Origin of the sequence: Pedobacter deserti, from assembly GCF_024436415.1 — a bacterium.
In the GTDB taxonomy this organism is placed as follows: domain Bacteria; phylum Bacteroidota; class Bacteroidia; order Sphingobacteriales; family Sphingobacteriaceae; genus Pedobacter; species Pedobacter faecalis.
Genome location: NZ_JAFMZQ010000001.1, coordinates 173015 through 403700, shown reverse-complemented (window position 1 = coordinate 403700; position 230686 = coordinate 173015). Strand labels below are relative to the sequence as shown.

The 230686-nt window shown below is 47.0% G+C and carries 218 protein-coding genes and 1 pseudogene (2 of these 219 cut by a window edge); 124 read left to right on the top strand and 95 right to left on the bottom strand.

Features of this window, described 5'->3' with window-relative positions; translation table 11 throughout:
* The 3 genes in view from J3P40_RS01890 to J3P40_RS01880 are tightly spaced (at most 13 nt apart) and all read left to right on the top strand, a layout consistent with a single transcriptional unit that may run on beyond the window.
* Window positions 1-319 carry the end of a sulfatase family protein gene (locus tag J3P40_RS01890; protein WP_256002268.1) on the top strand. The gene continues 1064 nt to the left of window position 1, outside the view, so the window shows 319 of its 1383 coding nt (coding positions 1065-1383); its start codon lies off the left edge, out of view; it ends in the stop codon at window positions 317-319.
* Entirely contained in the window at window positions 316-1683 is a 1368-nt protein-coding gene (locus J3P40_RS01885; protein ID WP_256002266.1) for a sulfatase-like hydrolase/transferase, read from the top strand. Before J3P40_RS01890 ends, J3P40_RS01885 begins: the two co-directional genes overlap by 4 nt.
* A 13-nt stretch (window positions 1684-1696) precedes the next feature.
* Window positions 1697-2893 (top strand): cellulase family glycosylhydrolase, encoded by a 1197-nt coding sequence (locus J3P40_RS01880; RefSeq protein WP_256002263.1) that lies wholly within the window; start codon window positions 1697-1699, stop codon window positions 2891-2893.
* Here J3P40_RS01880 and J3P40_RS01875 read toward each other — a convergent pair whose 3' ends face one another.
* Genes J3P40_RS01875 through J3P40_RS01860 form a run of 4 tightly spaced genes read right to left on the bottom strand, consistent with a single transcriptional unit; the run spans window position 2894 to window position 5737 of the window.
* Window positions 2894-3304 (bottom strand): hypothetical protein, encoded by a 411-nt coding sequence (locus J3P40_RS01875; RefSeq protein ID WP_256002261.1) that lies wholly within the window; start codon window positions 3302-3304, stop codon window positions 2894-2896. It lies immediately after the preceding gene.
* A gap of 38 nt (window positions 3305-3342) precedes the next feature.
* Window positions 3343-3810 (bottom strand): carboxymuconolactone decarboxylase family protein, encoded by a 468-nt coding sequence (locus J3P40_RS01870; protein WP_256002259.1) that lies wholly within the window; start codon window positions 3808-3810, stop codon window positions 3343-3345.
* 50 nt (window positions 3811-3860) lie between these two features.
* Window positions 3861-4700: a sigma-70 family RNA polymerase sigma factor gene (locus tag J3P40_RS01865; RefSeq protein WP_256002256.1), complete on the bottom strand. Its 840-nt coding sequence runs from the start codon at window positions 4698-4700 to the stop codon at window positions 3861-3863.
* A complete protein-coding gene (locus J3P40_RS01860; protein ID WP_256002254.1) occupies window positions 4700-5737 on the bottom strand; it encodes a glycoside hydrolase family 43 protein in 1038 nt (345 codons plus the stop codon). Before J3P40_RS01860 ends, J3P40_RS01865 begins: the two co-directional genes overlap by 1 nt.
* A gap of 78 nt (window positions 5738-5815) precedes the next feature.
* Between J3P40_RS01860 and J3P40_RS01855 the strand changes: the two genes are divergently transcribed.
* Together J3P40_RS01855 and J3P40_RS01850 are read left to right on the top strand one after the other, a co-directional pair.
* Window positions 5816-7660, top strand: a complete 1845-nt coding sequence (locus J3P40_RS01855; RefSeq protein ID WP_256002251.1) for a sensor histidine kinase — start codon at window positions 5816-5818, stop codon at window positions 7658-7660.
* Complete coding sequence (locus J3P40_RS01850) at window positions 7657-8352, top strand: response regulator transcription factor (RefSeq protein ID WP_256002249.1); 696 nt, start codon at window positions 7657-7659, stop codon at window positions 8350-8352. Before J3P40_RS01855 ends, J3P40_RS01850 begins: the two co-directional genes overlap by 4 nt.
* A 14-nt stretch (window positions 8353-8366) precedes the next feature.
* Here J3P40_RS01850 and J3P40_RS01845 read toward each other — a convergent pair whose 3' ends face one another.
* Both J3P40_RS01845 and J3P40_RS01840 read right to left on the bottom strand, forming a co-directional pair.
* Window positions 8367-9119, bottom strand: coding sequence for a GLPGLI family protein (locus tag J3P40_RS01845; RefSeq protein ID WP_256002247.1), 753 nt, complete (start codon window positions 9117-9119; stop codon window positions 8367-8369).
* Window positions 9120-9123: 4 nt separating this feature from the next.
* Window positions 9124-11889: an outer membrane beta-barrel family protein gene (locus tag J3P40_RS01840; protein WP_256002245.1), complete on the bottom strand. Its 2766-nt coding sequence runs from the start codon at window positions 11887-11889 to the stop codon at window positions 9124-9126.
* A gap of 108 nt (window positions 11890-11997) precedes the next feature.
* Here J3P40_RS01840 and J3P40_RS01835 point away from each other — a divergent pair, with 108 nt between their 5' ends.
* Together J3P40_RS01835 and J3P40_RS01830 are read left to right on the top strand one after the other, a co-directional pair.
* Window positions 11998-13800, top strand: a complete 1803-nt coding sequence (locus J3P40_RS01835; RefSeq protein WP_256002243.1) for a DUF4153 domain-containing protein — start codon at window positions 11998-12000, stop codon at window positions 13798-13800.
* 25 nt (window positions 13801-13825) lie between these two features.
* On the top strand, window positions 13826-16057 hold the full coding sequence (locus J3P40_RS01830; protein WP_256002240.1) for a helix-turn-helix domain-containing protein: 2232 nt from the start codon (window positions 13826-13828) through the stop codon (window positions 16055-16057).
* Window positions 16058-16066: 9 nt separating this feature from the next.
* Here the strand turns inward: J3P40_RS01830 and dapF are convergent, their stop codons facing one another.
* The gene (dapF, locus tag J3P40_RS01825) at window positions 16067-16852 is read right to left on the bottom strand and encodes a diaminopimelate epimerase (RefSeq protein ID WP_256002238.1); all 786 of its coding nucleotides are present in this window, start codon (window positions 16850-16852) and stop codon (window positions 16067-16069) included.
* A gap of 179 nt (window positions 16853-17031) precedes the next feature.
* On the opposite strand from dapF, the gene J3P40_RS01820 reads away from it, so the two are divergent.
* The 4 genes from J3P40_RS01820 to J3P40_RS01805 all read left to right on the top strand — a co-directional run bounded on the left by J3P40_RS01820 (window position 17032) and on the right by J3P40_RS01805 (window position 22202).
* On the top strand, window positions 17032-18540 hold the full coding sequence (locus J3P40_RS01820) for a Do family serine endopeptidase (protein ID WP_256002235.1): 1509 nt from the start codon (window positions 17032-17034) through the stop codon (window positions 18538-18540).
* Between the two features lie 187 nt (window positions 18541-18727).
* Window positions 18728-19408, top strand: coding sequence for a succinate dehydrogenase cytochrome b subunit (locus tag J3P40_RS01815; RefSeq protein ID WP_256002233.1), 681 nt, complete (start codon window positions 18728-18730; stop codon window positions 19406-19408).
* A 23-nt stretch (window positions 19409-19431) separates the two neighbouring features.
* On the top strand, window positions 19432-21411 hold the full coding sequence (locus J3P40_RS01810; RefSeq protein ID WP_256002230.1) for a fumarate reductase/succinate dehydrogenase flavoprotein subunit: 1980 nt from the start codon (window positions 19432-19434) through the stop codon (window positions 21409-21411).
* A 20-nt stretch (window positions 21412-21431) separates the two neighbouring features.
* On the top strand, window positions 21432-22202 hold the full coding sequence (locus tag J3P40_RS01805; protein ID WP_256002227.1) for a succinate dehydrogenase/fumarate reductase iron-sulfur subunit: 771 nt from the start codon (window positions 21432-21434) through the stop codon (window positions 22200-22202).
* Between the two features lie 79 nt (window positions 22203-22281).
* Here J3P40_RS01805 and J3P40_RS01800 read toward each other — a convergent pair whose 3' ends face one another.
* From J3P40_RS01800 to J3P40_RS01790, 3 genes are all read right to left on the bottom strand, one after another.
* Entirely contained in the window at window positions 22282-24027 is a 1746-nt protein-coding gene (locus J3P40_RS01800; RefSeq protein WP_256002224.1) for a M56 family metallopeptidase, read from the bottom strand.
* Window positions 24024-24401 carry a BlaI/MecI/CopY family transcriptional regulator gene (locus J3P40_RS01795; protein ID WP_256002221.1) on the bottom strand — a complete coding sequence of 126 codons (378 nt, stop codon included), beginning with the start codon at window positions 24399-24401 and terminating at the stop codon, window positions 24024-24026. The genes J3P40_RS01800 and J3P40_RS01795 overlap by 4 nt, the downstream gene beginning before the upstream one ends.
* Before the next feature lie 223 nt (window positions 24402-24624).
* The gene (locus tag J3P40_RS01790; RefSeq protein WP_256002219.1) at window positions 24625-24813 is read right to left on the bottom strand and encodes a hypothetical protein; all 189 of its coding nucleotides are present in this window, start codon (window positions 24811-24813) and stop codon (window positions 24625-24627) included.
* A gap of 176 nt (window positions 24814-24989) precedes the next feature.
* Here J3P40_RS01790 and J3P40_RS01785 point away from each other — a divergent pair, with 176 nt between their 5' ends.
* Both J3P40_RS01785 and J3P40_RS01780 read left to right on the top strand, forming a co-directional pair.
* Window positions 24990-26015 carry a sensor histidine kinase gene (locus tag J3P40_RS01785; RefSeq protein WP_256002215.1) on the top strand — a complete coding sequence of 342 codons (1026 nt, stop codon included), beginning with the start codon at window positions 24990-24992 and terminating at the stop codon, window positions 26013-26015.
* Complete coding sequence (locus J3P40_RS01780) at window positions 26012-26764, top strand: LytR/AlgR family response regulator transcription factor (protein ID WP_256002212.1); 753 nt, start codon at window positions 26012-26014, stop codon at window positions 26762-26764. The genes J3P40_RS01785 and J3P40_RS01780 overlap by 4 nt, the downstream gene beginning before the upstream one ends.
* Here the strand turns inward: J3P40_RS01780 and J3P40_RS01775 are convergent.
* The 11 genes from J3P40_RS01775 to miaB form a co-directional block, all read right to left on the bottom strand.
* The gene (locus J3P40_RS01775) at window positions 26761-27510 is read right to left on the bottom strand and encodes a lysophospholipid acyltransferase family protein (protein WP_256002209.1); all 750 of its coding nucleotides are present in this window, start codon (window positions 27508-27510) and stop codon (window positions 26761-26763) included. The genes J3P40_RS01780 and J3P40_RS01775 overlap by 4 nt on opposite strands.
* 2 nt (window positions 27511-27512) lie before the next feature.
* Window positions 27513-28067: an NUDIX domain-containing protein gene (locus tag J3P40_RS01770; protein WP_256002206.1), complete on the bottom strand. Its 555-nt coding sequence runs from the start codon at window positions 28065-28067 to the stop codon at window positions 27513-27515.
* A gap of 19 nt (window positions 28068-28086) precedes the next feature.
* Window positions 28087-30579 (bottom strand): TonB-dependent receptor, encoded by a 2493-nt coding sequence (locus J3P40_RS01765; RefSeq protein WP_256002203.1) that lies wholly within the window; start codon window positions 30577-30579, stop codon window positions 28087-28089.
* A 98-nt stretch (window positions 30580-30677) separates the two neighbouring features.
* Window positions 30678-32105 carry an L-serine ammonia-lyase gene (locus tag J3P40_RS01760; RefSeq protein WP_256002200.1) on the bottom strand — a complete coding sequence of 476 codons (1428 nt, stop codon included), beginning with the start codon at window positions 32103-32105 and terminating at the stop codon, window positions 30678-30680.
* A 104-nt stretch (window positions 32106-32209) separates the two neighbouring features.
* The gene (gene groL, locus J3P40_RS01755) at window positions 32210-33853 is read right to left on the bottom strand and encodes a chaperonin GroEL (RefSeq protein WP_256002197.1); all 1644 of its coding nucleotides are present in this window, start codon (window positions 33851-33853) and stop codon (window positions 32210-32212) included.
* 32 nt (window positions 33854-33885) lie between these two features.
* A complete protein-coding gene (locus J3P40_RS01750) occupies window positions 33886-34176 on the bottom strand; it encodes a co-chaperone GroES (protein ID WP_256002194.1) in 291 nt (96 codons plus the stop codon).
* A 220-nt stretch (window positions 34177-34396) separates the two neighbouring features.
* Window positions 34397-34741: a preprotein translocase subunit SecG gene (gene secG, locus J3P40_RS01745; RefSeq protein WP_256002174.1), complete on the bottom strand. Its 345-nt coding sequence runs from the start codon at window positions 34739-34741 to the stop codon at window positions 34397-34399.
* A 12-nt stretch (window positions 34742-34753) separates the two neighbouring features.
* Window positions 34754-35830 carry a DUF8458 domain-containing protein gene (locus J3P40_RS01740; protein ID WP_256002170.1) on the bottom strand — a complete coding sequence of 359 codons (1077 nt, stop codon included), beginning with the start codon at window positions 35828-35830 and terminating at the stop codon, window positions 34754-34756.
* On the bottom strand, window positions 35824-36339 hold the full coding sequence (locus tag J3P40_RS01735) for an LptE family protein (RefSeq protein ID WP_256002168.1): 516 nt from the start codon (window positions 36337-36339) through the stop codon (window positions 35824-35826). Before J3P40_RS01735 ends, J3P40_RS01740 begins: the two co-directional genes overlap by 7 nt.
* Before the next feature lie 9 nt (window positions 36340-36348).
* The gene (locus tag J3P40_RS01730; RefSeq protein ID WP_256002164.1) at window positions 36349-37581 is read right to left on the bottom strand and encodes a sigma-54 interaction domain-containing protein; all 1233 of its coding nucleotides are present in this window, start codon (window positions 37579-37581) and stop codon (window positions 36349-36351) included.
* Window positions 37582-37590: 9 nt separating this feature from the next.
* On the bottom strand, window positions 37591-38994 hold the full coding sequence (gene miaB / locus J3P40_RS01725; RefSeq protein ID WP_256002138.1) for a tRNA (N6-isopentenyl adenosine(37)-C2)-methylthiotransferase MiaB: 1404 nt from the start codon (window positions 38992-38994) through the stop codon (window positions 37591-37593).
* Window positions 38995-39085: 91 nt separating this feature from the next.
* On the opposite strand from miaB, the gene J3P40_RS01720 reads away from it, so the two are divergent.
* Entirely contained in the window at window positions 39086-39424 is a 339-nt protein-coding gene (locus J3P40_RS01720) for a tRNA-binding protein (protein WP_256002136.1), read from the top strand.
* 20 nt (window positions 39425-39444) lie between these two features.
* Here the strand turns inward: J3P40_RS01720 and J3P40_RS01715 are convergent, their stop codons facing one another.
* The 6 genes from J3P40_RS01715 to J3P40_RS01690 are packed head-to-tail and all read right to left on the bottom strand — an operon-like array spanning window position 39445 to window position 45475.
* A complete protein-coding gene (locus J3P40_RS01715; protein WP_256002134.1) occupies window positions 39445-40803 on the bottom strand; it encodes a DUF58 domain-containing protein in 1359 nt (452 codons plus the stop codon).
* Between the two features lie 3 nt (window positions 40804-40806).
* The gene (locus J3P40_RS01710) at window positions 40807-41781 is read right to left on the bottom strand and encodes an AAA family ATPase (RefSeq protein WP_256002133.1); all 975 of its coding nucleotides are present in this window, start codon (window positions 41779-41781) and stop codon (window positions 40807-40809) included.
* Window positions 41782-41786: 5 nt separating this feature from the next.
* The gene (locus tag J3P40_RS01705) at window positions 41787-42965 is read right to left on the bottom strand and encodes a DUF4350 domain-containing protein (protein WP_256002132.1); all 1179 of its coding nucleotides are present in this window, start codon (window positions 42963-42965) and stop codon (window positions 41787-41789) included.
* Complete coding sequence (locus J3P40_RS01700; protein WP_256002131.1) at window positions 42962-43678, bottom strand: DUF4129 domain-containing protein; 717 nt, start codon at window positions 43676-43678, stop codon at window positions 42962-42964. The genes J3P40_RS01705 and J3P40_RS01700 overlap by 4 nt, the downstream gene beginning before the upstream one ends.
* The gene (locus J3P40_RS01695) at window positions 43675-44523 is read right to left on the bottom strand and encodes a glycerophosphoryl diester phosphodiesterase membrane domain-containing protein (protein ID WP_256002130.1); all 849 of its coding nucleotides are present in this window, start codon (window positions 44521-44523) and stop codon (window positions 43675-43677) included. The genes J3P40_RS01700 and J3P40_RS01695 overlap by 4 nt, the downstream gene beginning before the upstream one ends.
* Window positions 44507-45475: a stage II sporulation protein M gene (locus J3P40_RS01690; RefSeq protein WP_256002129.1), complete on the bottom strand. Its 969-nt coding sequence runs from the start codon at window positions 45473-45475 to the stop codon at window positions 44507-44509. The genes J3P40_RS01695 and J3P40_RS01690 overlap by 17 nt, the downstream gene beginning before the upstream one ends.
* Before the next feature lie 71 nt (window positions 45476-45546).
* Between J3P40_RS01690 and J3P40_RS01685 the strand changes: the two genes are divergently transcribed.
* A complete protein-coding gene (locus J3P40_RS01685; protein ID WP_256002128.1) occupies window positions 45547-46278 on the top strand; it encodes an RDD family protein in 732 nt (243 codons plus the stop codon).
* On the opposite strand, the gene J3P40_RS01680 is transcribed toward J3P40_RS01685, so the two are convergent.
* From J3P40_RS01680 to J3P40_RS01670, 3 genes and pseudogenes are all read right to left on the bottom strand, one after another.
* Window positions 46262-46921, bottom strand: coding sequence for an SGNH/GDSL hydrolase family protein (locus J3P40_RS01680; RefSeq protein WP_256007041.1), 660 nt, complete (start codon window positions 46919-46921; stop codon window positions 46262-46264). The two genes, J3P40_RS01685 and J3P40_RS01680, sit on opposite strands and share 17 nt — an antisense overlap.
* Window positions 46910-47611: pseudogene (lipB, locus tag J3P40_RS01675) on the bottom strand (lipoyl(octanoyl) transferase LipB); the annotation flags it as partial. The gene J3P40_RS01680 and the pseudogene lipB, both read right to left, overlap by 12 nt.
* The gene (locus tag J3P40_RS01670; RefSeq protein ID WP_256002127.1) at window positions 47598-48260 is read right to left on the bottom strand and encodes a 4'-phosphopantetheinyl transferase family protein; all 663 of its coding nucleotides are present in this window, start codon (window positions 48258-48260) and stop codon (window positions 47598-47600) included. The gene J3P40_RS01670 and the pseudogene lipB, both read right to left, overlap by 14 nt.
* Window positions 48261-48303: 43 nt before the next feature.
* Here J3P40_RS01670 and dcd point away from each other — a divergent pair, with 43 nt between their 5' ends.
* From dcd to J3P40_RS01650, 4 genes are read left to right on the top strand one after another with little or no spacing between them, the layout of a single operon-like run.
* On the top strand, window positions 48304-48840 hold the full coding sequence (dcd, locus tag J3P40_RS01665) for a dCTP deaminase (RefSeq protein ID WP_256002126.1): 537 nt from the start codon (window positions 48304-48306) through the stop codon (window positions 48838-48840).
* A gap of 15 nt (window positions 48841-48855) precedes the next feature.
* Entirely contained in the window at window positions 48856-51297 is a 2442-nt protein-coding gene (locus J3P40_RS01660) for a TonB-dependent receptor plug domain-containing protein (protein ID WP_256002125.1), read from the top strand.
* Between the two features lie 5 nt (window positions 51298-51302).
* A complete protein-coding gene (locus J3P40_RS01655; RefSeq protein WP_256002124.1) occupies window positions 51303-52064 on the top strand; it encodes an enoyl-CoA hydratase/isomerase family protein in 762 nt (253 codons plus the stop codon).
* A 2-nt stretch (window positions 52065-52066) separates the two neighbouring features.
* Entirely contained in the window at window positions 52067-52948 is an 882-nt protein-coding gene (locus J3P40_RS01650; protein ID WP_256002123.1) for an SDR family oxidoreductase, read from the top strand.
* Here J3P40_RS01650 and J3P40_RS01645 read toward each other — a convergent pair.
* Complete coding sequence (locus J3P40_RS01645) at window positions 52910-53956, bottom strand: 3-oxoacyl-ACP synthase III family protein (RefSeq protein WP_256002122.1); 1047 nt, start codon at window positions 53954-53956, stop codon at window positions 52910-52912. The genes J3P40_RS01650 and J3P40_RS01645 overlap by 39 nt on opposite strands.
* 79 nt (window positions 53957-54035) lie before the next feature.
* On the opposite strand from J3P40_RS01645, the gene J3P40_RS01640 reads away from it, so the two are divergent.
* The 7 genes from J3P40_RS01640 (at window position 54036) to J3P40_RS01610 (ending at window position 62154) form a co-directional block, all read left to right on the top strand.
* A complete protein-coding gene (locus J3P40_RS01640) occupies window positions 54036-54317 on the top strand; it encodes an ATP-dependent Clp protease adaptor ClpS (RefSeq protein ID WP_256002121.1) in 282 nt (93 codons plus the stop codon).
* Between the two features lie 42 nt (window positions 54318-54359).
* Window positions 54360-55727, top strand: a complete 1368-nt coding sequence (locus J3P40_RS01635; protein WP_256002120.1) for a chloride channel protein — start codon at window positions 54360-54362, stop codon at window positions 55725-55727.
* A gap of 295 nt (window positions 55728-56022) precedes the next feature.
* Window positions 56023-56589 (top strand): translation initiation factor IF-3, encoded by a 567-nt coding sequence (infC, locus tag J3P40_RS01630; RefSeq protein WP_256002119.1) that lies wholly within the window; start codon window positions 56023-56025, stop codon window positions 56587-56589.
* Between the two features lie 18 nt (window positions 56590-56607).
* The gene (locus J3P40_RS01625) at window positions 56608-57282 is read left to right on the top strand and encodes a PRC-barrel domain-containing protein (RefSeq protein WP_256002118.1); all 675 of its coding nucleotides are present in this window, start codon (window positions 56608-56610) and stop codon (window positions 57280-57282) included.
* A gap of 325 nt (window positions 57283-57607) precedes the next feature.
* Entirely contained in the window at window positions 57608-58909 is a 1302-nt protein-coding gene (locus J3P40_RS01620; RefSeq protein ID WP_256002117.1) for a glucosidase family protein, read from the top strand.
* A gap of 78 nt (window positions 58910-58987) precedes the next feature.
* Complete coding sequence (locus J3P40_RS01615) at window positions 58988-60811, top strand: class I mannose-6-phosphate isomerase (RefSeq protein WP_256002116.1); 1824 nt, start codon at window positions 58988-58990, stop codon at window positions 60809-60811.
* Between the two features lie 38 nt (window positions 60812-60849).
* On the top strand, window positions 60850-62154 hold the full coding sequence (locus J3P40_RS01610; RefSeq protein WP_256002115.1) for an MFS transporter: 1305 nt from the start codon (window positions 60850-60852) through the stop codon (window positions 62152-62154).
* Between the two features lie 73 nt (window positions 62155-62227).
* Here J3P40_RS01610 and J3P40_RS01605 read toward each other — a convergent pair whose 3' ends face one another.
* The 4 genes from J3P40_RS01605 to J3P40_RS01590 form a co-directional block, all read right to left on the bottom strand.
* Complete coding sequence (locus J3P40_RS01605) at window positions 62228-63322, bottom strand: hypothetical protein (protein ID WP_256002114.1); 1095 nt, start codon at window positions 63320-63322, stop codon at window positions 62228-62230.
* Window positions 63323-63495: 173 nt separating this feature from the next.
* Window positions 63496-63879 carry a hypothetical protein gene (locus J3P40_RS01600; RefSeq protein WP_256002113.1) on the bottom strand — a complete coding sequence of 128 codons (384 nt, stop codon included), beginning with the start codon at window positions 63877-63879 and terminating at the stop codon, window positions 63496-63498.
* 34 nt (window positions 63880-63913) lie between these two features.
* Window positions 63914-64357 (bottom strand): hypothetical protein, encoded by a 444-nt coding sequence (locus tag J3P40_RS01595; RefSeq protein WP_256002112.1) that lies wholly within the window; start codon window positions 64355-64357, stop codon window positions 63914-63916.
* A gap of 47 nt (window positions 64358-64404) precedes the next feature.
* Window positions 64405-64851, bottom strand: a complete 447-nt coding sequence (locus J3P40_RS01590) for a DinB family protein (RefSeq protein WP_256002111.1) — start codon at window positions 64849-64851, stop codon at window positions 64405-64407.
* A 39-nt stretch (window positions 64852-64890) separates the two neighbouring features.
* Here J3P40_RS01590 and J3P40_RS01585 point away from each other — a divergent pair, with 39 nt between their 5' ends.
* From J3P40_RS01585 to J3P40_RS01575, 3 genes are read left to right on the top strand one after another with little or no spacing between them, the layout of a single operon-like run.
* A complete protein-coding gene (locus J3P40_RS01585) occupies window positions 64891-65091 on the top strand; it encodes a hypothetical protein (protein WP_256002110.1) in 201 nt (66 codons plus the stop codon).
* A gap of 3 nt (window positions 65092-65094) precedes the next feature.
* The gene (locus J3P40_RS01580) at window positions 65095-65427 is read left to right on the top strand and encodes a cupin domain-containing protein (protein WP_256002109.1); all 333 of its coding nucleotides are present in this window, start codon (window positions 65095-65097) and stop codon (window positions 65425-65427) included.
* Between the two features lie 53 nt (window positions 65428-65480).
* A complete protein-coding gene (locus J3P40_RS01575) occupies window positions 65481-66125 on the top strand; it encodes a hypothetical protein (RefSeq protein WP_256002108.1) in 645 nt (214 codons plus the stop codon).
* Between the two features lie 28 nt (window positions 66126-66153).
* Here the strand turns inward: J3P40_RS01575 and J3P40_RS01570 are convergent, their stop codons facing one another.
* Window positions 66154-66540 (bottom strand): VOC family protein, encoded by a 387-nt coding sequence (locus J3P40_RS01570; protein ID WP_256002107.1) that lies wholly within the window; start codon window positions 66538-66540, stop codon window positions 66154-66156.
* A gap of 114 nt (window positions 66541-66654) precedes the next feature.
* Between J3P40_RS01570 and J3P40_RS01565 the strand changes: the two genes are divergently transcribed.
* Genes J3P40_RS01565 through J3P40_RS01510 form a run of 12 tightly spaced genes read left to right on the top strand, consistent with a single transcriptional unit; the run spans window position 66655 to window position 79765 of the window.
* Window positions 66655-67701: an LLM class flavin-dependent oxidoreductase gene (locus tag J3P40_RS01565; RefSeq protein WP_256002106.1), complete on the top strand. Its 1047-nt coding sequence runs from the start codon at window positions 66655-66657 to the stop codon at window positions 67699-67701.
* A 51-nt stretch (window positions 67702-67752) separates the two neighbouring features.
* On the top strand, window positions 67753-68556 hold the full coding sequence (locus J3P40_RS01560; RefSeq protein WP_256002105.1) for a methyltransferase, TIGR04325 family: 804 nt from the start codon (window positions 67753-67755) through the stop codon (window positions 68554-68556).
* A gap of 8 nt (window positions 68557-68564) precedes the next feature.
* Window positions 68565-69572, top strand: a complete 1008-nt coding sequence (locus J3P40_RS01555) for a glycosyl transferase (protein ID WP_256002104.1) — start codon at window positions 68565-68567, stop codon at window positions 69570-69572.
* A gap of 6 nt (window positions 69573-69578) precedes the next feature.
* On the top strand, window positions 69579-69959 hold the full coding sequence (locus tag J3P40_RS01550; RefSeq protein WP_256002103.1) for a sugar 3,4-ketoisomerase: 381 nt from the start codon (window positions 69579-69581) through the stop codon (window positions 69957-69959).
* Window positions 69959-71068 (top strand): DegT/DnrJ/EryC1/StrS family aminotransferase, encoded by a 1110-nt coding sequence (locus J3P40_RS01545; protein ID WP_256002102.1) that lies wholly within the window; start codon window positions 69959-69961, stop codon window positions 71066-71068. The genes J3P40_RS01550 and J3P40_RS01545 overlap by 1 nt, the downstream gene beginning before the upstream one ends.
* Window positions 71069-71106: 38 nt before the next feature.
* Window positions 71107-71571 carry a hypothetical protein gene (locus tag J3P40_RS01540; RefSeq protein ID WP_256002101.1) on the top strand — a complete coding sequence of 155 codons (465 nt, stop codon included), beginning with the start codon at window positions 71107-71109 and terminating at the stop codon, window positions 71569-71571.
* Window position 71572: 1 nt separating this feature from the next.
* Window positions 71573-72178: an RNA polymerase sigma factor gene (locus J3P40_RS01535; RefSeq protein ID WP_256002100.1), complete on the top strand. Its 606-nt coding sequence runs from the start codon at window positions 71573-71575 to the stop codon at window positions 72176-72178.
* Window positions 72179-72188: 10 nt separating this feature from the next.
* Window positions 72189-73187, top strand: coding sequence for a FecR family protein (locus tag J3P40_RS01530; RefSeq protein WP_256002099.1), 999 nt, complete (start codon window positions 72189-72191; stop codon window positions 73185-73187).
* Window positions 73168-75726: a TonB-dependent receptor domain-containing protein gene (locus J3P40_RS01525; RefSeq protein WP_256002098.1), complete on the top strand. Its 2559-nt coding sequence runs from the start codon at window positions 73168-73170 to the stop codon at window positions 75724-75726. The genes J3P40_RS01530 and J3P40_RS01525 overlap by 20 nt, the downstream gene beginning before the upstream one ends.
* An 11-nt stretch (window positions 75727-75737) precedes the next feature.
* Complete coding sequence (locus tag J3P40_RS01520; RefSeq protein WP_256002097.1) at window positions 75738-76562, top strand: DUF4249 family protein; 825 nt, start codon at window positions 75738-75740, stop codon at window positions 76560-76562.
* Between the two features lie 51 nt (window positions 76563-76613).
* The gene (locus J3P40_RS01515) at window positions 76614-78389 is read left to right on the top strand and encodes an AsmA family protein (protein ID WP_256002096.1); all 1776 of its coding nucleotides are present in this window, start codon (window positions 76614-76616) and stop codon (window positions 78387-78389) included.
* 32 nt (window positions 78390-78421) lie between these two features.
* Entirely contained in the window at window positions 78422-79765 is a 1344-nt protein-coding gene (locus J3P40_RS01510) for a hypothetical protein (RefSeq protein WP_256002095.1), read from the top strand.
* Window positions 79766-79772: 7 nt separating this feature from the next.
* On the opposite strand, the gene J3P40_RS01505 is transcribed toward J3P40_RS01510, so the two are convergent.
* The 5 genes from J3P40_RS01505 to J3P40_RS01485 form a co-directional block, all read right to left on the bottom strand.
* Complete coding sequence (locus J3P40_RS01505; RefSeq protein ID WP_256002094.1) at window positions 79773-81839, bottom strand: S9 family peptidase; 2067 nt, start codon at window positions 81837-81839, stop codon at window positions 79773-79775.
* A 98-nt stretch (window positions 81840-81937) separates the two neighbouring features.
* Complete coding sequence (locus J3P40_RS01500) at window positions 81938-83002, bottom strand: branched-chain amino acid aminotransferase (RefSeq protein WP_256002093.1); 1065 nt, start codon at window positions 83000-83002, stop codon at window positions 81938-81940.
* A gap of 59 nt (window positions 83003-83061) precedes the next feature.
* Window positions 83062-84027 carry a tryptophan 2,3-dioxygenase family protein gene (locus J3P40_RS01495; protein ID WP_256002092.1) on the bottom strand — a complete coding sequence of 322 codons (966 nt, stop codon included), beginning with the start codon at window positions 84025-84027 and terminating at the stop codon, window positions 83062-83064.
* Between the two features lie 45 nt (window positions 84028-84072).
* Window positions 84073-85371, bottom strand: a complete 1299-nt coding sequence (locus J3P40_RS01490; protein WP_256002091.1) for an HAD-IB family phosphatase — start codon at window positions 85369-85371, stop codon at window positions 84073-84075.
* Between the two features lie 4 nt (window positions 85372-85375).
* The gene (locus tag J3P40_RS01485) at window positions 85376-86344 is read right to left on the bottom strand and encodes an NAD-dependent epimerase/dehydratase family protein (RefSeq protein WP_256002090.1); all 969 of its coding nucleotides are present in this window, start codon (window positions 86342-86344) and stop codon (window positions 85376-85378) included.
* A 74-nt stretch (window positions 86345-86418) separates the two neighbouring features.
* On the opposite strand from J3P40_RS01485, the gene J3P40_RS01480 reads away from it, so the two are divergent.
* Window positions 86419-87600, top strand: coding sequence for a formimidoylglutamase (locus J3P40_RS01480; protein WP_256002089.1), 1182 nt, complete (start codon window positions 86419-86421; stop codon window positions 87598-87600).
* Window positions 87601-87679: 79 nt separating this feature from the next.
* Window positions 87680-88822: a TlpA disulfide reductase family protein gene (locus J3P40_RS01475; RefSeq protein ID WP_256002088.1), complete on the top strand. Its 1143-nt coding sequence runs from the start codon at window positions 87680-87682 to the stop codon at window positions 88820-88822.
* Between the two features lie 51 nt (window positions 88823-88873).
* On the opposite strand, the gene purD is transcribed toward J3P40_RS01475, so the two are convergent.
* Complete coding sequence (purD, locus tag J3P40_RS01470; protein ID WP_256002087.1) at window positions 88874-90145, bottom strand: phosphoribosylamine--glycine ligase; 1272 nt, start codon at window positions 90143-90145, stop codon at window positions 88874-88876.
* Window positions 90146-90233: 88 nt separating this feature from the next.
* On the opposite strand from purD, the gene J3P40_RS01465 reads away from it, so the two are divergent.
* From J3P40_RS01465 to J3P40_RS01425, 9 genes are all read left to right on the top strand, one after another.
* Entirely contained in the window at window positions 90234-90539 is a 306-nt protein-coding gene (locus J3P40_RS01465) for a hypothetical protein (protein WP_256002086.1), read from the top strand.
* Window positions 90540-90660: 121 nt separating this feature from the next.
* Window positions 90661-93972, top strand: a complete 3312-nt coding sequence (gene secA / locus J3P40_RS01460; RefSeq protein WP_256002085.1) for a preprotein translocase subunit SecA — start codon at window positions 90661-90663, stop codon at window positions 93970-93972.
* Between the two features lie 12 nt (window positions 93973-93984).
* Window positions 93985-94413 carry an SPOR domain-containing protein gene (locus tag J3P40_RS01455; RefSeq protein WP_256002084.1) on the top strand — a complete coding sequence of 143 codons (429 nt, stop codon included), beginning with the start codon at window positions 93985-93987 and terminating at the stop codon, window positions 94411-94413.
* Window positions 94413-95600 (top strand): M20 metallopeptidase family protein, encoded by a 1188-nt coding sequence (locus tag J3P40_RS01450; RefSeq protein WP_256002083.1) that lies wholly within the window; start codon window positions 94413-94415, stop codon window positions 95598-95600. The genes J3P40_RS01455 and J3P40_RS01450 overlap by 1 nt, the downstream gene beginning before the upstream one ends.
* Before the next feature lie 11 nt (window positions 95601-95611).
* A complete protein-coding gene (locus tag J3P40_RS01445; protein WP_256002082.1) occupies window positions 95612-96553 on the top strand; it encodes a hypothetical protein in 942 nt (313 codons plus the stop codon).
* A 53-nt stretch (window positions 96554-96606) separates the two neighbouring features.
* Window positions 96607-97272 (top strand): SGNH/GDSL hydrolase family protein, encoded by a 666-nt coding sequence (locus J3P40_RS01440; protein ID WP_256002081.1) that lies wholly within the window; start codon window positions 96607-96609, stop codon window positions 97270-97272.
* A gap of 11 nt (window positions 97273-97283) precedes the next feature.
* Window positions 97284-99245, top strand: coding sequence for a DNA primase (gene dnaG, locus J3P40_RS01435; protein ID WP_256002080.1), 1962 nt, complete (start codon window positions 97284-97286; stop codon window positions 99243-99245).
* A complete protein-coding gene (locus J3P40_RS01430) occupies window positions 99246-99608 on the top strand; it encodes a YraN family protein (RefSeq protein ID WP_256002079.1) in 363 nt (120 codons plus the stop codon). It begins immediately after the preceding gene.
* The gene (locus tag J3P40_RS01425) at window positions 99589-100689 is read left to right on the top strand and encodes a glutaminyl-peptide cyclotransferase (RefSeq protein WP_256002078.1); all 1101 of its coding nucleotides are present in this window, start codon (window positions 99589-99591) and stop codon (window positions 100687-100689) included. The genes J3P40_RS01430 and J3P40_RS01425 overlap by 20 nt, the downstream gene beginning before the upstream one ends.
* 21 nt (window positions 100690-100710) lie before the next feature.
* Here J3P40_RS01425 and J3P40_RS01420 read toward each other — a convergent pair whose 3' ends face one another.
* A complete protein-coding gene (locus J3P40_RS01420) occupies window positions 100711-101247 on the bottom strand; it encodes a DUF4251 domain-containing protein (protein WP_256002077.1) in 537 nt (178 codons plus the stop codon).
* A gap of 113 nt (window positions 101248-101360) precedes the next feature.
* Window positions 101361-103007 carry a glucose-6-phosphate isomerase gene (gene pgi, locus J3P40_RS01415; protein WP_256002076.1) on the bottom strand — a complete coding sequence of 549 codons (1647 nt, stop codon included), beginning with the start codon at window positions 103005-103007 and terminating at the stop codon, window positions 101361-101363.
* A 51-nt stretch (window positions 103008-103058) separates the two neighbouring features.
* Between pgi and prfB the strand changes: the two genes are divergently transcribed.
* A protein-coding gene (gene prfB, locus J3P40_RS01410; RefSeq protein ID WP_256002075.1) for a peptide chain release factor 2 occupies window positions 103059-104133 on the top strand; the annotation gives its coding sequence in 2 pieces (ribosomal slippage) (window positions 103059-103118 and window positions 103120-104133; 1074 coding nt in all).
* Between the two features lie 20 nt (window positions 104134-104153).
* Here the strand turns inward: prfB and J3P40_RS01405 are convergent.
* Complete coding sequence (locus tag J3P40_RS01405; protein ID WP_256002074.1) at window positions 104154-105023, bottom strand: transglutaminase-like domain-containing protein; 870 nt, start codon at window positions 105021-105023, stop codon at window positions 104154-104156.
* Between the two features lie 40 nt (window positions 105024-105063).
* Between J3P40_RS01405 and J3P40_RS01400 the strand changes: the two genes are divergently transcribed.
* Window positions 105064-105846, top strand: coding sequence for an O-methyltransferase (locus tag J3P40_RS01400; RefSeq protein ID WP_256002073.1), 783 nt, complete (start codon window positions 105064-105066; stop codon window positions 105844-105846).
* On the opposite strand, the gene J3P40_RS01395 is transcribed toward J3P40_RS01400, so the two are convergent.
* Window positions 105843-106973, bottom strand: a complete 1131-nt coding sequence (locus J3P40_RS01395) for a BamA/TamA family outer membrane protein (RefSeq protein ID WP_256002072.1) — start codon at window positions 106971-106973, stop codon at window positions 105843-105845. The genes J3P40_RS01400 and J3P40_RS01395 overlap by 4 nt on opposite strands.
* 279 nt (window positions 106974-107252) lie before the next feature.
* Here J3P40_RS01395 and J3P40_RS01390 point away from each other — a divergent pair, with 279 nt between their 5' ends.
* The 20 genes from J3P40_RS01390 (at window position 107253) to J3P40_RS01295 (ending at window position 127228) form a co-directional block, all read left to right on the top strand.
* The gene (locus J3P40_RS01390; RefSeq protein WP_256002071.1) at window positions 107253-108233 is read left to right on the top strand and encodes a deoxyhypusine synthase family protein; all 981 of its coding nucleotides are present in this window, start codon (window positions 107253-107255) and stop codon (window positions 108231-108233) included.
* A 253-nt stretch (window positions 108234-108486) separates the two neighbouring features.
* Window positions 108487-109791 (top strand): c-type cytochrome, encoded by a 1305-nt coding sequence (locus tag J3P40_RS01385; protein WP_256002070.1) that lies wholly within the window; start codon window positions 108487-108489, stop codon window positions 109789-109791.
* 46 nt (window positions 109792-109837) lie between these two features.
* Entirely contained in the window at window positions 109838-112930 is a 3093-nt protein-coding gene (locus J3P40_RS01380; protein ID WP_256002069.1) for a TAT-variant-translocated molybdopterin oxidoreductase, read from the top strand.
* Between the two features lie 18 nt (window positions 112931-112948).
* Entirely contained in the window at window positions 112949-114421 is a 1473-nt protein-coding gene (gene nrfD, locus J3P40_RS01375) for an NrfD/PsrC family molybdoenzyme membrane anchor subunit (protein ID WP_256002068.1), read from the top strand.
* A gap of 2 nt (window positions 114422-114423) precedes the next feature.
* Entirely contained in the window at window positions 114424-114960 is a 537-nt protein-coding gene (locus tag J3P40_RS01370; protein ID WP_256002067.1) for a DUF3341 domain-containing protein, read from the top strand.
* The gene (locus tag J3P40_RS01365) at window positions 114953-115540 is read left to right on the top strand and encodes a c-type cytochrome (RefSeq protein ID WP_370687705.1); all 588 of its coding nucleotides are present in this window, start codon (window positions 114953-114955) and stop codon (window positions 115538-115540) included. Before J3P40_RS01370 ends, J3P40_RS01365 begins: the two co-directional genes overlap by 8 nt.
* Before the next feature lie 12 nt (window positions 115541-115552).
* Window positions 115553-116773 carry a quinol:cytochrome C oxidoreductase gene (locus tag J3P40_RS01360; protein WP_256002065.1) on the top strand — a complete coding sequence of 407 codons (1221 nt, stop codon included), beginning with the start codon at window positions 115553-115555 and terminating at the stop codon, window positions 116771-116773.
* 65 nt (window positions 116774-116838) lie between these two features.
* Complete coding sequence (locus J3P40_RS01355; protein WP_256002064.1) at window positions 116839-118074, top strand: cytochrome c oxidase subunit II; 1236 nt, start codon at window positions 116839-116841, stop codon at window positions 118072-118074.
* A gap of 23 nt (window positions 118075-118097) precedes the next feature.
* Complete coding sequence (locus J3P40_RS01350) at window positions 118098-119987, top strand: cytochrome c oxidase subunit I (protein WP_256002063.1); 1890 nt, start codon at window positions 118098-118100, stop codon at window positions 119985-119987.
* Window positions 119988-120066: 79 nt separating this feature from the next.
* Window positions 120067-121131 carry a COX15/CtaA family protein gene (locus tag J3P40_RS01345; RefSeq protein ID WP_256002062.1) on the top strand — a complete coding sequence of 355 codons (1065 nt, stop codon included), beginning with the start codon at window positions 120067-120069 and terminating at the stop codon, window positions 121129-121131.
* A gap of 10 nt (window positions 121132-121141) precedes the next feature.
* Window positions 121142-122020, top strand: a complete 879-nt coding sequence (gene cyoE, locus J3P40_RS01340) for a heme o synthase (RefSeq protein WP_256002061.1) — start codon at window positions 121142-121144, stop codon at window positions 122018-122020.
* A 2-nt stretch (window positions 122021-122022) separates the two neighbouring features.
* Window positions 122023-122613, top strand: coding sequence for a cytochrome c oxidase subunit 3 (locus J3P40_RS01335; RefSeq protein ID WP_256002060.1), 591 nt, complete (start codon window positions 122023-122025; stop codon window positions 122611-122613).
* A gap of 30 nt (window positions 122614-122643) precedes the next feature.
* The gene (locus tag J3P40_RS01330; RefSeq protein ID WP_256002059.1) at window positions 122644-123351 is read left to right on the top strand and encodes a cytochrome c oxidase subunit 3; all 708 of its coding nucleotides are present in this window, start codon (window positions 122644-122646) and stop codon (window positions 123349-123351) included.
* Between the two features lie 12 nt (window positions 123352-123363).
* On the top strand, window positions 123364-123717 hold the full coding sequence (locus tag J3P40_RS01325; RefSeq protein WP_256002058.1) for a cytochrome C oxidase subunit IV family protein: 354 nt from the start codon (window positions 123364-123366) through the stop codon (window positions 123715-123717).
* A 3-nt stretch (window positions 123718-123720) separates the two neighbouring features.
* Window positions 123721-124431 (top strand): SCO family protein, encoded by a 711-nt coding sequence (locus J3P40_RS01320; protein WP_256002057.1) that lies wholly within the window; start codon window positions 123721-123723, stop codon window positions 124429-124431.
* Between the two features lie 16 nt (window positions 124432-124447).
* Window positions 124448-125020 (top strand): DUF420 domain-containing protein, encoded by a 573-nt coding sequence (locus J3P40_RS01315; protein ID WP_256002056.1) that lies wholly within the window; start codon window positions 124448-124450, stop codon window positions 125018-125020.
* Window positions 125021-125055: 35 nt separating this feature from the next.
* Window positions 125056-125310: a CAMCR motif-containing small membrane protein gene (locus J3P40_RS01310; RefSeq protein WP_256002055.1), complete on the top strand. Its 255-nt coding sequence runs from the start codon at window positions 125056-125058 to the stop codon at window positions 125308-125310.
* Window positions 125294-125692, top strand: coding sequence for a DUF983 domain-containing protein (locus J3P40_RS01305; RefSeq protein WP_256002054.1), 399 nt, complete (start codon window positions 125294-125296; stop codon window positions 125690-125692). The genes J3P40_RS01310 and J3P40_RS01305 overlap by 17 nt, the downstream gene beginning before the upstream one ends.
* A complete protein-coding gene (locus tag J3P40_RS01300; protein ID WP_256002053.1) occupies window positions 125689-126351 on the top strand; it encodes a DUF2461 domain-containing protein in 663 nt (220 codons plus the stop codon). The genes J3P40_RS01305 and J3P40_RS01300 overlap by 4 nt, the downstream gene beginning before the upstream one ends.
* A gap of 34 nt (window positions 126352-126385) precedes the next feature.
* A complete protein-coding gene (locus J3P40_RS01295; protein WP_256002052.1) occupies window positions 126386-127228 on the top strand; it encodes an OmpA/MotB family protein in 843 nt (280 codons plus the stop codon).
* A gap of 2 nt (window positions 127229-127230) precedes the next feature.
* On the opposite strand, the gene J3P40_RS01290 is transcribed toward J3P40_RS01295, so the two are convergent.
* Window positions 127231-127530, bottom strand: a complete 300-nt coding sequence (locus J3P40_RS01290; RefSeq protein WP_256002051.1) for a DUF4286 family protein — start codon at window positions 127528-127530, stop codon at window positions 127231-127233.
* Between the two features lie 16 nt (window positions 127531-127546).
* Complete coding sequence (locus J3P40_RS01285; RefSeq protein WP_256002050.1) at window positions 127547-129355, bottom strand: tetratricopeptide repeat protein; 1809 nt, start codon at window positions 129353-129355, stop codon at window positions 127547-127549.
* Between the two features lie 106 nt (window positions 129356-129461).
* Between J3P40_RS01285 and J3P40_RS01280 the strand changes: the two genes are divergently transcribed.
* From J3P40_RS01280 to J3P40_RS01270, 3 genes are read left to right on the top strand one after another with little or no spacing between them, the layout of a single operon-like run.
* Complete coding sequence (locus J3P40_RS01280) at window positions 129462-131354, top strand: S9 family peptidase (RefSeq protein ID WP_256002049.1); 1893 nt, start codon at window positions 129462-129464, stop codon at window positions 131352-131354.
* A gap of 8 nt (window positions 131355-131362) precedes the next feature.
* Window positions 131363-133030: a sensor histidine kinase gene (locus J3P40_RS01275; RefSeq protein WP_256002048.1), complete on the top strand. Its 1668-nt coding sequence runs from the start codon at window positions 131363-131365 to the stop codon at window positions 133028-133030.
* 5 nt (window positions 133031-133035) lie between these two features.
* Window positions 133036-133722, top strand: coding sequence for a response regulator transcription factor (locus J3P40_RS01270; RefSeq protein WP_256002047.1), 687 nt, complete (start codon window positions 133036-133038; stop codon window positions 133720-133722).
* Window positions 133723-133724: 2 nt separating this feature from the next.
* Here the strand turns inward: J3P40_RS01270 and J3P40_RS01265 are convergent, their stop codons facing one another.
* The 5 genes from J3P40_RS01265 to J3P40_RS01245 are packed head-to-tail and all read right to left on the bottom strand — an operon-like array spanning window position 133725 to window position 139430.
* Window positions 133725-134618, bottom strand: coding sequence for a UbiA prenyltransferase family protein (locus J3P40_RS01265; RefSeq protein WP_256002046.1), 894 nt, complete (start codon window positions 134616-134618; stop codon window positions 133725-133727).
* A gap of 21 nt (window positions 134619-134639) precedes the next feature.
* Window positions 134640-135911, bottom strand: coding sequence for a metallophosphoesterase (locus J3P40_RS01260; protein ID WP_256002045.1), 1272 nt, complete (start codon window positions 135909-135911; stop codon window positions 134640-134642).
* A 10-nt stretch (window positions 135912-135921) separates the two neighbouring features.
* Window positions 135922-137418: a sigma 54-interacting transcriptional regulator gene (locus tag J3P40_RS01255; protein ID WP_256002044.1), complete on the bottom strand. Its 1497-nt coding sequence runs from the start codon at window positions 137416-137418 to the stop codon at window positions 135922-135924.
* Between the two features lie 9 nt (window positions 137419-137427).
* Window positions 137428-138522 (bottom strand): vWA domain-containing protein, encoded by a 1095-nt coding sequence (locus J3P40_RS01250; protein WP_256002043.1) that lies wholly within the window; start codon window positions 138520-138522, stop codon window positions 137428-137430.
* A 26-nt stretch (window positions 138523-138548) separates the two neighbouring features.
* Window positions 138549-139430 (bottom strand): cupin-like domain-containing protein, encoded by an 882-nt coding sequence (locus tag J3P40_RS01245; RefSeq protein ID WP_256002042.1) that lies wholly within the window; start codon window positions 139428-139430, stop codon window positions 138549-138551.
* A gap of 135 nt (window positions 139431-139565) precedes the next feature.
* Between J3P40_RS01245 and J3P40_RS01240 the strand changes: the two genes are divergently transcribed.
* Window positions 139566-141062, top strand: a complete 1497-nt coding sequence (locus J3P40_RS01240) for a DUF1800 domain-containing protein (protein ID WP_256002041.1) — start codon at window positions 139566-139568, stop codon at window positions 141060-141062.
* Window positions 141063-141069: 7 nt separating this feature from the next.
* Entirely contained in the window at window positions 141070-142332 is a 1263-nt protein-coding gene (locus tag J3P40_RS01235) for a DUF1501 domain-containing protein (protein WP_256002040.1), read from the top strand.
* Here the strand turns inward: J3P40_RS01235 and hemW are convergent.
* Window positions 142329-143468, bottom strand: coding sequence for a radical SAM family heme chaperone HemW (hemW, locus tag J3P40_RS01230; RefSeq protein WP_256002039.1), 1140 nt, complete (start codon window positions 143466-143468; stop codon window positions 142329-142331). The two genes, J3P40_RS01235 and hemW, sit on opposite strands and share 4 nt — an antisense overlap.
* 140 nt (window positions 143469-143608) lie before the next feature.
* On the opposite strand from hemW, the gene J3P40_RS01225 reads away from it, so the two are divergent.
* The gene (locus J3P40_RS01225; RefSeq protein WP_256002038.1) at window positions 143609-144079 is read left to right on the top strand and encodes a hypothetical protein; all 471 of its coding nucleotides are present in this window, start codon (window positions 143609-143611) and stop codon (window positions 144077-144079) included.
* Here J3P40_RS01225 and J3P40_RS01220 read toward each other — a convergent pair.
* From J3P40_RS01220 to J3P40_RS01200, 5 genes are all read right to left on the bottom strand, one after another.
* Complete coding sequence (locus J3P40_RS01220; protein ID WP_256002037.1) at window positions 144069-145262, bottom strand: TlpA disulfide reductase family protein; 1194 nt, start codon at window positions 145260-145262, stop codon at window positions 144069-144071. The genes J3P40_RS01225 and J3P40_RS01220 overlap by 11 nt on opposite strands.
* Window positions 145263-145282: 20 nt before the next feature.
* A complete protein-coding gene (locus J3P40_RS01215) occupies window positions 145283-146725 on the bottom strand; it encodes a RagB/SusD family nutrient uptake outer membrane protein (protein WP_256002036.1) in 1443 nt (480 codons plus the stop codon).
* A gap of 10 nt (window positions 146726-146735) precedes the next feature.
* On the bottom strand, window positions 146736-150062 hold the full coding sequence (locus J3P40_RS01210) for a SusC/RagA family TonB-linked outer membrane protein (RefSeq protein ID WP_256002035.1): 3327 nt from the start codon (window positions 150060-150062) through the stop codon (window positions 146736-146738).
* A gap of 279 nt (window positions 150063-150341) precedes the next feature.
* Window positions 150342-151517, bottom strand: a complete 1176-nt coding sequence (locus J3P40_RS01205) for a FecR family protein (protein WP_256002034.1) — start codon at window positions 151515-151517, stop codon at window positions 150342-150344.
* 60 nt (window positions 151518-151577) lie between these two features.
* Window positions 151578-152105, bottom strand: coding sequence for an RNA polymerase sigma-70 factor (locus tag J3P40_RS01200; RefSeq protein WP_256002033.1), 528 nt, complete (start codon window positions 152103-152105; stop codon window positions 151578-151580).
* 166 nt (window positions 152106-152271) lie between these two features.
* On the opposite strand from J3P40_RS01200, the gene J3P40_RS01195 reads away from it, so the two are divergent.
* Window positions 152272-153330, top strand: a complete 1059-nt coding sequence (locus J3P40_RS01195; protein ID WP_256002032.1) for a TlpA family protein disulfide reductase — start codon at window positions 152272-152274, stop codon at window positions 153328-153330.
* 5 nt (window positions 153331-153335) lie between these two features.
* Here the strand turns inward: J3P40_RS01195 and J3P40_RS01190 are convergent, their stop codons facing one another.
* The gene (locus J3P40_RS01190) at window positions 153336-154004 is read right to left on the bottom strand and encodes a hypothetical protein (protein WP_256002031.1); all 669 of its coding nucleotides are present in this window, start codon (window positions 154002-154004) and stop codon (window positions 153336-153338) included.
* Window positions 154001-154339 (bottom strand): DUF4180 domain-containing protein, encoded by a 339-nt coding sequence (locus J3P40_RS01185; RefSeq protein WP_256002030.1) that lies wholly within the window; start codon window positions 154337-154339, stop codon window positions 154001-154003. Before J3P40_RS01185 ends, J3P40_RS01190 begins: the two co-directional genes overlap by 4 nt.
* A gap of 124 nt (window positions 154340-154463) precedes the next feature.
* Between J3P40_RS01185 and J3P40_RS01180 the strand changes: the two genes are divergently transcribed.
* Genes J3P40_RS01180 through J3P40_RS01170 form a run of 3 tightly spaced genes read left to right on the top strand, consistent with a single transcriptional unit; the run spans window position 154464 to window position 156939 of the window.
* A complete protein-coding gene (locus J3P40_RS01180) occupies window positions 154464-155873 on the top strand; it encodes a TlpA family protein disulfide reductase (RefSeq protein WP_256002029.1) in 1410 nt (469 codons plus the stop codon).
* Between the two features lie 30 nt (window positions 155874-155903).
* Window positions 155904-156176, top strand: coding sequence for a restriction endonuclease (locus J3P40_RS01175; RefSeq protein WP_373276295.1), 273 nt, complete (start codon window positions 155904-155906; stop codon window positions 156174-156176).
* Entirely contained in the window at window positions 156166-156939 is a 774-nt protein-coding gene (locus J3P40_RS01170) for an NERD domain-containing protein (protein ID WP_256002027.1), read from the top strand. Before J3P40_RS01175 ends, J3P40_RS01170 begins: the two co-directional genes overlap by 11 nt.
* A gap of 532 nt (window positions 156940-157471) precedes the next feature.
* Here J3P40_RS01170 and J3P40_RS01165 read toward each other — a convergent pair.
* Complete coding sequence (locus J3P40_RS01165; RefSeq protein ID WP_256002026.1) at window positions 157472-157672, bottom strand: helix-turn-helix transcriptional regulator; 201 nt, start codon at window positions 157670-157672, stop codon at window positions 157472-157474.
* Between the two features lie 9 nt (window positions 157673-157681).
* Entirely contained in the window at window positions 157682-158125 is a 444-nt protein-coding gene (locus tag J3P40_RS01160; RefSeq protein ID WP_256002025.1) for a hypothetical protein, read from the bottom strand.
* Window positions 158126-158222: 97 nt separating this feature from the next.
* Between J3P40_RS01160 and J3P40_RS01155 the strand changes: the two genes are divergently transcribed.
* Window positions 158223-158654, top strand: a complete 432-nt coding sequence (locus J3P40_RS01155) for a hypothetical protein (RefSeq protein ID WP_256002024.1) — start codon at window positions 158223-158225, stop codon at window positions 158652-158654.
* A gap of 74 nt (window positions 158655-158728) precedes the next feature.
* On the opposite strand, the gene J3P40_RS01150 is transcribed toward J3P40_RS01155, so the two are convergent.
* Both J3P40_RS01150 and J3P40_RS01145 read right to left on the bottom strand, forming a co-directional pair.
* Window positions 158729-159751 (bottom strand): S41 family peptidase, encoded by a 1023-nt coding sequence (locus J3P40_RS01150; RefSeq protein WP_256002023.1) that lies wholly within the window; start codon window positions 159749-159751, stop codon window positions 158729-158731.
* A 10-nt stretch (window positions 159752-159761) separates the two neighbouring features.
* Window positions 159762-160253: a hypothetical protein gene (locus J3P40_RS01145; RefSeq protein ID WP_256002020.1), complete on the bottom strand. Its 492-nt coding sequence runs from the start codon at window positions 160251-160253 to the stop codon at window positions 159762-159764.
* A gap of 134 nt (window positions 160254-160387) precedes the next feature.
* Between J3P40_RS01145 and J3P40_RS01140 the strand changes: the two genes are divergently transcribed.
* Window positions 160388-160927, top strand: coding sequence for a hypothetical protein (locus J3P40_RS01140; protein WP_256002018.1), 540 nt, complete (start codon window positions 160388-160390; stop codon window positions 160925-160927).
* Between the two features lie 32 nt (window positions 160928-160959).
* Here J3P40_RS01140 and J3P40_RS01135 read toward each other — a convergent pair whose 3' ends face one another.
* The 3 genes from J3P40_RS01135 to J3P40_RS01125 are packed head-to-tail and all read right to left on the bottom strand — an operon-like array spanning window position 160960 to window position 163155.
* A complete protein-coding gene (locus J3P40_RS01135; RefSeq protein ID WP_256002016.1) occupies window positions 160960-162564 on the bottom strand; it encodes a Na+/H+ antiporter in 1605 nt (534 codons plus the stop codon).
* Window positions 162565-162568: 4 nt separating this feature from the next.
* Entirely contained in the window at window positions 162569-162781 is a 213-nt protein-coding gene (locus tag J3P40_RS01130) for a cyclic nucleotide-binding domain-containing protein (RefSeq protein ID WP_256002015.1), read from the bottom strand.
* Window positions 162778-163155 (bottom strand): Crp/Fnr family transcriptional regulator, encoded by a 378-nt coding sequence (locus tag J3P40_RS01125; protein WP_256002014.1) that lies wholly within the window; start codon window positions 163153-163155, stop codon window positions 162778-162780. The genes J3P40_RS01130 and J3P40_RS01125 overlap by 4 nt, the downstream gene beginning before the upstream one ends.
* A gap of 145 nt (window positions 163156-163300) precedes the next feature.
* Here J3P40_RS01125 and J3P40_RS01120 point away from each other — a divergent pair, with 145 nt between their 5' ends.
* The 4 genes from J3P40_RS01120 to J3P40_RS01105 all read left to right on the top strand — a co-directional run bounded on the left by J3P40_RS01120 (window position 163301) and on the right by J3P40_RS01105 (window position 167098).
* On the top strand, window positions 163301-164158 hold the full coding sequence (locus J3P40_RS01120; RefSeq protein WP_256002013.1) for a pirin family protein: 858 nt from the start codon (window positions 163301-163303) through the stop codon (window positions 164156-164158).
* Window positions 164159-164214: 56 nt separating this feature from the next.
* Window positions 164215-164847: a class I SAM-dependent methyltransferase gene (locus J3P40_RS01115; RefSeq protein ID WP_256002012.1), complete on the top strand. Its 633-nt coding sequence runs from the start codon at window positions 164215-164217 to the stop codon at window positions 164845-164847.
* A 67-nt stretch (window positions 164848-164914) separates the two neighbouring features.
* Window positions 164915-166117 carry an MFS transporter gene (locus tag J3P40_RS01110; RefSeq protein WP_256002011.1) on the top strand — a complete coding sequence of 401 codons (1203 nt, stop codon included), beginning with the start codon at window positions 164915-164917 and terminating at the stop codon, window positions 166115-166117.
* Between the two features lie 48 nt (window positions 166118-166165).
* Window positions 166166-167098, top strand: coding sequence for a DUF6438 domain-containing protein (locus tag J3P40_RS01105; protein ID WP_256002010.1), 933 nt, complete (start codon window positions 166166-166168; stop codon window positions 167096-167098).
* Window positions 167099-167124: 26 nt separating this feature from the next.
* On the opposite strand, the gene J3P40_RS01100 is transcribed toward J3P40_RS01105, so the two are convergent.
* From J3P40_RS01100 to J3P40_RS01090, 3 genes are all read right to left on the bottom strand, one after another.
* The gene (locus tag J3P40_RS01100; protein ID WP_256002009.1) at window positions 167125-167418 is read right to left on the bottom strand and encodes a hypothetical protein; all 294 of its coding nucleotides are present in this window, start codon (window positions 167416-167418) and stop codon (window positions 167125-167127) included.
* Window positions 167419-167524: 106 nt separating this feature from the next.
* Complete coding sequence (locus J3P40_RS01095; protein ID WP_256002008.1) at window positions 167525-168370, bottom strand: transglutaminase-like domain-containing protein; 846 nt, start codon at window positions 168368-168370, stop codon at window positions 167525-167527.
* Window positions 168371-168373: 3 nt separating this feature from the next.
* Window positions 168374-169111: a proteasome-type protease gene (locus J3P40_RS01090; RefSeq protein ID WP_256002007.1), complete on the bottom strand. Its 738-nt coding sequence runs from the start codon at window positions 169109-169111 to the stop codon at window positions 168374-168376.
* A gap of 187 nt (window positions 169112-169298) precedes the next feature.
* On the opposite strand from J3P40_RS01090, the gene J3P40_RS01085 reads away from it, so the two are divergent.
* The 4 genes from J3P40_RS01085 to J3P40_RS01070 all read left to right on the top strand — a co-directional run bounded on the left by J3P40_RS01085 (window position 169299) and on the right by J3P40_RS01070 (window position 173965).
* Window positions 169299-170747 (top strand): circularly permuted type 2 ATP-grasp protein, encoded by a 1449-nt coding sequence (locus J3P40_RS01085; protein WP_256002006.1) that lies wholly within the window; start codon window positions 169299-169301, stop codon window positions 170745-170747.
* Between the two features lie 10 nt (window positions 170748-170757).
* Window positions 170758-171690 carry an alpha-E domain-containing protein gene (locus tag J3P40_RS01080; protein WP_256002005.1) on the top strand — a complete coding sequence of 311 codons (933 nt, stop codon included), beginning with the start codon at window positions 170758-170760 and terminating at the stop codon, window positions 171688-171690.
* An 11-nt stretch (window positions 171691-171701) separates the two neighbouring features.
* Entirely contained in the window at window positions 171702-172673 is a 972-nt protein-coding gene (locus J3P40_RS01075; protein ID WP_256002004.1) for a transglutaminase family protein, read from the top strand.
* A gap of 107 nt (window positions 172674-172780) precedes the next feature.
* Window positions 172781-173965, top strand: coding sequence for an ATP-binding protein (locus J3P40_RS01070; protein WP_256002003.1), 1185 nt, complete (start codon window positions 172781-172783; stop codon window positions 173963-173965).
* A gap of 48 nt (window positions 173966-174013) precedes the next feature.
* On the opposite strand, the gene J3P40_RS01065 is transcribed toward J3P40_RS01070, so the two are convergent.
* Window positions 174014-174811: a patatin-like phospholipase family protein gene (locus J3P40_RS01065; RefSeq protein ID WP_256002001.1), complete on the bottom strand. Its 798-nt coding sequence runs from the start codon at window positions 174809-174811 to the stop codon at window positions 174014-174016.
* A gap of 208 nt (window positions 174812-175019) precedes the next feature.
* Here J3P40_RS01065 and J3P40_RS01060 point away from each other — a divergent pair, with 208 nt between their 5' ends.
* The 6 genes from J3P40_RS01060 (at window position 175020) to porN (ending at window position 181587) form a co-directional block, all read left to right on the top strand.
* Window positions 175020-176018 carry a DUF4271 domain-containing protein gene (locus tag J3P40_RS01060; protein WP_256002000.1) on the top strand — a complete coding sequence of 333 codons (999 nt, stop codon included), beginning with the start codon at window positions 175020-175022 and terminating at the stop codon, window positions 176016-176018.
* A 16-nt stretch (window positions 176019-176034) separates the two neighbouring features.
* Window positions 176035-176805 (top strand): uroporphyrinogen-III synthase, encoded by a 771-nt coding sequence (locus J3P40_RS01055; protein ID WP_256001999.1) that lies wholly within the window; start codon window positions 176035-176037, stop codon window positions 176803-176805.
* Between the two features lie 102 nt (window positions 176806-176907).
* Window positions 176908-178275, top strand: coding sequence for a T9SS ring complex lipoprotein PorK/GldK (porK, locus tag J3P40_RS01050; RefSeq protein WP_256001998.1), 1368 nt, complete (start codon window positions 176908-176910; stop codon window positions 178273-178275).
* 41 nt (window positions 178276-178316) lie between these two features.
* Window positions 178317-179123: a type IX secretion system motor protein PorL/GldL gene (gene porL, locus J3P40_RS01045; protein ID WP_256001996.1), complete on the top strand. Its 807-nt coding sequence runs from the start codon at window positions 178317-178319 to the stop codon at window positions 179121-179123.
* 43 nt (window positions 179124-179166) lie between these two features.
* Entirely contained in the window at window positions 179167-180705 is a 1539-nt protein-coding gene (porM, locus tag J3P40_RS01040; RefSeq protein WP_256001995.1) for a type IX secretion system motor protein PorM/GldM, read from the top strand.
* A gap of 3 nt (window positions 180706-180708) precedes the next feature.
* Window positions 180709-181587 (top strand): type IX secretion system ring subunit PorN/GldN, encoded by an 879-nt coding sequence (gene porN, locus J3P40_RS01035; RefSeq protein WP_256001994.1) that lies wholly within the window; start codon window positions 180709-180711, stop codon window positions 181585-181587.
* A 34-nt stretch (window positions 181588-181621) separates the two neighbouring features.
* Here porN and uvrC read toward each other — a convergent pair whose 3' ends face one another.
* Genes uvrC through porW form a run of 3 tightly spaced genes read right to left on the bottom strand, consistent with a single transcriptional unit; the run spans window position 181622 to window position 188454 of the window.
* On the bottom strand, window positions 181622-183433 hold the full coding sequence (gene uvrC, locus J3P40_RS01030) for an excinuclease ABC subunit UvrC (RefSeq protein ID WP_256001993.1): 1812 nt from the start codon (window positions 183431-183433) through the stop codon (window positions 181622-181624).
* Window positions 183434-183444: 11 nt separating this feature from the next.
* The gene (locus J3P40_RS01025; protein ID WP_256001992.1) at window positions 183445-185676 is read right to left on the bottom strand and encodes a transglycosylase domain-containing protein; all 2232 of its coding nucleotides are present in this window, start codon (window positions 185674-185676) and stop codon (window positions 183445-183447) included.
* A gap of 3 nt (window positions 185677-185679) precedes the next feature.
* Window positions 185680-188454, bottom strand: a complete 2775-nt coding sequence (porW, locus tag J3P40_RS01020) for a type IX secretion system periplasmic lipoprotein PorW/SprE (protein WP_256001991.1) — start codon at window positions 188452-188454, stop codon at window positions 185680-185682.
* A 97-nt stretch (window positions 188455-188551) separates the two neighbouring features.
* Here porW and J3P40_RS01015 point away from each other — a divergent pair, with 97 nt between their 5' ends.
* The 9 genes from J3P40_RS01015 to J3P40_RS00975 all read left to right on the top strand — a co-directional run bounded on the left by J3P40_RS01015 (window position 188552) and on the right by J3P40_RS00975 (window position 194589).
* Window positions 188552-188773, top strand: coding sequence for an AtpZ/AtpI family protein (locus tag J3P40_RS01015; RefSeq protein ID WP_256001990.1), 222 nt, complete (start codon window positions 188552-188554; stop codon window positions 188771-188773).
* Between the two features lie 46 nt (window positions 188774-188819).
* Entirely contained in the window at window positions 188820-189209 is a 390-nt protein-coding gene (locus tag J3P40_RS01010) for a hypothetical protein (protein ID WP_256001989.1), read from the top strand.
* Window positions 189210-189223: 14 nt separating this feature from the next.
* Window positions 189224-190390 (top strand): F0F1 ATP synthase subunit A, encoded by a 1167-nt coding sequence (atpB, locus tag J3P40_RS01005; protein ID WP_256001988.1) that lies wholly within the window; start codon window positions 189224-189226, stop codon window positions 190388-190390.
* Window positions 190391-190428: 38 nt separating this feature from the next.
* Window positions 190429-190638, top strand: a complete 210-nt coding sequence (gene atpE / locus J3P40_RS01000) for an ATP synthase F0 subunit C (protein WP_062551197.1) — start codon at window positions 190429-190431, stop codon at window positions 190636-190638.
* A 67-nt stretch (window positions 190639-190705) separates the two neighbouring features.
* Entirely contained in the window at window positions 190706-191200 is a 495-nt protein-coding gene (locus J3P40_RS00995; protein ID WP_256001987.1) for a F0F1 ATP synthase subunit B, read from the top strand.
* Window positions 191201-191222: 22 nt separating this feature from the next.
* Window positions 191223-191771, top strand: a complete 549-nt coding sequence (gene atpH / locus J3P40_RS00990) for an ATP synthase F1 subunit delta (RefSeq protein ID WP_256001986.1) — start codon at window positions 191223-191225, stop codon at window positions 191769-191771.
* 48 nt (window positions 191772-191819) lie between these two features.
* Entirely contained in the window at window positions 191820-193394 is a 1575-nt protein-coding gene (gene atpA, locus J3P40_RS00985; RefSeq protein WP_256001985.1) for a F0F1 ATP synthase subunit alpha, read from the top strand.
* A 38-nt stretch (window positions 193395-193432) separates the two neighbouring features.
* The gene (gene atpG / locus J3P40_RS00980; RefSeq protein WP_256001984.1) at window positions 193433-194314 is read left to right on the top strand and encodes an ATP synthase F1 subunit gamma; all 882 of its coding nucleotides are present in this window, start codon (window positions 193433-193435) and stop codon (window positions 194312-194314) included.
* Window positions 194315-194373: 59 nt separating this feature from the next.
* Window positions 194374-194589 carry a hypothetical protein gene (locus tag J3P40_RS00975; protein WP_256001983.1) on the top strand — a complete coding sequence of 72 codons (216 nt, stop codon included), beginning with the start codon at window positions 194374-194376 and terminating at the stop codon, window positions 194587-194589.
* Between the two features lie 54 nt (window positions 194590-194643).
* On the opposite strand, the gene ruvC is transcribed toward J3P40_RS00975, so the two are convergent.
* Window positions 194644-195210 (bottom strand): crossover junction endodeoxyribonuclease RuvC, encoded by a 567-nt coding sequence (ruvC, locus tag J3P40_RS00970; RefSeq protein ID WP_256001982.1) that lies wholly within the window; start codon window positions 195208-195210, stop codon window positions 194644-194646.
* Window positions 195211-195252: 42 nt separating this feature from the next.
* On the opposite strand from ruvC, the gene J3P40_RS00965 reads away from it, so the two are divergent.
* From J3P40_RS00965 to J3P40_RS00935, 7 genes are read left to right on the top strand one after another with little or no spacing between them, the layout of a single operon-like run.
* Window positions 195253-196230, top strand: a complete 978-nt coding sequence (locus J3P40_RS00965) for a lysylphosphatidylglycerol synthase transmembrane domain-containing protein (protein ID WP_256001981.1) — start codon at window positions 195253-195255, stop codon at window positions 196228-196230.
* The gene (locus J3P40_RS00960; protein WP_256001980.1) at window positions 196208-197344 is read left to right on the top strand and encodes a glycosyltransferase family 2 protein; all 1137 of its coding nucleotides are present in this window, start codon (window positions 196208-196210) and stop codon (window positions 197342-197344) included. The genes J3P40_RS00965 and J3P40_RS00960 overlap by 23 nt, the downstream gene beginning before the upstream one ends.
* A gap of 6 nt (window positions 197345-197350) precedes the next feature.
* Window positions 197351-198433 carry an ABC transporter permease gene (locus J3P40_RS00955; protein ID WP_256001978.1) on the top strand — a complete coding sequence of 361 codons (1083 nt, stop codon included), beginning with the start codon at window positions 197351-197353 and terminating at the stop codon, window positions 198431-198433.
* Window positions 198434-198461: 28 nt separating this feature from the next.
* The gene (gene rnhB, locus J3P40_RS00950) at window positions 198462-199073 is read left to right on the top strand and encodes a ribonuclease HII (RefSeq protein ID WP_256001977.1); all 612 of its coding nucleotides are present in this window, start codon (window positions 198462-198464) and stop codon (window positions 199071-199073) included.
* Between the two features lie 18 nt (window positions 199074-199091).
* Entirely contained in the window at window positions 199092-200294 is a 1203-nt protein-coding gene (locus J3P40_RS00945) for a glycosyltransferase family 4 protein (protein WP_256001976.1), read from the top strand.
* 40 nt (window positions 200295-200334) lie between these two features.
* Window positions 200335-201411 (top strand): glycine cleavage system aminomethyltransferase GcvT, encoded by a 1077-nt coding sequence (gcvT, locus tag J3P40_RS00940; protein ID WP_256001975.1) that lies wholly within the window; start codon window positions 200335-200337, stop codon window positions 201409-201411.
* Window positions 201412-201423: 12 nt separating this feature from the next.
* Window positions 201424-202140 carry a 2-phosphosulfolactate phosphatase gene (locus J3P40_RS00935; RefSeq protein WP_256001974.1) on the top strand — a complete coding sequence of 239 codons (717 nt, stop codon included), beginning with the start codon at window positions 201424-201426 and terminating at the stop codon, window positions 202138-202140.
* On the opposite strand, the gene gldB is transcribed toward J3P40_RS00935, so the two are convergent.
* Window positions 202141-203175, bottom strand: a complete 1035-nt coding sequence (gene gldB / locus J3P40_RS00930; RefSeq protein WP_256001973.1) for a gliding motility lipoprotein GldB — start codon at window positions 203173-203175, stop codon at window positions 202141-202143.
* A 51-nt stretch (window positions 203176-203226) separates the two neighbouring features.
* Here gldB and J3P40_RS00925 point away from each other — a divergent pair, with 51 nt between their 5' ends.
* Complete coding sequence (locus tag J3P40_RS00925; protein WP_256001972.1) at window positions 203227-203892, top strand: porin family protein; 666 nt, start codon at window positions 203227-203229, stop codon at window positions 203890-203892.
* A gap of 29 nt (window positions 203893-203921) precedes the next feature.
* Window positions 203922-205562 carry an NAD+ synthase gene (locus tag J3P40_RS00920; RefSeq protein ID WP_256001971.1) on the top strand — a complete coding sequence of 547 codons (1641 nt, stop codon included), beginning with the start codon at window positions 203922-203924 and terminating at the stop codon, window positions 205560-205562.
* Here J3P40_RS00920 and lnt read toward each other — a convergent pair.
* From lnt to rsmI, 3 genes are read right to left on the bottom strand one after another with little or no spacing between them, the layout of a single operon-like run.
* Window positions 205554-207182, bottom strand: coding sequence for an apolipoprotein N-acyltransferase (gene lnt / locus J3P40_RS00915; protein ID WP_256001970.1), 1629 nt, complete (start codon window positions 207180-207182; stop codon window positions 205554-205556). The two genes, J3P40_RS00920 and lnt, sit on opposite strands and share 9 nt — an antisense overlap.
* A gap of 5 nt (window positions 207183-207187) precedes the next feature.
* The gene (locus J3P40_RS00910; protein WP_256001969.1) at window positions 207188-207832 is read right to left on the bottom strand and encodes a PH domain-containing protein; all 645 of its coding nucleotides are present in this window, start codon (window positions 207830-207832) and stop codon (window positions 207188-207190) included.
* Window positions 207816-208541 carry a 16S rRNA (cytidine(1402)-2'-O)-methyltransferase gene (gene rsmI / locus J3P40_RS00905; protein WP_256001968.1) on the bottom strand — a complete coding sequence of 242 codons (726 nt, stop codon included), beginning with the start codon at window positions 208539-208541 and terminating at the stop codon, window positions 207816-207818. Before rsmI ends, J3P40_RS00910 begins: the two co-directional genes overlap by 17 nt.
* 32 nt (window positions 208542-208573) lie before the next feature.
* On the opposite strand from rsmI, the gene serS reads away from it, so the two are divergent.
* Complete coding sequence (serS, locus tag J3P40_RS00900) at window positions 208574-209845, top strand: serine--tRNA ligase (RefSeq protein ID WP_256001967.1); 1272 nt, start codon at window positions 208574-208576, stop codon at window positions 209843-209845.
* Between the two features lie 87 nt (window positions 209846-209932).
* Here the strand turns inward: serS and J3P40_RS00895 are convergent, their stop codons facing one another.
* The 6 genes from J3P40_RS00895 to J3P40_RS00870 form a co-directional block, all read right to left on the bottom strand.
* Window positions 209933-210247: a hypothetical protein gene (locus tag J3P40_RS00895; RefSeq protein ID WP_256001966.1), complete on the bottom strand. Its 315-nt coding sequence runs from the start codon at window positions 210245-210247 to the stop codon at window positions 209933-209935.
* Between the two features lie 109 nt (window positions 210248-210356).
* Window positions 210357-211061 (bottom strand): SIMPL domain-containing protein, encoded by a 705-nt coding sequence (locus J3P40_RS00890; RefSeq protein ID WP_256007040.1) that lies wholly within the window; start codon window positions 211059-211061, stop codon window positions 210357-210359.
* Window positions 211062-211131: 70 nt separating this feature from the next.
* On the bottom strand, window positions 211132-211734 hold the full coding sequence (locus J3P40_RS00885; protein ID WP_256001965.1) for a lipoprotein signal peptidase: 603 nt from the start codon (window positions 211732-211734) through the stop codon (window positions 211132-211134).
* Window positions 211734-212114, bottom strand: coding sequence for a TraR/DksA family transcriptional regulator (locus tag J3P40_RS00880; RefSeq protein ID WP_256001964.1), 381 nt, complete (start codon window positions 212112-212114; stop codon window positions 211734-211736). Before J3P40_RS00880 ends, J3P40_RS00885 begins: the two co-directional genes overlap by 1 nt.
* 8 nt (window positions 212115-212122) lie before the next feature.
* Window positions 212123-215515 carry an isoleucine--tRNA ligase gene (gene ileS / locus J3P40_RS00875; protein WP_256001963.1) on the bottom strand — a complete coding sequence of 1131 codons (3393 nt, stop codon included), beginning with the start codon at window positions 215513-215515 and terminating at the stop codon, window positions 212123-212125.
* Between the two features lie 67 nt (window positions 215516-215582).
* A complete protein-coding gene (locus tag J3P40_RS00870; RefSeq protein ID WP_256001962.1) occupies window positions 215583-216059 on the bottom strand; it encodes an Lrp/AsnC family transcriptional regulator in 477 nt (158 codons plus the stop codon).
* Window positions 216060-216603: 544 nt separating this feature from the next.
* Between J3P40_RS00870 and J3P40_RS00865 the strand changes: the two genes are divergently transcribed.
* From J3P40_RS00865 to J3P40_RS00855, 3 genes are all read left to right on the top strand, one after another.
* Window positions 216604-218988: a glycoside hydrolase family 2 protein gene (locus J3P40_RS00865; protein ID WP_256001961.1), complete on the top strand. Its 2385-nt coding sequence runs from the start codon at window positions 216604-216606 to the stop codon at window positions 218986-218988.
* A 100-nt stretch (window positions 218989-219088) separates the two neighbouring features.
* Window positions 219089-219820, top strand: a complete 732-nt coding sequence (locus J3P40_RS00860; protein WP_256001960.1) for a DUF481 domain-containing protein — start codon at window positions 219089-219091, stop codon at window positions 219818-219820.
* 225 nt (window positions 219821-220045) lie between these two features.
* On the top strand, window positions 220046-220285 hold the full coding sequence (locus J3P40_RS00855; protein ID WP_256001959.1) for an isoleucyl-tRNA synthetase: 240 nt from the start codon (window positions 220046-220048) through the stop codon (window positions 220283-220285).
* On the opposite strand, the gene J3P40_RS00850 is transcribed toward J3P40_RS00855, so the two are convergent.
* Genes J3P40_RS00850 through J3P40_RS00820 form a run of 7 tightly spaced genes read right to left on the bottom strand, consistent with a single transcriptional unit; the run spans window position 220282 to window position 227020 of the window.
* Entirely contained in the window at window positions 220282-221634 is a 1353-nt protein-coding gene (locus tag J3P40_RS00850; RefSeq protein ID WP_256001958.1) for an alkaline phosphatase family protein, read from the bottom strand. The two genes, J3P40_RS00855 and J3P40_RS00850, sit on opposite strands and share 4 nt — an antisense overlap.
* A gap of 10 nt (window positions 221635-221644) precedes the next feature.
* Window positions 221645-222853 carry a metabolite traffic protein EboE gene (gene eboE / locus J3P40_RS00845; protein WP_256001957.1) on the bottom strand — a complete coding sequence of 403 codons (1209 nt, stop codon included), beginning with the start codon at window positions 222851-222853 and terminating at the stop codon, window positions 221645-221647.
* A gap of 2 nt (window positions 222854-222855) precedes the next feature.
* Complete coding sequence (locus J3P40_RS00840) at window positions 222856-224043, bottom strand: 3-dehydroquinate synthase (protein ID WP_256001956.1); 1188 nt, start codon at window positions 224041-224043, stop codon at window positions 222856-222858.
* 13 nt (window positions 224044-224056) lie between these two features.
* The gene (gene eboC / locus J3P40_RS00835; protein ID WP_256001955.1) at window positions 224057-224938 is read right to left on the bottom strand and encodes a UbiA-like protein EboC; all 882 of its coding nucleotides are present in this window, start codon (window positions 224936-224938) and stop codon (window positions 224057-224059) included.
* Window positions 224939-224942: 4 nt separating this feature from the next.
* Window positions 224943-225929 (bottom strand): TatD family hydrolase, encoded by a 987-nt coding sequence (locus tag J3P40_RS00830; RefSeq protein WP_256001954.1) that lies wholly within the window; start codon window positions 225927-225929, stop codon window positions 224943-224945.
* A gap of 17 nt (window positions 225930-225946) precedes the next feature.
* Window positions 225947-226639 (bottom strand): EboA domain-containing protein, encoded by a 693-nt coding sequence (locus J3P40_RS00825; protein WP_256001953.1) that lies wholly within the window; start codon window positions 226637-226639, stop codon window positions 225947-225949.
* Window positions 226640-226651: 12 nt separating this feature from the next.
* The gene (locus J3P40_RS00820; RefSeq protein WP_256001952.1) at window positions 226652-227020 is read right to left on the bottom strand and encodes a transmembrane 220 family protein; all 369 of its coding nucleotides are present in this window, start codon (window positions 227018-227020) and stop codon (window positions 226652-226654) included.
* Window positions 227021-227186: 166 nt separating this feature from the next.
* Here J3P40_RS00820 and J3P40_RS00815 point away from each other — a divergent pair, with 166 nt between their 5' ends.
* Both J3P40_RS00815 and J3P40_RS00810 read left to right on the top strand, forming a co-directional pair.
* Window positions 227187-228011 carry an NHL repeat-containing protein gene (locus J3P40_RS00815; RefSeq protein WP_256001951.1) on the top strand — a complete coding sequence of 275 codons (825 nt, stop codon included), beginning with the start codon at window positions 227187-227189 and terminating at the stop codon, window positions 228009-228011.
* 31 nt (window positions 228012-228042) lie between these two features.
* Window positions 228043-229458, top strand: coding sequence for a PQQ-dependent sugar dehydrogenase (locus tag J3P40_RS00810; protein ID WP_256001950.1), 1416 nt, complete (start codon window positions 228043-228045; stop codon window positions 229456-229458).
* A gap of 30 nt (window positions 229459-229488) precedes the next feature.
* Here the strand turns inward: J3P40_RS00810 and J3P40_RS00805 are convergent, their stop codons facing one another.
* Together J3P40_RS00805 and J3P40_RS00800 are read right to left on the bottom strand one after the other, a co-directional pair.
* Window positions 229489-230232: a metallophosphoesterase family protein gene (locus tag J3P40_RS00805; RefSeq protein ID WP_256001949.1), complete on the bottom strand. Its 744-nt coding sequence runs from the start codon at window positions 230230-230232 to the stop codon at window positions 229489-229491.
* Window positions 230233-230234: 2 nt separating this feature from the next.
* On the bottom strand, window positions 230235-230686 hold the 3' portion of the coding sequence (locus J3P40_RS00800; RefSeq protein WP_256001948.1) for a nucleotidyltransferase. It continues 292 nt past the right edge of the window; 452 of the gene's 744 nt are visible here — the last part of the coding sequence; the start codon falls outside the window, past its right edge; the stop codon is at window positions 230235-230237.

Genomic DNA, 230686 nt, shown 5'->3' with positions numbered 1-230686 from the left:
GATTCTAAACCTGACACCGGAAAATACTTACTCCATTAAATGGTATAACAATCCAGGCGACTTAGGCGTGTGGAATTCCTGGCAGGAAAAGGCAAAGACGGATGAGACGGCCAGTTTTTTAGCGACCCGGTTGAGTAAAAGGCCGGCTGTGGAATTTTATGACACATCAAAGGACCCTTATGAGCTGAACAATCTGGCTGGCAATCCTGCTTATGCAAGGCAGATCAGCAAGTTTACCGGCGTGTTGAATGATTGGATGAAACAGCAAGGTGATGAAGGGGCGGCGGTGGACAGGGTTTACGTAAATAAAAAGAAATGAGACGGAATTTGATCAGCGTTTTTCTCGCTGCTGTACTAGTGACGATCTTTTGTGCCAGCTATGCGCAAACGCGGAAGCCAAACATCATTGTTATTCTGACGGATGACATGGGTTTTAGTGATATAGGTGCATTTGGAGGTAGCTTTGTACCTACGCCAAATATTGATGCGCTTGCAAAGAACGGACTGAAGCTGACCCAGTATTACAGTGCTGCACCGATTTGTTCTCCGTCCAGGGCGGGCATGCTCACGGGTATGTATCCGGGAAGATGGAACTTCACAACCTATCTGGACAATAAAAAGCACAACAGAGATGCGGAGCAGACCGATTTCCTTGACCCGGCAGCGCCATCGATGGGACGCGTGTTTCAGTCGGCCGGTTACGCTACTGGCCATTTTGGGAAATGGCATCTGGGCGGCGGCCGGGATGTGCGCAACGCGCCAGGATTTGAAGCCTATGGTTTCGATGCGCACATCAGTACATATGAAAGTCCCGATCCCGACCCGCTGATTACTGCCACCAACTGGATCTGGTCGGATAAGGACAGCATAAAACGGTGGGACAGAACCCGGTATTTTGTAGATCAAGCCCTGAAGTTTGTGCAATCTAATAAAGGTAAGCCCTGCTTCGTTAACCTCTGGCCGGATGATGTGCATACGCCTTGGGTGCCACGCAGGGATGACAGCTATACCGGGAACTTTCCGATGGGTCATGAAGATGAGATGCCATTCAAACTGGTGCTTAAAGAGTTGGATGTACAAATTGGCCGGTTGGTGGCCGGTTTAAAGGAAATGGGCGAACTGGAGAATACGATCATCATCTTCACGAGTGATAACGGCGCATTGCCCAGTTTCCGGGGAAGTAGGAACGGCGGTCTGAGGGGCTCTAAATTATCGCTTTATGAGGGGGGCACACGTATGCCCTTCATTATTAGCTGGCCGGGAAAAATCGCCGCGGGAAGGGCGGACAACCGCTCTGAAGTTAATGCGATCGATTTGTTACCCTCTCTGGCTAAAATGGCTGGTGTGAAACTGCCCGCGAAATATGCCGGTGACGGCCTGGACCGCAGCGCTGTTTTTACCGGAGGGCCCTCGCTCCGCAACGGGCCTATGTTTTGGGAGTATGGGCGAAACGATATTGCCTACAGGTATCCGAAAGCTCCGCACAGGAGTCCGAATCTGGCCGTACGTTCAGGGGAGTGGAAACTGCTTATGAATAGTGACGGCTCTGATTTGCAGTTGTATAACATTGTTCAGGATAAAAATGAAACCACTAACCTTAGCGAAAAGAAGCCCCAAGTTGCGGGAAAGCTTAAAAAAGAACTCATGGCCTGGTGGAACAGTCTGCCTCGGTTAAACAAATAACAGAAATATACTTATGAAATCTAAGATCAAATTACTGGCAGTGCTGCTGCTTTGTACAATGGGCGCGCGTTCGCAGACGCCAGATTATTTGAAACCCGTAGCGGGACAATGGACCAAAGAAAAAGCAAATCACTGGTATGCAGCGCAACCCTGGCTGGTTGGCGCAAATTATCTACCTGCGACGGCCATTAATCAAATTGAAATGTGGCAGGCTTCGACCTGGGATCCGAAGACGATAGAGAAAGAATTCGGCTGGGCACAGCAGATTGGTATGAATACCATGCGCGTGTTTCTTCACGATATGGTTTGGGCTTCAGATAAAAAGGGGCTTTACAACCGTATGGATCAATTTCTAAATATTGCGCAGAAATACGGTATACGGCCATTCTTTGTGTTTTTTGATGATTGCCATTTTCCGAATCCCGCACTTGGTGTGCAGCCGCTGCCGGTTATTGGTTATCACAATTCGGGTTGGGTGAACTCCCCGGCGAGGGACTTGGCGGTGCGGTTTGCGGAAGGTAAGGCCAGTGCAAATGAGGTGGCGCAGTTGAAAGGCTACGTTCAGGAGACAATGACGCATTTCAAAAACGACAAAAGGGTGCTCATGTGGGAGCTATACAACGAACCGGGACGTGGTAACAATCTGGATGGTGCTGAAAAAGCCGCCGGCATTGGTGATTTGTCTAACAAACTCTTGTACGAATCCTGGAAATGGGCCAGGGAGATAAACCCATCACAGCCAATAACCGGTACCGCCAAAGGCAGTCTGGGCGAGATGAACATCAAGATGAACCGGATTAACGCTGATGTTCTTTCTGTGCACAGCTATGAAAATGCAGAAGTTTTGGAGCGTGTGATTAAAAACTATCAGGCTGAAGGCCGCCCGATTATCATGACGGAATGGCTGGCCCGTACCCAGGGAAGTACTGTTGAAGACTGCCTGCCGATTTTGAAAAAGCATAACGTCGGCGCGGTTAACTGGGGTTTTGTGTCAGGCAAGAGCGCGACAGTGTGGCCGTGGACCAGCCGTCGCGAAAATGGCAAGAACATTAGTTTAAATGAGCGGCGGGCCGAGGGAAAAGTGCTGAAACCCGGAGAACCTTTTCCGGAACCGGAATTGTGGTTTCATGATCTTTACCGTACAGACGGAACTCCTTTTAGCGAAAAGGAGATTAAGGTTTTTAAACAACTGACTTCTGAAAGAAAATAATCATTTAAGTACCACCAGGGGCATGCTGTGGCTGGCTACATTCTTGTGGCTATCCGTTACATACAAGAAAAGCCGGTAGTGCCCCGCTTGTATGGGGACGTCAAGCATAATGTTTTGTAAAGCGCCGGTCACCATATCAGGTATGGGAACCGGCGCTCTTTTTTCTTTGTCGGCAGCGCTAAGTTCCTCTTCAGAGAACAATTTCCAACGGGCAGCAAGGCTGTCCTTTTCCGGGTCGGAAACCGATACTTTGATGAGGTACTTCTCGCCAGGATTTAGGTAAACCGTAGCTGGCGACTTTTTGCCGTCAATCATGATATAGTCTACCTGTGGCGCTTTATTTTTGGCCTGCCCCTTCGCCGCCAGGCTGTAGCCCAGCATTGCGGTCAGCAGAAATATATACGTTTTCATTTGTGGTAATTGCATCCACTAAGATAACGCTTATTTTTCTATGCTGTTGCCTCGCGGGCTGGAACCTGGTATTTGCCTGGTTCCGGGCCGAAAGATTTGACGATGCGGTTCCAGGTGTTTATTTGTGCCACAGCTAAGGTGATGTTGGCGATTTCGTCCTGGTTGAAGTACTTCCGCAGGTTATCGTGAATGTCGTCATTATGATCGCCCTGCGGCATTAGTGTCAGACGTTCGGCAAATTCAAGTACGGCCTGCTCTTCAGGGCTGTAATAGTTTGTTTCACGCCATGCTGAGACTGAGATCAGTCTCAGTGCGTCTTCTCCGGCGTGTACCGCTTCTTTATAATGCATATCGAGGCAATAGGCGCAGCCGTTCAACTGCGAAACCCGCATACGCATCAGTTCGAGCATTTTAAAATCGAGGCCACATTTGTCGACATAGTTTTGTACCTGCATCAGTGATGCATAGAAACCTTTGGGCAAGGTGTTAAAAGATATACGTTCCATAATCTATTTTTTGCCCTAATGACAAACGGGAATCCGGAAACGTGACAAGGTCAGCATATTTTTTGCAGATGCTTTAATTTATCAGGGTTGCGTACAATAAACACTTCTGCTATTTTGCCCGTGTCATCCAGCGTAAAGATCTGACAGGTGGTGAGGATTCCGTTATCATAAAGAAACAATGCTGGCTGATGGTTGACAGTACCATAGTCCAGCGGCTTGTCGTGATAGAACTTACGGTAAATGCCGCTAAGGTAGGCACAACTATTGTCGCGGCCGCGTACAGGGTTAAGGCTTGCGCTGGCCTTCCCGCCACCATCGGCGATCACGACAGTCTGTTCGGTGAGCAAATCCAGCAGTTGTGCCGCGTCAACGCGTTCTAGAGTCTCAATATAACGCTGCAGGAACGCTGAAGAGGTTCTGCTTCTGGTTGCAGGGCTTGGCTGTTTTATTAACTTTCTGGCACGACTTAGGAGCTGTCTGGAATTTTCTTCTGTGACGCCCAGCAAATCGGCAATTTCGCTATGATCATAGTCGAACGCCTCCCGGAGTATAAACACGGTGCGCTGCTGCGGGTTTAAGCGCTCAAGCAAGACCATAAGGGAGTAGGATAATATCTCTCTACGGTTGATCGCTGTGTCTGCTCCGATTTCTGAGACCGGTTCGGGAAGCCATTCGCCGGGATAGTCGCGGAGGAGTCTCTCCTGCCTTTTTTTAAAGTTGATCGCCGTATTGATGACCATCCTTTTTAGATAGGCCGGGACGTTTGTGATCAACCGCTCATCGGCTTCCATAAACTTCACATAGACATCCTGCACGATGTCAAGCGCATCCTCAAAAGAGCCCGTAATGTTGTAGGCATAGGTGGTTAAGACCGGCCTTAAATCCTCCATTATGGAAAAGCTTTCCTAAGCCTGTCCACCTCTTCCGGCGTAAGCAATGAAACACTCCCGTGGCGGGCATCTTCGGGCATAGCTGCGTCCTTGACCACGGACCAGTTGAAGAGGTCGGGCGACCAGGACACGCCGTAGTTATCTACCATCGGGTAGTCGTATAGCAATAGCCATCCTTTTTTCAGCGGATCTTTCATTACGCTTGGTCCCTCGGTGATGGTTGGCGCAATCTGTCCCTTATTAAGCGGGCCTTCATGAATCTTGTAAGGGCCTTCAATATTTTTTGAGGTGGCCACTCTGATGCCCCGGCGCTCTCCGGTTTTAACGCCAAATTCTTCTTCTTTATGGAAGAGGTAATAGGTGTCTTTTTCTTTGATCATTGTGCCATCGATGACAGAATAGGGTGGAGCAAAAAGCACTTTTGCCGGAGTAAAAGTTTTCCAGTCGCGCGTTTTGCAGTACCATAATCTGCTTTTCTTCCACCCGGCGTCTTCGAATGTGGACGACCAGAACAAGGTATATTCCTTGGTGTCTTCGTCATAATAAAATTCAGGCGCCCAGATGTTCCGCACAAGTGCACCCGTATCGTTCCTTACGTCCTTCATCAGATGGAGATAGCCTTCCAGTTTCCAGTTGACCAGGTCGGTCGACGTCGCATAGGTGCATGCTGGTCCGAGTGCACGCCTGTTTTCACGGTTGCTCCCGCCTCCAGTGGCAATCAGCCGCCATAGTCCGTCGCGCCCCTTGTGTATATATTGGTCGCGCATAAACTGGTCCCACACGGGCTTGTTGTCGTTGAGCGCCTTCCAGTGGCGTCCGTCGGTCGACAATGCAATATGCAGCCGCTCTATTGCCATCGGATTTGGCAGAGGAACTTCTACTGTCTTGCCCTTGGCATCAATTTCTATGCGCGTTGGGTAGCGCTGACGAAAATAGGTCAGCATCCAGGTCTTCTCAGATTCTTTTTGCTGCGCGAAGGATAACTCCGTAGCAGCAGTTAGCAGGACAAATACGGTTAGGATTAACTTTTTACACATGCCATAAATATATCTGTTAAATTTTGTTAAATAAAACCATTTCTTTCATCGCTTCGTTATTTTTGAGTAGATATCGATATGAAGAAAAGGAGTCTTTGGCTGATTACAGCGCTCATGACCGTTGCATTGCTCGGGGTTTTTGTAATGCAATTGTATTACATCAGGGAGGCGTATAATCTAAAGTCCCAGCTTTTTGAGCAGAGCGTGAATGAGGCGCTGAATGCCGTTGTCCAGAAAGCGCAGAAGAAATATGCAGCGATGCACCTCACCAGAAAGGACTATGAGATTAAAGAAGCTCGTGAGAAGGATTTCAGGGATCGCGCTCAGGAAATCGTAGATTATAAAGAGCTTTATAAGAAGGAGCAGGAACGCAGGATGCAGGAGCGCGAGAAGCGGATTTACGCGGATCTGAATGTGCGCGACAGTATGTTACGTGCAGCTTTTCTCGATGCCCGCATTATTGGTGAAGATGTTTTTCAGGCGATATCAAATACGGAGAACAAAGGCAAATCGCCGCTACAGGTACAGGTGGATGTAGCCTGGGATGAGTATGGCAATGTGAGAGGTAACATTAATCAGACCATCAACATGCCCAGAAAGCCAACCTTTTCCAGTTCTTCGCTGAGGCTTCCAGATAGCATACGGTACCTGGCAACTAATCCCAGAAATTTGAATCCAATTGTGATTACGCTGGAGCGGGTAAGGCCGGAGGATGCTTTGAGATATAGTATGGAAGACCGGGCCGCGGAGAAAAAGTATAAGGAAGGTCTGAAACTGCTGATGGAAGACACCGTAGTACTGGAAGGTAATAACCTGAACCTTATTGCTGATGTGGCTAAAGAAATGCAGCAGGAGTATATCCCGGTGAATCAACGCGTTCCGCATGATGTGTTGGATACTTTGCTGAAAAAGGAACTTGCAAACCGTAATGTAGATCTGCAGTACGATTTCTGGTTAAAGATGGCGACGAAAGACACGGTATTATACCATAAGGCAGCTCATTCAGATCAGGAAGCTTTGCCAAAAGACACGTATAGGACAACCCTGTTCAGCAACGACCTCTTCGGTGACCCTGGGATGCTCTACGTGTATTTCCCTAAAAGGAACTCTCTCATATTGAGCAACATGGGTGTCACTATGGCGTCTTCAGCCGGTTTGCTTCTGGTGCTCGTATTCATTTTCTCTTATACCTTGTATTCCATCGTTCGTCAGAAAAAAATATCGGAGATGAAGACTGACTTCATCAACAATATGACGCATGAATTTAAGACACCGGTTGCAACAATCATGATTGCCAGTGAAGCGCTTAAAGACCCGGAAATTGCGGAAGACAAAAAGCGGATTAACCGGTTGGCCGGCATCATCTACGATGAAAATGTGCGCTTGGGTAATCATATTGAACGGGTATTGAGCATCGCAAGACTGGAGAAGAAGGAAATTAAACTGGAACATCACGAGATCAATATCAATGAGCTGATCGTGGCGGTAACAGACAGCATGAGTTTGCAGCTGCAAAAGCGCAATGCTGAAGTAACGTTGGCGCTTGATGCCGAGCAGCCGGTTGTTTATGGTGATGAGCTTCATTTCTCTAACGTGATCTATAACCTGATTGATAATGCCAACAAGTATAGTGCAGACGCGCCGCAGATCAGTATCCGGACTAGAAACACGAGCAGGAGCCTGGTGATTGAGGTGGCAGATAAAGGTATAGGGATGACCAGGGAGCAGTCCAAACGTATCTTCGATCAGTTCTACCGGGTGCCGACAGGCAACCTTCATGATGTGAAGGGATTTGGCCTGGGGTTGAATTATGTGCAGGACATTATTACGCAGATGAACGGCGCTGTGAAGGTGCATAGTGAAAAGGATAAAGGATCATTATTTGAAATCAGCTTACCACTAACTAAAACTAAGGACGCATGAAAAAAATCTTACTTGTAGAGGATGATCCTAATCTGGGACTGCTGCTGCAGGACTATCTGGATATAAAAGGTAAGTTTGATGTTGTGTTGTGTGCCGACGGTGAAGAGGGGTTGCGGGCCTTTACCCGTGATCGGTTTGACTTGTGTATCCTGGATGTAATGATGCCAAAAAAGGATGGGTTTACACTCGGCAAGGAAATCCGCAAGATAGATGAAAACGTGCCGATCATTTTTGCTACGGCAAAAGGGATGATGGAGGATAAGACTTCGGCATATAGTCTGGGCGGCGACGATTACATTACCAAGCCCTTCCGTATTGAAGAGCTTTTGCTGCGGATCAATGCTCTGCTTAAGCGAGTGGCGGTGAAGGATGCCCCGGAGGAGCAGGTGCAGCAGACTTTCTTTGAAATAGGAGACTACACCTTTGACTTCACATCGCAACTGATCGGGTACAAAGGGCAGCAGCAGAAGTTGTCGACAAAGGAAGCGGAATTGTTAAGGCTGCTATGCTTAAAAAGAAATATGGTGCTGACCCGCGAGGAGGCGCTGCTGAGCATTTGGCACGATGATAACTATTTTAATGGCCGCAGCATGGACGTTTTCTTAAGCAAGCTCAGAAAGTACCTGCGTGAGGATCCCCGGGTAGAGATTCTGAACGTTCACGGTAAAGGATATAAGCTATTGGTCAACTAAGATAGTGGGCTTAGCTATAGCAGAAAAGATTTTAGCATAGTCTGCGCATACTGTCCCCAGTCTTTGAATACTTCATTTAGTGCTTTGCTCAGACTCGAAATGTCTGCCGGTTTTCCCTTTTTAGGCTCCGGAAGTGCTGAAGGCTGAATGTCCTTGTCGGTCACCGACCTTGCAAACCAGGTGATGTGTTCGTGCGGGAGCGCGACGCCCAGAATCATGCCTGGCAAACCCTGAAAGGATTCGGGGCCGCCCGACACCGGAATCTGATCGGTATAAAATGCTACGACATAAATGGAGTCCATAATTATAGCATTTGCCCGCCTGCATTCGTAACCGGCGATCTCCCGACGCTCACTTGTTAGTTTCCAGTTGATCTTTCTGACCGTATCTTTCAGAAGGAAGGTCTGTTCGAAAACTTTCTTCTCGGTAGTAAACCTGCCCGCGGCAAGGTCGGTCAGAATGGTGTTTGGCTGGGAACCGGATAAATCACTGTAATGTTGTGCCGTAGTTTGTCCGGGCGTAAATAGCGTGCGGTTTCCGGAGAAAAGTAAAGTGCTCTCGTATACAGTAAACTGCGGATTGCTCCGTTTGTATTCGCTAAGCTGATCCGTGCCGCCCGCGGCGGAAGAAGCATTTCGGATAAGCGCATACATGTTGACCTTTTTCTCGAAAAGAATGGAGCCGCTTTTTGGAAAGCGGGCCTGCTGTGAATATGCAGACAAGCTGCCCATTAAAAATGTGATTAATATCGTGATGTGCTTTCTCATGCGGTTAGTTCTTATTGCTTCCCATTTTATTAAAGTCCCATATTATACTGCCCAAAAAATAGCGGTTGATATTTGTGAACCTGTTCTGGACTATCAGGTTTCCGTTGATGGACTGGTTGAACCCTTTGTTTTGATTCAGGAGGTCGTTTCCGCGTACAGTAAACCTTAGATTTTCCGTTTTAAAAAACTTTTTGCTGATGCTCGCGTTCCAGTTGAACCGGTTCAGGTTCTGGTCGAAAGCCTCGGTTTTTGTTTTATATGCATAAACTGCGTCTGATCTGATTTCGAATTTTCCGGGGAGGTTAACGGAAAAGTTTCCGGTGGCGTCTATGCCCCAGTTAGCACTCCTCGTATTGCCTAAAGACGATGAAAGCACTGTGTAAGCCGGACCTACCGACGCACGGAAAGAATAGGAACGGCTGTTGTATTTAGCCAGGTTAACATTACCGTAAATATCAAGGAATTTGTTTTCGTTAAGGACGTTGTTAATCATTCCGTAACTGTTAAAATTCATAAAGGTAAACTCAATACCTCCCATGGCATCCAGGCTCTTGATTTTTCTGTTCAGCGCAGCCTGAATGGTAAGGCCGTTAGGATTTTTATTTGAAATGTTCACGGCCTGGTTGGTGCTGGCTCCGGATACAGGATCTGTTACCGTGTTGTTGGTTATCGAATTAAAAGTATTGTTGTAAGAAGCATATACATGAATATACTGTTCGGTCAGCATCTTGAACGATGAATAGCTCAGCATTACATTGTTGGAGAAGGAAGGCCGCAAGCCCGGATTGCCCAGGATCACGTTCAGCGGATCGGTATTTTCCCGGAAGGGTTGGATCTGTTCTGGTTGGGGCTGGGAAGTATTTCCGTTGTAATTCAGTGTTAAACGGCCTTGCTGTGAAATTTTGTACTGATAGTTGAGCTGAGGAAACCAGTTTACAAAATCACGCTTATATGTGTCTCCTGTGTAGTAGTCGTGTTGGTTGAACCGGACTGCGCTGATACGTGTACCGGCGGTGAGGCCGCTTTTTCCTTTATTATAGCTGACCGAGGCGCCGCCCTGGTTGCTGTATTCATTTAATTCGAAATGGTTGCTGAATACGGAATCCAGTATGTCGTAGCGGTTGGCGTCCGACTGGTTAAAAGATCGCCGGTCGGAGTTGCTGTTGTTGATGTTAAAGCCATAATTGGCAACAATGGCCAGGCTTGGTGAAAGGGCTTCTGCAAAGGTGACATTGCTGTTGAAGGCCGAGCGGGTGCTGAGGTTCCTTTTATACTGATTGACTTGCTGTGCGCTGCTGAGGACGCCTGTGCTATCGAAGAACTGGTTTGTACTGTTCAGATACCCATCGGTCTGATGATCGGACAGCGATTGCTTTACATTTACGGAAAGAGTTCGGCCTTTCTTCTTCAGCCTTTTTGCCCAAAATGCCGAAGCATTAAGCGACTTATCTTCTCCGTCGTTATCAAGGCTGCGAAAGCCAGTGTTGATGGGCGTATTATCTGCACGGCTGCTGATCGTGTTGAACGTATTGCGCGTTTTAGAATCCGCCATGCCGCCAGATATGGTGACGGTTATGGTCGAGGTCGAGTCGAACTGGTGTTTATATCGTCCATCAATACTTTCTTTGAGTGACAGGTTGTCGAAATCCTGACTGGATACGGTATTGATCAGGCCTGTTGGAAGGGTGTTGACACTTCTGGTGTTGGTATTTCCCCTCAAGCCGGTAGAGCCTATTTTGGCGTTGCTGTTGAGCGAGCGTTTATTTTCGTTCCATGATTTTTCAAAATGGACCCCGCCAACATGATTCGTTGGTATACCCTGACCATTGTATCCACCGTTGAAGTTTTCAAAGTCGTCGCCGGAAGACATGATCCCACCATCGCCGGAGACTTCCACGGCTCCTGCACCGCTAAAGCGGTTGCCTATGTTGTTTTGGCCGGTATTGCCCGATCCGGCGATCAGTGCAAAGCGTTGATTCTGTTTAAAAAAGCTTGCAGTGCCTTGTGCTTCGTAGAAATTATCTGTCCCGGCTCCTGCCGCAAGTGTTCCGAAATGTCCTTTCTTTTTATCTTCTTTTAAGGTTAGGTTAATGGTTTTCTGTTTTTCCCCATCCTCTATTCCGGTAAACGTGGCCTGGTCGCTCTTTTTATCGTAGAGCTGTACTTTGTCTATCATATCCGACCGGATATTCCGGGTCACAAGTGTAGGGTCGTCGCCAAAAAATTCTTCTCCGTCCAGCAGCACTTTTTGTACGGTTTGTCCGTGCGCGGTGATCTTTCCGTCTTTGTCGACCTGGATGCCGGGCAACTGCCTGAGGAGATCTTCCACTTTGTCGTTAGGCCTAATGTCATAGCTGCCGGCGTTAAACTCCGTAGTGTCGCCCTTTATACGTATGGCGACAGCCCTGCCTTTAATAATCACGTCGTTAAGGAGGGTGGCTTTGAGTATGAGATTGATTTTACCAAAGTCTTTTTGCTGTTGGGCGCTGTCGAGCCGAAACATTTCAGAGTAATCGGCATAGCCTGGATAGGTGACAAGCAGAATGTAGTTTCCGGCAGTCAACCCTGATATGTTGAACCGGCTTTGATCGTCAGCCCGTGTATATCTGACCAGTGTAGAATCTTTTTGCCTGAGGAGCGTTATTGTCGTATTGACCATCTGGTAGGTTGCCGCCGTGTCTGTGATTTGGCCCTTTACAGCATACGGGCCTTGCCCGTATGTGCAAAAGGCGACGCACCATATTGAGAGCATCAACGTTAATTTCTTCATGTAGTTTGGTTACGGCTGCAAGATAGCCTTAAACAATAATTTGAAATTGTTAATCTTTGTTAAGAAATAGGGCCGAAGTGTTAAATGTAAAAGCTAGATATGGGTTCCATGAAAATAAAACTTCCTTCAGTTAAGTCGCTCTGGTTGCAAGCCAGTATGGTTGTACGCAGATTTCCTTTACAGGTGCTGATTGCTGTGGCCGCCTCTGTGATCCTTTGCTTTCTTGTCGCTCTCGATTCTCGTAACGGTTCGCTGAATGATGTATTGATAAAATCACTTCTTGTGTTGAATTTCGGGCTGGCGCTGCTGTTGTCGGCCGACCTCTTCGCAGAAGCAAGGCGATGGTCGGCCGGCCCGGTATGGACAATGCGTCTGTTGGTTATCTTGCTTTGCCTGGGTCTGTTTCTTTTACTGGATCCGCAAGTGTTTACTGCCGATAAATACCGGGTTGTACTTCTGGCTTTTGCTTTCCATTTACTGGTGTCTTTCGCACCTTTTACAGGCGGTAGCGGGACTTTAAACGACTTTTGGCTATATAATAAAAGTCTTTTCATCCGGTTTTTAACCGCTGCGTTATATGCTGCGGTACTTTACGCAGGATTGGCGATCGCGCTTGCGGCTGTGGACGGGCTCTTCGCTGTGCAGATCAGCTATAAGGTGTACCTGTCGCTTTTCAGTATAGTTGCCGCCGGCTTTATGACAGTGTTTTTCCTCGCAGGAGTTCCGACGGTTTTTGTGCGGGGTGATTTGAAGGAAGCGTATCCTAAAGGACTTAAAGTTTTTACGCAGTATGTTCTGATACCCTTAATGACAATTTATCTGGGGATTTTACTGGTGTATGAACTAAAGATCATTGTGAACGGGGAGTTGCCGAAGGGATTGGTATCGATGCTGATCCTTGGTTACGCAGTATTCGGCATATTATCGCTGCTGCTGGTATATCCAATCCGCACGCAGGAGGGCCACGGGTGGATAAGACTGTTTTCCCGGTTTTTCTATGTGATGATGATACCGCTTGTCATTTTACTACTGCTTGCAGTATGGGCGCGGGTAAGCCGTTATGGTATTACAGAGCCGAGATATCTATTGGTGATTCTGGCCTTATGGCTCGCCTTTATCACGGTTTACTTTCTGCTTAGCAGAAAGCAGAACATCATGCTGATTCCGGTTAGTCTCTGCGTGTTGGCACTCCTGGCAGTCTACGGTCCACAAAGCGCTTCCTCGCTGTCGCGCTTCTCGCAGCAGAGCCGCTTAAAAAAGCTTATGGCATCGAAAGACAAAGAAGATGTAGCCCAACGGGCAGGAGTGGTTGATTATCTTGTTGACATGCATGGGCTACCGGCTTTGCAGGCCTTTACGAAGAGGGATTTGGCAGATGTTGAGCAGCGAATATTGCGGGCTACTGAAAGCGCCCCACGCTTTACGCGGCTGGCCGCGCAAAAGGATTCAGCATTTGCCATACTTAAAGTAACGAGGCCTCATGAAGTGATGCGGTATGTTGTCCTGAAGCCAACAGGCGGTGCCCTTCAGGTAAGCGGTTACGATTACGTGATTCCCGTGAATGGTTATTCGTCGCGCACGGAATCGGAAATAGGCAGTGTTCCGGTTGTAGTAGAGCACGTCGCGGCGGGGAAACTTCATTTACAGATCGGTACGGCCAAGGTAGTACAACTAGATTTGACGAGTGCATTCAATAAGCTAAGCAAGATCTACCAGAAAGGCGCAGCTTCTCATTTTTCCGGCGATAGCTTTAGTCTGCCGGAGCAATATTTCTCGCTATGCGCATCGGCCGCAGGCTATGACTATTGTCTGAAGCTAACGAGTGTTTCTTTTTATCATGGCGACGCGAAGCCTGATGAACCCGAGGCGCAGCCTGCTTATGAAGGATATCTGCTGATCAGGGTCAAGTGACCTTTTCTTATTAACTTTGCTAATAATGCAAGATGAAACCGCCGGGCCTGCTCAATTGGCAGCAAGATACGTTAACTACACCTCCAGACATATTTTTCTCACCGGTAAGGCCGGGACGGGGAAGACCACTTTTCTCCGTAACCTCATTGCGCAAACGCACAAGAAGGCAGTAGTAGCGGCGCCGACAGGGATTGCTGCCATTAACGCCCAAGGCGTCACGCTCCACTCCTTATTCCAGCTGCCTTTCGGTACTTATCTTCCAAAACAGCCAAATACCGAAACGGCGGATTTAAGTGCTAACTATCATACTCCGCAGTCCATAGTGCGCCATTTGAATATGAATGCTGCGAAGCGTAAGGTGCTGACCGATATGGAGCTTTTGATTATCGACGAGGTGAGTATGCTTCGAGCTGATCTTCTCGATGCCGCTGATATGATGCTGCGCTATGTGAGGCGAAACGCTAACAGTTTTGGAGGAGTTCAGGTGCTTTTTATTGGTGATCTTCATCAACTGCCACCCGTTGTAAAGCCGACGGAATGGGGTTTGCTGGGGCAGTTTTATAAAAGCGTCTACTTCTTTGACGCACTGGCTTTGCAGCAGCATCCGCCTGTGTATATCGAACTGAAGAAGATTTACCGTCAGGCAGATAATACGTTCATCAATCTGCTGAATAACTTAAGGAACAACGAAGTGAGCCCGGAAGACCTGGCGCTTTTGGACAGGTATTACCGCCCGGACTTCAGGCCCTCTCCTGATGAAAAATATATTACGCTCACCACGCACAACAATAAGGCCGACGGGCTGAATAAGGAGAGCCTGGACTCCCTTGGAGGCCGTGTTTTCAAGTATGTAGCCAAGGTAGAAGACGAGTTCAGTGACTATGCTTATCCAGCGGATTACAGTCTGGAGCTTAAGGTTGGCGCGCAGGTCATGTTCATAAAGAACGATCCGAGCGGGGAACAGCGGTTTTTTAACGGTAAGATTGCTACGGTGACTGACCTTGAAACTGATCGTATTGAGGTGCAGGCCGACGAAAACGGGGATAAAATTGTCGTCGAAAAATATAAATGGGAAAATTTCAGGTATAGTCCGGATAAGGTGAGCGGAGAAATAAATGAGGAGCTTATCGGTACGTTTACGCAGTACCCGCTAAAGCTGGCCTGGGCGATTACGGTGCATAAAAGCCAGGGGCTGACCTTCGACAAGGCCATCATTGACATCGGAAGTGCTTTTGCGCCGGGTCAGATTTATGTTGCCTTGTCGAGGCTCAGATCACTTGATGGCCTGATTTTGACGTCCCGGCTCCAGGGCTCTGGAATCCGTCAGGACCATAATGTGTCTTCCTATTCAAGAAACAAGCCCGTAGTGAAACAGTTGGAAGCCCAGATGCTCGCCGAGACGGAACATTACCTTAGATCCTATTTGCTCGAAAGCTTTGATCTGACGCCACTGGACAATTATGTGTATGAACACGTTCATTCGTATACCAAAGACATTAGTAAATCGGCCAAGCAAAAGCATGCACGGTGGGCGGCTGAGCTGTTGAAAGACCTTGGCGGGTTGAAAGCACATGCCGTAAAATTCCTTCAGCAGATCAGGAGAATGACCCAGGCACAATCGCCCGACGCTTTGGCGGCACTGCTAGACCGGGTAAAGGCGGCGGCCGACTATTTCACTCCCCGCCTCTCGGAATTTTCAGCGCGTATATTTGAACGGATTGAGCTCGTAAAACAGGACAAGCAGGTGGCGGCCTATCTAAAGGAACTGCAGGAGATGGAAGCTAACTTTTTTGAGCAAGTGAAGAGAATTAAGAAAGCTGAAGCCCTGTTAAGGGCTATGCTGAACGGGGATGAATTTACCAAGACTCACGTTAATGGGTTGATCAACACTGAAGAGCGCGCAATACAAATGGAGAAAGCGGGCTCGGCAAAGGGTAAACCTGCCAAACCGAAAGATAAAACAGATACCAAGTTGCAGTCGCTTGAGCTTTTTCAGCAGGGTAAGACCGTCGCCGAAATAGCCGCTGAACGGAAGATGGTTGTTGCTACCATTGAGGGGCATCTTGCGCATTATGTGGCTACACAGGAGATCAATGCAGAAGATATTATCGGACCGAAAAAGCTTCAGAAAATTGTGCAGGCCATAAAAGTATTGCAAACCGTTAATTTAACGCCCATAAGAACTCATCTCGGCAATAAGTTTACATTTGGCGAAATCAAGATCGGATTAGCGGCTTATCTGGCGGATCGGGACTAGCCCAGTCTTTCAGATTTGAACTGTGCCCCGAAAAACTTGTTTAGCTGGCCCGCAAAGGAAGATATTGGAAAAGCGGTTTCCGTCGTAGTCAAACCTTATGGTCAGATCACCACCTAATACTTTTACAGGAGTTTCAATAGCTCCGTTTTGGCCCTTATGTGCCGCCATAGCCAATGCAACAGCGGTTACGCCTGTACCGCAGGCATAGGTTTCATCTTCTACACCACGTTCGAAAGTTCGGACAAATAAATGGCTTCCCATATCTTCGACGAAATTGACGTTTATGCCCTCTGCGCGATAAGTGTCGTTGTTGCGAATGGCTTTCCCCTGATTGTAAACGTCGTAGGTTGCCAAGTCGGCCGTTTGCCGGACATAATGCGGGGATCCAGTATTTAAAACCCAGGAGGTATCATCTTTCGCAATTGAGTCAACGTCAATCATTTGAAGGTCAATCCATTCCCCTGATTCCGAAATTTTGGCATAGTGCGGTCCGTCTACTGCCAAAAAGTTTGTCTCGGTTTCGGCTATATTAAGAAAGCGGGCGAAGGAGACGATGCATCGGCCCCCATTTCCACACATGGTTCCGGGTCGGCCGTCAGCGTTATAGTATACCATTTCGAAGTCGTAGCCTTCACGGTTCTGCAGGAGCATGAACCCGTCGCCCCCAATGCCAAAACGCCTGTCACACAGCTTTTTTATGCCTTCGTGATTGCCGGAAGGGAAGGTCTGTGACCGGTTGTCTACTAAGATAAAGTCGTTTCCGGCACCTTGATATTTATAGAATTGGATTTCCATTTAGTTGTTGTAACGGCCTTTTAACATTTTTTAACAGAATTGATGGCGTGTTACTGATGCAAATATCGTTCTTATGGTATTAAATTTGAATAAATGAAACAAAAGAAAATGTATCGGCCTTATATAATGAGAATGATATGATTAACAGCTATAAAAGTATGACGATAAACAGGATAGAGATGAAAAAAATGGGAGTAATTGTGCTTGCGGCATTCATAGGTGGTGCGGCGGCAATTGGCGGCTACAAAATGCTCGAGCCAAAGCAGGATGCGCTATCATTCGAAGAACAACAGAAAGTGATCTTTGCTAATAATCCTAAGTTGTCTTCAGCGGGCACGATAGATTTTGTGGAGGCCGCTGCTGCGGTTTCACCCGCGGTGGTTCACATTAAGACAAGTTATGGAAGCGGCGCTGCGCAACGCAGTGCTTCGCCGTTTGATATGTTTGAAGACTTTTTTGGCGGCAGGGGCGGTAGAAGGATGCCTTCTGTTCCGCGGGCAGCGTCTGGCTCTGGTGTGATATTAACGCCTGATGGTTACATTGTGACCAACAATCACGTGATTGACAATGCATCAAAAATTGAGGTGATTTTATCAGACCGCCGGAAAGTAAGTGCTACAGTGGTTGGTAAGGATGCTAATACGGACCTTGCCTTGATTAAGGTTGAGGCGAACAATCTGCCGGCTGTCAGAATGGGTAACTCGGATAATGTACAGATTGGTGAGTGGGTTTTGGCGGTAGGTTTCCCGCTGGACTTACAGACAACTGTTACCGCAGGGATAGTGAGTGCCAAAGCAAGGAGCATTGGTATACTGGCACAAAACAGGGAAATGACAGAGCAGGAATATGAAGAATATCAGCGCACCGGAAAGGCACCTGTGCCAAGCAGTATTGAATCGTTTATACAGACTGACGCGGCGATCAACCCTGGTAACAGCGGTGGTGCCCTTGTGAACGCTGCCGGAGAATTGATCGGTATCAATGCGGCTATTGCGTCTAGAACTGGAACGAATGAAGGATACGGTTTTGCGATTCCGATTAACCTCGCAAAAAAGATTCTGGATGATTTCAGAAAGTATGGTGCAGTAAAACGTGGTTATATAGGCGTGTCTTTCGCTCCGCTTGACGCTGATCAGGCTGAAAAACTTGACGTAAAAGATATCACCGGGCTATATGTGAGTGAGGTAATGCCGAATAGTGCAGCTGCTGCAGCTGGCTTGCAAAAAGGAGACATCATCAAAAAAGTGGACGGGAATGTCGTTTACGATTCACCTGATCTTCAGGAAAAGATCGGCCGTATGAGTCCAGGTGATAAAGTGCAACTCACTTATTCAAGAAATGGACAAATGAAGAATGTTACTGTAACTCTAAAGGGTGAAAGCAGTGTTGGCGTGAACACTTCAACAGCTTCGGCATCAGGCACGAGGGTAGAGCGTCTGGGCGCATCATTTGCTCCGGCACCTGCCGACATGAAGGCGAAGTTTGGGGTTAAAAATGGAGTGATTGTGACTAATGTGGAACAAGGAAAAGCATTTGATTCGTTCCGGGACCCTAAAGGTTTGGTGATCACCAGCGTGAACGGAAAGCCGGTAAACAGTGCGGGTGATGTAAAGGCTGCTATGTCCAGCTCAGGTACAAACACGATATCAGGGGTGAGTGCCAGAGGTTCGTTCAGCTTCACGTTCTAAGTACCTCTGATTAATTAATTTTTTTGGACGGGAGACTGATTATTGGTCTCCCGTTTTATTTTGCATATACAGCCTAGTTTTAGAATGTTTCTAAATAGCTTATTTCCCGCTATTTTGCCCCGGGTATTTACTAAATAATTCTTTAATTAAATACTTTTGCACAACAGAACTAAAAAATAAATCTTAAATGGCTAGTTTCGGAAACGCACTTTCCTCATCTATAGGGAAGAAATTAATTATGGGCATTACGGGCCTGTTCCTGATCACTTTTTTAATTGTGCACTGCTTTCTCAATTCACTCATATTCGTGAACGATGGTGGACTGACATTTAACATGGGTGCCCATTTTATGGCTACCAACTGGATAATTAGGGCTATGGAGATCGTTTTGTTTGCAGGTTTGCTTCTTCACATCTATCAGGGCTATAATCTTGCAGCGCAGAACCAGGCAGCAAGACCGGTGAAATACGCGGTCACCAACGGGAAGGCCAATAGTAAATGGTATTCCAGATCAATGGGCTTGCTTGGAACGCTTTTATTGATTTTCCTCATTGTTCATATATCGAAATTCTGGGTTGTGTCGCGTTTTACCGGTATCCCGACCACCGATGTGAGGGGGCAGGAAGATTTGTTCGCGGTTATGGTTGAAACATTTAAAAATCCGTGGATTGTGCTGTTATATGTGCTGGCCATGATATCTCTGGCTTATCACTTATTGCATGGGTTTGCTTCGGCTTTTCAGACCTTGGGTTGGAACCATAAAAAGTACTCGCCGATCATAAAGGCTGTTGGTGTGTGGTACTCCATCATCATTTCCCTGCTTTTTGCAGCTATGCCGATTGCAACGCATTTTGGATTTATTAAATAATCGTTGATCTTAAGTTGAATAAAATGGCAGAATTAAATGCACATATACCTGAAGGGGAACTAACTGAGAAGTGGACTAAGCTCCGCTCTTCGATGCCTTTGGTGAATCCGGCCAACAAACGCAGTATTGAAATCATTGTGGTGGGATCTGGACTTGCCGGAGCTTCTGCGGCGGCCACGCTTGCTGAAATGGGATACAAAGTCAAGTGCTTTTGTTTTCAGGACTCGCCAAGACGTGCGCATTCGATTGCAGCGCAAGGCGGAATCAACGCTGCAAAAAATTATCAGAATGATGGGGACAGCGTTTATCGCCTGTTTTATGACACTATAAAGGGTGGCGACTATCGCGCCCGTGAAGCAAACGTACATCGTTTGGCGGAAGTGAGCACGAGCATCATTGACCAATGTGTAGCTCAAGGTGTTCCACTTGCAAGAGAGTATGGCGGTTTGCTTGACAATCGCTCATTTGGTGGTACGCAGGTACAGCGGACGTTTTATGCAGCGGGCCAGACAGGTCAGCAACTTTTGCTTGGCGCCTATAGCGCGCTTGAGCGTCAGGTTGGCATGGGAAAAGTTCAGATGTATTCACGTCATGAAATGCTCGATGTTGTGGTTGTTGACGGCAAAGCCCGCGGTATTATTGCACGTAACCTGCTTACAGGCGAGTTGGAGCGTCATTTTGGCCACGCCGTGCTGTTGTGCAGCGGTGGCTACGGCAACGTATTTTATTTGTCTACGAACGCAATGGGCAGTAACGTGACTGCTGCATGGAAGGCACACAAAAAGGGAGCATTCTTCGGAAATCCTTGCTATACTCAGATTCACCCAACTTGTATCCCGGTGTCGGGCGATCATCAGTCGAAGTTAACCCTGATGTCTGAGTCATTACGTAACGACGGGCGTATCTGGGTTCCTAAGAAAAAAGATGATAACCGCAGACCAACGGATATCCCTGAAGATGAAAGAGATTATTATCTGGAGCGGAGATACCCCGCGTTTGGTAACCTTGTTCCTCGTGACGTTGCATCACGTGCAGCTAAGGAGCGTTGTGATGCAGGTTATGGGGTAGGAAATTCCAAATTAGCTGTTTACCTGGATTTCACCGCAAATACCGAACGTTATGGCAGAATTGAGGCCAATAAACATAATATCCATAATCCGGATAAGGAAACCTGCATGCGTTTGGGCCGGGAAGTAATTAAGGAGAAATATGGTAACCTGTTTGATATGTACGCACAGATCACGGGAGAAAATCCGTATGAGACGCCGATGCGTATTTATCCGGCGGTTCACTATACCATGGGCGGACTATGGGTAGATTATAACCTAATGACTACTGTGCCAGGTCTTTATGCGCTTGGCGAAGCGAATTTCTCTGATCACGGAGCTAATCGTCTTGGTGCATCTGCGCTGATGCAAGGTCTGGCAGACGGCTATTTCGTTATACCGTATACCATTGGTGCTTATCTATCGAAAGAGCTGGCTACCAAACCAATACCGGTTGATCACCCCGCTTTTGTGGAAGCAGAGGCAAATGTGAAGGCGACGCTTGACAAGTTCCTCTCAATCAAAGGAACAAAGTCGGTCGACTATTTCCATAAAAAGCTTGGGAAAATTATGTGGGACAAATGCGGAATGGCGCGTAACGCACAGGGATTGACAGAAGCTATAGCTGAGATACAGCAGTTGCGTAAGGATTTTTGGACTGATTTGCGTGTACCCGGTGAAGCAAATGAGCTCAACACGGAATTGGAAAAGGCCGGGCGTGTTGCGGATTTCATTGAACTCGGAGAGCTCATGTGTATGGATGCGCTGAACAGAAATGAATCTTGCGGTGGTCACTTCCGGGAAGAGTATCAGACGGAGGAAGGTGAGGCGCTTCGCGATGATGAGAATTATTCATATGTGGCCGCCTGGGAATACACAGGTGATGTAACCTTTGCCCTGCATAAAGAGCAACTGGCTTTCGAAAACATTAAGGTTGCACAAAGAAGTTATAAATAGGAGTACCAAATCTCAATATTATGAGTACAGGAAATATGAATTTGACGTTAAAAATCTGGCGTCAGAAAAACAATAAAGCTAAGGGTCAGCTGGTAGATTACAAAGTCTCTGATGTTTCACCGGATATGTCGTTTCTTGAGATGTTTGACGTGCTGAATGAAGATCTTATTGCAAAAGGCGAAGAGCCTGTCGTATTTGATCACGACTGCCGCGAGGGAATCTGCGGCGCCTGCTCAATGTTTATCAATGGAAGGCCGCACGGACCAAAGGAAGGTGTGACGACCTGCCAGTTACATATGCGTTCGTTCAAGGACGGTGACACCATAGTGGTTGAGCCATGGCGCGCGAAGGCTTTTCCGGTTATCAAAGACCTCATGGTTGACCGGTCTTCGTTCGATCGCATCATTGCTTCTGGCGGTTTTATATCGGTGAATACAGGTAATGCCCAGGATGCAAATGCTATTCCTATTCCTAAGTCTCAAGCTGATGCAGCTTTTGAGGCTGCGGCTTGTATTGCCTGCGGAGCCTGTGTAGCCACCTGCAAAAACGCCTCGGCAATGTTGTTCGTGTCAGCAAAAATTTCACAATTGGCGTTGTTACCACAGGGTCAGCCGGAACGTTACAGGAGAGTACAAAGCATGGTAGCGCAAATGGATGCAGAAGGATTCGGTAACTGTACAAATACGGGTGCATGCGAAGTGGAATGCCCCAAAGGCATCTCATTGGAAAACATTGCCAGAATGAACCGAGACTTTTATTCTGCCAAATTTGTATCTGAGGAAGATATTTAATAGTTTTATGCTACGAGACAAGGGAATACATTAATGAAGCCCGGCTTAATATAAGCCGGGCTTTGTTTTGAGGCATTAATTAATTGTTGTCTTCCTTCGCTAAATTGAATGCAATTGGTAGATTAAATTTCACACGTACTGGTTTTCCGTCCTTTGTTCCCGGCTCCCAATTCGGGCTGGACTTGATTAGCCGAACCGCTTCCTCATCAGTTCCATACCCTAGCTTTCGTTCGATTTTTATATTGGCTAGCTGCCCATCAGTTTCCACTATAAAGGAGACGTACACTTTTCCATGCACATTGTGCTGCAGAGCTTCCTGTGGGTATTGAACGGTTCTTTGAATGAACGCAAAAAACTCCTTTATCCCCCCTGGAAATGTAGGTTGTCTATCTATGGTGGTGAATTCATAGACTTTGCCGCCTTCCGTGTTTGTCGTGGAGGAAGATTGAATAGATACATCGCTAGGAGGTTCTGCTACGGTGGTATTTATCTTCTGTTTCGTATATCCACGGATGACTATCTTGCTAAGTCGAGTATATCCCGGTATGATCTGAGAATCTGTGTCCGATCCCTTTATTTCCTTGCTGCTGTCAGCTAAAATGAACTCAACGGGCAAGCTGAATTTTCCATTGGGGAGCTTTGTGTAATCGTCATAGCGTTTCATAACTCGAATGATTTCCTCATCCATGCCAAGGCTAGGCGTCTCAGATGTCTTAGTTATATCAAATAGCTCTCCATCTGTAATGGTAAAATTGATAATACGTGTGCCGGCTTTTCCTTGTTGTGCCGCCAGTGGCGGATAGCGCATAGCTTTCATCATATAAGTATAGAACTCCTTGAAAATGTCTTGGTTGGTTTGCTTAGTCTCCTCTACCCTTACTAGCTGTTGTGCTGCCTTGAGGTTTGGGGCTTGACGCTCGACTGCTGCTACAACCCGCTTAGCTACCGCTATAGGCTGCTCAGCCGGTATTTCATCTGCGATTGCTTTAATCTGTTTGCTCCGCCTTATTGTGGCAGAAGACATCACAAGTGCAATAGCAAATAGTGGAAGGAAAAGGCCGTATTTGATCAGACCAATTTTCCGAGATCTCTCTTTGTGTAACATAAAAATTCTTTTTTTGATTAACGATTTGTTGAAAAAGCTGTTGACCAACTCGCTCTGTGGAATCTTGAATGCGTTACTCAATAGTAACAGCGCATATTGTTCTTTGTCGCCCTGGAATTTTGCAGCGGCCTCATCGGCCAAATATTCATGTATGTTCTGGGCTGCCTTTTTATACAAATATATCACCGGATTGAACCAAAGGAAGGCGGAAACCAGCTCAAAAAATATCAGGTCGGCTGTGTGCCACTGCCTGATATGTACTTCTTCGTGACGGTTGATGGTGCTTAGTCCTGGAAGTGCGGGATCTACCAATTTGGTCCTGAAAAACGAAAAGGCGTTGCCGTCGGATGGACGGCTCAGCAGCTCTTTAACTGAAAGCAAACGTACAGCGAGCCTAATGATCATGAATGCTACCCCGGTAAAATAAATGAGCACAAGCCATTGCCCGAGACCGAATGACTGGGGTTGAGCTTCTGCTAAAGACACCTGGGCGAGATAATCATTAATTTGCACGGCGCCGGTGTATACGGGCTGAACTGCCGGCTGTGATACAAACCACTCTATTCTCAAGAATGGTATAATCACTGAAAAAACGCCAGCAGATAACAGATAAATTCGGTTCAAAGTAAAGTAGGTCTCTTTATCTAGCAAGAGCTTGTAAAAGCCATAAAATACCACCAGGTAAATGTTGACTTGTAGAAGATAGTGTGCCCAGGTCATCTTGGTCGGTTTTTGAGGTCCTTAATCATTTTGAGAATTTCGTCAACATCGTTCAAGTCAAGTTTCTCCTCTTTTACGAAGAACGAGAACATGCTTTCCACGGAGTTTTCAAAGTAACCTCCAAGAAGCTTTTCGGTGGCGTGACGTTTATAATCCTCTTTGCTGATGAGTGGATAATACTTGTGTGACTTGCCAAAGCTCTCGTGGTCTACAAAGCCCTTTGTTTCGAGTATCCGGACGATTGTGGATACGGTATTGTAAGCAGGTTTGGGCTCTGGCAGGTGATCGATGATATCCTTGACGAAGCTCTTCTCGAGCTGCCATAAGATTTGCATGATCTGCTCTTCTGCTTTTGTTAAATCTTTTATTTCCATACAGTCTTATAATTAGGTTACAGACCCGTAACGGCAAACTGCGCAATAAGCCATCAACTAAGTCTTTAGTACAAACGTATAACTAATATTTTAGTTTTTAAAATATTATTAATAATATTTTGTTGTTGAGGTGATTGCAAAAAAAATGGCAGGTATCCACCTGCCAGATTTACTATTAACTAAAAACTAAACTTTACAATTTCTGTGCCGCAGAGCCACCCGGTTACCTAACCGCGGAAGTGCCTGCCTGAACGATCATGTTGTTACTTACGGCCTGCTTGTTCCCAGCGGCCTCTATTTCTCCTACGGTATTTGCGTTGTGAGCTACCAGCGTAAGTATCATTACGATAAACACGGGTACCAGCAACAGCAGGAAGGGTGAAACAGATTGGTAAAGTGGTGACGTTTTCATAATCGTTGAGTTTTGATGAAACAAAGAGAATGAAATAAAAATTGCCACTAAAATCTTTTAGACGAAGCATATATAATTCTAGATGAACAGGTAAAAACGGTAGTTTTGTCGTAAATTGGAACATTTGCCGTATTGGTAGATTAAAATCGCCAGTTCGTCGATGCCCCGAACCCGTTATGAAGAATAAAAGTGCTTTTACCGTTCACCTCATTTTCTGGCTTATGATGGCCATTGTACCCGTTGTTGGTGCAATAGGGCAAAATTTGGGGGGCTATGATATCGTCATCAAATATGGTTACTATGCGGTGATCAACCTCTCGATTTTTTATATCAACTATACCCTGCTCATACCTATGCTGATCCAGGAGCAGAAGCGATATGGAGTGTATGTTTTTGCAATCTTCCTTGTTATTGCCGTCATGGCATTTATTAAGACGTTCCTGGCCAGTCTCAACATCGATCTGGTACTAACACATCGTATGGACGGCAACACCATTATGCGTGAGGACCTGGAGAGCTTTGCGGTAAAGTCTGTCTTCTTTTCCGGCTTTTTTATCGTTGTCAGTTCACTGCTGAAATTCGCTATCGACTGGTTTGGTAATGAAAGCGCACAGCGCAACCTGATGAACGAGAAAAGGGAGATGGAACTTCAGTTTCTGAAATCTCAGCTTAATCCTCATTTCCTCTTTAATTCTTTGAATAATATCTATTCGCTTGCTTACCAAAAGTCTGATAAAACCGCAGACGCGATCCTGAAGCTCTCTGAGATCATGAGATATATGATTTATGAAAGCAACGATAGCTGGGTTTCTCTTAGCAAGGAGATTGAATATGTGCAAAGTTTTATAGAGCTACAGAAATTAAGGTTCAGAGACGGTGCCTACGTAGACATGACGATGAGCGGCGAGATTGATAACCAACGGATCGTCCCTCTTATTCTTATCTCTTTCGTTGAAAATGCGTTTAAGCATGGGGTTGCAAACGATCCCGAAAATCCAATACGGATCAATATTATCGCTAATCAGAAAATATTGCATTTCAGCATTAGCAACAAAAAAAGCCATGGCAACAAAGACAGAATGGGAGGCGTCGGACTAAACAACGTGGAGCGTCGGTTGCAACTGCTCTATCCTGATAGGTACAAGTTAAACATAGTGAATACCGCGACGCACTACACCAGCGAATTAATGCTAGACATATGATCAAATTAAAATGTATTGCGGTTGATGATGAACCGCTCGCCCTTGATATCATTGAAGATTACGTATCCAAGGTGCCCTTTCTTGAACTTGTTACAAGAACGGAGAATGCTATTGAAGCGCTGCAACTTGTTCAGGCTGGTGGCATTGATTTGGTTTTTCTCGATATTCAAATGCCGGAACTTACAGGGATACAGTTCCTAAAAATAGCCAACGCTAAGGCTCACTTCATTCTTACCACCGCTTACTCTGAATATGCACTTGAAAGTTACGATCTCAATGTTTCCGATTACCTGTTAAAACCGATAGCGTTCGATAGGTTTTATAAGGCTGTTGAAAAGGTTCATGCCAAGGCGGCACATGTAAGTCCTGTGCAGGTCATCCAATCGCCCCATCTGCCTGCGGTAAAACCTCCCGCGGCTTCGACTCCTGTGCAGGATTTCATTTTTGTAAAGACCGAACATAAAATTCAGCGAATCGCGCTGGAAGACATCCTATATATCGAAGGGCTTAAGGATTATATCTCTATTTACACAAAGGCAGAACGGGTCATTACATTGCAGAATATGAAAAGGATGGAGGAGACTTTGCCGGCCAATCATTTTATACGTGTGCATAAGTCGTATATCATATCGCTAGACAAGATTGAAAGCATTGAACGGAGCCGAATTTCAATCTGCGGGAAGGTGATTCCCATAGGAGATACATATCGGGACGAATTTTTCAGACGTATCGAAAATAAAAATATCTAGCTGTCGGCGATAACCTGGCGAAGTTGCATTCTGATAGCTGTTTCGGCCTCAGCAACCACCTCTTCCACTGGCCTACCGGCAGGCTCAATTGGAGTCAGTACCGTCCATCGCAACCGTTCGCCAAAGCTGAGCGGATAGGTTCCGTATTGGACGAGCTTCCAGGAGTTTTCTATGGCTACCGGGACAACCAAAGCCTGCGGTACTATCTTGAGCAGGGTTGCAATGCCGCCAACCTGAAATGGTTTTAGCTGACCTGTTTTGGAGCGGGTGCCTTCAGGAAAGATCATTGTTGACCAGTTGTTTTCCTTCATTCGCCGGCCGAGCTTGATGATCTCGGAAATAGCTTGTTTGCTGTCTTTGCGATCAATATTGGCGCCGCCCCCGTATTTCAGGTTATAAGATATGGAAGGGATACCTTTGGTAAGTTCAATTTTTGAAATGAATTTTGCATGATATTTCCTCAGGAACCAGATCAATGCGGGGATGTCGTACATGCTCTGATGGTTGGCAATAAAAATGATCGGCCTGCCCAAAGGGAGTTCATGGTCGTTTCGGAAGCTCACGGAGGCACCCATTAGCAAATCACTATAAGTGAGAAAAAAATTCAGTATATCCACCGATTTCTTATGCGCCTTGTAACCAAACACCCGGTAGCAAATCCATTGTATGGGATGGAATATTAACAGAAATGAAAAAAAGGCAATATAGAATAACGGACTAAAGATGTAGCCTAATACCTTATTCATCATTACAGCTGCCCCTCCAGGAGCATGATCTTGGTTTTCAGTATTGCGGCAACACTCATGCTGTCGGTAATCTGCCCGTTCAATACCATTTGATATACCTCTGAAAAAGGAAGTTTTCGTATAATTAACTGCTCGGTTTCCTCAGGCTCAGCGTCGCCCAGGCTCAACCCTCTGGCTATATAAATAATCGCCAACTCATTGGTTACCGAGTTCGATAAATGCATCCGTTGTATTTCAAGCCAGTCCCCGGCCGTTATTCCGGTCTCTTCCAGCAGTTCACGCTGTGCGCTTATAAGCGGGTCAGTATCGAGGGGGCCGCCGCCTTCCGGAATCTCCCAGCTGTAGGCTTTTAGGGGAAATCTGTACTGACCAACAATCCATGTATTCAATGATTCATCTAAAGGCAAGATGCCAATAGCAAGGTTCTTAAAATGAACCTCGCCGTAAATTCCCTTTCCTCCGGATGGGTTGATCACCTGATGTTCGGTCAGGCCTATCCAGTTATTCTCATAAATCTTATGACTTGCTATAGTAGTCCACGGATTGGTCTCTTCCATGAGTCAAATATAAGAAAACTTAAAAAGGTTCTTCGCCGGAGCCCATGTCTTGTGTTTCAGGCTTCCTGCTTCGTTTTGGCTTGAAATCAGTTTGCCCAAAACGATATGAATAAGTCAGATTGGCCATTGTGCCCTGCATTCTGCGCTTAAAATCGATCGTCGTGTTATCAGCGGTCGTGGTCATGCTCCAGTTTCTGGTATTGAACACATCGCGCACATTCAGGCTAAGCGATGAGCGCTTGTTTTTAAAATCATACTTAGCACCTGCATCAACCGCATACATGGCATTTCTTTTCCCCTGCGACATCACCTCTGGTGCCCTGTAATCTCCTTTTATCTGAAGCGTAACCCCGTAAGGGAGCACGAAATTATTGGTAAGATTAGCATTCCAGCTGAAACCTGATGTTTTTGTCAGACCGAACTCGGGCACCGCATCTATGTGTGCCTGATAAAGGTTCACGTTACCAGTAAAATTCCAAGCCTTAGCTACATCGACACGACCGATAAGCTCTAGTCCGCTGTTGATGCTTCTGGTCAGGTTCTGCGGCGTGGTAAGCGTAACGCCGGGGATCTCCTCATATAAAGTCCGCACCCGTTGGATCACGTCGTTCGTTTGTCTCAGATAAGCACTTGAGGTCAGCGTAACCTTCGACCAGTATTTACTATAGCTTAGTTCAAACGCATGAACATCCTCTGGCCGAAGATTAGGGTTGCCTCGTCTATAGTTCAGCTGATCAGATACATCCAGGAACGGATTGGTGTCCCACCCGCGCGGACGGTTTACACGGCGACTGTAACTGAGTTGAACCTGCTGCTCACCCTTGAATTTCTGCGTCAGGAACACGCTTGGATAGATGCGCGTATAATCTACCTTGCCCGGTGTATAGTTTAACGCGCCGGTATAATCAAAAGTCCCCAGCCTTGTATCTAATCTCGCATCTTCACCTCGCAAACCAATCTGGTAGCCGAAATTGCCCACCTGTTTCCGGAAATTCAGATAGAGCGCGTGCACCTGATCTTTATTGTTAAATTTATTTGTCAGTTGGAGATCGGTATAGTAAACTCCAGTGATCTCATTAAGACGATCCGCATAGGTGGCGTCGTCAGAGATACGTATCTGGCTTCGGTAGCCCGCTTCGAAGGTTCCGGTTTCTCCAATAGGGAGCGTGTAGTCGATTTGCCCAACATAATTTCTGTTGATGCCGCCTCCGTCGGTTTGCAACGGTGCTTCACCATCAGCCCCGAACAACACATCCGTTGAGTAAAATTGGAAATTGTCATTAGTGCCTTCCGAAAAGCTGACGTTAGCCGTCAATTCTTCTTTAGGCCTGCTGAACTTCCGGCTGTAGTCAAGACTGAGATCATAACTGCCTCCCGACCTCGTGTTATCGTTCTTACGGTTGCTCAGGTTAATGGGATCGCCTGAAGCATTAAGTTGGTCTACGCGCAGAAGTTCATCCTGAGTGTTATCCCTTATGTTGAATCCACCAGAAAAACTCAGCACATTCTTTGCGTCAATCGTGTAGTCGACCCCGCCTTTTAAGTTATGATTTTTGTCAAGAGAACGCGAGTCTGTCGTCTGATCGGCAAAACCGGTAATCACATTGCTGCCGTTTATCGTTTCAAGATACGTCACGTTGCTATATCCTCCTCCTAAACGGTTTCCGTAGCGATAACCGTAGTTTCCGTATACATTAATTTTGCCATTTTGGAAACTCAGGCTCGCATTCCCGTTATAATTGTCTCGATTTCCTGCAGTTAAGGCAACAGATCCGTTAAGGCCAAGTTTTTTATTCTTCTTAAGAACAATATTGATGATGCCAGACTGGCCCTCGGCATCGTATTTCGCCGAAGGATTCGTGATAAGCTCCACTGTTTCGATGGAGCTGGCAGGTATCGATTGCAGAATTTGGGCGACATTACCTCCTGCTATTGCAGAAGGCTTACCGTCGATCAGCACACGTACGCCGCTTGAGCCCCTGAGACTTACATTCCCGTCTATGTCCGTTTGTACCGAAGGTACGTTTTGGAGCAGATCAGAGGCCGACCCGCCCTCGCTAACCAAACTTTGATCAACTGAAAATACTTTCTTGTCAATGCCCAGTTGCATAGTAGCCCTTTGTGCGGTAACGTTGACTTCATTCAACACCGTGCCGGCTGATGGTTTCATCTTGATGGTCCCAAGATTCACCGGTGTGGTACCAATAGCGACAGAATCGCGCACCATGGTTTGATACCCTACGTAACTAATTTTGAAAGTATAAATACCGGCAGGAATTCCGACGATGTTCAAATTGCCGTTTGCGTCAGACTGAGCACCCTTCACTACAGCTTTAGTCTGTCTGTTAAGTATAACGGCAGAGGCAAAAGGTACCGTCTCTCCGGTAGAGGCGTCGGTGACCTTAGCAGATATTGAACCATCTGCAGGCGCTTGGGCAAAAGCCTGGACTGCGCCGGCAAAGCAGAATAGTATAAGGAAATGTAATAGTGTCTTAATTGTCTTTTTATTCATCTAGGTCTCCCGTTTGTGTTTTAGAGGGACAAAGAAACGGCCAGTTCGTTTAAAAAAGAAAGCAGTAACTATTTTATTACCGAATCAAGGCATTAATATTAACATTCCGGCAAACTAAGCGGGATATTGGTAGCAAGACCCCCGTCGGAGGTTTCTTTATACTTGGAGTTCATGTCTAAGGCGGTCTCCCACATGGTGTTGACTACGGCATCCAGGCTTACTTTGGCTTTATCCGGGTTACTCTGAAGCGCAAGCTGGCTTGCGGTGATGGCTTTGATAGCACCCATCGTGTTCCGTTCAATGCAGGGAATCTGAACCAGCCCGCCAATCGGATCGCAGGTCAGCCCCAGATGATGTTCCATTGCTATCTCAGCAGCCATCATCACCTGTCGCTGCGATCCTCCGAGGCATTCCGTAAGCGCTGCGGCTGCCATAGCAGACGACACTCCAATTTCTGCCTGACATCCGCCCATTGCAGCCGAAATTGTCGCACCTTTTTTAAAAATGCTTCCTATTTCGGAAGCACAGGCAATAAACTGCGTGATCCTCTCATCCGAAAAGCCATTACAAAAAGTAATGTAGTATTGAAGCACCGCGGGAATCACACCGGCCGCCCCATTCGTAGGTGCGGTAACCACACGGCCGAAAGAAGCATTCTCTTCGTTGACTGCCAATGCAAAGCAGCTTACCCAATCAAGTGTATAATTAAAGCCGTTTCCGCCCGATCTAATGGCTTGTACCCAGCTTTCATAGTCGGTGTAACTCCGCCCGCTCATGAGGCGCTTATTTAAAGCTACCGCCCTGCGTGCTACGCTCAGCCCTCCAGGTAGAAATCCCGGGGTATGGCAGCCACGGTATATGCAGTCCCGCATCACGGTATAGTGTTGTAGAATTCCTTTGCGCGTTTCTGCTTCAGGCCGCCAAGCAAGTTCATTTTCCATTACGACCTCAGACACCTTCAACCCGGTAGTGAGGCACCAGTGTAGCAAGTCCGCCGCTTTTTCAACCGGGAAAGGAAGCTCCACCTGTTCTTTCTCGTTTCTGTCCTCGCCTTCTTTAATAACGAAACCACCGCCAATGGAATAGTAGGTTTCCGATATCGCTCTTCCTGTGTTCAAAAACGCCTGGAAGGTGACTGCATTAGGGTGGAAGGGGAGGCTTTCTGTAAAAAGAAAGATCAGATCGGTCTCATAATCGAAGCTAAGTAATTTTTCTCCTGCCAGCTTAAGTAGCTGGTCGTTCCGGATTGCAGCAATGGTCGAATCAATGGCATTGACATCAAAAGTCACCGGATCGCCGCCAGCTAACCCAAGAAGAATAGCAATATCAGTACCGTGGCCTTTACCTGTTTTAGCAAGCGAGCCATATAAAAGAATCTTTATTTGCTCCACCTGCTCAAGTGCGCCCTGAGTCTTAAGCGAGGTTGTGAATTGCTGTGCAGCGCGCCATGGGCCAAGCGTATGTGAGCTCGACGGACCAATACCAATCTTAAAAATATCAAATACCGAGATCTGTTCCCTTTGCATCCCGCAAAACTAAGCAGTTTTATTGTTATTCCACTCTAAATACTTGCATACAAAAAAGCCTGCAACCAGAAGATGCAGGCTTTTTGTATTTATCTGAAATGATATTACATCATGCCGCCCATGCCGCCGCCGCCCATTGGAGGCATACCAGCACCAGCTGCAGGAGCATCTTCCGGATCGTCCGCTAAAACACACTCAGTTGTCAGCAACATTGCTGCAATAGAGGCTGCGTTTTCGAGTGCTACACGGCCCACTTTGGTCGGGTCGATTACACCAGCAGCGATCAGGTTTTCATAAGCATCTGTACGAGCATTATAACCAAAATCAGCTGTTCCTTCTTTAACCTTTTGTACAACGATTGAACCCTCAATGCCTGCGTTTTGGCAGATCTGACGAAGAGGCTCTTCAACAGCACGCTTCACGATAGCGATACCTGTAGTCTCGTCATCGTTAGCACCTTTCATGCCTTCTAATGACTCGATAGCGCGGATGAAGGCAACACCACCACCAGCTACGATACCTTCTTCAACCGCAGCACGTGTCGCATGTAAAGCATCATCAACGCGATCTTTTTTCTCTTTCATTTCAACCTCAGAAGCCGCACCAACATAAAGTACTGCCACACCGCCAGCCAATTTAGCTAAACGCTCCTGCAGTTTCTCTTTGTCGTAGTCAGATGTAGTTGTTTCAATCTGAGCTTTGATCTGGTTAACGCGGGCTTTGATATCTTCTGTCTGACCAGAGCCATTGATCACCGTTGTATTGTCTTTGTCGACCACAACTTTCTCTGCAGTACCTAAGTAAGACAGGTCCGCGTTTTCAAGTTTATAGCCTCTCTCTTCTGAGATCACCGTACCACCGGTCAGGATAGCGATATCTTCAAGCATCGCCTTTCTGCGATCGCCGAATCCAGGAGCTTTAACAGCAGCAACTTTCAGTGATCCGCGGATCTTGTTAACCACTAGCGTAGCTAAAGCTTCACCATCAAGGTCTTCAGCAATGATCAGCAAAGGTTTGCCAGTCTGCACTTGTTTTTCAAGAACAGGAAGCAATTCTTTCATGTTGCTGATTTTCTTATCATAGATCAGGATGTAAGGATTCTCCAACTCAGCCTCCATTTTGTCGGCATTTGTTACAAAATACGGAGAAAGGTAACCACGATCAAACTGCATACCTTCTACAGTCTTCACTTCAGTTTCTGTACCCTTTGCTTCCTCAACGGTTATTACACCATCTTTGCCGACTTTACCCATGGCTTCAGCGATCAGTGAACCGATCACTTCGTCATTGTTTGCAGAGATTGAGGCAACCTGCTTGATCTTGTTGTTGTCTTCGCCTACAGTCTGCGACTGAGATTTCAGGTTATCAACAATCGCAGCTACCGCCTTATCGATACCACGCTTCAAATCCATAGGATTAGCACCTGCAGCTACGTTTTTGATACCTGCAGTTACGATAGCCTGAGCCAATACAGTTGCGGTAGTAGTTCCATCACCCGCAATATCCGCAGTCTTAGATGCAACTTCTTTCACCATCTGAGCGCCCATATTTTCGATCGGATCTTTAAGTTCGATCTCCTTTGCTACCGTAACACCGTCCTTGGTCACAGCAGGAGAACCGAATTTCTTATCGATAATTACGTTACGTCCTTTTGGACCAAGCGTCACTTTTACTGCGTTTGCCAGGGTATCAACACCTCTCTTAAGCGCATCGCGTGCTTCAACGTTATATTTTACTTGTTTTGCCATTTGTCTTTAAAACTTAAATTAATAAAATGTCCTTAAGATACCACTGCGTAGATGTCAGTCTCACGCATAATTAAATAATCTTTGCCTTCATATGGAAACTCAGTACCGCCATATTTACCATAAATTACCACATCGCCAACCTTAACTGTTGGTTTCTTTCCCTCTGAATCTTCTTCTGACACAGACACTACAGTTCCTTTTGATGGTTTTTCTTTTGCAGTATCAGGAATATAGATCCCTGAAGCTGTCTTTTCTTCTGCCGCAGCAGGCTCAACAATTACTCTGTTGGATGTGCCTGAAATGGGTTTAAGGTTTAAAGCCATAACTTGATATTAATTTATTTTTTTAGTTTAACATTAATGCGCCTCCAGACGCAGCCCTAATATATCAGTTATTATGCCAAGCAAGCTCATTTGCCAAATTTACACGACTATGTCAGCTATGGCCGTGCGCGCCCTGAATTTTTAGTGTCAGAGTGTCATGCAGACATAAAAAAGCCCGATCATTAACTTAATGATCGGGCCCAGTATCGTTGGTTATCTATTATTTAGCAGTATCTCCGGCCGCCGGCGCTGTGTTAGCTGGCTTTAGTCCACTCCCAATAGGAGAAGGGGTTGGTGTCTTATCAAGCTGCTCTTGAATCTTCGAGCTCCCTGCAGATGAACCACCGCCGGATTGAGCTATTGTTGTGATGGATAAACTGATCACTACAATCAGGGCCAGCAGCACCCAGGTGCCTTTTTCAAGAACATCGCCGGTACGTTGCACACCAAACATGTTACTTCCGGCCCCGCCGGTAGCTAAACCGCCACCCTTAGGGTTTTGCACCAAAACAAATAAACCTAGTGCGACGCAAACAACGATCAGCAATATGATTAAAAACACCATAACGTATATTTTTTATATTTTCTTTTCTATAGATTGGATAAGGTCGGCAAAGTAACGGCTTTTTTCCGGAAACATCAAACTTAATTTTTGATAAGTATCAATGGCTTTATCGTAAAGCATCTGCTCAATATATATTTTTGCGAGCGTTTCCGAAACCAGGTCATTGTGGTCTTCGGCACTCTTTTTAGCTTTATTCTCTACATTGATCTGCTCAGGCCGGGGTGGAGTAATCTGAGGCTCGCTTTTAATAAAGTTTTCAATGATCTCATCCCCCTTATGTCTCCTTTGTGCTGCAGGTGCTGGCCTATCATCATCCACCATCGGCCCCTGCAGGTGAAAAATATGCTCCACATACTGCTGTTGCAAAGGGCCGGCTGACGCAGTTGCTTTCGCTCCGCCTGAGGCATCCTGTCGCGGCGCTGCATAAGGCTGAAAGATCTGCTCATGCTCTTTCCTTGTTTTGGCCAGCCACCATAGAAAGGTATAAGGAAGACGGTCATCGTCATACTTACTAATTACTGTGTCCTGCTCCAGTTCAGCTTCAATGGAATATTCTTCAATTTCAGGAGCTTCCGGCTGGGCTTCCGCGCTAGCGGGCTCCGGTTTGAAATTCTCCTGAAAAGCAAAAAAATCCGACGTTACGATGTTTTCCAGCATTGGATCCGCCTTACTAACGCCTTCAGGCAGGCTGTCGGCAATATCATCGCTTTCGGCCGATTGGAAGGAATGAATATCTACCTCAGCAATTTCTTCATATACCTCGTCAATAACATCCGTCTCAGCAAGTTCTGTTTTAAGTTGTTCCGGCTGCGCCTTTTCTGAAACAAAGCTAAAGTTACGCAGCTGATCCGGGTTGTAGATTATATCGTGTACCAAAGCCCCTCCATTATAGAGCGCTGCGGTCGCAAGCTGGCTGTTGTGGATTGACCGGCCCGAAGTAGCTTTCGCAAGCAAAAGGTGGGTAGCCCGGAAATACGGATACCGACTAACGAATGCTTGTAGCCCATCAACATCATCTCGAGCCGCTTGTCCGGGATTGTCTATCAGCCGCCCAAAGTCAAGATGGTTATATGCTTCCTCCTCTACCATTGCGCAAAAGCTGCATTAAAAATATCCTCAGTTAGCTGTGCGGTGACATCCCTAATGATAGCGGTTTCCTGTACCTGCGGGTTGCCCTGGGGCTTATAGTCCTTATACCGTTCAAATGACTGCTCAAAACTTTGCTGCGGATTCAGGTTGTTCGTGTACTTTACCTGCACACGAATAGAAAGTCTGTTGGCACCTGCCAGCGCTTGGTTGCCTCTTCCTGTGTTGTTATTGTCCTGGAGTGCCACAGGCCTGATATCGTAGCCGGTTATGTTTCCTGAAAACACCGCATGCGCATCGTTAGGGGTTATGCTTAGGGAGGTCTGGTTCCTGATTCGTGTTTTTAATTCCTCGGTAAACTGGGAGCTTAACGATGCAACCACCAGGGGCGCATTGTTCTCAAATACCAGTACATTCACAGTCTTCATGTCCGGCGGTATAGACGCGCCGTTGAGGCCTATTTTACAACCGGCCACAACCAACAAAACAACAATAGCACACAAATATCTCATGGTATAACCTTATAAGTTCAGTTCTTTAATTTTCCTGTATAGGGTACGCTCAGATATGCCAAGCTCCTGCGCAGCAAATTTGCGCTTCCCTTTATGCTTTTTTAGTGCCTTTTTTATCAGGTCAGACTCCTTTTCAAGCAGTGACAGCGATTCCTCCACTTCTTCGGCCTCGTGCGTAAAATTATAGTCTACAGGACCTGGCTGCATCGGTTTCTGTATGGTCATCGCAGGCTCCAGTCCCATAGGTTGGTCTACCTCCCTGTACAACTGATTGATATAATGCGGATTCTCAGCGACGATATGTGACGTATTGCCCCCACTTTGAATAATCTCGGCGACCAGCTTTTTAAGCTCCATCATATCCTTTTTCATGTCAAACAAAACCTTGTAGAGAATGTCGCGCTCAGAAAAATCGTCCCCGCCGCCCTTGTTTCCTATTGCCATTGGCAAATTGGCCCCACTTTCATTTGGAATATAATTGAGCAGCGCGGTGCCATTTACATCACGGTCCTTTTCCAGAACACAAACCTGTTCGGCGATGTTTTTAAGTTGCCTGACGTTACCAGGCCAGCTGTAATTCGTAAGAATCTGAATAGCGTCCGGCTCCAGATGAATGCCAGGGCTACGGTACTTATCACTAAAGTCGGCCGAAAACTTCCTGAACAACAGATAGATGTCTTCTTTACGCTCATGCAAGGCCGGAATACGCAGCGGGACGGTATTTAGCCTGTAATAAAGGTCTTCACGGAACTTGCCCGATCTTACCCGCTCATACACATCAACGTTCGTAGCAGCTATAATGCGTACATCAGTTTTTTGTACTTTCGACGAGCCGACCCTCAGGTATTCCCCGCTTTCCAAAACCCGGAGCAGGCGTGCCTGAGTACCAAGCGGCAATTCAGCTACCTCATCCAAAAATATAGTCCCCCCGTTTGCTACCTCAAAATAACCCTTGCGCGCTTCATGAGCGCCGGTAAAAGAGCCTTTTTCATGGCCAAAAAGTTCCGAATCAATCGTTCCCTCAGGTATTGCGCCACAGTTTACCGCGATAAAAGTTCCGTGCTTCCGTGCGCTCATATGATGGATGATGTGCGAGAACACTTCTTTACCGCTTCCGCTTTCACCGGTAATCAGCACAGACATATCTGTAGGCGCCACCTGTCTGGCAATATCTATGGCCCGATTGAGCAGCGGAGAATTCCCTATAATACCAAAACGGTTCTTTATATCTTGTACATCCATGTGTCTAATCTAAATTAATGCTGTGCCAAGCAAGGTAGCTGATGTGCAGCGGTCTACCTGCACATATACGTACTGTCCGGCCTCAATGCCGTCAGTGGCAGGGAATACCACCATCGCATTCTGGTCGTTCCTGCCGCAAAGATCCTTTTCCGACTTTTTTGACGGGCCTTCAACCAGCACTCTCACCGTCTTTCCCACGAATTGCTGCAAGCGGAACAGCGAAGATTCCTGCTGTTTTACCAAAATCTCGCTCAGCCTTCTTTTTTTCACCTCTTCCGGAACATCGTCAGTGAGTTTACGTGCCGCCAGCGTTCCCGGACGTTCCGAATAACAGAACATGAAGCCATAGTCATACCTCACATAATCCATCATACTTAACGTATCCTGATGTTCTTCTTCAGTTTCCGTGCAAAAACCAGCAATGATATCTGTAGAAATTGCACAGTCAGGAATGATCGTTCTTATCGCGTCGATGCGGTTCATATACCACTCACGTGTATACGTCCTGTTCATCAGTTCAAGGATACGTGTATTGCCCGACTGCACAGGCAAATGAATATAATTACAAATATTGTCATGCCGCGCTATAGTATAAAGCACCTCGTCCGTGATATCTTTAGGATGGGAGGTCGAGAACCGAACACGAAGGTCCGGGCTTACCAGAGCTACCATTTCCAGGAGTTGTGCAAAATTGACAATACCGTTCCACTTATAGGAGTCTACATTCTGACCCAGCAGCGTCACCTCCTTATAGCCCTGGCTAACAAGTTCCCGGGCTTCTGCCACAACCGACTCCGGATCCCGGCTCCTTTCCCGGCCTCTGGTGAAGGGGACAACACAGAAAGAACACATGTTGTCACAGCCGCGCATAATCGATATGAACGCGGTTATCCCGTTGCCGTTCAGCCGTACCGGACTGATGTCCGCATAGGTCTCCTCGCGCGACAGCAACACATTGATTGCCTTCTGGCCTTCTTCAACCTGTCCGATCAATTGAGGGAGGTCGCGGTAAGCATCAGGACCAACAACCACATCAACAAGCTTTTCCTCTTCTAAAAACTTCGATTTAAGACGTTCAGCCATACAGCCAAGTACGCCTACAATCAGCTTTGGATTACGTCGTTTTACCGCGCCAAACTGCGACAGTCTGTTGCGAACCCGCTGCTCCGCATTCTCGCGGATAGAACAGGTGTTGATAAACACTACGTCAGCTTCCTGATAGTCACCGGTAGTTTCAAAGCCCTGATCAAATAATATCGAAGCGACGATTTCGCTGTCTGCAAAATTCATCTGGCAGCCATAACTTTCGATATACAGTTTTCGTCCATTGCGCGAACGCGGCGGCTCGATGACTAAAGCCTCACCCTGCCTCGCTTCATCATGTGTCTTGTCTGTCAGCTGTAAATCAATCATAATGGTTTTTAGATATTGAAAAGTTCAAAAATACAAAAAAATAATTGCAAATGACAAAGTGGCAGAGACCAAAGATTTGTAGATTTACAGCATGGCGGAAGAAATAGATTGGAGCGACTTTGAAAAGGTGGAATTAAGAGCAGGAACCATACTGGAGGTATATGATTTTCCCGAGGCTAGGAAACCTGCGTATAAAGTAAAGGTCGACTTTGGCGACTTTGGTGTTAAAATGAGCAGCGCACAGATTACAAGCCACTACCAGAAGCATGAACTGATCGGCAGGCAGATCGTTGGCGTTATTAATTTTCCAAAGAAGCAGATTGGGAAGTTCATGTCTGAATTTCTGGTGACCGGCTTCGCAGATGAGCATGGAGATATCGTACTAACCACCCTGCTTGGCAAAGTCCCCAACGGATCAAAAATGGCTTGATGGTCTGGCTACGGTATAACTTATATTCTTTGCCTGGCTTTAACTTCGAGGTAACGGTTCACCACGTTAACCGTGAGGTTTTTAGGCTGGGTGAGTATACTGAGTATGCCGTGTCTGGCCAATTCCATCACCATTAGTTTCTTCTCATAAGCAAATTTCTCCGCTATGGTCTGGATATAGATGTCCTCCACTGTAGAGGCCGGGTCCATGATAAGCTGGTGTAATTCCGTGTTCTCAAAAAAGACTACCAGCAGTAAATGGTGTCTCGCCAGGCGCTGTAGATAAGGGAGCTGGCGCTTCAAGGCCGACATACTTTCAAAATTCGTGAAAAAGATAAGCAGACTGCGCTGTTTTATCGTTTGCCTTACATTTGTATAAAGTGCCTCGATGTTTAGCTCGAGGTACCTGGTTTGCTCTCTATAGAGCATAGCCATAATCTTCCCAAGCTGTACAGGCTTCCTGTCTGCTGCAAGCACACTACCCGACTGTTCCGCCACGGTGATCAATCCGGCTCTATCTTGCTTAACCATTGCAACGCTCGACAAGACCAGGCTGGCGTTGATGGCATAGTCGAGCAGTGTCATACCTTCAAATGGCATTTTCATACTGCGCGACTTATCAATTAAGCAGTAAACATGCTGGGCTTTTTCATCCGTGTAGGCATTCACCATCAATTCCCCTCTTCTCGCAGTGGCTTTCCAGTTAACAGTACGGTAATCGTCGCCCTTAACATAGGTTCTCGTCTGATCAAATTCCAGACTATGGCCCACACGCCTGATCTTTTTAATGCCGATCTCACTCAAACGGTCAGATATTGCCATGAGTTCATATTTTCTTAAATGCAGGAACGATGGGTATACCGCAACCGCGGTGTCCTCACCAAAATTGAACCTTCTCACAATCAAACCGAGGGGTGAACGTAAGAACAGACGGACCCGCCCAAAAACATATTCTCCCCTCGTAGTTGGCCTGAGAAGATATTGTATATGCTTTTTTTCGCCAGCAGTTAAAATGGTCTCGAACCAAAGATCACGCTTTTGGAACTGAGCGGGTATTTCGTCGATGATTCCCACCTTAACCCGGAAGGTATAAAAGTTCTCCAGATAGATCGATAGCTCATTTTCATCGCCATTACTTAGTCGCTCGGGGAGCTCCCTGACCACGAAAATCGTTTTGCGCTGAGCATAAAGTAATATGAAGTCTGCCGCTATCAAAATAATAAACACCAAGAACAACAATTCCGGCAGCCGGCTCAGGGCGGGGAGGAAGAATGTTAGCAGGAACAGCATTGCTGTACAAGCTATCCCCGCATAGAGTCGCCTGCTCAGGAAGAGGTCCTGATAGTACCTGATAAAAATTTCCTTGAGCTGCACACGCATCGGTTATCGGGGTACCTCTATTTTTTGAATGATCTGTGCAACTACGTCTGCCGCAGTAAGCCCTTCCATCTCCTTGTCGGGTGTAAGTAAGATGCGGTGTGCAAGCACCGGTGCAGCCACGCGGATCACGTCGTCCGGTGTTACAAAATCGCGACCATTCATCGCGGCAAAGGCTTTGGCGCTGTTCACCATAGCCAGCGAGGCGCGCGGCGACGCGCCGAGATAAAGCGATTTGTTGATGCGCGTTTCATGCGTAATGGCCGCAATATATTCCAGAAGTTTAGGTTCTACATGCAGCGACCTGATTACGGCACGGCTGGCCATGACTTGTGCGATGCTGAGTACCGGATGTACCGCGGCAAGTTGCTCCTCAAGCTTTTGCTGATGCTGGTTCACCAGTATGGCCGTCTCCTCCTCAAGTGTTGGGTATCCCACCACAATCTTGAATAGGAAGCGGTCAAGCTGTGCCTCAGGCAATCGGTAAGTACCTTCCTGTTCCACAGGATTTTGTGTAGCCAGAACCAGGAATGGTTCTTCCATCGGGTGCGTAGTTCCGTCTACCGTGACCTGCCGTTCTTCCATCACTTCAAAAAGCGCAGACTGGGTCTTTGCCGGCGCCCGGTTTATTTCGTCAACCAGGATAATATGGCCAAAAACAGGCCCTTTGCGGTACTCAAAAGAAGCAGTACGCGGATCAAAAACTGAAGTTCCTATAACATCAGACGGCATCAGGTCTGGCGTAAACTGTATCCTTGAAAAACAAGCATCGATGCTTCTTGCTACAAGTTTGGCACTGAGTGTTTTCGCTACACCCGGCACCCCTTCCAAAAGAATATGCCCATCGGCGAGAAGTCCGGCGATTAAAAAGTCAATCACCTCTTGCTGACCTACAATCACTCTGCTTAAGCTAGACCTGATCTGGCTCACGGCTTCCTTAAGCTGCGTTAAATCTGTTCTTTGCTGATATACTTCCTCCATTGCTTTTATTGCGCTTTTTTATAAAAATTTTCTATAGTTTTATTCAGACTGCTAAGCATCACATCATTAACGCGGTCAGCCTGCTGGATTTCAATGATCTGTTCAGCCATCCGGCTGGTTTCTGCATCAGGTACACCTGATTTTCTGGCCAGTGTCCCTGCAAATTCAGCGTTAATATGATTTGTTTTAAGACTATAACGGCTGCGGATAAATTCGAGCAGGTAATTGATCTTTTTAAGGGCGATATCGTTGTTGTCGCGCCGCTCGTAATAAACGCGGCCTACAGTCGTCACGAAGTCCACTGTACTGTTAGCCGGCTTTTCGATCACCGGAATCACCCGCTGCCGTCGTTTCATTTCAAAGAGCACATAAAGCAGCAGGCCGGATACAGCCAACCAGTACGCCCAGCGAAGCGAGGGATACTTAAAGATCACCCTGAGTACGGCGCTATTGTCGACATTGCCGCGGGTATTGTTTTCATCCCATATTACTGTGCCCACCTGCGGTACGTGTGAAAGTGCCTTAGCTACAAAATCAGCGCCACGCGGCTGAATAAAACTGAAATTGCTCAGTAATCTCGGGTCGGCCAGTAAAAGAAGTGAGCCTTTGCCTATGTTGTAGCGTAGAAAGGTCGCGTTTCCGTCCTCATTCCGGGCCAAAACCCTAGCGCTCTTATTGTGCTGTGCGAAATATCCACCTCCTACGCCACGGTCAAACACGAACGGCTTTGCCTCCCGGAGGGCAGAATCTGTAAAGTTGAAGGGCTTACCAGAACTAACTATTCCGAGCATATCAACACTTATATTCAACCGGGCGCTTAAATTCCTTCCGAAATTGGCGGTTGCGATAAATACATGGTTTCCGCGGTGTATGAACGATCTCAACGCCTCAAAATCGGTATCCGCCCATTTCAGTTGCTGACAGATGACGAGGTAGGCCACACTCAGTTTGGGGCCACGACGTTCTTTCAAGGTGTTGTAAGCCGGATTTCTCGAAACAACTATATCCGCGCCCGGAAATATGGAAGGTAACTCTTTGCGCAGGATATATAAGCCAAACGGGATCTTATCGTCCTTGAGGTAAGTTGGCGACCAGTCGGTAGGCCTTGGCATTGCAAATTGTACCAACAGGTATACCACCACAAAGATAGAGCCCCCAATGAAATATAAACGCTGTCCGTTCATAAGCTCCGGTGAAATTGGTCGAACTCTGTTTTGAGTTGTGCGAAATCTGACTTTTCAACGCCAAAACCGCCGTACCAAACATACTCGAATCGGCTGGTCAGCCGGCCGAAAGCCGTCCTGTTGGCCTCGTCCTGAAGTTCGCGCAGATAAACCTGGTTCGTTTTGTCGGCCTGCCAGCTGATCAGTTCGCGTTCATTAAGCTTTTTGAGGCTAAGCAGATAATACAAACGTACCGCCACCCGGTAGTTCCCCCTATCAATCGCCTGCGCTATTTCCTGATCGAAATCAATTTCATGGATGTTATCTTCTGCCTCCCGATAAGGCACAGCTGTAATTTTAGGTGTATGGGTAAACAGGTGCAGATTCAGCCCTGAAATTCGAAGAACCAGGTAAACGAAAACCAGAACAGCCGTTGCCCATACCACATAGTAAAGCCATGTAAAGATTCCGGTTTTGGCTCCGAATCTGTCTAACTGCTCCTGAAGTTTCCGCCATAGCTTCTGAAGAAGGTTTTCATTCAGCGGTACCTGCCCATCGTACCGGAAATCCTTTTGCAAGCGGTACGTGTCGATCCGCTTTTTATCGAACTCTCGCAAAAGAATGCGCTCCGGCGGCACGGGCAGAGCCGTTGCCGTCCGGGCCGGGTGCAACCAGGCGCTGCTCCCAGAAAAAAAGCTGAACAGTATGAATGCCAGGAGAACGTTACGCATCATAAAGGCTCTTCACCAAACTTATCTATTCGGTCAAGCAATCCTGCATTTTCCTGCTTCTCCACCAGGCTATAGTAAAGCAAGGCTGAAGTAATGATTGGTATGACGGAAAACAATGCAGGAAGGTGTTGAAGGATAGACGACAGGATGATTGTCAGGTTACTGCCCCCGCGTGATTCCGGGGAAAAAGTATTCAAAATATTCAGAAAGGAATTCGGCACCGACACCACAAGACTCGTGGCCGCCGTGATAAGAAAAGAAACGAGTAATGTGCCGGCGCTTGCCCACCATTGCCCTTTCAGCAATTTGAAAGAACGGCTCATGCCCTTGTCAAAACTAGTATTTTCCATCACCATCACTGGCATGAACAAAACCATGATCGGCCACAAATATATTGCTGGTATAACAAGCAAAACAAAGGCAATGACCAGTATGATGGTCCACAGTAAGCTGCTGCCCAGCAGGCGAAAGTAATAATATCTGAAATAAGCCCAAACCTCTGAATTATCAGGGGCAACATTTCCTTTTTGCACATAGAGATCAACATAACTCAAAACAGTTACGTAAAGCGCTGTATAAGTAAGAAGCATAAACACCATCGCCGTCAGAGACTTTACCGCCATGCCCATGGAAAGATTCGTCGGATCCATATAACCGCTGCCCCAAACCTCCTTGCGCATATCCAGTTGTTGAAACATCGTCGCCAGAATCGCGGCCAGAAAGAAGAATCCGGTAAGATACAGGAGTGTGCGCATGAGCGGCTTAAAGTTCTGTTTGATAAAAACAAACGTGTCCCCGATCATTTCCCCAAAGTCGCGGGCCTTCTTAAATTCAATCTTGTTTTGCATGATATAGCGTTTTAGTCTTTTTTGCCAGCTTCCAGGGGTATATAACAACATACCATAATATAAAGATAAACGACAAAGCCAGGATACTGATGCTTAAACCTAATGGCATCTCTGTGTGCCTGGTCACGAAGCCCTCTAAAAATGCTGCGGCAATAACGATCGGCACAATACCAATTGCGATCTTGATGCCTTCCTTCGCTCCGCGCATAAATGCCTGCCGCCGGTTGTAGGTTTCGGGGAACAGTAGTCCCCTGCCCAGCACCAGGCCAGCCGCTCCCGACAAAATAATAGCAGATATCTCCAGCACCCCGTGAATCCAGATCACAAGAATACTTTCCGCGCCCAGGCCCTGGCTAAAGAAAAAGCAGTGAAAGGAACCTATCATTACGCCATTGCGAAGAAGGATACCGAGCGTACCAATCGAGAAAAAGATTCCGGCAACAAAAGTCATAAGACAAACCTGGACATTGTTTGCCGCAATGCGCAGAAACATGGCGATTTCCCCGGAGCGTTTGTAAACGCCGAAAGGATCACCTGCAGCGATGTTTTCCAGCGTCATATTTACATAAGCATCACCCATAATCAGGCGAACGAAAGTGTCGTCATAGGCTGCCGACAGCACGCCAACAGCATTGAATACCATGAAAAAGATGAAGGCATACAACAGTTCAAGACGGTGTTTGTAGAAAAGCTGCGGAAGCTCTGCCGTCCAGAATTTTAAAATACGTGACGAACGTTCCCTTTTGTTTTTATAGATCGACTGGTGTAGTAAGGAGGCAGCGCCATTAAGATAAGCCGTGGTTTTAGATTGCGGGTAGAAAGTTTTGGCATAAGCCAGATCGTTCGTGATTTCTACGAAACGCTCCGCAAGCTCGTCCGGCGTAGCAGCTTCCATTTGCTCATAGCGCTTCCATTTACCGGAATTTTGCTTAACAAAAAGAGCTTCTCTCATAAGGGCGTTTTATTCCGTTAAAATAAGCACAAAAATTATTTTTGCAACTAAAAAATTTTAAGTTTGGTTTCATGGAAACCGTACACGTTAATACAGCGCAGCACGTCAGGATTGACTATCCTGTGGCCGGACTGGGCGAAAGAATCGTTGCAAGATTAATAGATCTGGCCATGTTTATCGCCGGTTTTATAGCGCTAATGATCGGTGGCGTTACCGCCAAAACCCAGGGCTCGGGATATTTGGCTATCGGCCTCATGATTGCTTTCTATGCATGCTACGTATTCTACAATCTGCTGTGCGAGATCTTTATGAACGGGCAAAGTGTAGGTAAGCGGATCATGAAGATCAAAGTGATCAGCCTGGACGGCGGTCAACCCACCCTGGGTCAATACCTGCTACGCTGGCTGTTCAGGATTGTCGACTTCGTGCTTACCGCGCAGGTGGGGGGACTTATCTGTGTAGCGCTTTCCGAAAAAAAGCAACGTATAGGGGACATTGCGGCTGGAACAACGGTCATAAAAACCGAAAAGCGGACAGAAATCGGACAGATCGCTTTTCTTCAGGAAGACGCGCAGGATTACCAGCCAGTGTTTAGTGTGGTCACCGAACTGGGCGACCGGGATATTGAATTGATTCACGAAGTCATCCGTACCTACGAATTATCTAAAAACCCTGGTATCGTACTCGCTATGGCAGGCAGAGTAAGTACTAAATTAGGACTGTCGCTTCCCGAAGGCATGAATGAATTGCAGTTCCTCAGAACCCTGGTGAAAGACTATAACCACCTTACTGCGCTGACCTGAGCGCAGTTAAAACAACCGACGCGAGTTTCCCCGCCCAGGCGGCATACATTTTTTCCGAAGGGTGTAGACCATCCGGAGCCAGGAGCGACAAATCGCTTTTGGCCAGCCGGGAATCTGGTGTGATGTCAATATAGCTGAGGCCCAAATCTTGCGTCTCTTGCCTGTTAACCGCATTAAAAGCGTCAATTTCCGTGCTGATTTGATCCAGATCTCGACCACTTTCTCTAGCGAAAGGAGTAAGGCCCCAGTCAGGAATGGAAATCACATACACCCCCGACTTTTTCCCTCCGGCAAGGCTAAGCGTCCTTTCCAGTAGCAACCTGAATTCCTGGCGGTAACTCTCCAGGTCTTCGCCCCTATACTGGTTGTTCACCCCAATCAGTAAGGTCACTATATCGTAACCGGACACAAGCTGTGCGGCGTCGATGGCTTCCTGCAGTTCACTCGTGGTCCAGCCTGTAGTAGCTATAATCCTAGGTTCACTAATCTGCCATTCCGTATCGGCCATCAAATCCACGAACTGGCTCGGAAAATTCTTGTCGGATGCTACAGCTTCGCCAATCGTATAGGAATCGCCGAGCGCAAGATAGTTCAACCGACCGCCCCGCGTCTGACCCTTAGTCTTAGTGTCAACCAGCCTCATGTGAAATAAGCTGGCAATATGGCCTCTGAGCCGGATCTTCACCTCTTCCATATCAAGCTGCCTGCCCAGTTCCCGCTGCATAGAGGTTACATCTTTGTCGTCTATACCGCAGGGAACAATATGTCTGAAATAGTCCAGATCCGCATTCACGTTAAATGCAAAGCCATGCATGGTTACCCAGCGGCTGCACCTTACCCCCATAGCGCAGATCTTTCGCGCCCGCTCATTGTCGGCATCCAGCCACACGCCGGTGTAACCCGGGTACCGGCCGGCTTCAATACCATAGTCGGCCAAGGTCAGGATCACCGCCTCTTCCAGCGTTCGAAGGTAAAGATGGATATCCGTAAAGAAATTGTCCAGATCCAGAATAGGGTAGCCCACAATCTGACCTGGTCCGTGATAGGTAATATCACCGCCCCGGTTGATCTTATAATAGGTTGCCTGCTTTTCCCTAAGTCCAAACTCGTCCAGCAGCAGGTTTTCAGGGCTACCGCTTTTACCCAGTGTATATACATGCGGATGCTCGCAAAATACCAGGTAATTGGGTGTTTGTAACGCAAGCTGCTCCGTCCGGTTGCGTGTCTTCAAAGCTACCGTTGCATTAAAAAGTTCCTCCTGCCGGTCCCAGGCCTCCTGATAGTCCAGCAGTCCCCAGTCCAAGAAATTAACCTCTTTGTTAACCGACGACATAGCCCAGCATATAATCCCCGCCCATTTTAAAATATGTCACTTCAAGTTCTGCCGGTCCCTCCGGTAAGTCGGCCACAGCCCGGAGCGTACCTTCCTGTTTCAACTTGAAAGGTTTTATGTGGATGTCCTGCTTAAACTCCAGACCCCTACGTCCATTCCACTTGTAAATGGCTTCCTTCGCGCACCAGCATACATACAAACCCTCCGTATTGTCCCCAATCTGCTTTTGCGACAGTTCCGAATCCGAAAGAAATTTATGGCGTATGCCTTTGATCTTGTGTTTGATAAGTTCTATATCCACACCAACTTTCCGCGTTTTGCCTACCATTACGGCGGCATAATCGTAAGAATGGCTCAGTGAAATATGATAGCCCAAACCCGGCAGGTAAGGTTTGCCATGCTCATCAAGCTGGCAATCAATATATTCAGCAGTGTTGAGCATTTTCCTGAGCAGCACTCGCGTGCTCAGCCAGTGCAGCAAACGTTTGCCATGATTCAGGGTTGCAATAACATCGTGCTCGTGCTGTCTGAGCTGGAGGCTCGCAAGAAGTTCAGCTTCCGTTTCTTCGATTTTCCATACGGCGAGCATGGTATCATCGTCGATATCTTTATTAAAAACTACCGGCATCTCTTTTAGAAATCTATGCAAAAGTATCTTAAATTAATCATAATTTCGTCCAAATACTTGTAAAATGATACTATCTGACAAACGCATTCTTGAAGAAATTGACAACGGGAACATCATTATAGAACCCTTTAAGATAGAGTGCCTTGGCACCAATTCATACGATGTACACCTCGGAAAGTACCTCGCTACCTATAAAGACCGCGTACTGGATGCCAAAGCACATAATCAGATCGATCATTTCGAGATACCAAAAGAGGGATATGTCCTTCAGCCGGGCACTTTATATCTGGGCGTTACGTTAGAGTATACAGAAACGCACAAACACATACCTTTCCTGGAAGGCAAGTCGAGCACCGGCCGGCTGGGTATCGACATCCATGCTACAGCAGGTAAAGGCGACGTGGGCTTTTGCAATACCTGGACACTGGAAATATCCTGTGCGCAGCCGGTACGCGTATATGCCGGGATGCCAATTGGACAACTGATCTATTTTAAGGTAGAGGGCGATATTGCCACTATGTATAATACCAAAAGCAACGCAAAATATAACAACAAGACCACCAGGCCTGTGGAAAGTATGATGTGGAAAAATAAGTTTTAACCTGATGCACTGAATATGAAATTTAAGCCAGCATTAGCAGCGCTGATCTCCCTGAGCCTTTGTCTGGCTTTCGCGGGAAAGATACAGGACGATCCATTTACGGCGCTGCTTTCAAGGCTCGCGGCTTATAACGAACAGTATGCTCAGGAAAAAGTACACCTTCACCTCGATAAGCCCTACTATACCGCCGGTGAAGATATATGGTTTAAAGCCTATGTCATAAACGCACGTACGTCCGCCTTATCAACCATCAGTGCTGCGCTTTATGTCGAGCTGATCAGCGAATCTGATTCAATCAGGCAGCAGCGCAAAGTGGCCCTCACATCTGGCATTGGCTGGGGAGATTTTAAACTCCCCGATTCACTTGCCGCGGGCAACTATCGCATCAGAGCCTATACCCGCTGGATGCGCAATGCAGGCCCGGAATACTTCTTCGACAAAACAATAAAGATAGGACAAGCAAGCGCGGCGGTCTCTGGTGCTTCATCGCCCCACAGCAGTGCAGTAAAATCACCTCAAACCGGCAATGCCCCCAAAATCGATGTCCAGTTTTTCCCTGAAGGCGGCAATCTGGTCGAAAACCTGCCCGGCAAAGTGGGCGTTAAGGCCTTAAACCCATCTGGCAGGGGCGAGGACATCAGTGGTGTGATTGTAGACGCCCGCGGTAATGAAATTTCCAGTTTCCGGACAGCGCATCTCGGCATGGGCAGTTTTATGCTGAACCCTCAGCCGGGCCAGGAATACACTGCGATCGTCCGGTCCGACAGCGGCCGACAAGAGCAGCGGGTCAGATTGCCACGTGCGCTGGCCAACGGCTACGTGCTTTCCGTAAACCAAACACCTCAAGCCATCAGCGTACGTGTCCTTATTAGTGCCGGAATGCAGGTCGCCGGCGAGCTTAAACTGGTTACCCAGCATAACGGCAACGTATATTTTACTGCACGCTCCAATGCCGAAAAGCAACTCTTCACGGCAAATATCCCCAAAAAGGACCTACCGACCGGAATTGTACAGTTAACTCTTTTCAACCCTGCAAATCAACCCGTTTGCGAGCGGCTGGTGTTTGTGAAGAACAATAATAATCGCATCGACCTGCAGGTGAATACGGCAAAAAAGCAATACGAGGGTGCCGACAGCGTCTCGGTTCAGCTCCGCGCAAGTATTTCAGGCAAACCAGTACAGGGAAGTTTTTCGGTGTCAGTTACTAACACTTCGGTAGTGCCGCCTGATGAAGCGAACGAGACGAATATTCTGACCAGCCTGCTTTTGTCGTCAGACCTTCCCGGTTACATCGAGCAACCAAACAGCTATTTTCTTGAAGACGATGAGGAAACAGCGCAGCGACTGGATCACCTGATGCTTACTCAGGGTTGGAGGCGTTTCCGCTGGGGCGATATTATCAATGGCCCTGAGCCAGTGATGGCATTCAAACCAGAAAAGGACCTGCAGGTAAGCGGCAGTGTTGTTACTCTTGGAGGCAAGCCCTCCCCACAAAGTACAGTCTCCTTATTCTCTACCACCGGCGGATTCTTTGCGGCCGATACGGTTACAGATGCCCAGGGGCGGTTTAGTTTCAAGGGGATGGCTTTTCCCGACAGTACAACCTTTGTGGTTCAGGCCAGAAATGCAAAGAACCGAGCTAATGTCGAGATCCGCATGGACCCTCAGCCCGGACAGCCCGTAACCAGGAATAAAAATCGTGGCGATATCACATCCAACATACAGGACGCCTTGTCGGCCTACCTGAAAGCAAGCAGTAATGTGTTCGATGAACTTAGAAAACGCGGACTCATCCAGAAGGCCATCGTGCTCGACGAGGTCAACATTGTGCAGAAGAAAAACGAAGCGAAGAACTCATCCAACCTGAATGGAGCGGGCAATGCCGACGCCATCATCACGGGCGAGCAGTTGTCTATGTGCAATACCTTGTCCCAATGCCTGCAAGGCCGTGTAGCCGGACTGATGATCCGTAATGGCATGGCCTATTTGCTAAGAAACGGCAATCAGCCCATGCGGATCATGCTGGATGGTATGATGATGGAACCCGATTTTCTGGACAATATTAACCCCTTCGACGTCGAAAGCATAGAGGTACTCAAAAGCATCAATTATACCGCAATATACGGTCTGCAAGGCGGCGGCGGTGTGCTCGTGATCACAACTAAGCGCGGCGGTGGCTCTGCCCGTCTGGTAGCGGCGCCGGGCATTACTACATATTCCGCTAAAGGGTATTACACCCCCCGGGAGTTCTATGTACCTAAGTACGGAACCCCTCAGGCAGCGGCAGATCTCCGGACTACCGTATACTGGCAACCACATGTGTCTACCGACAATGAAGGCCGCGGAGCTTTTGGTTTTTACAACAGCAGCAAGCCAGGCATTTACCGTATTGTGGTTGAGGGGATTGACCTGGAAGGAAATTTGGCCCGGAGCATATACCATTACGAAGTAAAGTAGCAACGATGAAGAATATACAAGTAACCATAAAAGACCGCCTAGCTATGATCACGCTCAACCGGGGCAAGTCTAACGCCCTGAACGGCGAAATGATTGGCGAACTGGCGGACATGCTGAAGAATATAGACAGCGACCCCGCTATTGGCGGGGCGATCATACGGGGAAAAGATAACTTCTTCTCGGCCGGACTGGATCTCATCGAGCTTTACAACTATACGGCGACCGAGGCCGAGCAGTTCTGGAAACAGTTCCTGAACTTCGCCGCTGCAATCGTAGCATTCAAAAAGCCCCTGGTAGCTGCCATAAACGGACATAGCCCTGCAGGCGGTTGCATCATTGCGCTGGCCTGCGATTACAGGGTGATGGCCGAAGGCCAGTTTATTATTGGGCTCAACGAAGTGCCCGTAGGCATCATTGTGCCGAACAGCATCTTCAGGCTTTACGCCTTCTGGCTTGGTGAGGCGCGAGCCTCACAAAGCCTGCTGGACGGCCGGCTGTTTAGTCCCGCCGAGGCGCTCGAAGTAGGACTGGTAGACGAGGTCGTGAACCCTGACAGTATCATCACCGCGGCTGAGCGGCGCGCCCGCAGGTACATGGCCATGGAAGGCAACACCTGGTCGCAAAGCAAAATGCATATCCGGAAAGATCTGATCAGCGCCTTGAGGGCCGACCAAAGTGAAGAGCTGTCGGCCATGCTGCAGCAGTGGTGGTCGCCCGCCACAAGAAGCATCCTGAAAACTATCATCGACAACCTTCAGCGTAAATAGCCATGTATAACGAACCTATGCTGCGTGAAGACGCCCTTAAGGGAAAAACCATTGTGGTAACCGGCGGTGGCACAGGCTTGGGCAAAGCCATGGGCACCTACTTTCTAAAGCTTGGCGCCAACCTGGTCATCACCAGCCGAAAGCTGGATGTATTGCAGCAAACAGCCTCCGAAATGGAAGAAGCTACCGACGGGAAAGTACTGGCCATTGCCTGTGATGTGCGCGACTACGCACAGGTTGAGCATGTGCTCAGTGAAAGCCTGCGTGTTTTCGGCAGGGTTGATGCGCTGTTGAATAATGCGGCGGGTAATTTTATCTCACCCACCGAGCGATTGTCGGCCAACGCCTTTTCCTCTGTCATTGATATTGTGCTAAAAGGCTCTGTGAACTGTACTCTGGCCTTTGGGAAGCACTGGATTGGCCAACAGCAGCCAGCCAGCGTGCTCAATATCGTAACCACCTATGCCTTCACAGGCTCGGCCTATGTGGTGCCCTCGGCCTGCGCCAAAGGCGGGGTACTGGCCATGACGCGCTCGCTCGCCGTAGAATGGGGCAAGTATGGCATCCGCACCAATGCTATTGCGCCGGGCCCGTTTCCTACCAAGGGAGCATGGGACCGCTTGCTGCCCGGCAATTTGGCGGAGAAGTTTGATTTTAAGAACCGCGTGCCTTTGAAGCGTGTGGGCGAATACCAGGAGCTGGCCAATCTGGCTGCCTTTCTCATCAGCGATTTTGCCGGATATATTAACGGGGAGGTGATCACCATAGACGGAGGTGAGTGGCTGCAGGGCGCAGGTCAGTTTAACGGTATGGAAGCTATTCCGGATGAGATGTGGGACAGCTTTCTACCAGCGGATAAGCGCACTCCCCCAGGTAAAGCCTGATCCGAAAGCCGCAAGGCAAACGAGGTCGCCATCATTGATGAGCCCTGCTTCCCAGGCTTCACATAGAGCAATGGGTACCGAGGCTGCCGTGGTATTGCCGTACTTCTGAATGTTATTGAATACCTGTGCGTCACGCAGACCCAGCAATTGCTGTACATACTGACTGATTCTAAGGTTGGCCTGATGTGGCACCAGCAGGTCGATGTCGGCCGGGGAGAGGTCATTTGCGCTCAGCGCTTCCTTAATCACCTCCGGAAATTTAACCACAGCTTTTTTAAACACGGCCGGCCCGTCCATATACGGCAGCGCTGCGCCCTGCTCCAGTTGTTCAGGCGTAAGAAACAGTCCGCCCAATTCCTGGTTTGGAAAGCCGGGCTTCCCTTCCAGCCATTTATTCGCATGCGAACCGGGGTAATACATGGCCAGAAGTTCGGCTTCAGCACCATCGCTGTGCAGGTGTGTGCTAAGTATACCCTGACCCTCTTCCATTGCCGGCTGCAGCACTACTGCGCCCGCCCCATCACCAAAAATTACGGAGACGTTACGGCTTCGCGTCTCAAAGTCCATTGCAAAAGAATGCTTTTCACTGCCCACCACGAGAACGTTTTTGTACATCCCCGTGCGTATAAATTGGTCGGCCACCGAAAGCGCGTACACAAAACCAGAACACTGGTTACGGATGTCCAGCGCGCCGATCTCCCGCATCTTCATTTCCCGTTGCAGCAATACCCCGCAGCCGGGAAAATAATAATCGGGACTAAGCGTCGCAAAAATGATGAAATCCACATCCTGAGGAGTGATGCCAGCCCGACCGATGGCGATCTTCGCTGCTTCGATGCCCATGGTCGTGGTGGTTTCCCCCATCCGGTCCGCAAAACGCCGTTCCTTAATACCAGTGCGTTCCTGTATCCAAGCATCGTCGGTATCCATAAACCGGGCGAGGTCGTTATTCGTATACACATGATCAGGGACATAGTAGCCGATGCCGGCAATTTTAGAACGTTGCATCATATTTGGTTGGAGTTGTCGTTTACGCAAAAATAACTTTCCCTGTGATATTGTTTTCAAATAAAGTAATTTTGTGTGCATGTCTACAGAAACCAAAGAAGAAACCTTTACCCTTGAGGAAATCCTGACTTCGCTGAAGACCGTCCACCGCCTGATCCTGTGGAATGACGACATCAACACCTTCGATCATGTCATCTTCTGCATGATGAAGTACCTTGATTATTCCGAAAACCAGGCCGAGAAGATTGCATGGAAAGTGCACAATGAAGGCAAATGCGCCGTATTGGAAGGCTCTTTTACAGAAATGGAAATATACCGTAAAATCCTGCAGCAGGAAGGACTCACGGTTTCGGTCGACTGAGTTCGCGGAACACTTGGCCCGGTTTTTATTACCTTTACACGTATGTCGGGATCCCTGTTCCAGAAAATACGCCAGCATCTCAAAAATGCTTTCGACCGGGTCAATAATCAGGCGTATAAGCGTACGATACTGCAGGCTATTCCCTTTTGGATCGCATCGGTGCTTACCGGCCTGATTGCGGTGGCATATGCTGAACTGTTCGGACTTGCAGAATCGGTATCGAAAATCATTATTAGCTATGCCCCCTGGGCACTTTTTATTTTAATGCCCTTTTGTTTTCTCCTGGCCTGGTGGATCGTGCTCCGCTATGCGCCCAATGCGAAGGGTAGCGGCATACCGCAGGTTATTGCTGCCATAGAAATAACCGGAGCAAAAACGGAAGACAAGGTTGACCGCCTGCTCAGCGTTAAAATTATCATTGTGAAGATCGCCTCCAGCCTCATTATGGCAGCCGGCGGCGGCGCAATAGGTCGGGAGGGCCCCACCATACAAATTGCGTCTTCGCTATTCCGAAAGGTCAACGAACTTCTTCCTCCCTGGTGGCCCAAGATTGCCCGCAAAAACATGATCACCACCGGCGCTGCGGCCGGACTTGCTGCTGCCTTCAACACGCCGCTCGGAGGTATTGTGTTTGCTATCGAGGAGCTTACCAAAACGCATTTCAGTTATTTTAAGACGGCTATCTTCTCTTCTGTAATCATTGCAGGCCTCACGGCCCAGGCCATCATAGGGCCTTATCTTTATCTCGGTTATCCAAAAGTATCGGAGGCCTCCAAACTCATCTTTCTGGCCATCGTTTTAGTTGCCGTGCTTGCCGGAATGCTGGGTGCTATCATGTCTAAACTTATACTATGGGGCATGAAGTGGAAAGCGAAGCTCAAATTTACCCACCAGCATGTACTTTACATAGGTGCCGTTGCTTTAGTTTTAGGCACACTGGCCACGCTGGTCAGCTATGATGTACTCGGTTCGGGCAAGGAGATTATGCAGCACACGCTGTTCACCGACAGTAAGTACCTGCCCTGGTATACGCCCGTTCTGCGTGTAATTGGCCCGGTACTTTCCTTCACTACCGGTGCTGCAGGCGGTATCTTCGCGCCCTCGCTTGCATCGGGGGCCAGTATCGGCTCAGTACTGTCGGGCTGGATGGAACTCAGTGAAAGCAATACCAATCTGATGATCCTTTCCGGGATGGTCGGATTTTTGACCGGTGTAACACGGTCGCCCTTCACCTCTGCTATCCTGGTGCTGGAAATGACCGACCGACACGGCGTAATATTCCACCTCATCCTGGCTGCAATGACCTCCAGTGTAGCTGCCATCCTTATCGACAAACATTCGTTTTACCATCATTTGAAGAATCAGTATATCGCGGATCTTCAAACTGATGATCCTCCAACGCGCAGTTAGGTAGCCACCTGGTGGCAGGTGACTGCGCTTTGCCACCATAATGGTACCGCCATGAGTCCGCCTTTTTTCAGGGAAAAGGCGGACTCATGGCGGACTCATGGCGGACTCATGGCGGACTCACTAGCTACGCGGTGGCTACAAATTCCGGGAAAAATGCTATATTTGTAATTATCGGCTTAAGAAGCACTCCAAATTGCCCCTCCTTGAATAGGGCAGCTCCCGCAGTTACATGTTTTATACGATGGCTAATGTGGGGGAATTATTAATTTTTTTGTTAACCACTAAATCATTCAATTTGGCTTTAAAAAGAAAACCTGTAAACAGGGGACCACGTATTCCCGTAAAGCGAGAAGCAGAACACAAAATTAACCAACACATCACCGCAACAGAAGTGCGGATAGTGGGTGATAATGTAGAACCAGCGGTGTACCCAATAACTACCGCAAGGACAATGGCAGAAGAGCAGGGACTCGACCTGGTAGAGATTTCCCCTAAAGCGGTACCTCCCGTTTGCCGCATCATCGACTACAATAAATTCCTGTTCGAGAAGAAAAAGAAAGACAAGGAAATCAAGGCAAAAACCAAGCAAACGGTCATTAAAGACATCCGCTTCGGTCCGAACACCGACGATCACGATTTTCAATTTAAACTTAAGCATGCCATGTCTTTTCTGCAGAGCGGAGAAAAAGTTCGAGCTTTTGTACACTTTCGGGGTCGTTCAATTGTTTATAAGGAGCGCGGTGAGATCTTGCTGCTGCAATTTGCCCAGGCGCTTGAAGAATACGGCAAAGTTGAACTTATGCCGAAACTTGAAGGAAAGCGTATGTTTTTGACCCTTGCACCTAAAGGCAGCAAAAAATAGTCTTTAATTAAAAAGAATATGATGTTAGTATATGCACACCAGCTTTTAAAGTTTACGCTCTCGGCTTCCGACGGGGAGATTGGTAGCGTAAAGGACGTTTATTTCGACGATCATAACTGGACATTGCGTTACTTCGTGGTGGATACCGGAAACTGGCTTTTTCAGCGCAAGGTGCTGATCTCGCCGGTTGCGGTTGATGGGGGGCAGCAAGTCAGTCAGGGTAAACTTCCTGTAAAACTAAGCAAGGAACAGGTAAAAGACAGTCCCGACATTGATATGGACATGCCTGTATCGAGGCAGCAGGAATCCAGTTTGTTCGACTATTATTCCTGGCCATCGAACGGCCGGGCCGGGATGGGCTATCCAACCTCAGGAATGCTGAAAGGGGCCTCAGCCTTCTACAATAAGATAGAAAATCAGGCAAACTTTGATCCCCACCTGCGCAGTTTCCGGCATGTATCTCAATATGAAGTTCATAATGAGGAGGGCTTAGTCGGCCGCGTGAAGGATCTCCTTATTGATACCGCCGACTGGTCGGTCCCTTACCTGGTTCTCGACGGTGTATTTGCTTCCGGCAGCGAGCACGTTGCCATACCAACCGACAAGATACTCAGCATTGATTGGGATACCTATACGGTAAATGTCTCTGTTAAGAATGCGGAGTTGAGCAATGATGCTCTGATAAATCTTTAAATTTCCTGACTTCTTTTTTTGCAGCAAGCCTTAAGAGGCAGTAGACGTTCTGAGTTTGCTGGTCCTCGGTTTGCCTTAAGCTTACAAGCCTTTCTCTTATAAGCTCATATCATGCTGGTTTTTGTATGTGAAAGCTTTAACTTTAGTTGTATGTTTAAATGTCCGAACATTGTGTCGGTTGATGGTAAGTTTTATCTGATGAAAAGGCGCACGGGGAACTGTTTAGAAGCCGACGCGTCGGACGAAAAGCTAGATATGCCACTCAGCCTGCGAGTTAGGGCGAGGTTACGTTCTTCAGGAAGCATCGTTTACTAAAATAATACTGATGAGAAAAGTACAGAGCATGTCATTACGTTTAATGGCCACCTTTATCGGGCTGGCCACATTTCAGGCGGCCTTTGCGCAGGTTGCGGCCCAGACGCCGCTACGACAGATGGCAGATTCGGTTAAAGTGATGGCCGAGCGCCTGGTCAGGACCGGGTTTACAGCGGGCGACGGATACGGGGAGGTTTGGATCCGAGATCTGAATACCTTTATTGAGGTTTCTTGCATAGTCAACGACCGCGATGCGAATAAGGTACACCTGCTAAATTTTCTTAAATTTCAGCAGCCCGATGGTGCTATCCTGGATGGCTATATCCCTAAGACCAAGAACGGAGGATATGCATACTACTATTCTGACCTGCTTCCGCAGTATGCCGGGCACAAGAATACGGTGGAAACAGACCAGGAGACTTCGCTGATACAGGCTATTGCCAAGTATATCCGGGCTACTGGCGACCGAAGTATTCTTTCGGAGCACATCGCGGGTGCCAGCGTTCAGGGCAGGCTGGCGAATGCCCTTAAATTTCTCTTGAAGGAACGTTTCGATAAAAAGCATGGCCTGCTCTGGGGAGCAACGACTGTAGACTGGGGCGATGTACAGCCTGAGCATAACTGGGGCGTGGTGTTAGACAGCAGTTCACATAGAAGCATCGATATCTACGATAATGCCATGTTCCTCATAGCGCTCAGGGACTATTTGGAATTCGCAGAATTGAACTCAAATGATCGCAGGTACTGGCAGCGTATACTGGCAAGCTTTAAGACAAACATCCGTAAGCATTTATGGGACAAGCAAAAAAGGAAGTTCAGGCCGCATATTTATCTTGAGGGCTCTCCGTTTCCGGCCGATTTCGATGAGTCGGAGGTGTACTATCACGGTGGAACTGCCACTGCGATTGAAGCAGATTTGCTTACTAAAAAGGAAATCAGGGAAGCTTATGTCAGAATGCAGGAGAATGTCAGGAAGGCAAATGCTTCCTCTATTGGCCTCACCATCTATCCGGTATATCCAGTGGGCACCTTCAAGAACACGGGCATGGTACCTTATTCCTATCAGAATGGTGGCGACTGGACCTGGTTTGGCGGTCGGATGGTGATACAACTGATCCGCTACGGCCTCCTGGACGAGGCCAGGGAAGCCATCACACCGATGCTGGAAAGGGTAATCAAAAACAAGGGCTTTTATGAGTGGTACACGCCCGATAATCAGCCTAAAGGTTCTTCCAGTTTCAGGGGAGAAGCGGGGGTGCTGTGGACCGCCATCAGGGACTTAAACAATAACGTATGTATAAACATAAATTAAAATTTGTTTTTGATTCCATAGTCTTTATGTTTGTACATACATGCAAAATCGTTTAAAATAACCCGATACAATAGAGAGATGTACGACATAGCACAAGCAGAAAGTAACAACCCAGCTTCGGCTGACAAGGAGGTTGATCGAAAACCCACATTACCACAGAACATTTCAAACAGATCAGACATCGCAGCCTACGATATTTTCCCATTCCACAAGCTTGGCTCTGGTAAAATTCATTCTGGCTATGACGGCCTGGCTGCCTGGATGAGCGGTTATGATGCCGTTGTGATCGACGGGTTTAACGGTGTTTTCTGGGCCGTAGTTCAGCATGAACTGGATAATGCATTTGAGCGTATCGGAAAAAGAGTGAACTGGGTGCTGGCTGCGGATTTCATGCGTGCCGCTGGGGAAATAGACAGAATGGTGCAACCCTTCCTGGGCAGCGGTGATTCTGTGTGGGGGACTAAGTCGACCCTGCAGATACAAGATTTCTTTGATATGGATGCTTTTAAAGCAGTGCGCCCGGCCGAAGGATATGACCTGAACATCGTTGTTGGCACAGGAGCCACATTGGCAGGCTGGGAGGCACCGGTGGTATATATCGATTTGCCTAAAAACGTCTTGCAATACCGTATGCGGGCTGGCAAAGCTACAAATTTTGGTGCAGCGCGGGCAGAAGAATCCGGACACATGTATAAGCGGGCCTATTTTGTGGACTGGGTGGTACTTAATAACTATAAGCAGCAGTTGCTTTCTAAGATTGCTGTAATGGCCGACACCCAATGGGATCAGTCGGTGAATTGGCTGCTTTACCCTGATCTGGCCGACGGTCTGACCAAACTTAGTCGCTCGGTATTCCGGGTGCGGCCGTGGTTTGAGCCTGGCGCCTGGGGTGGGCATTGGATGCAGGAGAGGATTGAGGGACTGGACAAGTCGGAAGTAAACTACGCCTGGTCGTTCGAGATGATCGTTCCTGAGAACGGGATCGTGTTTGAGAGTGATGGCAATTTGCTGGAGGTATCGTTCGACTGTTTGATGTTCCACGATCACAAGGCTGTTTTGGGCAAGCATGCCGATGTGTTTAAAACAGAGTTTCCGATCCGTTTCGATTTTCTGGATACCTGGGATGGAGGCAACCTTTCGATTCAATGCCATCCGTCTAAAAACTATATCCGGGAAACCTTTGGGGAGAACTTTACGCAGGACGAGACATATTATATTTTAGACGCCAAGGAAGATGCGGGTGTTTACCTTGGTTTTACGGAAGATATCAAGCCTGAGCAATTCAGGGAGAAACTCGAATACAGTCTGGCTCACAATGAAGAGATAGACGTGCTTAACTACGTGCAGCTTCATCCGGCTAAGAAACATGATTTCTTTTTAATCCCGAACGGTACAGTGCATAGTGCTGCCGCAAATAATCTGGTGCTGGAGATCAGCGCGACGCCTTACATTTTTACCTTTAAGGTATACGATTGGGTGAGGCTGGATCTTTCTGGAATGCCGCGGCCGATCAATATCGATCATGCGTTTAAAAACCTTGATTTTAGCCGCAAGGGCAATAAGGTGCAGGATGAGCTGATCAGTAAGCCACAGGTGATTAATGAAGGAGCTGACTGGCAACTGGTGCATCTGCCTACACACGCGGAGCATTTTTACGATGTACACCGGTTGGAATTCGACAGCACGATAGTGGTGGAAACAAATGGTCTGTGCCATATCCTGATGCTGGTGGAGGGCACAAGCCTCACCATCACTACGGCAGACGGCACGGCATCGCGCTTCCATTATGCCGAAACTTTCGCTGTTCCAGCTGCGGCCTTGAGCTATACCCTGCACAATGAAGGGGGGCAGAGAGCCAAGGTGGTAAAAGCTTTTGTAAAACCGGATTTCAGTCAGCTTTAAGCAGACAAGCCAAAACCTAAACCAAATATAACATGGATATGAACAACACAACCAAGATCCCTAACCTGGGTCTGATCACCGCCGTGGCATCGCTGGGCGGACTGCTTTTCGGCTTTGATATGGCCGTTGTTTCGGGTGTATTGCCACTTGTGCAGAAGCAGTTTGTACTTAACTCCGTCCAGGAGGGCTGGTTTGTGTCGTCCGCACTGCTGGGCTGTATTATCGGCGTTGCCGGTTCCGGTGAACTGGCCGACCGGTTTGGCCGACGAACCCTGTTGCTTATGTCGGCCGTCCTGTTCCTGGTCTCCGCTGCCGGCTGTGCCTTTATGCCTTCACTTTCAACGGTGATTGCTTGTCGCCTGCTCGGAGGTATAGGCATAGGGATAGCTTCTAACGTGGTGCCGTTATATATTTCTGAAATTGCCCCCGCGAATATCAGGGGGCGACTGGTAACCTATTATCAGCTTGCGCTGACTTTTGGGATACTGCTCGCTTATCTGACCAATGCGGGACTGTTGAATTATGCGCTTGCCAATGACGCCTCACAGGGGGGTACCTTCGCCTGGTTATTTATAGACGAGGTCTGGCGTGGAATGTTCGGTGTGGCGCTGATACCGGCGCTGCTTTTCCTGGTCGGCTTATTATACGTGCCTGAAAGTCCGAGGTGGCTTCAGTCGAGGCATTCCTCTGGCGAACCACAGGGAAGCTATAAAGAACTCCTTGCACCCGGAATGCGTAAAGCATTGCTGATAGGTATTTTTCTGCCTTTGTTTTCACAGTTCAGCGGTATCAACGCCATTATTTATTACGGGCCGAGCATATTAAGCGATGCGGGACTCAGCCTGAGCAACTCCCTGATGAGCCAGATCATTCTGGGACTGGCAAACATGCTGTTTACGCTAGTTGCTATTTGGAAAGTGGATAGCTGGGGGCGCAGGCCATTGTATATCTTCGGCACGATCGGCGCTACCGTTGCGCTGTTTCTGACTGGCCTTTGCTTTTATATGGGGGCAACCACCAGTCTTGTGCTCCTCATTTGTGTGCTGGCATTCCTTGCGTGTTTTGCCTTTTCGATAGGACCGCTGAAGTTTGTCGTAGCTTCGGAGATTTTTCCCGGAAAGATCCGAGGCAGGGCAATGGCCATCAGCATTATGGTGATGTGGGTTGCCGATACCATTGTTGGCCAATTAACACCAATGCTACTGCGGAATGTGGGCACAGCCAATACTTTCTGGTTCTTCGCCTTCTTTTGTTTGATAGCCTTTATTGTTGTGTATCGCATGTTGCCCGAAACCAAAGGACAATCATTAGAGCAGATCGAAGAGAAATTTGTGGGGCATTAAAGACTTTTTGCTGTCAGCAAGCAGCAGGCGGGAGATTTTGCAGGATAATTGGTGATTTCCTGTGAACAGCAGATCAATGCTCTGACTGACCGGGTATTTCAGGGACGCCCGGATCATTCAGTACCTGTACGGCAGTCCCGTCGCCAACGGATTTCCAATCATGCAGTACCCAAACCACTTTCTTGTCTTTTGTAACCTCGATCATCTGCGGACCCTTGCCGTTTTGTCCGCGCGAGGTGAATATGGTGTTGCCATTGGCCAGCCGGGTGCAGGTTTGGGGAGCTGAAGCAAACTGATACTTTGTCGGCAGGTCAGTTTTGCAATTGAACTCCCAAATCGTTTCCTTTTTGGCGGTGACCTCGAAACTGCGCCACTCGTTCTCGTCAGTGATCAGGGTATTACCGTTTTTCAGGCGAATGGCTGCCCAGGGTTTTGGAGTTTTATAACGCCAGATTTCCTTAAAATCCTTATCGTATTCCACAACCTTTCCCTGACTTAAATACGAAAGCAGATAAGTTCCCTGTGCCGTTACCCTGCCACGTCTGAACTGGCCATGCACACCACGCACATCAGCATTTTGATAGGGTATTTCACGTTCGACCTCGGTTTTTCCGGTGATGTAATTAACGATATACAGCTTTGGTTTAGCCGCGTTGACGATAAACATGATCTTGTCAAGACCAATGGGCTGACAGCTGTGCACTTCAGCATGATCCGGGCCGCTTTCTGCAAAATCTTTTTTCCAGAGCACTTTTTTGTCGGGTGTAATCACCGCCACGTACTTCATCCGGGTAAAGAGAATGTTTCCGTTGGAGATCATCCACACGTCGTCGTACTCATATCCCTTACCGGTCTGATAAGTCCAAATTACTTTGCCATTATGGACTAAACACATGCGGGTATTGTTTTCGCCTACATACAGCATGGAATGCTGAGCCAGGCCTTTGCCGGGCAGGTTTGCGGGCGCTTCCTCACCCGGGGTGATAATTACCGAAGCTTCTTCCTGCGGCGCCATAGACGGCACATTGGCTGCGGTGAACAGGTGAAGCACCTCCATACAGGGCGTTGCAGACAGTGCGTTACGTTTTTTACTTTGTGCTGATGCCGTATTTGCTACCATGACCAGGCAAGTCAGTAACAGGAAGCAGGTTTTTAAGTCGTTTTTCATAAAGAGCTAAAAATTAATTGGTTATTTGTTGCGTAGCTTTAGATGATCCCTGACGAATGTAGGTGATAAATGTACAGAAAGAAGCGAAGCAGCCTGGAAATATTTACGCAATCGTGCCCGGAGTAAGCGGGCAGGTTAACTGCGGGGAAGTTCTAAGTCACTAAATTTCGTCGTCAATATATTAGTGGTGTTAAAACAAAATTCAAGGCATACGCTCTGAACAGATGAAATGTTACTAGCAAAACGGAGGCTAAAAAATAGGATTTTGCCCGGGATAGGTTGTTTTTTGTCAGATTTCTGTATAAGCGATAGCTTAAGAATATGAGCGGCAACATGAAGGCAAGGCGGTCGCCGATGAGGTTGGTTATTGAATGAACCAACGGGTGATTTCCGTTCGTGTCACCGATATAAATCGCCCAGAATATAAAGGGTCCCAAAAGGAAATACATGAGATACATCGAAAGCGTAAAAGCGCCCGTGATGATGATGAGGTGCTCCCACTGCGTGCGGCTACTCATGATTTGCTGGAGCGTGTATTTTGAATTTCCTAATTGCATTCGATCACGTTTTAGGAACTTGTGGTTGCAGAGACTAATCTTCTTTAATATACAGCTCGTCGTATATGATATTTTCGCCAACTGTACCTACGGTGTGCAATTTGCCGTCTTCTATACTGAGTTTATAGTTCACCTTCATGGTTTCGAACCCTTTGAAGGAGGCGTATTCTGTGAGTTCTTCGTAATTGCCGTTTACTAATGTATAGTGCCCACCTGCAACTGAGGTAGCCAGCTTTTTGTTGTCATAGTTTGCCATCTTCTTCTCTATAACGACTACAAAGGTGGCTGGTGTAAGTATTTTCCGCTGGAATACGGTTGAGCTGTCGCCTGTAAATATCTGCCCGTCCGGATAAGTGACTTTTTGTGAAATGAGTTTCCAGGTTCCGATGTGGGAAGCGTTTTTAGTTGCTGATTGTGCAAAGGTTGTTGCGGAAAGGAGTGCGCATAGGAATGTGCAAAGCGTTAATTTTAATTTCATATGGGTACTTTATTTGGTTACACTAATATATAAATATTTTACGTGGTTTATTCATAATGAATGACCTGTTTTAAGTGATGCTCCATATGTTCGACATAGTCCTCAATCAAGAAGGCGATTGTTAAAGGATATTCCCCGCCTGTATCTATGCAGTTGTTGAGCTTGTCTCCTGGGATGTTCCTTAACAGACTTACGAGTTGTTTATTGTAGGATTCCCAGAAGGTGATAAGTTGCGTAATATTCACGTCTTGGTAACGATTGGCTATATTCCACAAAACTTGGTCGTAAGTTATGCGTGGGGTATCCTCAAACTGACCTCTAACAAACCGCTGATGATTATTGGCCGCGCTGTCAATGAGGTGCCCAATGATCTCTTTTTTGCTCCATTTTGCAGCGTTTGGCTTGTCGCTTAACGCGGCTTCATCTACTTCTCTTAATAATTTTGGAATTATCTCAGTGAGCCGTTCAAGTCGGTTAATGGCTGAATTTGTCATGGTCGACTAAGATATGCAATGTTTTTACTAAATTTAGATATGCAAAACTCATTTCAGCCTGTTAATCCTTTAGTTCAGTTGCTTAGGCGACTTTTGATCTGGAGCACTTTTGAGGTGCTCTTCCTTCGCTTTGTACTGGGCGCATCGTGGTTTATTATTGCGCTGTTTATGCTGGCCTTGTTTATTTTTGAAGCAGGTAGGTTCTTTTATAAGAAATCGAAAGCAACGCCATTATCTTAACTTATGCAAAGTGATTTATTTCAGTTAGAAAAGGAGATTGCCTGGGAAGATTTAGGAAATGGAATCAAAAGGCAGGTTTACGGCTATAACGACAGTATCATGTTGGTAAAGGCTCAGTTTGAAAAGGGTGCCGTCGGGGAGCTTCATCAACATCCGCATACACAGGTTACCTATGTGGCAAGTGGTTTATTTGAGATGACGATCGGAGATACGGTGCAGGTTATTGCAGCGGGCGATGGTTACTATGTGCCACCCAATTCCATTCATGGGTGTGTTTGCCTGGAACCTGGCGTGCTCATAGACTCCTTTACGCCGCACAGGGAAGATTTTCTTTGAGAACAGACGAGAAAGGTGGTAGTTGGATTAATTGTTGCTACCAGCTTTTAACTATGAAAAACTATTTGATTTTTTTGCTGTGCCCTTTGCTTTTCTCGTGCGTACAGCGTGGGGCTGATGAGGTTAAGGCTTTTCCTGATACCAGCTCGGTTGCCGCTGTAGCTAATGATAGTTTGCTAGCCGGCACGCCCCGTTCTATTGATGAGGTTAAAAAATTTTATAGCCAGACGGCTCATAAGTTGCGGCAGGGTGTGCTGGATTCGACCGGGTTTGAGTATGACTGTTCTGGAGAACGGGCGGGTACGGTGACTTATTTTTCTGAACAGGGTGAGCTTCGGATGATTCGGCATAGCTATAGTGAATACAGTCACTTTTCGGCGGTAGACCAGTATTTTGTTAGTGGCAACAAGCTATATTTTGCACATTTGACTGAGACGACCTGGAGTTTTGAATCAGGAAAGGCTGCGGAGGGCGCTACCAAAGATGATATTAAGGAAAAGCGCTTATATGTTGTTGGGGGCAAGCTGGCGCTCTGCCTCCAAAAAACGTATGAGCGAAGATCGCATGCATCTGATAACCCACTGCCGGAGCAAGTAAAGAGCCGGGAGGTCGATTGTAAGCCTTCGGAGAAAAAGCTTGCAGGTTTTGATAAGTTGCTGGCACTTAAGGACAGCACTAATGTCGATTGTTGGGAGTAATACGCTATGGTTCTCGATTATTGCAAAATCAGGACTGCTGAGTGCTCACTGCCCAGAGGTTTCCTGCAAAGTCTTTAAACATGCCGCGTTTATCTGAATCGCCTTCGGCTGTCTTGGGTGCTCCCTGATCTTCGCAGCCAAAGGCAAGTGCACGCTGGTAGGTTTCGTCGGAGTTTTCTACGTAAACGTGCAAAAGGGTGTTATTTTGCGGATACTGCGCACTGGCTTCTGATATCATTATAATGGAGTCCTGTATCTTGACTTCTGCATGCATAATTTTCCCATCGGGTGTATTAAATCTTCTGGTAGGTACGCCGCCGAAGACTTCAATCAGTAAGTTGATCATTTTCTCGGCGCCTGTAACGATAAGATAGGGCGAAACGGAGTTGTATCCTTCTGGTTTGTAATTGCTCATTATATACTTGGTTATTGTTCTCCCTAATGTAGGACAAAGTCCTGTAATATTGAAATTCTGTGGCTTTCTTTGGCATTTTATTGGCGAACTTTACCTAGCAGAAGATTTATTGAAATGGCTAAACATCATGTGGAATACTCGCTTTTGGAACTTGCAATTGTTCCTAAGGGAAGTACAATAAAGGAGACGCTGAACAATTCGCTGGTGATAGCGAAAGAGGCGGAACGGTACGATTATAAAAGGTTTTGGTTTGCAGAACATCATAACTCGGGTTACATTGGAAGCAGTGCACCGTCGTTGCTGATTGGCTATGTGGCTGAGAACACAGATAAGATAAGGGTTGGTTCGGGGGGTGTTATGCTTCCAAACCATTCGCCGCTTGTGGTGGCTGAACAGTTTGGTACGCTTGCTCATTTATATCCCGGGCGCATCGACCTGGGGATTGGGAGGGCACCAGGCACAGACCGGGAGACTGCGGAGGCGATACGATCAGATTTTATGATGGCTGCGCATGCTTTTCCGCGTGAGCTGGAAAAGATTCAGGATTATTTTTCCATAGAGAATAAGTTCTCGAAGGTTAGGGCGGCGATTGCAGAGGGTACGGATGTGGAATTATACCTCCTTGGATCTAGCACGGATAGCGCCCATCTGGCTGCCAAGAAAGGCTTGCCTTATGCTTTTGCAAGCCATTTTGCTTCTACACATCTTTTTACGGCGCTGGATATCTATAGGGAGGAGTTTAAGCCTTCTGAGTTTTTGGCAGCGCCTTATACCATGGCAGGCATCAATGTTTTTGTCGCGGATACGGATGAAGAGGCACAAAGGTTATTTACCACCATAATCAGGATGTTTATGGGCGTGTTAACAGGAATGCCTCAGCCGCTGCAACCGCCAACTGATATGACGGATGAATACTTTGAGTTGCTGAGCCACCCTTCGCTGCAACAGATGCTGAAATTCTCGTTTGTGGGTAGTAAGGAAACGGTTGAACGACAGGTCCGGGAATTTCTTGAGGACACCGGGGTCGACGAGCTTATTGTCGTATGTCCGACATATTCGCTCGAAGACAGAATTAAGTCTGTCCGATTGTTTGCCGAGGTGATGACCGGCATCAATGGAACAGAATTAAATCCTGACGATTTTAAAAATTTTATTGGGTGATATAGGACTTTGTGCAAATGTGGTTGTCTTTAAGTAAAAGCATAACCAAATATGTTCAAAGCACTTTTGTCAAAGCGTAAAAAAAGCGACTGGGGCTGGTCTGGCGACTACCCTTCCTGGGACGCTGTCAGCGCGTTGTCTGGTGGTTATGATCAGGACGTGATTCTTGACCGGGTTGGTTCTGCGCTGATGAAGGTAAAGATGGGAGAGGCGGTTTACGAACGCGATTCTGCGCTGTTTGATGAGCCTGAGATTCCTTATTCGATACTAGGTTATATTCTTGCAAGTGCGGCAACGAGCGGCCGGGCACTGCATATACTTGATTTTGGCGGTTCGCTGGGAAGCAGCTACTTTCAGTTGAGGCGGTATTTGCCGGAGGCGACCTGTGCCAGCTGGAATGTGGTTGAGCAGCCGCATTTTGTTGCGGTGGGCAAGCGCGATTTTGAGGATGAAAGACTAAAATTCTTTAACAGTATTGAGGAATGTCTTTCCTGCACAGGGGTAGATTTGGTGCTGCTTTCGGGTGTTGTACAGTACCTACAGCATCCGCATGAGTTTCTGGACCGGTTGGCCGGATATGGTTTTCCTTTCCTGCTGTTCGACCGTACGGCGGTTCATCATGTGAAGCGTGACAGGCTTACTTTGCAGGTCGTTCCGCCGTCGATATATGAGGCAACGTATCCTGCCTGGTTCCTTAACCAGGAGCGGTTTTTAGCACATTTCTTTTCGCAGTATACCTTGATCGCTGAGTTCCCGTCTTATGTTCAAGGCGAAGAAAACCTGCTTATTGATGGCAAACCGCAGGGTTATGGCAAGGGCTTTTATCTGGTTAATTCGTCGAATCCACTTAGTTGAATATAGGTATGCTAAATTTCTGTACGCTTTTTAATTCTACTTATTTATCAAGGGGCCTGGCTATGTACCAGTCGCTCGAAGAACACTGTTCAAGTTTCCATTTGTATGTGATTGCATTTGACGACCACTGTTATGAGGTGCTGAGCAGACTCGGACTTGTTCATGCTACCGTTGTAAGCCTGAATGCCTTCGAAAATGAGCGCCTGCTGAGTGTAAAGAATGACCGCACAGCTGGGGAATATTGCTGGACCTGTGCGTCGTCTACGATTAAGTATTGTTTGCAGACTTATGCGCTGGACCACTGCACCTATGTGGATGCTGACCTGATGTTTTTCAGTGATCCGCAGGTACTGCTTAATGAAATGGGGGATAAATCGGTGTTGATTACACCGCACCGCTATACGCCTAAGTATGACCAGACTGCCATGAGTGGGGTTTACTGCGTGCAGTTTATGACTTTTAAATCTACACCCGAAGGTATGGAGGTACTGGATGAATGGGTGAATAAATGTATTGAATGGTGCTACAGCCGTTGTGAGGATGGTAAATTCGGGGATCAAAAATATCTTGACGACTGGCAGCAAAAATTTAGTACCGTTCACGTGCTGAAACATCTGGGGGGTGGCGTTGCCCCCTGGAATGTTCAGCAATATAAACTCTCAATAAGGGATGGTCGCCTGCGGGGAAAAGAGATTGCATCAGGCAATACGTTCGACCTCATCTTTTATCATTACCATGGGTTTCAATATACAGCTAAAGACATTTACAGCCTTTCGGGCAGTTGCTATACGCTCCTCAGGAATGCTGTTAAATATGTGTACAGGCCATATATCCGACAGTTAAATAAGGCGGAACGGGTGGCACGTTTGATCAACAGAAATGTGAACGCTCATGAAATCACCGATGATCTGCAGTGGATTAAATCTGTTCCTGGTCGCGCGCTGGTATTTTTTCTACGTGGCTATTATAAAAACCTGTACAAGAAAAATGCACTGACTTACGGCTTTTTGAATTGATATGCTATGGCTTCACTGATCAATCTGAAAACATTTACGGACACGCGGGGCAATTTGACCGTGATCGAGAAAATCGTTCCCTTTGATATCAAACGCATTTTTTATATCTATGGCGTAGACAATTCTGAACGTGGCGGGCACCGGCATCATGAAACTGTTCAGGCCGCGATCTGTTTGCGGGGTAGCTGCGTGATTTACAATGATAATGGTATTGAGGAGTCTTCATATCTGCTGGATAGTCCGGATAAATGTTTGATTATACAGCCATGCGACTGGCATACGATGCATAGTTTTAGCGACGACGCCATCCTGATGGTGCTTGCCTCGGCTTACTTCGAACAGAGTGATTACATTTATACGCCATATCGCATCAAGTGCGCCATATAATGGAAACCGCTACGCTTACCGGCCAGGACATTGCTTACGAGGATCTTCATGCCTTGAATAAGCCGTTCATGGAAGCTTATCAGCAAAGTTTTACTGATAGTTTGAACAAGGGCTGGTTTGTTCTGGGTGATAAGGTCCGTGCGTTTGAACAGGCCTTTGCCCGGTATAACGGGAGTGCGCACTGCGTTTCTGTGGCCTCAGGGCTCGATGCGCTGGTGCTGGGTTTGCAATATTTTGATTTTCCTGAGGGTTCGGAGGTCATCGTCCCTTCCAATACGTATATCGCTACAATTCTGGCCATCTATCACTGCCGGCTGGTGCCTGTACTGGTTGAGCCCGACCTGGCGACTTATAATATCGATCCGGAGCAGACGGCGGCCGCTGTAACGAGTCGGACAAGGGCAATTATGGTAGTGCATTTATATGGCAAGCCTTGCAATATGGAGGCAATCATGGCTATTGCCACACGTCACGATCTGCGGGTGATCGAGGATTGTGCTCAGTCGCACGGGGCTGAGTTTATGGGTCGGAAGACGGGTACCTTCGGTGATTTTGGTGCGTTCAGCTTTTACCCTACCAAGAATCTGGGTGCGCTGGGCGATGGGGGGGCATTGCTCACCTCTGATACTTCCAGGGCTGAGAAGATAAGGTCGCTACGTAACTACGGCTGCCATGAAAAGTATTATAACGAATATATTGGGACTAACTCCCGGCTGGATGAAATACAGGCTGGCTTTCTATCGGTAAAGCTGGCTGCGCTCGATCAGATCAACGCGCATAAAAGGGCGCTTGCTTCTAGATACGATGAGGGTTTGAAAGCTGATTTTATAAAACCATTAAAGCAGGAAGGTTACACGGACGTGTACCATATTTATACCGTGAGGCATCCCGAGAGGGATAAGCTAAGGGCTTACTTGTTAGCGAATAACATTAAAACGGAAATACATTATCCGGTGCCGCCGCACCATCAAAATGCGCTGAGGGATAAATTAAAGGGAGCTTTTCCAGTATCGGAACTGATACATCGCAGTACATTGAGTTTGCCGATCTCTTTTTGCCATGCGCGGGAGGAGATTGACAGGGTGGTGGAGGTGATGAATGCTTTCTAAACTTTTAGTATTTTAGCCTTTGGTTAAGATACTTAGAGATGATGAATAAAAAAAGCAGGGCAATAGTACTGCTGGCGTTGTTTGCTTTGGCGGGATGTGAGAAAAAGGTGATTGCAGAGGGAGCGAAGACGGCGCCGCCTGTGCGTACTTATGCTGTTGTGGCGCGTATAGACAAGAAAGGGACAAACAGTGCTTCGGAAGGAACGGCGTTGCTAAAGGGCACGTATGACGAAGGGACGAAGGTGTTGGTGTATTCCCTGGAATATCATGATGTGGTACCCCAGTTGATTACGTTAAGGAGCGGAGCGAAAGGCTCATCGGGATTGTTCATTAAAGAGGTGTACAGCAAAGATAAAGTTCCCGACGGAAGGGATATTGCGGGATCGTTCAGTTTAACACCGCTACAGGAACGGAGTTTACTGAAAGGGCAGTGGTTTGTGGCCGTGAACACGTTATTGATGAGTCCGGAGATATCGGGTTATCTCACGCTAAAGCAACAGTAAAATGGAACGCGGGCAGCTGAGAATAACTGAACAGGAACTGATAGCGGCTATTAAGCGCCAAGACAAGGTGGTCTTTGAGCAGCTGTACAAATTGTATTATCAGCGCTTGTTTGCGCTGGCTTTCCGGTATGTTGGCCATATGCAGACTGCCGAGGAGATTGTGCACGATGTATTTATCAATGTTTGGAATAAGGCGGAACAATTAAACATACAGTATACGATGAAAGGATACCTTTTCAGGTCGGTAGTGAATTCGGCGCTTAACGTGATCAAGAAAGATAAGTTGACTGTACAGAAGCACGAGGCTTACCTATCTGCACAGCCTGCGGAACTGGTTAGTTCGCCTGAGGGGGGTGATGAAGACGATTTGATGCTGCTTAGATTGGAGGAAGGTTTAAAACTGCTTCCCGAAAAATGCCGGCAGGTCATGTATCTGAGCCGGTTTGGAAAGCTTAAACAGCAGGAGATCGCTGATCAGATGGATATTTCGATAAAAACTGTGAAAAATCATCTCACTTATGGGTTTAAGCTGCTGCGTCAGCATATGGAAAACAATAAAGAGGGCATCATGATGTTGTTGATGCTTTTCATACATAAAACGCTCTAAATAATAAATTATGAAAAACCAGGAAGCAGAGGATGAACTGATATACGCGCTGATAATTGAAGAATTAGAAGGCGATATCACACCTGTTAATCAAAAAATTTTAGTGGACTGGAGGGGAAGGGATAACCGGAATGAGGAGATTTATCAGGATTTGCTTTTCGTGCAGCACAACATGGAAAGGCTTTATGATCGCAGCCGTCGAGATGCGAATATATCGTGGGTATCGCTGGAAAGCAAGCTTGAACAGACTGAGGAGCCTGTGGTTGTTCAACTGCCGCCTGCCAGGAAGCGATCGGCCTGGTATGCGGTCGCAGCATCTGTTTTGCTTATCGCTTCCCTGGGCTTTTCTCTTCTTCAGCGCAGCCGAATCGTAGATGTCAATACGGAAGCCTATTCGGAGGTTTCCCATCTTGTGCTGCCCGATGGTACGGAACTTTCGGTGAATCTGGAGACAAAAATCAGATACAACAAGGCACGCTTCAATGAAGATCGTGTTGTTGAGTTGCTTGAGGGAGAGGTTTTTGTTGACGTTAAAAAGCACAACGGACCCCAGTTGAAGATTAAGATGGACCGTCTGGAGGTGGAAGACATAGGCACGCGATTCAATATACAGAAGAAGGGGACTATGGCTTCTGTTACTGTTGACGAGGGTGTTGTTGTTATGCAAAATAGGGAGACCGGTAAACGCGCGTTGCTTGAGGCCGGCAAAACCGGTGTTTATCATTTTGATACTGATCAATTGAATAGCGGAACCAACACGAACCTTAATTATAAAGCCTGGGTAGACAAACGTTTTGTGTTTATTGAAACTCCACTACAGAAAGTGGTTGAAGATATTGAACGGGTTTACCGTTACAAGATCGAAATTAATGGGGAGTCTCTGAGGTTAAGGAAACTGACGGGAAAAATACATTCTGAAACTTTAGATGGCGTGCTAAATGTTATTTCTGCATCTTTACAATGTAAGGTGACCAAAGTGCAGAATACGTATGTTTTATCGGAAGAATAAATGGCTCTCTGTTTCATTTGTTGTTTGCTTTCTCCTGACATCGGGTTCAGCCGCCTTTGCTCAGCGCCGGGATCTGCTGAACCAAAAGATAACTATTAATCTTCCGGCAGATTCGCTGATCAGCGTATTGCAGGAAATTGACAGGAAGACCGAGGCAGGGTTTGTCTATGATCCGGATCGCCTTCGCTCAAAGCGCACGGCATCGCTCAAGTTTTATCAGACTCCGCTGCGCCACATTTTGACTATGCTGCTGGCCGGCAGTAAGCTTAAGTTTTCGCTGATAGGTAATGAAATCGTGATTGGTCCGGAATCGCCCGACATTCATACCATACATGGTTATGTACGCGACGTTTCGAGTGGTGAGGAGCTTATTGGTGCTACGGTGCAGATTCCTGAGCTGAGTGTAGGCGTTGTAACCAATCAGTATGGTTTTTATTCTATCTCTGTGCCTGAGGGAAATTACGAGCTGTATATTACTTATCCGGGATACCAGCGCCAGGCAAGGATGGTTGATCTTGCGGGAAGTATCCAGCAGGAAATCGAGCTTTCTTTGCAGCCGCACCATCTGCAGGAGGTCGTGATACGGCCCACGCGGCTTACGCCCAATCCTATTCTTATGAATGAATATAACCTGACGAGCAGTCAGCTTTATAACGCACCTTATTATGCGGGCGAAACGGATGTGATGAAGCGACTGCAAATGCATAGCAGCATTAAGACCATTACGGAGGGCAGTTCCGCATTGTTTGTGAGAGGAGGCAATTCGGACCAGAACCTGATTCTTCTTGATGAAGCTATCGTATATAATCCCTCTCATCTTTTTGGACTGGTGTCTGTTTTTAATGCTGATGTGGTGAATAATGTGCAGGTTTACCGCGACTATATGCCGGCTAATTTTGGCGGCAGGTTATCTTCGGTAATCGTTAACAGGATGGCTGAGGGCAATAATAAGGAATTTCACCTAAGCGGAGGGCTGAACCAAATGTCGGCTCGTTTGGCTGCGGAGGGGCCAATTGTGAAAGATAAGGCCTCGTTTATGGTGGCATACCGGCGCAGTTTACTTGATATCATTCCAAACCGGTTTAAGTTGTTTAATCCGAACTCGGTTTACCACGATGTAAACGCCAAAACGAACGTGAAACTTAATCGTGACAATAGTCTTTATTATTCATTTTATGTGGGGCAGGACAAACTTTTGAGCGAAAATTCATATACCAACAACTGGGGCAATTTTACATCTACGTTGCGCTGGAACCATATTATCAGTTCGAAACTATTTCTGAACATATCAGCCATTTACAGTAACTACAGCAACGGGTTAGATCTGAATGCCGATACCTTGTCCGAGAAAAGTCAGTGGGACACCAAAATTCTCGACGCAACTTTAAAGGCTGATTACACCTATTACCGTAGTCCGAATAACCAGATCAAGTTTGGGGCTTCCACCACGTACCACAGGTTTTCTCCTGGGGAGATGCATCGGCAGCGCAATTTTGAGTTCAATATATCACGCGAGCGCTCGATTGAATCTGCGCTATATTTCTCTCAGCAGATCGGCATCGGGAAGTCTTTCGAGTTGAACTATGGTTTGAGGCTAGGAGCTTTCAGGAATGCTCAGGAAAGACGAAATATTTTTGACGCTAAAGGCAATCCTGTGTTTGACGAGGATCTTAAGACTTTTATAAACCCGGAGCCAAGGGTAAATTTTAGCTACCTGCCGAGCACGTCGCAGCGTATCTTCGTAACGTACAACCGAAACTTTCAATATTTACAGCTGGTTCAGAACAGTGTACTTGCTTTTTCTTCGCTTGAACCATGGATTCCTGCTTCAGACCTGGTCAAACCCCAACGTTCTGATCATTATGCTGTTGGTTACAGGTATGCGCCAGGGCAATATAGCTTCAGTTTGGGGGGCTATCATAAGTTGCAACTGAATCAACTCGAGCTCTTAGGGCATGCCCAAATTATCAGGAACCCGGATATCAGAGGGCAGCTCAGGTCTGGCACTGCTAAGGCCTACGGTATCGAGGGCGAGGTTAGCAAAGCAGAGGGCAGGTTTTCAGGCACGCTTTCTTACACGTATTCCAAAGTAAAGCGTCGGATATCCGGAATAAATTCAGGTGATACGTTTGTGTCGAACTATGATATCCCGCATGAGTTTAAAATGCTGGGCAAGTATGACGTTAACGCGGCACTGAGTGTGCAGGCATTTTTTGTTTACACAGCAGGAAGGCCGCTTACCCTTCCTGTCGGCTATTATCAGCATGATGGCGTAAACGTTCCGCTATTTGAGGGAAGAAATGAGTCGCGCTTTCCAAATTTTAACCGGCTGGATGTTTCCGGACAGTACCGTCTTCAATCTGGTGGGTTAAAAGGGCGGCGACTTCTGCATACGATCTCTGCCGGTATTTACAATGTTTATAACCGAAAAAATCCATTATATTACCATCTGGGCTCTCCGGATGCAGGAGGAAGGAGGAATCGTTATGAATATGGCTTTGGAATATATCCATGGCTGGCTTATAGTTTTAAATTATGATGCCACTAGTGATGAGAGTTAAATTACTTTTTTGGGTCATGACGTTGGCCGCGTTTCTTTCTGCTTGTAAAAAGGCTCAGGAAGGGTTCTTCAATGAGCCCAGGCAACCTTATGAACTGGCAGTTGAGGGCGGTATAAATACACTTACTACTGGCCAGTTTATCCGGTTGATGAAGCCTTCAACGCATCCGGATTCCTCGCCAGAGCCTATCAGTAACGCCAAAGTAAGTGTTTTCGATGGCACCGCCGACCTCGTGTTCAGAGAGTCGACCCCCGGATTGTATACGGCCACTTACCGGCGCACGCCGAACTACAATGGGGCTTATAAACTGACCATTAGCTATAACGGGAAAATGTATACTGCGGTAGACACACTTCGTCAACTTGTTAATATCGTGGATGATTTCCTTCCGCTCTCTGCCAGGGCGGTTAACGGCAAGATCGCCGGCACTATCCCGAAGCATACGTTTGGGTATCTCAATCCAAATAAGTGGATGATTACTTACGGCAATATCCCTTTTTGGAACCCGTCCAGATTTGATCAGAACCGTTATTATAGCTATACACACTTGCTTGGATCTCCCAATTCGCTTTATCCGCTGGACAATCTGAAAAGAGAGTTCCTCCTGGAACCGGATGAGTATGTGACGATCTACAAAATTTCTCTCTCTGAGCGGTATGCCAGGTTTCTCTACTCTACCTTTATGGAAACGGATTGGAGCGGACTTTTCTCTGGGGTTCCGGTCAATATCTCTGGAAATATCTCAGGAAATGCCCAGGGCTATTTCTCCGTATGCGACGTCGATTTCAGCCGGTACCGGGCAAAGGAACTCTGAAGGGGGAATTATGGCCTTGATATTGTATGGTGTTGAGGATATATCAGGGATATGGAGGATAAAAAAAGGTCGTCGAAACGCAGAGTCCTAAAATGGATCGGGATTGTATTGGCAGTGGTGATTCTGCTGGCAGGAGGCGTTGCGCTCTATTTCAGCGCAAAGTGGAAGCCGATACTGACTGAGAAGATCAAAGCCGGGGTGTATGATGGTTCGGACGGCCTTTACCGGATATCTTTCGAAGATATACATTTAAACCTGCTAACCGGTACTGCAGTGCTTGATAGTGTAAAACTTACGGCTGATACGGCGGTTTTCGAACGCCTAAAGAAGACAGGTAGAGCGCCGGGTCATCTATTTGACGTAGGCCTAAAGAATTTGAAGCTTAGCCGCACGGCGATACTGACTGCATATTTTAAAAAGCGGATAGAGATGAATGCGATTGTACTGAATCAGCCCTCTGTCCGTGTTACCCGGTATAAGGTAGTCAAGCGGCCGGATACCTCTGGTGACGACCGCAGCTTATATCAACGTATATCAACAGTGTTAAAGTCGGTCCATGTAAAAGCTGTTCAGATAATAGATGCAGACGTGGATTACATAAACGGGGATAGGGCAAAGAAAATGAACTCTATAAAACACCTGAATGTGACTGTGAGGGATTTACTGATCGACTCATTATCGCAGTTCGATACAACACGCTTCTATTATACCAGGGATATCAGTTTTAAACTGGCGGGCTATGCCTCTTCCAGCACTATGTATACGATGAAGGTAGATACGATAAGAGGGTCGGCGGCCAACCAGTCAATCGTCGTTAAGGGGTTCCGGATGATCCCGAAGTATCCCGACCTGGCCTTTACTCGTAAATATAGGTATGGCCGTGATCGTTACGATTTAAGCTTTGACGCCATAACGCTGAGTGGGGTAGACTTTGGTTTGCTGAACAGTTCCGGCAAGCTCCATGTGCGGAAGCTGAAGCTTGGTCCGGCCAGGCCTAAGATCTTCGTTAACCGTGAACTACCGCCCCCTCCTGGCTTAGACAAGGGAAGAAATTTTCCTCATGTTGCTGTAAGACGTATCCCGATTCCGACAAAGATTGACAGCGTTGTGCTAAACAACATAAACCTTTCATACACCGAATACAATCCTGTTAGCCAAAAACGCGGAACAATTTATTTCTGGGATCTAAAGGGCGATATTTTGAACGTGACTAACGATAGCATAGCCTTGGTACAGAATAACCATGCTGTGGCGCGGTTGAGCGCCATGGTGATGAAGGCCAGCAAGATCGATGTGCGGATTAACTTTAATCTTAACGACAAGGACGCTGCGTTCAGCTATTCAGGGAAAATAGGGCCGATGGATATGAAGATTTTAAACCCGATGGCTAAAAACATGGGTTTGGTAGAAATAGAGCGGGGAAAGATGCAGGGTGCAGATTTTAATATTAACGCGAATCTCAGCGGCTCGTCGGGGCGGGTAAACTTTTACTATACAGATTTGAAGGTGAAACTACTCAAAGAGAGTGAGAATGGCGAGCCGGAAAAGAAGAAGGGCCTGCTTTCGTTTCTAGCTAATACTCTACTCATCAAAAATCAGAACCCGGATAAAGGAGAAGCGCCGAGGACCGCACAGGTGGCTTTTACCAGAACACCGGCTGCCTCTTTCTTCAATATGATGTGGAAGAGTGTGTTTATCGGTATTCGGGAAACGGTAGGCTTGGGTGTGGTGCCCGTAAAAACCCCCGAACAGGGGCTGAAGAAGATAAAGGATAAGATGGAGGACCGTCGCAAGGAAAGAGCAGATAAAAAAAAGAAGCGTGACTAATTATCTGTATATTAGGTGAAGGACAATGAAGCATGACTGAACGAAAATGGAAAAAACATAGCGTGGCGAAATGGGCAGCCATAACTTTAGTCACGCTGGTTGTTGTCATTGCTTCGGTCACCGTATACCTTAATATCAAATTCCGGTCAGTTGTCGAGAAACACCTTAATCAACTGGTTGCTGAAGCCACTGACAGTCTGTACAAAGTGGAGTTTTCAGAGATACGCACAAATGTGCTTACCCATCGCGCCGTACTGAAGGATATACGCGTCATCCGCGACACGCTTAGGTCAGCCCAGCCTGCAAAGCAGCGTCCGGAGCCATCAATCACATATGAAATAAGTATCGGGTCCATCATCATGGAAGATTTTCACCCTTTTACGCTTTTAAAGTATAAAGATCTTCATGTTGACCGTCTATCGTTACAAAATGCTGTGGTCCATATGTTCAATAGGCATCAGGATTTTAATATCCGGGTAAGTGACGCCCATATGCAGGGCATTAATTTACCGCTTTATCTGCGGAAGCGGGAGTTGTTTATTGGGGATGTTAGCCTCTCCAATGGTTCAGTGGAGGTCTTTAACAATAGGGCAGCTGCTGCTCCCGATACGACTTCTGCGCGGTATTTTCCGCATCAATTGCTAAGACGTCTGAACAAAAAGATTACGGTTAAACGGCTTAACCTGGAGCATATTGATGTGAGTTATGCGGAATACAGCAGGAAAACGCTGCAGACAGGGAAAATAACCTTTACCCAAACGTCCGGTACTATCAGGAATATCACAAATTCCTCGATGGCCGAGCAGTTTATGCGGGCTGATCTGAGCACTTACCTGATGGGGCAGGGCAAACTGGACGTGCATTTCCGGTTCGACTTAAGGGCAAACAACGGCGCTTTTCGCTACAAGGGGTTACTGGCGCCCATGGATGGAAGGGCGCTTAATCAGATCACGAAGCCGCTGGCTATGCTCGAAATTAAGAAATGCAATATCGGGAAACTCGAATTCGATATCCAGGCCAACAATAAGGAAGCCCGCGGAACCATGAAACTTTTGTTTAAAGACCTGTCTGTGAAATTGCTGAAGAGAGAACAGGAGCGGCTCGTAAGAAATGGTTTGATGTCTTTTCTGGCAAATGCGGTGGTGATTCGCCCAGACAATCCTGATGCTTCCGGTCGACTTGTTACAGCAAATATTCGCTATGAAAGAGTGACTGCCAGTCCTTTCTTTAAATTTACATGGAAAGCCCTTCTAAGCGGGATAAAGTCTAGTATAGGAATAAGTCCGGCTAAAGAGCGGGAAATAAAGGCCGCTGTAGCTCGCTTTAATCAGAAGAAAGCCGAACGGGAACGAAGGCGATTGCATAAGCGCGACTAGGAAGCACCTATTTCAATAGGTGCTCCGGTACTGGTTTTTCCAGCAGGTTTTGATAATAGAACCTGATCCGTTCAGCCCTGTCGTGTGCTGACTTCTCTCCACCCCATCCATGCCTTCCTCCGGGATAGATCATAAGTTCAAAGTGCTTGTTGGCATTTTGGAGTTTGTCAACCAACTGAATGGTGTTTTGCATATGTACGTTATCGTCCATGTCTCCATGCATGATCCGCAAAAGGCCCTTATAGCGATCTACGTATGTCAACACCGAGGCATTTTTATACCCTTCGGGGTTTTCCTGTGGTGTGTCCATAAACCTCTCCGTGTAATTCGTATCGTACAACTCCCAGCTGGTCACAGGAGCCCCCGCATAGCCGAAATCAAAATCCTCCGCACCCATAGTGAGCGCCAGACAAGTCATGTATCCGCCGTAGCTATGACCCGTGATGAGGAGTTTGCGGTTATCGACCCATGGCTTTGCTTTAAGCCACCTCGCAGCGGTTGTGTAATCTTTCATCTCCCATTTCCCAAGATTGCGGTGCATAAGCGCAACACCTTCTTTACCAAACTGACCCGATGCGCGGTGGTCTACAGATATCTGGATGATGCCCTCATTCGCCCACCACTGGTTGCCCGTTCCCTTCCATGTGTTGCTCACATTGCCAGCGTTAGGACCACCATAGATACTCATGATTACCGGATAACGCCGTGTCTGATCAAAATCTGTCGGATAGGTAATGACTGCAGGCAAACTGTAGCCGTCATCAGTAGGAATGGTAATCATTTCGGTTTTTCCAAATGCATATTGGTCAAAATCGTCGGCTTTGCTGTTGGCAATTTGTCTGATTACTTTTCCGGTATTGCTCAACAGGGTTGTTTGAGGCGGCGTACTAACATTAGAATAGGTACTGATAAAATATTTTCCGCCCGGAGACATAGATATCTGATGCGTATACTCCCCAAAAGTAAGCCGCTTAAGGTTTTTGCCATCGTAGTCTACACGGTAGAGGTCCTGCTGTGTAGATTTTTCCTTTCTTGCTGTAAAATAAACCACCCTGTTCTTTTCATCTGCGTGTACCAATCTGCTTACCTGCCATTTCCCGCTGGTAATCGGGTTGACGAGTTTGCCGTCCAGCGTGTGAAGATAAAAGTGGGCCCAGCCGGTTTTATCACTTTTCATGATGAAGTGTTTTTTATCGCGGAGGTATGTCACACGTTCGTCGTAGTCAAGGTCAACCCAGCTTTGTTGCTTTTCATCGTAAATCTCCCTCTTTACTCCCGAGATTGGATCTACGCTATAAAATTTCAGGTTGTCTTGTCCCCGGTTCATCCATTGTACCATCAGGCTGGTTCCATCGTAACTCCAGTATGGCGTACCGAAGTACTGGTCGTCTTTTTCGTTAAAGTCCGCCCAAACAACAGTTCCGCCGCCTGCAGGCGTAAAGCCAACGCGCACAGCAGGATTCGGGTCGCCAGCTTTTGGATATCGCGTTTGTTCGGTATAGCCGTGCTGACCGGTAGACCCATAGATCGGGAACATGGGCACCTTGGTGTCGTCGAAACGCATAAATGCAAGGTACTTGCTGTCCGGCGACCACCAGAAAGCTTTGTAGTTGGTTGCACGGCCCAGTATCTCTTCGTAATATACCCAGGACGACCAGCCGTTGTAAATTACGTCGGTCCCGTCATTTGTGTATCGAATCTCCTTTCCCGTGCTTATTTCAATTGCGTAAAGGTCATTGTTGCGTGTAAAGGCCATGTATTTTCCATCGGGCGAAAATGTCATGTTTTTGTCTCCAGTTTGCCGGGCTATTGGTACGTTCGGAATGTTTTCAGGCGTGTAGGTATACGGGCTACGCTCGCCGGTACTAACATTCACCTTATATCGTTTCTGGTCGGCATCCGTTTCGATGTAATGATTGTCGTCCGCCCAGCCGCCAACGTAGACGGTCCGTTTGGTTAGCGAGGGCTTGCCAGAAAAAATATGCTCCCGTGTTAAACGTTTCTGAGCCTGAACTTCTGAGGCCGGGGATGCTAAAATAGACATGATACAGGAAATCAAAAAGAATCTTTTCATATGCTGCGGGCTTGTTTGGTTTTGCGGCAGTAAAGGGCTAAAATACTCAAAAAGGCGCAATGTCAATGCGCCTTTTTGAGTGATAAAGTGTTTTTGGTTTAGATCGTCCAGTTCCAGCCAAGCTCGTCTTCACTGAGGCCGTATCGGATGTCGTTAAGGGTTTTAGCTATTCCAGATGAGATTGTACGGGAGGCCGGGTCAGAAAGTTTATAAAGGGAGCCCTGATACCCAATCTCTCCAATAGGAGTAACCGTAGCGGCAGTACCTGCGGCGAAGGCGTCAGTGACAGAGCCATCGTTAATTCCTTCGATGATTTCTTTTACGCTTACACGGCGTTCTTCAACTTCGATTCCTGCTTTCTTCGCCAGCGTCAAAATGGTGTCGCGGGTAACCCCATCCAGAACAGTGCTTCTTACTGATGGTGTGACAAGCTTGCCGTTGATCACAAATATCAGGTTCGCTGTTCCCGCTTCTTCGATATACTCATGTGTTGCGGCATCTGTCCAGATAAGCTGGTCATAACCTTCTTTTTGGGCTTCCGCAAATGGATATAAAGAGCGGGCATAATTACCAGCTGTTTTAGCAAAGCCAACTCCTCCGTCGTCTGCGCGTGTATATTCAGTTTCAATCTTAACCTTAAGTGGCTGACTGTAATATGGTCCCGTGGGTGTAGTAAGCAATGCAAACGTATAGGTCTCGGATGCTCTCACGCCCAAATAAGGATCCGTTGCATACATCACCGGACGAATATACAGGGAATATCCATCTTGGGAAGGAATCCATTTTTCGTCGATATCAAGAAGCGCAGCGATGCCTTGCATAAAAATCTCCCTGGGGATGGCGGGCATAGCCATGCGGTGAGCGGATTTATTAAAACGTTCGTGATTTTTATCGGCTCTGAAAACATTGATCTTCCCGTTGGCCTGGCGATAAGCTTTTAGTCCCTCAAATATTGCCTGTCCGTAGTGCAAGGCAGATATAGCAGGGCTCATTGGAATAGGACCGTAAGGCAGGACCTGCAGGTTTGACCACTCGCCATCCTTGTATTCAGCAATAAACATGTGATCGGAGAATACTTTCCCGAAGGGCAACTGCGAAAAATCAGTTCCCGTTAATCTGCTTTGATCAGCTTGTGTGATCGTGATGTCCAACGTCTCGTTCATGAGTTTAAATAATATAGCGCAAAAATAACAATAAATAGCCTAAGTACCAATGAGCTGGCTCAGCTGGTAGCCCTTAAATCTTTAAGAACACTTAGTACCCAGCCCTTTCCCCATTCGTCCATCTCTTGTTCTGTCCAAAGAAAAGGATAGAAGATCCGCTTCTGAAAGCGCGGCGGCAGATACTTTTGCCAGTTAGTACCGCCGGTTGCGGCGATGTCGACGGGATCCCGCTCAAGATACCTCACGGCCGATTTATAATGAGACAGTGGCCACTCAACGTTTACGAAGATGTCAAGTTTTCTAAGTTCTTCTGCCAGCTCCGATAGATCCTGGCCTGAGTTTTCAAGCTTACGGTAAAGCGCTGTGAAATTGGTATGCTGCCGGTCTTTAGCAAGTTGCAGGAACTGGTCTGCATATTTTCCAATAAATTGCTTCAGCGTGAGCGTCTGTTTTCCGCTGGAAAGTTCTGTAGCACCAAATTTCCAGTAGATGTGCTCAAACTGCTCATCAATGGAGGCTCCTGTTAGCACCTCCCGCTTACTCTTGTCTACTAACCTTATGAATTCAGTAGCGCTTATCTCAATCATTCGGTACTGCCCCGACTGGAAGCCGCTTGCTGGTAGTAAAGACATCCGGAATTTGAGGAATTGCTCTTTCTCCATTCCGTTTACCATGACCTCAAAGGACGTTACCAGCGCGTTGAAATAGGCGTTGATCCGCTTCACCCGATCAGTGAAGAACTTTACGCTAAGTTCCGGATGTCCGGATATTTGTTTGCACTCATGTAACGCAAGTTTGAAGTAAAGCTCTGTGATCTGGTGATACATGATGAAGATTTCTTCATCGGGGAAAGAGGTTTTCGGGCTTTGAAGGCTTAGAAGGGTATCCAGGTGTATATAATCCCAGTACGTAAGAAAATCGGCATAAAGCAGGCCATCCAGGTAGGCAGACATGTCCTGTCCCATAGCCTCATACTTCTCCTGAAGCTTATTCAGCTTTTCAATAATTTGAGGGGTTAACTCCATGTAAATAAGTTAGTGGCATCAAAGTTAACAAAGCGAAGCATAACCTTAATATAAAACCCTGAATTTTATCGTATGTTCAATCTTTTTAAGCGATTTGAATAACTGCTTGTCATATTGAGTATTGATATCTGTAATCACATATCCAATCTCCGGATTCGTCATCAGGAACTGCCCCACAATGTTAATGTCATGTTTGGCAAACACCGTGTTTATTTTGGCCATTATACCAGGGACGTTCTTGTGAATATGAATCAGTCTGTGGGACCTTTCAATTCTCGGCAGTTGCAGGTTCGGAAAGTTACTGCTCAGATAGGTGGTGCCCGTGTTCATAAAGTCGATCATACGTTTGGGTATGAAGGTGTAGTTGCGCGGGTTGCCCTTAGGGTCGTCAAAGAGAACAACGCCTTGCTGTACGCAGAGCGCAGCATCTACCCGGTTTCGCGCGTTGCCCAAATACCCAACCGTTTTTAGTTTCACGGCACGCTTCAGTGTTTCCGGATCAATTTTTTCGCCATTAGCGAGTAAGATCATATGCACATCTGCGACGTATTTTTCTTCAAACGTAGGTTTGTGCCGGATGGAGAAGCCGTCTTTCTTGAGTAGTTCGATGCTCAACGGATCAGCATCGCCAAGAACCAGGCAAAGGATTCGGTTTTTAGGATAGGAGATAGCCCTCGGCAGGTTATTTACATATAGGAATTCGTCGAAGCTTGGCGTAACATGGTCGGCTTTTTCTATGATGTTTGCTCTGGAGATGTTCTCTGTGAATGCATAGAACTTTTTGATTAATCCGCTTTCCCGGAGTTGAAAGTCCGAATAACCATCTCCGATCCCGTAAAGGTCGCCTTTAAGATCAAGTTGCTGCATCAGTTTTACCTTCCCGCCCTCTTCGCTGAGTGGATTTGCGTGGTCATAATCAATGATCTGCCCGTCGCCATTCGTTACAAACGTATTTGCATAGATATTTTCTTTCCTGATATGGTAGCGGCTCACGACCGGGGTTATAAATTCCTTGAATCCGCCCGAAACAATCAGCACTTCGTCTGCATGTTTTCTGAAGAATTCAGCGTTTCGTGAAAAGGAAGCCGACACTTTCTTCTTGAGCCGGGTGATTAATTGTTTAAGGTGGTCTTCGTTTGCCTCAAGCAATTTTACCCGCTGGCTCAGGCTTTCCCCGAAGGAGAGCCTGCCTTCCATAGCCATATTCGTATACTCTTCGATTTTTTGGAATATTGCCTCGCGATCAGGATGATTTTTAAGTGAGATCCGCGCAAGTTCGTCAAGCGCCTCTACCTGCGTGAAGGTGCTGTCAAAATCGATAATGTAAAAGTTTCTCTGTTTCATGTGGTTATTTAAATTGAAGTGCCGAGCATGTCTCAGCAATGCTCTGGCTTAGCGGCTTAAACGTTATGTTAAAAGTTTTACGCGCTTTGTCATTGTCGTAATAGCTTTTGGTAATGCTGCTCTTTATCGCATCGCGGGTGAGGTTTGAGGACTTTCCGCTTAGCAATGACCGGAATTTTCCGAGCATCCAGCCAACCTTCATCATCCAGGGCTTTGCTTCTATTGTTGGTGGCTTTACGCCAAATCCATCAGCTATTTCTTTGAAAAGGTTTTGATAAAGATAGTTTTCGGCCGATATAATATATCGTTCGGCAGTATGATTGCTTTGCATGGCGAGGATCATGATTCTAGCAACGTCTTCGACATCTACCAGTCCCGTCGCCCCCCTTGTGTAGAAGCTGAAGCCTTCTTTAATAAGCTTAAACAGTTGGCCGCTGCCGTTAAATCCAGCGCCGCCACCAATGATCACAGACGGGTTAACGATCACTGCGTCTAGTCCCTCAGCAATTCCCCGCCACACCTCCATTTCCGCCTCGTATTTCGATTCAGCATACGCATGCGTTTTTGTTCCATATTCCCAGAAGTCTTCCTCTGTGATCATTTTGCCGCTCTTTGAATCGCCGAGTGCCGCCACGGAACTGACGTGAAGTAAACGCACGCCATTTTGCAGGCAGAGATTTACAATGTTTGCCGTTCCCTCTATGTTGATCCTGAACAGACGGCTTTTGTCTGCCGGCCTGAACGATACTAATGCAGCGCAGTGATATACCTGCGTAACCCCGCTAAAGACATCTTCAAGGGTAGCCACGTCATTGATATCTGCATTTATCCACTCGATCGCGTTATTGCTTGCAATGCGAGAAGGAATCGTTGAATGCTCTCGTTTCAGAGCTTTCACATACGCGCCCGAACGGGTAAGCTGATGAATCAATTCTGCACCCAGAAATCCCGTAGCACCCGTAACTAATATCATTGCAATTTTTTTAGGATGTTTGTTAAAATATCCCCCCAAAAATAGATATTTGACCGCATACATTTAAGCCTTATATGTCATTATCAGATTTTTTTTTACCACTGGATATCAACAGCTTTACGCCAGGAAGCGGCTTTTTATCGAGTCAGATGGGTGCTAAAGTGACATTTTATACGGGCGAGTTTCCTGATCTTTCCGATGGGGAATATGATATTGCGCTTATAGGGGTGCAGGATGATCGTGCTGCCGTGAATAACCAGGGTTGTGCACTCGGGCCTGACTATTTCCGGGAGAAATTTTATAGCCTCAATGAAGGACCCAATCCAACCAGAATTGTCGATCTGGGCAACATCAAAGCAGGTGCGGCTATATCGGATACTTATGTGGCCGTCAAGACCACAGTTTCTGAACTTATCAAACTGAGTATTACTCCCGTGATCATCGGCGGCGGGCAGGACATCACCTATGCTCAATACCTTGCTTATGAAAGTCTTGAGCAAAAAGTGGATCTCGTAGTGGTTGACAGTAAGTTTGATTTGGATGAAGAAGATGGGGAAGGTCTGGCAGCAAGATCCGATACATACCTCAATAAAATACTGCTGCATCAACCTAATTACCTCTTCAACTTCAGCAATATTGGCTACCAGACCTACTTTGTCAATCAGGAAAGTTTGAAAGTAATGAGTAAGCTCTATTTTGATGTTCACCGCCTTGGAGAGTTCTCTGACGATATCTCACTTACTGAGCCGATACTGAGAAATGCCAGCATGATCAGTTTTGACATAGGCGCGGTTCGCTCATCCGATGCGGCGGCGAATGCCAATGCGGGACCTAACGGGTTTTATGGTGAACAGGCCTGCCAGATTTCGCGTTATGCGGGTATGAGCGATAAGCTTACCTCAATAGGTTTTTACGAGTTTAATCCCGTTTTCGACCAAAATGGGCAAACTGCCATGCTGCTGGCGCAGATTATATGGTATTTCATCGATGGATTTTACAATCGGAAAAAAGATTTTCCGTTGGTGCCGAAATCCCAGTATCTGATATACCGGGCAAGTTTAAGCGACGGAAGTGGTGAAATGTTATTTGTTAAAAGCAAGAAGTCTGATCGTTGGTGGATGCAGGTGCCGTATCCTGCCGGAATATCGAAAAATGAACGCTTTCATCTCGTGCCTTGCCGTTATGAGGATTATACTCTTGCCGTAGAAGGTGAAATGCCGGATCTGTGGTGGCGCACTTATCAAAAGCTACTATAATTTTACAGCATATTTTTACGTTATTATGCTGATTCCGACTTATATTTGAATTAACTTAAAAGAACTAACACAATAACTCATGAAAAAATTAGTATTATCCGCTGTGGCATTGTTGCCGTTAGCGGTGCTTGCCCAAAAACCCTTTACTATTAACGGAGACGTTAAAGGGCTGAAAACCGGAGATAAGGTTTACCTGGTTTATCGGGCAGCCGGCGAGGAAGTCACAGATTCTGCTGTCGTAAGCAACGGAAAGTTTGGCTTTAAGGGCACGTTGGCTGAGCCCGCAAGAGGCAATCTGTTCCTTAATAAAAATCCTTACGTAAACCGGCCGGCCCAGGGTGAGAGACTCGATCTTGCTTCCCTATATATTGAGCCGGCGGCAATGAAAGTAACTGCCGCTGATTCTCTGAAGAACATTGTAATCACCGGTTCAGTTGTTAATGATGATGAAAAAAAACTGAAGGCCTTAACCAAGTCACTTTCGGATCAAATGGCGGCGGTGAATGCTCAATACGCAGCGCTATCTCCCGAAGAGCGCAAGGTACAGGAAAAAGTGCTCCGCGATAAGTATATGTCTCTGCAGGAGCAGGTCAAACCTATACAATTGAATTTTGCAAAAGGCAATCCAAAATCCTACATCAGCCTCTCCGCGCTTTCGCAACTTGCGTCGGAGCCTGAGCTTGCTGCAGATGTAGAAAAGGCATACGCTGCGCTTAGCCCTTCATTGAAAGCTACTCAATCAGGCAAAGACCTGGCGCAGCTTCTTGCGGCAGGTAAAGCGACAGCCATTGGCGCAATGGCGATGGACTTTACGCAGAATGATGTAAACGATAAGCCGGTTAAGCTGTCAGATTTCAAAGGTCAATACGTCCTGTTAGATTTCTGGGCATCTTGGTGTGGCCCTTGCCGGGCTGAAAACCCCAACGTGGTAAAAGCCTACAATACTTACAAAGACAAGAAATTTACAGTCCTGGGTGTTTCTTTAGACAATCCTGGTAAAAAAGATGCATGGTTGGCTGCGATCGAAAAAGATGGCCTGACCTGGACGCATGTGTCTGATCTAAAAGGATGGGACAACGCTGCATCAAAAATGTATGGTATCCGCGCCATTCCGGCTAACTTTCTGATAGATCCAACTGGAAAGATCATCGCTAAGGATATACGTGGAGAAGAACTGCAAACAAAGCTTGCCGAAGTGTTGGGCACATCAGCGTCTAAATAAACTGCCGAAGTTTCTATATAAAAAAAGCCCTGGTGGAAACCAGGGCTTTTTTTATATCAAATCAAACCCAATATCTTCACGAAAATACTTTCCATCGAAATATATCCGGGCGGCATCCGCTGTAGCAGACTGTAAAGCCTGAAACTGATCGTCTTGTAAACTGGTTACTGCAATAACTCTGCCTCCATTGGTTTTAACAATGCCGCCTTCCAATGAAGTTCCCGCATGAAATACGAGTGATTCCCTTACGTTCTCTATTCCGGAGATAGCCTTTCCTTTTTCGTAATCGCCAGGGTATCCACCTGCAACAATCATAACGGTCGCTGCTCGCTTATCGCTTATCTGCAATGTAAAGTTATCGAGGTTCTTTTTCGCCGCCGCCATGAACAGCTCCACAAGGTCGCTTTCAATACGCGGTATCACACTCTCCGTTTCCGGATCACCCATCCGGCAGTTGTATTCAATCACATAAGGTTTGTCACCCACCTTTATCAAACCAAAAAATATAAAGCCGGTATAGTCTATTCCATCTTTCTTAAGTCCTTCAACTGTCGGAATGATGATGCTTTGCTCTATTTGGCTGAGAAAGGCTTCGTCCGCGAAGGGAACCGGCGATACCGATCCCATTCCGCCGGTATTCAGGCCGGTGTCTCCCTGTCCTATCCTCTTGTAATCTTTTGCTTCAGGCAGTATCACATAATTTTCTCCATCTGTAAGGACAAATACCGACAATTCGATACCTGTCAGGAATTCTTCTATAACCACTGTTGTGCCTGCCTCGCCAAATTTGCCGCTAAGCATGAGTTCCAGTTCCTGTTGGGCTTCTGCTGTGTTTTCCAGAATAAGTACGCCTTTCCCCGCCGCAAGTCCGTCGGCCTTCAGTACCACGGGCAAGGCATGATCCTGCAGATAAGCGATGCCTTCTGCAAGCGTTTCCTTAGTGAAGGAGCGCGAGCTTGCCGTGGGTATACCATGACGTGCCATAAATTGCTTAGAGAAGTCCTTGCTGCCTTCAAGGATAGCGCCTTCTTTTTTTGGCCCAATTACAGGAATATGCGCAATTGCCGGATCGTTTGTGAAAAAATCGTGTATGCCTTTAACCAGTGGTTCCTCCGGGCCTACAACGACCATTTGAATATTTTCCTTTGTTACGAGACGTTTAACTGCCTCGAAGTCGTTAATGTTCAGGGGGACATTCTTTCCGTAAGCGCCGGTGCCGCCGTTTCCTGGGGCAATGAACAATTGACTGCAATGTTCCGACTGACTGATTTTCCACGCAAATGCGCTTTCTCTGCCTCCTGATCCTAATAACAAAATATTCATTGGTGTGTGTGGTTTAAATGTCGCTAAACCGCAAATATACCGCTTAGATTTCGGTATGTGAAAGATTAAAATTAGATTTGCCGGCGGCATGAGACATATTGTTACTCTATCTCTTGTATTTTTCAGTCTTGCACATTTGGCAAAAGCCGAGCGTGTTGAAGGGCTTAGGCTTGTTGCCGAAAAATATTGCAATAAGCAGCAATCTGCAGCTTATGAAGTAGCCGCACGGGCAGAGCGCAGTGGCGATGCACATACTTACCCCTTCTTCTTATCATACAGCGCACTGTCAACCATTGGCATTCAGCCAACGCTTCGTCTGCTAAAATATACGCATCGTAATAGTATTGTCGCCGACCTTACCATTCGGGCTAAGCCCAAAAATAACAGTCCTTAAATCTTTATTCATTGATAGGCGTGGCCGCATTGGCGGTTGTTAAATCCCCTCAGGCACCGGTGTTCACAGACTGGATTGGTTGTTGTGGGCAATCATTTAATTTTTATACAAAGACAAAAATATGTTAGGATTTTTAGCCAAGATATTTGGAAGTAAATCAGAAAGAGATATAAAGGCGATACAGCCGGTAGTAAGTCAGATCAACGAAGCTTATGCGAAGCTTGCAACACTTAGTAATGACGAGTTGCGAAGTAAAACAGCCGAATTTAAGGAGACCATCGCCATTGCCCTCACAGAAATAGATGGCAAAATGGAGGTACTGAAACACGAGGCAGAACAGCCTGAGAAGGGCCTCTCTGAAAAGACAGCGTTGTACGACCAGATTGATGCTCTTGCCAAAGAAAGAGATAAAGCGTTAGAGGTAGTCTTAAAGCAGATATTGCCCGAGGCCTTTGCCGTGGTAAAGGAAACTTCAAGGCGTTTTTCTCAAGGCGACCTAGAGGTTACCGCGACCGACTTTGACCGGGAATATGCTGCCAGGAAGAAAAACGTGACCATCAGTGGTAATAAAGCCGTGTGGGCCAACAAATGGGAAGCCGCAGGTAATGACGTAGTATGGAACATGGTTCATTACGATGTGCAGCTGATCGGGGGTATGGTGTTGCATGAAGGCAAAATTGCTGAGATGGCTACTGGTGAGGGTAAAACCTTGGTTAGTACATTACCTGCTTACCTTAATGCCCTTGCCGGCCAGGGTGTTCATATCGTTACGGTCAACGACTACCTTGCACGTCGTGACTCTGAGTGGAACGGTCCGCTGTTTGAATTCCACGGTTTAAAAGTTGATTGTATCGACAAACACGAACCTAACTCTCAGGAACGCAGAAATGCGTATCTGGCCGACATCACATATGGCACAAATAATGAGTTTGGTTTCGATTATCTGCGCGATAACATGTCGCAAACGCCTGATCAGTTGGTACAGCGCAAACTGCATTTTGCCATGGTAGATGAGGTCGACTCCGTACTTATCGACGATGCACGTACCCCTTTAATTATCTCAGGTCCTGTCCCATTTGGTGATCAGCATGAGTTCTATGAGCTGAAGCCAAGAATTGAACGCTTGGTTACAGCCCAGAAGGAATTCGTTACACGTGCGTTAAACGAAGCCAAGAAATTGATCAATGATGGTAAACCCGGCCCCGAAGAAGGGGAAGGCGGACTTGCATTATTGCGCGCTTATCGCGGTTTGCCTAAAAATAAAGCACTCATTAAGTTTTTAAGTGAAGGCAGTGTAAAGCAGACTTTGTTAAAAACGGAACATCACTATATGGCAGATCAGTCGAAGAATATGCCTAAAGTCGATGCTGAACTGTATTTTCATATTGACGAAAAAAATAATCAGGTCGAATTGACAGAAAAGGGAATAGAACTGATTACCAAATCAGGTGAAGATCCGCAATTCTTTGTTTTGCCGGATGTTGGTACAGCCATCGCCGATATAGAAAAATCTTCATTAAGCAACGAGGACAAGATTACGCAGAAGGATGCCCTGATGCGTGATTATTCTATCAAAGCAGAACGCATTCACTCCGTAAACCAATTGTTAAAAGCCTATACGCTTTTCGAGAAGGATGTGGAGTATATCATTGATGAAGGTAAAATTAAGATCGTTGATGAGCAGACCGGCCGTATTATGGACGGGCGCCGTTATTCTGATGGATTACACCAGGCAATCGAAGCAAAGGAGAATGTTAAAGTAGAAGATGCTTCACAGACATACGCAACGGTTACCCTGCAAAACTTTTTCAGGATGTACCACAAGCTTTGCGGTATGACAGGTACGGCAACAACGGAGGCCGGGGAGTTCTGGTCTATTTATAAACTGGACGTTGTGGAGATACCAACCAACCGGCCAATCTCCAGAAAGGATCATCAGGATTATGTATACCGCACAGTAAGGGAGAAGTATAACGCCGTAGCCGAAGAGATCGTAAAACTGACTGAAGCAGGCAGGCCGGTCCTGGTGGGTACCACTTCTGTGGAAATATCCGAGTTACTTAGTCGCATGCTTAAACTCAGAGGGATTAAGCATAACGTACTGAACGCAAAAATGCACCAGAAGGAAGCGGACATTGTTGCTGAAGCAGGTCAACCGGGTCAGGTTACCATTGCTACCAACATGGCGGGCCGTGGTACCGACATCAAATTGGGCCCGGGCGTTAAAGAGGCCGGAGGTTTGGCGATTGTAGGTACTGAGCGACATGAATCGCGGCGGGTCGACAGGCAGTTGCGTGGTCGCGCAGGCCGGCAGGGCGATCCCGGTTCTTCCCAGTTCTTTGTCTCCCTGGAAGATAACCTGATGAGGCTTTTCGGGTCGGAACGGATTTCTAATATCATGGTGCGCATGGGCATTGAAGACGGTGAAGTGATTCAGCATTCTATGATTACCAAGTCTATAGAACGTGCACAGAAAAAAGTAGAAGAGAACAACTTCGGTATCCGTAAGCGCTTGCTGGAGTATGACGATGTCATGAATTCTCAGCGGTCGGTAATCTATGCAAAACGCCGTAATGCGTTGTTTGGCGACCGTCTGGATGTAGACATGAGCAACATGACTTTTGATGTTGCAGAAGATATTGTTACTGAATATAAAGAAGCAGGCAACTATGAAGGATTTAAGCTGGAGGTGATCAAAAACTTCTCAGCCGATACAACTATTGACGAGGCTGAATTCGGTTCTAAAAACATCGCGCTCCTGACAGAAAAGCTGTTTGAAGAGGTGAGCGCGTTTTATGTACGTAAGTCAGACGCCATTATTGAGCAGGCCTTGCCGGTGCTTAAGCAGGTTTATGCCGAAAGAGGCGAGCAGATTGAGCAGATTGTTGTGCCTTTTACAGATGGATTGAGACATGTCCAGGTTCCGGTCGGTTTAAAGAAAGCGATTGAGAACAACGGCCGGGAGGTCACAAAGTCTTTCGAAAAGACAATAGTGCTAGCCTTGATCGACGAGTCATGGAAGGAACATTTGCGTGAAATGGATGAGTTAAAGCAGTCCGTGCAGAACGCTGTGTACGAGCAGAAAGATCCGCTGATTATTTATAAAATGGAAGCTTTCAATCTGTTTAAAAACATGCTGAATGCTGTTAATAAGGAGGTAGTAAGCTTCCTGTTTAAGGGCAGCATCCCCGTCCAGGCCGACCCTAACGATGTAAGGGTTGCTCAGCAAGCCCCACGTCCGGCACCGGCTAAACTTAAAACCTCAAAGCCAGAGTTTGCACAGTCGGGCAATTCGGGTATGCCGGAAATGGAAGATACCAGGGAAATGACACCTCAACAGCCTGTCCGTAAAGAAGTAACTATAGGACGGAATGAACCCTGCCCATGCGGAAGCGGGAAGAAGTTCAAGAACTGTCATGGTGCCGGCCTATAAATAAGCACTCAGATGAGACTATCGTTCATATTGATTTTTTGTTTCTGTTCACTGCAGCTGTTCTCGCAGTCGCGCGGCACTGTCACGGTTATTAAAGATCCCATGATCGATAGTCTTATTGCCAAAAGAATTCAGCTCAGTACCAAAGCAGCCAGTCCGGGAGCACCAAAGCCAGGCCCGGTTGTTTCACAGACGGGTTACCGCGTGCAGATATTTTACGGATCAGACCGTCGGAAGGTGTTTAGCGAACAGGCTCGCTTCAAAGTACTGTACCCCTCCTTAAATACTTACATCACCTATAAGGAGCCGAATTATTATTTAAGAGTAGGAGATTTTCGTACCAGGCTCGAAGCCCAGCGATTAATGAATGAGCTTAGACCCGACTTCCCTACACTCTTTATTTACAGAGAGAAGATCAATGCACCAAGCTTAGAATACTAATGATACACAAAGACCAGATCAAACAGTTGTCTGCTGATATCTTTGAGCAGGTGGTGGGTTACCGCAGGCATCTTCATGCGAATCCTGAACTGTCGTTTAAAGAGTATGAGACTTCTGCATTTATCAAAGCAAGGCTGTCCGAATGGGGAATTCCTTTTAAAGAAATGGCGGATACCGGTGTAGTGGCATTGATAGAAGGAGCTTTGCCGTCAGAACGCGTTATCGCCCTGCGGGCGGATATGGATGCTTTGCCTATTTTGGAGGCAAATGATAAGCCATACGCGTCAAAGAATGCTGGGGTTATGCATGCATGTGGTCATGATGTACACAGTTCTTCTTTGCTCGGTACCGCATATATCCTAAATACACTAAAAGATAAGTTTGCAGGAACCGTTAAACTTATCTTTCAGCCCGCAGAAGAATTGCTTCCGGGTGGTGCCAGCATTCTGATTAAAGAGGGTGTTCTTGAAAGTCCTCCAGTGCAGCACATCATCGGTCAGCATGTAATGCCGCTTATCGATGCAGGCAAGGTAGGTTTCCGGTCGGGCATTTATATGGCCTCTACCGATGAACTTTATGTGACTGTCAGAGGAAAAGGCGGACATGGGGCACAGCCACATCAGAATATTGATCCCGTCCTCATCGCATCGCATATTATTGTAGCGCTTCAGCAGATAGTAAGCCGCAATGCCGACCCTAGATTGCCCTCTGTCCTTTCGTTTGGTAAACTGGAGGCAAACGGAGCTACCAACATTATCCCCAACGAGGTCAAGATAGAGGGTACGTTTCGTACACTTGATGAGGACTGGCGAAGGGAGGCTAAGCTGCGTATGAAAAAGATGGCTGAAGGCATGGCGGAGAGTATGGGCGGTAGTTGTGAATTTCGTATTATGGACGGCTATCCGTTTCTCATCAATGAACCGGCATTAACGGCTAACGTCCGTGAATTTGCAGAAGATTACCTGGGCAAAGAGAATGTCGTCGACCTCGACATCTGGATGGCCGCCGAGGATTTTGCCTATTATTCGCAGGTCACCAATGCATGTTTTTATCGGCTGGGCACAGGCAATAAAGCGAAAAATACAACGTATTCTGTACATACGCCAAATTTTGATATCGACGAAGATGCACTTCAGCTATCAACCGGCTTAATGGCCTATGCTGCACTGAAGCAGTTGGGTAATTAACAACAAATTTTATGAGGTATTTATGGCTGTTTGCAGTGGCGTTTTTGCCTGTCCGAGCATATACACAGGAGATAGAGCGGTTTAATCCGGACACGATCAAGACCATACAGCTCGATTCTGTAATTAACATCAAAGCGCAGAAGTTCGGCGTGGAAACATTCATCAATGCCATTATCAACGACAATACCTTCTATCAGGCATTCCGTGAAATGAAGCGTTATAGCTTTATTGCCGAGAACAACATCTATACATATAACAAACAGAACAAGGTAGATGGCCAGTTGTATCGTAAAATCAAGCATTACAACTCGGGGCCTAAGAAAATGGAGTATCTGGCTAAGTCAGATCAGGGGAACGTGTATAAGAAGAACGGTAAGTATCAGCTCTATACGGTCGAAATGTTCGATTTCATATTTCTGAACGCTTATCAGACGCCTTATGTGGAGGCTACAGGAACAGCGGGGAAGCCCGGCAGTACCAACGAAAGTTACAAGGACAAGCTTAAGACGCTTTTGTTTTCACCTGGGAAGCCCATTAAAGGATTGCCTTTCATTGGCAATAAAACGGAGTTGTTTACGGCAAACATGCGTCAGTACTACGACTATAAGTATGAAAGCGGAACCTATCTTGATTCTATTCCGGTGTACCGGTTCACGGTATCTGTAAAAGACGATATCAGCCGCGGTACCAAAAATGGACTGATGATCAAGACGCTGACCACCATCTTTGACAAGCGAAACTTCGAGATACTGGGCAGGTATGTAGATATGAAGTATGGAAATATGCTGTTCGATTTTGATGTGCAGATGAACATAGAAATGAGCTATTTTGAGGGCGAGAAACTACCCACAAAAGTTGCGTATCAGGGAAACTGGGACCATCCTTTTAAGAAAGAAGAGCGCGCCAGTTTTCTCATCGTCCATAAGGATTACCGGCTTGAAAAGGGCGAGTAATTTTATAACTTCGCAAACAGACCAGCAATACTTAACCTTAATAAACCAACACAATGAAAACCGCTACCAAAACCCTTACTGTTACCCTGGCCATCGCCGTGGTTGTATTACTGTCGGCAATGACCTTCAAACCCAAAAAAATTATCTTTTTCGGAGATTCAATTACCCAGGCCGGCGTGCAGCCTGGAGGGTATGTCGACCTCATCCGCAAGGCTCTCGATCCGGCCAAATATGAAGTCATCGGCGCAGGTATCGGAGGCAACAAAGTTTACGATCTTTACCTCCGCATGGAAGAGGATGTGCTTAATAAAAAGCCCGACCTGGTGGTTATTTATATCGGTGTAAATGATGTGTGGCACAAACAACTGAGCAAGACCGGCACAGATTACGACAAGTTTATCCGTTTTTACGAGGCACTTATCAAGAAGATTCAGAACAATGGCGCTAAAGTCGTCCTTTGCACGCCAGCAGTGATCGGTGAAAAGAAAAATGGTGCTAACGAAATGGATACCGATCTCGATAAATATTCAGGGGCAATACGTGAAATCGCTTCGAAAAACAACCTGCCACTGTGCGATCTGAGAACCATTTTTACGGAGTATGCCAAGACTAACAACCCGGGCGACAACGATCGTGGCATTCTTACGACTGATCGGGTACACTTAAACGAGAAAGGGAACAAAACTGTGGCCGATAGTTTACTGCCACTGGTTAAATAGGAACCTAACAAGTGATCAACCAGGATACCATAAATAAAATCATGGATGCCGCCCGTATTGAAGAGGTGGTTGGTGATTTCGTAGCTTTAAAAAAGCGTGGTTCCAGTTTGATCGGTAATTGTCCCTTTCACAACGAGAAAACCCCCTCATTTAATGTTTCGGTAGCCAAAGGCATATATAAATGCTTTGGCTGCGGCAAAGGTGGCGATGCGGTCCATTTTATCATGGATCACGAGAAGTATTCTTATCCGGAGGCACTTCGATACCTGGCTTCCAAGTACCATATTGAAGTAGAGGAAACGGTACAATCGCCACAATACATTGAAGCCCAGAATGCGAGGGAAAGCCTGTACATTGTCTCGGAATATGCGGCTTCGTTCTTTGCCAATGAGCTTTGGTCCGGCCAGGAAGGTAAGGCAGTAGGCCTTAGCTATTTTAAGGAGCGAGGTTTTCGCGAAGACATTATAAAAAAATTCCAGTTGGGCTATTCCCCGGATGCCTGGGATGCGCTTATTCAGCATGCAGCTAATGCCGGACACCGCGAGGAATACCTTGAAAAGACCGGACTGGCTATACGGAACGACAAGGGTAAGTTGTACGACCGTTTCCGCGGTCGTGTCATGTTTCCCATCCACAACTTTACAGGCCGTATCATTGGTTTTGGCGGACGTACTTTAAAAACCGACAAAAACGTCCCTAAATACGTTAACTCCCCGGAGAGCGATATTTACCATAAGTCCAACGTTCTATACGGCCTATATCATGCCAAGAAAGCTATACGTGATGCGGATAACTGCTATCTGGTAGAGGGATATGCCGACGTCCTGTCGGTACACCAGGCAGGTATTGAAAACGTTGTCGCTTCTTCTGGTACTTCGCTAACCACAGAGCAGATCAGGATGATCGGCAGGTTCAGCCAGAATGTGACGATTCTGTACGACGGTGATGCCGCAGGTATTAAGGCGTCATTGCGCGGACTGGACATGATCCTTGAAGAAGGGCTCAACGTCAAGGTCGTCCTGTTTCCGGATGGCCACGATCCCGATTCCTATATGCACCATGTAGGGTCTGGCGAGTTCAGAAAATACATAGAGAACAACCGGAAGGATTTTATTCTTTATAAGGCAGGTATCTTGCTCGAAGAGGCTGGAAAGGATCCCATCAGGCGTGCGGGCATTATACGAGACATCGTGGAAAGCATTGCGAAGATTCCAGACGATATAAAAGCCTCGGTATTTATCCGTGAATGCAGCCACCTGCTGCAGATCGAGGAACGAACGCTTCTGTCTGAGCTTAACAAGATCAGAGCAGCAAAGCTGAAGAAGACTGGTCAGGCTGCGCCCCAGGTTAAGGCTCCTGAAGCATTTTCTGCAGATATGCCTCCCGACAATCTGTTTGAGCACCCTGACCCGCTTTCTGGTGGAGCAACTGAAGCTGCTGCCGATAATGATCAGATACAGGAACGTGAAATTGTGCGGTTACTGCTTGCCTTTGGTCATGAGCTCGTGAACTGGGACGACATAGATAACATGTACATAGGTTCATTTATTGTTCAGAACCTCGCTGATGTGACCTTTGAAGATCCACTTTGTGTCCGGATCATCGACACCTACCGGCAGGAGATAGATAGTGGTCACCTCCCCGTAGCCAGTCAGTTTATTAAAAGCCCCGACCGCGACATCGCTGATCTCGCCATTACGCTTTCAACTTCGCCCTATACCTTGAGCGATAACTGGTATAACAAGCATCTCATCTACGTGCGCGATGAAACGGTGAACCTAAAAGCGACGATCCTTGGAGGCCTCTTTCATTTAAAAAAGCGCAAAGTAGAAAGGATGTTAGACAGCCTGCTTCAGGAGCTCAGGACCGAGACAGACGCCGCCAATCAGGAAATATTAATGCAGCGTTATACGTTCATCAAGGGCGTCGAACGGGAAATCTCGAAGTACCTTGGATCGGTTATTATAAAATAAATGGCATTTCACAACGATCTGGGAAAGCGCGGAGAACAGATTGCGCGGGAGTATCTGGAAAATTTAGGCTATTCCATTCTTAAAATGAACTGGCGATGCGGACGCGCTGAAGTTGACCTGATTGCAAGTCACGAGGGCACGGTGATCTTTGTCGAGGTAAAAACACGCAGCTCGGTAGATTACGGTCAGCCCGAAGAGTTTGTAAGTTATCATAAAGAACGGCAGCTGGAGTACGCTTCGTCCGTTTATATAGACATGACGAACCATCAGAAGGAGATTCGGTTCGATGTTATTGCAATTGTTTTTGAAAATAAGGACATTTATAAAATTAATCATATTGAAGATGCATTCTGGCCCAGTTGAGACTTTTAATAAACCATCTAACGCATTATCCATGGTATGCTTACTGCTAGCCCTGTTGTTTACCGCCTCCTGTCAGGATAAGCCGGGTGTTTCAACCCTCTGGTTTAAGTCGCCCATAGCCGATCAGTCCCTCCCCCTGGGTCAGGACATCAAAGTGGAGCTTGATGTGCCAAAAGGTGAGGATATCGGGTCGGTCGAATACCTGATTGACGGTAAAAGTATAGGTACAGGGCAGGGCGCAGCACCTTTCATGATCAGCACCAAAGGGCTATCAGTAGGTTTTAAAACCATTGCCGCTATTGTAGACAAGGACGGCGATAAAGATACACTCGAAATAAAGGTACAGATGAACTCAGGTCTGCCTCCGGAAGAATATGCCTACAAGATTGTTAAGGAATATCCGCACGATACCTCCGCCTACACTCAAGGCCTGGAATATCACAACGGCCTGTTTCTGGAAAGTACAGGGCAGGAAGGGCACTCAACGATAAGGTGGGTTGAACCTGCGAGCGGTAAGCCGGTGCAGATGGAAAAGCTGGCTGACCAATACTTTGGTGAGGGCGCAACCCTGGTTGGGGATAAGATCGTTATGCTTACCTGGAGAAGCAACATCGGCTTTGTGTATGAAGCCAAAACACTCAAACAGCTTTCCACATTTCCTTACGAAAACAGTAAGCAGGGCTGGGGCCTGGTCTTCGACGGCAGCCGACTGATCAAATCAGATGGTACTAACCGCCTGTACTTCTTAAACAAGGATACCTATAAGGAAGAAGCCTATATCGATGTGTACGATAACAAAGGTGCAGTAACATACATCAACGAACTGGAATACATAGACGGAAAAGTTTACGCCAACGTTTATCAGGAAGACTATATCGTTGTCATTAATCCGGCTACGGGGATTGTGGAGAAAAAGATAAATCTTCAGGGCCTTCTCAGCAAAAGCTATTTCAAAGATGAATTCGAAAGAGCCAATGATGTCTTAAACGGTATAGCCTGGGATAAGCAAGGCAAACGCCTTTTCGTTACCGGCAAAAAATGGCCGAAACTTTTTGAGATCGTATTATTACCGAAAAAATAGCCAGGTACACAGGCCGCCTCATTATTTTGAAGCCTGTTTCTTTGCCGGCTCGGAAATGAAGCCGTTGAAACTTATGGGCTGACGGTAATTGCTGTTCACGTGAAGTGAAGCGTATCCGTTCTGAGTAACGGTCAGCGTCATCGATTGCACATCCCTGGTGTCTTTAGGATCAATGCTGATTATCCAGTTTCCCTTCTTATTCTTTTTGCTGGTGTACTCAAAGTCTTTCGACTTGAATTTGATCCCGGAATCATTAATATCGCGTGTTGGCGGACTGAAGGCTCTTCCATAGTACGGAAGATAAGCTTCAATGCTGTCCTTGCCAATCACAAGCTGGTATTGTCCGCCGCTGAGCATGATGTTTCCGCCCTGTCCACCAGGTATCTTGCTAAGCACAGCATTGATGTCGGCATTGGCAAGCGGCATAGCGGTTGTGGCGTTAAAAACAAGTGTTTTAGCGTCAACCAGCCTCGCAGTCGTCGCTTTGTCGGTCTGCGCCGATGCATGTCCCGCCAACAGCACAGCTACAGCAACCAGAAAATTCTTTATAGTGTTCATAACAACTCCCTTTATCATAAATATACGAATTTATATCTACGGTATTGTATTAGAACAAATTAGCGCCGGTATGGTTTAAACTGCCGTCGCCGAATTTTATAAAACCAAGGTCATTATCGCCAGGCTTTATACTGGTTGATCAGGCCGTTTGTAGAAGCATCGTGCGAAGAAACAGGTTGCTCATCGGCGAGTTCAGGCAGAATGTTCTTGGCAAGTTGCTTGCCAAGTTCAACACCCCACTGGTCAAAACTGAAGATGTTCCAGATGATGCCCTGGACAAATATCTTATGCTCATAGAAAGCAATCAGACTGCCCAGGCTGCGTGGCGTAACTTTTCTCAGCAAAATAGAATTCGTTGGCCGGTTACCCTCAAACACTTTAAAAGGCGCCAGTTTTTCAATCTCACTGGTAGTCTTGCCCTCTTTCTCAAGTTCTGCTACCACCTGCTCGTGAGTCTTTCCATTCATCAGCGCTTCTGTTTGCGCAAAAAAATTAGACAACAGGATAGGATGGTGGTCGCCTAGCGGGTTCAAACTTTGCGCCGGAGCGATAAAGTCGCACGGAATAAGCCTTGTCCCTTGGTGTATAAGCTGGTAAAAAGCATGCTGACCGTTAGTTCCCGGCTCACCCCAAATAATTGGCCCTGTTTCATACGACACTTCAATGCCATTGCGGTCTACATGTTTTCCGTTGCTTTCCATATCGCCCTGCTGGAAATAAGCGGCAAAGCGGTGCATGTATTGATCGTATGGCAATATCGCCTGGGTCTCAGCTCCGTAGAAGTTAATATACCAGATACCGATCAGTCCGAGGATTACCGGGATATTGCTGCCAAACTCTTCCTTCTCAAAATGTTCGTCGGCTGCATTAGCCCCTTCAAGCAACTGCCTGAAGTTGGAAAAACCGATGCTAAGCGCAATCGGCAATCCGATAGCACTCCACAGCGAATACCGTCCGCCTACCCAGTCCCAGAATTCAAACATGTTTTCGGTGTCGATACCAAACGCAGATACATCCTTAGCGTTTGTAGACAAGGCGGCAAAGTGTTTCGCAATATCGCCCTTGGAAGCGCCGCTGTTCAGAAACCATTCGCGTGCTGTATTCGCATTGGTCATGGTTTCTTGTGTAGTAAAGGTCTTCGAGGCCACCAGGAACAGTGTGGTCTCCGGATTTACCAGTTTTAGCGTTTCGGCGATATGCGTGCCGTCGATGTTCGACACGAAATGCATGTTCAGATGGTTCTTGTAAGCTTTTAAAGCTTCAGTGACCATAACCGGACCCAGATCTGAACCACCTATGCCAATATTCACAACATCAGTGATGGCTTTTCCGGTATAGCCCTTCCATGCACCTGAAATCACCGCATCACTAAACTTCTCCATTTTATTCAGGACAGCGTGAACATCCGCAACAATATTTCGGCCCTCCACTTCCAGAGCACTATCTGCCGGCTTACGCAAGGCCACATGAAGCACCTGCCTTCCCTCTGTCTGATTTATGCGGGCACCGGTAAACATAGCCTTAATGGCCTCGTCCAGTTTACATTCCTTAGCGAGCTGTATCAGTAAGGCCAGTGTGGTATCATCAATCCTGTTTTTCGAGTAGTCGACCAGGATATCCTCAAATAAAATGGAAAATTTTTCAAAGCGGCCCTTATCCTCCGCAAACAATTCTTTCAGGCTCTTTTCGTTAATATCGATAAAATGGTCAGCAAGGTATTTATAAGCTGCTGTTTCAGTAAAATTGACCGTAGGAAGCATAATTAATATTGTGTTTTTGTAAATGTAGGGGTTTTCTCTAAGTTTGCAGTTATGACAAAAGAACAAATTCAGGATTTAAGGGATAGAGTAACTTCCCTGAGGAGGCATCTTTGACGTCGAAGCACGTTTAGAGGAAATACATGTGGAGCAGCAGATGACGCTCCATCCCAACTTCTGGGACGATCCCAAAAAAGCCGAACAGCTTCTCGCTTCCATCAATTCCAAGAAAGTATGGACCGATGGCTGGCAGCAGGCCAACGCTGTTCTGGAAGACACAGAAGTTCTTTTTGACTTTTTTCAGGCGGGCGATGCTTCTGCCGAAGAAATGCAGGAGCAGTTCGATAAGGCGCTGAAAACCATAGAAGAACTCGAACTGAAGAACATGCTGAGCAGCAAAGAAGATCAGTTGCAGGCCGTGATGCAGATCACAGCCGGTGCCGGCGGAACGGAGAGCTGCGACTGGGCAGGCATGCTTATGCGGATGTATATTATGTGGGGCGAGAAGAATGGCTACAAGGTCACCGAGCAGGATTATCAGGAAGGTGAGGTTGCTGGCGTTAAGTCAGTTACCCTCCAGTTTCAGGGCGACTTCTCCTACGGTTATCTCAAAGGCGAGAACGGCGTTCATCGCCTGGTGCGTATTTCTCCCTTTGATTCTAATGCGCGCAGGCATACCTCATTTGCCTCAGTGTATGTTTATCCGCTGGTCGACGACACCATAGAGATCGAGGTTAACCCCGCAGATATAGAATTTGAGACCTTCCGTTCCGGTGGGGCCGGTGGGCAGAACGTAAATAAGGTGGAAACCGCAGTCAGGCTTTATCACAAACCGTCCGGTATCATCATTAAGAACCAGGAGTCACGTTCACAGCTTCAGAACAAAGAAAACGCCATCCGCTTGCTAAAGTCGCAGCTCTATGAAATCGAGATGCGCAAGCGCATGGAAGCCGTAGCCGCCATCGAAGGCAGTAAAAAGAAAATAGAATGGGGCTCTCAGATCCGGAGTTACGTGCTCGACGACCGCAGGGTTAAAGACCACCGGACCAACTACCAGACCTCCAATCCGCAGGCAGTGCTCGACGGCGATCTAAATGGCTTTCTGAAAGCCTACCTGATGGAATTTTAAACAGGCAATACGATGCAGGCTTATACTTCAGGAATATTGAGGATATCCTGGAGTTCTTTAAGTTCTTCGACCTTTTCTGCCGACCCAAGATTCTGATAGGCCGTAATCAGGTTGCGGATCACACGCCTGATGATTTCTACGTTGCTGCAGGGCATATAAAAACCGGGCATCGGCTCTATGTTTAGCTGGCGCAAAAACTGGTCTACATCATGTTTGCCAAAAATAGCGCCCTTGTTAAAGGCGTTGATGTAGAACAGTACGCCGAATTCCTGCTCATCGCGGCGCGTTTCATCAATGTAGCCCAGGATAAAATGCTGTGGCAGATTGACGCCGTACACAGGAATATCCAGCTTCTGTGCAAGCGTGGAATAGATAATCGCCAGCGAGATCTGATTACCTTTTTTACTCTCCAGCACCTGGCTGATGTAGGAATTCTGCGGATCCTGATGGTTCTTCGTATTGCCCCCGAAGCCGTAAACATTGTAAAAGATGTGGTTAATCAGTTTAATTTTCTCAATCGCACTCATTTCGTACTGCAGACCTAGCCAGATATCACGCTTAATATCCTCAATCTGTAGAATCAGTTTCTCCTCATCCAGGTCAGGATACTGGTAGCGGTTGATGATGAGTGCCCCCTGAAGCAGGTCAAAAGCCCCACTCTGAAACCATAAACTAAGATCTTCCTTAACCGTAGAAAACTGAATTTTATGGATGATATTTTCGATACGCTGCTGCAGCAGGCTGTCGAGCGACTGCTCCCAGGCATTCTCCAAATACCCGATCACCTCATTGCCATAGCCAAGAAGCTTGTCTTCCACATGCTGATAAATTTCCATATCAGGGTCATCTAGCAGCCTTACTAAAGCACTTATTTCTTTACTGTGTTCCACTTTATTGTCCAATCAAATTGAATGCCTATTTTTGCCAGCTATGGTCTTGAACTTTTTCAGGGATTATGTGGCGCACCGGCTCACTGCTAAGAGCCGGCATGGGACACATTCCCCATTCATATACAAGCTAGCCGATGAGGTAATTTACGACTTTAGCAATAAAGATGCATACGAAGCCGTGGAGGCGCAGCGAAAAAAACTTTACCGTGACGATTCCACCATTACAGTGACCGACCTAGGTGCTGGTTCGCACCTCAACAGGAATCGGCGCAAGAAGATCAGTCAGATTGCGAGGAATGCGTTAAAAAGCCCGAGGCTGGCGCAGCTCATCTATCGCCTTGCGAAAATGGCCAAGCCAGATACCATCATCGAACTGGGCACCTGCTTGGGGATCACCACCGCTTACCTTTCCAAAGCATGCCCCAATACCAATATTATCACCATAGAAGGCTGTCCTGAAACAGCGGAGGTAGCCTACCGGAATTTCAGGGAACTCGGACTCGAAAATGTAGAGCTTCAGGTAGGAAACTTCGATCTGCTACTGCCCGATCTGCTCGAACAGCAAGAGAAGCTCGATTTTGTTTATATCGATGGCAACCACCGTAAAGACGCAACCTTAAACTACTTCAAATGGTGTTTGCCCCGAGTCCACGAAGACACACTGTTGATCTTCGACGATATTTACTGGAGCCCGGGCATGAAAGAAGCCTGGGAAGAGATCAAGGCTCATCCCGACGTGCGGGTAACTGTAGACCTCTTTTGGATTGGATTGGTGTTTTTCAGAAAAGGTCAGGCCAAAGAGCACTTTAAGCTGAAGTTTTAAAACGCTTCGGCCAAGCTTACGTAAAAGCCGGTCTGACGCTTCTCGTTGGCGCGTTTCTCGCCTATGCCGTAGTCGACCCGAACACTCAGGCCTTTCTCCGGATCAAAGAAATAGCGGCCACCAGCGCCGTACGATGGTTTGAAAGACTTAAAAGCAAAGCCGCCATTGTCGAAAACTTGTCCGCCTCCACCAAATACAGCCAGTCCAAACCGGTTATTGTACCGGAACCTCAACTCTGCCTGTGCTGCAAGCAGGTTCCTGTCGCGGTACCTTCCGGTATAATACCCTCGCATCATCTCATCGTTGCCGAGTTGCGGCAACATATAAAACGGCGTATTTTTGCCTTGTACGGTGTGATAAAGACCGTTTAGTCCGAGAACAAGTTTGCGGTTGAGCGACCAGAAGTTGCGTACATTGACCCTGATCATGGAACCCGTAAAGTTATCGCCCCCATAAAAGTCGGGCGCATACTGGTAGCTTATCCTTCCCAGAAAACCTGCAGTGGTATAGTTTGCATTGTCCCGCGTGTCGAAACTTTGCGAAAGCCCGGCATAAATTACAGACCCCCCTACCTTATGGACCAGTTCTTCATTCGCAGCAAATGTTCCCGTTACCTGCTTATCGGTAAAATGATAGTTTTCAAATCCCGCAGAAATACCGGTATACATTCGTGGTACAAGCTTCTTTTCTGCTTCCACAACTATTTTTACCGAGCCCTGTACCAGCCTGTTTTTGTCTGCCTCGATGGTTTCATTACCAACTCCGAAGAAGTCGAACGGCATTTTTCTGAACCTGATCTCGTTGACGAGGTGATAGATGTTTCCTTTAGTCCAAATATCGCTTTTTAAAGAGATGTTGTACTGCCCCTTGGTAGAAGCAGAGGCCACGCCGGTAAAGTTCGAACTTCGGTTAGTCAGGTCGGCCCGGTCCATATAGGCCGAATAAATCAGTCCCAGCCCCAGTTCGGCGCCAATTTCCTGACTGTAGCGGAAAACAGGCACGGGCATAAAACTTGGCCCTCTGGAAGAGTCCGTTTTATTTGATAAATAGCGCTCGATTAACTTTTTCTGTCCCACAACGTTTAACGCCAGCACGACCAGCATGGCGCAAAGCGATAGTTTCTTCATCTGCCTAAAATAAAAGAATATTTTTGTTTTTCGTTCAGCGAAGCAAGTTTAAGGCCATAATACGGCTACTGCCCTATATCCTTTTGGGGTGAGAGCGCCTTGCTACCACTATGGCACTGCCATGAGTCCGCCTTTTTTCCGGGAAAAGGCGGACTCACCCCGGACTCACCCCGGACTCATGGCGGACTCACCACCCACGAGGTGGCTGCAAATGGTGATTATGGAAGCTGTAATTAAATAGCTATTTTTGCGCTTCAATAAGAAAATACAAAAAAGAGCATGAATACAACGAGAGGACCTATATCACAATTTATGGAGCGTAACTATCTCCATTTTAATGCGGCGGCCATGATGGATGCAGCGAAAGGATATGAAGCACATCTGGATGAGGGCGGCAAAATGATGATAACACTTGCCGGCGCGATGAGTACAGCCGAATTAGGTATTTCCCTTGCTGAAATGATCCGTCAGGATAAAGTTTCTATTATATCATGTACCGGGGCCAATCTTGAAGAGGATATTATGAACCTGGTAGCACATTCGCATTACAAGAGAGTGCCAAATTATCGCGATCTTAGTCCACAAGACGAGTGGGACTTACTTGAGAACCATTATAATCGCGTAACCGATACCTGTATCCCGGAAGAAGAGGCCTTCCGTAGACTGCAAAAGCACATTCACAAGATATGGAAAGATGCCGATGATGCAGGTGAGCGTTATTTTCCGCACGAATTCATGTATAAAATGCTTCTCAGCGGCGACCTGGAGCAATACTACGAAATAGATCCCAAAAATTCATGGATGCTGGCAGCTGCGGAAAAGAACCTCCCAATCGTGGTTCCGGGATGGGAGGATTCTACCATGGGCAATATTTTTGCGTCATATGTGATGAAGGGCGAAATCAAGGCTTCTACCATGAAGAGCGGGATCGAATATATGGGCTGGCTGGCCAACTGGTATATCGCCAACAGCGAAGGTAAGGGCATTGGTTTCTTCCAGATCGGGGGCGGTATTGCCGGTGATTTTCCGATTTGCGTGGTTCCTATGCTGTATCAGGATATGGAAATGGAGAACATTCCGTTCTGGAGTTATTTCTGTCAGATTTCAGACTCAACAACCTCTTACGGATCATACTCAGGAGCGGTGCCAAATGAGAAGATTACCTGGGGGAAACTGGACATCAACACCCCAAAATTTATCGTCGAATCGGACGCTACCATAGTGGCTCCGCTGATGTTTGCGTGGATATTGAAAATGTAATTTAAATATGCAAATCCGGCAACGGATACACCCTCATTTGAAAATCAGCAATCTTCAAAAAATTGCTGATTTTCTTCGTTTAAAGGCCTTTGAAGGCACCTATTTAGATTGATTATAAATTGTATTTACTGTCATTTCTTTGTCATTGGTAATTTAATAAATTTTACTTTTGTGGACGTTTTGGTGGAGTACCTGAGTTCAAACATCAATTACGTTAAACAAGTTTTTTAAAAAATAGTATAAAGTACTCATTATGAGGGATATCTCATTGATCGTTAAAAGAGTTTTGAAGTCGACGTTTATGCTGACGGCTTTATCTGTTTTAACCGTTTCTGTAACACACGCGCAAGATGTAGCTGAGGGCCGAAAGTTATTTAAGGATAATTGTGCCTCTTGTCACCAGTTAGACCGCAACAGCACCGGTCCGGCGTTAACACCGAAGCTTACAGAGCTTGATGAAGCTTTTGCAATCAAGTGGATCCGGAATGCTCCGGCGCTGATCGCCTCAGGTGATCCTCAGGCGGTAGAGGCTTCGAAGTTTTCTCCTGCGGAGATGACTGCTTTTACCCGTCTAACTGATGATCAGATCAGAAACATCATTGCCTATGCTCAGGCCGGCGAGCCTAAGAAGGAAGGTGAAGCTGCCGGAGGACAGGGTGCAGAAGCTGGTACATCGGAAGGTGTTTCTGACTTCTCAATTGCCGGTATTGCTGTAATCATCCTGATCTCAATCGTTGTTCTGGTTGTTTTAGGACGTGCGATAAAAATGCTCGAACGCCTGATTCTTCAAAAGCAGGGTGTTGTTGTGGTGGAAGAGGAAAGCCTTTCTTTTGCTGAGGGCTCCAGAAGGTTGTTCAAAAACAAAAAGTTTGTATTCTTTTTAATTCTGTGCCTTGTGGTAAGCCTGGGTACTTACGGATGGATGGGCATGTGGGATACGGGTGTTCATACCGGATACCAACCTGTGCAGCCAATCAAGTTCTCTCACGAACTGCATGCGGGAACTAACCAGATAGACTGCCAGTACTGCCATGCGGGTGCGTTTAAATCTAAAAACGCGACCATCCCATCTGCGAATGTTTGTATGAACTGTCACAAGTCGGTACAGGCTACAGAAAAGTACGACGGGGAAATCTCTCCGGAAATTATGAAGATCTACAGCGCTATCGGTTATGATCCGGAGACGATGACTTACGATAAGAGCAAAGAGAAGCCAATTGAGTGGGTGCGTGTTCACAACCTGCCGGATTTTGCTTACTTCAACCACTCGCAGCACACTATAGTTGGTGAGCAGGCGATCAGAAAGCAGAAGGGCTTGCAGCCGAATGAGCCGGTGTGTTTCGCCTGTCACGGTCCGGTGAATACCATGGAAGAGATCTATCAGTACTCTCCGCTTACCATGAAATGGTGTATCGACTGTCACAGGGAAGCTGAGCTTGACGTAAAAGGCAATGGCTACTATGACAAGGTTATTGAGGCTCACGAGAAGATCAAAAAAGGCGAGAAGATGACTCCTGCTGCCCTGGGTGGTTTAGAGTGTGGTAAGTGCCATTATTAATTAGAGTTTATTAAAAAGAACGTTCGATAACAGTAATATAGCTTAAATGGAAAGCAATAAAAGATACTGGAAGGGTTTAGAAGAGTATAACAACACTCCGGATTTTGTTGAAAAGAACAAAAACGAATTTGCTGAACCGCTTCCAATAGAAGATGTTTTAAACGAAGCAGGATTGAGTACTGTAACGCCGCGCCGGGACTTTCTTAAGGCCCTGGGTTTTGGTTTGGGTGCTGTTACACTGGCTGCATGTCAGTCGGCCCCGGTTCACAAGGCCATTCCTTACGTAGTTAAGCCTGAAGAAGTAACTCCGGGTATCCCGAATTACTATGTTTCCAGCTTTAACGGTCAGAGTGTATTAGTTAAAACGAGAGAGGGAAGGCCGATCAAGATCGAACCAAATCCAAACGCGGGTGAGTTTTTCCGCGGTACGGATGCTCAGGCACAGGCTTCAGTTTTGGATCTTTATGATGTGTCTAAACTTAAGTCTCCCCTGGTTAAAAAGCAGGAGAGCACCTGGGCAAACGTTGACCAGTTCATCACGGCTGAATTGAACAAGGTTCAGGCCTCGGGTAAAAAGATCAGAATCGTTTCATCTTCAGTGCATAGCCCTTCTACAAAGGCTGTCATTGCAGATTTTACTGCGGCGTATCCGAATACTAAACATGTTCAGTATGACGCAATTTCATATACGGGCATTATTAAAGCCAATGAGAACAGCTTTGGTAAAGCGGTTGTTCCTAAATACAACTTTGATCGGGCAGACCTGATCGTGAGTTTCGCAGCGGATTTCCTGGGTACCTGGATCAGCGGCGAGGAGTTTACTGCCCAGTATGTAAGTAACCGTAACGCGAAATCACTGAAAGCGGGCAAGATGTCACGTCACTTCCAGTTTGAAGCAGGCATGAGCCTTACAGGTACGAATGCCGATACGCGTATTCCGGTTAAATTGTCTGAAGAAGGTCCGGCACTGATCGCTTTGTATAATGCCGTTACCGGTGCAAATCTGGCCGGCGGTGCTTTGCCAAATAATACTATCGCGGATAAAGCGATCAAACTTGTAGCCAAAGAACTTTTGCAGAACAGGGGAAAAGGCCTGGTTGTCTGCGGATCAAACGATGTGTCTACCCAGATCCTGGTAAACGCTATCAACGCCGCTATAGGCAGCTACGGTACAACCATTGACCTGGATAATCCATGCAAGCGTTTTGCAGGTAATGACGCAGAGTTTGCAGAGTTTGTTAATGAAATGAACAGGGCTGAAGTTGCCGCGGTATTTTTCCTCGACAGCAACCCTGCTTACGACGCGGTAAATACCAAAGCATTTACAGAAGGTTTGGCTAAAGTCGGATTGAAAGTTTCTTTCTCCGACAGGAATGACGAGACTGCTGATTTGTGTGATGTTGTAGCGATAAACCACAACTATCTGGAATCATGGGGTGATGCCAACACTTATGAAGGGTATTATTCTATTGTACAGCCTACCATCAACCCGGTGTTTAACTCACGTCAGGCAGAGCAGAGCTTACTGATCTGGTCTAACGCACCAGTTAAAGATTACTACCAGTATGTACGCAACAACTGGGAGTCGACCATTTTACCTGCTTTAGGTAAAACATGGCAGGATGTTTTGCAGACTGGTGTCTTTGCCTCTGTGGCTAAGCCAGCTGGGACATATGCTTTCACACAGTCACTTGCCGCAGTTGTTCCAACAATTGTTAATAATAGCAAGGCGCTTGCTAAAGATATTGAGCTTCAGGTTTATGAAAGCGTACCGATGCGTAACGGTAAATATGCCAATAACGCATTTCTTCAGGAGCTTCCTGATCCGGTAACCAAAGTTACCTGGGACAACTATATTTCCCTTGCACCTAAGTTTGCAGAGAAACTGGGCTATAAGGAATTTGATATTGTTTCGATTAAAGACGATAAAGGATATACCATTGAGTTACCGGTGTTGATCCAACCCGGACAAGCTCAGGGAACTGCTTCGATAGCTTTAGGTTACGGTCGCGTTAAAGCGGGTAAGGCCGGTGATAACGTTGGTAAGAATGCTTATCCGTTTGTAGGTTTCGCTAATGGCACGTTAAAGTATGCCACCACGGTTAAGTTAGACGGAACAGGCAGAAGGGAAGAACTGGCGCAGACACAAACGCACCACTCTTTTGAAGGCAGAAATGTTATTCGTGAAGCCAGCTTTGAGGCCTATAAGAAAAATCCGGCCGCAGGTTCGGGTAACGATCATCCTAAGCACAAGACCTACGATCTTTGGGATACCTACGAAAAGCCTGGTCATAACTGGGTAATGGCCATCGACCTTAATGCTTGTACCGGCTGCGGTTCATGTGTGGTGGCTTGTAACGTAGAAAATAATATTCCGGTCGTTGGTAAAACAGAGGTGCGTAACCGGAGGGAGATGCATTGGATCCGTATCGACCGTTATTATAGCTATAACAATGTAGAAGGCGGTGAAGATCATGGTCAGCACGACAAGTCTCAAGGTGCCCACGGTACGCATGGCAATGGTATCAATTCGGTAACCAAAGAGAAAGAGATCGCCGAGATGGAAAATCTTGACAACGTTTCTGTGGTACATCAGCCGATGCTTTGCCAGCACTGTGAGCACGCACCATGCGAAACGGTTTGTCCGGTTCTCGCTACTGTACACTCATCAGACGGCTTGAACCATATGGCCTACAACCGTTGCGTGGGTACACGTTACTGTGCGAACAACTGTCCGTACAAAGTACGCCGCTTCAACTGGTTTAACTACTGGAACGATTCCCGTTTTGACAACTATCTTAACAATGAATTTACGCAGCTGTTGTTAAACCCTGACGTAACCGCACGTTCAAGAGGGGTGATGGAGAAATGTACGATGTGTATACAGCGTATACAAGGTGGCAAACTGCAGGCTAAGATCGAAAAGCGTCCGCTAAGAGATGGTGAGATCAAAATGGCTTGTCAGGAAGCATGCTCCGCTAACGCAATCATCTTCGGTGATGGCAACGATCCTAACTCGGAGGTTTCAAAGGCCTTGCGCAGCGAGCGGACCTACTATGTGCTGGAAGAGATCAACGTTCAGCCAGGCATCGGTTACATGACAAAAATTAGAAATACAGGTACAACAGTTCAAGCGTAAGCTTAAAGAATATAAATTATGTCAGGACATAAGGAATCAATATTAAGAGAACCACTAATCACCGGAAAGGATATTACCTATTCCAGAATAACGGACGAGATCCTGTTGCCGGTTGAGAACAAGCCTAACAGAGCTTGGTGGATTGGATTTATCATGGCGCTTTGCGGCGCTGCACTCTGGGTGGTAGCTGTAGGTTACACGTTTTGGGAAGGTATTGGAGCATGGGGTCTGAACAAGACTGTAGGATGGGCCTGGGATATCACAGGTTTCGTATGGTGGGTTGGTATCGGTCACGCCGGTACACTAATCTCTGCGGTACTGTTGCTTTTCCGTCAGAACTGGCGTAACTCCATCAACCGTTCTGCTGAGGCGATGACCATCTTTGCGGTTATCTGTGCGGCGACCTACGTTGTTTCTCACATGGGCCGTCCATGGCTGGCATACTGGGTACTTCCCCTGCCAAACCAGTTTGGTTCGCTATGGGTAAACTTCAACTCACCGCTGGTATGGGACATGTTTGCGATCTCGACTTATTTCTCGGTATCTTTGCTGTTCTGGTATACAGGTCTGTTGCCGGATATCGCTACCATCCGCGACCGTGCTACCGGTTTAAGACGCCGTATTTATTCCATCTTTTCTTTCGGATGGAGTGGAAGTGTTAAAACCTGGCAGCGTTTTGAGGCCGTTTCGCTGATTCTGGCTGGTATCTCCACACCACTGGTACTTTCCGTACACACCATCGTATCCATGGACTTTGCTACTTCGGTAATTCCGGGATGGCATACCACGATCTTCCCGCCATACTTCGTGGCAGGTGCGATCTTCTCTGGTTTCGCGATGGTATTGACACTTTTGCTTGTTGCCCGTAAAGTTTTGGGTCTTGAAAACTACATCACCATGTTCCACATTGAGTCGATGAACAAGATCGTTATGCTTACAGGTTCTATTGTGGGTGTCGCTTATTTAACAGAGTTTTTCATTGCCTGGTATTCAGGCTCTGAATATGAGCAGTATGCGTTTATCAACCGTTCAACCGGTCCTTACTGGTGGGCATACTGGATGATGATGACCTGCAACGTGATTTCACCACAGTTGCTGTGGTTCAAGAAAATCCGCACCAACATCGCGGCTACCTGGATTCTTTCTATCGTGGTAAACATTGGTATGTGGTTCGAGCGTTTCGTGATCATCGTTACGTCACTTCACAGGGATTATATTCCATCAAGCTGGACCATGTTCTATCCAACCTGGGTAGATGTGAGCGTTTTCGTAGGCTCAATTGGGGTATTCTTTACTTTGTTCCTGCTGTTCTTAAGGGTATTGCCGTCTATCGCGATTGCTGAAGTTAAACTTCTGCTGAAGAGCGCGAGTGAGCAGGCTAAGCTTGAGGAGATCAAGGAAGGTCATCTGGATAAAGAGCAGGTGGCTGAGTATATCGACTCTTTAAATAAGTTTGATAGTGTTAAACAAGAAGAATACGCAAAAATATAACAATGAGTAATATCAAATATATTTTAGGCAGTTTTGGTGATCCTGATGAGATGATGCATGGCATTGAGAAACTGCAGGAAAACAACATCAAGATTTATGATGTGTACACGCCAATGCCTATTCACGGCATCGAAGCAAAATTGGGGGTTAAAAGATCACGACTTGACGTTCTTGCGTTCTTCTGCGGATTGACAGGTACCGTGTCGGCATTTGCGCTGATCTATCTGACTTCGGTAGTGGACTGGAAACATAATATTGGCGGTAAGCCCGCTTTTGCGCTTCCGGATTTTATTCCGATTATGTTTGAGCTTACCGTTTTGTTCTGTGCATTTAGTTTGGTGGGCGCATATTACGCATCTACGCATTTGTTCCCTGGTCGCGCACCAAGGGTAATGGATCTTAGAGCTACTGACGACAGGTTTGTAATCGCTATTGATGCAAACCAGAACGTAGCCCACAGTAAAATCGATGAATTATTAAAAGATGCGGGTGCTTTGGAAGTGAAGTACAATGAAAGGAAGTATGTTAGCTATGAATAAGAATAGAGTGGTTTTAGCTTCGTTTTGTATCCTGGCAAGTGCTGTTGTATTTTCGGCATGCAGGGATAAGCGCAGCACGGGAATGGAGTATGCAAGAAATATGTATGATCCGCTTGCTTATAACCCGGACCAGCCGAATAAGAACTTTGCAAACGGACAAACGGCACAAACGCCTCCTGCTCACACCGCTCCGGTTGGATTTGTAGAGTCGGATGTTTATCCGAATACTAAAGAAGGTTACGAAGCTTCAAGCAGCCTTGCTAACCCGCTCGAAGTATCTGAGAAGAACCTTAAAGACGGACAGCATTTGTATATGGTGATGTGCGGACCTTGCCACGGCGAGAAGGGTGACGGACAGGGACACCTCGTAAAGATTGAGAAATTCAATGGTGTACCGTCATTTTTTGATCCGGAGAAAGCATCGTCACGCGGTGGGTTAATGAAAGACCTGACTGCAGGTAAAATCTATCATACCATTAAGTATGGGGTTAACATGATGGGTTCATATGCTTCGCAGCTTACGCCTGATGAAAGATGGAAAGTGGTGATGTACGTACAAGAATTACAAAAAGGAAATTAGTAAAGAAGAAAAATGGGAACTCATAATTATAATTTAACTGAACAGTTTGAGTTTGCAGGAAAGGCAAAAACGTTGAGCATCATTGGCGTTGTGATCGGACTGGCAGCGATTGTCTACGGATTTTCGAGCCACGACCACATCATGCATGAGCGTACGTTTGCGAACCTGTTGCTAATGGCTTATTACTTCGCCTGCGTATGTATGTCGGGTGCCTTTTTCCTTGCTGTACAATTCGTTGCTCAGGCGGGATGGTCGGCTTCCATTCTACGTGTACCTCAGGCTATGGCCAGAACACTGCCTATTGCAGTTGTTATTCTGATCGCCGTTATCGGAGCCGGACTTTATACACATAACTTATACCACCACTGGCATGCTGAAGGTCTTACCGACCCTAACAGCCCCAACTACGACAAGCTGATCGACGGAAAGTCGTCTTTCCTTAATGTGCCTTTCTTTATGGCACGTCAGGTGATTTTCCTGGGTGCATACAGTATTTTTGCGGTGCTTCTTTCCAAGCTGTCTGCAAATGAGGATTTGGAGGGCGGTTTGAACTCTTACAGGAAGAGTTTCAAATACTCTTGTATATTTTTGGTTATTTATGGCTTTACCACGCCGGTATTTGCTTTCGATACGGTGATGTCTCTTGAGGCGCACTGGTTCTCCACCATGTTTGGCTGGTATAACTTTGCTGCAATGTGGGTGAGCAGTCTGGCAACGATAGCGATCATCATTATCCTTTTGAAGAAGTCGGGTTATATGAGTTGGGTGAACAATAGCCACCTGCACAACCTTGGCCAGTTTATCTTTGGTTTTTCTATCTTCTGGACTTACACCTGGTTTGCACAATTTATGCTGATTTACTATGCGAACATTCCGGAAGAAACCGTATACTTTTACAAGCGCTTCGAGAGCTATGAGTTTTGGTTTTACCTGAACCTGGTCCTGAATTTCCTGGCTCCTGTGCTGTTGCTGATGGACAGGGATAATAAACGTCATGAAAATGTATTGCTTGGTGTATCTATCGTAGTATTGTGCGGCCACTGGGTAGATTACTACCAGATGATCATGCCGGGAACTGTTGATACCCATAACGGCTTTGGATTTATCGAGATCGGTGTCGCTTTAGGATTTGTCGGATTGTTTACTTTCACCGTATTATCAGCGCTAAGCAAGCGTGCGCTAATAGCAAGGAACCATCCGTTCCTGCAGGAGAGTTTACATCATCATTTGTAGGATTGATTCAAAAGAGTAAAATAAATAATAGTACAACAGAAGTACAGCGTTACTACTTTAAGGAAATGAGTTTAAGAAAATATATAGGTAATAAGACAATAGCAGCATTGGCGGCGATTGTAACTGTGTTTGCTGATACACGCGGGGCCTTCGCCCAGGCGGCTGCAGGCGCTGCAAGTGCAGAGCAGGCCGTTGATATGGGACCTGTTTATAAGTCGGCAGTTTTTTATGTGATGGCCTTTTTACTGGTTTGCTTATTTATAGCAATAGTCGGTAAAGCGTTAAAGGTATACGAACTTACAAGAGAGGCACAGGGAAGGACACGGGGTATCAACTGGAATACCGTTAACGGTGTGCTGTTCGCACTATTCCTTATTGTTGGTTTGTATGGTGTTTACTGGGAATATACCGTACACGGAAGCATGATCCTTCCGGAGGCGGCCTCAGAGCATGGTGCCAAGATCGATAACATGTTTGAGATCACACTGATCATTACTACCATTGTATTTATCCTTACACACATCCTGCTGTTCGCCTTTGCTTATTTCTATAAGTTCGACGGCAAGAGAAAAGCCTATTTCTATCCGCATAATAATGCTTTGGAGCGAATCTGGACTATTATTCCGGCATTGGTGTTAACCGTTTTGGTACTTATGGGTTTCTTCACCTGGAGGTCTATTTTCTACAAAATTGAGGATCCGAATAACAAGCCGATCAACATTGAAGTTACCTCATCGCAGTTCGCCTGGGCTATCCGTTATCCCGGAGCTGATGGTGTGGTAGGTTTAAAGAACTACAAGCTGATCACGGCAGAAAATGCTTTGGGTGTTGATTTCAAAGACAGGAAGGCACTGGATGATCAGATCGCCGACGAAATGGTTATTCCTGTAAATAAGCCGGTACGTCTTATTCTGACCAGTAAGGACGTTATCCACAGTTTTTATATGCCGCATTTTAGGGTTCAGCTCAATACTGTTCCTGGTATGACCAGCTACTTTGAGTTTACTCCGACGATCACCACAGAGGAGATGAAGGCGAAAACAAACGACCCTAAATTTGATTACCTGTTTCTTTGCGCCAAAATATGTGGCGATGGTCACTACAAGATGCAGCGTAAAGTTCGCGTGGTTTCGGAGCAGGAATACAAAGAGTGGGTGGCTGAGCAGCCAACGTATATTACCGATGAGCTGAGGAACAGGTACATTTCCCCTGTAATCGCTCCACCGGCTACTTCGCCAGCGTTAAACGATTCAACGTCGACAGATAGTGATACAACTGCGACTTCTACCCCAAACAATTAATATTTATACTGGATTAGCATATTATGTCAACTATATCATTACACGATACTCACCAACACGATAGCCATGACGATCATGGTCATCACAAAGAGACGTTTTTCACGAAATACGTCTTCAGTCAGGACCATAAAATGATCGCCAAGCAGTTCTTGATAACTGGTATTATCATGGCTGTGATTGCAATGATCTTATCGATCCTTTTCCGGTTACAATTGGCCTGGCCAGACAAAACTTTCCCGCTTTTGGAGAGCTTCCTTGGTAAATGGGCTGAGGGCGGCAGAATTAAGCCTGATTTCTATCTTGCGCTGGTTACTATACATGGTACCATCATGGTATTTTTTGTATTGACTGCAGGGCTGAGTGGTACGTTCAGTAACTTGTTGATCCCACTGCAGATTGGTGCACGCGATATGGCATCTCCTTTCCTGAACATGCTTTCGTACTGGTTCTTCTTTACCGCCTGCGTTATCATGATGAGTTCGTTCTTCATCCAGACTGGTCCGGCCAGTGCGGGGTGGACAATTTATCCGCCGCTGTCAGCTTTGCCAACAGCAATCAGCGGGTCCGGACTTGGTATGACGCTTTGGCTGATCAGTATGGTGCTGTTCGTTGCTTCATCGCTTATGGGTGGTATCAACTATGTGAGTACAGTATTGAACATGCGTACAAAAGGCATGGACCTTTGGAAAATGCCGCTGCCTATCTGGGCGTTTTTCCTCACCGCTATCCTGGGTATCCTTTCATTCCCTGTGTTGGTTGCGGGTGTCGTCCTTCTTATTTTTGACCGTAGCTTTGGCACAAGTTTCTACTTATCCGATATTGTTTTGGGTACACAGATTCTGCCAAATGAGGGTGGATCGCCGATTCTGTGGCAGCACTTGTTCTGGTTCCTGGGTCACCCGGAGGTATATATCGTTATCATGCCTGCCCTTGGTATCTCATCGGAAGTAATTTCGGTTAACTCAAGGAAGCCGATCTTCGGATACCATGCGATGATCTATTCACTGATCGGTATCACCGTATTGTCTTTCATTGTTTGGGGTCACCACATGTTTGTGACGGGTATGAATCCGTTGCTGGGTGGTGTGTTCATGATTACCACACTGATTATCGCTGTGCCTTCCGCTGTAAAGACCTTTAACTACTTGGCTACACTTTGGCGTGGTAATATCAAGTTTACGCCAGCTATGCTGTTCGCAATTGGCTTGGTGTCATTCTTCATCTCAGGTGGTTTGACCGGTATATTCCTGGGTAACGCATCGCTCGATATCAACCTTCACGATACTTACTTCGTTGTCGCTCACTTCCACCTGGTAATGGGTTCGGCGGCTATCTTCGGTATGCTTGCTGGTGTATATCACTGGTATCCCCGGATGTTCGGACGTATGATGAGTGCCAAATTAGGTTATCTGCATTTCTGGTTAACATTCATCGCAGCCTATCTGGTGTTCTTCCCATTACACTTCCTCGGTCTGGACGGCGTTCCGCGTCGCTACTATGCATTTACGGAATTTGAGTTTATGCAAAAATGGCTTACTGTAAACGTATTTGTGACTTGGGCGGCTATCATCGGAGCTTTAGCTCAGGTAGCATTCCTTTGGAACTTCTTTTATTCGATCTTCAGAGGAAAGCGTGCACCTCAAAACCCTTGGGGCGCGAATACACTAGAATGGACCGCTCCTGTAGAACATATCCATGGAAACTGGCCAGGAGAAATTCCGACAGTATACCGCTGGCCGTATGACTATAGCAAGCCTGGTGCAGAAGAGGATTTTATTCCTCAGACAATTCCTTTCTCACAAACCATGAGTTCTAATATGCCGCACGATTTTGAAGGAAATCCTGAATTTGAGCGTATCCAAAGAGAGTGGGAGGAGCAGGAGAAAGCTTCAGCAGGATCAAAACTAGACTAATTTATAGTTTATAACGGGACGGGTATCTGCTGTAAGTATAAGCTTACCAGATACCCTTCTTTTTAAATTCACATATATAATGGTTCCTAAATCTGAGCGTAGGTTTATCAGGCTTAACTTAATTACGATTGTAATTACCCTACTGGTTATTCTCGCAGGAGGGGTTGTGCGGAGCACGGGCTCAGGCATGGGCTGCCCGGATTGGCCAAAATGCTTCGACCAGTACGTGCCGCCTACCTCTGCCTCTCAGTTGCCGGCCGACTATAAGGAGAAATATGTGAACGGGCGTATTGCCAAGAATGAGCGTTTTGCCAAAACCCTGGAAAGGTTAGGTAAGGGGCACCTCGCTGACAGCATCAGGCATGACGAGTCGATTCGTGAACCAGAGGAATTTAATGTCGCAAAAACCTGGACGGAATATATAAACCGTCTGGTCGGAGCGCTTACAGGCGTTATGCTTCTGGCGGTTGCCATCGCATCTTTTACGTATCGTAAAACAGCGAAGCGCATCGTTGTGCTCAGCATACTGAACATTTTTGTAGTGGCTTATCAAGCCTGGCTCGGATCCATTGTCGTGTCTACCAACCTGATGCCCTGGATTGTTACTGTACACATGTTATTGGCCTTGGTAATCCTTGCCATACTCATCTACACCTATTATTACGCGAGGAAGATGAGGCAGCAGGCTGTTCTTGCTGCCGGTAAAACCGGTACATTAACAATGATACTGTTTCTGTCAATCGCATTGAGTGTTGTGCAGATCGTAGTGGGAACGGAAGTAAGGGAGGCTATCGACGCTATTGCAAAGTCACTTTTTTATGCTCAGCGCGAGACCTGGGTGGGCAAAGTAGGAACACATTTTCTATATCACAGGGACCTGGCAATCGCTGTGCTGGTCATAAATATTATTATATATGCGATTATGAGGCGCCTGTACAAAGGTAGCAAAGAACAAATGTTCGTTGCCAATGCCGTCGTGATCGTTTTGCTGATACAATTGCTCACCGGGGTGCTTCTTGCTAATTTTGCCTTACCGCCGTATGCACAGGCTATGCATATCCTTTTCAGCACCATGCTGTTCGGGCTGCAATATTATCTGTATTTATTAGTTTACAAGACAGGCAGCTTTAACCAAACGAATTAATATAAATATCTTGAAGCAGTTTTTGAAAGATTTTTCCAAGCTCATTAAGTTCAGACTTACCTTCCTGGTGGTGTTTTCTGCTTCGGTCACCTTCCTGATTGGCTCTAAGGTACCTGTAGACGGTGTTGTGCCTGGAATCAACTGGATGAACTGGCTTATCCTGATTGCGGGAGGTTTTCTGGTAACCTCGGCCGCCAATTGTTTCAACGAAGTTATTGAAGTTGACCTGGACAAGCTGATGAGCCGTACCAAGGACAGGCCTATGCCGGCCGGCCATATGACCACGGGTCAGGGACTCGTATCAGGCCTGGTGATGGGGATGTTAGGTACCTGGCTTCTGGGCAAACTAAACATAGAAACCGGGTTGCTCTCGGTATTCTCTATATTTTTATATGCCTTTGCATATACGCCGCTGAAAAGGAAATCGCCTATTGCGGTATTTGTCGGGGCTTTTCCAGGCGCCCTGCCTCCGCTGATCGGATATGTCGCCGCCCATGGCAGAATAGACGGCATTGCGGTTATCCTTTTTCTTATTCAGTTTGTATGGCAGTTCCCGCATTTCTGGTCGATCGCCTGGGTGCTGGATGACGACTATAAGAAGGCGGGATTCAGACTTCTGCCAACCACCAAAAGGGACAAGGCGAGCGCCTTTATCACATTTCTTAGTACACTGGTGCTGATACCGGTAAGTTTACTGCCTGTCTTTTACGGATTCGGCGGCTATTATCTAGCCGGGGCATCGGTCATTTTCGGAGCCGTATTTGCCTGGCTGGCATTTAAAATGTGGATGAATATGGAGATGAGCAGTGCCAGAAAGGTGATGTTCTGTTCGTTCTTTTACCTGCCGGTTGTACAACTGGTATTATTGTTTGATTTTATAAATAAATAGATATGGTACATACATTAGACAAGCAAAATGAGGGGTTAGGGGAAGGGATGGATATGAAACCAAAGAAGTTTATTCTTTGGCTGTTTGTCGTGTCTTCGACAATTATGTTCGGTGGCTGGACAAGTTATTACATCGTATTCTCGGCGGCGAAAGGTAAAGGGCATGGCCTGGTGCTTCCGGAGCTGTTTACTTACAGCACAATCGTACTGGTTGTAAGCAGTGCCTGTTTGTTTCTGGCTTCCCGTGCCCTTAAGTCGGGAGCACTGGGTAAGCAGCGCGTATGGTTGTGGATCACCTTGATTCTGGGCCTTGTTTTTGCATATATGCAGTTTTCTGCCTGGCGCGTCCTGGTAGACACCGGGGCATTTCTGACGAACAATAATGCCGCTATCTCCATGATCTACATTGTGTCGGGCTTTCACCTGCTGCACATCGTTGCCGGCATCGCGCTGATGGTATCTGCAATCGCCGGATCGTATGGACAGATCAGCGCGGAGCGACGCAAATACCGCATGGATATAGCATCCATATTTTGGCATTTTATAGATATATTGTGGATATATCTGTATGTTTTTTTACTTTTGAACAGTTAGATTTTTTAACAAATTATTACTAAACATAAAATGAGTTCATTATCACAGTTGGATCAGGTAAAAACTACTCCATGGAGTGGAGGCCGCTCACCTTGGTCGGTAGAGTACGGCAAAATAATGATGTGGTTTTTCCTTGTTTCCGATGCCTTTACCTTCTCGTCATTATTGATCTATTATGGAGCTCAGCGCTTCAGTAAATTTACATGGCCTGATCCGGATCTGGTATTTCAGTCTATACCCGGTATAACCGACAGCGGCGCCCCCTTGGTGTTCGTAGGTATTATGACTTTTATCCTGATTATGAGTTCGGTAACAATGGTACTAGCTGTTGAAGCAGGACACAGGGGTGCTAAACGTGAGGTGATCTGGTGGATGGTAGCTACCATTATTGGTGGTTTCATGTTCCTTGGCTGTCAGGCTGCAGAATGGACCCATTTGTTCCACGAAGGGTTTGGCTGGGGCAAAATCCCGAACATGGAAACGCTGAGTCACTTGTTTAACGGTGAGGTGGATACGGTAGCTGCACAGCAATTCTCGAACCTTTTCTTTACGATCACTGGTTTTCACGGTTTCCACGTATTCAGTGGTGTCATCATCAATATCATTATTCTTTGCATGACGATCAATGGCACGTTTGAGAGACGCGGCCATTATCTAATGGTTGAAAAAGTAGGCTTATACTGGCACTTTGTGGACCTTGTATGGGTATTCGTATTTACATTCTTCTATCTTGTTTAATCTTCAAAAATTATGTCACAAATACATACAGACCACGCTAATGAATCGCATGCACACGAAGAGCATGCTGGACTGGACAAAAAGAGAATCTGGCAGGTATTCGGTATTCTGTTGCTGATCACTGTAATTGAATTTTTTATAGCACTTTGGGTTCTTCCAAAAGGTTATATGTCTCACGGTGTTGGAAACTTCATCTACATCGCCTTAACGATTCTGAAAGCCTATTATATCGTTGCTTACTTCATGCACCTGAAATATGAGAAAGTCGGACTGCAGCTGTCGCTGACACTGTCTTTCATTTTCATCATATATTTTATCGTCCTGATGCTTATTGAGGGCGATTATCTGCGCGTGCATATGGGCTAGGCGATGAATAATAAAACTTCATTAAAAAAAGTATTAATCCTGGTAACCATATTGGCGGTGCCAGGATTTTTATATTATATCCTTCAGGATCAGGGAAAGAACAGGTACAGGCCTTTACCGCGTTTTCACCCGGTAAAAATCGGCGGAAGCTTCCATTCAGAGCGGGGCAAGCTGATACCGGACACCATATTTCACAAGGTTGGTGATTTTAAATTTTTAAATCAGAAGGGCGATACCTTAAGCTGGGCGAATTATGGGGGCGATATTACAGTGTTCAACCTGTTTTACACCTGGGGTCATACCGACGGACTGAAAGCAGTGAACGGCGTAGTTCAGATGCTGAATAAAGCGTACGAGAGAAATCCGCGTATAAGATTTGTGAGCCTTTCCATTGATCCTACAGCAGACCGTCCGGATCGTTTGCGCATTTACGCAGACAGCCTGAACGCTATGCCTGGAAAATGGAATCTGGTGACCGGTGATAGTGCCCAGGTTTTCAAGTTTATCAACGAGCAGTTGTTTGTTGATGCAGCAACGGCTTATGGCCGCGGCGGCAAACAGTTTTCCTACGGGAACATGCTTGTACTGGTTGACCCCAGCCGGCAGATCAGGGGCTACTACGAGGCCTATAATCATGAAGCAGTGGCAAGGCTGAATGACGAGATTAAAGTTTTACTTGCCGAAGTTTTAAGAAATACAAAAGATGGAAGGTAGCCTTCAAACTCCCCCGATGAATTCAAGCGATAAGCTTTTTTCTAAACTCATATGGATCGTAACTGCAGTTGTGCTGCTGGTTGTTATAGCGCTTAAGCTTGTACCGCCACCGGAAGCGAAGCCTTCCTTTATCTATATCCTTCCGCACCTTATTGGTGCCATTAATGCCACATGCTCGGTTTTACTTGTGGTATCCTTCATATTCATCAAGCGCAAGAACATTCAGGCACATAAGGTGACTAATGTGATTACCTTCATTTTGTCAGCTATCTTTCTGATTTTCTATATCCTGTTTCACTTGTACGAAAAGGACACACGTTTTGGTGACGTGGATCATGACGGGCTGCTTTCTGCAACTGAACTCGCGGCGGTGGGCGCGACAAGGTATTTCTACTTCTTCATATTGTTGACGCATATATTGCTGGCGATTATTGTGCTGCCGTTGATTTTGATCAGCTTCCTAAGAGGATTCAGTATGCAGATAGAGCGGCATAAAAAAATTGTAAGATGGGCTTTTCCGGTATGGCTTTATGTGGCAGTGACGGGAGTCATCGTATATCTGATGATCTCGCCATACTATAACTTTTAGACGGTTCTTTTTCATTTCTTTCGTATATTTACCACATGAAAAAGATAGTCTATATCTTCTTTTGTGTATTGTTGCTGTCGGCAGCTTCTGCGCAACAAGCTTCAGCGCAGTGCGCCATGTGCAGCGTTAATGCGGAGCAAAGCGTAAAAAATGGCAATACCCAGGGTAAAGGTCTCAATTCAGGTATCTTGTATCTTTTAGCTATTCCCTATCTGCTTATATCGGGTATGGGCATATTATGGTATGTGAAATACCGTAAAAAAACGACAGGATATGCCGGAAACATCTAAGCTTTACGCTATTGTAAACGCCAAATGCCCCCAGTGCAGAAGAGGCGATATCTTTACAGGCAGTTTATACGGTTTCAACATACAACGCACGAGGGAAACCTGCGAGCACTGTGGTCAGCGCTTTGAAATTGAGCCCGGATATTTCTACGCGGCCATGTATGTCAGTTACGCTATGAACGTTGCCGAGATGGTGACGCTGGCTGTAGCAACCTATGTTTTTTCGGGCGGTGACCTGAGTTATGAGTCATTATGGCTTTATCTTACCGTTATCCTGGTAGGCTGTCTGTTACTGGCGCCTTTCAATTACCGTTATTCGAGGGTGCTGCTGCTGCATTTGCTCTCGCCAAAAATATCGTATAAACCCCAGTATGATAAGCCATGATCAGGCCTGAAAGTTTAAAGTTCATTGCAGACGTTGCCGAAAATAACGACCGGGAGTGGTTTGCTGAAAACAAACACCGTTATGAGGATGCCAAGGCTAATGTCCTCGCCTTTGTAGAGCAGCTTATTCCTGAACTTGCAGCGGTTGATCCGGAGTTTCCCCTGGATACGCCTGCCAAAAAGTGCCTTTTGCGTATCTATCGGGATGTACGTTTCAGTAAAAACAAAGACCCGTATAAAACCAATTACGGGATCTCTTTTACTGCCAAAGGCAAAGGTATTCCGCAACCCGGATACTATCTGCACATTCAGCCCGGCGAATGCTTTTTTGCAGCAGGCTTCTGGATGCCCGAAAGTCATGTATTGAAAAAGATACGTGAAGAAATTGACTACAACACCACCGAGTTTCTGGAGATCATTGAAGCGCCTGAATTTCGCAAACGCTTTAGTTTGAGCGACGAAGACAAGCTGAAAACGGCTCCGAAAGGCTATGAGGCCAGTCACCCGCAGATCGAATTGCTTAAACTGAAGAGCTTCATAGCCATTTATCCGTTAAAAGAGAAAGACTTTCTGCAGCCAGCAATCGTGGATAAGTTGAAAACTGCGTTTGAAGCTGTATATCCTTTTATGCTATTTTTGAGGAATGCCGTAGTACAATAGTGCGGGCACACACTCAAATGAAACCAACAACCAGATGAAAAAGATCAGTTTTCTATTATTTGCCGTGATGATGGCAAGTGCATTCAGTTCCTGCGTTATCTTATCGCCCAAAAAGTACAAATCACTGCTTTCTAAACAAGATTCTTTAAGTGCAGGGTGGACGGAAGCCCAGGCTAAAAACGAAAGTCTTGAAAACCTCATATATCGTTTACGGCGTGACACTACTGGTTTAAACAGTGCCCTGGCCGAGCTAAGAAACCGTTATACCGAGATGGACAGCAACTACGCCAAGCTGCGCCAGAACAGTTCGAACGAGATCAATAAATTGTCGGGCGACCTGAAACGACGTGAGCAGCGGCTCAAGGAGGTAGAGGAGATCCTGCGCAAGCGCGATGAGGCAACCAACCAGCTTAAAGAAAAACTACAGCAGGCTCTGCTCGGATTTGCTAAGAGCGGACTTACTGTCGAGATCAGGAACGGAAAGGTATACGTTTCACTTACCGATAAACTATTATTCCCCTCAGGAAGCATCATTATCGATGAAAAAGGCCGTCAGGCATTGAGTCAGCTGGCCGAGGTGCTCAAGCAGCAGCCCGAGATCAACATCGCGGTAGAAGGCCATACAGATTCTCAAAAGATCACCAACCTGGGGCAGATCAAAGACAACTGGGACTTAAGTGTACTGCGGTCAACCTCCGTGGTCAGGTATCTTACCGAAGTGAGTAAAGTAGAAAGCGTACGCATGACCGCTACAGGTAAGGGCGAATATCAGCCTCTTGCCGAAAATACGAGCGCAGAAGGACGCAGCCGAAACCGCAGGATCGAGATTGTGCTGTCACCTAAACTCGACGAACTCTATGAATTGATTAAGCAATAAGCTTAAACATATTCCATAAGCGTTCTGAAGGCTACGAATTTGTTTTCATACCGGTCTGTAAGTTCTGCTTGCAGACCGGGTGCAAAACGTTGCTGGTAGTCGTTATACTCCTCCATATTCTCCGCAACATACTGTGCGCAATAGGTTACCCCCTCATTCGGCGAATCGAGCACTCTCAGGAGCCTGTTAGATACAAACTTGCCGGTCGCCAGCACTTTAGGGATATGATCTTCCTGCATCCACCGGAGCCAGTCGGCCGCAATATCCTCTTCAATAATAATGGTAACGTTGTATAAAAGCATGTGGTAAAGATAGCGACTAAGTCTCAATATTGTCGCCCCGAAGTTTACGGAAGCGCTTCCTGGCTTCGTCCGCAAGCAGGCTGCCCGGATGGTCGTTGATCAGTCGCTCGTACAGCAGCCTGGCCTGTTCCGGCTGCTGCAGGTCTTTCTCGTAGAGACCGGCCAGGGTAAACAGCGCATCGTCCGCCCAGATGCTTTGGTTGCCCAGGCCAATGAGCGCCTTAAGCACTTCCTCTGCCTTACGCAGTTCGCCAGTGCTGATGTAAATGGCCGACTTGGCCATCAGTATGTCGTCGGCCAGGCTGTTTTGCGGGAAGGCTTTGCCGATACTGTCCAGCTTCGCAAGCGACTGCGGACGCAGGTTTCTAAACTCGAGCATCTTCGCATCCGCGTACATCTTCAGCGCGCTGCTGTCTGCCGGGTTCTGCAGGTTGTCTGAAATAAGCAGGCTCAGATTAAGGGCATCATTTGCCATCAACTGGGAAGTCGAAGCCTTCAACACATCGGCCTGCGAGCGGGCATAGTCGAAATTTCCCTGGTAAAAAGATAACCGCGCTGAACGGAAACGGGCCTCGCTGCTTACGGGCTGCCCTTCAAACTGCTTCGATACCTGTTCATACACCAGGAAAGCCTCCCATGGCTGGTTAGTAAGCACATAAATGTCTCCCAGATCAAGCTTGATTTCAGCAAGGAGCAAAGGCCTGAGCTGCGGCACAGCAAGTGCTTCCTCTAAAGTCCTTTCCGCTGCTTTGAGATCCTTAACATAATGCGCCTGCAGGTTGGCCAGCTTCTTCATGGCAAATACTGTCTGCGCCGTCTTGCCGAATTCGTTGATCAGCGTATCATATTGAGCCGCCAGCGTCAGAATATCCTTCCGTTCAAACTTACCTGAAACAGCCAGCTCGTATTTGGTTTCAATGAGCCCGATCCTGGCCTGGATGAAGTAAGGGTTTTCGCGGCCCTTTGCCGTCAGATATTCAAAAGCCTTTATAGCAGTGTGGTAGGCCTTGTTGCCCAAAAAAGTCGAAGCCGCATGAAACACCGGCGTTCCGTCGCCGTTCAGCCGTTTATCGAGTGCGATCAGCTGCTTTAATACCATCTCATATTCCTGCAACTGCATATATTGCCAAATAAGCAATTGCGTAAGCGCTTCAGCGTCCGGTTTTTTTTGTAATTTCTTGAGGAGCGCCGATTGAAGCGTAAGAAAATCACTGCGTTCACTGAGGACGGTCGACAATACACTCTCTGCCTGAGGCAAAAGTTCAGGTTCTTCCTCGAGTACGTTGAGGTATTCGCCAATCAGCATGTACTTGTCTTTACGAAAGCGGTAAACACTCACCAGTTCGTAATGAAAGGCCATGGGGTTATTGAGTATTTTTCGTCCCTGCAGCAAGGTGGATACGCTCTGGTCGTACGCCTGAAAACTATTGAAGATATTAGAAAGCTCGCGTATCCGAAGCTCGTTTGCCGGCAGGTCGTTGATCACAGAAGCAAAGGTCCGGTTTGCTGCCTCCGCCCAACCTTTCTCTAGCTGCAGCCTGCCCAGCGCAATGCGGTAGTGCGGGTTTTTTGCATCCTGTTTCAGCAGTTTTTTAGTCAGCCTCTCTACCTCCTCCAGTCTTTTCAGTTTAAACAGGGCGTTCACGTAAAAATCATAGATCTGATCGTTTCCCGAGCGTGCAAAGGCCTGTTCAAAAAGCCGTGCCGCTTCCTCAAACTCGCCCCGATGATAGTGCTCATAAGCCTGCATCTCGCCGGTGTTCTGCTGCGCAAAGCAGCATATCGAGGACATCCATATGCACAGCGTAACAATGAGATTTTTCATATTCGAAGGGAATTCTTAAAATTACAAATTACAAAAGCAAAGTAACAATATTAGTGTAGAGTAGCTATACCAAACTGATGATGCGTAGTTTTGTCGGGCAGAAAGTATGAGCAATCTGAAAAAATATATCTTATTGGTCCTGGCGGTATTTGCCATAGACTGCCAGCAAAGGCAGGAGATGGAAAAGTTGCCGGTCGACGCCTTTTTTAAGGCGCAGGACAGGACCAGCTACCGGATATCACCGGATGGGCTCAACCTGGCTTACCTCAAGCTGGAAAACAGAAATCAGAATCTGTACGTGGAAGACATCCAGACAGGCAAGGCCAGGAAAATCACCAACCTGAAGGATAGGGATATCGGATTTTACTTTTGGGTGGACCAGGACGAGCTGATCTATTTCAAGCAAACCGACCCGCTAAAGAAATTGTCTGATATTTTCATCGTCAACAAAGACGGAAAAGACACGCGCCAGCTTACCAGCAACGAGCGTGGGCAGATCAAAGTTTTGGAAGACCAGCTCATCGACGACCAGTATATCCTGATCTCGTCCAACAAACGCGATTCAACGGTTTTTGATGTTTACCGCCTCAATGTGCGTAGTGGCACTATGGAAATGGCCGCCCAAAACCCGGGCAACATTACAAGTTGGACTACAGATGCCGAGGGGAAGCTTCGCCTGGCCACCAGCAGCGACGGGATTAACGAAACCCTGCTGTACCGGGAAAGTGAGCAGAGCAGTTTTAAACCAGTAATTACCAATAACTTCAAAACAGCCTTCAGGCCGGTGGCATTCGCCTTTGGAAGTCCCCACGTCGTATATGCCATTTCCAGCATAAACCGCGATAAAAGTGCTTTGGTAGAATTCGATTGCCGTACAGGCAAAGAGATCCGGCAGGTGTTTGCCAGCGACACGCTGAATATCACCGACGCCCAATACTCCCGGAAAAAACGGAAGATCGCCTTCGTGGTGTATCAAACCTGGAAGAAGGAAAAGCATTACCTCGACGATTCCGTGAAGGCACTTTATCAAAAACTCGACAAGTTGCTTCCTGGAACTGAGACCAGGATCATTGACCGCGACGAGGCAGAGTCTGTTTATATTGTACGAACGTTTACCGACCGAAATCCAGGTGCTTATTATTTGTATTTTGAGAACGCCAACAAGCTCCGGAAACTGAGTGATTTTAACCCGGCCATACGCGAGGCCATTATGTGCGATATGAAGCCTGTAAGTTTTCTGGCGCGCGACGGCATGAAGATCAACGGTTATCTGACGCTCCCTTCAGGCGGGGCGTCGCAGAATTTGCCGGTGGTCGTCCTTCCGCACGACGGTCCCGTACGTCGTGATCTCTGGGGCTACGATCCGGAGGTGCAGTTTCTGGCCAACAGGGGTTATGCCGTGTTTCAGATCAATTACCGCGGCTCTTCCGGCTACGGCAAGGAATTTATGTCGGCCGGCTTTAAGGAATGGGGCGGCAAAGTGCAGAACGACGTTACCGATGGGGTAAACTGGCTTATAGATCAAAAGATTGCCGACCCGCGCAGGGTGGGGATATACGGAACCGGTTTCGGCGGATACATAGCGCTCAGTGCCGTCTGTTCAGAACCGGAGCTTTTTACCTGTGCGGCATCCAATTCAGGCGTTATCAACCTGTTTACCTTTCTTAAATCCATCCCGCCGTATCTGAAGCCTAATCTGCAGATGTTTTACGAAGTGTTTGGCAATCCGCTAACCGATGTAGACAAGATGAGGCATACCTCGCCATTGTTTCAAACCGAGCGCATCAACATCCCGGTATTTATTGCACAGGACGTTAAAGACCCGAACAACAATACCAGTGAAACTGTGCAGTTCGTCCGCAACCTTCAAAAGCGCAAAGTCAGTGTTACCTATCTGGAAAACGAAGGGAATGTTCATCACGGCAAAGACGACACAAACCGGCAGCGTTATTACCACGCGCTCGAACAATTTCTGGAAGTTAACCTGAAAAAGAAGTAACTTAGGTAATGTCTTCAGACAAAAAGAGCGGCTACCGGAAGAATTTTTCGCTGATCATCACCTTCATCATCCTGATGATGGTCTTGTTCATCCTCTCGCTGTTCCTTGCGTACAGGTTCAGTACCAAGATCATAGAGAATGAGTTTGCTTCCGAGAAGGTTAATGTCCTGGAAGAAAGCATAAAAGCATATAACGATTTCTTCCAGAAAAAGCTTCCCGAGGTTTCTTATTATAACGGCTATCTCGATTCTGCCACAGCCTCCCACTTTGTGGATACGGTATTGCTGGAATATCCCTTTGTGTCTAAGGTCATCTTTTACGATTCGGAGGTGCGCAATACGCCGGTAAGCGACGGCTTAAACACCGGGCGGTTTTCCTTCGGCCCCAAGCGCATCTATCAGTTTGGCAGCCTGGTACCGGCCGATTCTGTCCTGCTTTTTTCTACCGACCATACGCGCAACTTTATTGCTGGTGATGACTTTAACCAGCTGGCACTTAAACTGGCGGCCTATGTAGAAAGCCTGGATACGACTAGTATGCCCAGTCAGGAGGAACTGTTTAGTAATTTCAGCATTGTGCGGGCCAATAAGATCAGCTATCTGAACATCCCAAGGATGGAAGACCTGAAGATGTACAAACGCATGATGCGAAGGCGCCTGGAACCACAGCCGGTGTACCAGCAGGATATGCTTAGCTTCCAGCTCGACCCTTATAAGATACGGCTCGCCAATACCCGCCCGCACCTGTATCAGCACGTTAGAATTGAGCCGCTTACTTACGATCCGCTCGATACCTCTATCTCCTACGTCTCTACGGAAATTGCTCTTCCCGGGCCTTTTTCCGACTATAAGCTTTACCTAATCTCTTCGCAGTCTTTCATCGACAAAGAAATATTCAATTATTTTTTGCCGATTGCCATCGGGATACTCCTCTTTTACGGCATTGTGGTGCTGGTGGCCTTCCTCATCTACCGCAACCTGAACATCAACCAGAAAATGTTTAAACTGCAGTACGATTTCGTAAACAACCTGACGCATGAATTTAAGACGCCGGTCAGCGTCATTAAGATTGCCGGCAATAACATAAAAAGCGCAGCGGCACTGTCGCAGCGTGAGCTGTCGCATTACGGAAAGATACTCGACGAAGAAGCTGACAAGCTGAACGGCTTAATGAACAAGCTGCTGGCTTTCACCCAAATCGAGAACCGCGCTATTAAGCTTAATCAGGACCTGATCAATATTGAGGAGTTCATCTCAGGTACCGTCGAATCGCATAAGCTCAAGCACCCTGACTTCGAATTCACCTACGAGGTGTCTGGCTTCAAGACCATTATTACCGATCCGGTTTTGCTGGGAAGTTTGTTCGATAACCTGGCCGAAAACGCGTATAAGTACTCGCCGCCAAACCGTAAAAAGCTGCACGTGAGTGCTATGCTTGTCAAGGGAAAAGCGGTGTTCAGGTTTGCCGATCAGGGTATCGGTATACCTGCTTCCGAAATAAATAATATCTTTAAGAAGTTTTTCCGGATACAGAACCAATATAACCAGAACGGCAGCGTAGGCCTGGGGCTGGCTTTCTGTAAGGAACTGGTCAACTTTATGGGCGGAGAGGTCAGCGTGAAAAGCCGGGTCGACAAAGGAACTGAATTTAAAATTGTATTACCATATCATGATTAAATTGTATGTCAAAAGGGGTTAAAATACTAATTGTTGAAGATGATGAAAATCTTAGATTTCTGGTGGCGCACCGTCTGAAAGCTGAAGACTATGACATACTGGAAGTGGGAGATGGGGAGACGGCAGAAAAGGTCATTCTTGAAGAAAAGCCTGATATCGTGCTGCTCGACTGGATGCTGCCAGGTAAGCAGGGCGCAGACGTATGTGAATCTGTGCGCCGACAGGGCTTCGATAACCTGATCATTATGATGACGGCCAAAGCCCAGGATGTAGACAAAATAGATGCTTATAACGTTGGCGTGTCAGACTATGTTACCAAGCCTTTCAATATGGATGTGCTGGTGGCCATGCTCGACAACAAGGTAAAGTACATTTTAAATAGCGACCGCACAGAAGTGCACCGTTTCGGCGATATGGAGCATCAGCCTAATATCCATACGCTGTTCAGGAATGGTAGAAAGATTGAGCTTACCATCCTCGAGAACCGGATATTGCTGTATTTCCTGCGGAATCCAAACAAGGTCATTAACCGAGACGAGCTCATGCTGGTGGTATGGGGCTATAACTCCGACGTAAATACCAGGACACTCGATATGCACATTGTACGCCTGCGTAAAAAAATAGAAGAAAACCCGGATAACCCGCAGCTGCTGCAAACCGTGCGCGGTGTGGGCTATCGTTTCAATCCATAATACTAACCCACGAGGGTTGTGATGTAGCCCGAAGCTAGCAGCATAAGATATTGCAGCAGCATGGTGCCATCGAGCCAGAGGAAATAGTAATACTCGTTTTTTCTGATCCCCGAATGAAAAATGAGCCATCCGGTAACGATCAGCGTAGCGCTTAGTGCAAGCACATCGCTGGTTGTTGCCTGATTAAATAAAAGCAGAAATAAGAAGTAGCCTACCAGCAGGACCTGGCAAAAGATATAGGCCTTGCGTTCACCCAGCATCACCGGAATAGTTTTAAGCTCATACAATTTGTCCTGGAACAAGTCCCTGATATCAAAAGGTACTGTTATGGCCGCTACAAACAGGAAGCGCTTGGCGACCAGCAACAACGCGTCTACGGTCGAAATGTTGATCTGGTGATTGTGCTCCATCTCCACAATCGGGAGCAGTACCGTGCCGGCCGACCACACAAAGGCGATTAAAAATAGCTTAATGCCCGGAATATTGCGCAGACCGATCTTCTGGTGATTAAGCGTAAGGAAGGGGAGGCTGTAGCCCACCGCCAGAACCCCTATAAAGATCATGAGCAACTGGCCTTCAATACTCAGGTACCAGAGAAACAACGGGATAAGGCAAAGTCCCGCGATGAGGGTAATGGAAATGATTAGGCGGTAATGCGAGAAGATCCACCTCACACGCAGATAGGGCGAATGCGACGGGTTCTTCGGTTTGGAAAGTACCATGCTGAAATTATACTGGCTTATCGTGGCAAAAAACAAAAAGGCCAGGATATAGATATCTGGCGTTGCGTTCAGCAAATGATAAGTTACCAATCCCTGCGCCACTGCGCAAATGGCAATGAACAGATTCGAAAAGAGCAGAAAATCGAGTACAGGCTGGAGTACTTTTTTCATCATACGTTCTGCCTTAACAGGCCATTATGCCTTGCGGGTCAACTCAAATATCGTGATTTCAGGCAAAATACCAACTCTTCCCGGATAGCCCAGGAAGCCGTATCCTACGTTCACATACAATTGCTGCTCAGCTTCACGGTATAAACCCGCCCATTCCTTATAGATATACTGGACGGGGCTCCACTGAAAACTTTCCGTCTGCACTCCGAACTGCATCCCATGGGTATGGCCGCTGAACATCGCATCGATCTGCGGATAGCCGCCGATCACCTGTCCCCGCCAATGCGACGGATCATGCGAAAGCAGAAGCTTCACCGGCAGGTCGTCCGTGTCCTTAATTGCCAGATCCATTTTACCGTATTTCGGGAAACGCCCCATACCCCAGTTTTCAATACCTAGAATTCCAATCTCAGCGCCATCTACTTTGATTCGCCGGTGCTCGTTCATCAGCAGGTCCCAACCCATAAGTTCGTGGGTTTTTATCACATCCTGTAGATTCTTCGCTTTTGCGGCAGAAGGCTCCCGCCCGTAAAAGTAGTCCCCATAGTCATGATTGCCCAATACCGAATACACGCCCAGCGGTGCGTTCAGTTTGCTGAAAATATCCTGGTAGTCGCGCATTTCACTGGCTACATTATTCACAAGGTCGCCCGTGAAAAAGATCAGGTCCGGTTTCTCAGCCATCAGCATTTCCACGCCCCCGCGCACAGCCCGCTGGTTATAAAAACTTCCTGAGTGTATGTCAGACACCTGGGCCAGTTTCATGCCCTCAAAGGCAGAAGGCAGATTCGGCAGCACCAGTCTCCTGCGCTTAACCCGGTAATCGTAGGCACCACTTGCAATGCCCCAGGTCAGCGAAGTCAGCGGAATAGCCGCAGTGATCAGTCCCGCTTTAATAATGAATTCCGATCGACTGATGCCTTTTTGCGCAGGGTCAGTGCCTGCAGGTGTCACCGCAGCTGTGTCGACAGGCCTGGCCCGTTTTCTAGCCGTTAAAGCAATAAACCCACGTCGGAGGTCATCCACAAGCAAAAAAGGCAGCATTACGATCTTACAGGTTACAGTCAGAAAGAAGGCCACCAGTATTACCGAACGGAGCGTGAGGAACAAAGGGAGATAAATAGAAGCAAACACACCGATAACCAGCAGGCCCGTATAGCCCCACCACAAGATGGTGAACCATCGGCGGGTGGCTGGTCGCCACGATTTAAATACACTCAGTATGGCCCTGAAGCAATACAGATCGAATGCCAGCAGGAATACCGACAAGAGAAGAATAAGAGGTAAACGGCCCATCTATGCTGCGTTATCTGAAATCCGAATAATCATCCTCATCGTCCATATCCCCGGCGTTAAACAGGCTGTCGAACATATCTGCAAAGCCAAAGCCGCCTTCCAGGTAGTTTTTGTTCAATTGCGAATACTCGGCCAGGCCATGAAGTACAAACTCCATCAGCAGCAGGGTCTGATTTTCGCTCAGCTTAGGATGAAACTTTCGGACCATCGCGTTCAGGCCAGTCACCTGCATCAGGGTCTTTTTATATTTAGAAGTACTCAGCGCGTCAGAGATATCGATTGTATTCCCTTCGGTAAACCAGGCAGTGATCTCCGAATAAGGGTTGGCCGATTTGCTTTTCTTTGCTTTTTCCGGATCGGGGAAATATTTTGCAAAAAGACTTTTAATGGCTTTACCGATCAGAATGTTGGCCACCTTGGCAGGCCCTTCCAGCTCGCCCTCATAAACCAGTTCTATCTTGCCGGTTACCGCCGGAATGATCCCCGTCAGGTCAGACAGCCGCACAAACGTGTTCTTGTCCCCATTGATCAGCATCCTTCGCTCTGCCGTGCTCACCAGGTTCTCGTAGGCACTGATGGTTAGCCTGGCAGATACGCCCGACTTCTGATCGATAAATTCACTTTTTCGCGCCTCGAATGCCACCTGTTCCACCAGGTCCTTCAGCAGCCCGTCTACCTCAATCAGCCGCTGCGTATCTGTAAGCCTGGCCTCCTGGAAGGTGATCTTTCTTGAAATGCCTATGCTCTTTGGATAGTGCGTCAGGATCTGGCTTTCGATACGGTCCTTCAGCGGTGTTACAATAGAGCCGCGGTTGGTATAATCTTCCGGATTGGCGGTAAACACAAACTGCACGTCGAGCGGCAAACGCAGCTTAAAGCCCCTTATCTGAATGTCTTTCTCCTGAAGCATATTAAACAGCGCCACCTGGATACGCGCCTGCAGGTCGGGCAGCTCATTGATCACAAAGATACTGCGGTGCGCCCGCGGGATAAGCCCGAAATGGATCACCCTTTCGTCGTTATAAGTAAGCTTCAATGTAGCCGCTTTAATCGGATCCACATCCCCGATCAGGTCGGCCACCGTCACATCCGGCGTAGCCAGCTTTTCGGTGTACCGTTCGCTGCGGTGCTGCCAGCTTATAGGCGTCTCATCGCCGTGGATCATGATCTCGTGTTTCGCATACCAGGAAATAGGGTTCAGCGGATCATCAAAGATCTCACTGCCCGTCACGTATGGAATATACTCGTCGAGCAGGTTCACCATTAGCCGTGCAATACGCGTTTTTGCCTGTCCCCGTAAGCCGAGCAGCAGAATATTATGTCTCGAAAGTATAGCCGTTTGCAGTTCCGGTATAACCGTTTCGTCGTACCCCAGTATGCCCTCAAATCCGGCCTCCTTGTTCTGAAGCTGTTTGATCAGGTTCTTGCGGAGCTCGTCTTTTACAAAAAGTGGCTGATATGCTGATGCCTTAAGTTGTCCGAGCGTTTTTATATGATTGTAATCCATGTAATAATCTTAGTTATAGCGCTTTCTTCTGTTATTAATGTAGTCTTCAAATATATATTCCCCCAGGCCGTTCAGCGAACTGTAAAAAGCCTTGCCTCCGTTTGTTTCGGTAAACTGGCGTACAAACTCCTGCAGATAAGGGTCTTTAGCGATCATGAAGGTCGTAATCGGAATCCTCAGGCGTTTGCACTGGGCCGCCATATTCAAGGTCTTGTTGATCACCTTTCGGTCCAGCCCGATGCTGTTTTTATAATACCTTCCGTTTTCCTTCAGACAGGTCGGCTTGCCATCAGTGATCATAAAGATCTGCTTGTTATGTGTTTTCCTGCGGCGCAGCAAATCAGCCGCCAGCTCCAGACCCGCATAGGTATTGGTATGATAGGGGCCAACCTGCAGGTAGGGCAGGTCTTTCACCGTAATGGGCCAGGCATCATTGCCAAACACCACAATGTCGAGCGTGTCTTTCGGATAGCGCGTACGGATCAGCTCGGCCAGGGCCATGGCTACCTTTTTTGCCGGCGTAATGCGGTCTTCCCCATAAAGGATCATGGAGTGCGAAATGTCGATCATCAGCACCGTGGAGGTCAGCGTCTTGTAATCCCTCTCCTGCACTTCCAGATCGCGCTCAGTGAGCGTGAAATTACCGATGCCATGATTCACCTGCGCATTCTGAATGGAGGCCGTCATGTCGATCTGGTCCAGGCTGTCGCCGAAAGCAAACTCGCGGCGATCAGCATTTTTCTCTTCACCTGTGCCGGAAATATTTGAATTGTGATTGCCCTTTCCGGCTTTCTTCAGCTTGCCAAAAATCTCTTCCAAGGCCGATTGACGGATGGTCTGTTCAGCCTTGGCAGTCATGGTCATATTACTATTCCCGTCTTCAGTGATGTAACCTTTCTCTTTCAGTTCATCAATAAAGTCGCCCATGCCATATTCGTTGTTCGTAAGCTTATACTGCTTATCCAGCTCGTTCATCCAGGCCAAGGCCTCGCCCACATCGCCCGAGGTGTAGTTGAGCAGTTGCATGAACAACTTCAGTAAATCCTCGAATCCGCCTTTGGGTGCATCATCGGGCTTAAAATCAGAAAAATGAAACCCTCTCATACACGGTCAACGGTTTTTTAGATGATTTAATATGGCTGTTTGTTCGCGAGCGCCCGGTTTGCACGTTTAACGGCCAGTTTTTCTTTCCAGGACATATATTTTTCCCGAAAGTTCGCCTTCATAAAGTCGTCAAACTTACGCTGCAGGGTCAGGTTGTACAAGCTTTTCGCTTTTACCGCCCAGGATTTATCCCATGCACGCAGACTGATCGAAAAGGAACCGTCAAGGTATTTCATCCAGTGCCAGTATCCCGTGGGCATAAACAGCGTATCGCCATGTTCCAGGAAACCCTCCAGGCCTTTAACGCCTTTCAGTGCAGGGAACTTATCGAAGTCAGGTTTCTCCACGTCATAGTCTTCCAGTGCATAAGTTGCGTAAGGGATCTGGTACAAACGTTCCTTCCATTTATAGTCGAACAGAATAATATGTTTGCGGCCGTTAAAATGCGTGTGAAAAATATGCGCCAGGTCGATGTCGTAATGCAGGAAGGTAACAGAACCCTTACCCCCAAAAAACATATTCGGATAGCTGTCGAGGAAGCCGCCCATCAACTCTTTCGGGGCCCGGTAGTCGTCGAGCAATCCCGGAGCATGCTTAATCGGGTCAAACAGAAATATCCTTAAATCAGTCGGCGTATTGCGGATCAGTTCAATATAGTCGGCAAACTTCATCTCAGCTGCCGAAGCATTGATCGGTTTGGAAGGGTCGGCTTTGGAGCTGTCGTACAAGGGCACGGTCTGATCGCCCACCACCGATTTCATATAATCCAGCGTCCATTTTTCATAAGCAGGCCATGACTTGCTCATGTTTTTAATGATGACCGGTTTTCTGGGATTCAGGTAGTTCTTTTCGAAATCGGCCTTCGAAATATCATCAACGATATCTATTGGAGATAAATCAAACTGCATGTTAAGACAATGTTAATAGACAAAGCTATATAAAAAACGGGTGGATGTATTGCAGCCCGGCAAAATTTAAAAATAACTGACAATTAATCTTTTCGCAATTACACGCGTCTAACTTAGGCAACGCAACAAGTATTTATGAAAGTCCAGGTAAAAGTTTTCGGTACGTTTCTCGTTCTGGTCGTGGCTGCCTTAGTGTGCTCATCCTTCACTAAGCCGGAACCAGCTAAGATCTTTTTTCCTTACAAGCGTTCGGGGCTTAACGAGCAGCAGGCTGCGGCACACCTGCTCAGCAGGTTTACCTATGGTGCCCGGCCCGGCGACGTAGATGCCCTGCTTGCTGTCGGACTCGAAAAGTGGTTCATGCAACAACTTGAAGGCGGCCTTCCCGATGATTCCCTCAATTTAAAGCTGCTGCGTTATCCCAACATCAATTTGAGCAACCAGGAGGTGGGCGATAAATTTCCGCGCAATGCAAAACTTGTCCGGATGGCAATACGTGACGGGGCTGTACATAAGGATTCGGTGAACAAGGGCGACCGCACCGAGTACCGGCGAATGCTGCAGGAGTACCGGGATAAGCACGGACTGGGAACGGAGCAGGAATTGTTCCGCGAGTTCATTAGCCAGAAAGTATTGCGGGCCAGCTATAGCAATAACCAGTTAAGTGAAATGCTTACCGACTTTTGGTTCAATCATTTCAACGTATCGCTCACTAAAGGTCAGTGCGCTGCCTACGTTCCCGCATTTGAGCGCGATGTGATCCGCCCAAATGTCACCGGCAAGTTCAGCGACCTGCTTCTGGCTACCGCCAAATCGCCCGCAATGCTGCTTTATCTTGATAATGCCACGAGTTCGGGCACAAAAGCTAAGGGTGCGCGCAAAGGTGGATTGAACGAGAACTATGCGCGCGAGGTGATGGAATTGCATACACTAGGCGTAGACGGCGGATATACGCAGAACGACGTTACTGAAGCGGCACGCGTGCTCACCGGCTGGGGCGTTTCGCCAGAAGACGAATTCCGTTTTGCCGCGGCCCGGCACGATCAGGCTGAGAAGACCGTTTTAGGTAAGACGTTTGCCGCAGGGGGCGGTTATGAGGAAGGCGTGCAGTTGTTACAGATGCTGGCCAGTCAACCGGCTACTGCTAAGTTCATTTCCCATAAGATCGCGGTGCGCTTTGTTAAAGATGATCCGGATAGGAAGCTGGTCGATAAAATGGCGAAGACCTTTATGCAAAGCGGCGGTGATATCCGTCAGGTACTTATCACCATGGTAAGCGACCCCGGCTTCTGGAGCAAGGATGCGCTGCGCGAGAAGACCAAGTCGCCCTTCGAATACGCCATCAGTGCGGTAAGAACCCTTGATGCAAAAATAGAGCAGCCCTATCAGATTTATAATTGGGTAAACAGGATGGGGCAGAAGATATATTATTACCAGGCCCCTACAGGCTTTCCCGATAAGGCACAATACTGGATCAGCACAGGTGCACTGCTCAGCCGCATGAACTTTGCGCTGGCACTCACTGGCGAGCGTATCCCAGGAGTGAAGGTCAACCTCCTTGCAGCCAGCCCTTCAAAAAATGCGCGTGAGGTCGGCGTGCATATCGGTTCACCGGAGTTTCAACGCAAATAGTCAAGACATGATTTCAAGGAGAGGATTTATTAAAGGAGGTGGATTAGCCCTGTTCGGCATCAGCATCGGTGGGATACCCGGCTTTTTGGCCGAGGCCGTAGCCGGCGTGCAGGCGCCCGGATTGTTTAAGAGACGCAAGATCATGGTCTGCATTTTCCAGCGCGGCGCTATGGACGGACTTATGGCGCTTACGCCATTCAACGATCAGCATCTGAAAGCCGCCAGGCCCGGACTGTTCATGACGCCGGCAAAAGGCAGTGGCAAGTCGCTCATCGATTTGGATGGAACCTTCGGACTTCATCCCTCAATGTCGGTCTTCGAACCGCTGTTTCGCGAGAAGCGCATGGCCATGGTGCACGGCATCGGATCGCCCAATACCACACGCTCGCATTTTGATGCGCAGGATTATATGGAGTCGGGCACGCCCTTTAAAAAGGGCACATCTTCCGGCTGGCTAAACCGCGCCATCGGGCTACTCGGTCACGAGCATGCGACCCCTTTTCAGGGTGTAAGCCTGACTTCGTCGCTGCCCCGGGCCATGTATGGCGAAAAGGCTGCACTGGCCATCAGCAACCTGCAGGATTTTAAGATACAGATGCGCGGCAAACCGGCGGAGGTAAACACCACGGCAAAAAGCTTTGAGGATCTGTACGACCGCAGCACCGGTCTGCTCAAAACCACCGGAAAGGACAGCTTCGATGCCATGAAAGTTCTGCAGAAAGCCGACGTTAGAAATTATAAGCCTGCCAATAATGCTGTTTACCCAGCATCCGCATTAGGCAATTCCCTCAAGCAGATTGCCCAGCTCATTAAGCTGGATGTAGGTCTTGAAGTTGCCTTCGCAGAATCGGGCGGCTGGGACACCCACTTTAACCAGGGTAAAGACACGGGTATTTTTGCCCGGAACGTGGGCGATCTCAGTGAAAGCATCGCGGCTTTTTGGGCCGACCTGGGCACGTATCAGGACGACGTGACGGTGATGACGATGACCGAGTTTGGCCGAACCGTACACCAGAACGGAACAGGTGGTACTGATCACGGTCGCGCTTCCTGTAATTTTATACTGGGCAACAGCGTAAACGGTGGTAAAGTTCATGGATCGGTAGCTCCTCTTGCCAAAGAAAATCTGGAAGATGGAAGAGACCTTGCGGTAACCACCGATTTCCGCAGCGTATTCAGCGAGGTGGCCGACCGCCATTTGGGCATCAATAATGATAAGGTGCTGTTTCCAGACTGGAAGGGCAGCCACATCGGCGTGATGAAAGCCTAGCGGTGATCTTCAGGCGATAAAAAGAAACCTGAAGCAATATGATCGGCAAAGAGCTTGCCCTCCGCAGAGAGCCTCAAGAGTTCGTTGTCCTGCGTCAACCAGCCTTTTCGCAGAAACTTTTCTGAAGTCCGCAGCGTATCCTGGTAAAAGTGATCCCCAAACACGGTGCTAACATGTGAAAGGTCTGTACCCCACATGGTACGAAGCGAGGTCATCATATATTCATTAAACTGATCGTATACGCTCAACTGCTCAATTGTTTCCGGTAGGTTACCCGCGTTAACTGCCTTCATGTACAAAGCATTGTTGGCTATGTTCAAATAGCGCGTTTTTCCATCAAAGCCATGCGCTGAGGGACCAATACCCAGGTAAGGCACGCCCCGCCAGTAATTCGTATTGTGTACGGCATACCTGCCAGGCCTCGCAAAATTAGAGATCTCATACTGTTCCAGCCCCGCCTCACCAAGCTTTTCAATCACCGTAAGAAACTGCGACGCGCTCTGCTCATCGCTTACAGGTACGGTAGCGCCCTTTTCAATCGCCTTAGCCAGCGCAGTGCGCGGCTCCACGGTTAAGGAATAAGCCGAAACATGCGGAATTTCCAGCTCCCGAAGTTTAGCGATATTATGCAGCAGCTTGGCGTCGGTAAGCAGGGGATAGCCATAAATCAGGTCGGCGTTCAGGTTCTCAAAACCCGCATCCTGGCTGCGCTTGATACAGTCCTCCGCCTCCATGGCATTATGCGCCCGGTTCATCCAGATCAGATCTTCCTCAAAAAAGGACTGAATACCAATGCTGAAGCGGTTGACCGGCAACTGCCTCAGTCCGGCGATCTTCTGCGCGTCAAGGTCATCCGGATTAGCCTCCAGTGTAACCTCCGCATCTGCTGCCACGTTATAGTTGGCCAGAATCACATCAAAGATCCTTTGCAGTTGCTTCAGCGGTAACACCGAAGGCGTACCTCCGCCAAAATATACCGTGCCCACCTCTCCCGCAACCCGATCCTTTTTCATCAGCAGTTCCTTACAGATCGCATCGGTCATGTCATCCGCGTACTTCAGTGAAGTACTGAAATGAAAATCACAGTAGGTGCAGGCCTTTTTACAAAAAGGGATATGAATATAGATTCCGGGCATATCGCAACAAATTTCGCGATTTTTTGTCGCATACTCAGTATCGCGACAACCTCGGGATTCAAACGCATCAGTTTTTCTTCAGTTTTAACGATAAGATTGTATATTGGTAAAGTTAACTTGTTAAGTCTCAGCCAACCATCATGACGCTTACCATTGTATTACTAATCGCCGCTTTCGTGCTCTTTTTTCTATGGCGCAGACCTGTGAAGAACTATACCTCGCTGGTGTCTGTTCCTAAGACCGATATCCTTATGCAGCTATACGATCTGAAATGTGAAACCTTTATTTCGGGCGTCCAGCGACCAGACCTTAATTTTAAAAAATGCGATCTGGTTATAACTCATTCCGCTGTGCTCGTGTTTGGCTATTCAGGGTTGATGAAGCATAAGCTGTACGTTAAACCTCTTATTTTTCATAAGGCAGAAGCTGCACCGCCATACCATTCTGGTTTGCATATTATTCCCAAGAAAATTAACCTCCACTCTTTCGAGAACACCGTCTATATCATGTTTGAAGTCGCCGGCTTTATGACCGCGACGATCGACTTACGCATTTTCGATGTTCCCGAAGAGGCACGTGAAAGGATGAGCTTTCTCATTACTACTTCATAACCTCGGCCAGTTTCTGTTCAAGAGCCTGTCCTCTCAGGTTTTTAGCAACAATAATCCCGTTAGGGTCAATCAGGAAGTTTTGAGGGATGGCCTTGACACCGTACAATACTGCAGCCTGATTTTCGAAGCCCTTGAGGTCCGATACATGCGTCCAGCTTAGTCCATCTTTCGCAATCGCATCAATCCAGGCCTGTTTACCTGAAGGCATATCCAGCGAAACACCCAAAACTGTAAAACCTTTGTCTTTATAAGCTTTATAAGCCTTTACCACTACCGGGTTTTCCGCGCGGCACGGCGCACACCAGCTTGCCCAAAAATCTATCAGCACGTATTTCCCTTTAAAAGAAGACAGACTTACCGGCTTACCATCAACATCGTTCTGCGTAAAGTCGGCCGCTTTTGACCGGAGCGGCGTTAGCGCATCCGCTGCTGCGGCCTCTGTGTCTGCCTTTTTTTGTGTCTCCTGCAATGCCTCGCTTCTGCGTCTCAGCACCTCATCAATAGCCAGCCCAATGCTGGAATTACGCAGCTTCTCTGGAAAGATCTGGTTTAAAGTATCCGTCATTTCAGGGGTTAAAAAGCCGATCGCAAAAAGTGAGTAAGTGAAGTACGGACTTGCCGGTGATTCCGGATGCTCACGTATATAGCTGATCAAATTTACCAAAGCATTGCCCAATAAGGCAGTACTCCTCGATTGTACTTCTTTTTTAAGAGAATCATTCGCCTCGTAGCCCTCCGTCTGCATCATTTTATTGATGGCTGCGGCTTCCTTGGAAGAGTAGTCGGTTGCCTTATGGAATTCGGTATTGGCAAGCGAACCGGTACCGGTGACCACCGCATTCCCTAGCGCAGCGTCCGAAACGATATCAATGACCCCATGGTCTGCCAGCAGCACATACTGTGCGTTACTTCCAGGCTTTTTGGTTTCTCCAGCCTTAAAGCTTAAGGTTAAAGGCACAGGCACGTCAACCGAACCCGTGAACGCGTATTTCCCATCTTTTACCAACGCACTGTCGGGGCCCTTTTTAGTGATCGGATCATAACTCATATAGACCTTTGCAGGCATCGGATTCATGTTTTTCAGCGTTCCGTTGATCCTGAAATTCTTCACCTGCGAAACAGCAGGCGATACGCATAGCAATAGCAGTCCGGCCGCTATGAAGCCGCATTTTAGTGTTTTCATATATGTAACTTGATTATGGATTAATAGCCTGGCGTTTGCTTAAGATTAGGATTTAACCTGGTGTCTTCTACACGGATCGGCCAGAATTGCATCTCATTCTGCCATTCCGCACCGCCTTTAACTACTGCCTCTGCAGTCATCACAGCTGTGATTGCAGCCGTTCTTTTCAGATCGAAGAAGCGACTGCCAAACTCTGCAAACAGTTCCGTCCGTCGTTCTTTGGCCACGGCGGCCAGGCAGGCGTCCTGACCGATCGTTGCCGCATAATCAGGGAGTGCTCCTGGAACTGCCGCTCTGGACCTCGCCCGAATGGCATTCAAATCCTGCACGGCACCCGCAACATTATTACGCTGTGCACGCGCCTCGGCCCTGATCAGGTATTGCTCGCCGATTCTCAGCAAGATTTGATATTCTGCTCCGGGTACCGCCGATTTATATTTATTAGGATAGTAATATGTGCTGGCTGGAGTAGTGGTGGTTGCTCTCCTCACCCACTCCGTAAAACGGAGGTCGCCTGGTTCAAAGGCATTGATCAGCGATTGGCTCAGCGGCGTTTTTACTGTAAGCGCTGCCGGTGTAGCCACTATCGCCGGCGCACCGGCATTGTACAGATTATAGTCGGGCGCCAGCCCTGTAGCAGGGGGCGACAAAGCCCAGATGGTTTCCTTACTGTTCGCTAAAAAGGCGCTGGCATGCGGAACGAGGTCGAACACCGAAGTGCCCGCTTCAATCACACTTGTCGCCTCCGCCTCCGCGCTGGCCCAGTCGCCCGTGTACAAGTACACTCTTGCAAGAAGTGCTGTCGCCGCATAGCGATTTGGCCTGCCGCGAGTGCTTGTTGGCTGTGCAAATCCATCCGTATAGGCCGTGCCCAAGAGCGATTGCGCCTCTTTCAGGTCCAGGATCATCTGCTGATATACCTGCTCGCGCGGGGCTCTCGACAATTTATTATTTACGTTATGGTCCGGCGTTAGGGCCAGAGGTACATCACCAAACAGGTTGACCAGGTAAAAATACAGGGTCGCCCTGCACACCAGACTCTCGCCCAGCCATTGGTTTTTACTGCTCAGGCCAGAGCTTTCCTTGATGCCCTTGATGGCCACATTACACTTATACAATTCCCGGTATAAGCCTTCCCATTGCGTAACTATGCCGGCGTTGAGCGCATTTTTGTAAAAAGCCTCGTTGCTGGTGGCATTCACATCCAGGTTCTGCAATTCGTCTGCATACAAACCCGCTTTCAGGCCTATGCTGTTCGACGTGAAATAGGTGTTGCTCATCATGTTCAGGAAAATTCCCGACACAACCGCCGAGGAGGAGGCGTCGCTGACAAATGCATTTTCGCCAGCTATGGTATCTGAAGGAAGATCAATATCAAGGAACTTTTTGCAGCCACCAAAAGCCAGGCTCAAAAAGAGTAGCGCTGTTACCAGCATCGATCTTCTTATTATATTGGTTTTCATAGTATTCAGTTTATAAAGAAACATTTAGACCTAAATTGTATATCCGCATCTGCGGCAAATTACCCGCACTCATATTCTCCGGGTCCAGCGAGCCATATTTTGAGATGGTCAGCAAATTCTGCCCCTGAAGTACAACGCTCGCACGCGTGAGTTTTAGTTTTTTCAGAAGTTCAGGCGAGAGCGAATAGGCAAGCTGCACATTTTGAAGCTTTGAAAATATGATACGCTCGTATGCGCCGGTACTGTTGTTAAAGTTATTCTGACCAAGCACCGACGTCAGCGTATTAGTGGTCAGTTTAGCCACTTCTGCAACATCACCGGGGTTCTGCCAGCGTTTATTATATACATGATAGGTGGTATTTGTGTTGATCCTTCCCGGCATCAAACCCTGTTGCCCCAGGTAGTTCCTGCCCATTTTGTTGATCAATGAGAATGTAAAGTCGAGCGACACCGACTTGTAACGGATCGTATTGCTAATGCTGCCCTCGTACTTTGGGAACAATTCTACGGTCTGGGTCCTGTCAAGCACCTGATCGAGCGCCTTACCGCCTAAGAATACAAAGCCGGTAAACGGATCTTTAACACCCTCACGGTTAATGAAGTTGTACAGGCCGGTCTCGGGATCTACACCCGCATATTCATACACGCGGATGGCTGTGACTGATTGCCCCACCCTCCATGAAATATCCGGCGTGGTCAGGTCTTCCGGAAAGTACACCAGCTTGCTGTCGCCCGTAGTAAATATGATGTTCGAAGTCCAGCTGAAATCCCTACCATCAAAATTCCTGGTCGTCAACGTCGTTTCCACACCACGGTTCTGCAGTATTGCCGGCGTGTTAGCCCTCACGCTGGTGAACCCCGTTACACTCGAAACAGGGTTTTGGATAAGCTGGTTAGTTGTCCTGTTTTTATAAACAACAGCCTGCAACAGTATGCGCTCCTTAAAAAAGCCCAGATCGAGTCCAATGTCTGTTTTCTTGTTTTCTTCCCATCCCAGTTCAGGGTTGGAAAGGCGCGAAGGCTGCAAAGTGGTCTTACCCAGGTAAGGCAAGCCCGAACTAAAGTTTCCGAGATAGCTGAAAGGAGGAATGCCATCTCCACCCGCAGTGCCCATACTTGCCCTCAGCTTACCGAAACTTAAGACTGGGAAATGCTCTTTGATCCATTTCTCCTCGGTGAAGATATAACTCAGCCCGCCCGCAGCAAAGGTGCCAAAGCGCCTGTCCGGGCCGAATGATGCAGAACCATCATAACGGACACTAAAGTCACCAATAAACTTATTACTCCAGTTGTAATTCAGCAGGCCGATGTAGCCCATCTTTCTTGCCTGAGGGGTGGTGAGTTCAGTCATGGTCTGGGTAGAACCCGAAGAAGGATTTCTCAACAAGGCGTCCGAGTTAAAACCCACACCCTTAATCTCCTGCCTGTTTTGCAGGCGGTCGGTAAAGCTCGCTATTGCGCGGAGGGTAAGCGTACCTTTAGCGCCCGCTTTAGTGGTATAAATAGCTCCTGGTTCAACGGTCCATGTCCGGATGCCGAAAGTATTGATAACGCTGTTGGTCTGCTGATTAACATTTTGTGTTCTCGGATCAAAAGCTGTGGTCGGAATGGCACTCAGCTCGCTCATGTCTAACAAGTTATATCCGAAATCAGCTTTCAGGCTAAGGCCCTTTACAGGTCTGAAGACCAGGTTGGTGCTTCCGATGAGGTTGTTGGTTAGTCCTCTATACATTGAGTTTCTCAGTCCGGCCGTGTTTTGAGGGATTTCCCAGTTTACACTACCGTCGGGCAGAATTGTAGCCGGGCCATTAGGCGCCCTGGTGAAATTCCCGTCGCCCGAAAAATCAAAATGCACCATGTCGTTTATCTTCGATCCATAGCTCGCCGAAACGTTCACACTAAACTTATTATCGGGAGTCACCGAGTTCAGATTCATGCGCACCGTCCCTTCGTTGATGCCGCCCTTCGAAGTTTGTATGTCCTCATAGGAGTTATATGTACCCGATATCAGGTAGTTGGTGCCGTTTGCACCGCCCGAATAACTGGCGCTTACCCTATTGGACGCTGCGGCACGACCTTGCAGCTCCTTCTGAAAGTTCGTGTAGCGGTCTTCGGGATACGTACCATTGATGTCCACGTCAACAGCGGTCGGCGACAAGCCATCGTTTCTAAGCGCCTCACGCCGCATTGCCAGATAATCGGCCGTATTCAGTAGATCCAGGCGTGTTCCCCTTACCTCAATACCCCTGTTCAGGTTTATATCCAAACGTGGTTTACCACCCTTGGCCCTTTTGGTGGTGATGAGGATGACACCATATGCACCGCTTGAGCCATATACCGAGGTAGAAGCCGCGTCTTTTAACACATCAATACTCTCAATGTCGTTCATGTTGATGTAATTCATGGCGTTTCCACCAACGGTCATTCCTGTGCCAGACGTCCCGTTTCTGCTCAGGTTGATTTCACCCAGCACAGGCAGACCGCCAATCAGGCCCACATTGTTGCCATTATTTCCGCCCGCGGGGTAAGGCACACCGTCGATGATATACAGAGGATCGACTGCATTAAAACCGTTAATACCCCTTACCCGTACCTTAAATCCACCATCGTGCACACCGGTGGTCTGGTTTACCGACAAGCCGGGCACGCGGTAGGCAAGCGCCTGGAGCACATTCGGGACCGGGTTTTTTTGAAGCTCTTCTGCCCTGATCGTTGTCGTACTTCCGGTATTCAGTCTTTTTGTGGTGGTACTGTAGCCCAGCACCTGCACCTGATCCAGATCCGCAATATCTTCCATCATCACAATGGCTTTTACTTTAGGGTCGTTTGCCGCGATCTCCAGGGTTTTATAACCTACGTAGGTAAACACAAGGATGCTGGATTCCTGAGGTGGGCTGATCACAAAAATACCGTCTTTGTTAGTCGCCGTATTGAGTCGCGTGTCTTTCACGGTAACGGTAACCCCTGCAAGCGGCACAGCATATTTGTCGGTTACCCTGCCCACCACAATAGGGGCTGCCGGTTTCTGCACCAGCGGTGTTTGCTGGCCTTTTCTAATCACGATGATCTTGTCATCGATGCTGAAGTTCAGCGACTGATTTTTCAGCACCTGCTGAAGCACCGATCTTACATCAAGGTTGCGCCCTATAACCGTCACCGGTTTCGTCTTTTCGATCAGCACATCGGTATAAAAGAAACCATAGCCAGTCTGGGTCATAATTTCCTTAAAGACCTGGCTAAGCTGCGCATTCTTTAAATTCAGCGTTACCCGCTGGGCCTTACTGCTTGCGCTAACATGCAGTATTACTGCGGTTAACAGTACAACGGTTAGTTTCATCACGCGCAAAATTTGAGGCATACAGGTCCGCGACCTGCATGATTTTCTAGCATAAAATTTCATACATTTGTTTAGGTTGCTTCGCCATATGACTGCCTGAACAGCCATCATCATATGGTGAAAAATTCATTAATTCATTTAATGATTAAGCCGAAGAGCCGGAAGTGGTTGCACACTCCCGGTTTTTTTACGCCTAACCTTTAGCCGCGGCAATGATTGCTGTAGATCTGTTTCATAGTTTTTGGTTTGGTTGGTTAAGTATTCTGTTAGTTGTTTATTTTAGTTTGATTCGTAGATGGTGATGACCTTGCCGCGAACCTCAAGCCTGATGTTTTCCGTGGCATTCAGCATCCGGAATATAGCCGAGATGTCCGTGTTTCTGGGCAAGGTGCCGCTGAAGGTCAGATTGCTCTTGTAACCCTCATATCTCACCTCTATATCGTACCAGCGGGCAACCTCCTTCATGATTTCCGGTAAGGTCTGGTTCTTAAATATGAAAAATCCATTTTTCCATGCCACCGCCTGTTCCGTATCTGCATCAGAGATTTTGAGCTGCCCGGCCTTAAACACCGCCTGCTGCCCTGGCTTTAGTAAGGCAGACTCCGTATCGTCTATGGTCTTATCCGGCACAATTACAACAGAGCCCTCCAGCAAGGTCGTCTTCACAACAGGCTCGTCGCCATAAGCGTTAAGGTTAAAATGTGTCCCGAGCACCCTTACCACCTGCCCGGCCGCGTGTACAACAAACGGCCGGCTCTTGTCTTTGGCAACCTCAAAATAGCCCTCGCCCTGCAGATAAATCTCCCTTTGCTGTGTATTTGCGAAACTAGCAGGGAATTTGAGTGAAGAAGAAGCGTTCAGCCAGACTTTCGAACCATCGGGCAGGATCACCTGATAGGTTCCGCCGCGAGGCGTCGACACCATCGTCGCAGCATCCGCTTCCCGGGCTGCCAGACCGTCAAGCTCCGAGCCGTCTGCATAGGTTATTGTAGTGGCGTCGACCAAAACACCGGTCTTGCTGCTGTTCAAAGCTATGGTCTTGCCGTTTGACAGTGTAAGCGTTGCGCGGTTTTCACCAGGATGTATGCCGTCATATTTTGAAAGTTGCTTCCCCTTGATGTCCGAAGAATCCGGCGCATTAAAAAACAGCACCAAGCCGATAATAGCAATAACCGATGCCGCAGCAACAGCGATGCGGGGCCACAGGCGAACCGATTTGGCCGGAACAAGCCTGGAAATCAATGCCCGTCTGGCCGCCTCCTTATCACTGCCCGCAAACAGTTCCAGCTCTGCCGATACACAGTCTTCCTCCGTCAAGCGTTCAAAAATCTCCCGGTTCCTGGAGTCCTCATTCAGCCACCGATCAAGTTCAGCTTGTTCCGCCAGATCAAGCTCCCCCTTCAAATGCCTCAAGATCAGTTGCCCGTAAGCGTAGTATTTGCTGTAGTTCTCCATTTTTTGGTCGCTTTACAATAAAGACACCCAAAAAATAAAAGTGGATAACGAAATGAAGAATTATTTAAAAACACATAGGAACAAGGCGAACATTTCCGGTCTCAGTTTCAACCTCAAAAGCTCCAAAGCCTTCTGTTTTTGTTTTTTTACGGTGTTTACCGACATGCACAGCTCGTCTGCAATCTCCTGGTTCTTTTTGCCCTCGAAATAGCTCATTCTGGAAATCTGCCTATACTGTTCCGGCAGCGATTCAATAGCGCAGTGAATTTCCGCGATAACCTCTGCGCTGATCATCGCCTCCATAACATCAGGCTCGCGCGGCTCCTCCTTGTCCTGTCGCTCCAGATGCTTATCCACCACCTTGCCGTGCCTGATGACGTTAAGAGCCGCGTTATGGACCGTGCTGTAAAGGAAATTCTTGATGGCAGTCTCATTCTCCGCTACCGAATTTGCCTGCTGCCAGTATTTCAAAAAGGCATCCTGCGCAATATCCCGGGCCTGCTCCTTATCTGCCACAATTTTATAGCAGAAATAAACCAGCCTATCGTAATAGCGGTCAAAAACAGCAGCTAAATCCCCAACTTGCATAAATACCTGATGAACATCCCAAGTTTAAATTTACTAAGAAATTAAAGCAAGTCTATACAATTATTTTCAATCTCAGGTAGGCGGAAACTATTAAGCTCGGATTCTTGAAATATTTCTTATCTTGTGTAAGTACAGCTACGCACAAAACTAAGCCAATAAGGTCTCTATGAAAACTGGACTGCTCTTCTCTTTTTGGATGCTTTGGGCAACCGTTGCCGTCGCCCAGGTCCTTCCAACTTATCATCTCAATATAGGCGACCCCGCACCTGCAATTAAGGTTAAGCATTGGATAAAGGGCACTCCTGTTACCGCCTTTGAAAAGGAGAAGATTTATGTAATCGATTTTTGGGCCACCTGGTGCGTACCCTGTAAGGTTACCATGCCCCACACATCAAAACTGGCAGAGAAGTATAAAGACAAGGCGACGTTTCTGGCTATTGACGTCTACGAAAAGGAGGATGTCCCCATCGCAGACATAAAGAAGCTCGTAGACACGATGGGTGATAAAATGAACTTCCATGTGGGTATAGAAGAGGGTAAGTTTATGTCGAAAAACTGGCTGGATACCTCGGGAACCTATGGAATACCGACGATCTTTATCGTGAACGATGGCAGGCTCGACTGGATTGGTCACCCTAAATACCTGGACAGTGTGCTTACCAAAATTTTAAACAAAACCTGGAGCCCTGAACTTGCAAGGATTAAGCTGACCGACCAACGATATCTGCGGCAACTGAATTCTGTATCCATAGCCGAATTTCTTAGAAGAACCGACCGTGTGGAAGTCGATATACCGGGTAATACCTATAAGCAGGTCAGGACCACTCCCGATTCCATATTGATGATCCTGGATGAAATGGTGAAACACATACCAACGCTGAAATATTATGGGAATTTTGCCTCATTCAGGTTTTCGGCATTATTAGAGACCGATCAGCAGAGGGCCATCGACTTTGCCCGAGAAGTTCTAGCTTATGAGCGTGAAGATCCTTCGTATTTGACATTCGCAGCATTGATTGAAGAAGAGTTTGATAAGCTGGATATACAGCAAGAGATTTACAGATTTGGCGCCGCATGTTACCAAGCATGGATAGATGAAAATCCGTATCCCGAATATGGAAACGTGCCTGTTAAGTACAAGAAAATGGCCCTAATGTACCGGCGAGCAGGCGATATTGAGAAAGCAGAAGAAGCTGACCGGAAGGCCGCGGGTGAGCTGCTGTGACAGGCTTACGGAAACACTTGAGCCGCAGGGTAAGAGCTCATATCAAATAAAAACCTGTACAAAGGGAATTTCGTGTCTGGACCACAGCCATCTTCCGAGTATGGTACACCACTCACTTGGGTATTGAATAACAGGCAATGATCAGCAAAAATGTAATCAGGGAAGCAGGATAAAATGACGTTATCCAGCTTTTCGATAGCATCCAAAGCTTCCCGATTTGTCTGGCTCAGGCGAGATACGGCTACGGTTCTTGCCGGATGGCCGTAATGAACAATATCCCGATACTTGATGTGCTCCTCAACGAAAAAAGTATAGCAATTGGTCAGAAGTGAAATGTTGAACGTAAGCATTACTGTGCGCTCATTACGCTCCGATTTTGTGTCAGACAAAACAATAGACCCCGTATAACTGGGAAACTGACGAGAAAAAAAATTATAGACTTCCAGACCGTCGAAGCTGTCGTTTAGTTGATCTGTAAGCCTGTTAACATGCTCAGGGAGCGTGTTATTCATCAGCAGAGTTATTTTGTCGCCGACGATATTCTTCACTTTCTGGAAACCTTCAAATTGCTCATTCATTATCTGATAGCCCACCGGGTAATATTCCTGAACGGCACGGATCAGTCCAGTGAGTGGCGAAGGGCTGTCAGGCTCAATGTGTAAATGAGGGATCATAGATCAAATGATTTGACAAAATTTATTTGAATTCCTTTATTACTTTCGAAAATGAAGTCTTTCATACTCTGTGAAGTATATTTTTCGAAGTCTCCAACAATAACCAGCCGCATTTTATAGTTCACAAACTTCTGTAATATCTCGCCAGCCAGACCTGTCTTCAAGTCAAAAAATTCCGGAGCGATGTTTTTTTCTGAAACCACAATACGGTCGTAGTCCTGATAATACAAATCTACGATGAGTTGAAGCGTGTCTTCCGGGTTATTAATCAGAATATCGCTGCTTACAAGTTCGGCAGTGTTGATGTTGTCTGTGTTGTGAGCGATAATTTGCATATGGCTAATATATCGAATTTTTGGAAGTGGCAGGCAGCAACACTCGCGAGATTTTAAATAGATGAATCCGATGCAAATTTATTAAGTTTGATAAAATGACCTCAAACGCAATTAATGCTGCTCTATGAAACTGAAATTTAACCTTGTCCTTCTTTTAATATGCTTTGCATCTAATATTGCTTTGGCAGCAGATTTTATTTTGGAAGGTAAAATCCAAAACCTGGGCGGCAAGACGTTCACAATTAATAGAATAGGCGCCTACACCAATGTTATTGAAATAGTGTCCACAGATACTGGTGGTGCCTTTTATTACCAGTCTAAGCTTTTGGGTAACGAAGCATTGACGATGGTTCTGGCAGATAAAATTTACCAGTTATATATCGAACCTGGTGATCATATCATATTTAATTACGACGCATCCTCTCAAAAACTGATTTCCCTCACTGGAATTACGCCCGAAATTTCCAAAAGATACAGGTTTGATTTCACCTACAACGGTGAGATGATATACGATGTTGCTATGTTAGCTAAAGCCGTTAACGAAAAGCAGATCTCTCAAGATTCTGCATATGGAGCTTTTCAAAAAAACCTAGACAGACACGCAAAGAGAATTGACGAATCGCAGGGAGTGCTAGGTCCCAACGCGTTCAAATACTATGCTGACCTGTATTTTAGTCACCTGCTTTATATGAAGACTACTGAGGTTAAGGATTATCAGAAGCTACGTTTCTCCAAAGTCACCAAATCGAATTTACTGTCAGAATCTGAGGATCCTATGGGAATAGTCTCCAGGAAATTAGTTGAAAACTCTGACTTTTACCGCACATACTTGAGGCACAGATTCTTTATCCGAGATTCAACGGACGACGCTCTGTATGGGAAGTATGGCGACGCAAAGAAAGCCGCTCCCTGGATAGACTATCGGAAATCCAGTAAAATAGCAGACGAGTTTATTCGGGACTGGTATCTAACATCAATTAGCATAGATGCTTTTAAAAATTACGACTTCACAGAAGCTCAAAACGTTTTGGAGAAGTCGCTTGCCGATATAAAAGATCCGCAATTTAAACGCTTATTGCGTGGTTTCAGAGATCAGGTAATCTCGACGCTTGACAATAAAATCCCGAAAGTGAAACTGATAAGTATCGACGGAAAGGAGTACGGCTTCGATTCGTTCGAGGGGAAAGTGATTTATGTCACTTTTTGGGCTACCAGCTGTGCACCATGCCTAAAAGAATTTGAGCTGCACCGTCCGGCGTTCAATGCCCGGTTCGCGAACGATTCAGACCTTGCCGTTGTAAATGTCTGTCTGGATGCAGATATTTCAACATGGCGTAAGCTTATTGATAAGTATGGCATCAGTGGCGTAAATGTTCGGGGAACCTATGAAGAGATTTCTCCAAAGTTTCAAGTGCATTCCATCCCACGGTACATGATTGTTGACAAAAAAGGCAAGATACGAGAATATTCGGCGACGTCTTCAAAAGACTTGCTAAACGACAACGGCATAATCGAGCAGCTGTTGCGAGAGTAGTAATCTATTAACATATGCAGATATTAGTTTATCTTAGTCACAATTTGTAGTAAGATGACCATTCACGAGGATATACAATCGTTTGTGGGAGCCTTGGAGGGCCAGCGAGCGAACAAAGGTATTTTTATTACAACATCAACTTTCGCCAATACCGCACGTGAGTACGTCAAGACGATCTCAAAAAAAGTAATCCTCATCGATGGTCAGGAGCTTGCAGAATACATGATTGATTATAGTCTCGGCGTGTCTACAATCCAGACTTTTGAAATTAAGCGTATAGACAGCGATTATTTTGAGGAATAAATTGATAGATGTTTATGCCATTATACAGCAGTACTGGCCGCTCGGGATGGCTTTCATTCTTGCAGGCTTGTACAGAATATTTAAACCGCGTATCAAAGGAGCGCTTGGAGAGCGGAAAATAGCTTTGCGCCTGAATGGCTTAAGCCGATATAAATACAAAGTAATTAACAATCTGGTCCTGGAAGTGAATGGTCGGACCTCTCAGATCGACCACGTGGTAATTTCTGACTTCGGAGTTTTTGTCATTGAGACCAAAAATGTGAAGGGCTGGATTGTCGGAAACGAGCACTCCGAGTACTGGATGCAGGTTATTTATAAGCGCAAGGAGAAACTATATAACCCGCTAAGGCAAAACCAGGCGCACATTGCCGCGTTAAAACATCATCTTTACAATTTCCCAAACATAACCTACGTACCGATAGTCGTTTTCTCTAATAGGTCGGCCATTAAAGTCGAGACAGATGCGTTTGTAATCTATTCTTCTCAACTAACTAGTGTAATCAAGCAGTCTTCAGAGACCCGGCTTTCGCAGGCTGAAAAGGAAACCATCTTTGCGAAATTAACGGCTGTTAACTTAAGTGGAACGTATGACCGCGCCACTCATATCAAAGGAATTAGAAAACGCATTAAGGAAAGAGACAAATCAATACAACACGGCAAATGCCCACAGTGCGGCGGTGCGTTGACCGCTCGACAAGGAAGGTTCGGTAGGTTTTTCGGATGTAGCAACTATCCGCAATGCAAATTCACGGTCAATCAATAGTCCTTAGTAGCTAAACTGCGAATATTCGAGCAGGTATATTGGGCTGATGAGTGATGCTGCAAGCGGAATGATTTCATGATTATACCAAATAGGGTACAAGATGCTACCTGGTGTCCACCAAATGGCAGATTAATGGCAGATTTGTTCGGGACTAATCCACAAAAGGTACCCGTTTTTGCGAAGAAGCCTGTGATTATTCTCCAATTAGTCTGCCATCAGGCTCCTGCTTGGGGGCAGTAATGTCTAGTCTTGTTATAGCTTAATACTAGTCTCGAAGCTACTTACCATCGAACACTGCAGATAAAATTGAGATTCAGAAATCTTCAAAGAACGCTTACATGAATTTGCTTGTCATGTTCAGAGCGAAAGTGAACTGGATAACTGCAATATCCTTGCCTATGCTGATAGGAGTTTTTTTTTCAGACGGGTTTTTTCCCAATCATTTATTTCAGTGAAAGAGCAAACAAGAAGGCTTTTTGGAAGGATATAAATAAACTACAAGGACACTTAGATACACTGACAGACTAATCAATCAATCGCCGTCTTCCAGTTGAAAAACTTCTTCTACCGCCACCCCAAACACCGCAGCTATCTTTAAAGCAAGTACTGTAGACGGAATATACTTGCCCGATTCCAATGTATTGATCGTTTGCCGCGATACCTGCACCAGGTCTGCAAGTTCGGCCTGGGTGATGTTCTTTATTGCCCGTTGAATTCTTATCGTATTTTTCATTAAAGAGGTTTAGATTTCTTTGACAAGATTTCTGTTCAAGATATACAAGCAATAGTAAAACCTTGCAATGAAGACAATTAAAGTGGTGATTACGTTGTAGGTCATAATAGATAAGAATCCTAAACCATAGGTGGCAAAAATTACGACCAATACGATAACATAATTTACAATAGCCGCCCATTGCCAGGACTCTAATCTTATTTTTCTGATAAGTTCATCTTCACGCTCTTGCCTGGCAAGTGAGATCATCAACAGAGACACAATAATCCCGGCAAATGCGAACTCGTTAGTGAGGTTATAATCGGCGAACATTTTGTCTTCCGAATAATATATCTGAAACCCCGGAATTTGAAACCCGTACCACTCCGTTGCGATGGAAAGCGCTAAAAAACACAGGAAGCCAATCCAGCCTATAGATTTAAACTTTGCGGGTAATAGAAATTGATTTTTCATATCATATCATATTTGTTTTACCAAATGTAAAATACATATTTCATAATGTCAAGTAAACTTTACTTTTTATGGCGGGATAATTCTTGTATTTTGTGATATGGTCAACAAATTATTCTACATTGTATATAACAGCTATTACAAACATGGCAATTACAAACGCGATATCCCGGCGCTTACGGTAGGTGGAATATTTTGTGCAGTAGTCTTTTCACTTTTTCTGACCGCTCATTTTATGTTCTTTTATGAGAAAGACGAGGGAAAAGAGATGATTTCCTGGCTCGGTTGCAGCAAAGGTCAACTTATTTTTCACTCTATCTTCATTGCGGCCATGCTGATCACGTATTTCAGATTCTTTTGGCGGAATACACATAGAGCGATCTACGAGCAATTTAAGGCAGATGAGTATCTTAATTCTCGTAAGGCTAAGTTCATAGGGTTTGCGGTCGTTCTGTTTTTTATACTACTGCCAATACTCTACGCCATAATAAAAGCGTACTGTCTGTATGGTTCACTGTACATTACAGCCTAAATCTTTGTGAGCGTAAGCATAATTATATCCGATCATTAGCATCCTTGGACAACCTGAAGCTTTCAGGATAGTTTTCATCGTTTTATACCAGATTTAAGCCAGCCAGACGCAGCGATAATTTTCTTGTCGTGCTGTAGGTCGTTAAAATTATCCGGACCGGAAATTGAAATGTCAGGGTCCAGTGCTCTAGTATAAGTGTTTCCGTTTCGATCCTTTCCGTATCCAACCGACAGATTCATAAATGCATCATTGTTTACTTTAAAACCATCGTTAACCGTCACATAACCGGCGGTAGTCTCTCCTAACGTGACGGTGTGATGCCTGCCTTTGAACGCCATAATCAGGAACTCTCCAGAGCTACCAGTTGCGTGGCTGGTAAGTATCACCACGGGTAAAGTTGAGGCATCAGTTGAACATTTAGGAAGTATACTCGCTAACTTGGATGTATCTATGTAAAAATTATGGTCCTGCAATAGCCATTTGGACTCTACTTTCGTTTGAAACGATCCTATGTATTCCCGACCCAGTAGTGGCTCCAGACCTAACACCATAGGATATAATGCCCCGCCACCGTTGGTTCTCAGATCGAGAATGATTCCTTTAGGGTTCCTTTTCAATAAGAAACAAAGACTGTCACTGAGGCTTTGCGCAAGCGAATCAAACTTGTGTTTCGACTGACCAGGCATGGAAGGAACCCTTAAGTACCCAATATTATCTTCCAATATTTTTGCCCTTACACCGGACTTTTTTTTCCATTCATTCCTTATGCTGTCAGAGATTACGGGATCTTTTTTACTATATCTGAAAACACTGTCGCGGTAAAAAAATGCCCCGTGAAAATCATTTACAGATCTTAACAGGTATCGCATGACATCGCCGAGCTCGTACGCATTTGATAGATTGCGTGCTTTAAGTAAAGCATTCTCCCTGACATCGACCCAATCGACCTGATTTGAATTTATCGAATTCTTTTTCATGATCAAGATAGTACTATCGATCAAAGATTTGATTTCTTTACTTTTAAGTTCCTGAGAAGAGGCTGAAACATGGATGAGGCTTAATACAGTTCCGATAAATAATAAGATTTTTCTGTTCATGTTGTCATACTTAATTGCTTGTAAATACAACACTGCCGTTCGCCTTCCAGATTAGGCGATCGCAGATTTTTCGATCAAAAATAGGAATCGAAGTTTCGTTATTATCTGCTTGGCTTATTAGGCTGACGACATCCGCCTTGTCCCTCGATAAAGTTGCCAAGACCTTTACTATGTCGACTTTGACGAAAAGTACTACAGCTTTACCGTCGTTATATCGGATTTCGCTCAACTCCTCTTTGATGGCTGCGGCGTTATCGATATTTAAGCTGTCCACTAAACTTTCCGATACATACGGCCCTATCACGATAAATTGATCCCAATCGGCGGTACCAACAAAATCGCAAATCGGAAACGTTGCAACTTTTACGGTATCCTGCTTTGCTGCAAGAACAAATCTGTCGACTTTTGGATCAAGATCAATGAATCTAACGCTGGGTTTTCTCGAGCATGAAGCCAACGATAGGCAATAAATCGAATATAAGATGACGAGTCTTTTGGTCATGACTGACTATCCGAGGTGAAATTGAATATATTCATATTGCTTTTCTTTGATTGACAATTTATGAATAAATCGCTTATTCTGCTAGGTCCTATAATTTCACTATATTAACTTGCGTAACGGCCAAAACAGATCCCATGAATAAACGCTTTTTACTCTTCGCAGCAGCATTCACGATATTCTCAATATCATCCTTTGGACAAGAGCAGACAAAGATAAAGGTAATTGATATTAACAACATCGATCAGTCGCACTTGACTGGTGATATATATCTGGTGGATCACAGCCTTAAAGACTTAGCCGGAACATACCGGAGCGAACAGGATGGAACTACACTAATTTTAAACCTGAAGGTTGACGACATTCGGGTTAATGCAGGCGAAAGGAAAATCAAAATTCAGGCTTTGATCGCCACATATCAGGTGTTTCGGGAAGGCACACTGATCGCAAGAAGCTCGAAGACTGAGAGGATGGTGGGAAATCGATTATCTCATAAGCCGGAAACGCTTCAGTTTTATACTGATGATAAGCATGGTACAGCCACTGCAATAGATATGTTGATTAGAGATAAGACGACCCTCGTTATTGCTATGAGCAAAGATCAGGGTTGGATAAAACCTCAGCGCGAGCGGGAATTTGCGTTCTCGCTGCCGGTAACTGTTGCTAAGGTCGAGTAGTTATTCAATGTAGATTTCCTTGCCTTTATTTATCACGCCACACTATCCGATATGCGCAGATCATTGAGGTCTATCAGGTGTTCTGCTTTCCGTATCGCTTCATCCGTGAATGTTTTTTCCTTTCTCATGTTAAACAGTTCCTTGCGCTGATGGTCATGGATATCGGACATGATTTGCTGAAATTCTGCCGTTTCGGAGGCCCGGTTAGTGCATGCCTCACTTGAGCTTAGGAACTGCTGATGCCCTTCCATATCGTGTTTCAGCTTTTCGATGTAAGCCCTTAGCAGGCTATTTCCGCTTGCCGAAGCATAGTGCGTGTTTAAGTGTTCGAGTGCTACGGTATCGAGTCGGAGCCTGATCAGCGATTGCTGCTCATGTGGCGGAAGTATTGGGTCTATTTCTTGTATCCTGGTCAGCTTGATTACAAAAGGCAGGGTCAGTCCCTGGAAAACAAGGGTGATGAAAATAACCACGAAGGTGATAAAGATGATCAGGTCGCGGTGCGGAAAAGCACTCCCATCGTTCATGTACAGCGGAATGGATAAGGCTGTTGCCAGTGACACAACGCCGCGCATGCCTGCCCAGCCAATGATAAGTGGGTTTTTCCAGCCTACGGATTGTTCGGAGCGCAGCTTTTTGCTGAACCAGCGCGGAACGTGAGCCGTAGCGTAAACCCATAGCAGCCGGATAATGATGGCGATGACGCTGATCAAAACCCCGTACTCAATGGCCTGCAGCATGGATACGGAGCCCAGTCCATGAACAATTTCGGGCAGGTCGAGCCCAATGAGGATGAATACCAGCGTGTTCATGACAAAAATGAGGGTATGCCATACGCTGACCATATTGACCCGGGTGCTACCTGTTTTGAATATCTCGTGTGCGCGGAACGACATGAAAAGTCCGCCGCTCACTACGGCCATAACTCCCGAATAGTGGAAATGTTCCGCCGCCAGGAAAAGTATGTAAGGAGTCATTACAGTCAGCGTAGCATCAATAGCAGCTGAGGTTGGCAGAAAGCGATGAATGGCATACATGACGTGTGCCACCGCCAGGCCAACTACAACGCCCATGCCTGCGACCATGAAGAACTGTCCGACGGCTACCTGCATGGAAAAGGCTCCTGTAAGGATGGCTGCCAGCGCGAAACGGAATACGATAAGTGAAGAGGCGTCGTTCACTAAACTCTCTCCTTCCAGGATGGTGATGGTACGATTGGGAACTTTGAGTCCTTTTAAGACCGTAGTAGCGGCTACCGCGTCGGGAGGCGATATGATGCCGCCCAGCAGAAACCCGAGCGCCAGCGTAAAGCCGGGGATAATTGACGTAGCCGCATAGGCCACCACCAGCGAAGTGAAGAATACCAGTCCGAAAGCCAGTAAAGCGATAGTGCCTTTCCAGCGCTTAAAGTCTTTCCACGACGTATACCAGGCCGCTTCGTACAGCAAGGGAGGCAGGAACAGGAGAAAAATGACTTCAGGATCGAGTTTGAGCACAGGTATCCCGGGGATAAATCCGATGCCCAATCCGGCCAGTACCAAAAAAATCGGATATGCGATGCGCAGCTTCTGGGCCAGCATGACCAGCAGCATCACGATAAACAGGAGTCCGAGTATGAGAAATAGTTCTTCGTGCATTGGTTTATTTACTTAGGTTATGCTGGCGTTTTACCCTGCTTAACGTGTCTTTATTTATGCCCAGATAGGAGGCGATGATGTGCTGCGGGAAGCGTTCGCAAAGTTCGGGATAGCACGTCACGAAATCGGTATAACGCTTACCTGCTGTAGAGCTCAGTGCAGAGGTAAGGCGCCGGTGGTTGGCCATTTGGTTGCGCTCGTCAAGCTGATATTTCATTTCGCAAAAAGCCGGAACTTTGTTCTGTAATTCAACAGTTCCCTGTTTGGTGATGACAGCAGGTCGCAGTGCTCCAGGGCATCGATGTGGTACAGAATTGGTGTTCGCATCACGAAACTTTCCCGGTCGCCCATCCACCATTCTTCTATACCAAGTCTTACAATATGTTCGATGCCCTTATCATCTACCGAATACATACGCATTGCACCTTTAACGATAAAGGCATAATGCTTACATACGTCGCCTGCCTGTAGCAGAAATTGCTTTTTCCTTAGTTTCGCAGGAACGAATGTTTGTTTGATCAAGGCCTTCTCTTCCTCTAAGAGCGGCGCCTGACTGAATTGCTTCAGATAGTTAAAAAAAGCGTCGTGCATGGTGCAACAAATATAAACTAAAAACGTATTGTTGCCGTTGCCTTGATGGTAGACAAATGTCTACATCTTTTCCTGACAAATATCATCGTTCAGGTTTATAAGAAGTCTGAAATTTGGGTATCATTGACTATAGAGCGATCAAAATATGAAAAAGAAAAGCAGTTTTTCAACGCAGGGTCGTAGAGCCGACATTGGCGACCTGCAGATATACCGGATACTTGCCAACAGATATGCTGATGCGGTGGGTCCTTTTGTCTTTTTGGATCACATTGTTCCACAGGCCCAGACCAGGGTTAATGAGGAGGGGACCGGCGCGCATCCGCATCGGGGCATCGCTACGCTGACTTATATCCTCGACGGCGAGGATGAGCATTTTGATAGCGCCGGCAACTATGCCATGGTCCATTCGGGCGGTGTGCAATGGATGAATGCCGGTAATGGTATCATCCACGATGAAACGTTGAACTATGACTCCCAAACGGGTGCCAAGCTGATCCATGCGTTTCAATTCTGGATTAACCTGCCTGCTAAAATAAAAGCCGAAAAGCCGGGTATGGCTATCGAAGGCGACCGGGTTCCGTTCAAGATGCTGGCGGATGGGAAGAGCTGGATTAAGGTGATCGCCGGTTCTTATGAAGAACTGGAATCGGCCATACCGAACTATTCGGAACAGTTTCTCTATCATGTCCGCCTGGCACCTGGTTCCGGCTTTACGATCGGATTTCAAGAAAAAACTGAGGTCGCTGTATATTTGCCGGTTTCTCCTGCAAGCATCAACGACGAGAAGTTCAACGCAGGTGATTTCATAGAATATGACCGGACTGCCGGAACGATTGAACTGCAAAACGACAATGAGGACGCTTGCGACTTCATCTTATTTGGCGGTGAACCGTACCTCGAGCCGATCTTCGCGGAGGGTCCGTTTGTGATGAATTCCAAACTGGAGATCGCTCATGCCTACCGGGATTATTACAATGGGGATTACGGGAAGATCAATTACTAGTATTATACTATATTTGCATAATGCAACAGTATTGCAAATAAGCAAAAGTAGTATAAATGACAGAATTTTGGGAAGCCAGTTTTAAGGATAAACAGGAAATGTGGGGCTGGGAGGCGGCAGACTCAGCGCTTTCGGCAGTAGAGCTATTTAACAAGAACGAATTAAGAAAGGTACTGATCCCTGGGTTTGGGTATGGTAGGAATGCGAAGGTATTCATGGATAGAGGGTTTGAGGTAACCGGTATTGAGATTTCCGAAACAGCCATCGGTATTGCTAAGCGCGAATTTGGCGACAGCGTAAGGATATGTCATGGATCGGTAAGTGCGATGCCTTTTGATGATGAGTTGTATGATGGGATATTTTGTTATGCCTTGCTTCATTTACTAAATAACGAGGATAGAATAAAGTTAATTTCCGACTGTTATGCGCAATTAAAACCCGGTGGCTACATGGTTTTCGTGTCGCTCTCCAAAGAAGATTTCAGGTACGGACAAGGCAGGGAAATTGGCAAAGATACTTTCGAAATGCAGTATGGCGTTCGTTTATTCTTTTACGATGCTGATTCCATAAGAGCGGAATTTGGTGATGCTGGACTGGTTGATGCAAAGGAGATCAAGGAGCCTGCTAAGGCTACAGATGGAAGGCCTCAGCAGAGGTTTTGGTATATCGTGTGTGAAAAGCCTGTGTAAGATCGCTTGCCATTTAATGCTCCGCGGCCCGCTTAATCTGCTATATTTGCGACCTTAATTTCAAACCATGTTAAGGCGACTGGCCTATACCTATAAATCCTCTTTTGGCGGACTAAGCCGGGAGACCTGGCTGTTGAGCATGGTAATGATGCTGAACAGGTTTGGTACGATGGCGGTTCCATTTATGGGCTTGTATATTACACAAAGCTTGAAGCGTTCTGAAGTCGAGGCAGGACTCATCATAACGTTGTTTGGCTGCGGGTCTATCCTCGGAACGATTGCGGGCGGTAAGCTGACCGATCTTGTGGGTTTCAGGCCGGTTCAGATATTCCCTTCGATCATCGCTGGTTGTATGTTTATCGTATTTCCGGCTGTTACAGATTTTCCGGCGCTTTGTGTGTTGACTGTAGTTATCAGTTTTTTTGCAGACGCTTTCCGGCCGGCCAATTTTACCGCAATTGCGAGTTATGCGAAGGCGGGTACTACCACGCGTTCGTATTCTTTAAACAGGCTGGCGACCAACATTGGCTGGTCTATCGGGATTAGTATTGCTGGAATAATTGCGTCTTTTAATTACAAAATGCTCTTTGTGGTGGAGGGAGGTGTATATATTCTTGTTGGCCTTTCCATATGGTTGTTTTTGCCGAAGACCCAGGTGAACCGAACTGATCGGGGCGGGGCGGTGAAAGAAGGCTCTGGTAAGAAACCCTGGCAGGATGTGTTCTACGTGAAGTTTATCCTGATGACGACGGCATTCGTGACCTGTGTGTTCATCATGTTCAGGGTGGTTCCGGTATTCTTTAAGGAGCAGTGGCAGCTAAGCGAGTCGGTGATTGGTGTTATCCTTGGCCTGAACGGTTTGCTGATCGCTATTTTTGAGATGGTACTCATTAACAGGCTTGAGCATCGACGACCGTCTTTGTTTTATATTACCATCGGTACGGTGTTCTTTGCATTTGCCTATCTGCTGCTTAGTTTACCCGTGACTTTTTACCTGGCTTTGGCTTTACTTTCCATTACTGTCTTCACTTTTGGGGAGATGCTCGTTCTCCCTTTTATCAATACCATGGTGATAAGCCGCAGCACGCCGGAAAACCGGGGGTTGTACTCTGCCGGCTATACGCTGAGCTGGTCGGTAGCGCAGGTATCAGGTCCTTTTGCAGGTTTCTACATTGCGAAGCATGCTGGTTACCTCTGGTTATGGGTTGGGATATTCTTCGTGCTGCTCTTGTGTGCTTATGGGTATGGCAGGCTGAAGGTTAGGGATTGAGGGGTTTATGCATTTTCACTGTGTTTAGCATCATGACATAAAAAGATTATGCCGCAGGATAAAATATTTTTCTGTCTGTTCCTGTTGTTTGCTCAACTTGCTTTTGGCCAAACCCGAAATATCGACAGTATCAGTTCAGATGCTGATGTCGAAACGCTTATGCATTCGTTTGGTCGTTTCTATCAGAATTTTCAAATAAAAGCTATCGCTGAGTTTAAAGAGCAAATGGGTGATTCCGTTTCCTGTAAATGCGTTGCGGATTCATTAAACATCACGAAAGCGTATTATAAGGCAGACTTTGATAACAATGGTCTTACAGACATGCTGGTTACTGGTGGTTCAGGAGATGTGAGGATTTTTATCGTGATGAATTTGGGGAATGACTCTCTGAAATTGCATGGCATGCCGCGTCGTTCTTATGGGAAATGTGTATTCGCAAGGATAGTGAATGGCAATCAGATTGAATACTACGATTACAAATTCAGACAAGGCTTAATTATTGAGGGAAGCGGGACACTTACCAAGACGACTTTAGTTTACAAAAGCGGAGCTTTTATAGAACTCAATGAACATCCGAAGCGGTACAACATTGAGAAAATCGAATTCGATGAATCTTCCCCGTGGTTAAATCCTGTGTTCAAGCTTGTAATAACTAAAAAACGAAGAGTAACTTTTGATGCGAAGTACCATAATATCGGAAAACGGAGTTTGAAAATCGAAGATGGGGAATATATGGGGCAAATTGATAAGGGATCTTATAATGCGCTCATCAACTTGCTGAATTATATCGACTTTCCCATTCTGGAAGACAGTTATTGGGTGAACTGGACCGACGATCCAACTTCCACACTAAGAATTACCTATAACAATGGGCAGGTAAAAGAAATTGAAGATTATGGGATGGTCGGAACTTGTGGACTGCGTGAAGTCTACCGGCAAATAGGAGATTTGAGATTTAGCCAAAAATGGAGGAAACAGTAAGGAGTTTTTACGCAGCCGGCTCTCAACTACCTGCCTGATACGATTTTTAGTCCTTTGTTATTTGCGAAAATATCATCATATCCGGATACATCATTTATTTTTTTGATTTCTGCTGTTAGATCTTCCAGTTTAACTTCTACTGTTTCGAGACTTGCGCGTGACCTGCCTCTTATCGCTTTGATATCTTCAATAACGGTCTCGAAATTTTTATCCACTTTTTCAAAGCCACTCGCAACAGCGAAATTGATGTCTTTGATGTGCTTTAATAATGTTGAAACTGATTCTTCCAGAGCGGTTATTCTTTTTTCTACTTCTAACATCTTTCGGTTTGTTTTCGCAAATTTAATGCATTGTAATTAGAACACAAAATTTCGTTGTTAGAATTTAAATTAATCTTTTGTATTTATTTCATGTCTACCGGTTACGTCAATATAAATTCACCCCTTTACCTTCCAGTGCCGCTTCCTCGGGCTCTTCGCCTGTTGATGTCGCCGGTTCGAATTCTACTTTCATGCTCGTAAACCGGAGGTTTCCGAAAATGCTGGCAAACGCCGTCTCAGCCGCATCCAAGCCTGTGGCGATTTTGACTATTTTGTTTAGGGCGACTAATCGCGTGGCATCGGCAATGATCCACTGCCCACCTAAAAATACTTCAAAGCAGGCATGGAAATCGGGCGGGCGAAGCTCATAAGCATAACAAGTGAGGTATCTGGCGGGTATTGTTAATGCCCTGCACAGCGCAACCCCCAAATGAGCGAAGTCGCGGCAAACGCCATGTTGGTCGGTAATGGTATCAAATGCAGAAGTCTGCGGTGTAGTAAAACCGCCGGCATATTCCACATTCGTGTAAATCCATTCGCATACGGCCTGCACTTTATCATAAGCATGGGAATGTTTCTTAAAATTGTGTCGGGCAAATTTATAGAGCTTATCAGATTGGCAATAGCGACTTGGATTGAGATATGGCAGAACAGCGGCAGGTAAGCGCTCGATGGGTATGTCCGTCAGTCGCTCAGCATCAACAACCTGAATATTCCTTTCGACAGATGCCTGGTAGCTTATTTCTATTTTGCCCGGCTCGGGAATACTGATGACCTTAATTCTTTTTTCCCCAATAGGCGAGAGCCAATCCTGAAAGGTAAGTCCGGCGCTTAACTCAAGGTGCTCATTCGTAACAAATTGCCCGGGTGACTGAAAAGGCTGGATGTTTAAGATCAGCGTCGACGAAGACCGTGCTTCGTATGTTAACCTCGTCGATATTTCGAACTTCATCTTTTATAGATTATTAGGTACCGGTGCTTTATTAAACGCATCGTCCATCCAATCGTTTGGAATATTAATCAACGCAGCTCTTAATTCTTCCGCCCACTGCGCCGAGATGTGTGCAAGGTCCTCTTTTGCGTACCTATGTTCGATCATGCCGAAACTCCCCCTATGATATAGAACCACATCTATAGGAAATTCTACATCGTTGGCACTTGCCCGCGTGGAGTCGAAAGATAGGAACCCGGCTTTTAGGGCAAGATGTAAGCTGGAGGAATCTGTCAGCGTGCGGTTTAAAATGGCTTTTCCGTGCCCGGAATTGCCAATGATGACGAACGGTGCCCCGTCACCCAGTTCTACCCAGTTTCCCTCCGGATATAAAAGAAAGAGCTTGTGCTCCTCGTCGTCCTTCAATTGTCCGCCAATAATGGTGTGCAGGTTAAACTTGAACCCGGATTTCTCCAGTGACTCCTTATCCTCGTCGGCCACCCGTTTAACCTGTGCGCCGAACGCGTTCACGGCCTTGTACAAGCGGTTGTATGCCGTACCCTCATTCATCAATTCCTGAAAATACACAACCGCTTTATCCCGAATGGACCGAAGGCCACTGGTCATAATAAAAAGCGAATGATGATCACCCTGCTGGAGATAAATTTTTTTCTTTTCCGTAGTTTCAGTGCCTGAAGTCACCCTTGTATCCGCAATTGCCACTAATCCTTCTTTAACTTTGATGCCTAAACAGTATGTCATGCTTAAATTTTTCGATTTTAGTTGGTGTTTTTGAACTTTATTGTCCGATTTTTTGTTGGTAATTAAAAAAATAAGAATAATCTCGTGATAAAGTTCAGTAATATTTATAAATTCCCAGTGTAATCCAGGTTTGTTTCTGTTCTGCCACAGTATGCCGGTGTTCTAACTACCCAAAATTATATTAAAAATGGACAAAAACGACTTTTCAGCGTTTTATAATATGCCTCTCCATACCTGGGATGAGATGTTTGATGAAGATAAAGCCGTTAGGACAGAGTACAGCCGGCTAATGAGTTGCCTGAATGATGAGACCTCCGATGAGCTGAATAAAAAGGAGGAACTATCTAAAATGCTGTTCATGAACCAGGGTATCACGTTCACGGTCTACAACAGCGGTGAGGGGGTAGAGAAGATCTTTCCCTTTGATATTATTCCAAGAATAATTTCTTCTCAGGAATGGGATTTGATTTCGGAGGGTATCAAGCAGCGGGTAACTGCACTCAATCTCTTTTTGAAAGATGTATACAGCGATCAGTTCATCATAAAAGATGGTGTGGTGCCCATAGATATAATCTACTCTTGCCCGCATTTTTTACGGGAGATGGTAAATCTTAAGGTTCCGCACGATCTGTACATACATATCGCTGGTATAGATCTTATTCGAGATCACGACGGGACGTATTATATTTTGGAAGATAATGTCCGAACGCCTTCGGGGGTTAGTTATATGCTCGAGAACAGGGAGATCACGAAGCGGCTGTTTCCGGATCTCTTGCCGGAATGCAAGGTGAGGTCGGTAACGGAATATCCGAATGTTCTGTATAATAATTTGGTGGCCTTATCTCCCCGGCCAAAGGCTAAGCCAACTATTGTGCTGCTTAGTCCGGGAAGTTTCAATTCGGCATATTTCGAACATACAACCTTATCCCGCCTGATGGGGATCGAGCTGGTCGAAGGTCCGGATTTGATTGTGGAGAACCACAAGGTGTACATGAAAACCACCACCGGTCTGGAGCAGGTGGATGTCATTTACCGCCGGGTCGACGACGATTATCTGGATCCGCTGACCTTCAATTCCGATAGCTTACTGGGCGTGGCCGGCTTAATGAATGCCTATAGGAAAGGCAATGTCACGATAGTAAATGCCGTAGGTAATGGTGTGGCCGACGATAAAGCTATTTATGCCTACGTTCCAGACATGATTAAATATTACCTGAATGAAGAGCCGTTGTTAAAAAACGTTCCGACCTACCAGCTAAAAAACGAGCCGGAGCGGCAATACGTGTTTGAGCATATTAACGAGATGGTCATCAAAAAGACCAACGGCAGCGGCGGTTACGGCATGCTTATGGGGCATGCGGCTACCCCACAGGAAATTGAAGAATATAAAGCGGAGATCTTAAAAGATCCCCGACAATTTATTGCCCAGCCAACAATCAGCCTGTCATCGGCTCCCTGCTATATTGATGGAAAGCTTCAGCCCAGGCGGGTAGATTTCAGGCCTTTCGCGCTATGCGGTCCGGAAGGCATCACCATCATTCCGGGCGGACTGACCAGGGTCGCGCTGAAAGAGGGCTCACTGGTCGTAAACAGCTCTCAGGGCGGCGGAAGTAAAGATACCTGGGTACTTTCATAAATAAATCGATATGCTAAGCAGGGTTGCAGAAAGCTTATATTGGATAAGCAGATACATTGAAAGAACAGATGGCATGTTGCGCATGCTTAAAACGAACTACGCTTCTTCTCAGGATGTGGGCGCAAGCTTCAACTGGACACCGGTACTCCGGATTTACTGCGGACCGGATTGTAAAGAGTTTTCAGATGTCGGGAATAAAAGTCGCCCGGTACTCGAGTACATGGTAACCGACCGTAGCAATCCGAATTCTGTGATCAATATGATCACGCATGTGCGTCAGAACGCACGGAGCGTTCAGGACTATATTACCATAGATGTGTGGCAGTGCTTAAATGAGTACTATCATACCGTTACTGATCCGCGGCTAAACCAGAACTTAAAAAAGGATGACCCTATTTCGGTGCTCGACATACTGATTAAACAGGGGATGCTTTTTTACGGGACTACAGAGATCACTATGGCAAGAAGTGAAGGCACGAGTTTCATGCGGATCGGTAAATATCTGGAACGAAGTATTCAGTCGGTCAATGTGCTGGCCGTGAAGTTCGGTTCGGCAAGTACAAATCCGGAATTGATGTACAATACCAGTTACTGGAAGCATTTGATGCTTTCCATTGGCGGGCACGAACTTTATCTGAAAACCTACCGGAATGGTTTTTTTGCGGAGAATGTGCTGGAGCAGGTGGTGCTCAACAACGAGTTTCCACGCTCGGTGATTTACTCCCTTGATCAGTTGATCAAGTATTTCGGCAGGATTCCGGGCGGCGCTGATAAGCATCCCGGGAGTATAGGCTTCCTGATTGGCCGTTTGGAAAGCAAAGTGAAATATACCTCGCTTAACGGCCTGAAGCATGCTGAATTACACGAGTACCTCTCGGATATTAAAAGCGAGCTCTATGCAATCGGTAACGCCTTGCACTTAACTTATTTTTCGCCATCTTAACTTTCAGCAAAATGCCAGAATTCACCATAAAACACCTGACGAAATATACCTATGAGTCGCTGGTCAAGGACAGTGTAAATCACATCATATTGTACCCAAAGGAAGATGAATACCAGCAAGTTCTTTCTCACGACATAAAAATATCGGGAGACAGAAAAGTGGATTGCTTTTTTGATTATTACGGCAATCAGGTGGGTTTTTTTACCTATAGTGAACGCCACAACGAGTTGGAAATTTTCTCTGAGCTGCGGGTGAAGACCAGCGCAAAGGAATTGCCCTCGGAAAGTATGTTTAATGAGTTTGACTGGAAAACGCTTGATGAGCTAAGTGGACAGGTTCCGTATATCGATTATTTAAAGTGGGAACCGTTTGATGATATTGCTGAGCTAAAAATTAAAATAGACGAGATCTTGGCTGAACACCCAACGCCTTTGAAAGCGGCGACAGCATTCTGCACATTTGTTTATGAGAAGTTTCAATATATACAGGGTGTTACGACCGTACAAACGCAAATTGAGGAGATCTGGCAGTTAAAAGCGGGCGTATGCCAGGACTTTGCGCATATACTTTGTCAGATGCTCCGCATGGCTGGTATACCGGCAAAGTACGTGAGCGGCTATATATGTCCGAATAGAAATGGTGTTCGTGGCGAAGGTGCAACGCATGCCTGGGTAGAGGCGTATATCCCTGGCTACGGATGGTTAGGTTTTGATCCGACGAATAACACAATAGCCAACGAAACTTATGTGCGACTTGCACTTGGCCGTAGCTTCAACGATTGCTCACCAGTTCGCGGCGTTTACAAGGGGCCTTCCAGTCACCGGCTTACGGTTAAAGTTATTGTAAGTTATAAAGACGGCTCAGGTGAAACGCTGGAGCACCAAATTGATCAGGCCGTACAGAAGCCCGTAGAGGCGATTTTGGCGGGAAACAGCTACCGCAGAAATCTGGAAGCACAGCAACAGATTCAGCAACAGCAATAGGGATTTTTTATAGATGAGGAGGTAACCCACCACAAAAATTTGTTGTAATTACGAATTACTCAATATATTTAGTAATTTTACTCAGTACGCTGAGTAATTTGTAAAACATGTTTCAACGGCCTTATATTAACGAACTTACGTCAAGGATCAAAGAACCTAGAAAGCATATTCAGGTAGTAATGGGGCCTCGCCAGGTAGGTAAAACAACGTTAGTTACCCAACTTGCTAAAAATCTGGATATACCATCGATCTTTACTTCTGCCGATGCGGTTGCTGCATCAGATCATGTATGGCTTGCACAACAATGGGAAGTTGCCAGACAGCGAATGATAACTTCAGCGCATACGGAGTTTCTACTGATAATTGACGAAATACAAAAGATACCTAACTGGAGCGAAACCGTTAAACTATTATGGGATAAGGATACACGCGAAGGCAGACCATTGAAAGTCATTTTACTCGGATCGTCCAGATTGTTGATTCAACAGGGATTAACGGAATCTTTGGCCGGTAGGTTTGAATCAACTTATATGTCACATTGGTCATATACTGAGATGAAGAATGCATTCAATTGGACGGTAGACCAGTTTATATGGTTTGGAGGTTATCCTGGATCTGCAAGTCTAATCTTTCAGGAAGAAAGATGGAAAAACTATATCAATCAATCTTTGATCGAAACCAGTATATCTAAAGATATTCTGATGCTCACAAGGGTAGACAAGCCGGCATTAATGAGGAGATTATTTGAACTTGGGTGTTTGTATTCCGGACAAATTCTTTCGTTTACCAAGATATTAGGTCAGTTGCAAGATGCCGGTAATACCGTTACCTTATCACACTATCTGGAATTATTAGACACAGCAGGTTTATTGGGAGGTATTGAGAAATACGCGGCAGACGTAATCCGAAAACGTTCATCAAGTCCCAAATTCCAGGTTCACAACAATGCTTTAATTAGCGCACAGAAAAATGAATCATTCGATGAAATCAGACAAGATCCGAAAGAATGGGGCAGAATGGTGGAATCGGCAATCGGTTCTCATCTGGTTAACAGTGCGCTTACTGAAGGCTTCAGTATATTTTACTGGAGGGAACGCAATGACGAGATTGATTTTGTGCTCGAACGCCGAGGCAAAGTAGTTGGATTAGAAGTAAAAAGTGGCAATGATCAGTCGAATACAGGTTTAAGTAAATTTCAGCAACAATTTAACCCCGATAAAATATTAATGATTGGTAATAGCGGACTGAGTGTTGAAGAATTTCTATCCTTTAATCCCGTTACTTTATTTTAACTGAAATATCGCATATGCAACTTGTCAGACGGTGATATCATCGATTAACTATTGCCTCTCTGCCCGCTCGCTCAGCATTTTACTGCTAAATTCATAAGCGTGATCGAATATCTTCTGAACGGCTCTTTTGTCGAACATGCTGAACCTGGTCATTTCGGGCGGGTCAATGAAGATATCGCACTGCGAAGACTTTTCGTATACGGGGTGACCAATGGCGAGGTGGATGACGCGGTCGAGCACCTTACGGCCAACAAGCTTTTCTGGTTTTTCGTGTGCAATGGAGTTAACGTGACTGCCAATGAGCATTGTACATTGGTTTTTGATGGGGGCGATGGGTAGGTTGTCAAGTATCCCGCCGTCTACATATATCTTTTCGTTGATACGAACGGAAGGGAACAGGAAGGGTATGCTGGTGGATGCTAGCAGGGCCGTGTCGAGATTGCCTTTGCTTAAGTATATGGGCTTGCCTGACACGAGTTCTGTTACGCCTACGTACAAGGGGATTCTAAGTGACGCGAAGTCATTGTGCGGCATATGTGTCTTGAAGAGGGCAACCAGGAAGCCTGTATCAAATATGCCTGAAGTACGCAAGCGAAGGGCATAGGGTGAAAAGAAACTGGTTTTCAACGCAATGGCCAGCATCTCGTCGGGTGTGTAGCCTGAACTATAAAAAGCGCCGATAACCGCTCCTGCACTGGTTCCCGAGAGTAGATCGGGTTTAATACCGTGTTCTTCCAGTGCCTTAAGTACGCCAATATGCGCGATGCCACGCAGGCCACCGCCCGACAGGGTAAGCCCGATGATCGGTTTGGGTTCGTCTTTTTTTCGTTTAAGCCAGGATATCATATTGTAAAAGAAGCAAAATATTTCAATAATAAAAACCTGTTTGCCAAGGGTCTGATGCGGGTTGCTGTCCACTTGCTGTTCGGCTGCTGATCAGATCTTAGCCAGACATTACGCACGCGGCACTGGGTAATCTCTGTTCGGCATCTCTCTGGCATGTATTTAGCATACCGTACCAATCCATGCGCTATATTTTACTAAGTTTGTGCACATGAAACTGCGGCAGGTTTTCTTGTTATTGCTGATGGTCTGCACTAGTTGCTTTACACGTCTGTACGCACAGGAAAATCCGGAGGTGCCGGCCGACACTCCGGCTAATGCAGTTTTGGAGAAAGCCGAGCGTTATCAGCGATGGAAGGCTCAGCAGGCTGCTTTTTTGGAACGGCAGCGTTTTGTTACCGACTCTATCATGCGTCATACCTGGCTTTTTCCGGATTCTGCGCTTGATAGGTTTATTATTATAGATAGTATTCTGAAAGCAAATACTGTGGGGCGTTCTAACCTCATCAACCGCTACAAGGATTTCGACTCGAGGGCGGTGAGCAGGTACAGGCTGGGTCGGCCGGTTCCTAAAGGGCAGCTCTGGGTGCCTGCCGTGGTGTGTCTGCTGTTGATGCTGTTTGCTACGCTGAAGATCTCATTCGCTAAGCAACTGCAAACAATTGTTCAGTCTTTTTTTAGCAATCGGGTGCTGAACAACCTGCATAAGGAAGATAACCTGTTTACTTCCTGGCCCTTCTTGCTTTTGTTTGTGCAGTTTGGTTTTACGCTGGGTATGTTCTTTTACCTGGTGTCGCAGTTTTACCATGTGGGTTTTTCAGGTACAGGCTTCCAGTTTTATCTGACCATCTCGATATTTATCGTAGTGCTTTATTTGCTGAAGATCGTTGTGCTGCGGGTACTCGGGCACCTTTTCAGGGTACAGAAGCCCGTCAGCGAGTACATCACAGTGCTTTACCTGAGCTATTTTAACCTTTCGCTCTTGTTTATCCCGCTCGTTATTGTCTTTTCTCTGTCGCCCTTAAAGTACGGACCGTACTTCATCGCCGTATCCTTCATTCTACTGGGCGTGATATTCGCGTTTCAGTTTCTAAGGGCGGGCCTGAACATATTATCTGGGTATCGGTTTTCAAAGTTCTATTTATTTTTGTATTTTTGTGCCCTCGAAATTTGCCCGATTTTAATACTGATCAAGGCAATAGGATTATAAGCTGTAATTTGTTAAAATGCAAGAAAAGACAGAAGATAGGTTGCGCAAAGTGAAGAGCATTCTGGTGACGTTACCTAAGCCCGAAACGGAAAAATCTCCTTATTTTGATTTGGCAAAGAAATACAATCTGAAGATTGATTTCAGATCATTTATTCACGTGGAGGGCGTTCCGGCAAAAGAGTTCCGGAAGGAGAAGATCACCCTGGGTGATTATAGCGCGGTTGTATTTACCAGCAGGAATGCAGTGGATCATTTCTTCAGAATCTGCGAGGAAATGCGTTATGATGTGCCGGCAGATTTGAAATACTTTTGTATTTCGGAATCGACGGCTTTATATCTGCAGAAATATATCCAGTACCGTAAGCGTAAGATTTTCTTCGGAAAGCAGACAGCGGCCGATCTGGCCGAGGTGTTAAAAAAGCACTCGGGAGAGAAATTTCTGTACCCATGCTCCGACGTGGCTACGGAAGATACCATGAACTTTTTGCAGAAGAATGGGTATAACGTTACACCAGCGGTTTTGTTCAGGACCGTCGTGTCTGATCTTTCCGATCTGGCGGAGGTATTTTATGATGTGATCGCTTTCTTCAGTCCTTCGAGCATTCAGTCGCTTTTTACCAATTTCCCGGAATTTAAGCAAAATAATACGAGGCTTGCTGCCTTTGGCTCCAATACGCACAAAGCTGTAGTAGATGCGGGACTGATCGTAGACATCGCTGCACCTGCCCCCGAAGCGCCCTCAATGATTATGGCTATCGAGAATTACATCAAAAAGTCTAACAAGTAAGTCGCTGTTGTTCATTTTGTTCAGCAGTATATTTTTCGGTTGAATAATTGCTTTTTTCAATCATAATCGATAAAATTGCTATAAAATAGCGTCGACTATACTATGAGAAATATATACTTGCTGGGGTTTTTTATTGTTACCGGTTTACTTGCCAGTTGCGGACGCGGCGGACAGGGTGAACTTGTTGGGGTTTACAATAAAAAGTTCAGGAATAACCGTGTGCCTTTGGGGATGGTTTACATACCTCCGGGGCGTACGCTAATCGGGATATCCGATGAGGACATCAATAACACGCAGAGCTCTCCGAGCCGGATGACTTCTTTCAGTGCTTTTTTCATGGATCAAACCGAGATCACTAATGCGGAATACAGGCAGTTTGTGAACTGGGTGCGGGACTCTATAGCAATTACTACACTGGGCCCGCAGAAGGCGCCAGATCTTTTTAAACCGCAGGCTGTGGATGCAAATGGCGCGGCGATTCCCGGCGCTTCCCAGAATATAGACTGGCGTAAAGTAGGCAACGGCTCACGACTGTGGAGCAACAAATCAGGCGGCTATGGCAGCCAGCTTGGCGATATGTATTACAGCGGTGCGGATGCGATTCCCGGAAGAAATGAAATAGACATCAGAAAGCTTCGTTACGCTTACAGCTATGTGAGTTCCGACCTTGCGGTTGAGGGGCGCAATGATCCGAACAAACGCAGACAGGACTTCATCGTCACCTATACTGATCTCCCTGATCCGAACAATCCGAACCATCATCCTTCTGTTCCGGTATACCCGGATACCATGGTATGGAGGGCAGATTATACTTATTCACAGAACGATCCGATGGTGAAGACGTATTTCAATCATCCATCTTATGACGACTATCCGGTAGTGGGGGTAACCTGGGAACAGGCTTCAGCGTTCTGTGTATGGAGGACCCGCTTTTATGAATCGGTAGCCGTGGCGAGAAGACAGCCCTTGAATGCCCGTCCGGAATATCAGCTGCCCAGCGACGCGCAGTTTGAGTATGCTGCCAGAGGGGGTAATGTGAAAACCAAATATCCATGGGGTGGCCCGTATGTGCGGAATACCAAAGGCTGTATGCAGGCCAATTTTAAAGTGGGCAGGGGCAATTACTCTGACGACGGTGGTTTGTATACCGTTAACGTGAAGTCTTATTTCCCGAACGATTACGGCTTGTACAATATGGCAGGTAACGTAGCGGAATGGACCATTACAGCCTATAATCAGTCGGCCGCACCTATGCTGCTCGACTTTAACCCGAACTATACCTACTCGGCAAAGGCCGGCGACAGCAAATACATGAAACGTAAGGTTGTACGCGGTGGCTCCTGGAAAGACATCGGCTTCTTCCTGCAAAACGCTGTAGGTACTTACGAATATCAGGATCAGGCCAGATCGTACATCGGCTTCAGGTGTATCTCGGCTTATCCGGGCACTGATATTACTTATCGAAACTAAAAGATCTCGTTTTATACAAGGAAATCCTTATTCTAAAAATCATGGCTGCAAAGAAAAAATTTGATTGGTTACATGTGGCAATTTCATGGGGCGCCAGTGTGGTTATCCTGGGTGCTTTATTTAAGATTCTGCACATCGGTGGGAAGTTTGGCGATTATGCCATCGGTATCGGTTTAGGTGTGGAGGCATTGCTGTTTTTCCTGACCGGCTTCAGACAGCCCGAGCCTGAGCCTGCATGGGAACGGGTATATCCGGAACTGGGCGACGACTTTAGCGGTGAATTGCCTAAGGCAAGTGTCCGTCAGCCACAGGCTGCCGGGTTCTCTTCTACTGCGGCGCTCGACAAGATGCTGAGCGATGCTAAGGTTGGCCCGGAACTTATTGAAAGCCTGGGTACGGGATTGCGTACGTTTAGCGACAAGGTGGCTGCGATCTCTAATGTGGCCGATGTTTCCATGGCTACTACCGAACTGACCGGCAAGATTAAAGGGGCTTCTTCAAGCTTTGATAGCCTGAATCAGGCTTTTGCCAAGGCTACCTCACAACTGGTGGAGATGGGCGAAAGCGGCAGTGGTGCTGCAGCTTATCATGAGCAGGTGAATGCACTGGCTAAAAATCTTTCGGCACTTAACGCGGTATATGAACTTGAACTTCAGGATTCCAGTGCGCATCTGAAGTCGATGAACAAGTTCTATCAGAATTTGTCGCTCACCATGAATAATTTCAATGAGTCGATGGAAGACTCTAAACAGTTCAAGGAAGAGGTGGGCAAGCTTGCGAAAAATCTGGCTTCGCTGAACGCGGTATATGGCAATATGCTGTCTGCCATGAATCAGACAAGGGTGTAATACCGCAGATATTGATTAATTAAACCGACTCAGATTAATTAGCATGGCAGGAGCAAAAGAGACGACGCGTCAGAAGATGATCAATATCATGTATTTGGTATTGTTAGCGATGCTCGCGTTGAACGTATCCGATACGATATTAAATGCCTTTAAGAATATTAATGATAGTCTGGTGAGTTCAAAATCGAACGTAGACACCAGCATCGACCAACTGTTTGCTTCGTTCCAGAACACGAAACTGAAAGATGAGCCTGCAAGGGCACAGCCTATCTGGGCCAAGGCCAACCAGGCCAAGGCCTATGCCGACGAACTTCACAATTATGTGCAGAGACTTAAAGACCAGTTCAGGACAGAGGGTAACGGCATAGATGAGGAAACAGGCGACCTTACGGAACGGGCAAACCTGGATATTGCCCAGAACATCATGATCAACAAGGGTGAGGGTGCGAAACTGAAGCAGAAGATCAATGAGACCCGTCAGAAGTTAATTGCGTTACTCGACGATAAGGATCGGGCTGGGGTAACCTTTACACTGGAGGCTACTGATGCTGAAAAGCGGGTGAACGGTAAGAAGAAATGGGAGGATATTAATTTCGGGGAAGGTACACCGCTCACGGCGGCAAATACTATCCTGAGCAAGATCCAGTCTGACGTGCGTAACGCAGAGGCAGAGGTGGTTAAAAAGTTGTTTGGTAACATGGACAAGGCCCTGGTAAACCTTGATCAGTTTTCGGCAGTTGCTGTGGCACCTTCTTCTTATGTGGTGCAGGGTCAACCATATACAGCCGAAGTTTTCCTTACGGCAAGCGACTCGCGCTCTAACCCTGAAATTACCGTAGGGGGCAACCGCCTCTCGGTACGGGACGGAAAAGGTACGTATACCGGCAGCACCAATAGCGTAGGGGTCTTTAAATGGCGCGGGACTATTAAAGTGCGCCAGACGGATGGTCAGATCAAAGAATATTACACACCGGAGCAGACTTACCAGGTGGCGAAGCCTTCCGCTACGGTATCTCCTGATAAAATGAACGTGATCTATGCGGGTATCCCCAATCCCTTTTCGGTTTCGGCAGCTGGCTTTCCGCTCGAAAGCGTGCGCGCCACCATGAACGGCGGATCCATATCGGGCAGCAATGGTAAGTATATGGTGAATGTTGGGGGCGGACAGGTTGGTAAGACCTTGACCATCAACGTGTCGGCTAGCAACGGTGGTAAAACACTCAACCTGGGTTCGCAACAATTCAGGGTAAAGGCTTTGCCAACGCCGCGACCTTATATTAAAGGTAAATCGGGCGGTAATGTGGGGCTCGAATGGATGGAAAGTGCTACGGCTATAGAAACGCAGCTGGAAGATTTCGTGTTCGACGTGAACTTCAGGGTACTCCGCTTTTCGGTAACTTTTATTAATCCGAAGTCGGACGCCGTAACCATACAGAACAGTGGGTCTTCGTTCAGCAGCCAGGTTCGCGGGGCCTTAAATTCACTGCGTTCCGGGGCAACAATTATATTTAAGGACATTGTTTGCGAGGGGCCTGATGGTAGGCAGAAGGTGCTCGACGGCATTACATTTACAGCTAAGTAGTATATGAAAAGTATTTTAGGAGTCATCGTAGCGTTGTGCCTGGCCGTACCGGCCTTAGCACAGGTTAACCCGCCTGCGCGGGTCGACTCAGTAAAGAAAACGCGGATCAAAACCCCGCCTAAGGATGGTTTCGCTGTTCGGCGGGAAATTGACAGCAACGTCATGGTGCCTTACCCGGATGTGCGGGAAGAGGATGTGTATTATTCCAAGAGGATCTGGCGCGAACTCGATCTTCGTGACACGATCAATTCGGTACTCAACGCAGAGAGCTCTAAACTGATCGATGTGCTTCTGGAGGCCATACGCAACGAGGAACTTACCGTGTATTCCAATAAGGATACAACTGCGGGCCGCTTGCTTGATGATAACGACTCATTTAAGATTGCGCTGACCGCTCAGGAGGCGCTTCAGAGTGCACAAGGTACCGTTGAGGGTGAGGCCGATCCGGAGACAGGTAAGATTGCGGAACCTACACTCAGACGGCTGAGATCTGAGGAGTTTATGAAGTACCGTATCAAGGAGGACTGGATTCTTGATTCCAAGCGTTCGGTATTTGAGCCGCGCATTATCGGTATTGCTCCGATGAAAATGGTGGAGGGAAACTGGCAGCCCGTGTTTTGGGTGTATTATGATGATGCCCGTCAGTTGCTGAGCACTAAAAAGCTTGTAAACCCTGCGAATGACGCCTCGACGTTAAGTTTCGACGACTTCTTCGTACGTCGCTTGTTTTCGAGTTATGTTGTAAAAGAAACGAATCCTTCCAATAAAGATATCAATGAGATGCTGGGCATTACAGATCCTAAGGATCCGCGTAAGCTTTATGAATCGGAGCGGATCAAGAAATCAATCATGGACTTTGAGCAGAGTCTTTGGGAATATTAACCAGATATATTAAATATGAGCAAACCCCTGCAGCCTAGGCTTCGGGGGTTTCTTGTTTAAAATAGTTGAGCAGAGTCTGCACCTGCGATTTGTTCAATACGGCACTTAACTCCGCCTCGGATGCATTTTTAATGCGTTTTACTGACTTGAAATGCCGGAGCAGCTTGTCGGCCGTGGTTTTGCCTATACCACCGATCTGTTCGAGCTCGGTTTTCAGTGTGCCCTGGTCGCGTTTTTTGCGATGGAAGGTAATGCCGAAACGGTGTGCCTCATCACGCAGCTGCTGGATCACTTTCAGGGTCTCCGATTTCTTGTCGAGATAGAGCGGATAGCTGTCGCCCGGATAAAACAGCTCTTCAAGTCGCTTGGCAATACCGATCACGGTTACTTTCCGGTCGATCTCCAGTTTCTTTAAGCTGGTCATGGCCGAGGAGAGCTGCCCCTTGCCACCGTCGATAATAATCAGTTGAGGTAAAGACTCGCCTTCGTCGAGCATACGTCTGTAACGCCTGTACACCGCTTCTTCCATTGTGGCGAAATCGTTTGGCCCCTCCACTGTCTTCACATTGAAATGCCGGTAATCCTTTTTTGAGGGCTTGGCATCTTTAAACACCACAATGGCAGATACCGGATACTTGCCCTGGAAGTTGGAGTTGTCGAAACACTCGATATGCCGGGGCAGCTGGGTCAGTCGGAGGTCTTTCTGCATCTGGGAAAGGATGCGATCGGTCCGAAGATCCGGATTCAGCTTCTCGTATTGGTTCAGTTTTTCCTTCTTAAAAAAGAGCACGTTCTTCTCCGACAGTTCCAGAAGCTTTTTCTTTTCGCCCAGTTTAGGTACGGTAAACTTCAAGCCTTCGTCCATAAGCGTAATTTCGAATGGTACGATGATCTCTTTTGAGGTGCTGTGAAACTTGTTCCGGAACTCTGTGATGGCCAGGGTAAGCAATTCCTCGTCCGTTTCATCGAGCCGCTTTTTGATCTCAATGGTCTGCGTTTGTATAATGCTGCCGTTCATGACTTTCAGATAGTTCACAAAGGCATAACGCTCGTCGGACGCGATGCTGACCACATCGATATTGGTGATGGCGCTGTTGACCACCGTTGATTTGCTCTGGTATTTTTCCAACACCTGCAGTTTCCGTGCATACTGATGGGCCTGCTCAAAATTGAGTTGCTCGGATGCGGTTTTGATCACCTGTTTTACATCGCGGATTACGTTACCGATCTTGCCATTAAGAATATCTTTGATCTCAGAGATGTTCTGCTCGTAGTCGTCGGCCGACTGATATGCCTGGCAGGGCCCCTTGCAGTTGCCGATCTGGTATTCGAGGCATACTTTGAATTTACCCTCGGCAATATTTTCCTGACTGAGCGGCAGATTGCAGGTGCGAAGGGGATAAGTTTCCTTGATCAGATCAAGAATGGTGTGCATCATGCCTACAGAGGCATACGGGCCAAAATAGGTAGAGCCATCCTTCACCATTTTACGTGTCCAGTACAGTCGGGGGAAAGGCTCTTTCTTGATGATGATCCATGGATAGGTCTTATCATCCTTGAGCATGATGTTATAACGGGGCTGATGTTTTTTGATCAGGCTGTTTTCCAATAGCCAGGCGTCAATTTCCGTGTCTACAATCGTAAAGGTAATGTTGCGGATTCGAGACACAAGTACGCGTGTCTTACCGTTCATCTGGGTGTCTTTGTTGAAATAGGAACCCACACGGTTGCGGAGGTCCTTCGCCTTACCAATATAAATAAGGGAACCTTCTGCATCCCAGAACTGGTAGACCCCGGGCCGGTGCGGAATATCGGCTAATGCATTTTTGTAATCGAAAGCACCCATAGTCGGAACGGCTAGAAACCGAGTTTCTCGTCGAGTTCAGTGGTTTCCTCGGCCTGTTGCTGCTGCTGATACTGCGCACAGTCGTACACAATAGATACGCCGTTAACAGGCGGCTCGAAATCGGCCTGCTGAATCTTAAGCTTCGGATTGGCATATACCCGCTTCATGAAGCCGGCAAATATAGGCAGCGCTGTCGTGGCCCCGTCCCCCTGTGCTGTACTCGTAAAATGGAATGCGCGGTCTTCACAGCCTGTCCACACCCCGGCTACGAGTTGCGGACTGATGCCGATAAACCAGCCATCTGAGTTGTTCTGTGTGGTGCCGGTCTTACCGCCTATTGGCGCTTTTACGCCATAGCGACCGGCTAACCGCCAGCCCGTACCATGTGTTACCACACCACGCAGCATGCGGGTCATTACGTAAGCCACCTCTTCATTGAGTGCAGGTACAGGTATAGGTTTTTCGCTATGCAGCACCACGCCGTTCTTATCTTCTATGCGGAGGATGTAGGTAGGTTTAGTCCACACCCCCTTATTGGCAAACACGCTGTATGCGCCCACCATATCGTACACCGAGGCATCAAACGATCCCAGCGCTATGGAAGGGTAGGGAGGTACTTCGGTAGTAACGCCCATTTTCTTGATCAGTGTAGCCACCGCAGTAGGACCCACCTGTTTCATGACATAGGCTGCGATATAGTTCTGCGAAAGGGCCAGGCCCTTCTGCAGGGTAAGATATCCGGGTACAGTCCCGCTGGAACGCGGTGTCCATGGCTCGCTGCCCGGCACTTCTATCGTTACCGGCTCATTCGGTACACTGAAGCAAGGGGAATAGCCATTTTCAATAGCTACGGTATAGGTAAATGGCTTGGCGGTAGAGCCGACCTGGCGGGTACCCATCTTGACCTGGTCGTACTTGAAGTGTTCGTAGTTGATGCCACCCACCCAGGCTTTTACATAGCCGGTTTGCGGATCCATGGCCATCATGGCGTTCCGAAGCAGCATCTTGTAATATTTTACGGAGTCGATAGGCTTCATCAGGGTATCGATATTGCCTTTCCAGGTAAAGATGGTAAGCTGGGTGGGTGTGTTGAAGTCGGCCATGATCTCCTCCTCCGATTTACCTTCTAACTGAAGCGCTTTGTACCTGTCTGAACGCTTAATGCCCTGGCGGATTTGTAAATCTTTCCCTTTAAAAGGGTTGCGGCCTTTCCAGCTCTTTAAGAAGGAGGCCTGAAGTACTTTCATATATTCTTTCTGAGCTTCCTCAGCATAAACCTGCATGTCGTAATTAAGCGTGGTGACGATCCGAAGTCCGTCGCGATCAAGGTCGTAAGGTGTGCCGTCTGGCTTGGTGATCGACCTTTCTTCAAAGATCCGCTTGATATCTGCTTTAAGAACAGCGCGGAAGTATGGGGCTATGCCTTCATTGACCGTTGCTGCATTAAACCTTAAGCCGAGCGGCTTTTCCTTTTCGGTCTCATATTGCTGTGCGGTGAGCAGTTCTGCCTTCACCATGAGTTCCATAATCAGGTTCCGGCGTGCAAGGGAGCGCTCGGGGTTACGCGTAGGCGAATATCTCGTAATGCCCTTAAGTATCCCGATCAGGGTGGCCGCCTGTGGTACGGTGAGTTTATCGGGTGTGGTGTTGAAATATACGCGGGCGGCCGATTTAATGCCGTAGGCCTGGTTGCCGAAGTCGACCGTGTTCAGGTACATCACAATGATTTCCTCCTTGGTGTAGTTTCGCTCCAGTTTTACGGCAATGACCCATTCCTTGAACTTTTGCATGGCGCGTTTGAAGATGTTCTGCTGGCGACCTTCTTCTGAGAACAAGTTTAAGGCAAGCTGCTGCGTAATGGTACTTCCGCCCTGCTTTTTTCCAACCAGGTTGTACAGGATGATGGTGAAGGTCCGGCGAAAATCGATTCCTGAGTGATCACGAAATCGGATGTCTTCTGTAGCGATCAGGGCATTGATAACGTTTGGCGATATTTCGCTGTAGGTGACGTTGGAACGGTTCTGAACGAAATAAGTGCCAAGCACCCGCCCGTCGTCGGTGACGATTTCTGAGGCCTGGTTGCTTTTTGGGTGCTCGATATCCCTGAATGAAGGAAGTTCGCCGAAAAGTCCGAAACCGATAGAAATGATGAAAAGCGCAAAAAGTACCATTCCGCCAATCAGTATCTTCCAGAGTGTTATGTTGTATTTCCTGATTTCTTCCTTAGAAAGAGGTTTATTCATCGCTTAATAATTCTTTTTATAAAATTCTACGTATTGGTCGAGCAGCCTTCGGGTAGTGATCAGATCAAAGTTTTCTTTGCTGACGATAAAACTGCTGTAAAGATTTGCTGGCACCTTCATGATCTGTCTCAGTTGCGGCACTATACCTGAGGCATAGACCTTAGCTTCCTCAAAAGTACTAAAGTTCCCGACGTATACGAGCTGATCATTGTCAAATTCCTTTAACTGATGCCGCAGGCTTGCTTCTGCGTAGTTGCCGCGGTTAAACTGACCGATGCCGAACCGGGATGAGCTTAATGTCAATGAGGCATCTGGAACGTGTACCACAAAGTAATAGGTGGCTGAAGGCTTATCTGTAAAGGTACCGTCGGTTTTTACAGCAACGACGGGCACAGCGGCGGATTGTGCGGGGGCGACCGGCGCGGGGACTGGCTGAACTGGCTTAGTCGTTTGCACGGCGTTTTGGGGTGTCTGCACCTTTGCGGCCGGCGGTTTGGCCGGCGCCGGGCGTTGTGCTATCTTGGCTTCCTGAAAAGGCGGCTCGTTCGGATCAAAATCGACCAGCGCAACCTTGCGTGCACGGAAGGCCTGGAGATGATTGTTAATATAGTTTACATGCTCCTGCACCAGCGGGGTGATGAGTTTATCGTCGGGATAGCTGCGTACGATATTGTTGAATGCCTCTAGCAGACTGTCCACATGGTTTGTCCGGCCGATGGCAATGGCTTTTAAATAGGCGAACTGGGAGGAAAACAAGTTAGTCGGCTGCACTTCCATCTGCCTTGCCATGGAAATTACTTCTGGGTAATTTTTCTGTTCGTAATGTTCAAAAACTTCGTTGTAGCGTCTGCCGGAGGCTGCTTCAAGCTCCGTCTGTCGCGCAGCGTACGCGGGATCGAGCAAGGTTTTGGCATAAGACGAGCCGGCGTGGTCGTTGAGCAGCTTATTCCGGTAAAGATTAGCCTTGTCCGGATCTGAGTCGCGATGAGCCAGAAACAGACTGTAGAAAACAGCAGGAAGGTAATCGTTTGCCGGGTAGCGTTTGAGTAAAGTTTCAAATACCTCGGCAGCCTCAGCCTGGTCCCTCAATTCCTGAAGGTAGAAGTTTCCAATCTCGTAGTAGGCATCAATGATCCGTTTATCAGATCCCGCCATCAGTTCCGGAGTTACAGGCAGTCGCGCACTATAGGTTTTGATGAGTACCGCAGTATCAGTGGTGTTCTGAACACCCGCGGGCTTGTCGGGAGAGTCAGGCAGCAGATTTGTGTTGGACAGAGCGTTCTGTGTATTCTGCTGCGCCGAATTCCGGACGCTTTGCCGCCAGTTGTCTTCGCGCTTCCGGTTTCCCCATTTTTTTCTAAAATCATTAAAACCGATGCTGATGGCCGTGGTGTTGTTGAAGTAAAAGCCGCTTTGTACGGTGTTTGTTGTTACGGAGGCCGGGGCTCCTACAGATGCTGGCGCTACGGCGTTATCTGCTGCCGCATTTTTCGCAGCAGGTTTGATTAAAGCTTCAATAAGCGCTGCGCGTTCGTTCTCCGGCCGTCGAGCTATTGCCTGCAGGGCGTCTTCGAGCGCGATCTGTTCATAGCGCGTGGTGAGGTAGCCGAGGTTCTGCGCTTTTTTACGTACAAGTTCATAATCGGGGTATGAATCGGGTAATGCATACACCGTACTGTCGTAATAGGCCTTGGCGCGGACATAGTCTTTTTGTTGTTTAAAATATATATCGGCCATGCGCATATAGGCCAAGCCCTTTTGGCTTTGGCTGGCCGTTGGTGTACGCAGAGCCAATGTGTATTGCGCTAAAGCTTCTTCCCACATCTGTTCGTCTGCATAATTTTCCCCGATCTGATAATAGACCTGATCGTGATAATCCACGTTTTTATCGTCCCGGAGCATGCGGCTTAGCGCGGTTCTGATGTCTGTCTCTAAGGCGTCCGAGGATTGCTGCAGGCGGATCTGCCCGAGGCCGGCCTGGAAATACATTTCATATGGAGCATTGCTGCGCTGGATTTTCCTGTAGGCGGATGCCGCATCTGCATATCGTTTCTGCCGCTCATACAATTGCCCGAGAATAAAATTCCATCTGATCTTGTTCAGGCTTCCGGCGCCGTTCTGAAGTGCCTGGGCAAGATATTCTGTCGCACAGCTGTCGTCTTTAAGATAAATACACATTTGGGCAAGCGTTGCGTAGGTTTCGGCAAGCTTTTCGCTTTTCTTGGATCCGGGGATGATCTGCATGAGGGTGTCTAGCACCTTACCAGCTTCACTGAGCCGCCTCAGTTGCATCAGGCTCCTCGCTTTCCAATTGAGCGCTTCCAGCACAAGATCCTTGTTTTTGGAATATGTACGGGCCACGTAATCAAAATATTCTGTCGAGTTAAAATAATTGCTGTTGTAAAAGCTGGCTTTGCCAAGCAGGAGATACGCGTCATCAATGTAATTGCTTGCGGTTCTTTCAAAAATAATGAACTCCGCCTTTTTTATGATGTCATTCATCGGCTTCAGTCCAGCCGTAAACCCTGCGTCTGCGGCATCGCCTTCAGGCCCTATATATACGGGCAGAATGCTGTTGTAATTGTCTGGGTAGTTCTGTGCGAGTTCTGCCTGGTGTACACTTAGGATCTGTCTGGCATTGTAAATATAGTTGTAGCGGGCGGTAAGGTTCTGCATGCCGCGGCTTGTGGCTGTGTCACGATGTGAGCCGCAGGAGTAAAATATGGAAACCAGCGCAGCAAGAATGATGTTTAATTTGTGGATCGCGTAGTGTTTCAAGAATATGTATTATGTTGGCTCATTAAAATATATACAAAAGTATCTTAATTTGGCAGCATTTTCATGGATAAAAGGGATTTATTTAAGGGCTTATCGTATGGCAGAACAGGACAATAAAGGCAAAAGGGTCAATAGCTATGTGAAATATTCGGCTATGGGTTTTCAAATGCTCGTCACCATAGGCCTGTTCGTATTCGCAGGTTATAAAATTGATGCATATCAGCAAAACCGGACGCCGCTTGCAACTGCACTGCTGGGCGTGCTTGGTGTGATTGTTTCTTTATATCAGGTGATTAGGCAGCTGAACAGAAAGGAATAGTTGTTTACACTCGGCTTTATTGCATACCTTTGCAAAAAAAATTGAATTGAGCATCGCCAGGTTTTCTGTCTTTTATTTTTTGTACTGCGCATTATTGGCTTTGGTAGCCTGCGTCGCTCCTCTGTTTTTCCCGGGCGTACACCTTTTTGTTTCCAAATTCTGGGTGGTATTCGGCTTCCTTGCAGGGGTTACTTTCATTGCGTATATCCTGGCTGATCTGGGGATTAAACGTAACCCGGAAACCGGTATTATGGCTATAATGGGGTCGATAGCGCTGAAGATGCTCTTTTCGATGGCTTTTGTGTTGATTTACAGCGTGTACGGGAAGGAAAAAGGTGTTGTGTTTGTGCTGAATTTTTTTTCTTTATATTTATTGTTCACCTTCTTTGAAATCTACTGTTTGTTACGTAACTTGCGCCACCAAAATAAAAAGTAAAAATCTGCGACTAAATGGATTGTAGCCACGTTTTTGAGTTTAAAGTGAATAGGTTAATTGTTGTTTTTACGCTTTTTTTAGCGTTTTGTTTTCGGACATCTGTTGCTTTTGCTCAGGCTGACACTGCTCACGGTGCCGGAAATCATCATGTAGCCGATGCCGCGGCAACTCATGGGGCTCACGGGGAAGAAACTGCTGAGAAAAAATTCGATATCGGTAAGTTTGCTCTGCATCATATTGCGGATTCGCACAGCTGGCATGTGATTGGTGATACGTATATTGGTTTGCCGGTGATTCTGTATACTCCCCAGGGATTTGTGTTTTTTAATTCTTCGGATTTTCATCATGACGATGCGGCGACCGTAGTTGTAGAGCGCAACGGACAGCGCTTCGTGAAATTCCATGAGAAGATTTATTATGCTTCGGCTACCGCCAATGACCATGGTCAGTTTGTTGATCTCGATGAGCATCATCATCCGCTGAACGCCCGCCCGCTTGATTTGTCGTTCACCAAGAACGTATGCACGTTATTTTTGTCGGTCATAGTCCTTTTGGTTGTTTTCATTAACGTGGCTAAGGGATATAAGAAACGTCGCGGCAAATCGCCTAAAGGTTTGCAGTCATGGATGGAGCCGATCATCCTTTTTGTGCGGGACGATATTGCTAAGCCTAACCTGGGTCATAAATACGAGCGTTTCATGCCATATCTGTTGACCGTGTTTTTCTTTATCTGGTTTAACAATATGCTTGGCCTCGTGCCTTTCCTTCCAGGTGGTGCCAACTTAACAGGCAACATCGCCGTAACCATGGTTCTTGCTGTGGCTACATTTTGCATTACGGTCTTCAACGGAAACAAATATTACTGGAAGCACATCTTTGCGCCGGATGTTCCGTGGTGGATGTATGTGGTTATGGTGCCGGTTGAACTCTTCGGTATCTTTACAAAGCCGATTGCTTTGATGATTCGTTTGTTTGCCAACATTACTGCAGGTCACATTCTGGTGCTTTCACTGATCTGTCTGGTATTCGTTTTTGACAGCCTCTACATTGCTCCTGTTTCTGTAGCTTTTGCGGTCTTCATCGGAGCTATTGAGCTTCTGGTTGCGTTTATACAGGCTTTTATATTTACCATATTGTCTGCCCTGTTTATCGGTATGGCAATTGAAGAGCACCACCATTAAATTGAATTATTTTTTAACATATAATATATAGAATCATGATTACAGGAAGTATTGCTGCAATTGGTGCAGGACTAGCCGCGATTGGCGCTGGTCTGGGTATCGGACGCATTGGTGGTTCGGCTATGGATGGTATTGCCCGTCAGCCTGAAGCTGCCTCTAAAATCCAAACTGCAATGTTGATCGCTGCAGCATTCGTTGAAGCTGTTGCGCTTTTCGCAGTGGTTGTTGCCCTGATGGGTAATGGCTAAAATTATCTGCGCCGGGCGTCACGCCCGGCGCATTTTTTTGTTAAGAAAATAACACTGATATAAGTAAATGGAATTATTAATACCTGAGATTGGCCTGGTTATCCTTCAAACGATAGCTTTTTTAATATTGATGTTTTTGCTGGCAAAGTTTGCCTGGAAACCTGTTCTGGCAGCGATTAAAGAGCGTGAGCAATCTATCGATGAGGCTTTGAATAAAGCAGAACTGGCAAAACAGGAAATGGCCAGACTGACTGCTCAGAATGAGGAATTGATGAAAGAGGCGCGCGATGAGCGCGACCGCATCCTTAAGGAGGCTAAGCTTTTGAAAGACAATATTGTGCAGGAGGCGAAAACTCAAGCGCAGCAGGAAGGTTCTAAGTTAATTGAGAAGGCTAAGATCGAAATTGAGAATCAAAAAAAGGCAGCTTTGGCAGAATTGAAGAGCCAGGTTTCAAGCCTGTCACTTGATATCGCTGAGCGTGTTTTGCGTAACCAGCTTGATGATAAAGCGAAACAGCAGGAGTTGGTTTCCAGTCTGTTGAAAGACGTAGAATTAAACTAAGGATTGTTTAGCGCAGAATATAATGGCAGAAAATAAAGCAGCATCCAGATACGCCAAGTCCATCATAGACCTGGCAATCGAGCGCAATGCGCTGGAGGAAGTTAGACAGGATATGGTGTCGTTTGCGCAGGTCTTGGAAAACAGTTCCGAGCTTGGTGCTATTCTCAGAAATCCGATCGTACCGTTGGATAAGAAGTGGGGTATACTGGAAAATGTGTTTAGCGGTAAAGTACATGAGATCACCAGGTCGTTTATGCAACTGCTTGTCAACAAAGGACGCTCGGCCATTTTACCTGACACCGCTACATCTTTTGTCGCGCAGTATAATGCGCTGAAAGGCATTGTAACGGCAGATGTAACTTCTGCTACGGCATTGACACCGGCTAATAGGGCTGAGATCGAAGCTATTGTTAAGCAGCAGACGGGTGCTAAACAGGTGTTCGTAAACGAAAAAGTAAGCGAAAAGCTTATTGGCGGTTTTATACTTAAGGTTGGCGACAGGCAGTTTGACGCGAGCATCCTGAGTGGATTAAACAAATTGAAAAAAGAATTTGCCCAGGGCGTTGCTTAGATCCGGGGTTTAAATGTATACTGATTTATAAAGAAATAATATAAAATTATGGTAGAGGTAAGACCAGACGAAGTATCGGCAATCATCAGGCAGCAATTGGCGGGCTTCAAATCAACGGCGGAACTTGAAGAAGTTGGTACCGTATTGCAAGTGGGCGATGGTATTGCCCGTGTTTACGGCCTGACCAAGGTTCAGTCCGGCGAATTAGTTGAGTTCGAAACAGGCTTGCAGGGTATCGTGTTAAACCTTGAAGAAGATAACGTGGGTGTGGTACTTTTAGGTCCGCACGACGATATCAAAGAAGGTGACACTATTAAACGTACCAAGAAGATCGCCTCGATCAAAGTTGGTGAGGGTATGCTGGGCCGCGTTGTAAACACGCTTGGTCAGCCTATTGATGGTAAGGGACCTATCCTGGGCGAAACTTACGAAATGCCGATTGAGCGTAAAGCACCGGGTGTAATTTATCGTCAGCCGGTTACCGAACCTTTGCAGACTGGTATCAAAGCTATCGATGGGATGATTCCAATTGGCCGCGGTCAGCGTGAGCTTGTGATTGGTGACCGTCAGATCGGTAAGACTGCCGTTTGTATTGATACAATCATCAACCAGAAAGAATTTTACGAAGCAGGTAACCCTGTGTATTGTATATATGTTGCCTGTGGACAAAAAGCAAGTACTGTTGCGAACATTGTCCGTACCCTGGAGGAGAACGGCGCCATGCCATACACTGTGGTTGTTGCGGCTTCAGCAGCTGAACCGGCTCCTCTACAGTTCTATGCTCCGTTCTCAGGTGCAGCGATAGGCGAATTTTTCCGTGATACTGGTCGGCCAGCCCTGATCGTTTATGACGATTTGTCTAAACAGGCTGTGGCTTACCGCGAAGTATCTCTGCTGCTTCGTCGTCCACCGGGCCGTGAGGCTTATCCAGGAGACGTGTTCTATCTGCACAGCCGTTTATTGGAGCGTGCTGCGAAGATTAACGCTAACGATGATATCGCAAAAAACATGAACGATTTACCTGAATCTATTAAGGGTATCGTAAAAGGTGGTGGTTCGTTAACAGCCCTTCCGATTATCGAAACTCAGGCTGGTGACGTTTCTGCCTATATTCCGACGAACGTAATTTCGATCACCGACGGACAGATTTTCCTCGAGAGTAACCTGTTCAATTCGGGTATCCGTCCTGCAATCAACGTAGGTATCTCGGTATCACGTGTAGGTGGTAACGCGCAGATCAAATCGATGAAGAAAGTAGCAGGTACCTTAAAGCTTGACCAGGCACAGTACCGCGAACTTGAAGCTTTCTCTAAATTCGGATCTGACCTTGATGCGGCAACTAAATCGGTACTGGATAAAGGCGCGCGCAACGTGGAGATCCTGAAGCAGGGACAATTCTCGCCAATGACGGTTGAGAAGCAGGTTGCAATCATCTATATCGGAACAAAGAACCTGATGCGGTCTGTACCAGTTAACAAAGTGAAAGAATTTGAAGTTGAGTATTTACAGCAGCTTGAATTGCGTCATCCTGAGACTTTGAAAGCCTTAAAGGCCGGCAAGTTTGACGACGAGATCACTGGAGTGCTGGAAACCGTAGCGAAAGAACTTTCAGCTAAATATTAATAAAGACAGGCAGCTGATACTTAATACCCGAGAAAAGAATGGCTAATTTAAAAGAAGTAAGAAATCGCATTGCATCGGTTCAGTCTACCCAGCAGATCACCAAGGCCATGAAAATGGTTTCGGCTGCTAAGCTGAAACGTGCGACCAACGCTATTGTTCAGTTACGGCCTTATGCAACCAAACTTAAGGAAATCCTGGGTAATCTTTCTGCCAGCCTGGAGGGTTCATCTTCTCCTTTTATTCAGGAGAGAGAGCCTAACAAAGTGTTGATCGTTGCGGTATCTTCTAACCGCGGTTTGGCGGGGGCTTTTAACACGAACGTCATTAAAACGACGAACAACCTTATTTCAGAAAAATACAGCGAGCAGTACAAGAATGGTAACGTAAGCATTCTGGCGATCGGTAAGAAGACTCAGGACTTCTATGAAAAGCGTGGATACAATACGGTTGGCAACAATAATGAGATCTTCAACGCGCTGACCTTTGAAAATGTAACTAAAATTACCGAGTCCATCATGGATGGCTTTGAAAAAGGAAAGTATGACCGGGTAGAACTTGTTTATAACCGCTTTAAGAACGCCGCAGTTCAGATCCTGACCACCGAGCAATTATTGCCTTTGCCTAAGAATGAGGAAACTGAGGTCGCCCAGGTATCTAATACTGACTATGTTCTTGAGCCTTCTAAAGAGCGCATTGTGGAGCAGCTGATCCCGAAATCGATTAAGATTCAGTTGTATAAAGCAGTGCTTGATTCGCACGCCTCTGAGCATGGCGCTCGGATGACTTCAATGGATAAGGCAACTGAAAACGCGGGCGATCTGCTTAAGGCCCTGAAGTTGTCGTATAACCAGGCGCGTCAGGCGGCTATTACAACGGAGCTGACGGAAATTGTGAGTGGTGCAGCAGCATTGAACGGTTAAGGCAGAGGAAGATTGACTTATTGAAATAAATCCTATATTTGAAGCACAAATTTTAAGACATGGAACAAAGACCTAAGCACAATACTGAGAGCATGAAAACCGCCAACGAGGTGGGTACATATAAGCTAATGACCGTTGGGATTTTGATTGGCGTTCTGGGGGTTTATCTTCGTTTCGCTGCCGATTCTACAATGCTTTCTATTGTATCGTGGGTTATCTTACTGGTTGGATCTGTTATTGCCTGCAAAGCAGTATTTAAAATATTAAACGCTTAAGCATAGTCAGCGAATAAATATTACGGCGCATCTGTTTCAAACGGATGCGCTTTTTTATTTTACCCGGGTTTTGTTCGTTTTTACAAACGATTCCCATCCTGAATAGGATTTTCCGCTGCCGCCCAAAACCGCGGTACGCTGAAAAGAATGGCATACCGCTACCGATAAACCGTCGGTCGCGTCCAGAAATTCAGGCGTTTCCTTGAAGTTCAACAGTCGCTGCAGCATCGCGGCTACCTGTTCTTTGCTTGTGTTGCCGTTGCCGGTTATCGACTGTTTTATCTTCTTAGGCGCATATTCGGTAATTGGAATATTTCTCGCCAGGGCCGCGGCCATTGCTGTGCCCTGCGCGCGGCCCAGTTTGAGCATCACTTGTATGTTTTTACCATAAAAGGGCGCTTCAAGCGCCACAGCATCAGGCTTGTACTGATCAATAAGAGCGGTGGTTTTTTCAAATATCCGCTGCAGCTTAAGAAAGTGGTCGTCCAAGTGGTCCATCCGCACAACACCCAGGGCGATGAGTTCGATCTTACTTCCCCGCTCCAGGATAATCCCGTAACCCATGATAGATGTTCCTGGGTCAATGCCCATGATCACCCGTTCCTTTTTTTCTGCCAACATAAAACAATATTAAGCATATTTGCAGACACTAAGCCGGAAAGATTGACACCTAAGTATAAAAAAGCTATTTCTTATGCATTGAAGACAGGCGTTGTTTTTTTCGCGTTTTGGTTTATCTATATTAAACTCTCAACCAATCAAAACATCAGGGAGTTCAGCGAACTGCTGAAGGGTATTGCACCTTCGGAAATTACCTGGATGCTTACGCTGATATTATGCCTGATGCTGGTCAACTGGGGTCTCGAAGCCATCAAATGGCAGAACCTGATTTCCAGAATTGAACGGATTTCCCTCTGGAGGTCCATCGAGTCTGTCTTTTGCGGATTAACCTGGGCGATATTTACGCCCAACCGTATTGGCGAATATGGCGGTCGGGTATTCTTTTTATCCCCAAAGAGAAGGGTGATTGGCGTCGTGGCCATGGCGGTAGGCAATATAGGCCAGATGGTGCTTACCAATATCTTTGGCGCAGCGGCTGTCTGCGTGTTCCTGTACCGTTATGTCGATATCGACTATCGCCTCTATTATGCGTTGGTTGTGCTCTCCGCCATGTTCTGCCTGTTTATGGCGATCTTTTATTTTAACATCAGGTGGCTCAATGGCATACTGCTGTCTATCCGTTTTACCCGGAAATATAAGAAATTTTATAACATCCTGGCCCGGCTTAGCAAGCGTGAGTTATGGCATATTTTGCTCTTGTGTTTTGCACGTTATCTGGTGTTCAGTACGCAGTACTTTTTGCTGTTTTTCTGGCTTATTCCAAATTTGTATTATCTCGACATCCTGATGATGGTAAGCATCCTTTTCTTTGTGCAATCGACACTCCCTTCGCTCGACTTATTCGACGTTGGCGTGCGCAGCGTAACAGCTTCTTACTTTTTCGGGTTTCTGACAGATCAGGATGTGGCTGTCATAGCCTGTACGGCATGTATTTGGCTGGTCAACATTATTATTCCAGCCATTCTAGGTTCTTATTTCGTATTTAAACTTAATTTTTTTGGAAGCAATCAACGTAGTTAGTTTGATCGGTTTGGTACTCTCCCTGCTGTATTTCGCGCTTATTGCCCTGTTCACCAGAGGCTGGTTGGCCTTAAAGTATTTCATTCCGGTGGTTAAGGCCCCGCGGACCCGGGTATCTGTCATCGTCGCGGCTAGAAATGAGGCTGCCGTGATTGAACGTACCATAAAAGCGCTGCTTGAGCAAACTTACGAGAAGTCGCTTACTGAGATCATTTTTATCGACGACCATTCTACGGATGCCACGCCAGATATCATACGCCGTTATGAAGGCCAGGGCGTTGTGCTGATCCAGCTAAATGAAACGGAGCGATTGAATTCGTATAAGAAGAAGGCTATCCAGACAGCCATAGGTCAGGCCAGGGGTGATCTGATCGTTACTACCGATGCCGATTGTGTAATGGGCGTCAACTGGTTGTCAACCATCATAGCTTACTATGAAGCGGGGGACTATAAGATGATATCGTGTCCGGTGGCATACTTCGAGGAGCGAACTTTTTTTGAACGGGCACAATCACTCGAATTCCTGTACCTGATCGGTATGGGCGCCTCTACCATAGGAAATGGAATGCCCTCCACCTGTAACGGAGCCAATCTGGCCTACCAGCGCAGGGCTTTCTATGAGGTAGGTGGCTTTAGCGGCATCGATAATCTCGCATCTGGCGATGATGAATTGCTGCTGCATAAAATGGCCGCAAAATACCCCGACTCCATCGGCTTTCTAAAAAGCAGGGAAGCTATCGTATATACTCATGCCAAGCCAGATTTGGAGGCTTTTATTCAGCAGCGTAAACGCTGGGCATCTAAAAGCACGCGGTATCAGAACAAAATCATCATTGCACTTGGAATCGGCGTATGGCTTTTTAACCTCAGTATGCTGATCAGCATTGTTGCAGCTATGTTCGACCCGCGATATTTGTCGACTGCCGGCGTACAACTGCTTGTTAAGATCTGTGCCGAACTGATTTTCTTGTACGGGGTAACGGCCTTTGCTGGCAGACGAAGCCTATTGCAACTATTACCCGTGCTGAGCGTTTTGCATATTCTCTATATTGTGTATATTGGAATTGCCGGAAATTCAGGTAAATACAACTGGAAAGGCAGAATGGTAAGGTAAGTAAGCATGGACAACCCCTATCGGAAAATATGGCGCCGGCTGAGGCGTAACGTACCTGCGGTATGCGGATTGGCTTTTATTGCAATGCTGTTGGTGGTCTGTTTGCTGGGTTATCTGATCATTCCCGACCAAACGCCAAACGCGAACGATATGCAACTCCAGTTGAGCAATCAGAAACCAGGGCGTACTTTCGATTTCCTGATCATCGGACATGGTGGGACGCCAGAGAAAAGAGGTCTTTTTGACCGCATGTTTTTTGGTCAGCCTTCAGCCATAAAGCGTATTCCCATTACTTCCTACCGGGAAGCTGGGGGTTATGTTTATGCACGCGAATTTATCGGTGATGATGAGCAGTCGGCCGAGGGCAAGTATCCCAAAATTATAGGCCAAAACCGGTATAGGCAGACCTTCTGGCTTGGGACAGATATGTACGGCCGCGACATGCTGAGCCGTATGGTGCTCGGCGCCAGGGTGTCTTTGTCGGTCGGACTTATCTCGGTCGTTATTTCCCTCATTATCGGTGTAAGTCTTGGTGCTGCAGCGGGTTATTTTGGCGGTAGGGTCGACCGGGTGATCAGTTGGTTCATGAACGTGGTGTGGTCGCTCCCTTCTTTGTTGCTGGTTATTGCCATTTCATTCTCGCTAGGCAAGGGTTATTGGCAGATTTTTATTGCGGTGGGCCTTTCCACGTGGGTAGATGTAGCCAGACTGGTTCGCGGACAGGTGATGGCCATGAAAGAAGCAGAGTTTGTAGAGGCGGCGCGGGCACTTGGCTTTTCAGCCGATAGAATTATCATTCGCCATATCCTGCCCAATATAGCTGGATCAATCATGGTGGTGGCCTCGGCCAATTTTGCCTCGGCCATACTGCTGGAAACTGGGCTGAGCTTTCTGGGCTTCGGTGCACAGCCTCCGGTGCCCAGCTGGGGAAGTATGATCCGTGAGCATTACGGTTACATTATCATGGATGGCGCATATCTGGCTTTGTTGCCCGGTCTGGCTATTATGCTTACGGTTTACGCTTTCAATGTGCTGGCTATCGGTCTGCGCGATGCCTTTGATGTGAAAACTCAAAATATTTCTGTCTGAGTAAGCGCAATCCCATATCTTTGTTTTTATGTTGCTGCACAGTTATCAGAATGAGCTCCTGGAAGCAGGATGTGACGAAGCAGGCCGCGGCTGTCTGGCCGGGCCCGTGTTCGCGGCTGCAGTGATACTTCCTAAAGATTTCGTGGCGGGGGAACTGACCGATTCAAAGAAACTAACGCATGAACAGCGTTGCCGTTTGCGCGTCATCATTGAGCGCGAGGCGATAGCCTGGGCTGTAGCCGAGGTGGACAATGACGAGATAGACCGTATCAACATTTTGAATGCATCATTTCTTGCCATGCACCGGGCGGTTGACAAATTGGGCGTACGCCCGCAATACCTGAGTATAGACGGTAACCGATTTAAAGCTTATCCAGATATTCCGCATACCTGCATCATTAAGGGCGACGGCAAGTACCTGAACATTGCGGCGGCCTCCATTCTTGCAAAAACGCACCGCGACGAATACATGGAACGGATTTGTCCTGAATTCCCTCACTACAAATGGAGTCAGAACAAAGGTTACCCTACCGTAGCTCACCGTACGGCAGCCATTGAACACGGGCTATCTCCATTTCATCGTAAAACTTTCTCTATAACAGATCCACAGCTCGAACTGGTCTTTGAAAACGCAGGATAATTGGTTATTTTCACTTCGGTGAAAGCATTGATCCTGACAAGCAGAGTTCCTTTTCCGCCCAACAGCGGCTACCCAATCGTTGTGTACAATACGATGAAGGGATTATTGCGGCAGGGTGTGGAGATAACCTTGTTTAGCCTGAACCCGGGGAAACATGCGGTAGACACGGAGGATATCTACGATCCGCTGTTTGAGAACATCGATTTCTATGCCTTTGATCTGGACACGGAAGTGAATGTGCTGGGCGCGCTTTTCAATATTTTCTCCAACCAGTCGTACAACGTATCTCGCTACTATCACGAAGAAGCGGCTCGAATGCTGGAGAACGTCATCAGGGAAACAGAGTTTGACATCGTGCAGTTTGAGGGTCTGTTTGTGGTGCCCTATCTGGATGTCATTAAGGCGAACAGCCGGGCCAAAACTATATACCGCGCGCATAACATCGAATTTGAGGTGTGGGAGCGGATCGCCGCAACCGAACGTTCGGCGCCGAGACGCGCTTACCTGCAGTTTCTGGCCAGGCGCCTGCGACAATATGAAACAGAGCAGATCAACCGTTTTGATCAGATCTTCGCCATCAGTGAGCAGGACAGGCAGAGCATTTTGCGCTTTGGTGGAAGCGCCGGTATAGACGTGGTGCCTGTTGCACTGGATTTTAACAATTATACTGCCGATGCCTCCAAAACGAGTTTTCCGACTTTATTTCATTTAGGGGCTATGGACTGGCGGCCCAATAAAGAGGGACTGGAATGGTTTCTCAACGAGATATGGCCGGATATTGAAAAGCTGAGTAGTGAGCTACGTTTCTATATTGCGGGTAAACATATGCAGCGGGAGTTCTTCGATTATGATTCTGATAATGTTGTTGTGGAAGGGGAGGTTTTCGATGCCGCGGAGTTTATAAACTCGAAAGCCATTATGATTGTCCCTCTACTATCCGGAAGCGGGATGCGGGTCAAAATTATCGAAGGAATGGCCATGAACAAATGCATTATTGCGACGAGCATGGGCGCAGAGGGGATCAATTACAGTAATGGTAAAGACATCCTGATTGCCAACACCGCGGATGAGTTTTACCGCTCTATCCTTCAGTGCATAACCAATCCGAACAGGTGGCGCGAGATAGGGAACAGTGCACGGCAAACTGCCGAACGCGATCATGACATCAACGTTATTGCGGAAAGAATGGTCAATGTCTACCAGAAACTGGCAAGTGCTTAAATTTTATGTACTTTTGCCCTCGTTTTAACTATACTTAATTATGAAGAATACTGCATTAACAGAAAAGCATGTCGCTTTAGGCGCCAAAATGGTACCATTTGCCGGTTACAATATGCCGGTTCAATATGAAGGCATCAATGTAGAACATGCAACTGTAAGAAACGGTGTAGGTGTTTTTGATGTAAGCCATATGGGTGAGTTTATTCTGAAGGGCGACGACGCGCTTGACCTTATTCAGCGCGTTACGAGCAACGATGCTTCCAAATTGTATGATGGGAAAGTGCAGTATTCTTGTCTGCCTAACGAAGATGGCGGTATTGTTGACGACCTTCTGGTGTACCGGATCGATGAAAAAACCTATATGCTGGTGGTGAACGCTTCCAACATCGAAAAGGACTGGAACTGGATTCAGCGCTTTAACGATAAAGGGGTAGAGATGCACAACATCTCCGACCGTACTTCCCTGCTGGCAATCCAGGGTCCTAAGGCTGCAGAAGCGTTGCAGAGTCTTACGGAGGTCGACCTTGCTTCTATGGAGTATTACAATTTCGTAAAAGGCACCTTTGCCGGTGTCGATAATGTGGTGATCTCCGCGACAGGATATACAGGCGCAGGCGGGTTTGAAATTTATTTTGATAACGAACATGCGTTTAAGATCTGGGATGCGATTTTTGAGGCTGGCAAGCCATTTAATATTAAGCCTATAGGTTTGGGCGCCCGCGATACTTTACGATTGGAAATGGGCTTCTGTCTGTACGGAAATGATATTGACGATACCACTTCTCCTATCGAAGCCGGATTGGGCTGGATTACCAAGTTTACCAAGCGCTTTACCAATTCTGAGAGTCTGTTAGCTCAAAAAGAGGCTGGTATTAAAAGAAAGCTTGTCGGTTTTGAAATGATAGAACGGGGGATTCCAAGACATGATTATGAAATCGTGGATGCAGAAGGTACCGTAATAGGCCGCGTTACTTCCGGTACGCAGTCACCCTCGCTTCAAAAGGCCATTGGAATGGGTTATGTAGCCAAAGGCCAGGACAAAGAAGGCACAGAAATTTTTATAAATATTCGCAATAGCAAGGTTAAGGCCAGGGTTGTGAAATTCCCTTTTAAATAGCATACACCAGTAATGCAAAAAAGTATAGAAGTATGTATGACGCCGGCTTTGCTCACTCTGTACGACATTGAGCAAAGCATTGTAGTAGTAATAGATGTGCTCCGTGCAACTTCTTCCATTGTTTACGGTATCGATAACGGTGCTGCGGCGATCATTCCTGTAGCCCAGGTGTCTGATTGTCTGACCTACGCCAACACTGGATTTTTGCTGGCCGCAGAGCGCGATGGGGAAGTGGTTCCGGGTTATGATTTCGGGAACTCGCCGTTCTCTTACACTGCCGAAAAGGTGGCTGGCAAAACCGTAGTGCTCACAACCACCAACGGCACGAAGGCCTTACACATGGCGCGCGAGCGGGCTCATCAAGTGGTGGTAGGCTCGTTCCTTAATCTCGACGCCCTTTGCCACTGGCTGCGCGAACAGGATCGCAATGTTTTGCTGCTTTGCGCAGGCTGGAAGGATAAATTCAATCTGGAGGATACCTTGTTTGCTGGCGCGGTTGTGAATACGCTGCGCAAGGATTATGTGCATTTTGACGATTCAAGTATAGCCGCCGAGGATTTGTATCTGCTGGCCAAAGATGATCTGAGAGGATACCTGTATAAGTCGTCTCACAGTCACCGTTTAGAGGTCTTGAATATCGAGGCCGACGTACGATTCTGTCTTCAAAGGAATATTTGCAAAGCGATTCCCCTGCTGGTGGGCGATAAACTGGTGGCCCTTACACCATAGCTATTTGGGCTTATATCTGGACAGCTTGAGAATCTTTTGAGCGTCGGTTTCAGCCATAAGTTGCTGCAGCGATACCGCTGCGTTCTCCGACATATATTTCCTCACGATCTGCCAGCCGGTCCAAACGCCGATCTTAGGCGCCGATTCATTCCGTTCTCCCAGCCCGGGCGTAAAAGGGCCTTCGGCCAGCAGAACCTGGATCTTATGGTAGTCCGTTTCGTATAAGAACTCATTTTCGAGATAGTATGCCCAGATGTCGCGTTCGAAGGTTTTACACCAGTCGAGCTGCCTGCCCGTATAACCAATCTTAATGGTGTCTGCAACATCCTCAGGGAGCACATTATCCATGAAATACAGTATTTTACCATGATGAACCATTTTGTCTAAAAAAGTGTGGTCTTCATCCCGCTCCGGGAACAGCTCTTCCCTGATAAAGGTTTCCACTACCCTGGATGCCAGATAGTCCGGAGTAAAGCGCCGCGAGAGATATGTCGGTACGCTTTGCACAATGGCCCCGTAAAACTTGCTGTTTTTGCCTAAGAACATGTCGAGCCCCACGCCCAGATAGTTATCGCCCACAGGCGTTTGCACCGCAAAGCCGGAGGTGAAATAAATAATCCTGGGGATGTTTACTTTCGGGTAGTAATATTTGATATAGGTAAAAGCCTCGTGCAGCTCGTTATCGTATTTTTTTATATCAGGAAAGATGCTGTCGACCTCATGCTGCAGATCGGAGTAGGCTCTGTCTTTGAAGAGCATGTTCAGTATTTCCGGACCGGTATACGCCTGATTACCCACCATCCGGAAGACAAAGTCGTTGTAAAAGTTACCGTATTTCGCTTTAAGCGCTGCATCAGCCTTTGCCGGTGGTACATTCCGTGCCGAGTAAAGATCCCTGTCGAACCGCATGGTTTGCAGATCAATTTTTACCGCGCTCACATCGGGCCGCTTGTCTTGTTTGCACGAAACCAGGAGCAACACGCCAATTAAAAGAAAAAATAAATAGCTTTGGCCAGTTTTTAGCTTGTCTTGCATCAATGGCAAAGATAGGCCAACGCAGATTATTTAACGAATAGCACATCAGATATGAAAAGGATTATTGTTACCTGCCTTACATTATTCACCACAGCGTTTTCTTATGCACAAACCGCCAGTCTGCCATATGGTTTCCGGTTGGGGCTTACCGCACATCCAACGGTTGGCTGGATTAAACCACAGCTCGGAAAAACTGGCGGTGTATCTATTGGTTTTTCGTACGGACTGACGGGAGACTTTAATTTTGCGCAGAACTATAGTTTTGCGACCGCACTGACCATTACTACCGTTAACGGACGGAGCACGGAGATCAGGACTACAGAGGGCGGGGGTGCAACGCCGGTTCAGACGGCGTACGACTTGAAGTACATGATGCAATATATCGAGGTGCCGCTTTCCATAAAGCTGCGTACCGTAAAGATAAACGATGTGCGCTGGTACGGACAGTTTGGCCTGAGCAATGGCTTTAAGATCGGGGCAAAGCAGGATGCGGATATTTCCGGAAGTTCTGAATACCGCGACCTTGATGTGGGTAAGTCGACCAGTTTTTACCGCGCCGGTTTGCTGATTGGTGCTGGTGCTGAGTTTGATATGGGGCCTCAGACGAGTCTTACAGCCGGATTGTCATTCAACAATGGCTTTACGGATATTACTAAATCCGACAATTTAAAAGTGCGCAATCATTATATCGGCATTAATTTTGGCGTGTTGTTTTAAAGAAATGTCCCAACGTTAATTGATTCTGCATGAAGATAGCACTTGCCCAGCTTAACTACCATATCGGTAATTTCGACTATAATACAGACAAGATTATTGCGCGTATAAATGACGCTAAGGCCCAGGGGGCCGACCTGGTGGTGTTTGCCGAACTGGCTGTATGCGGGTATCCGCCGCGCGATTTTCTGGAGTTTGAAGAATTTATAGATTTATGTGAGCAGGCGGCCGCCCGGATAGCCCAGGCCTGCATCGGCGTTGCATGTATTATCGGCCTACCGGTCAGAAACGAAATTAAAGCCGGAAAAGACCTGCACAATGCCGCCTATTTTATAGAAGAAGGGCAGGTGAAGGCGGTCGTAAGGAAAGCCCTGCTGCCTACTTACGACGTTTTTGACGAATATCGCTACTTTGAGCCGGCCCAGCACTTTGGTTGTGTCGAGTTTATGGGACAGAAAATTGCACTGACCATTTGCGAGGATCTCTGGAATATAGATAATAATCCGCTGTACGTCTCCAGCCCTATGGACGAGTTGATCAAGGAAGGGCCTGATCTGATGATCAATATCGCAGCATCGCCATTCTCCTATTGCCATGATGAAGAGCGCGTGAACGTACTGGCTAATAATGCGAAGCAATATCAGTTACCGCTGTTGTACGTTAATCAGGTTGGGGCGCAGACTGAGATCATCTTTGACGGTGGCTCCTTGGCGTTCGATAGAGATGGCCGGCTGGTCGACGAGATGCCCTATTTCTCTGAGGATATGCGGATTTATGATGTAGCGGGTGGCGACATTAAGGGGCTCCAGCCGATTGACCGTGTCATTGCGCCAGATATTGAGCAGATCTATGAGGCGTTAATACTCGGTATACGCGATTATTTTAAAAAATCCGGCTTCTCTAAAGCCGTGCTGGGTCTTTCAGGTGGTATCGACTCGGCCGTGGTATGCGCGCTGGCCTGCCGTGCCCTGGGGCCGGAAAATGTGATGGCAGTGTTGATGCCTTCAAAATACTCTTCAGATCATTCTATTAAGGATGCGCTCGACCTGGTGGAGCGCTTTGGCTGCAAGCACGAAGTGGTTCCAATTAAGGAGGCTGCGGATGCGTTTGACGGCATGTTGGCGCATGCTTTCCATGGTCAGCCTTTCAATTTAACTGAGGAAAATATACAGGCCCGTTGCCGGGGTATCATCGTTATGGCCATGTCTAACAAGTTTGGCTATATCGTACTCAATACATCCAACAAGAGCGAGTGTGCGGTAGGATATGGCACCCTGTACGGCGACATGTGCGGCGCCATAGGCGTTATTGGCGATGTATATAAAACACAGGTTTATGAGTTGGCCCGATATATTAACAAAGATGCAGAACTTATTCCTGTAAACTCCATCGTAAAGCCGCCTTCGGCGGAATTGCGCCCTGATCAGAAGGATTCAGATTCTTTGCCCGATTATGATGTTCTGGATAAAATATTATTCCAGTACGTGGAGCTCAGGAAAAGTTCTTCTGACATCATTGTACAGGGATACGAAGAGGCACTTGTACGCAGGATTATCAAGCTGGTGAATACGGCAGAGTTTAAGCGTTACCAGACACCCCCGATTCTCAGGGTATCGCCGAAAGCATTTGGTATGGGAAGAAGAATGCCTATTGTGGGCAAGTACCTATCGTAACTTCTTCCGGAACCGACCTGCGATCATCAGCAACGCCAGCACAACAGAAATTCCGGATGAGGCAACAGGGATGATATCGCCGTTCCTTACGTAGAAGGTTTGCTCGTCATTCAAGTTGATGTCGGCCTTAAGCGCGGTTTTTGTCCACCAGTCCGACTGTTTGATAATATCGCCGCGCTGATTAATAAACGCAGATATTCCCGTATTTGCAGATCGTACTACGTATCTCCTCGTCTCAACAGCACGTAATTTAGCATAAAGCAGGTGCTGGTCTTTCCCGGAAGTATTGCCCCACCAGCCATCGTTGGTAATGATGGCGATAAACTGGGCGCCATCTTTTACGGCCCGGGAGATCCACGCGCCCCATAAAGATTCATAACAGATCACCGGTGCGGCGCCGATGCCACTATGTGCAAAGAACACGCCTGGGTTTTCCTGCCAGCCCCATCCGCCTACGGTGCCGCCCAGACCTTCAAACACTGGGGCAAGCAACGCGCCAAGTGCCGGGAAAGGCATCTTTTCTACGCCCGGAACGAGTTTGGATTTATGATAGAACTGTACGTTAGGGGAATTTTCAACTTGCATGGCTGCATTGAAATTGTCATAAAAATCGCCCCGACCCGTGTTCTTGGCAGTGATTGTCGCCTTATCCGGATAGCGCTTTACCGTTTCTATTCCCGTTATAACGGTGCCGTTCTTGTATTTTGCAAGAAATTCCTGTATTTCTTCATACTGGTTGTTCTCCCTGATTCTATCTTCATCAGCATAATTCGGCACAGCGGTTTCCGGCCATATAAAATATTCTGTATTAACCTGGCCAACGGAATCTGACAGGCCCGTCAGGATGTCGAGCTGGCTGTTTACCGACAGGCTGCCGTATTTACTATAAGGGTCAATATTCGGTTGAACCACTACTACGTTGACCGGAACTTTCTCTTCTGCATAAGTGTGGTAACGGTATAGCGAGTAGGCGATCGGAAGGCCGGCGATAAGCACCCAAACCAGGGCACTTTTAAGCCGGTAACCTGTGCTGTTGCTTTTTGAAAATGACCGGTATATTTCAAAAACAGCAATGTTACTTAGCAGTACCCATAATGAACCGCCATATACCCCGGTGTATTCGTACCACTGTACCATTTCCACCATGCCGGAAAAGCCATTGCCGAGGGTCATCCAGGGAAAGGCGAGTTCCCATACCTGATGAAGGTATTCCATGGCAATATAAAAAGATACGAGCCCAAGATATCCAATATAACGGTTGGTGTTCCGTTTAAAGCGGTGGTAAAGCCAGAATGCAAAGGTCATGAGTGCTGCGCCTAAACCGTAGGGGATCAGCGAAATCAGAAAGGCAGTAAACGGATCATTATAGGCGCTAATGGCATTGTATATCCAGTAGATAGAGGCCGTATTCCATATCAGGAAAGTGAGTCCTGCCGTCAGAAACACACGTTTGCCCTGTCTGGCGCCCGGCCGGTCCTCTATCACCGAAATAGCAATAAGCAACGGTACAAGTGCCACGAGCAGCAAGGGCGTTGCATAGGGTATAGGGGGCCATGACAGCCAGAGCAACAAAGCACTGAGCAGGGCCAGGAAAAGAGGTTGATTGAACAATCGGGTCATCTGTCTTACAAGCTCGCTAAGATGTCAGCCTTTTTTGCCTCGTACTCATCCTGTGTGATCAGTTGCTTATCATATAGTGTCTTCAGTTTTCTCAGCTTTAGGGTAGTTTCATCTTCTTGCTCAACAGGCTGGGGAGCCGGTGCTACCGGTGTTTCTACATAGGGTTTTTCAAAAGTCGGCTTATCATTGGCCAGCGTATTCAGCGTCACCTGCGATGCTGACGAACGCTTCTCTTCAAGCTCCAGCTCACGCTGTTCCTGCTTGTAGTTTTCGAGCTGTGCCGAGGTGATCTGGTAAAGCTTCCGTGCCTGCACCTTCGGGATGTAGTCTGTTACAATATTTTCACCCTGCAGCGGCACGCAGATAAACTTAGCGCCGAATATTTCCTCCTTAAATGATACTTCCTTAATGCTCTTCCAGGAAATATCCTTAAAATTCATCGTGATACCGAAATTTGCCGGCTCGCAATAGAAGATGCGTTTGTTGCTTACCGCGATGCAATCAGGCAGAATATTTACAGCCGGCTTTTTTTGGACGGCCATGTAAAGCAGCTCTTCGCCGGCAAAAAGCATGTCCACCAGTTTGCCCAAAACTTTCTCTACCGCTTTCGGGTCTTGCTCTTCACCTAAAAATCTATCTATCACTATCATAATGTTTTTTCGCTTTTTTTTCCTCAGCCTTGCCGGCAATACAAATTACGAATTCTCCCTTTAATATATTGTTTTCGAAATGTGATTTAATTTCTGTTAACGTACCTCTGACCGTTTCTTCGTAAAGTTTGGTCAGCTCCCGGCTCACAGAAGCCTGGCGATCGGCACCCATCACCTCCATAAACTCTTCCAATGCTTTAAGCAGGCGGTGCGGGCTTTCATAAAGCACTATGGTGCGTTCCTCTTCTGCAAGTTTCTTGAGTCGTGTATGCCGCCCTTTCTTAACCGGCAGAAAACCTTCAAAAACAAAGGCGTCCGCTGGCAGACCGGAGTTAACAAGTGCTGGGACAAACGCGGTAGCCCCCGGAAGGCACTCCACGTCCAGTCCGTTTTGCAGGGCAGTACGAACCAGCAGGAAACCGGGGTCTGAGATGGCTGGCGTGCCTGCGTCAGATATCAGGGCAACCTTCTTTCCTTCCTTCAAGAACCGGACAATCTCCGCACTCGCCTGGTGCTCATTATGTTGATGATGGGCATAGGCTTTTTTGTCGATGCCAAAATGCTTCAGCAACGGCGCACTGGTTCGGGTATCCTCAGCCAGGATCACATCGGCCTCTTTCAGCACACGAATCGCCCGGAAGGTCATGTCTTCCAGGTTTCCGATCGGCGTAGGCACGAGAAATAGCTTCCCTGCTGTAAGGTTATCCATAACTCTTATTATCTTTGGTGAAAAATAGAATAATGCTGCAAGTTAATTATATCCGCGAAAATAGAGATAAAGTTTTAGAACGACTGAGTGTAAGACACTTTAAGCAACCTGAACTGGTCGACGAAATTATTCGGGCCGATGAGGAGCGCAGGCAGTTTCAAACTTCGCTGGATAATCTTTCTGCACGTGCCAATGCACTTGCAAAGCAGATCGGCGAATTGATGCGAACTGGCAAAAAGGATGAGGCAGAACAGCTTAAAGCTGAGACGACTGCGGGCAAGGAACAGCAAAAGCAGTTATCCGAGCAGTTATCCGCTTCGGAAGAATTGCTTCAAGCGCTGCTTGTGCAGTTGCCGAACCTCCCACATAAACTTGTAAAAGCAGGCGGCGGCGCCGATGACAACGAGACCGTCTATGTGCACGGCGAACCGGCTCAGCTTCCTTCAGGAGCATTGCCGCATTGGGAGCTTGCAGCCAAATATGACATAATAGATTTTGAGCTTGGTACGAAAATCTCGGGCGCTGGCTTTCCGGTGTATAAAGGGAAAGGGGCACGCCTGCAACGGGCGCTGATCAACTTTTTTCTGGATCGTGCCACGGCTGCCGGCTATAGGGAAATGCAGGTACCGCACCTGATTAACGAAGCTTCAGGCTTCGGTACAGGTCAGCTGCCCGACAAAGAAGGGCAGATGTACCATGCAGGAACAGATAATCTGTTTCTCATACCTACTGCGGAGGTTCCGGTCACCAATCTGTACCGGGATGTGATCTTAAAAGAAGACGAGCTTCCAATAAAAAATACTGCTTATACGCCTTGTTTCCGTAGGGAAGCAGGATCGTACGGGGCACATGTCCGCGGTCTTAACCGCCTGCACCAGTTCGATAAAGTGGAAGTAGTACAGGTTGCCCATCCGGATAAATCATACGACATCCTGGAAGAGATGAGCAGTTACGTGCAGTCGTTGTTGCGCGACCTCGGCTTGCATTACCGCGTCTTGCGGCTGTGTGGGGGCGACATGGGTTTTGCATCAGCAATGACCTACGATATGGAAGCCTGGAGTGCTGCGCAGCAGCGCTGGCTGGAAGTGTCTTCTGTGTCCAATTTTGAAACTTTTCAGAGTAACCGCCTCAAACTTCGGTTCAAAGGCGCTTCTGGCAAAACACAACTGGCTCATACCCTAAACGGAAGTGCACTGGCCCTGCCGCGTATTGTGGCGGCTTTGCTAGAAAACAACCAGACCGAGAGTGGTATCCGTTTACCGGAAGTACTTGTGCCCTATGCGGGATTTGAGTACATCAGCTAGCCCCGCTCTAATCGAGAGAATAAAAAAAGCTTCCCCAGGGAAGCTTTTTTTCATAGATAGATTATATAGGTAGTTAGTATGCCTCGCCTACAGGATCAGGATCAGCAACAGAATGATGATAATGATTGCACCAACCGACAGGTATACACCACCGCTCATTGCGCGTGCTTCCTGTTTAAGTTCTTTTAATTCTTTACGCAAAGCTTTTCTCTCTTCTCTTGAAAGATCCGACTTGTCCATGTCGCGGATTTCCTCAACGCGGGTTTTAATTCGCTCCAGCTGTACCTTCTGCTCTGCAGTAAGCTCTGTTTTAGGTTTTTTATCCTTGTCTGCCGCGTATGCAGTATCTGCAGTAATGGCCAGTGTAAACACCAGCGCCAATGAGTAAATAAATTTTTTCATAATGTTGGTTTTAATGATACAATGACAGAATAACAAAAAACCTACCAAAACGTTTTGGTAGGTTTCCGAATGTTATTCGTATAAAAGTGTCTTCTCAAGTAGTCAGCGCCTACCTTATCTCGAATACGGTATTCATCACGTAATTCAGCTTGATCTTCTTAAAGTCGATCTCTGCCTGGGCATTAGCAGCAGCATCTGCGCTTTCCGCCTTCATCATCATCACATTTCTGTACATCGGCTGAGGAAATTGCTCATTGTTAATCTCCTGGATGTCGATAACACTGCCCAGTTTTTCGCCAAGTGCTTCAACCAAATAGGTCGCTTTTGATTTAGCAGCTTGCAGCGCCTTTATTTTAAGCTCTCTCTTCAAATCCTCGATCTTGGAATAATCGTAGCTGTCGATATTGGTGTACGCAATACCCTTCGGGTCAATCGCTCCTATAATGTCATTCCATTTATTCAGGTCCGTTACCTTCAGTTTGTACTGCTTGCTGGCCAGAAAATCCGGGTTCTTCTTCTTTTCAGTCGCGTTATTATAACTGCTCAGGTTATTGATCGTCAGATTGGATTTGTCAATCCCCGCACGTTGTACCGCAGCATAAAGCTGGTTTTCAAGTATAGTTATGTCTACCTTCTTCTTGCTGTTATTGTCTTTAAGATACTCTTTAAGCGATATCGACAGGTAAATAATGTCCGGCGTTACCTCCGTTTCGGCAGAGCCGCTTACGCTGATCTTCTTCCTAAGGTCTGCCTGCTGAGCCAGTGCACTGAAGCTAAAAAGAGCCGCTAAGGCCAAAGTGAATAGTGTCTTCATCATTTTTCGTTTTTTGTGTATTTGGAATTATGATGAAAAGAATGTGCCAATTCCACAAGCCTGCATAGAACTAATCTTCAACTACCTCATTGTTAGGGCCAATTTCTTCCTGCATATCTTCTTTAAAGTAGGTCTTCTGGAAGAGCAGGATAATCACAACGCCCACAGATATGGCTGCGTCAGCGATATTGAATACAGGCCTGAAAAAGATATAATCTTCTCCGCCCCATATCGGGACCCACTGCGGGAAAACCCCTTTTAAGATGGGGAAGTAGAACATATCTACCACCCGCCCGTGAAAAAGGCTGGCATACTCATAGATCACGCCGTAGAAAACAGAATCAATAATATTTCCCAGGGCCCCTGCAAAGATGAGTGCGACATTCAGAATAAGTCCCCTATGATATTTCTTCTGTATCAGATAATGCAATCCGTAACCAATTCCAGCCACGGCTGCGATGCGGAAAAGGGATAATGCAAGCTTGCCGAATTCGCCGCCGAATTCGAGCCCGAAAGCCATGCCATTGTTTTCAGTGAAGTGTATAATGAACCAGTCGCCAATGATCCTGAACTCCTGGCCCAGATACATATTGGTTTTAATCCAGGTTTTTAAGGCCTGGTCGGCCACCAACACAAATAAAATAAGCAGTAAGGGTTTGGTATATCCTTTCATTACGACTGCTTCAGTTTGGCTTCAATACTCAATGTAGCATGAGGCACGGCGCGCAAACGCTCCTTCTGAATCAGTTTACCAGTCTCCCTGCAGATCCCGTAGGTTTTATTCTCAATACGGACAAGAGCAGCCTCAAGGTTCTCAATAAACTTCTTTTGCCGCGCGGCCAATTGGTTAAGCTGTTCCTTTTCCAAGGTGGCAGATCCGTCTTCAAGCGTTTTATAAGTTCCTGAAGTGTCCTCCGTACCATTAGAATTAGGATTGCTCAATGAGCTGCTCAAATCAAGAAACTCTTCTCTTGCCATGCGCAATTTTTCCTGGATCAGTTCTTTAAATTCCTGCAATTCGCTGTCGGAATACCTGGTTTTCTCTTTTTCCATAATATAATCTATTGTTGTGTAATCAAAATTTGTAGTTCAACATCATCGATTACTATTTTGTTTCCCTTGTCAATGCTTTGCGCCATTACAATATCGTCGGCTAAGATTTCCGAACAAATGTAAGTTTTATTTTGATCTACCGCGTCGGCGAGCTGGTTCTGATGCTGTAATGTTACCTTAATACGGTCCGTAACCTCAAAGCCCATCTCCTTACGCAGGTTCTGTATCCTGTTGATCAGTTCTCTCGATAAGCCTTCACGCTTCAGTGAATCTGTAATGGTCACGTCCAGTGCCACAGTCAGGCTGCCCATACTGGTCACCTGCCATCCCGGAATATCCTCAGCCATGATCTCCACATCTGTAAGTTGAATATTGTACCTGCCCTCCAATATAGCAATGTGACCATCTTTTTCCAGTGCGGCGATGTCATCCTGATTGAAATCCGAGATTACCTGAGCAACCGCCTTCATGTCTTTACCAGCTTTCTGGCCTAATGCCTTAAAGTTCGGCTTTATCTTCTTGGTAATCAGTCCCGCCGTATCCGTGATATATTCAATATCCTTAATATTGGTTTCGGAAAGAATCAGCTCCTTTACCAAGTCAACCCGCTCAGCAAATTTATTATCGAGCACCGGAATAAGTATCCTGGCAAGAGGCTGCCTTACATTGATGCCTGTTTTTTTACGAAGAGATAAGACCATAGAAGAAATATCCTGAGCCAAACGCATACGCTCATTCAGTTCCTCGTCTACCAGCTTGCTGTCAGCGTCAGGCAGCAAAGTGAGGTGTACCGACTCACAGGTATTTTTCGCGTTACCCGCATTCAGATTCAGGAACAGCCAGTCTGCAAAGAATGGTGCAATAGGAGCCATCAATTGGGCTACGCTGTTCAGACAGGTGTACAGCGTTTCGTAAGCAGCCTTCTTGTCAGCGGTCATTTCTCCCTTCCAGAAACGGCGGCGCGACAAACGGATATACCAGTTGCTTAAATGCTCATCCACGAAGTTCTGAACAGCACGCGCCGCTTTGGTAGGTTCATAATTATTATAGCTTTCATCCACCTCGGCAATCAGATGCTGAAGCAGAGACAGTATCCACCGGTCAAGTTCACTGCGCTCCGCGACAGGTGTTTGCTTATCAAGGTCTATCTCAAACTTATCAATGTTTGCGTACAGGGCAAAAAATGCATACGTGTTGTACAAAGTGCCGAAGAACTTTCGCCTTATCTCGGCAATACCTTCAATGTCAAACTTCAGGTTATCCCAGGGGTTTGCATTAGAGATCATATACCAGCGTGTAGCATCCGGACCAAACTCCGCGAGTGTTTTAAACGGATCCACCGCGTTACCTAGTCGTTTAGACATTTTCTGTCCATTCTTATCAAGAACCAAACCGTTAGATACCACGTTCTTGTAAGCGATCTTGTCGAACACCAGCGTACCAATGGCATGCAGGGTATAGAACCAGCCGCGTGTCTGATCCACGCCCTCAGCGATAAAGTCGGCCGGAAAATCCGTCTGTCCGTCCACTTTATCCTTGTTTTCAAACGGATAGTGCCATTGCGCATAAGGCATAGCGCCTGAATCAAACCATACGTCGATCAGGTCAGTTTCCCGTTTCATCGGTTTACCGGAAGGCGAAACAAGAACAACGTTGTCCACCACATTTTTGTGCAGATCAACAAGTTCATAGTTCTCGTCCGACATATTGCCGATCTCAAAGCCTTTAAACGGATTCTCCTGCTGGAATCCCGCAGCGATAGAAGCTTCGATGGCATGGTACAGTTCCTCCACAGATCCGATCACCACCTCCTCCTTTTTATCCTCTGTTCTCCATACCGGCAGCGGGATGCCCCAATACCTGGAACGGGATAAATTCCAGTCGTTCGCATTTTTAAGCCAGTTGCCAAAACGGCCTTCACCGGTAGCTTTAGGCTTCCAGTTGATCGTCTCGTTCAGTTCAAACATCCGGTCTTTTACATCGGTAACGCGTATAAACCAGGAGTCAAGAGGATAGTAGAGCAAGGGCTCATCCGTACGCCAGCTATGCGGATAGCTGTGAACATATTTCTCAACTTTAAAAGCTTTATTCTCTTCCTTCAGACGAATGGCAATCTCCACGTCAACCGATTTTTCCGGCGCAGAGCCTGCATCATAGTATTCGTTCTTAACATATTTGCCGGCCAGGTCGCCCACGTGTGAAGTAAACCGGCCCTGCAAATCTACCAAAGGCACCGGTATGCCATTGTTGTCGAGTACCAGCATAGGCGGCACCTCCGGTTTCGCTTCCCTCGCTACGCGGGCATCATCCGCACCAAAAGTCGGCGCCGTATGTACAATACCCGTACCGTCCTCTGTCGTTACAAAATCACCCGATATCACGCGGAAAGCATTTTCAGCATTTTGGTAAGGCAGCACATATTGCAGCAACTGCTCATAACGGATGCCCACCAGCTCGTCCCCCTTAAAAGAAGCAAGCACCTCGAAAGGAATCTTTTTATCACCCGCTTTAAAGTTTTGAAAGTCCTCAGCAGCGCTGCTTTCAAAATAGATCTTGTTGAACTGTTTGCCGAGCAAGGCTTTTGCAAGTATAACACTTACAGGTTCGAATGTATATTGGTTAAAAGACTTAACCAATACATATTCTATAGCCGGACCCACAGTCAGCGCCGTATTAGATGGTAAGGTCCAGGGCGTCGTCGTCCAAGCCAGAAAATGAATATCACCAAAACCCTGAAGAAAATCAGGCAGGGTGTCAGGCAGGGCCTTAAACTGCGCTACGATCGTCGTATCTGTTACATCGCGATAAGCACCTGGCTGATTCACCTCGTGAGAGCTGAGCCCCGTTCCTGCCTTAGGGGAATAAGGCTGTATCGTATAGCCCTTATAAAGCAGCCCTTTATCGTAAATTTGCTTCAGGAGCCACCATACCGACTCCATATATTTCGATTTATAAGTGATGTAAGGGTCGCCCATATCCACCCAGTATCCCATCTTCTCTGTCAGATCGTTCCAGACGTCCGTATAACGCATCACGGTCTTTTTACAGGCTTCATTATAATCTTCAACAGAGATGCTTTTTCCAATGTCTTCTTTGGTAATGCCCAGTTCCTTTTCGGTGCCCAGTTCCACTGGCAGACCGTGCGTATCCCAGCCGGCCTTCCGCTTCACCTGAAAACCTTTTTGCGTTTTGTAGCGGCAAAAAATATCTTTAATCGCACGGGCCATTACGTGGTGAATACCAGGCATCCCGTTAGCGGATGGAGGTCCTTCGTAAAAAGTAAACGGATTGGATGCCGGACGCGACGAAATACTCTTCTCAAAAATGCCTTCCTTCTTCCAGAATTCCAGTATCTCTTCCGCTATCTTGGCCAGTTCTAATTGTTTAAATTCCCTATACATCAATTAAGTATCTTCAAAAATTAAGGTTGCAAAGCTAACGAATCCGAACGACAAACTGAAGCCTTGCTTATTTCATCGTAAGTTTAATCCGGGTATCGAACTTACTCGTCGAAATAACACAGGCAGTCTCGCAGGAATTAACATTAGGTAGCGCCAGAAGTACATCATTAAGCAGTTTGTTGTAAGCAGCCATGTCGCGCACCGAAACCTTCAGGTGAAAGTCAAAACGACCCGTAAGGTGATAACATTCCTTAACGTCCTCGATTTCATCCACAGCCATTTTAAAATCCAGAAGCGCCTGAGCGGTATGCTCGCGCAGCTTCACGAGAATCATAAAATGCAGGTATTCCGACACGATCTCCTTGTTAAGAAGCGTGGTATACCCGAGTATACAGCCCTGATCGGTCAGCTTTTTAAGCCGGTCAAGCACGGTATTATAAGAAATCTTGAGATGATTGGCCAACTGTTTAGGGCTAAGCCGGCAATCATCCTGCATCAAATTCAGAATCCGAAGATCCGTGTGGTCCAGTAATTCAGAAATCATCCTAAAATCAATGAAAAAATTTCAATCGTTTTCAGGGTTAGTCACCGGCAAACTTAGAAATTAAAATAAACACATGCAAACATTATTTTGAGGAAGTATTGCAAGTGGCGTATATGGCCAAATATAATTTTTGACTTCTGGGCTGTTTCGCACAAAAATTACTGAAAAATCGCGTGCTATGTGCCAGGTCATTATTCATCATGATATTTGCATTCCATAAACGACGTATCGGTGCGTTGCCGTTTATGGTTAATCCCTTGGTTCCGGGAGGAACCACTCATCGGCCGCCTTCGGCGGTCACATTTGGTTATATAAAGGGTTAGGAGCCCGCTTTTTCATTGGATGATTAAGTAGAGAAAAGGTCTTGCCCGGATGGGGAGACCTTTTCTTTTTCAGAATTAAATTCTGACCAGGCCTACCACACCCCGCTGTAAGGAAATTTTAGTTTGCCTTTTGGTGTACATCCGCCTTTTTTAACACAAAAAACCTCTCCTATAGTTCACCAGCTTGCATATGCCGATTTTTGCCTCAACTAAAATATACCATGATTAAATTGAACCTAAAACAACTGCTCGCATGCATCCCGGCTTGCCTGCTAGCAATGGCGGCCTCTGGTCAGCAGGGCGACTGGAAGATGCAGCCTGTAACCATTCAAAGCCGCTGGGCTAAAGATGTATCGCCCGCCAACGCATTAAAAGAATATCCTCGTCCGCAGCTCGTGCGCACAGGTTGGACAAACCTGAACGGCTTATGGAATTACGCCATTACGGCTAAGGGCGCGGCTCAGCCATCTGCCTGGGAGGGTCAGATATTAGTACCTTACCCCATAGAGTCAGCTTTGTCCGGAGTAAAGAAGGCCTTGCTGCCCTCACAGAACCTTTGGTACAAGCGGAATTTTGCAAAGCCGACTTTAAAGGCTGGAGACAAAGTAAAGCTGAACTTCGGCGCAGTGGACTATGAGGCTACCGTATTCATAAACGGCACGCAGGTAGGCCGCCATGAAGGTGGTTATACCGAATTCTCCTTCGATATCACCGCTGCCCTCAAAGAGGGTCAGAATGAGATCGTGGTAAAAGTATTCGATCCGAGCGGGGAGGGTGTTGGCCCTCACGGAAAGCAGGTGCTGAAGCCGGAGAACATTTATTATACCCCTACGTCTGGCATCTGGCAAACGGTGTGGATGGAAGTTGTACCTGCCACCCATATCGAAAGCCTGTATATCACACCCGACATCGATAAGAGTGTAGTCAACGTCACTGTTAAATCTGCCAGCAACGCGCCGGTCACGCTGAGTGTCGACGGGAAAACGATTAAAGGAAAAGCCAATACCGTAATACCTGTAAGCATTAAAAATGCCCGGCTATGGTCACCACTCACGCCAAACCTGTACGATCTGACCGTACAGTTGGGGGGCGACAAGGTCTCTTCTTACTTCGGTATGCGAAAAATATCAGTAGCCAAAGACGCTAAAGGTGTAGACCGTATTATGCTGAACAATAAACCCTACTTCAACCTGGGTACGCTCGATCAGGGCTTCTGGCCCGAAGGACTGTATACGGCGCCGACCGACGAGGCCCTTGCTTTTGATATCAGGGCCATCAAAGCCATGGGCTTTAATACCATCAGGAAGCACATAAAGGTAGAGCCCGCACGCTGGTATTACCATGCCGACAAAATCGGTATGCTGGTATGGCAGGATATGGTAAATCCCAATCAGGGGCTGCCAGAAGGGGCAAAGGAAGCGTTCGAGCGAGGTGCCAAAGAAACGATGACACAGTTGCACAATTATCCGAGCATCACTACCTGGGTCTTGTTCAACGAAGCCTGGGGCCAGTACGATCAGGAACGCCTAACCAAATGGATGAAGGCAACAGATCCTTCACGGATTGTAAACGGACATTCAGGAGAACTGCTGTATGTGAATGAACAACTGCGGGCGCCGAGGGAAAACCCTTATGTTGCGGCTGATATGACCGACGTGCACGCTTATCCCGATCCCATGAATTCTTTGAAGCAGCCAGGCAAAGCACAGGTGGTGGGTGAGTTTGGCGGAATAGGCGTTTTTATTCCGGACCACCAGTGGAACCCAGGATCACAATGGGGCTACATCAACGAAAAGCCTGCGGGATTGAAAGCCAAGTACACGATCATGAATCAGCACCTTAAACTTTTTGAGGAAGAAGGTATGAGTGGATCCATTTACACCCAGCCTTTTGATGTGGAATCCGAGCAAAACGGATTGATGACGTATGACCGCGCTGTGGTTAAGATTCCTTTTGCTGAATTGAGAAACATACACAGCAAGTTAAACCCTGACCTTAACGCAGCCTCCTGGCTGCAACAGACCGGAGATGTTTCTGCTGAAGACGCAGACCTGACAGAGCCCGGAGCCCTTTATGTCGCAGAACTTCAAAAATATATGGAGGGCAACCGCGAACCAAAGTTCTTGAAAAGGCTTGTTATGGTGGCCGGTCAGGTGGGCGACAAGGCAGGAGCGGCCAGGTTTGGCAATGAGTATCTGTCCACGATAAAGGAGCCTTATTCCGAGGAAGACATCGCATTCATGGAGGGCATGACGAAGCGTGTTACAGACAAGGGCTTTGCCGTATTGCTCAACAGAGCCAAAAACGATCGAAATGCCTACGTAAAGGCTATGAATATCGTTTTTGCCGATCTGATTCAGGCGAAAGTGCCTACGCCGGATGCAAAGCCGGACTGGAATGCCATAGAGGCAGCTATAAAGCCATACGGCGCTCCGGCGGAGGAGATGTTTCTCCGGGCAAAGACCATTCATACTTATAATCAGCAGGATTGGGCCAACTATGTGCCGGCGGCTAAAGCTTATCTGGCTAAGTATGCCGACAATATCAGGGAGCAGGAGAAGTCCGCATTCCAGTCTGCTGTCGACCAGCACGCGACGAAAGAGTAATTGGTTTCATATGTGTTAGTAGTTCGGGTGGTCTGGATAGATCACCCGTTTTATAAAACTGGAAAAGCAATCCTGGTGTTAGAACAGGAAAAACACCATTATGCTGAAATCAATCCAGGTCCTTCTGCTGCTTATCTGTGTGCTTACAGGGCGGGCGCAGTTTACCGACAGCACAAATTATCGGGCTCATCTCTCTTCCACCGGTTCTGTTAATACAACCCAGGACAATCAGGCCTACCTGTTAAATAATTCCGCGCAGTTTGGCGTTAGAAAAAAGTCGCTCAGCCTCAATTTCAATACCGCCTGGGTCTATGGGAAGCAAAACGGGGAGCTTACAAACGACGACTACTCAACTACGCTGGATTTCAACCTCTACAAAACCTTCCCACGATTCAATTACTGGGGACTCGTTAATTACAATACCAGTGAATCCCTGAACATCAACAATCAATTGCTGGCTGGTGCCGGCATTGCCTACAGCATTATAGACCAGCCGAAGGCCTTATTCAATTTGAGTAACGGACTTCTGTTTGACACCAGCGACCTCCTTCTTGAAGACGGTACGAGGGATACCTATGAAACCACCCGAAATTCCTTTCGTCTGCTGTTCCGCTTCGAACTTTTCAACAGCATCGTCCTCAGCAATACGTCCTTCTGGCAACACTCACTGACCAACGGGAGCGATTATATTCTCAGGTCAGACGCCTCGGTGGATTTCAAATTAAACAAGTGGCTGGCGCTTACCACATCATATAAGTACAACCGTGCGTCGCGAACCAACCGGGAGAACTCTCTGCTCAGTTACGGCCTGTCATTCGAACGTTACTTTTAAATGTGAGTTTGTTGACAATTTTTTCTGGGTGTGAAACTTAAAATTTGGTAAATTGTTATTGAATTACAAATGGATGCATTTTCCATCCCCAAACTGACAAAAAGTCCTGTGAGCGGGCGATCCGCGGAGGGCAGGCAAAACATACGGCCGGTGCGCTTAATCGCAGCCGGCTTTTTTGTGGATTGATTTTTGTTTATTTCTCTAAGTACCTTAAAACGTATTGCTATGATCAGGATACTAAAACTTCAAAAAGCAGTAATTGCCTATGTGCTTGGCACCATAGCCGCCGTAATCTATTTGTTTGTCCGCACCGATAATGGTGAGCAGGGGCGGTTCCTGCTAACCGTCGCAGGAATCTGTTTCATCGCTGGTGCCCTTATGTCTTTATACCCTATTTTCTTTGCAAAGAAGACACGTCAGGGTCTGGTCGAGCTGGATCCGGCAAAACACGAAACTGTCGACTAACGGTGCAGTGCCTTCCAGATCAGGTCATATACCTCGTCGGCCTGTCTGTCAGCCGCATTAATTTCAGGGCTGCTGATCAGTACTGGATGAAATTCTTTCGGGTTGTCTAAACTGCCGTGCGAACCTTTGATCAGCGTCGCGTCCAGCGGTACAACATCCATTACGTAACGGAAACCGGTTTTTTTCCTGAGCAGTTTATATGCTGCTCTGGCCTTAGACGACATAAACATTTCTACAGGGTCGTAGCCCGGTTTCTTATGGATATCCACACAACGGGCGTAGTCGGGAGCCACGGCGTCATCAAGCCAGAAATAATACGTAAACCAGCTGTCAGGCTTAGCGATAAGCACGAAGTCGCCCGCCCGCTCATGGTCGATATGATATTTCTTCTTACCCGCATCATCAAGTATCTCTGCTATTCCAGGCGCGTTCTCCAATAAAGATTTCACCTGATCCCTTACTGCAGGATCATTGATGTAAACATGCGCCACCTGATGGTCGGCCACCACGAAAGCCTTAGAAGCACCAGCGTCCAGCAGTTCCAGTCCACGTTCGGTGCGAATCTGTAACAATCCGTTTTGTCGGAACAACCTGTTCAGGTGTACCGGCTTGTCAGCCGGCGTTATGCCATACTCAGAAAGAATAATGATCTCGGCCGATTGGTCCTCATAATATGACACCAGTCTCTTAAGCACCTGATCTATTTCGCTCAGTTCTTTGCTGATCTTGCTGTAATCGTGACCGAACTTCTGCAGGCAGTAGTCCAGATGCGGCAGGTAGATCAGTGTTAACGTCGGGTTATACAACTCATCTGTAATCACAGAAGCGTCTGCGATCCATTGGGTCGACTTAATATTTGCCCCCGCACCCCAAAACTGGAATAAGGGAAACTGCCCAAGCTTTTCCTGAAGGATATCCCGCAGTTCCGCCGGCTGCGAATAGCAGTCAGGCATCTTTCGTCCGTCCGCCAGGTAATTTGGCCGCGGCGTGCAGGAGTAATCCGCATTGGAGTACATGTTATACCACCAGAACATATTTGAACAGGTGAAATCCGGGTCTTCAGCCTTTGCCTGGTCCCATATCTTTTTTGCCTGCACAAGTTTGTTCGACTGCTTCCAGAATTTGACCTCCGCATCGGTATGATCATACCAGCCATTGCCCACAATACCATGTTCGGCAGGCCACTTACCAGTCAGGTAGGTCGACTGCACCGCTGTAGTTACCGCCGGAAGCATAGGTGCTATGGCTTGTACATTTTTATTCTTCACATAATCCCTTAAAAAAGGCGTATGCTCACCAATCAGGTTTGCAGAGAGGCCAACAACATCAATGACTACAGTTTTCTTCATTTTATGGTGTTTAGGATAATTCGTTGATCACCCATTTCAGTTCGTTGCTGATCGACTGGGCAATAGGTGTTTTTATTTGTTCCGGCAATACCTCCCAGGTGTAGGTTTCCACCTCCAGATGCTGCGTAAAAGGATGGCTTTTCTGCCAGTTCAACACCGTTTTAATATCGTTCTGGGTGGTGTGGATCAAATCAATTTCCAGCGTCGAAATAGGCACGTGGAAATGTGCCCGCCATTCTACCGCCTTGGTGTCATCGAAATCTGCGAGTGCATCTGGCAGATCCTTATAGCGGATCAGTTCCCCGTTCTCCAAACGCGCCACCACCTGGTGAAGGTAGGTAGGTTCATTGAATGCCTCGATCGCCGTTTTCAACAGCTGTTTTTCTGAAACTGAACGGTCTAACCTGGCTTTCAGCGCAGCGCTGATCTGGATTTTGCCCACGGCTATCTTTTTCTCAGCCAGCTCCCTGAGCACAGCCTCGTGATCCTCGTAGCCTATAGCGAAGTGACAAACGTCATAACACAAACATAGATGTCTCCTGATGATCGCATCAGCTTCCTCCGCGGTTATGTCCAAATTATGCTGCAGATAGGGGATGCCCGCGGGCAGCAGATCATGTTCAAACCAGTCAATAAATTCACGGCCCGTCTCCAGGACACCATCCGGTTCAGGTTCGATATCCAGGTGCATCAGTTTTCCGCTGCGCTCATAGGTGTCAGCCAGGGCCGCAATCACCTCAATGATATGCTGGGTTGAAAGTTTACGTGCTTCTGCAGCTGCCTCCGTATTCTGGTGCCAGTGCCGATAGCTTAGCGGAGAGGTCGATATCCCGCCATCCATGCCTTCCGGCAGCAGCGATTCCAGGATACCAAACAGCCGCAATGTATACTCCCTGCGTTCGTGCGTTGTCCAGTCGGGTGCATGAACGTCGTCCTTCACCACCCTGCGGTGAAATTCGCCGTAAGGGAAGCCGTTCATGGTATATACATAGGCGTTATTCTCAGCAAGCCAATCTTTAAAAATCTCAAGCTGGCCGGGCTCCGTCAGTGTCAGGCTGGCCTCGTTTGAAAGGCGCAAGCCTAAACCAAGAGCCTCACCGGGCGCTACGGCCTTTTTTATTTCAGGGAAGTTTTCACGCAGCGCCGCAAAATCCTCCGCCCAGTTCTTGCCGGGATGGATGTTCGTGCAATACGTCAGGTGACCACTTTTTAACTTCATAGCTACTCCTTATCTGATGCAGAATGCCTTCTGTTATAGTTTTGTACATATTCACTTGCCCGGATCAGCAACTGATGATCCATTTCATTCACCTCAACACCCGTTCCAATGTCACTAAGCAAGGTGATGGTCAGCAAGCCGCCCAGGTGTTCCTGGAATTCCGCGAGTCCTTTCAGAATAGGGGAGTCCGTGTCGTTGATGCGTATCACCGGATGGTCAATTTCAAAGCCCAGGCCGTTCAGCAAATCAAGAATTCGGATCAGCTTCTCCTCACTAAGCATGCCTTTCAGGTAAGAATAGGTGCTGTCGAGCGCGATACCCATTGCGACCGCTTCGCCGTGAAGGATGCTGAAATTACTAAGCTGCTCCAGTTTATGCGCACTCCAGTGCCCGAAGTCGAGCGGCCTCGCCGAACCGGTTTCAAAAGGGTCGCCCCCGGCAATATGGTCTAAATGCAGCTGTGCGCACCGTACAATGAGTTCATGCATACTCGTATTGCCTTTCCCCGTATCCTCGCGTTGCATCAGCCTTCCGGCCTGCTCTTCCAGCCATTCGAAAAAAGCAACGTCTTTGATCAGCGCCACCTTAATGGCTTCTGAAATACCCGAGCGATAATCCTTGTCGCCCAGCGTAGTAAGGAACAGCTCATCGTTGAACACTGCTGCGGGGGGTGCAAACGTACCCAGAAAGTTCTTTTTGCCCCGGTAATTAATACCGTTTTTGACGCCAACGCCCGAGTCATTTTGCGACAATACCGTGGTCGGAATCCGCAGGTGCTTTATGCCGCGGTGCGATACAGCAGCAGCATAACCCACCAGGTCAAGTAAGGCGCCACCGCCCACGGCGGCAATATAGGAGTGACGGTCGATACCATGAACATTTACCGCCTCTACCAGCTGTTCAAAAAGCCCGGGATCGTTCTTGCAGGTCTCACCGCCCGGAATGATCATGATCTCGTCGACCAGCTTAACCTGGTTGTGCACCCGGAAATAAGCCCGGATATCCTCAGCCAGAGAAGGCCAGGCATCTGCAACGCCCTGATCCAGCACAAAGAAGATCTTCCGTAAGGCAACCGAAGGGCGCTCCTTAAAAAAATCAGCCAGCAGGGTGTTGGTTTGGCCGAATAAAGATTCCGTGAAATATACTTTATATTCGAACTGAACAGTAAACGATTGTTGTATATGGCTCATATTAACTTTTTGACTAAGTCACCGCGAAAGCCTTGCTTAGCCCGATGGATAATGGTAATAAAATAACAATGCAGAGCGCCGCCTGCCAGCTTCCGAAGGCACCTGCCCAGGCTGCATTCATCAGTATCAGCGCTATAACGCCAGCCTTTACGGCCTTTCCTATATTAGGGCCGGCAGGATTTTGCACTGCACGGAACAAAGGCACAAAGATCATAAAAGCAAAGCCAGCAAGCAGGGGAGCGGTCAGCAGCAGCTCATCGTTTCGCCAGGCAAAGTAAACAATGGCTGCAATCACCAGCAGATACAATGCGGCTGCAGCATACAAGGTACGTGCGGCGCCGCCATGTACTTCATCGCGACTTATCATCGTGATGGCCGCTATATAAACAATAGGCACAAGGGCCAGAAACCACCACTGCTGCACCGCATCTGGAAAAATGCTGATGCCCAGCAATAAGTTCAAACCGCGGCACAAACCCATGGTGAGCGGCCCAAACAGGGAATGATGTTTGAGGAATTTATCATACACAAGGCAAGACACCATAATGGCGAAAGCCAGGTACTGTGAATGCTTACTGTATAGTCCGGCCGCAAAAATACCCGCAAAAAAACAGATACCCCCAAATATGGCAGCGGCCTTCTTGCTGATCAGTCCGCTAGGGATAGGCCGCTCCGGCCGCTCTTTGGCGTCAAGATCGGCGTCGAAATAATCGTTCATGATAATACCGCCGCTATACAGTCCGATGGTCGAAATGCACAGCAGTATCACCGGCGCCCAACCCGTCAGTTGCATGGCGAAATACCCCGCAATCGTTATCCCGGCCAGCACATCGGCTACAGAAGTAACCACATTAGCAGGCCGCATCAGCCTCAGATAGCCAATCAGTTTTTTCACCCGCTTAAGATATGATGATCGAGTTTTTGTCAACCCGCGGCTGCTGCCCGCCGCGAAGCACCGTGTTGCTGCCAAACTTCTGCGACTGATCTACATTCTTAACGGCAATAAAGTCTGCCTCATTGATCTGCCCGCTTTGTCCGAACGCCGTTATGGCATTCCTGTAGGTAACCAGTTCAATATCTTTCAAAGGAATCCCAGCACGTTTCATCAATGCCGCAGTCTTAGGAATAGCCAGCGGGTCACTAATGCCCCAGTCGGCCGCCGAATTGATCATGATCCGTTCAGAACCATACTGCTTAACAACCTCCACCATGCGCTCGTTGCCCATCTTGGTAAACGGATATATCGTAAAAGCAGCCCAGAACCCGCGGTCCAGAACCTCCTTCACGGTCTCCTCGTTATTATGGTCTATAATGACTGAATAAGGCGCAAGGCCCTGTTCGATTGCAATATCCATACTCCTCGACGTCCCTTTTTTCTTGTCGCGGTGCGGCGTGTGTACCTGCACGGGCAGTGATGCTTCCCTCGCAAGATCAAGCTGCAAGCGATAATACTTTTCCTCAGCCGCAGTCTGATCGTCAAATCCAATCTCCCCGATGCCGACAACGCCTTCCTTAAAAATAAAATTAGGGAGAATCTCCATCACCTGCTCTGCCAAAGCTTCATTGTTTGCCTCGCGCGAATTCAGGCCTATGGTACAATAATGCTTAATGCCGAATTGTGAAGAGCGGAAACGCTCCCACCCAATCAGGCTGCTGTAGTAATCCGTGAAACTCGCCAGGCCCGTCCGTGGCTGGCCCAGCCAGAAAGCCGGCTCAATCAGTGCCACTACACCAGCATCAGCCATGGCCTGATAGTCATCCGTAGTCCTCGACGACATATGTACATGCGGATCAAAAAACTGCATGCCGCTGATCTCACTCAGATCGAGCGTAGTCTGTATCTTTTCGCCTTGATTTCTTTCTTCAAAATTTTCACTACAGCACATAGTTCAAGTATTTATGATCAATTATTGATTATCAATTTCGGTATTTCCGGATTTATATCGCGATGGGCTGCTTCACGTTCCCTGATATAATCCTTCAGCGTATCAGAAAGCGCCACATTCACACGCTCGCGGATTCCGGTGATCTTCGTGACATCCTTATCGGTAAAGAACGCTTTGAGAACCAATTGATTCCAGGCCGCCTCATCCAGGTAAGTTGCCGGATACGGATTGGCATACATAATGGCCTCAAGCACAATGCCAATATTGCTTCTGATGCCTTCCGTGCAGCGTGGTATCCACGACTCCGGATAACTCAGCACCGAAAGTGCGGCATACAGTGCGGCCAGTTCATACATCTCAGCGCCGTTAAACAGGCCGTCGACTTTCCTGAGATAGGCCTCTTTATCCCCATCGCGCAATTGCATCAGCAGCCATACACGCGCAAGCTGGTCCAGCGACCAATCTTCGATGTCCAGTCCGGGCAGCAGTAGCCCCAACTGTTCCCTTTCCGCATCCAGAATGATCAGCGCCTGGCGCCCTACAAGCCGGGGTATCTGAGAAAAGGCCATGTTCAGTTGCAGTGCCTTATCCTCTTTAGAAACGAGTTCTGCTTTAGCACGAAGCCAGTCCGACGCCTCAGGGGCAGCGTGCCGGTCAATAATATTCAGAAACAGACTTGCCAGGCTGGTCAGTTTATCCCTATCACTCATACATTAAACAATTTAGACCGCTATGAAGTAATTCATCGCCAGTGCACCGCTAATGATAAGCAGGCCAAAAAACTCCCTGGCTTTTTCAATATAAGGCCTGGTCGCCTGCATGCTTTCCACCAAACTCGGCGTCCGGTATTTCGTGATCCAGTCGAGCACGCCGTCTTTCGCAAAAAAGAGGTAAACCGCATAGATCAGATAACCGGCAATGGCAATCAGGTATACCAGCGGGAAGAAATAATTGAAGGCCGCCAAACCGCAGCAAACCGATGCGATCATGTAAATAGGTACCCACAGCCAGGAATCGCTATCGTTGAGATTCACATAGGCAAACAAAACAAAGGCGATACAAAATATAGAATTAAGAATGCTAAACAGCATAGCTACAAGATTAAGATTTGTGTGTTGGTTATTACTATACAAATAAACAGATAAAATAACCGTTTTAGAAGCCCAATTGCAAAAAATGAAACAGGGTAAACAATTATTCTTATCTTCAGTTATTCATAGCTGAATAAGATATTTTACCTCCTAACACACTGACCACATGAAGCAATATTTCTGTATCCCCTTATTCCTTTTTGCAGCGGTATGTGCCAGGGCACAGCATAGCGTCGAGAAGCTCTGGCAGACCGATACGGTGATCAATCTGCCCGAATCTGTACTGCCCGACACCAAAGCCGGGGTGCTGTATGTGTCCATAATGGGCAACAGCGCCACGGATATCGACAGCATAGGCGGTATCGGTAAACTCGACATGAACGGACAGGTGGTCGACCTCAACTGGGTTAAGGGGCTTAACTCACCAAAGGGAATGGCCATCCATGCAGGTAAAATGTTTGTTGCAGACGTTACCGACCTGGCGGTTATCGATATCGCAAAAGCTAAAGTAATCCAGCGTATACCTGTACCAGGTTCAGCTTTCCTGAACGACGTTACGGCCGATGCCAAGGGTGTGGTATACGTGTCTGATTCCAGGACCCGAAAGATACACCGGTTCATCAACGGCACTGTCGAAACCTATATGGAAAACATCGACGGCCTCAACGGCCTCAAGGCGGTGGGCGACCTGCTCTACATCGCCGGAGGGGGCAAAAGTCTGCTGAAAGCGGATGTAAACAAGGGCATGATCAAGGTAGCCGGCCTGCCCCAGGGAGGCGATGGGATAGAGCCGATAGGCAACGGCGATTTCCTCTTTTCGAGCTGGGGCGGATACCTTTACTATGTGTATGCCGATGGCCGCTCGGACCTGCTGCTGGACACCCATCTGGAGAAAATCAATATTGCAGACATCGGCTACGACCCGGTAAAGCGCGTCGTCTACATTCCTACTTTTTTTAAGAAGACGGTCATGGCTTACCAATTAAAATAGTAAATTCGGGTACCAATTTACAACACACCAAATGCTAAAAAATTTCAGTGCGGCAGTGCTTGCCGGATCAGTTCTTGCCGTATGTCTCGGGTTCGAGCGGCAAGGTTCATCAACAGTGGCAGACGAAACGCCAGCTAAAAATTACGCCACTTACTGCGCCGGTTGCCACGGCGAAAAAATGGATATGTTTGTCGACCGCAACTGGAAGTTCGGCAACAAGAAAGAAGATATTGCCAAGTCTATCACGCATGGTCACGCCGACGAGGGCATGCCGGCATTCGGCGGCACGCTGAGCGAGGCAGAAATAAACGGACTGGCCGATTATATTCTTGAGGGAATCAAGAACGTAGGTCAGTACACCTCACGCGAGAAACCGGTGGGCGACGTGTTTAAAACCGAAAACATGACGATCAAGCTGGAGCAGGTAAGCGGACCCGGATTGGACGTGCCCTGGGGCATCGCCTTTCTTCCTGGGGGCGATTTGCTGGTCACCGACCGCGGCGGTAAACTGTTCCGCGTAGGTAAGGATAAGTCTATGACTGAGATTAGCGGTGTGCCGGAGGTTTGGAGCCGCGGACAGGGTGGTTTGATGGACGTAATCACCGACCCGCGTTTTGCTTCCAACAACACCATTTATCTGTCATACTCCAAACCTAAGACCGAGGGCGGCACAACTATGGGTACCACAGCCATTATGCGTGCCGTTCTTAAGGGCAATGCGCTTAGCAACCAGAAAGATATTTTTGTCGCTGAACCCTATCAGCGCACCCAGCTTCACTATGGTTCACGCATGCAGTTTGGCCGCGACGGCTATCTGTATTTCAGCGTGGGCGAGCGTGGCAACGAAAAAGCAAACCCTCAGGAGATCAAAAACAATGCGCTCGGTAAAATTCACCGCATTAAAAGTGATGGAACAATTCCGGCCGACAATCCCTTTGTGAAAACTACTGGTGCTTTGTCGTCTATCTATTCTTATGGTCACCGTAACCCGCAGGGGCTAACCATACACCCAACAACAGGTAAGATTTGGGAAACCGAACACGGTCCGAGAGGCGGGGATGAACTTAACATCGTTTCACCTGGTAAAAACTATGGCTGGCCTGTCATTTCTTACGGGATAAATTACAATGGCAAGCCGATTACCAATCTGACTGCTAAAGCAGGTATGGAGCAGCCCGTTCATTACTGGATTCCTTCTATAGGTCCGAGCGGGCTCGCCTTCGTGCAGGGTAACAAGTATAAGGGCTGGACGGGCAACGTGCTTGCAGGATCGTTAAGGTTTGAGTTTTTACAGCGACTGGTCCTCACCGGAAACAAAGTGACCAAACAGGAGATCCTGTTCAAGAACATTGGCCGCGTTCGGGACGTGCGGATGGGTCCCGATGGATTCATTTATATGGCCGTTGAATCTCCGGGCAGGGTGTTCCGCCTGGTGCCGCAGCCGTAACTAGATCAGGGCAAGCGGCCGCTTGCCTTATCAGACTTCCAGGATAAAATAATTGCAAGGGTAGCCATGCTTCTGCAGAATAGGCAGGGCTACATTGTATACCTTAACACCACCCGGGGCGGTACCTTCAATCTGCCCCGCGTGTGCGTGACCATGAAATGCTGCCACCACATTCCTGCGTGTCAGCGGCTCCGCCAGTCGCGATGATCCCAAAAAAGGGAAAATCACTTCCGGTTCACCCTTCACCGTTTCCTGAATGGGTGCATAGTGCATAATGGCTACTTTTTTGATGTTATCGTTCTCCCCATCCAATCGCGCCAGTGCCCGATCCAGATGCAAGGCTTCATTTACGGCCTCCTGAACAAAATCTTTCATGGCCTGCTCACCAAACATCGATAGCATATAATTATCGAAGCCCCCGCCAAAGCCCTTTACGCCGGCAAAGCCGACACCCTTGATCACTATTGCCTCGCCATCCAGTATGGTCATGCTGGCATTCTGCAGTGCCTGCCTGATGAGCTTGTGCCTGCCTTTCTCGTAATCATGATTGCCCAATACGCCAAGTACGGGTATACTGCAGGATTTAAGCTCCTCTGCCAGCACTTGCGCCTCATGCTCATCACCTGTATCTGTAAGGTCGCCCGCAATGATCAGTACATCCGCCTGCGCAGATATTTCCTTGAAGCAATCGGCCCACCTGCCTTTATCACCCTCCCTCACATGAATGTCGGCCACAGCGGCAATTTTTATGGTTGTTGCTGTTGTTTCTTCCATGGTTAGGTCGTTTTTATGGTACTCACTTTATAATTCCATTTTTTGATGTCCACCTCATACTGCGTCTGGTCAATGACCGGTCCGCGGCATACCCGCTCCAGCGCACGCGGAATATCGTACTGCTCTTTGGCGCGCTCCATCAGTTCGTCAAACACCCAGCGCGGAATTACATCATGGTAGTCGGCCGGGTACACAAACTGGAAGATCAGGATTTGGGCCAAAAGCAGGTGCCAGTGCTGGTCCAGCTTAAACATCAGCCGCTTCCAGTCAAAATTACCTGCGGTTTTCAGCAGAATATGGTTTACATCGGCACCATCATAACGTTCGCGGTTCTGCACGTATATTTTGCACCATACCAGGTCCTCGGCCGACATATACTTGACCGTCAACCCTTCATAATCACCGGTGGTAGCGCGTTTGTACCACACGTCGTCTACCGTGCAGATATTGTTTA

What these genes read in the sequence shown, in the direction of transcription:
- J3P40_RS01885 (WP_256002266.1), top strand. Translation starts at nt 316, where the DNA reads ATGAGACGGAATTTGATCAGCGTTTTTCTCGCTGCTGTACTAGTGACG.
- J3P40_RS01880 (WP_256002263.1), top strand. Translation starts at nt 1,697, where the DNA reads ATGAAATCTAAGATCAAATTACTGGCAGTGCTGCTGCTTTGTACAATG.
- J3P40_RS01875 (WP_256002261.1), bottom strand. Translation starts at nt 3,304, where the DNA reads ATGAAAACGTATATATTTCTGCTGACCGCAATGCTGGGCTACAGCCTG.
- J3P40_RS01870 (WP_256002259.1), bottom strand. Translation starts at nt 3,810, where the DNA reads ATGGAACGTATATCTTTTAACACCTTGCCCAAAGGTTTCTATGCATCA.
- J3P40_RS01865 (WP_256002256.1), bottom strand. Translation starts at nt 4,700, where the DNA reads ATGGAGGATTTAAGGCCGGTCTTAACCACCTATGCCTACAACATTACG.
- J3P40_RS01860 (WP_256002254.1), bottom strand. Translation starts at nt 5,737, where the DNA reads ATGTGTAAAAAGTTAATCCTAACCGTATTTGTCCTGCTAACTGCTGCT.
- J3P40_RS01855 (WP_256002251.1), top strand. Translation starts at nt 5,816, where the DNA reads ATGAAGAAAAGGAGTCTTTGGCTGATTACAGCGCTCATGACCGTTGCA.
- J3P40_RS01850 (WP_256002249.1), top strand. Translation starts at nt 7,657, where the DNA reads ATGAAAAAAATCTTACTTGTAGAGGATGATCCTAATCTGGGACTGCTG.
- J3P40_RS01845 (WP_256002247.1), bottom strand. Translation starts at nt 9,119, where the DNA reads ATGAGAAAGCACATCACGATATTAATCACATTTTTAATGGGCAGCTTG.
- J3P40_RS01840 (WP_256002245.1), bottom strand. Translation starts at nt 11,889, where the DNA reads ATGAAGAAATTAACGTTGATGCTCTCAATATGGTGCGTCGCCTTTTGC.
- J3P40_RS01835 (WP_256002243.1), top strand. Translation starts at nt 11,998, where the DNA reads ATGAAAATAAAACTTCCTTCAGTTAAGTCGCTCTGGTTGCAAGCCAGT.
- J3P40_RS01830 (WP_256002240.1), top strand. Translation starts at nt 13,826, where the DNA reads ATGCAAGATGAAACCGCCGGGCCTGCTCAATTGGCAGCAAGATACGTT.
- dapF (WP_256002238.1), bottom strand. Translation starts at nt 16,852, where the DNA reads ATGGAAATCCAATTCTATAAATATCAAGGTGCCGGAAACGACTTTATC.
- J3P40_RS01820 (WP_256002235.1), top strand. Translation starts at nt 17,032, where the DNA reads ATGAAAAAAATGGGAGTAATTGTGCTTGCGGCATTCATAGGTGGTGCG.
- J3P40_RS01815 (WP_256002233.1), top strand. Translation starts at nt 18,728, where the DNA reads ATGGCTAGTTTCGGAAACGCACTTTCCTCATCTATAGGGAAGAAATTA.
- J3P40_RS01810 (WP_256002230.1), top strand. Translation starts at nt 19,432, where the DNA reads ATGGCAGAATTAAATGCACATATACCTGAAGGGGAACTAACTGAGAAG.
- J3P40_RS01805 (WP_256002227.1), top strand. Translation starts at nt 21,432, where the DNA reads ATGAGTACAGGAAATATGAATTTGACGTTAAAAATCTGGCGTCAGAAA.
- J3P40_RS01800 (WP_256002224.1), bottom strand. Translation starts at nt 24,027, where the DNA reads ATGACCTGGGCACACTATCTTCTACAAGTCAACATTTACCTGGTGGTA.
- J3P40_RS01795 (WP_256002221.1), bottom strand. Translation starts at nt 24,401, where the DNA reads ATGGAAATAAAAGATTTAACAAAAGCAGAAGAGCAGATCATGCAAATC.
- J3P40_RS01790 (WP_256002219.1), bottom strand. Translation starts at nt 24,813, where the DNA reads ATGAAAACGTCACCACTTTACCAATCTGTTTCACCCTTCCTGCTGTTG.
- J3P40_RS01785 (WP_256002215.1), top strand. Translation starts at nt 24,990, where the DNA reads ATGAAGAATAAAAGTGCTTTTACCGTTCACCTCATTTTCTGGCTTATG.
- J3P40_RS01780 (WP_256002212.1), top strand. Translation starts at nt 26,012, where the DNA reads ATGATCAAATTAAAATGTATTGCGGTTGATGATGAACCGCTCGCCCTT.
- J3P40_RS01775 (WP_256002209.1), bottom strand. Translation starts at nt 27,510, where the DNA reads ATGAATAAGGTATTAGGCTACATCTTTAGTCCGTTATTCTATATTGCC.
- J3P40_RS01770 (WP_256002206.1), bottom strand. Translation starts at nt 28,067, where the DNA reads ATGGAAGAGACCAATCCGTGGACTACTATAGCAAGTCATAAGATTTAT.
- J3P40_RS01765 (WP_256002203.1), bottom strand. Translation starts at nt 30,579, where the DNA reads ATGAATAAAAAGACAATTAAGACACTATTACATTTCCTTATACTATTC.
- J3P40_RS01760 (WP_256002200.1), bottom strand. Translation starts at nt 32,105, where the DNA reads ATGCAAAGGGAACAGATCTCGGTATTTGATATTTTTAAGATTGGTATT.
- groL (WP_256002197.1), bottom strand. Translation starts at nt 33,853, where the DNA reads ATGGCAAAACAAGTAAAATATAACGTTGAAGCACGCGATGCGCTTAAG.
- J3P40_RS01750 (WP_256002194.1), bottom strand. Translation starts at nt 34,176, where the DNA reads ATGGCTTTAAACCTTAAACCCATTTCAGGCACATCCAACAGAGTAATT.
- secG (WP_256002174.1), bottom strand. Translation starts at nt 34,741, where the DNA reads ATGGTGTTTTTAATCATATTGCTGATCGTTGTTTGCGTCGCACTAGGT.
- J3P40_RS01740 (WP_256002170.1), bottom strand. Translation starts at nt 35,830, where the DNA reads ATGGTAGAGGAGGAAGCATATAACCATCTTGACTTTGGGCGGCTGATA.
- J3P40_RS01735 (WP_256002168.1), bottom strand. Translation starts at nt 36,339, where the DNA reads ATGAGATATTTGTGTGCTATTGTTGTTTTGTTGGTTGTGGCCGGTTGT.
- J3P40_RS01730 (WP_256002164.1), bottom strand. Translation starts at nt 37,581, where the DNA reads ATGGATGTACAAGATATAAAGAACCGTTTTGGTATTATAGGGAATTCT.
- miaB (WP_256002138.1), bottom strand. Translation starts at nt 38,994, where the DNA reads ATGATTGATTTACAGCTGACAGACAAGACACATGATGAAGCGAGGCAG.
- J3P40_RS01720 (WP_256002136.1), top strand. Translation starts at nt 39,086, where the DNA reads ATGGCGGAAGAAATAGATTGGAGCGACTTTGAAAAGGTGGAATTAAGA.
- J3P40_RS01715 (WP_256002134.1), bottom strand. Translation starts at nt 40,803, where the DNA reads ATGCGTGTGCAGCTCAAGGAAATTTTTATCAGGTACTATCAGGACCTC.
- J3P40_RS01710 (WP_256002133.1), bottom strand. Translation starts at nt 41,781, where the DNA reads ATGGAGGAAGTATATCAGCAAAGAACAGATTTAACGCAGCTTAAGGAA.
- J3P40_RS01705 (WP_256002132.1), bottom strand. Translation starts at nt 42,965, where the DNA reads ATGAACGGACAGCGTTTATATTTCATTGGGGGCTCTATCTTTGTGGTG.
- J3P40_RS01700 (WP_256002131.1), bottom strand. Translation starts at nt 43,678, where the DNA reads ATGATGCGTAACGTTCTCCTGGCATTCATACTGTTCAGCTTTTTTTCT.
- J3P40_RS01695 (WP_256002130.1), bottom strand. Translation starts at nt 44,523, where the DNA reads ATGCAAAACAAGATTGAATTTAAGAAGGCCCGCGACTTTGGGGAAATG.
- J3P40_RS01690 (WP_256002129.1), bottom strand. Translation starts at nt 45,475, where the DNA reads ATGAGAGAAGCTCTTTTTGTTAAGCAAAATTCCGGTAAATGGAAGCGC.
- J3P40_RS01685 (WP_256002128.1), top strand. Translation starts at nt 45,547, where the DNA reads ATGGAAACCGTACACGTTAATACAGCGCAGCACGTCAGGATTGACTAT.
- J3P40_RS01680 (WP_256007041.1), bottom strand. Translation starts at nt 46,921, where the DNA reads ATGAGGCTGGTTGACACTAAGACTAAGGGTCAGACGCGGGGCGGTCGG.
- dcd (WP_256002126.1), top strand. Translation starts at nt 48,304, where the DNA reads ATGATACTATCTGACAAACGCATTCTTGAAGAAATTGACAACGGGAAC.
- J3P40_RS01660 (WP_256002125.1), top strand. Translation starts at nt 48,856, where the DNA reads ATGAAATTTAAGCCAGCATTAGCAGCGCTGATCTCCCTGAGCCTTTGT.
- J3P40_RS01655 (WP_256002124.1), top strand. Translation starts at nt 51,303, where the DNA reads ATGAAGAATATACAAGTAACCATAAAAGACCGCCTAGCTATGATCACG.
- J3P40_RS01650 (WP_256002123.1), top strand. Translation starts at nt 52,067, where the DNA reads ATGTATAACGAACCTATGCTGCGTGAAGACGCCCTTAAGGGAAAAACC.
- J3P40_RS01645 (WP_256002122.1), bottom strand. Translation starts at nt 53,956, where the DNA reads ATGCAACGTTCTAAAATTGCCGGCATCGGCTACTATGTCCCTGATCAT.
- J3P40_RS01640 (WP_256002121.1), top strand. Translation starts at nt 54,036, where the DNA reads ATGTCTACAGAAACCAAAGAAGAAACCTTTACCCTTGAGGAAATCCTG.
- J3P40_RS01635 (WP_256002120.1), top strand. Translation starts at nt 54,360, where the DNA reads ATGTCGGGATCCCTGTTCCAGAAAATACGCCAGCATCTCAAAAATGCT.
- J3P40_RS01625 (WP_256002118.1), top strand. Translation starts at nt 56,608, where the DNA reads ATGATGTTAGTATATGCACACCAGCTTTTAAAGTTTACGCTCTCGGCT.
- J3P40_RS01620 (WP_256002117.1), top strand. Translation starts at nt 57,608, where the DNA reads ATGAGAAAAGTACAGAGCATGTCATTACGTTTAATGGCCACCTTTATC.
- J3P40_RS01615 (WP_256002116.1), top strand. Translation starts at nt 58,988, where the DNA reads ATGTACGACATAGCACAAGCAGAAAGTAACAACCCAGCTTCGGCTGAC.
- J3P40_RS01610 (WP_256002115.1), top strand. Translation starts at nt 60,850, where the DNA reads ATGAACAACACAACCAAGATCCCTAACCTGGGTCTGATCACCGCCGTG.
- J3P40_RS01605 (WP_256002114.1), bottom strand. Translation starts at nt 63,322, where the DNA reads ATGAAAAACGACTTAAAAACCTGCTTCCTGTTACTGACTTGCCTGGTC.
- J3P40_RS01600 (WP_256002113.1), bottom strand. Translation starts at nt 63,879, where the DNA reads ATGCAATTAGGAAATTCAAAATACACGCTCCAGCAAATCATGAGTAGC.
- J3P40_RS01595 (WP_256002112.1), bottom strand. Translation starts at nt 64,357, where the DNA reads ATGAAATTAAAATTAACGCTTTGCACATTCCTATGCGCACTCCTTTCC.
- J3P40_RS01590 (WP_256002111.1), bottom strand. Translation starts at nt 64,851, where the DNA reads ATGACAAATTCAGCCATTAACCGACTTGAACGGCTCACTGAGATAATT.
- J3P40_RS01585 (WP_256002110.1), top strand. Translation starts at nt 64,891, where the DNA reads ATGCAAAACTCATTTCAGCCTGTTAATCCTTTAGTTCAGTTGCTTAGG.
- J3P40_RS01580 (WP_256002109.1), top strand. Translation starts at nt 65,095, where the DNA reads ATGCAAAGTGATTTATTTCAGTTAGAAAAGGAGATTGCCTGGGAAGAT.
- J3P40_RS01575 (WP_256002108.1), top strand. Translation starts at nt 65,481, where the DNA reads ATGAAAAACTATTTGATTTTTTTGCTGTGCCCTTTGCTTTTCTCGTGC.
- J3P40_RS01570 (WP_256002107.1), bottom strand. Translation starts at nt 66,540, where the DNA reads ATGAGCAATTACAAACCAGAAGGATACAACTCCGTTTCGCCCTATCTT.
- J3P40_RS01565 (WP_256002106.1), top strand. Translation starts at nt 66,655, where the DNA reads ATGGCTAAACATCATGTGGAATACTCGCTTTTGGAACTTGCAATTGTT.
- J3P40_RS01560 (WP_256002105.1), top strand. Translation starts at nt 67,753, where the DNA reads ATGTTCAAAGCACTTTTGTCAAAGCGTAAAAAAAGCGACTGGGGCTGG.
- J3P40_RS01555 (WP_256002104.1), top strand. Translation starts at nt 68,565, where the DNA reads ATGCTAAATTTCTGTACGCTTTTTAATTCTACTTATTTATCAAGGGGC.
- J3P40_RS01550 (WP_256002103.1), top strand. Translation starts at nt 69,579, where the DNA reads ATGGCTTCACTGATCAATCTGAAAACATTTACGGACACGCGGGGCAAT.
- J3P40_RS01545 (WP_256002102.1), top strand. Translation starts at nt 69,959, where the DNA reads ATGGAAACCGCTACGCTTACCGGCCAGGACATTGCTTACGAGGATCTT.
- J3P40_RS01540 (WP_256002101.1), top strand. Translation starts at nt 71,107, where the DNA reads ATGATGAATAAAAAAAGCAGGGCAATAGTACTGCTGGCGTTGTTTGCT.
- J3P40_RS01535 (WP_256002100.1), top strand. Translation starts at nt 71,573, where the DNA reads ATGGAACGCGGGCAGCTGAGAATAACTGAACAGGAACTGATAGCGGCT.
- J3P40_RS01530 (WP_256002099.1), top strand. Translation starts at nt 72,189, where the DNA reads ATGAAAAACCAGGAAGCAGAGGATGAACTGATATACGCGCTGATAATT.
- J3P40_RS01525 (WP_256002098.1), top strand. Translation starts at nt 73,168, where the DNA reads ATGTTTTATCGGAAGAATAAATGGCTCTCTGTTTCATTTGTTGTTTGC.
- J3P40_RS01520 (WP_256002097.1), top strand. Translation starts at nt 75,738, where the DNA reads ATGAGAGTTAAATTACTTTTTTGGGTCATGACGTTGGCCGCGTTTCTT.
- J3P40_RS01515 (WP_256002096.1), top strand. Translation starts at nt 76,614, where the DNA reads ATGGAGGATAAAAAAAGGTCGTCGAAACGCAGAGTCCTAAAATGGATC.
- J3P40_RS01510 (WP_256002095.1), top strand. Translation starts at nt 78,422, where the DNA reads ATGACTGAACGAAAATGGAAAAAACATAGCGTGGCGAAATGGGCAGCC.
- J3P40_RS01505 (WP_256002094.1), bottom strand. Translation starts at nt 81,839, where the DNA reads ATGAAAAGATTCTTTTTGATTTCCTGTATCATGTCTATTTTAGCATCC.
- J3P40_RS01500 (WP_256002093.1), bottom strand. Translation starts at nt 83,002, where the DNA reads ATGAACGAGACGTTGGACATCACGATCACACAAGCTGATCAAAGCAGA.
- J3P40_RS01495 (WP_256002092.1), bottom strand. Translation starts at nt 84,027, where the DNA reads ATGGAGTTAACCCCTCAAATTATTGAAAAGCTGAATAAGCTTCAGGAG.
- J3P40_RS01490 (WP_256002091.1), bottom strand. Translation starts at nt 85,371, where the DNA reads ATGAAACAGAGAAACTTTTACATTATCGATTTTGACAGCACCTTCACG.
- J3P40_RS01485 (WP_256002090.1), bottom strand. Translation starts at nt 86,344, where the DNA reads ATGATATTAGTTACGGGTGCTACGGGATTTCTGGGTGCAGAATTGATT.
- J3P40_RS01480 (WP_256002089.1), top strand. Translation starts at nt 86,419, where the DNA reads ATGTCATTATCAGATTTTTTTTTACCACTGGATATCAACAGCTTTACG.
- J3P40_RS01475 (WP_256002088.1), top strand. Translation starts at nt 87,680, where the DNA reads ATGAAAAAATTAGTATTATCCGCTGTGGCATTGTTGCCGTTAGCGGTG.
- purD (WP_256002087.1), bottom strand. Translation starts at nt 90,145, where the DNA reads ATGAATATTTTGTTATTAGGATCAGGAGGCAGAGAAAGCGCATTTGCG.
- J3P40_RS01465 (WP_256002086.1), top strand. Translation starts at nt 90,234, where the DNA reads ATGAGACATATTGTTACTCTATCTCTTGTATTTTTCAGTCTTGCACAT.
- secA (WP_256002085.1), top strand. Translation starts at nt 90,661, where the DNA reads ATGTTAGGATTTTTAGCCAAGATATTTGGAAGTAAATCAGAAAGAGAT.
- J3P40_RS01455 (WP_256002084.1), top strand. Translation starts at nt 93,985, where the DNA reads ATGAGACTATCGTTCATATTGATTTTTTGTTTCTGTTCACTGCAGCTG.
- J3P40_RS01450 (WP_256002083.1), top strand. Translation starts at nt 94,413, where the DNA reads ATGATACACAAAGACCAGATCAAACAGTTGTCTGCTGATATCTTTGAG.
- J3P40_RS01445 (WP_256002082.1), top strand. Translation starts at nt 95,612, where the DNA reads ATGAGGTATTTATGGCTGTTTGCAGTGGCGTTTTTGCCTGTCCGAGCA.
- J3P40_RS01440 (WP_256002081.1), top strand. Translation starts at nt 96,607, where the DNA reads ATGAAAACCGCTACCAAAACCCTTACTGTTACCCTGGCCATCGCCGTG.
- J3P40_RS01430 (WP_256002079.1), top strand. Translation starts at nt 99,246, where the DNA reads ATGGCATTTCACAACGATCTGGGAAAGCGCGGAGAACAGATTGCGCGG.
- J3P40_RS01425 (WP_256002078.1), top strand. Translation starts at nt 99,589, where the DNA reads ATGCATTCTGGCCCAGTTGAGACTTTTAATAAACCATCTAACGCATTA.
- J3P40_RS01420 (WP_256002077.1), bottom strand. Translation starts at nt 101,247, where the DNA reads ATGAACACTATAAAGAATTTTCTGGTTGCTGTAGCTGTGCTGTTGGCG.
- pgi (WP_256002076.1), bottom strand. Translation starts at nt 103,007, where the DNA reads ATGCTTCCTACGGTCAATTTTACTGAAACAGCAGCTTATAAATACCTT.
- J3P40_RS01400 (WP_256002073.1), top strand. Translation starts at nt 105,064, where the DNA reads ATGGTCTTGAACTTTTTCAGGGATTATGTGGCGCACCGGCTCACTGCT.
- J3P40_RS01395 (WP_256002072.1), bottom strand. Translation starts at nt 106,973, where the DNA reads ATGAAGAAACTATCGCTTTGCGCCATGCTGGTCGTGCTGGCGTTAAAC.
- J3P40_RS01390 (WP_256002071.1), top strand. Translation starts at nt 107,253, where the DNA reads ATGAATACAACGAGAGGACCTATATCACAATTTATGGAGCGTAACTAT.
- J3P40_RS01385 (WP_256002070.1), top strand. Translation starts at nt 108,487, where the DNA reads ATGAGGGATATCTCATTGATCGTTAAAAGAGTTTTGAAGTCGACGTTT.
- J3P40_RS01380 (WP_256002069.1), top strand. Translation starts at nt 109,838, where the DNA reads ATGGAAAGCAATAAAAGATACTGGAAGGGTTTAGAAGAGTATAACAAC.
- nrfD (WP_256002068.1), top strand. Translation starts at nt 112,949, where the DNA reads ATGTCAGGACATAAGGAATCAATATTAAGAGAACCACTAATCACCGGA.
- J3P40_RS01370 (WP_256002067.1), top strand. Translation starts at nt 114,424, where the DNA reads ATGAGTAATATCAAATATATTTTAGGCAGTTTTGGTGATCCTGATGAG.
- J3P40_RS01365 (WP_370687705.1), top strand. Translation starts at nt 114,953, where the DNA reads ATGAATAAGAATAGAGTGGTTTTAGCTTCGTTTTGTATCCTGGCAAGT.
- J3P40_RS01360 (WP_256002065.1), top strand. Translation starts at nt 115,553, where the DNA reads ATGGGAACTCATAATTATAATTTAACTGAACAGTTTGAGTTTGCAGGA.
- J3P40_RS01355 (WP_256002064.1), top strand. Translation starts at nt 116,839, where the DNA reads ATGAGTTTAAGAAAATATATAGGTAATAAGACAATAGCAGCATTGGCG.
- J3P40_RS01350 (WP_256002063.1), top strand. Translation starts at nt 118,098, where the DNA reads ATGTCAACTATATCATTACACGATACTCACCAACACGATAGCCATGAC.
- J3P40_RS01345 (WP_256002062.1), top strand. Translation starts at nt 120,067, where the DNA reads ATGGTTCCTAAATCTGAGCGTAGGTTTATCAGGCTTAACTTAATTACG.
- J3P40_RS01335 (WP_256002060.1), top strand. Translation starts at nt 122,023, where the DNA reads ATGGTACATACATTAGACAAGCAAAATGAGGGGTTAGGGGAAGGGATG.
- J3P40_RS01330 (WP_256002059.1), top strand. Translation starts at nt 122,644, where the DNA reads ATGAGTTCATTATCACAGTTGGATCAGGTAAAAACTACTCCATGGAGT.
- J3P40_RS01325 (WP_256002058.1), top strand. Translation starts at nt 123,364, where the DNA reads ATGTCACAAATACATACAGACCACGCTAATGAATCGCATGCACACGAA.
- J3P40_RS01320 (WP_256002057.1), top strand. Translation starts at nt 123,721, where the DNA reads ATGAATAATAAAACTTCATTAAAAAAAGTATTAATCCTGGTAACCATA.
- J3P40_RS01315 (WP_256002056.1), top strand. Translation starts at nt 124,448, where the DNA reads ATGAATTCAAGCGATAAGCTTTTTTCTAAACTCATATGGATCGTAACT.
- J3P40_RS01310 (WP_256002055.1), top strand. Translation starts at nt 125,056, where the DNA reads ATGAAAAAGATAGTCTATATCTTCTTTTGTGTATTGTTGCTGTCGGCA.
- J3P40_RS01305 (WP_256002054.1), top strand. Translation starts at nt 125,294, where the DNA reads ATGCCGGAAACATCTAAGCTTTACGCTATTGTAAACGCCAAATGCCCC.
- J3P40_RS01300 (WP_256002053.1), top strand. Translation starts at nt 125,689, where the DNA reads ATGATCAGGCCTGAAAGTTTAAAGTTCATTGCAGACGTTGCCGAAAAT.
- J3P40_RS01295 (WP_256002052.1), top strand. Translation starts at nt 126,386, where the DNA reads ATGAAAAAGATCAGTTTTCTATTATTTGCCGTGATGATGGCAAGTGCA.
- J3P40_RS01290 (WP_256002051.1), bottom strand. Translation starts at nt 127,530, where the DNA reads ATGCTTTTATACAACGTTACCATTATTATTGAAGAGGATATTGCGGCC.
- J3P40_RS01285 (WP_256002050.1), bottom strand. Translation starts at nt 129,355, where the DNA reads ATGAAAAATCTCATTGTTACGCTGTGCATATGGATGTCCTCGATATGC.
- J3P40_RS01280 (WP_256002049.1), top strand. Translation starts at nt 129,462, where the DNA reads ATGAGCAATCTGAAAAAATATATCTTATTGGTCCTGGCGGTATTTGCC.
- J3P40_RS01275 (WP_256002048.1), top strand. Translation starts at nt 131,363, where the DNA reads ATGTCTTCAGACAAAAAGAGCGGCTACCGGAAGAATTTTTCGCTGATC.
- J3P40_RS01270 (WP_256002047.1), top strand. Translation starts at nt 133,036, where the DNA reads ATGTCAAAAGGGGTTAAAATACTAATTGTTGAAGATGATGAAAATCTT.
- J3P40_RS01265 (WP_256002046.1), bottom strand. Translation starts at nt 134,618, where the DNA reads ATGATGAAAAAAGTACTCCAGCCTGTACTCGATTTTCTGCTCTTTTCG.
- J3P40_RS01260 (WP_256002045.1), bottom strand. Translation starts at nt 135,911, where the DNA reads ATGGGCCGTTTACCTCTTATTCTTCTCTTGTCGGTATTCCTGCTGGCA.
- J3P40_RS01255 (WP_256002044.1), bottom strand. Translation starts at nt 137,418, where the DNA reads ATGGATTACAATCATATAAAAACGCTCGGACAACTTAAGGCATCAGCA.
- J3P40_RS01250 (WP_256002043.1), bottom strand. Translation starts at nt 138,522, where the DNA reads ATGAGAGGGTTTCATTTTTCTGATTTTAAGCCCGATGATGCACCCAAA.
- J3P40_RS01245 (WP_256002042.1), bottom strand. Translation starts at nt 139,430, where the DNA reads ATGCAGTTTGATTTATCTCCAATAGATATCGTTGATGATATTTCGAAG.
- J3P40_RS01240 (WP_256002041.1), top strand. Translation starts at nt 139,566, where the DNA reads ATGAAAGTCCAGGTAAAAGTTTTCGGTACGTTTCTCGTTCTGGTCGTG.
- J3P40_RS01235 (WP_256002040.1), top strand. Translation starts at nt 141,070, where the DNA reads ATGATTTCAAGGAGAGGATTTATTAAAGGAGGTGGATTAGCCCTGTTC.
- hemW (WP_256002039.1), bottom strand. Translation starts at nt 143,468, where the DNA reads ATGCCCGGAATCTATATTCATATCCCTTTTTGTAAAAAGGCCTGCACC.
- J3P40_RS01225 (WP_256002038.1), top strand. Translation starts at nt 143,609, where the DNA reads ATGACGCTTACCATTGTATTACTAATCGCCGCTTTCGTGCTCTTTTTT.
- J3P40_RS01220 (WP_256002037.1), bottom strand. Translation starts at nt 145,262, where the DNA reads ATGAAAACACTAAAATGCGGCTTCATAGCGGCCGGACTGCTATTGCTA.
- J3P40_RS01215 (WP_256002036.1), bottom strand. Translation starts at nt 146,725, where the DNA reads ATGAAAACCAATATAATAAGAAGATCGATGCTGGTAACAGCGCTACTC.
- J3P40_RS01210 (WP_256002035.1), bottom strand. Translation starts at nt 150,062, where the DNA reads ATGAAACTAACCGTTGTACTGTTAACCGCAGTAATACTGCATGTTAGC.
- J3P40_RS01205 (WP_256002034.1), bottom strand. Translation starts at nt 151,517, where the DNA reads ATGGAGAACTACAGCAAATACTACGCTTACGGGCAACTGATCTTGAGG.
- J3P40_RS01200 (WP_256002033.1), bottom strand. Translation starts at nt 152,105, where the DNA reads ATGCAAGTTGGGGATTTAGCTGCTGTTTTTGACCGCTATTACGATAGG.
- J3P40_RS01195 (WP_256002032.1), top strand. Translation starts at nt 152,272, where the DNA reads ATGAAAACTGGACTGCTCTTCTCTTTTTGGATGCTTTGGGCAACCGTT.
- J3P40_RS01190 (WP_256002031.1), bottom strand. Translation starts at nt 154,004, where the DNA reads ATGATCCCTCATTTACACATTGAGCCTGACAGCCCTTCGCCACTCACT.
- J3P40_RS01185 (WP_256002030.1), bottom strand. Translation starts at nt 154,339, where the DNA reads ATGCAAATTATCGCTCACAACACAGACAACATCAACACTGCCGAACTT.
- J3P40_RS01180 (WP_256002029.1), top strand. Translation starts at nt 154,464, where the DNA reads ATGAAACTGAAATTTAACCTTGTCCTTCTTTTAATATGCTTTGCATCT.
- J3P40_RS01165 (WP_256002026.1), bottom strand. Translation starts at nt 157,672, where the DNA reads ATGAAAAATACGATAAGAATTCAACGGGCAATAAAGAACATCACCCAG.
- J3P40_RS01160 (WP_256002025.1), bottom strand. Translation starts at nt 158,125, where the DNA reads ATGAAAAATCAATTTCTATTACCCGCAAAGTTTAAATCTATAGGCTGG.
- J3P40_RS01155 (WP_256002024.1), top strand. Translation starts at nt 158,223, where the DNA reads ATGGTCAACAAATTATTCTACATTGTATATAACAGCTATTACAAACAT.
- J3P40_RS01150 (WP_256002023.1), bottom strand. Translation starts at nt 159,751, where the DNA reads ATGAACAGAAAAATCTTATTATTTATCGGAACTGTATTAAGCCTCATC.
- J3P40_RS01145 (WP_256002020.1), bottom strand. Translation starts at nt 160,253, where the DNA reads ATGACCAAAAGACTCGTCATCTTATATTCGATTTATTGCCTATCGTTG.
- J3P40_RS01140 (WP_256002018.1), top strand. Translation starts at nt 160,388, where the DNA reads ATGAATAAACGCTTTTTACTCTTCGCAGCAGCATTCACGATATTCTCA.
- J3P40_RS01135 (WP_256002016.1), bottom strand. Translation starts at nt 162,564, where the DNA reads ATGCACGAAGAACTATTTCTCATACTCGGACTCCTGTTTATCGTGATG.
- J3P40_RS01130 (WP_256002015.1), bottom strand. Translation starts at nt 162,781, where the DNA reads ATGAAATATCAGCTTGACGAGCGCAACCAAATGGCCAACCACCGGCGC.
- J3P40_RS01125 (WP_256002014.1), bottom strand. Translation starts at nt 163,155, where the DNA reads ATGCACGACGCTTTTTTTAACTATCTGAAGCAATTCAGTCAGGCGCCG.
- J3P40_RS01120 (WP_256002013.1), top strand. Translation starts at nt 163,301, where the DNA reads ATGAAAAAGAAAAGCAGTTTTTCAACGCAGGGTCGTAGAGCCGACATT.
- J3P40_RS01115 (WP_256002012.1), top strand. Translation starts at nt 164,215, where the DNA reads ATGACAGAATTTTGGGAAGCCAGTTTTAAGGATAAACAGGAAATGTGG.
- J3P40_RS01110 (WP_256002011.1), top strand. Translation starts at nt 164,915, where the DNA reads ATGTTAAGGCGACTGGCCTATACCTATAAATCCTCTTTTGGCGGACTA.
- J3P40_RS01105 (WP_256002010.1), top strand. Translation starts at nt 166,166, where the DNA reads ATGCCGCAGGATAAAATATTTTTCTGTCTGTTCCTGTTGTTTGCTCAA.
- J3P40_RS01100 (WP_256002009.1), bottom strand. Translation starts at nt 167,418, where the DNA reads ATGTTAGAAGTAGAAAAAAGAATAACCGCTCTGGAAGAATCAGTTTCA.
- J3P40_RS01095 (WP_256002008.1), bottom strand. Translation starts at nt 168,370, where the DNA reads ATGAAGTTCGAAATATCGACGAGGTTAACATACGAAGCACGGTCTTCG.
- J3P40_RS01090 (WP_256002007.1), bottom strand. Translation starts at nt 169,111, where the DNA reads ATGACATACTGTTTAGGCATCAAAGTTAAAGAAGGATTAGTGGCAATT.
- J3P40_RS01085 (WP_256002006.1), top strand. Translation starts at nt 169,299, where the DNA reads ATGGACAAAAACGACTTTTCAGCGTTTTATAATATGCCTCTCCATACC.
- J3P40_RS01080 (WP_256002005.1), top strand. Translation starts at nt 170,758, where the DNA reads ATGCTAAGCAGGGTTGCAGAAAGCTTATATTGGATAAGCAGATACATT.
- J3P40_RS01075 (WP_256002004.1), top strand. Translation starts at nt 171,702, where the DNA reads ATGCCAGAATTCACCATAAAACACCTGACGAAATATACCTATGAGTCG.
- J3P40_RS01070 (WP_256002003.1), top strand. Translation starts at nt 172,781, where the DNA reads ATGTTTCAACGGCCTTATATTAACGAACTTACGTCAAGGATCAAAGAA.
- J3P40_RS01065 (WP_256002001.1), bottom strand. Translation starts at nt 174,811, where the DNA reads ATGATATCCTGGCTTAAACGAAAAAAAGACGAACCCAAACCGATCATC.
- J3P40_RS01060 (WP_256002000.1), top strand. Translation starts at nt 175,020, where the DNA reads ATGAAACTGCGGCAGGTTTTCTTGTTATTGCTGATGGTCTGCACTAGT.
- J3P40_RS01055 (WP_256001999.1), top strand. Translation starts at nt 176,035, where the DNA reads ATGCAAGAAAAGACAGAAGATAGGTTGCGCAAAGTGAAGAGCATTCTG.
- porK (WP_256001998.1), top strand. Translation starts at nt 176,908, where the DNA reads ATGAGAAATATATACTTGCTGGGGTTTTTTATTGTTACCGGTTTACTT.
- porL (WP_256001996.1), top strand. Translation starts at nt 178,317, where the DNA reads ATGGCTGCAAAGAAAAAATTTGATTGGTTACATGTGGCAATTTCATGG.
- porM (WP_256001995.1), top strand. Translation starts at nt 179,167, where the DNA reads ATGGCAGGAGCAAAAGAGACGACGCGTCAGAAGATGATCAATATCATG.
- porN (WP_256001994.1), top strand. Translation starts at nt 180,709, where the DNA reads ATGAAAAGTATTTTAGGAGTCATCGTAGCGTTGTGCCTGGCCGTACCG.
- uvrC (WP_256001993.1), bottom strand. Translation starts at nt 183,433, where the DNA reads ATGGGTGCTTTCGATTACAAAAATGCATTAGCCGATATTCCGCACCGG.
- J3P40_RS01025 (WP_256001992.1), bottom strand. Translation starts at nt 185,676, where the DNA reads ATGAATAAACCTCTTTCTAAGGAAGAAATCAGGAAATACAACATAACA.
- J3P40_RS01015 (WP_256001990.1), top strand. Translation starts at nt 188,552, where the DNA reads ATGGCAGAACAGGACAATAAAGGCAAAAGGGTCAATAGCTATGTGAAA.
- atpB (WP_256001988.1), top strand. Translation starts at nt 189,224, where the DNA reads ATGGATTGTAGCCACGTTTTTGAGTTTAAAGTGAATAGGTTAATTGTT.
- J3P40_RS00995 (WP_256001987.1), top strand. Translation starts at nt 190,706, where the DNA reads ATGGAATTATTAATACCTGAGATTGGCCTGGTTATCCTTCAAACGATA.
- atpH (WP_256001986.1), top strand. Translation starts at nt 191,223, where the DNA reads ATGGCAGAAAATAAAGCAGCATCCAGATACGCCAAGTCCATCATAGAC.
- atpA (WP_256001985.1), top strand. Translation starts at nt 191,820, where the DNA reads ATGGTAGAGGTAAGACCAGACGAAGTATCGGCAATCATCAGGCAGCAA.
- atpG (WP_256001984.1), top strand. Translation starts at nt 193,433, where the DNA reads ATGGCTAATTTAAAAGAAGTAAGAAATCGCATTGCATCGGTTCAGTCT.
- J3P40_RS00975 (WP_256001983.1), top strand. Translation starts at nt 194,374, where the DNA reads ATGGAACAAAGACCTAAGCACAATACTGAGAGCATGAAAACCGCCAAC.
- ruvC (WP_256001982.1), bottom strand. Translation starts at nt 195,210, where the DNA reads ATGTTGGCAGAAAAAAAGGAACGGGTGATCATGGGCATTGACCCAGGA.
- J3P40_RS00955 (WP_256001978.1), top strand. Translation starts at nt 197,351, where the DNA reads ATGGACAACCCCTATCGGAAAATATGGCGCCGGCTGAGGCGTAACGTA.
- rnhB (WP_256001977.1), top strand. Translation starts at nt 198,462, where the DNA reads ATGTTGCTGCACAGTTATCAGAATGAGCTCCTGGAAGCAGGATGTGAC.
- gcvT (WP_256001975.1), top strand. Translation starts at nt 200,335, where the DNA reads ATGAAGAATACTGCATTAACAGAAAAGCATGTCGCTTTAGGCGCCAAA.
- J3P40_RS00935 (WP_256001974.1), top strand. Translation starts at nt 201,424, where the DNA reads ATGCAAAAAAGTATAGAAGTATGTATGACGCCGGCTTTGCTCACTCTG.
- gldB (WP_256001973.1), bottom strand. Translation starts at nt 203,175, where the DNA reads ATGCAAGACAAGCTAAAAACTGGCCAAAGCTATTTATTTTTTCTTTTA.
- J3P40_RS00925 (WP_256001972.1), top strand. Translation starts at nt 203,227, where the DNA reads ATGAAAAGGATTATTGTTACCTGCCTTACATTATTCACCACAGCGTTT.
- J3P40_RS00920 (WP_256001971.1), top strand. Translation starts at nt 203,922, where the DNA reads ATGAAGATAGCACTTGCCCAGCTTAACTACCATATCGGTAATTTCGAC.
- lnt (WP_256001970.1), bottom strand. Translation starts at nt 207,182, where the DNA reads ATGACCCGATTGTTCAATCAACCTCTTTTCCTGGCCCTGCTCAGTGCT.
- J3P40_RS00910 (WP_256001969.1), bottom strand. Translation starts at nt 207,832, where the DNA reads ATGATAGTGATAGATAGATTTTTAGGTGAAGAGCAAGACCCGAAAGCG.
- rsmI (WP_256001968.1), bottom strand. Translation starts at nt 208,541, where the DNA reads ATGGATAACCTTACAGCAGGGAAGCTATTTCTCGTGCCTACGCCGATC.
- serS (WP_256001967.1), top strand. Translation starts at nt 208,574, where the DNA reads ATGCTGCAAGTTAATTATATCCGCGAAAATAGAGATAAAGTTTTAGAA.
- J3P40_RS00895 (WP_256001966.1), bottom strand. Translation starts at nt 210,247, where the DNA reads ATGAAAAAATTTATTTACTCATTGGCGCTGGTGTTTACACTGGCCATT.
- J3P40_RS00890 (WP_256007040.1), bottom strand. Translation starts at nt 211,061, where the DNA reads ATGAAGACACTATTCACTTTGGCCTTAGCGGCTCTTTTTAGCTTCAGT.
- J3P40_RS00885 (WP_256001965.1), bottom strand. Translation starts at nt 211,734, where the DNA reads ATGAAAGGATATACCAAACCCTTACTGCTTATTTTATTTGTGTTGGTG.
- J3P40_RS00880 (WP_256001964.1), bottom strand. Translation starts at nt 212,114, where the DNA reads ATGGAAAAAGAGAAAACCAGGTATTCCGACAGCGAATTGCAGGAATTT.
- ileS (WP_256001963.1), bottom strand. Translation starts at nt 215,515, where the DNA reads ATGTATAGGGAATTTAAACAATTAGAACTGGCCAAGATAGCGGAAGAG.
- J3P40_RS00870 (WP_256001962.1), bottom strand. Translation starts at nt 216,059, where the DNA reads ATGATTTCTGAATTACTGGACCACACGGATCTTCGGATTCTGAATTTG.
- J3P40_RS00865 (WP_256001961.1), top strand. Translation starts at nt 216,604, where the DNA reads ATGATTAAATTGAACCTAAAACAACTGCTCGCATGCATCCCGGCTTGC.
- J3P40_RS00860 (WP_256001960.1), top strand. Translation starts at nt 219,089, where the DNA reads ATGCTGAAATCAATCCAGGTCCTTCTGCTGCTTATCTGTGTGCTTACA.
- J3P40_RS00855 (WP_256001959.1), top strand. Translation starts at nt 220,046, where the DNA reads ATGATCAGGATACTAAAACTTCAAAAAGCAGTAATTGCCTATGTGCTT.
- J3P40_RS00850 (WP_256001958.1), bottom strand. Translation starts at nt 221,634, where the DNA reads ATGAAGAAAACTGTAGTCATTGATGTTGTTGGCCTCTCTGCAAACCTG.
- eboE (WP_256001957.1), bottom strand. Translation starts at nt 222,853, where the DNA reads ATGAAGTTAAAAAGTGGTCACCTGACGTATTGCACGAACATCCATCCC.
- J3P40_RS00840 (WP_256001956.1), bottom strand. Translation starts at nt 224,043, where the DNA reads ATGAGCCATATACAACAATCGTTTACTGTTCAGTTCGAATATAAAGTA.
- J3P40_RS00830 (WP_256001954.1), bottom strand. Translation starts at nt 225,929, where the DNA reads ATGTGCTGTAGTGAAAATTTTGAAGAAAGAAATCAAGGCGAAAAGATA.
- J3P40_RS00825 (WP_256001953.1), bottom strand. Translation starts at nt 226,639, where the DNA reads ATGAGTGATAGGGATAAACTGACCAGCCTGGCAAGTCTGTTTCTGAAT.
- J3P40_RS00820 (WP_256001952.1), bottom strand. Translation starts at nt 227,020, where the DNA reads ATGCTGTTTAGCATTCTTAATTCTATATTTTGTATCGCCTTTGTTTTG.
- J3P40_RS00815 (WP_256001951.1), top strand. Translation starts at nt 227,187, where the DNA reads ATGAAGCAATATTTCTGTATCCCCTTATTCCTTTTTGCAGCGGTATGT.
- J3P40_RS00810 (WP_256001950.1), top strand. Translation starts at nt 228,043, where the DNA reads ATGCTAAAAAATTTCAGTGCGGCAGTGCTTGCCGGATCAGTTCTTGCC.
- J3P40_RS00805 (WP_256001949.1), bottom strand. Translation starts at nt 230,232, where the DNA reads ATGGAAGAAACAACAGCAACAACCATAAAAATTGCCGCTGTGGCCGAC.